Raw genomic sequence first — 225,975 nt, forward strand, 5'->3', positions numbered from 1 at the left:
TGATCAGCAGCTTCGCCGAAATACGCCAGGGCCGGCGGGCCGTGGCTTCACGCCATCCAGACAGCATCCTTTTGCTCCCGACCTTAACGGATGCGCCTGAAAGCTTGCGTAGTGTTTAAACCGCGACGGCGCTGCGCCGATGAGTTAAGAACTGGTTTCCGCCGGTATCGGTTTTGCGCAAACCGCCGCGGACAAATGCAGAGGACGACAGTGAACGACTACGACGCGCTACGCGATTACCTCATGCGGCAAAAGCAGATGGAATTCGTGCTGACCTTTGAGCAGATCGAGGAGATCATCGGCGCGGCACTGCCGCGGGCGGCCAACCGTGCCTCATGGTGGGATAGCCTGCGCAGTCCGGACATCCAGATGCCCCAGCGCGAAGCCTGCCTCGCCGCGGGCTTCAAGGCGGTCCGGATGCCTGATGGCCAGAGCGTGCGGTTCACGAAGATGAAGAAGGATGGGCGCAGGCCGGGGTAGGGCGGCGCGCGCAGTATCGCCCGCCCTACGAGACCACGACGCGGGGCGAGATCAACTCGCCGCTTCCAGGCGCACTTCCGTCAGCAGGCGCATCGCCGCGTCCGCGTCCATGGGCTCGCCGAAGGCAAAGCCCTGCGCGTATTCGCAGCCCAGTTGATACAGCTCGACCGCGTCCGAATCGGTCTCGGCGCCTTCGGCCACCACGTCCATGCCGAGATCGTGCGCGAGCGCGATGATCGACTTCAGGATCACCGGCCGGGTGCCGCGATTGGTGGTGCGGACGAAGGACTGGTCGATCTTGATGGTGTCGAACGGGAAGCGCTGAAGGTAAGCCAGCGAGGAATGGCCGGTGCCGAAATCGTCGAGCGACAGTCCGGTGCCGAGTTCGCGGATCCGCGCCAGCATTTGCGCGGCATGCTCCGGATTCTCCATCACCAGCGATTCCGTCAGCTCCAGCTTCAGCGTGCCGCGCGCCACCGAGGAGCGTGACAGCACGGTGCGGATATCGTGGATGAGGTCATGGCGCAGCAGCTGACGTGACGACACGTTGACGCTCGCGAAGATCGGCTCGCGCGAGCGCATCGCGCGCTGCCAGATCGAGAGCTGCTTGGCGGTCTGGTCGAGCACGAACATGCCGAGGTCGACGATCAGGCCGGTCTCTTCCGCGATGGTGATGAATTCCGACGGCGCCATGCGCCCGAGTTTCGGATGGTCCCAGCGCGCCAGGGCTTCGAAGCCGGCAACCGAACGATCCTCCAGCCGGACGATCGGCTGGTACAGGATGGTGAGCTCCTGCCGCTCGATGGCGCGGCGCAACTCGCTCTCCAGCGTCAGGCGGTCGGTCTTTCGCGCGCGCATCGCGGGCTTGTAGACGTCGATGCGGTCGCCGCCGATGCGCTTGGAGTGATACATCGCAAGCTCGGCGTCCTTGATGATCTCGTCGGTCAGTTGCGTCTGCGGATCAGACAAGGCGAGGCCTATCGACGCCGTCAGGAAAATCTCGCGATCGTTGAAGGCGATCGGCGCGCGAATGGTCTTGCGGATGGTTTCGGCAAAGGCGGTGATGCGGGCCGGGTCCTGCTCGGACAGCAGGATCAGGCCGAACTGGTCGCCGGCGAGGCGCGCCAGCGTGTCCTGCGGCTTCAGGATGCGGGTGAGGCGGCGGGCCAGCGTCAGCAGGATGGAATCGCCGACCGCGATGCCGACTGAATCGTTAACCTGCTTGAAGCGGTCGAGGTCGATCACCATCAGCGTCGGCCGCAGCGTCGGCATCGACTTGGCGAAATGCGCGACGGCGCCGAGCCGATCCATGAACAGCTTGCGGTTGGGCAGGCCGGTGAGGTTGTCATGCACGGAATCGTGCAGCATGCGTTCTTCGGCGTTGCGCAGGTCAGTGACGTCGGTGAGTGTGCCGACCACACGCGAGACCTCGCCGTCGGAGCCGACCACCGGGCGCGCCTTCAGCGCGAACCACATGAAGTGACCGTCCGGGGTGCGCAGGCGGAAATCCTGCACCAGGCGGCCACGGCGCTGGTCGAGCACGCTGTCGAGCGCGGCGCGGAAACGATCCTGGTCGAGCGGATGCAGCACTTCCAGCCACGAGGCTGCGGGCCCTTCCAGCGTGCCGCGCTTCAATCCGAGCAATGCTTCCGTCTCGGGGCTCGTAAAAACCTTGTCGGCGGACACGTCCCAATCCCAGATCAGATCGCCGGAACCGGCCAGCGCCAGCGCACGGCGCTCGATGTCGGAGACGACGCCGGTGGTGGCGCCGCCGCCGGCGAAGGCGTGCTGCATCACCGTGAAGCCGATCAGCATCACGATCAGCACGAGGCCGCCGAGCAGCGCCGGGCCGACGATATCGTTGGTGACGGAGCCCGCGACCGTCATGCCGGCCGCGACCACCCAGACCACCAGGAGGAACCAGGTCGGGATCAACAGCACCGCGCGGTCGAAGCCGTGGGTGGAAAGATAGACGATCAACGCGAAGCCGGCGAAGGCGATCAGCACCAGTGAGATTCGCGCGATGCCGGACGCGACGGCCGGATCGAACAAGGCGAGCGCGACCAGCGAGCCCAGGAAGGCCAGCCAGCCCACCGTGATGTGCGAGTAGCGCACATGCCATCGACTGAGATTGAGATAGGCGAACAGGAACACCAGCAGCGTCGCCGCCAATATCGCTTCACCCGCCGCGCGCCAGATGCGCTCGGCGTTGTTCGACATGTCGAGCACCTTGCCCCAGAAGCCGAAGTCGACGCCGATATAGACCAGCACCGCCCAGGCCAGCGCCGCCGCAGCGGGGAACATGATGCTGCCCTTCACCACGAACAAAATGGTCAGCACCAGTGCCAGCAGGCCCGAGATGCCGATCACGATGCCCTGGTACAGCGTGAACGAGTTGACCTTGTCCTTGTAAGCTTCCGGCTCCCACAGATAGAGCTGCGGCAGCTTGTCGGTGCGCAGCTCCGCGACGAAGGTGACGACGGCACCGGGGTCGAGCGTGATGCGGAACACGTCGGCGGTCGCGCTCTCCTGGCGTTCCGGCCGGTCGCCGATGGACGGCGTGATGGTCGCGATGCGCGACAGGCCGAGGTCGGGCCACAACAGGCCTGACGACACGATGCGGTAATGCGGGGCGACGATCAGGCGGTCGAGCTGGTCGTCGGTGTTGTTGGCGAGCGCGAACACCACCCAGTTCTGGCCGCCTTCGCGGGCGCGCACCTCGATGCGGCGGACGATGCCGTCGGTGCCGGGCGCGGTGGAGACCTGGATGCGGTCGGAATCGCTGCGCTGATGCTCGAGCACGCCGGTGAGGTCGATCGCGGGCGCATCGCTGCGGACGCTGACAGCGTCAAGCGCGCGTGCAGGCGACGCGGCGACAAGAATCATGAGGCCCAGCGCGATGGGCGCGAGGCACCTGATCAGACGCAAGGTCAGTTCTCCGCGTTCGACGCAAACTCTGCGTGCAGGAAGGCTGGCACGTAAATGCGATTTCAGACCGGACGGAAGTGGTTCGGCAGTTGGCGATAGATGCCACGAAAGCGAGGAGAATCAAAGGGTTTCCGCCCCGCTTGGTGGGTCAACGGCCTAGACCTCCAACACAATTTTGCCAATATGTGCGGAGGTCTCCATGCGCCGATGTGCGTCGGAGGCCTTTTCCAGCGGGAAAGCGCTGTCCATCAGCGGCTTGATCCGGCCCTCACGCAACAGCGGCATCACTTTCGCTTCAATGGCAGCCACCATCGCCGCCTTGTCCGCATTACTACGGGGGCGCAAGGTCGAGCCGGTATGGGTCAATCGCTTCACCATCACCTTGGCGATGTTGACGCTGACCTTGGGGCCGTTGAGGGTTGCGATCTGCACGATTCGCCCATCGACCGCGGCGGCATCATAGTTGCGGTCGACATAGTCGCCGGCGACCATGTCGAGGATCAAATTGACGCCGACCTTGTCGGTCTCTTCCTTCACCACGGCGACGAAGTCTTCGGTTTTGTAGTTGATGGCGCGATCGGCACCGAGCTTCAGGCACGCATCGATCTTGTCCTGCGATCCCACGGTGACGAACACTTTTGCGCCGAACGCCTTGGCGAGCTGGATCGCCATCGTTCCGATGCCGGAGGAGCCGCCATGGATCAGGAGCGTCTCGCCGGCCTTCAGGCCGCCGCGCTCGAACACGTTGTGCCAGACCGTCATCAGGGTTTCCGGCAGCGCACCGGCTTCCTTGATCGAGAGTGCCGGCGGCACGCTCATGGCCTGGGCGTCCTGCGCGATGCAGTACTGCGCATAGCCGCCGCCTGCGACGAGCGACATCACGATGTCGCCGATCTTGTGCCGCTTGGCGTTGCTGCCGACGGCGACCACTTCACCTGCGATCTCGAGGCCGGGCAGATCGCTGGCGCCGGGCGGGGGCGGGTAAGCACCGGAACGCTGCGCCACGTCGGGCCGGTTCACGCCCGCGGCCTGCACCTTCACCAGGATTTCGTCAGGACCGGGCTGCGGCAGGGCCCGTTGTTCCGGCACCAGCACTTCGGGTCCACCGGGTTGGGAGATGGCGACCACGGTCATTTGCGCGGGCAGCTTGTCCATGATGTGTCCTTGAGCAAAGGTGCGAGGAGGAACGAGGCCTTTGATTAGCCAGCGCAGTCCGGGCTGGCAACCGCCTCACCCGTGTGATGATCCGCGAACGCAGGAGGAACGACGATGCCGACGGAAGACGATGACCGCCCGCGGAAGAAAGTCACCCATGAGATCGGACAGGATCTCTCACTGTTGTCGGTCGAGGAACTGACCGAGCGCGTTGCTCTGCTGAAGACCGAGATCGGCAGGCTGGAGGAAGCTGCCACCAAGAAGCGCGCCTCGCGCGATGCGGCGAACAGTTTTTTCAAGTCGTAGGCCGAGAAACTCCCTTTCTGCCGGCGGAGCGCACCCCGCTCGGCCAGTGACCGACATGGCTAACGAACCCTCAAAAAATTCGTTCGTTTACACGCCATTAAGCTTTCGAGTTTATGACTGGAACTGTCCTCGTTTGGACACCGAGTGGCTCCTGTCCACTCTGTTTGACGCCTCCCTGTTATCAACTTTCAAAGCCGCCGGTCTCCGGCGGCTCTTTTTTGCGTCTATTCCTGATTGAATTTCCCGGAATGACCCCCGGAAACCATATCCGCGCTTGCCGCTGGACTCCGCGGTTCGCTCGCGCAATGATTTGTTCATCATAAGCCGGCGCCAAAGCCGGACAGGTAAACAGTTGCGTAAGGGGCGTTAACCATGGAACGTTTGCAAGCCGAAGGTGCTCTCGTTCAACTCAGCGAGCGGTTCACCAATTCCGCAGCATTCGGCCTCCTGTTCCGCGAGGGCATGGATCTCGTCGAAGAGACCGCCGCCTATCTCGACGGCGCCGGCCGGACCGAGGCCAAGGCGCTCGACCGCGCCGTCAGCCTCACCTATGCGACTGAGAGCATGCGCCTGACCACGCGCCTGATGCAGCTCGCCTCGTGGCTGTTGCTGCACCGCGCCGTGAAGGAAGGCGAGATGACGCTGGTTCAGGCCAATCGCGAGAAGACCAAGGTCAAGCTCAGCGCCGCCGATCCCGGGCCCGCCGACACCCTCGAGAAGCTGCCGACGCAGCTCCAGGACCTGATCGATCGCTCGATGAGCCTGCAGACCCGCGTGCGCCGGCTCGACACCACCATCCACACCCCTCCGGCCGACCACATCGCGATCGGCAATCCGCTGGTGCCGCAGCTCAACGCGCTGAAGGCCGCGTTCGAGCGGTAAGATTGTTCGCAATCGTTCCGGAGTGCGCGAAGCGCGAACCCGGAATCTGGAGGTTCCGGTTTCGGCTCTGCCAGTCGCCCCGGAATGAAAGCCAAACAAAAACGCCCCCGGTCTCCCGGGGGCGTTTTCGTCTCCAGCCCTGCGGCCGGATCAATCCTTTTTGAGGAAGCCCGAAAACTTCTTCTGGAAGCGCGAAACGCGACCGCCGCGGTCCATGATCTGGGCGTTGCCGCCGGTCCAGGCCGGGTGCGACTTCGGGTCGATGTCGAGGTTCAGCGTGTCGCCTTCCTTGCCCCAGGTGGAGCGGGTCAGGTACTCGGTTCCGTCGGTCATCACGACCTTAATCGTATGATAATCCGGATGAATTTCGGCTTTCATGGCAATTCCTGGGGCGCCCGGCGCCTTGCTTGAGTGACTATCGATGACGGATTTGCGGCGGTCTATACCGCACGGAGGCCCCTAAAACAAGCCATTGTGGGAACAGCAGAACCGGGTCCTCCCCTAAGGGACAACCCGGATTTGCCTCGCCTCCTGCCGGGGCCTATGTGGAGCGAAGTCTCTCTTTTGGTCGGATTCCAATGAGCGCAGTTGAACGGCTTGAAACCAGGCCCGCAGAAGCCCCGTCGATCGAGGTGGAACTGATCGAGCAGCCTGCGAAAGGCCGCGCCAGGCTGCGACCGCTGATGGCGCTCGCGCCTTACGTAGCCCGCTATCGCGGCCGCGCAGCGCTTGCTTTGGTCGCGCTGACGATCGCCGCGCTGACCACGCTGCTGGTGCCGGTCGCGGTGCGCCGGATGATCGATTTCGGCCTGACGCCTGAGGGCATCGCGCTGATCAACAGCTATTTCTCGGTGATGATCGCGGTCGTCGCCGTGCTCGCGCTCGCGAGCGCCTCGCGCTACTACCTTGTGATGACGATCGGCGAGCGCATCGTCGCCGATCTCCGGCGCGACGTGTTCGGGCACCTGCTGTCGCTGTCGCCATCCTTCTTCGATTCCGCGCGCAGCGGCGAACTGGTTTCGCGGCTCACCGCCGACACGACGCAGATCAAATCGGCGGTCGGGGCCTCCGTGTCGATCGCGCTGCGCAACCTGATGATGTTTTTGGGCGCGGCAGCCATGATGGTCATTACCAGCCCGCGGCTGTCAGGCTTCGTGCTGCTGGCGATTCCCGTGATCGTGCTGCCGCTGGTCGCGTTCGGGCGCTGGGTGCGGCGGCTGTCGCGCAACGCGCAGGACACGCTCGCCGATGCCTCCGCCTATGCCGGCGAACTGGTCGGCGCGATCCGCACCGTGCAGGCCTATACCAGCGAAGGGCTCGCCGCGAAGCGGTTCGGCGGCGAGGTCGAGCAGGCCTATGAGGCCGCCCGCACTTCGACCCAGGCTCGCGCGGTTCTCACCGCCATTGTCATCTTCATCGTGTTCGCTAGCGTGGTCGCGATTCTCTGGATCGGCTCGCATGACGTGCTGACAGGCGCGATCACGCCCGGCCGGCTCGGCCAGTTCGTGCTCTACGCGGCCTTCGCGGCCGCAGGCCTCGGCCAGCTCAGCGAGGTCTGGGGCGAGGTGTCGGCGGCATCGGGCGCCGCCGAACGCTTGTTCGAGATCCTGCACGTGAAGCCGGAGATTGCGGCACCCGCATCGCCGCGCGCATTGCCCGTGCCGGGGCGCGGCGAGGTCGGTTTCGATCACGTCAGCTTCGCCTATCCGGCGCGGCCCGACGTGAAAGTGCTGGATGCCGTGTCGTTCACGGTGCGGCCCGGCGAGAAGGTCGCGATCGTCGGCCCGTCCGGTGCCGGCAAGAGCACGATCTTTCATCTGCTGCTGCGCTTCTACGATCCGCGCAGCGGCGCGATCTCGCTCGATGGTGTCCCGGTGAAATCAGCCGATCCGCGCGATTTCCGGGCCCGCATCGCTTTGGTGCCGCAGGAGTCCAACGTGTTCGCCGCCAGCGCCCGCGAGAACATCCGCTTCGGCCGGCCCGATGCCGATGACGCCGAGGTCGAGCGTGCCGCCGATCTCGCGCATGCCAGCGAGTTCATCCGCCGCCTGCCCGAAGGCTTTGACACCCCACTCGGCGAGCGCGGTGTGACGCTGTCTGGCGGCCAGCGCCAGCGCATCGCGATCGCGCGCGCCATCCTGCGCGATGCGCCGCTGTTGCTGCTGGATGAAGCGACTTCCGCGCTGGACGCAGAAAGCGAGACGCTGGTGCAGACCGCGCTCGAGGAGCTGATGGCCCATCGCACCACGCTGGTGATCGCGCATCGCCTCGCCACCGTTCTCTCCTGCGACCGCATCCTGGTGATGGACCAGGGCAAGATCGTCGAGCACGGCACACATGCCGAGCTCGTGGCGGCGAACGGGCTCTATGCGCGGCTGGCGAGGTTACAGTTCGAGGGGGTGTGAGGTTTCACACCTCACGGGCACTTCGGCGAGCCCATCGGCACGTTCGGCCACGGCCAGTTCTTCCAGCTGCCGCCCTCGCCGATGCAGGCCGAGCCGCCGTTGGCCGGAGCCGGGCTGTCGGTCGGAGCAGGAGTGCTCGTTGGTGCAGACGGACCAGTCGTCTCACTTGCCGCCCCATTCGTCGCCTCGGACGGCGCCGCAAGCCGCTGATCAACGTAAACCGTCGACACATAGCCGGCGACGATGACGCCGAGAAACACCGAAGACCCCTTGGCCAGATCGCTCAGCCGCATCGATCCCCTCCATCTGCTTGCCGTCACGGCCGCCACACCATCTTCAGCACCGGCCGGCCCGATGTCGGGTTCACATCCTCGCCGGCATGGGCAAAGCCGTTGCGCTCGTAGAAGCGGATGGCCCGGGCGTTGTCCTTGTTGACGAGCAGCGTGACGCCTGAGGATGACAGGCGTTTTGCTTCGTCGACCAGCAGATGCGCCGCATCCGACCCCCAGTGATTGGGGTCAACCACAAGCTGGTCGAGATAACCTTCACCATCGATGGTCACGAAACCGGTCAGTGCGCCATCTTGTTCCGAGACCACGATTTGGGCCTTCGGCACCAGCTCGTTGCGCCAGCGCGCGCGCCACCAGTCCAGGCGCGCAGTGAAGTCGATCTGCGGATAGGCCTGCTGCCAGGTGCGAAGCCACAGCTCGATCGTCGCCGCTTCGTCGGAGTCCACATAGGGGCGAAGGCGAAGCGCGCTCACTACCGCTCCGTCAGCTTCAGCTCGATGCGGCGGTTGCGCTTGTAGGCCTCTTCGGTGTTGCCTGTGTCGAGCGGCTGGAATTCGGCGAAGCCGGCGGCTACCAGGCGCTGGGCAGGGACGCCGAGCGAGATCAGATATTGCACCACCGAGATCGCGCGCGCCGACGACAGGTCCCAATTCGACTTGAAGTTCGGGCCGTTGACCGGCCGCACGTCGGTGTGGCCGTCGACGCGCAGCACCCAAGCGATCTCGCTCGGAATCTTCTTGTCGAGCTCGATCAGCGCGGCCGCCACCGTGTCGAGCTCGGCCTTGCCCTCCGGCAGCAGCGTTGCCTGTCCGGTGTCGAAGAACACTTCGGACTGGAACACGAAGCGGTCGCCGACAACGCGGATGTCAGGACGGTTGCCGAGAATGGCGCGTAAGCGCCCGAAGAACTCCGAGCGGTAGCGCGACAATTCCTGCACGCGCTGTGCCAGCGCCACGTTCAGCCGTGAGCCGAGATCGGCAATGCGGTTCTGCGATTCCTTGTCGCGCTTCTCGCTAGCATCCAACGCCTCTTCGAGCGCAGCCAATTGCCGGCGCAGCGCGCTGATCTGCTGGTTCAAAACCTCGATCTGCGCCAGCGCCCGCGCCGAGACCGCCTTCTCCGAGTCCAGCGCCTTGCCGAGCTCGGCGGTCTTTCCTTGCGCGTCGTTACCGGCATTGGCCAGGCCCTCATAGAGGCCCTTCATGCGGTCGCGTTCGCTCTCGGCCGAGGCGAGGCCGGCCTTGAGCTGCGACACCTGGTCGTCGAGCGAGAGCTTGCCGAGCTTCTCCAGCGACAGCAGTTCGGTGAGCTGGGCGATCTTGGCGTTGAGCTGCTCCAGCGCCTTGTCCTTGCCGGTCACCTCCTGCGACAGGAAGAACTGCACGACCAGAAACACCGAGAGCAGGAACACGATGGAGAGCACCAGCGTCGACAGAGCGTCGACGAATCCGGGCCAGTAGTTGAAGGCGCCTTCGCTGCGGCGGCCGCGGGCTAGAGCCATGCTCGCCTCTCAAATGCTGATTGCTTAACTCTTCTCGGGCTGGCGCGCGATGCGCTCCAGCAGGCGGCGGATCTCGCGGTTCTGCTCGCCCTGGCCGTCGGCCCATTCGCGGATCATCTGCTGCTCGGTGCGCATATGCGAGACCAGAGCCTGGATCGCTTCGGCGAGGCTCGCCATGGCCGCCGTGGTGCCGCGGCTGGCGCTGCCTTCCTCGAGCACGGAGCGCAGGCGCTCGACGGCCGCCTGAAGCTCGCCGCTGGCAACGCCGCCGCCACTGCTCGCGACGGCGGCGACTTCGCCGCTGCCGTATTCGCGCACGGTGGTGGCGAGCCAGTCTTCGAGGTCGGTGTAGAAGCGGTTCTGCGCCTGGCTCGATTGCAGATCGAGGAAGCCGAGGATCAGGGAGCCCGCGAGACCGAACAGCGAGCTCGAGAACGAAATGCCCATGCCGCCGAGCGGGGCGGCCAGGCCCTCCTTCAGCGTGTCGAACAGCGCGCCGGCATCGCCGCCGACCTTGAGCCCGTCGATCACCTTGCCGACCGAGCCGACCGTCTCGATCAGGCCCCAGAAGGTGCCGAGCAGGCCGAGGAACACCAACAGGCCGGTCATGTAGCGGGAGATGTCGCGGGCCTCGTCCAGGCGGGTCGCGATCGAATCGAGCAGATGCCGCATCGTCGTTTGCGTGATCGACATCCGCCCGGTGCGTTCACCGCCCAGGATCATCGCCATCGGCGCCAGCAGCTTGGGATGCCGGGCCGGTGCCAGGCCGGGATCGGCGATGCGGAAATTGTTGACCCAGGAGACCTCAGGATAGAGCCGGATGACCTGGCGGAAGGCCAGCACGATGCCGATGAACAGCACCGCCCCGATCAGGGCGTTCAGCCCGGGATTGGCGAAAAAGGCCTGGATGATCTGCTTGTAGAGCACCACGCCCACCAGCGCGCACAGCACCAGGAAAACCAGCATCCGCACCAGGAAGACGCTGGGGGAGGACAGTTTCGTGTACTCGATGTTGAGGGAGGAGCGGGGCGAGGCGCCTGGCGGCATGGCCGGTATCATCCGTTACGAAAGCTTGCTTGCATCCCACACTATGGCACAGCGCCCGCCCAAAAAAAGCGCCGGATGTGCGGATTTCGGGAAGGAGCCGCGGAACCCCAAGCTGAAACCGGGCTTTGATACGCCACATAGGCTGCAAAACTTCGGCATCCCCGTAGGCTGGCCTCGGCTTTTGCGCGGCGATCGTGCTGCTTCCGGCCGCCGGGACCTGGCCAGGGGAGGGGCTGCGTGAGCGTTGTTTCCGCGATCATGGGGACTGCCGAACGCGTGCCCTTGCCCGACGTGGTGGTCCGCGCCGCAATCCAGGGCCTGTGCTCCCGCACCGCAACCCGCCTCGCGGCGCTTGATGCGGTCGACGATGCCGCGTTCGCCGGCCGGATGATGTTGCGGCCGATCACCGGAGACGCCGCTGGCATTGAGATGAGGAATGTCGAATTGCCTGCGTCCTTCTTTGCGCAGGTGCTGGGCCCGAACCGCAAATACTCCTCCTGCTTCTACAAGACCGATGCAACGCCGCTCCAGGAAGCTGAGGAGGAGGCATTGCGCCAGACCGTCGCGCATGCCGGCCTCGCCGACGGGCAGACCATCCTCGAACTCGGCTGCGGCTGGGGCTCGCTGTCGCTGTGGATCGCGCGGCAGTTTCCGCATGCCAAGGTGACGGCGGTGTCGAGCTCGCGATCGCAGCGCGCCTATGTCGAGGAGATCGCGCGCCAGCGCGGCCTGCTGAACCTGCGCGTCGTCACATCAGACATGAACGTGTTCGCGCCGGAGGGCCAGTACGACCGCATCGTCTCGGTCGAGATGTTCGAGCACATGATGAACTGGCGCAAGCTGATGACGCGCGTGCGATCATGGCTGGCGCCCGACGGGCGCTTCTTCATCCACATCTTCACCCATCGCGCCGGCTCCTATGTCTTCGACCGCACCAATCGCGAAGACTGGATCGCGCAGCATTTCTTCACCGGCAGCGTAATGCCGAGCCATCAGCTCGTCAGGCAATATGATGATATCTTCCGGGTCGAGAAGGAATGGCGCTGGAGCGGCACTCATTATCAGCGAACGGCGAACGACTGGCTCGCCAATTTCGACGCGCATCGCGACGCGATCGAATCCTCCTTGCGCAAGATCTACGGTGAGGACATCGCGTCGTGGATGCGGCGCTGGCGCTGGTTCTTTCTCGCCACCGCAGGCCTGTTTGGTTATGCCGACGGAACGGAGTGGGGCGTCAGCCACTACAGGATGAAGGCGGCGGTCAACTGAACGCGATGTTCTGTCGCAGCGGGCCGTGACGGAACCTGACTCACAATCCGGTGAATCCAAAAAAATCAGCCTGAAGTCAGCGCCATAGCGGCGTGTGACATTGAGCCGCCCGCGCGATCCGTTGCGTCGCGGCGCGTCCATTCTATTTTGGCGGCACCAGTCGCGATAGTCCAGAACGGGCTCGCGCGACGCTCGATCGGTTTCAACAATCTTGGGGCACGCTACTTCATGTCAGGACTTCGAGCGCGATCGGCATGCGTTGCAATGATGCTCGCGGCCTTTGCGCCGCTGCTATCCGCTTGCGACGAATCTTCGTCCGCCGTCTCTGCCGCGCAGCCTGTCGAACCCGATGTCAGCATCGTCATGGTCAAGCCGCAACCGCGCGCCGTGGTTCGTGAGCTGCCGGGTCGGATCTCGCCGACGCGCGTTGCCGAGGTGCGGCCGCGTGTGTCAGGCATCGTGGTCGAGCGGTTGTTTCGCCAGGGCGGCGAGGTGAAGGCGGGCGATCCGCTCTATCGCATCGATCCGCGTCCATTCGAGGTCGAGGTGATGGCCAACGAGGCGGCGCTTGCCAAGGCCGATGCTGCGTTGAAGCAGGCGCAGCAGCAGGCGCGCCGCATCGCGACGTTGACCAGCCAGCGCGCCGCGCCCGAAGCCGAGAACGAAAAGACCATCGCCGCCGAGCTACAGGCCAAGGCCGAAGTGGAAGGGCGCAAAGCCGAGCTCGCGCGGGCAAAGCTCAACCTCGATTATGCGACCGTGCGCGCGCCGATCGACGGCGTGGTCGGCGCGGCGCTGGTCAGCGAAGGCGCGCTGGTCGTGCAGAACGAGACCAATCTCGCCACCGTGCAGCAACTCGATCCCGTCTATGCCGACTTCACCCAGTCGGTGACGGAGCTCAATCAGCTGCGCCGCGCTTTCGAGAGCGGCGATCTCGATCGCATCGCGGCCGATGCCGCCAAGGTTCGCCTCGTGCTCGACGACAACACCACCTATGGGCTGGACGGCAAATTGCTGTTCTCCGATGCCAAGGTCGATGCCCATACCGGCCAGGTGACCTTGCGCGGCGAGTTCCGCAATCCCAGGGGCGAACTGCTGCCCGGCATGTATGTCCGCGTCCGCACCGAGCAGGGCCTCGATAGCGACGCCATCGCAGTGCCGCAGCAGGCCGTCCAGCGCAACGGCGGCGGCGGCAGCGAGGTGTTCGTCGTCAAGGGCGACAATCGCGTCGCGGTGCAGCCGATTCGCACCGGTTCGGTGCAGGACGGCGTCTGGTTCGTCACCGAGGGCCTGAAGGCCGGCGACAAGGTCGTGGTCGAAGGCTTCCAGAAGTTCGCAGCCGGCGACAAGGTCAAGCCGCAGTCCTGGTCCGAGGCCGAGGCGGGCGCGGACGTCAGGCACACGCAGCAGGCCACGCGGTAACGCCGCATGCCGAGCTTCTTCATCGACAGGCCGATTTTCGCCTGGGTCGTCGCGCTGTTCATCTGTCTGATGGGCGCGATCTCGATCCCGCTGCTGCCGATCGCGCAATATCCGATCATCGCGCCGCCCTCGATCTCGATCTCGACGAGCTACCCGGGCGCGTCGCCGGAAAACCTCTACAACAGCGTCACGCGGCTGATCGAGGAGGAACTGAACGGCGCCTCCGGCATCCTCAACTTCGAATCCACCAGCGACTCGCTCGGCCAGGTCGAGATTACAGCCAATTTCCAGCCGGGTACCGATACCAGCGCGGCCTCGGTCGAGGTGCAGAACCGCATCAAGCGCGTCGAGGCGCGCCTGCCACGCGCGGTGATCCAGCAAGGCATCCTGATCGAGGAAGCCTCGAGTGCGGTGCTTCAGATTATTACATTGAATTCGACGGACGGCAGTCTCGACGAAGTCGGTCTCGGCGACTTCATGATCCGCAACGTGCTCGGTGAAATCCGCCGTATCCCCGGCGTCGGCCGTGCCACGCTCTATTCGACCGAACGCAGCCTTCGCGTCTGGGTCGATCCGGCAAAACTCGTCGGCTATGGGCTGACCGCTGACGACGTCAACAAGGCGATATCCGCTCAGAATGCACAAGTTGCCTCTGGCAGCATCGGCGCCGAGCCGTCGGCCGCGACCCAGCGCACCTCGGCTTTGGTGTTGGTCAAGGGCCAGTTGGCCTCGCCCGATGAATTCGGCGCCATCATCCTGCGCGCCAACGCGGACGGTTCGACCGTGCGGTTGCGTGACGTCGCCCGGATCGAGGTCGGCGGTCTCAGCTACCAGTTCAACACTCGCCTTGACGGCAAGCCGACCGCGGGTCTCTCCGTGCTGATGTCGCCGACCGGCAACGCGCTGGCGACCGCGAGCGCGGTCGAGGCGAAGATGAAGGAGCTGTCGCGCTTCTTCCCGGCCAACATCTCCTACGAGATCCCCTACAACATCACGCCCGTGGTCGAGGCCTCGATCAAGAAGGTGCTGTCGACGCTGTTAGAGGCCGTGGTGCTGGTATTCGTGGTGATGTTCCTTTTCTTGCAGAACATCCGTTACACCATCATCCCGACCATCGTGGTGCCGGTGGCGCTGCTCGGCGCCTGCACCACGCTGCTGCTCGCCGGCTATTCCATCAACATGCTCGGCATGTTCGGCATGGTGCTCGCGGTCGGCATCCTCGTCGACGACGCCATCGTCGTGGTGGAGAACGTCGAGCGCATCATGGCGGAGGAAGGCCTGTCGCCGAAGGACGCGACGCGGAAAGCCATGTCGCAGATATCAGGCGCGATCATCGGCATTACGCTGGTGCTGATGGCGGTGTTCGTGCCGATGGCGTTTTTTCCTGGCTCGGTCGGCATCATCTATCGCCAGTTCTCGGTGACGATGATTGCAGCGATCGGCTTCTCCGCCTTCCTGGCGCTGTCGCTGACGCCGGCGCTGTGTGCGACCTTGCTCAAGCCTGTCGCGGCCGGCCACGGCCATGCGAGGCGCGGCGTGTTCGGTTGGTTCAATCGCATGCTCGAAGGCGGCAAGGAAGGTTATTCCCGCACGGTCGGCTTCTCGCTCAAGCGCACCGGCCGCCTGATGCTGGTCTATGCTGCGCTGCTGGTTGGCCTGTCCTGGGCCTTCGTCAGCCTGCCCGGCGGCTTCCTGCCCGTCGATGACCAGGGCTTTGTCACCACCGACGTGCAGACGCCGTCCGACTCCTCCTACGGCCGCACCGAGGCCGTGATCGAGAAGGTGGAAAAATATTTGGCGCAACGGCCGGGTGTCGATAACGTCACCTTTCTTACCGGCTTCAGCTTCTCCGGCCAGGGCATGAACACTGCGCAGGCCTTCATCACCTTGAAGGACTGGTCGGAGCGCGGGCCGAAGGATTCAGCGGCGGCTGTTGTCAATGACATCAACCGCGATCTGTCCGCCTCGATCCGCGACGCCAAGATCTCGGCGCTGCAGCCGCCGCCGATCGACAATCTCGGCAACTCCTCCGGCTTCTCGTTCCGCCTGCAGGATCGCGGCCAGAAGGGCTATCCGGCGCTGATGAAGGCCGCCGACCGGTTGGTCGCGGAGGCCAATGCCAGCCCGGTGCTTCAGAAGGTCTATGTCGAAGGCCTGCCCGAGGCCGGCGTGGTCAATCTCGTGATCGACCGCGAGAAAGCCGGCGCCTTCGGCGTCACCTTCGAGGACATCAACAATACGATCTCGACCAATCTCGGCTCGAACTACATCAACGATTTCCCGAACCGCGGCCGCATGCAGCGCGTCGTGGTGCAGGCCGACAGCCGCGACCGCATGAAGACCGAGGACATCCTCAACTACAACGTCAAGAACAGCCGCGGCCAGCTGGTGCCGTTCTCCTCCATCGCCACGGTCGAATGGTCGCGCGGCCCGACCCAGATCGCCGGCTTCAACTATTATCCGGCGGTGCGCATCTCGGGCGAAGCGAAGCCCGGCTTCACCTCGGGCGATGCCATCGCCGAGATGGAGAGGCTCGCCGGCAAGCTGCCGCGCGGCTTCGGCTATGAATGGACCGGACAGTCCCTCCAGGAGAAGCTGTCGGGCTCGCAGGCGCCGTTCCTGCTGGCACTCTCCGTTTTCGTAGTGTTTCTGTGTCTCGCGGCACTGTACGAGAGCTGGACCATCCCGCTCGCGGTGCTGCTCACCGTGCCGCTTGGCATCGTCGGCGCCGTGGTCGCGGCCATGTTGCGCGGCCTGCCCAACGACGTCTATTTCACCGTCGGCCTGATCACCATCATCGGCCTCGCCGCTAAGGATGCGATCCTGATCATCGAGTTCGCCAAGGATCTGCGCAAAGAAGGCAAGCCGCTGGTGGAAGCGACGATCGAAGCCTGCCGCCTGCGCTTCCGCCCGATCCTGATGACGGGTCTTGCCTTCATCTGCGGCGTGCTGCCGATGGCCATCGCCCACGGCGCCGGCGGCGCCAGCCAGCAAGCGCTCGGCTCCGTCGTGATGGGCGGCATGATCGCGGTGGTCATCCTGGCGCTGCTGATGGTGCCGGTGTTCTTCGTCTCCGTGCAGCGTGTCCTGGCGGGGGACAGGGACAAGGAAGAGAAAAAGGCTGAGACGTATGGACCGCCTGCGCCGGCGGGAGCCGGCCACTAAGGTCCAACAGGCCTTCGGCTTGCTTTCCCTGAGGCGTCGATCCAGACTGCATCCCTGGATTGAAAGGATGTACACTCGCGCACCACCGCGAATGCACGTAGAGCCTGCCCATTGAGAGCGTGTGATGCGTCTGACCGACATTGCGATCTCGAACTATCGCTCCATTAGGCGGCTCTCCATACCAATCCACCCGCTGTCCGTCTTTGTCGGCGAGAATGGCGTCGGCAAATCCAACCTCTACAAGTCCCTGTCGCTGTTGCGCGACGCGGCGACCGGGCGGATCACGCGCACGATCGCCGACGAAGGCGGATTGAATTCGGTGTGCTGGTCCGGGCTCCGCAAACGCGGTGAAGACGGACGGCTGCGGTTATCAGCCAGATTCGACAGCATCAGATATTCCATTGAGCTCGGATTTCCCGCCCCGCTCGAGGCGGCGTTTTCCGGCGAGCCGATGATCAAGAGCGAAAGCATCGAGGCGACGCGGGGCAAGCGCACCGTTCAAATGATGGAACGAAAGAATTCGCTCGTCAGCGTCCGCGGCGACAGCGGCGCATGGATCAACCACAAGGATGCGGTGTTGCCGTCAGAGACGGCGCTTGCGGGCTTTTCCGATGGCCAGGAATGCCCTGAAATCCAATTGGTCAGAGCCGCGATGCTGGGCTGGCGGTTCTATCATGACTTCCGTACTGATCCGGCGTCACCGATACGTAAGCCCTGTCTGGCGATCACGACGCCTTCGCTCAGCGCCGATGGCACCGATTTGGCCGCGGCGCTGGCGACACTTTATACCATCAGGGGAGATGCCAGCGACCTGCAGGACGCAGTCGAGGATGCATTTCCGGGCGCTGAGCTCCGCGCCTGGGAGGAAGGCGGCCTGTGTGATTTTGACCTGCAACTGACGGATATGCCGCGGCCGTTCAGGGCTCACGAATTGTCCGACGGGACGCTGAAATACATTTGCCTGCTCGCGGTGTTCATGGGCTATCGATTGCCGCCGTTCATTGCACTGAACGAACCCGAGACCAGCCTGCATCCGTCGCTGCTGGCGCCATTGGCCCGGTTGATCGTCAGGGCCTCACGCCGCGCCGACATCTGGATCGTCACCCATTCGGAGCAACTGATGGAGGCGTTGCGAAGCGAGAGCTCGGTCCCGCTTCGCCGGGTGATCAAGGCGAAAGGCGCCACGACGATCGAGGGCCTGACCCTCGGCGGTGAATATCGCGAGGAGGAATCGGAAGACGACGATTCTTGAGTTCTGCAGATCGAGCCGTCGCCCGTATCCTTACGAAAGCTTCATCTTTCTCCGAGGGAACCGAACGCCGAGCAATCTGCTTGCACGCGGGGTTCGGGGTTCCACGGAGAAATCGTCCGAATGTTGCAGAAGATGCTTGCCGCTGCCGCCGTCGGCACCGGCGTGCTTGTGATGTCGAGCTTCACCGCGTCGGCGGCGATCGTCTGCCGGGGCCACACCTGCTGGCATACGCATGAGGCCTACGAGTTTCCGCACGAAGCGGGTGTCGTCGTCCATGAGGACAATTGGCACTGGGGTCCGCGCGAAAAGTTTGCCTTCCGCGAGCACGAGGGCCGCGGCTATTGGCACGGCCGCAAATGGGTGGCGTGGTAAGAGGCTGCGCGATGTGAGTCTGCAGGCCGCAATTGCGCGGCCTCCTACTTCCGCAAAATCTTCACCAGCTCCCCGTGCACGAACTCATTCCCGCACACCACATGCCCGGTCACCAGTGGATCGCCTGGGGTCGCGATATCGCTCACGGTGCCACCGGCTTCGCGCACCATCAGCACGCCGGCGGCGATGTCCCAGGATTGCAGGTTGCGCTCCCAATAGCCGTCGAGGCGGCCGGCGGCGACGAAGGCCAGGTCGAGTGAGGCGGCGCCGAAGCGGCGCAGGCCTGCGACACGGTCCTGGATCGCGGCCATCTCGCGGCGGAATTCCTCGTGGTCGCCGCGGCCAATGTGGGGCAGGCCGCAGGCCACGACGCATTCGTGGAGCTGGCGCCGGCCGGCCACGCGCAGGCGCTGGTCGTTGAGGAAGACGCCCTTGCCCCGCTCGGCGATGTAGAGCTCGTCATTGGCGGGGTTGTAGATCACGCCGGCGATGATGGTGCCCTCGCGCACGAGCCCGATGGAGATCGCGAATTGCGGGATTCCGTGCAGGAAGTTGGTGGTGCCATCAAGGGGATCGACGATCCAGGTGTGGCTCTTGTCGCTGCCCTCGCGAGTGCCGCCTTCCTCGCCGATGAAGCCGTAGCCGGGCCGCGCCTTGGAGAGGTCCTGGTAGAGGATCTCCTCGGCGCGCTTGTCCGCGAGGGTGACGAAATTGGCCGGGCCCTTGAGCGAGACCTGGAGATGCTCGATCTCGCCGAGATCGCGCTTGAGGCTGCGGCCGGCGCGGCGCGCGGCTTTGACCATGACGTTGATAGTGGCGGAATACAGCATGAGATCAGTCTTTGACGGGGGAGGGGCGCGGAACCACGCCATTTGAGGAGATGGGGTGCCTCGCGAGGGGGCAAACGTCAAGTCATTGCGTCAAGTCATTGCCTCAGGTCATCGTGCCCCAAGCCATTTTTTGGCCGCGGCCTCCGCCTTGGCGCGGTCGTCGGCCGGCAGCTCGGAAAACTGCTTGTCGAGCTCCGGGTCGCCCTTGCCGGAGGTTTTGGCGACCAGATGCCATTTGAATCCCTCGACCTTGTCCACCGATGTGCCCATTCCGTTGATCAGGACCCAGGCGAGGCGGTTCTGGGCAATCGCGCTGCCCTGGCGGGACGCCTTGCGCAGCAACGCGACGGCTGCGGGCTGGTTCTGGGGCGTGCCGGTGCCGTTGAACAGGGCAATGGCATATTCGACCTCGGCATCCACATTGTCGGCCAGCGAGGCGGCCTGGAGCAGCCGCACCGACCGTTCGAGGTCCTTCGGCACTCCGGTGCCTTCCTTGTAGAAGGTCGCAAGCGCGTATTGCGCCTCCGGCAAGCCGGCATCGGCCGCCTGGCGCAACAGCTCGGCGGAGCGATTGACGTCCTGCGGCAGGGTTTGTCCGTCGAGATAAAGCAAAGCGAGGTTATAGGCCGCCTTGGGCTCGCCGAGCTTGGCGGCGGAAGCCATCAGCTTGACCGCCTCCCCCTTGTCGACTGGCCCGCCGCGGCCGGCGATGCGCAGCATGGCGAGCGCGAACATCGCCTCGCGGTCGCCGGCATCGGACGCGCGCTTGTACCACTCGATCGCCTTGGCGTAGTCGCGCCTGATCCCCATCGCATTGGAATAGAGCTCGCCCAGCATGGTCATCGCCTTGGCGTCGCCGGTCTTGGCGCGCGCGCTGGCGAGTTCGAAGGCGGTCTTGTACTGGCCGCGCTGATAGGCGCCGAACACCAGATCGACGTTGGGATTGTCGGGGGCTGGTGCGGGGATCACCGTCGCAGGCAGCGCCGGGGTCGGCGACGCCGACGGCTTTGGCGCTGGCGCGGCTTCCTTCTTCTTGGTGATCGCGTGCGGCGCGACCTTGGGCTTGTCCTTGGCCGGCTCTTTAGGCTTCGGCTTCTCAGCCGGAGCGCTCGGGATGGTGGCCGGCGGCGTGATCTGGAGCTGCGCGAGCGCGGGTGTCGCCAGCAGCAGCGTGGTCAGAAGGGTGATGCGCGGGAGCGTCATGCCGGGCGCTGGCTCTGACCCGCCGCAACAGCCGTGAAGGCCTTCTTGATCGCGCCGTCGGCCTCGATCAGGGCGGCCTTGGGCCCGCGCGGATCGGCCCAGATGAAATCGCCGACCAGCACGAAATCGGCGCCGCTGGCGGCGAAGTCGTGAGCCTCTTCCAACGAAATGGCGTAGCCGACGCAGGGCGGCTCGAACAGCTCGGCCCACCAGTCCAGCCGCTCCGCGATCGCCTGTGACGACGGCCGCTGTCCCTTCGCGTCCGGCTCGCCGAACAGCAAATAATCCGCGCCGATCTCGCCTGCATCCATGGAATGGTGTCGCGTCGTCAGCCCGCCGACGCCGGCGATGCGATCGGGTTTGAGCGATGGCAGCGCCTCTTTCAGCGCGGCGATACCGGGCAGATGCGCGCCATCGGCGCCGCCGCGCGCGACGATTTCAGGATGGCCGTCGACGAGCAGGGCCGCGCCCGCATTCTGCACGACCGGCGCCAGCGCCTTGATCCGCGAGATCATGGTGCGCTGGTCGGTCTCCTTCAGCCGCACCAGCACGGCCGCGACATCGGCTGCCGCGAGCAGGTCAGGCAAGCCGGCGAGGAGCGCGGCGGGATCATCGACCACGGGCGTCGAGAGATAGAGGCGCGGCGCCGGGCGCGGCGGAGGCGGTTTGTTCGACAAGATCTAGGCTGCCTTCTGTTCCAGGCTGCTTTGCCATTCGCCCCGGGAGGCGAGGCCGTTCATGCGGGCGCGATGGCTGAATGCGTTCTGCCCGGCCGTAACATTCTCAGGCCGACCCGACCAGGCCTTCTGCGGCGCGGCCTGCAGCGCCCGGCCGTAGGAGAAGGTCAGGCCCCAGGGCAGCGGACCGAGCTTGTGCATGGCGTTGAGATGCGCGGTCGCCTCTTCGTCCGACTGGCCGCCGGAGAGGAAGGCGATGCCGGGCACCGCCGCGGGCACGCAAGCCTTCAGCAGCCGGATCGTCTTCTCGGCGACCTCCTCGACGGAGGCCTGCTTTGCGCATTTCTTGCCCGAGATCGCCATGTTCGGCTTCAGCACCATGCCCTCGAGCGCGACGCGCTGCAGGCGCAGCTCCTGGAAGGTCTTGTTGAGCACGCGTGTCGTCACATCATAGCAGCGATCGATGTCGTGATCGCCGTCCATCAGCACTTCAGGCTCGACGATCGGCACGATCTGCGCGGCCTGGCACAGCGCGGCGTAACGTGCCAGTGCGTGGGCATTGACGCTGATCGCGGTCATCGAGGGGATACCGCTCGCAATATCGATCACGGCGCGCCATTTGGCGAAACGCGCGCCGCGCTCGTAATATTTCTTCAAGCGTTCGGCGAGCTTGTCGAGCCCCACGGTGACGAGTTCGCCCGGGCACATCGGCAGGGCTTGCGTGCCCTCGTCGACCTTGATGCCGGGAATGGCGCCGCCACTCTCGATCAGCTTGATCAGCGGCGTGCCGTCCTTTGCATCCTGCCAGATCGTCTCGTCATAGAGGATCACGCCGGAGATGTACTGGCTCATGGCCTCCTTCGCGCGGAACAGCATCTCGCGATAGTCGCGACGGTTGGCTTCGGTCGATTCCACGCCGATGGCGTCGAACCGCTTCTTGATGGTGCCGGAGGATTCGTCGGCGGCAAGGATGCCCTTGCCCGGCGCGACCATGGCGGTCGCAACCCTGTTGAGCTCAGTCAGATTCATCGAGAGGTCCTCCCAAAACGATTCTGCCCTTGCCTGTGAAGTTAGACCGTTCTCGGGCAATTGCCGAGTTAACGTTGGTCGCAGGGTAACGGGGGGAGGCCGGGGTTGTTCGGCTCTCCCCGCTTGCGGGGAGAGGCCGGAATGCGCGCGATCAGCGCGGATTCCGGGTGAGGGGGACTCTCTTCGCGAGTCCACTGCCAGCGCCCCTGGGAAGACCCACCTCTCCCCGCAAGCGGGGAGAGGGGGAGGATAGAGCGGTTCAAGCTTACGCCACCTTCGCGATCGCTTACGCGACCTTGGGATCCAGCTCGCCCTTGGCGTAGCGCTTGGCCATCTCGGCGGGGGTCAGGATCTTCTTGAACTTGGCGGCTTGCCCCGCGGTATTGAACTCCTGGAGCCGCTGCTTGCACAGCTTGGTCATGGCCTCCATCGCCGGCTTCAGATACTTGCGCGGATCGAACTCTTCCGGATTGTCCTTGAGCACTTTCCGAATCTGGCCCGTCATGGCCATCCGGTTGTCGGTGTCGATGTTGATCTTGCGCACGCCGTTCTTGATGCCGCGCTGGATCTCGGCAACAGGCACGCCCCAGGTCGGCTTCATCTTGCCGCCATAGGCGTTGATGATGTCCTGCAGGTCCTGCGGCACTGAGGAGGAGCCGTGCATGACGAGATGGGTGTTCGGCAGCTTGCGGTGGATCTCCTCGATCACGTTCATGGCGAGGATGTCGCCGTCAGGCTTGCGGGTGAATTTGTAGGCGCCGTGAGAAGTCCCCATGGCGATCGCGAGCGCGTCGACCTTGGTCTCCTGCACGAACTTCACGGCCTCGTCCGGATTGGTCAGCAGCTGGTCGTGGCTGAGCTTGCCTTCGGCGCCGTGGCCGTCTTCCTTGTCGCCCATGCCTGTTTCGAGCGAGCCGAGGACGCCGAGTTCACCCTCGACCGAGATGCCGCCGAGATGGGCCATGTCGGTCACGGTCTTGGTGACGCCGACATTGTAATTCCAGTCGCCCGGGGTCTTGCCGTCGGCCTTCAGCGAGCCGTCCATCATCACCGAGGTGAAGCCGGCCTGGATCGCGGTCATGCAGGTCGCGGCCTCGTTACCGTGATCGAGATGCACGCAGACCGGAATGTGCGGATAGATTTCGGTGACCGCGTCCATCATGTGCTTGAGCATGACGTCGTTGGCGTATGAGCGGGCGCCGCGCGAGGCCTGGATGATGACGGGCGCGTCGACCTGGTTGGCCGCGTCCATGATCGCCAGCGCCTGCTCCATGTTGTTGATGTTGAAGGCCGGTACGCCGTAATCGTTCTCAGCCGCATGGTCGAGCAATTGACGCAACGTGATCCGAGCCATCTGTCATTTCTCCCTTTGGGCCCTCAGGGCCGCTTGCTTCTCGTCGGCGAATTACTTCGTGCGCAGAACTTCGACGCCGGGCAGAGGCTTGCCCTCCATCCATTCAAGGAATGCGCCGCCGGCGGTCGAGACATAGGTGAACCGGCCGGCAACCTGGGCCTGGTTGAGGGCAGCCACAGTGTCGCCGCCGCCCGCGATCGAAACCAGCTTCTTGGCCTTGGTGCGCTCCGCGGCGTGCTTGGCCGCCGCGACCGTGCCGCGGTCGAACGGCTGCATTTCGAAGGCGCCGAGCGGCCCGTTCCAGACCAGCGTCGCGGCATCGTCGATGGCCGCGTGGATGCGCGCGATCGACTGCGGGCCGACGTCCAGGATCATGCCGTCGGCCGGGATCGCATCGAGGCCGTAGGCGTGCGAGGGCGCATTCGCCGCGAAGTGATAGGCGACAGTGGCGTCGACCGGCAGGATGATGGCGCAGTTGGCGGCGTCCGCCTTCTCCATGATCCGCAGTGCGGTCGGCGCGAGGTCCTTCTCGGCCAGCGACTTGCCGACGCCGACGCCCTGGGCGTGCAGGAAGGTGTTGGCCATGCCGCCGCCGATCACGAGCGCGTCGACCTTGGTGACGAGGTTTTCCAGGAGATCGATCTTGGTCGAGACCTTGGCGCCGCCGATGATGGCGATGACGGGCTTGGTCGGCGAGCCCAGCGCCTTTTCGAGCGCATCGAGCTCGGCCTGCATGGTGCGGCCGGCATAGGCCGGCAGCTTGTGGCCGAGGCCTTCGGTCGAGGCATGGGCGCGGTGCGCGGCCGAGAACGCGTCGCTGACCCAGATGTCGCCGAGCTTTGCCAATTCTGCGACGAAGGCCGGATCGTTCTTCTCTTCTTCTTTATGGAAGCGGGTGTTTTCCAGGCAGAGGATCTCGCCGTCCTTCAGGGCTGCAACCGCCTTGGCGGCGGGCTCGCCGATGCAGTCGTCGGCGAACGCGACAGGCTTCTTCACGACCTGCGCCAGCGCCTGCGCGACCGGCAGAAGCGAATCCTTGGCGTCGCGGCCCTTGGGCCGGCCGAAATGCGCGAGCAGGATGACCTTGCCGCCCTTGTCCGAGATTTCGGTGATGGTCGGCGCGACGCGCTCGAGCCGGGTCGCGTCCGTGACGCGGCCGTTGTCCATCGGCACGTTGAGATCGACGCGCAGCAGCACGCGCTTGCCCTTCACGTCGACGTCGTCGAGGGTGCGGAATTTGTTGGTCATCTCTGACTCTCTTGTCCCGGGCGCATTGCGGCACGAAGCGCCGCTGTGCAGAACCGGGACCTACGCTGGAGGAACATGGGTCCCGGATCTGCGAAGCAGCGTTTCACGCTGCGTCGCGTCCGGGACACGAGAGCGGAGTTAGATCACCTTCGACATCGCAACGGCGGTGTCCGCCATGCGGTTCGAAAAACCCCACTCGTTGTCGTACCAGGACATCACGCGCACCAGCGTGCCGTTCTGCACCTTGGTCTGGTCCTCGTGAAAGGTCGAGGAGTGCGGATCGTGGTTGAAGTCGATCGAGACGTTCGGCGCGTTGGTGTAGCCGAGCACGCCCTTGAGCTGCTGCTCCGAGGCGCGCTTCATCGCCGCGTTGATTTCCTTGGCGTCGGTGGCGCGCTTGGCGACGATCTTGAGGTCGACGACCGAGACGTTCGGGGTCGGCACGCGGATCGCAACGCCGTCGAGCTTGCCCTTCAACTCGGGCAGCACGAGGCCGATGGCCTTGGCGGCGCCGGTCGAGGTCGGGATCATCGACATCGCAGCCGCACGGCCGCGGTAGAGATCCTTGTGCAGCGTGTCCAGGGTCGGCTGGTCGCCCGTGTAGGCGTGGATCGTGGTCATGAAGCCGGTCTCGATGCCGACGAGGTCGTTCAGCACCTTGGCGATCGGCGCGAGGCAGTTGGTGGTGCAGGAGCCGTTGGAGACGACCATGTGATCTTTGGTCAGCGTCTCGTGGTTGACGCCGTAGACGATGGTGGCGTCGGCGCCGTCAGCGGGCGCGGAGACCAGCACGCGCTTGGCGCCGGCGGTCAGATGCGCGGAGGCCTTGTCCTTCGAGGTGAAGATGCCGGTACACTCCAGCGCGATGTCGACGCCGAGATCCTTCCACGGCAGCTTCGAGGGATCGCGCTCGGCGCTCACCTTGATCTTGCCATTGCCGAGGCTGATCGAGTCACCCTCGACCGTCACCGTGCCGGGGAAGCGGCCATGGACGCTGTCGTAACGAAGGAGATGAGCGTTGGTCTCGACCGGGCCGAGGTCGTTGATGCCGACGACCTCGATGTCCTTGCGCCCCGACTCCGCGATCGCCCGCAGGACGTTGCGGCCGATGCGGCCAAAACCGTTGATTGCCACGCGGACTGCCATGTTTCGTCTCCTTCAATGACCGTTGTCATCCCGCACAGCGCGCTTCTAACGCGCCGGCGAGGGTTTTTTAGGGGCGGACGCCCGGTTCGGCCGGGCGGTGCTTGATCATATGGAAGACTACGTAGTCCTTTTTTCGGGCAAGCTCAACTCTCAGGAAACGCGCTTCACGACGGCGTTAACCGCAGCCTCGGCGGTAATGCCAAAGTGTTTGAAAAGGTCCTTTGCCGGCGCGCTGGCGCCAAAGGAATGCATGCCCACGAATTCGCCATCCTGGCCGATCACGGCGTCCCAGCCCCAGCGCACGGCCGCCTCGATCGCGACCTTCACCGGCGCATGGCCGATGATGGCGGCACGCTTGGCCTCTGGTTGCGCTAACAACAGCTCGAGCGAGGGCACCGAGACCACCCGCGACGCGATGCCGCGCTCGGCGAGCTGCTTCTGGGCGGCCACCGCGATCTCGACCTCGGAGCCGGAGGCGAACAGCGTCGCCTTGGCTTCACCCTGGGCTGCAACCAGTTCGTAGGCGCCTGATTGGCAGGCGTTCTCGTTGGCGGTGGTGCGGAGCTGCGGCAGGTTCTGCCGCGTCAGCGCCAGCACGGTCGGGCCATCGATCCGGTTCAGGGCAAGCTCCCAGCATTCGGCGACCTCGATGGCGTCGCAGGGGCGGAACACGCGCATGTTCGGAATCGCACGCAGCGCTGCGAGATGCTCGACCGGCTGATGGGTCGGACCGTCTTCACCAAGGCCGATGGAATCGTGCGTCATGACGTAGACGACGCCGGCGCCCATCAGCGCGGCCAGCCGCATCGCAGGGCGCGCGTAGTCGGTGAAGACGAGGAAGGTCGCGCCGTTCGGCGCGAAGCCGCCGTGCAGGAAGATGCCGTTCATCGCAGCCGCCATGCCGTGCTCGCGGATGCCGTAATGGATGAAGCGGCCCTTCGGCGTCTTGGCGGAGAAGGCGGTCGCCGACTTCGCCTTGTTGTTGTTGGAGCCGGTGAGGTCGGCGGAGCCGGCGAGGAATTCCATCGGCATCGCGCCGGCGATCACCTCGATGACGGCTTCCGACGATTTGCGGGTGGCCGCAGTCATCGGTTTTTCCAAAAGCTCCTTCTTGTAGGTGCGGAATGCCTTGGCGAGCGAGGCCGGTCGCTCATGACGCAGGCGGCGCTCGAACTCGGCGCGCTTGCGGCTGCCGAGTTCGCCGAGCCGCCCTTCCCATTCCTGCCGAGCGGCTGCGCCGCGGCTGCCGGCTGCGCGCCAGGCCTTCAGCACGTCGTCGGGCACGGAGAACGGCTCGAGCGAGATGCCGAGATTTTCCTTGGCGGCCTTGAGCTCGTCGGCGCCGAGCGCTTCGCCATGCGCCTTCGCGGTGCCGGCCTTGTGCGGCGCGCCGAAACCGATGGTGGTGCGGCAGGCGATCAGCGTCGGCTTGTTGGACTTTTGCGCGCGGGTGATCGCAGCCGCGATGGCGGCCTGATCATGACCGTCGATCTTCTCGGCGGCCCAGCCGGCCGACTTGAAGCGCTTCACCTGGTCGACCGAGTCGGAGATCGAGGTCGGGCCGTCGATCGAGATGCCGTTATCGTCGTAGAGCACGATCAGCTTGCCGAGCTTCCAGTGGCCGGCCATCGCGATCGCTTCCTGCGACACGCCTTCCATCAGGTCGCCGTCGGAGGCGATCACATAGGTGTGGTGATCGACGATCTTCCTGCCGAACTCGGCGGCGAGCATCTTCTCGGCGAGCGCCATGCCGACCGCGGTCGAGATGCCCTGGCCGAGCGGGCCGGTGGTGGTCTCGATGCCCTTGGTGTGGAAATTCTCGGGATGCCCCGGTGTCAGCGAGCCGAGCTGGCGAAAGTTCTTGAGCTGGTCCAGCGTCATCGCTTCGTTGCCGGTCAAGTACAGCAGCGCGTAGAGCAGCATCGAGCCGTGGCCGGCCGACAGCACGAAACGGTCGCGGTCGGGCCAGTCGGTTGCAGCCGCATCGTATTTCAGGAATTGCGTGAACAGCACCGTGGCCATGTCGGCGGCGCCCATCGGCAGGCCGGGATGGCCCGACTTCGCCTTCTCGACGGCATCCATTGCGAGGCCGCGGATTGCGTTGGCCATGCGGTTGTGGTCGACCTGCGTCATGTCTGAAATCCGTCTGAAATGAAGCGCTTGGCGGCGGTTCGCCCGCGCGGAAAGGAGCCTTTCGGCCTCGGAAGGTCGGGGCTGGGATAGCATCTCGGTTCCGGCAGGCCAAGGCAATCAAACGCGCCACGACCCGAAAAGCTGCTTATCGGTGCATAGTTTCGCGGCGACGTTGCGCTTGGCTAGCTTGCCACGTAAATTTCTGCTTCTAACCGCTTGCCGAACCGAGTCTTTTGCCGGGCGGCAGGCCCCCGAGGTAAAGGTTACGCAAGCCCACAGGTTCCGCCGCTGACTGCATGAACGATCGCGTTTCCAAAAGCTCTGCCATGACGGAGTCCTCCGCCGTCGAGATCGAGATCGCGACCCGCAGACTCACGGCGGCGCTCGACGCGCTCGAAAGCGCGGTCGAGCGGCGGCGCGACGCCGACCGCGATGAGAACGAGCTTGCGACGCGAATCCAGGCGCTGGGCGCAGACCGCTCGCGCTTAGCCGACGAGCTCGATGGTGCGCTGATGAAGGCGCGCAAGCTCGAGCGCACCAACCGCGAGATCTCCGACCGGCTGGACTCCGCGATCGTGACGATACGCTCGGTGCTCGATACCGGAGAGGACGGATGAGCCACATCAACGTCACCATCAACGCCCGGCAATACCGCATGGCCTGCGAGGAAGGCCAGGAGGTGCGGCTGTTGAAGCTCGCCGAAAGCCTGGAGACGCGGATCCAGTCGCTGCGTGGGAAATTCGGTGAGATCGGCGATGCGCGACTTACCGTGATGGCGGCGCTGACCGTCTGCGACGAGCTGGTCGACGCCGGCAATCGCATCCGCACCATGGAGCAGGAGCTGGTCGAGCTCCGCGATTTCCGCAACGCCGCCGTCGAGCGCGCCCGGATCACGCAGACCGCCGTGGTCAACGCGCTGAACGCAGCGGCGGAGCGTATCGAGAAGTCGACGCAGGTGTTGAACCGGACCGTCGGGAATGGAATTGCGATCGGGTGATGGTCTCCTCTCCCTCTCCGCTGGGCGAGGACCCCCAAGAGCAGAGAACCGCACCCGCGCCTGCGGCGCGACCTCTCCCGCAAGCGGGAGAAGTGAGTAACCACCGGTTGGGCTGGCGATTCGTCAGTATCGTTGTTACATTGCGCGAGCGAGGCTGCGACGTGCGTCAGGAGCCATATATCCCCGGGGCCTTATCGATCCTTTAGGGAACTGTCCCTGGCCGGGCCCGTGGGCCCGGACATATGGTGCCCACCTACTTTCGTAGGGAACTCCGGGATCGAGTGCTTCAACGGCGTCCGCGGCTTCGCACTTTTGTTTGCTTGGTTCGTGCCTGTCGAAACGAGTGCGGCCAATTCGGCAGGTGTCATTCCCCGCGAAAGCGGGGAATCCAGTACGCCGCGGCTCTTGTGTGAATCGCCACCGCCTCTGAAATGCTGGATCACCCGCCCCGGTGCGCAAGGGTGCACAAGCGGGTGATGACCGTGGGGACCCTGCACATGTCCAACTCCAAATCCGAACTCCGCGCCAAAGCCCTCGCCGCGCGCGACGCACTCAGCGAGAAGAAGCGCAGCACCGCCGCGGCAAAGCTCGCCAAGCGTGGGCTGCCGTTCAAGCTGCTGCCCGGCAGCGTCGTCTCCGGTTACTCGCCGATCCGCAGCGAGATCGATCCGATGCCGTTGATGAAGAAGCTCGCGGAGGAGGGCGCCAGGCTGGCGCTGCCCTGCGTGACCGCGCGCGGCCAGTCGCTGATCTTCCGCATCTTCCATCCAAATGATCGCCTCATGCTCGGCCCGCTCGGCATCCCGGAGCCGTCGCCTGCGGCGAGCGAAGTCATTCCCGACGTTATGTTGACGCCGCTTGCGGCCTTCGACCGTCTGGGCCACCGCATCGGCTATGGTGCGGGGCATTATGATTTCACCTTTGCGCACTTGCGCAAAGCCAAGAACATCCTCGGCATCGGGCTCGCTTTTGCAGCGCAGGAGATCAAGGCGGTTCCGGCACTATCGCACGACGTGGCGCTGGATTATGTGCTAACGGAATCCGACGTGTTCGATTTCCGGAGTTCTGAAGTTGCGCATTCTCTTCGTGGGTGATGTCGTCGGCCGTAGCGGGCGCAACGCCATCGCCGAATTTCTGCCCGGCATGGTCAAGGACTGGTCCCTCGATTTCGTCGTCGTCAACGGCGAGAATTCGGCCGGCGGCTTCGGCATCACGGAAGCCATCTATCAGGAGTTTCTCGACGCCGGCGCCGATGCGGTGACGCTTGGCAATCACTCCTGGGACCAGCGCGAGGCGCTCGTCTTCATCGAGCGCGCCGAGCGCCTGGTGCGTCCCGCGAACTATCCGCGCGGCACGCCCGGCCGCGGCGCCGCTCTGGTCGAGACCAAGAACGGCAAGCATGCCCTCGTCGTCAACGCGTTGGGGCGCGTCTTCATGACCCCGTTCGACGATCCCTTCGCAGCGCTCGAGCGCGAGTTGGGTGCCTGTCCGCTCGGCGTCGCGGCCGACGCTATCGTCGTCGACTTCCATTGCGAGGCGAGTAGCGAGAAGCAGGGCGTCGGCTTCTTCTGCGACGGCCGCGCCAGCCTGGTCGTCGGCACCCACACCCATGTGCCGACCGCCGATCACCAGATCCTGTCGGGCGGCACTGCCTACATGACCGACGCCGGCATGACCGGCGATTACGACTCCATCATCGGCATGCAGAAGGAGGAGCCGCTGCGGCGATTCACGTCCGGGATTCCGTCGGGGCGCTTCGAGCCGGCCGCGGGCGTTGCGACGCTGAGTGGCGTGGCGGTCGAGACGGATGACGCAACGGGCCTCGCGCTGCGGATTGCACCGGTGCGCGCAGGCGGAAGGCTGGAGCCGGCGACGCCGAAGTTCTGGTTGAGTTGAGGGCGAGTACTGCACAGTTCGTGTGGTCCCGGCCCAGTTGCGCAATTGCGCACGGGGGCGGGACCCATAACCCCGGGGCGTCGACTCGGGGCCGACCATTGGCTCCGCGCGGCATTCCCATCCCGCGTTCGATCTTTAAGGATGATTCGCGCCCGGCGTGTTGGCCTGAGCGTGCACTACAGCTTGTAGGCCGTGCGAAATCCGCCCCAGTGCCGGCCCTGCACGCGGATCGGGACGTCGATTTCCCGCATCATCACCATGTTGCCGTTGCCCATGTCGCGCGCATAGCTCTGGATCAGGTACGAGCGCTGGTTGTGCGCCGCCGCCAGCCCCGCCGGATCGTTGAAGATGCGGCGGTTGCGGCAATTGGCCGTGTTCCAGGCGGCATCGCCCGGTCGCTGCGGATGCGAATAGATCTTGTTGTGGACCGGCAGGAAGCCGTTGCGGTCGACCATGGCGCAGAACGCCATGCGGGGCTCCTTGGCCAGAAAGGCTTCCTGGAATGGCGGCAGCGCGCGATCGGCCCAATCAAGATATCTCGTACGGTACTGCTGCGGATTGGTGCCTGATATCTCGGCGTAGTCGGTGTCGAAGAGGTCGTCCATCCTGACCTCGCCGCGCGCGACTGCCTGTTCGAATATCCGCGTCAGCGCGTTGCCGGCCTCCATCGCGCGGGTGACGAACTCCGTATTCTCCTCGTGGATCGACCAGAGCTTGTCTTCGATCCTTTCGCGCAGCGCGGCATTGGCGTTGACGAATTGCGTGCGCGCGCCGGCCTTGGACTGCTCGACCACGCGCAGGCGGCAGGCGCCGACGTCTTCGAGGATGCCGTCGAGGATCGCCTGCGGCGCGAGCCGGCTTGCGTCCGCGCCGCCGATCAGCACGCCGTCCATCGCGATCTCGTAGACCGGCAGCACGCCGCGCCCGCTCTCGAATTTGAGCTGGCAGGGCAGCCGCTCGGTCTTGCGACGGTCGTCGTGCTCGTTCTGCTTGAGCAGCACGGCGCATCGCGATTTCAGCTTCTGCGCGAATGTCGTCACCGCCTTGCCGGCGCTGGCGACGTTCTCGCCATGGGTCTCGGCCGCCTTGGTCGCGGCGTCGATCTCGGCGGCGCTCTCGCCGACCGAGATGATGAATTGCGATGCGCTGCTCGCGCTGCCGGAGACCTCGCTGGTGGTGGCATTCTGCTCGGCCACCGCGCCATTGACGGTGTCGAACACGGGACGGATCGCCTCGATGGCCTGCGAGATGCGGTGCACGGCGTCGGCGGAGCCTGCGGCGTCTCGCTGCAGCGCGTCGATCTTCTTGGAAATCTCCTCCGTCGCTCCTTGCGTCTGCACCGCAAGCGCCTTCACTTCGGTCGCGACGACCGCAAAGCCCTTGCCGGCGGCCCCGGCGCGCGCGGCTTCGATGGTCGAGTTGAGCGCGAGCAGCGTGGTCTGCCGCGCGATCTGGGCGATCAGATTGACGACGTTGCCGATCGCGGCGGAGGATTCGCGCAGGCGATCGACATTTTCGCGCGCTTCCTGGGCGGCGGCGCTGGCCTGGTCGGCGAGCTTGCCGGCCTCGCGGACCTGCGCGCCGATGCCTTGCGCGGATTGGGTGAACTTGTCGGCGGCCCGAGCAAAGCCCGAGGCGTTCGATTGTGCGGCGTTGGTCCGGCCGGTCAGAGCATCGGTGCGCCGGCGGATATCGGCGAGCGTCGCCGCGGTCGCTTCGGCACCACCTGCGACCGAATTGGCGGCGCGCTCGAGTTGGCGGATCATGGCGCCGAGCTCGAGTTCCAGCAGTTCCAGGATTTCGCGGGCCGTATCGACCTCGGCGGCCGGGGCGGGCTCGGCTGCCGGCTGGGCGGCCGGCGAAGCGACCGCGGGCGCGGCCATGTCGGGCAGACGCTTCCGAAATAATGCGAACGCCATCGGCTCTACTCTTGTCGGGGAACGGGCGGACGCTATTTTCCCAGACCAGAGTGAAATCAGGGTTAACGGTGCCTGTTTCTTGGGCATCGGACACTACGTTGATACCTTAAGGCATGAGAGGCCCTTTCATTCCGGTGGGTTGGCGGCCTATAAGGCCCGCGCTTCCCCACGCTCACCTTTGGCGCACGATTCCCTAGAGAAGATCACGCATGGCCGGACATTCCCAATTCAAGAACATCATGCACCGCAAGGGGCGGCAGGATGCGCAGAAGTCAAAACTGTTCGGCAAGCTGGCGCGCGAAATCACCGTCGCGGCCAAGCTGGGCACGCCCGACCCCAACATGAACCCGCGCCTGCGTGCGGCCATCATCGCGGCGCGTCAGGAAAACATGCCGAAGGACAATATCGAGCGCGCGGTCAAGAAGGCGCTTGGCAACGAAGGCGAGAACTATGACGAGATCCGCTACGAGGGCTATGGCCCCGGCGGCGTCGCGGTCATCGTCGAGGCGCTGACCGACAATCGCAACCGGGCCGCATCCGACATCCGTTCGTTCTTCACGAAGTCCGGCGGCAATCTTGGCGAAACCGGCTCGGTCTCCTTCATGTTCGATCGCACCGGCATCATCGAATATGACCGCAGCGTCGCTGACGACGATTCGGTGCTGGATGCCGCGATCGAGGCCGGCGCCGACGACGTGGTCTCGAGCGAGAGCGGTCACGAAATCTACGCCTCGACCGAAGGTTATCGCGACGTCGCCAAGGCACTGGAAGCCAAGTTCGGCGAGCCGCGCAAGGCCGCGTTGATCTGGAAACCGCAGAACACGGTCGCCGTCGACGATGAGACCGGCGAGAAGCTGTTGAAGCTGATGGACCTGCTCAACGAGCATGACGACGTCCAGAACGTCTACGCCAATTTCGAGGTGTCGGACGCGCTGGTCGCGAAGATGGGCGGCTAGGAACGCGAAACTCCTTTCCCCTGTTTACTTCTGTTCCGTTTGTGTTTCGCTATCATGGGCCAACCGCTATCACTGGCCCATGACCGCGCTCCCGATTCGCCAACCCGTTCGCATCATCGGCATCGACCCCGGCCTGCGCCGCACCGGCTGGGGCGTGATCGAGGCTGAGGGCAACCGCCTCATCTACGTCGCCTGCGGTTCAGTGGAACCGCCGCACGATTTGCCGCTGTCGAGCCGGCTGCTGTCGATCCATGAGGGGCTTGCGGCCGTTCTCTCCAGTCACCAGCCGACGGAAGCCGCGGTCGAGCAGACCTTCGTCAATAAGGACGGCGTCGCGACGCTGAAACTTGGCCAGGCTCGCGGCGTCGCCATGCTCGCGCCCGCGATGTTCGGCATCGCTGTCGCCGAATACGCGCCGAACCAGGTGAAGAAGACCGTGGTCGGCGCCGGCCATGCCGACAAGCAACAGATCGCAATGATGCTGAAGATCCTGCTGCCCAAGGCCGAGCCGCCGTCGGCGGACGCCGCGGATGCGCTCGCCATCGCCATCACGCACGCCCATCACCGCCAGAGCACGGCGCTTCGGCTGAAGGTCGCGGGACTATGATCGGCAAGCTCAAGGGCCTGATCGATTCCTACGGCGAGGACTACGTTCTCCTCGACGTCGGCGGCGTCGGCTATCAGGTGCATTGCTCGGCACGCACGCTGCAGCATCTGCCCTCACCGGGCGAAGCGGCTGTATTGTCGATCGAGACCTATGTCCGCGAGGATCAGATAAAACTGTTCGGCTTCCGCACGGATCACGAGCGCGAATGGTTTCGCCTGCTCCAGACCGTGCAGGGCGTCGGCGCCAAGGTCGCGCTCGCCGTGCTCGGCACGCTGGCGCCGGCCGATCTCGCCAATGCGATTGCCCTGCGTGACAAGGCGGCTGTCGCGCGAACGCCCGGCGTCGGGCCCAAGGTGGCCGAGCGTATCGTCACCGAGTTGAAGGACAAGGCGCCGGCCTTCGCCAATGTCGATCCGGCGGTCGTGCATCTCGCCGGCGCAGTCGACGAGCAGCGCGCGCCACGACCGGTGACGGACGCGATCTCCGCGCTGGTCAATCTCGGCTACGGCCAGCCGCAGGCCGCTGCGGCCATTGCATCCGCGTCGCGCAGCGCGGGTGAGAATGCCGAGACGGCGCAGCTCATCCGCCTCGGCCTGAAGGAGCTCGCGAAGTGAGCGATCCCAAGCCCAACCGCATGGTCTCGCCCGAGCGCCGCAGCGACGATGTCGGCGACACTGCACTGCGTCCGCAGTCCTTGTCCGACTTCGTCGGCCAACAACAGGCGCGCCAAAATCTCTCGATCTTCATCGAGGCGGCGCGCAAGCGCGGCGAGGCGCTGGATCATGTGCTGTTCGTCGGCCCGCCCGGTCTCGGCAAGACCACACTGGCGCAGATCGTCGCCAAGGAACTGGGGGTCGGCTTTCGCGCCACGTCGGGTCCCGTCATCGCCAAGGCCGGCGATCTCGCCGCGCTCTTGACCAATCTCGAAGAGCGCGACGTGCTCTTCATCGACGAGATCCATCGCCTCAGTCCGGCGGTGGAGGAGGTGCTCTATCCGGCGATGGAGGACTTTCAGCTCGACCTCATCATCGGCGAGGGGCCGGCGGCTCGCTCGGTCAAGATCGAGCTGTCGAAATTCACCCTCGTCGGCGCCACCACGCGCGCCGGCCTGCTTACCAATCCCCTGCGCGACCGCTTCGGCATTCCCGTCCGCCTCAACTTCTATACGATCGAGGAGCTGGAGAGCATCGTCAGCCGTGGTGCGCGCGTGCTCAAGGTGGGTATGAGCGCGGATGGCGCCAACGAAATCGCGCGCCGCGCCCGCGGCACGCCGCGCATCGCCGGCCGCCTGCTCCGCCGCGTTCGCGATTTTGCCTCCGCGGCCGATGCCGACAAGATCGACCGCAAGATCGCCGACCACGCGCTGAGCGCGCTCGAAGTCGACGCCGCCGGCCTCGATGCCATGGACCGCCGCTATCTCGCGACGATCGCGATGAACTATGGCGGCGGCCCAGTGGGCGTCGAGACGATGGCGGCGGCATTGTCAGAGCCGCGCGATGCGATCGAGGACATCATCGAGCCGTATCTCATTCAGTGCGGCTACCTGCAGCGTACCCCGCGCGGCCGGCTGCTCACCTCGCACGCCTTCCGCCATCTCGGCATCGCCGAACCGTCGCGGGATGCGGCGGCGCAGTTCGGCCTGTTCGGCTCGGACGAAACCGACGAGTGATCTGCGCGCTCGCGCAGTGCTCCTGACGTCGTGAAATTTCTGTAATCTCTGTGCAGATGATTTGCACAAGCGCACCCCAATTCCGCTCCATTCGAGCTGCATCACGGAAGCGCATCACGAGCAAGCTTCCATGATTTCTCGACGTCATCTCATCCGTTCTGTCGGCGGCCTCTCAGCGCTCGGCTTCTCGACGGCCGCCTACGGCGTCGGCGTTGAGCCGGAGCTGCGGCCACGGATCACCCGCTATCGCCCGGCTCCGCGGCAATGGCCCGCCGATTTTCCGCTCAGGATCGCCGTGATCGCCGATATCCATGCCTGCGAGCCCTGGATGTCGCTCGAGCGGATCGAGGCCATCGTCGATCAGGCCAACGCGCTCAAGCCCGATCTCGTCGTTCTGCTCGGCGACTATGTCGCCGGCCACCATTATGTCACGCGGCTCGTTGCGGCCGATGAATGGGCCAGGGTGCTGACCGGCCTCAAGGCGCCACTCGGCATTCATGCCGTCCTGGGCAATCACGATTATTGGGACGACAAGGTCGTCCAGCGCGCCGGGCAGGGCGTGCCGGTTGCCCGACGCGCGCTGCAGGCTGCCGGCATTCCCGTCTATGAAAACGACGCCGTGCGCCTCACCAAGGACGGCCGCTCGTTCTGGCTCGCCGGTCTCGGCGATCAGCTCGCCTACGCGCCCGCCCAACGCTACGGTCGCGCGCGGAGCTTTGGCGCCGACGATCTCACGGCGACGCTGGCGAGGATCACCGACGATGCGCCCGTGATCCTGCTCGCGCACGAGCCCAACATCGCCTGGCGCGTGCCCGCGCGCGTCGCGCTGCAGCTGTCCGGCCACACCCATGGCGGCCAGGTCCGCCTGTTCGGCTGGTCGCCCGCGCTTCCGCCGGAATATGCCGCGCAACTCGTTTACGGCCACTTTCGGCTGAAATGCGACGTCGTCGTTTCCGGCGGTCTCGGTTGCAGCATCGTGCCGGTCCGCGTCGGCGTGCCGCCCGAGATCGTCGAGGTGACCTTGGGACGGGCGCCGGCCGCAATTGTGTCCTAGCCGCGCTTGCGCGGCCGGGCGTTTTTGCGCACAACGGGCCGGTAGCTACAAGGGAAGAGGCTCGCGACGTGACAGCCCATCTCGACGGCGAGATCCGCGACGGCCGCCACCACATGCAGGTCCGCGTCTATTACGAGGACACGGATTTCTCAGGCATCGTGTATCACGCCAATTACCTGCGCTACATGGAGCGTGGGCGCACCAATCATCTCAGGTTGATGGGCGCCGAGCAGCAGGCGCTGTTCGAGCAGGTCGAAACCGAAGGCGCAGGCTTCGCTTTCGTCGTGCGCTCGATGCATCTCGATTTCCTCAAGCCCGCGCGGATGGACGATGTGCTCGATGTCGTGACCTGGCCGGTTGCGGTGAAGGGCGCGTCGATCATGCTGGCGCAGGAGGTGCGGCGCGGTGAGGAGCTGCTGGTCAAGGCTGAGGTGCGCGTCGCCTTCATCAGCGGCGGCCGGGCGCAGCCGATCCCGAAATCGATCCGCAGGCTGATGAAGGCCGATCTGATTTCGTGATCGCCCGATAGGGGATGCCCTATCGACTCCGTCGCAAGCAGGAATAGATTGCGGTCCGGATCAACCGATGAGGCCACAATGTCGCGCCCGCCGCTTCCGCCCTTCACCCGAGACACCGCTGCGCAAAAGGCGCGGATGGCCGAAGATGCCTGGAATTCACGCGATCCGGTGCGGGTCTCGCTCGCCTATACGGAGGACAGCCGCTGGCGCAATCGCTCGGAAGTGTTTCAGGGCCGCGAGGCCATCGTCGCCTTCCTTACCCGAAAATGGGAGAAGGAGCAGGACTATCGCCTGATCAAGGATCTCTGGGCGTTCGACCAAAACCGCATCGCGGTGCGCTTCCAGTATGAATGGCACGACGCCAGTGGCCAGTGGTATCGCTCCTACGGCAACGAGCAGTGGGAGTTCGACGAGCACGGCCTGATGCGGCGGCGCGAGGCCTCGATCAACGACATCGCGATTTCCAAGACGGACCGCCGCTTTCACTGGGCAGCGCCGGGGCCGCGGCCGGCTGATGTGCCGGGGCTGGGGACGGATCCGTTCTGAATTGCGCCTCTCCCTCTCCCGCAAGCGGGGGCGAGGTGAAATCAGCGCCTCGCCAAAAACCTCGTAATCGCGCCGCCGAGCTTCGCGCTGTCCATCGGCTCTGCCAGCGACGCCCTTGCCTTGGCAACAACATCATCCGGCGCCTTGCCCTCGCGCAGTTCGCAGCATACTTCCGCGAACGCCACATCGAACTCCGGATGCGGCTGCACCGTCAGCGTCGCGCCGTTGGCGTAGAGCAGGCCGGCATGCGGGGTGAATTCCGACGAGAGGATAGTCAGCGCACCGGCGGGCGCTTCGATCACCTGGTCCTGATGCGAGCAGGCAATGGCAACCGCTTCGCCATCGACGACGCCGTTGTCCGGTAGCACGCGATAGACGTGCCGGCCGATGCCCCAGCCCTTGTCCGATTTGCGTACGGTCCCGCCGAGTGCCTGCGCGATCAGCTGGTGACCGAAGCAGACGCCGACCATCGGCGTTCTGCTGGCGTAGGCGCTGCGTACGAAATCTTCCAGCGGTGCGATCCAGTCGAGGCCGTCATAGACGCCGGCGGCGGCACCGGTGATCAGCACGGCCTCGAGCTTGCCCGGATCGGGCAGCGCATCGCCGTTCGGGATGCTGACGATGTCGACCGCGGCTGATGGATCCTCGGCGCGAACCATGCGCTCGAACATGTCCGGGAATGAGCCGTGTCGCTCACGATATTTTGGCGGGACCTGCCCGGTCTCGATGATGGTGATGCGTGCCATGTGTCCTCAGGTAGGAGATCGGCTTTCTCTCTGCAAGCGTTCGATCATCCCGACGCGGGTCGGGCGTCGAACTCCGCGAGCGACTTGCGCATCGTCTCGACCAGATCGAGCGCCACCGGCGAGGGGCTGCGCTGCGCGGGAAACACGGCTGAAAACTCGAAGTCGATGCGCGGCAGGAAGCGGCGCACGACGACGCCGCGCGTGGAGAACTCCTGCGCGGTGAAGGGATCGCAGATCGCGACGCCAAGACCTGACGACACCAGGCCGCACATGATCTCGGACAGCGCCGTCTCCACGCGCAGCACGCGGCGGACGTCGTGACGATGGAAGACCTGGTCGACGAGGTGCCGGCTCGACGAGCCTGATGACAGCGAGATGAAGGTCTCGCCCTCGAAGTCCCGCGGCTCCAGCACTTGCTTCTCGGCGAGGCGATGTCCTGTGGGCAGCACCGCGACACGTGCGGGTGCGGGAAGCTTCTGGCTCGGCAAGCCGGAATGCGCGATCGGCACCTCGGCAAAGCCGACATCGCACTGATTGTTCAGCACCCAGTCGACCACGATCGGCGAGATCACGCCGAAGAAGGCGAGGTTGAGATTCGGCCGTTCCTTTAGGAAATGACCTGTCAGCCGCGGCAGATAGCCGTTCGACAGCGCCGGCAGGGCCGCGATCCGCAGCGAGCCGGTGCGACGGCTGCGGATTTCCTCCGCTGCTGCGCTGATGCGTTCGAGGCCGACGAAGGACCGCTCGACCTCGGTATAAAGCGCCATCGCCGCAGCGGTCGGCACCAGACCCGTGCCGCGCCGCTCGAACAGCTCCATTTTCAACAGCGCCTGGAGGTCGCGCAGCAACCGGCTCACCGCTGGTTGTGTCACCGTCATCAGCGCCGCCGCCTCGGTCACGCTGCCGGTCAGCATCGTCGCCCGAAACGCTTCCACCTGCCGCGAATTGATCCGCGCCATCCCAAAAATCCATTCATAACATTCAAGCATGCAAAGGTTGCCATTATTCATTGGACGATGGAAGTCGTGGTTTGCGATCTTTTTCATCAGGACTGGAGACGGCCCGCTTTTTCGGCAGCTTGGAGGCGTTCCAACCTCCAGATCGCGCCCCAACCCGCAACGCAGGAGCCCTGCTGCGGGAGGGCGCAGAAGGAAACACGGCCACCCGCTTCAGCCAGGGATTTTTCGGCACGTCACCTCATTCCGGTATTGGAGATCGGTCCCCATGAAGACTTCCAGCCTTCTGACCGCGGTCAGCCTCGCAGCGCTCATCGTCTTCCCGTCGGCCGTCTCCGCCCAACAAAAGACGCTCTATGTCGCCGGCTATGGCGGCTCATTCGAGAAGACCATCCGCGATGAGGTGATCCCGACCTTCGAGAAGGAGAACAACGTCAAGGTCGAGTACGTCGCCGGCAACTCCACCGACACGCTGGCCAAGCTTCAGGCGCAGAAGGGTAACCAGCAGATCGACGTGGCCATCGTCGACGATGGTCCGATGTATCAGGCAATCCAGCTCGGCTTCTGCGGCAAGCTCGAGGGCCTGCCGGCCGCCGATCTCTACGACACCGCGCGCTTCAAGGATGATCGTGCGGTCGCGGTCGGCATCGTCGCGACCGGGCTGATGTACAACACCAAGGTGTTCGCCGAGAAAGGCTGGGCGCCGCCGACGTCGTGGAATGACCTCAAGGACACGAAATACGCCAAACAGCTCGTGATCCCGCCGATCAACAACACCTATGGTCTCGAAGCGCTGGTGATGCTGTCGAAGATGAACGGTGGCGGCGAGAGCAACGTCGAGTCCGGCTTCAAGATCTTCAAGGAACAAATCAACCCCAATGTGCTCGCCTATGAGCCGTCGCCGGGCAAGATGACCGAACTGTTCCAGTCCGGCCAGGCGGTCATCGCGGTGTGGGGCACCGGCCGCGTGCAGAGTTTTGCCAATACCGGTTTCCCCGTCGACTTCGTCTACCCGAAGGAAGGTGCTGCGACGCTGCTGACGACGGCGTGCCCGATCAACAAGCCGAGCGCCTCGCCGTTGGCGTCGAGCTTCGTGAAAATGCTGCTCGATCCCAAAATCCAGCTGGTGATGCTCAAGGATTACGGCTACGGCCCGGTGCTGAAATCGCTGAAGGTGCCACCGGAGCTCGGCAAGATGGCGCCGATCGGCGAGCGGGCGGCAAAGCTCTATAATCCGGACTGGACTGTCATCAACGAGAAGCGCGAGGAATGGACCAAGCGCTGGAATCGCGAGGTCGAGCGCTGATCTGATCGTCCGAAGCGGAGACAGCTCATGGTCTATCTCGAGCTCGACCGGGTCGCAAAACAGTTCGGTGCGATGACTGTGGTCGATGACTTCAGTCTGACCGTGGGCAAGGGGGAGTTCATCTCCTTCCTTGGCCCCTCCGGCTGCGGCAAGACCACGACGCTACAGATGATCGCTGGCTTTCTCGATCCCACGCGCGGCGCGATCCGCCTGGAAGACAAGGATCTCGCCGCCATCCCTCCGGCCAGGCGCGGGCTCGGCATCGTGTTCCAGAGCTACGCGCTGTTTCCGCACATGACGGCGGCGGAGAACGTCGCCTTCGGCCTCGAGATGCGCAACGTGCCGCGCGCCGAAAAGGCCGAGCGTGTTCGCGCCGCGCTGGCCATGGTCGGACTTGGCGGCTACGAGGATCGTCATCCCCGCCGCATGTCCGGCGGCCAGCAGCAGCGCGTGGCGCTGGCGCGTGCGCTGGTGATCAAGCCGAGCGTGCTGCTGCTCGACGAGCCGCTGTCGAACCTCGACGCAAAACTGCGCGAGGAGATGCAGATCGAGCTGCGCCAGATCCAGCGCACCATCGGCACCACGACGATCCTCGTCACCCATGATCAGAACGAGGCGATGTCGCTGTCCGACCGCATCGTCGTGATGAGCCAGGGCAAGATAGCGCAGATCGGCACGCCGCAGGAGACCTATGAGAGGCCTGCTTCGGCCTTCGTGTCGCAATTCCTCGGCAAGACCAACGATTTTGCTGCGACGATCGATCGGACGGCGACGCCAGCAAAGGTGGTCGCGGGCTCCTGGAGCGCGCCGGCGCCGGTTGGGCTCAACGGGCCTGTCACCGTCAGCATTCGCCCTGAAAGGATTGGCTTTGGCGATGCCGGCCTCAGCGCAAAAATCATCACGCGCATCTTCCAGGGCAATCATTGGCTGTTCCAGTGCGACGGCGAATGCGGTCCCGCGATCGTGATCCGCCAGAATGACGGCAAGCCGCAGCCGAACGAGGGGGAGGCGGTCCGTCTCGTCTGGCGTCCGGAGGACATGAGCGTGCGTGCGAGAAGCCTCGCATGAGCGCGTCCGCCCAGGAGCGAAATGCGCGAGCGCCTTGGGCGTTGACCGCGCCTGCTCTGATGCTGTTCGTCGGCGTGTTGCTGATCCCGCTGGCGATGACCGTCATCTTGTCATTCCACGATTGGGGCCAGTACAAAGGTATCGAACCCGTCTTCATCCTCAAGAACTGGAAAGAGATAGCGACCGACCCCTACTACGCCGAGATGTTCTGGCGGACGTTTCGGGTCGCGGTCCTGACTACGCTCCTGACCGCATTGCTCGGCGCGCCCGAGGCCTACATCCTCAACCGCATGAGCGGCCGCTGGAAGAGCTTTTTCCTGCTCGTGATTCTCGGACCCCTGCTGATCTCCGTGGTGGCACGCACGCTCGGCTGGGCGCTGCTGTTCGGCGGCAACAACGGCCTCGTCAACAAGCTCCTGATGTCGCTCGGCGCAATCCGCTCCCCCATTCCCTTCATGTTCACCGAAACCGGTATGGTCGTCGCGCTCGCGCATGTCATGATGCCGTTCATGGTGCTCTCGGTGTGGGCCGCGCTGCAGCGGCTCGACCCGCAGATCGAGAATGCGGCGATGTCGCTCGGCGCCGGCCCCGTCACGATCATCCGCCGCATCATCATGCCGCAGATCATGCCGGGCGTGCTGTCGGGCGCGATCATCGTGTTCTCGCTTTCGGCCAGCGCCTTCGCGACACCTGCGATCATCGGCGGCCGCCGCCTCAAGGTCGCGGCGACGCTCGCCTATGACGAATTCCTCAATACGTTGAACTGGCCTCTGGGCGCAGCGGTCGCGACACTCCTGCTGGTCGCGCTGGTGTTGATCGTGGTCGGTAGCAATGCGCTGATCGAGCGCCGCTATGCGGAGGTGTTCCGATGAGGCGGAACGGCCCGCTGGCGCTGATCTTCCACGCCGTCTTCGTCATCGTGATGGTGGCGCCGATTCTGGTGGTCTGCCTCGTCGCCTTCACCCCCGAAGGCTTCCTGTCGCTGCCGACCAGCGGCTTTTCGCTGCGCTGGTTCAGGGCGATTGCGGACTATCCGGAATTCATCCATGCCTTCTGGATCAGTCTCGGCCTCGGCGCGCTGTCGTCTTTCGTGGCCCTGTCGTTCGCGGTACCTGCGGCGCTCGCAATCGCGCGCTATCGTTTTCGCGGACGTGACGCGCTTGCGGCGCTGTTTCTATCACCGCTGATGATTCCGCATGTCGTGCTCGGCATCGCGTTCCTGCGCTTCTTCACGTCGGCTGGATTGGGTGGCAGCTTCGCTGCGCTGATCATCGCGCATGTCATCATCGTGTTTCCGTTCGCGCTGCGGCTGACGCTGGCGGCCGCGACCGGTATGGACCGCACCGTCGAGATGGCCGCGGTCTCGCTTGGCGCCGGTGGCTGGACGCTGTTCCGGCGGGTCACGCTGCCGCTGATCCTGCCCGGCGTGATCAGCGGCTGGGCGCTCGCCTTCATCCAGTCGTTCGACGATCTCACCATGACCGTCTTTCTTGCGGCGCCCGGCACCGAGACATTGCCCGTGCGCATGTTCCTTTATATTCAGGACAACATCGATCCGCTGGTGACGTCGGTCTCGGCTTGCGTGATCGCTGTGACCATGACCGCCCTGATTCTGCTCGACCGCTTCTACGGGCTCGACCGCGTGCTCGCCGGCAAGGGCGACACGGGACGATAGGAGAACCTATGCGAACTGAATACGACGTCGCCGTGGTCGGCGGCGGATTGCTCGGCTCCGCTATTGCCTGGGGCCTCGGCCGGCTCGGCAAGAGCGTGGCCGTGCTCGACGAGGGCGACGTCGCCAAGCGCGCCTCACGCGCGAATTTTGCGCTGGTCTGGGTGCAGAGCAAGGGCCTCGGCATGCCGGCCTACACGGTCTGGACCGTTCAGGCTTCGCAAGCTTGGGGTCGGCTTGCGTCGGAGCTGAAGCAGCAGACGGGACTCGATGTCTCGCTCCAGCAGAATGGCGGCTTTCATCTCACGCTCGGCGATGACGAATTCGGCCAGCGCACCGAGCTCGTCAAGCGCATGCACAACCAGACGGGCGCGGCCGACTACAAGATGGAGATGCTGTCGGCCTCCGAGGTGAAGAAGTCGCTGCCGCTGATCGGCCCCGAAGTTTCCGGCGGCAGCTATTGTCCGCTCGATGGCCACGTCAATTCGCTGCGCACGTTCCGCGCCTTCCATACCGGGTTCAGGGAATTCGGCCTTGACTATTTCCCGGAGCAGCCGGTTTCGGCGATCAGCAAGAGCGGCGGCGAATTCCGCCTGACCACCCCGAAGGGCGAGCTGCGCGCTGCCAAGGTCGTGCTCGCCGCCGGCAATGCCAACCAGACGCTGGCGCCGATGGTCGGCCTCTCGGCGCCGATGGGGCCGACCCGCGGCCAGGTCGTGGTGACCGAACGCACCATGCCGTTCCTGCCGCATCCGCTGACCACGATCCGCCAGACCGATGAAGGCACGGTGATGATCGGCGACAGCAAGGAGGACGAGCTGGATGATCGCACGTTGAAGCCGTCGATCAGTGGCGTGATGGCCGATCGCGCCCAGCGCATGTTCCCGCATCTGTCGCGGCTCAACGTGGTCAGGAGCTGGGCCGGCATCCGCGTCATGCCGCAGGATGGTTTTCCGATCTACGACCAGTCGGAGACGCATCCCGGGGCCTTCGTCGCCTGCTGCCATTCCGGCGTGACGCTGGCCTCCAACCACGCCTTCGAGGTCGCGCGCATGGTTGCGCAAGGCGCGCTCGAACCGGAGCTGGTCGGCGCATTTTCGGCAAGCCGCTTCGGTGGCGCGGGCGCGCTGAACAACAGCGGCTACTAGAACTATTGAAGGAACCAAGATGTTTCGACGATCCGAACAGGACGAGCGGCCGCCGGTACAGATCTTCGTTGACGGTGTTGCCGTCACCGCGCGCCAGGGCGACACCGTCTCCGCCGCGCTGCTGGCATCCGACCGCGACGTGCGCCGCTCGACCGCGGTGAGCGGCGCACCGCGTCTGCCCTATTGCATGATGGGCGTGTGCTTCGACTGCCTCGTCACCATCGACGGTGTCGGCAATCGCCAGGGCTGCCTCGTGCCCGTCGGCGAGGGCATGCAGATCGAGATCCAGAAGGGCAAGCGGGAGATCGGAAGATGAGCGTCGCTCCCAAGCGCGAAACCTACGACGTCGTGGTGATCGGCGCCGGGCCCGCCGGCCTCGCCGCGGCTGCGACATCGGCCCAGGCTGGCCTGTCCACGCTGCTGCTCGACGAGAACGCCGGCCCCGGCGGCCAGGTGTTTCGTGCCATCGACTCCACGCCCGTGACCGCGCGCGATCAACTCGGCGCCGACTATTGGGCCGGTACGGATCTCGTGCAGTCATTGCGCGCGACCAACGCCGAGGTCATCCATCGGGCTACCGTCTGGAGCCTCGATCGTAATCTCGATCTCGCCGTTTCGATTGGGGGCACGTCCGCCTTCGTCAAGGCCAAGCGCGTGATCCTTGCAACCGGCGCGCTGGAGCGGCCGTTTCCGATCCCCGGCTGGACATTGCCGGGTGTGATGACGGCGGGTGCCGCGCAGACGATGTTGAAATCGTCGGCCCTGGTACCTGACGGGCGCACCGTGATCGCGGGGCAGGGGCCGCTGCTGTGGCTACTCGCCGCACAGATCCTGCGCCTCGGCGGCCGCATCGACCGCATTCTCGACACCACCGAGCGCGGCAATTACTTTGCCGCGCTGCCTCACGCCTTGGCCTTCCTGACCTCGCCCTATTTCAGCAAGGGCCTGTCGATGATGCGCGAGGTGAAAGCCAAGGTGCAGGTCATCTCCGGCACCACGGAGCTTGCAGGGGCCGGTGATGGCCAGCTCGCCAGCGTGAGCTACGTCGCGGGCGGCAAGCGCGAGACTGTTCCGGCCGATCTGCTGCTGCTGCATCAGGGCGTTGTGCCCAACGTCAACCTGGCGATGTCCGCAGGCGTCGAGCATCGCTGGGACGATCTGCAATTGTGCTGGTCGCCCGTGTTGGACACGAACGGCAATTCGTCGGTGGCCGGCATCGCGATCGCCGGTGATGGCGCTGGCATCGGCGGCGCCAATGTCGCGGTCGTGCGCGGCCTCATCGCGGCACGCGCCGCGGCGGAGTCGCTGGTGCCTGCGTCCGCTGCGAAGCTCCCCGCAATGGCGGCGCTCCGTTCGGATCTCGCCAAGGCCGAGCGCGGTCGCGTGTTCCTCGACACGTTGTTCCGCCCGGCGCCGCAGTTTCGCATTCCTTCGGGCGATACCATCGTTTGCCGCTGCGAGGAGGTCACAGCAAAGGACGTTCTCGATTCCGTTGCGATCGGCGCGACCGGACCGAACCAGCTCAAGGCCTATCGTCGCACCGGCATGGGGCCGTGCCAGGGCCGGCTGTGCGGCCTCACCGTGACCGAGCTGATGGCGCAGGCGCGCGGAAAAACCCCGCAGGAGATCGGCTATTACCGGCTGCGCGCGCCGGTCAAGCCGATCACGCTCGCCGAGCTCGCCGCCGTTCCTAAAACGGAGGACGACATCAAGGCCGTGGTGCGCGGATGACTGCAAACGTGGATGCGATCGTCGTCGGTGGCGGCATCCACGGATGCTCGACCGCGCTGCACCTGTGTCTCGCCGGCCTGAAGCCGGTGCTGATCGAGAAGGATTATGCCGGCCGCCACGCTTCGGGCGTCAATGCCGGCGGGGTCCGCCAGCTTGCGCGCCATGTCCCCGAAATCCCGCTCTCGATCCGCTCGATGGGGATCTGGGAAAAGATCACCGAGCTCCTCGACGACGATTGCAGTTTTGAGAGCCATGGCCAGGTTCTGGTCGCGGAGAACGCGGAGGAGCTCGCGGTCTGCCGCACCCGCGTCGCCGAACTCAATGCGCTCGGCTTCACCCATGAAGAGCTGATCGACGCGGCCGAACTGCGGCGCCTCGTACCGGCCGTGGCCGAGACCTGTCCCGGCGGCGTCGTCTCGCGGCGCGACGGCGCGGCCAATCCGGCGCAGACAACGACGGCGTTCCGGCGCAAGGCCGAGCGGCTCGGCGCGACCGTGCGCGAGGGCATTGCGGCCAGCAACATCAGGTACAGCGGGGGGCTCTGGCACGTCGACGTCGGCACCGAGGCCTTTGCCGCGCCGGTACTGGTCAATGCCGCCGGAGCCTGGGCCGGAAAGATCGCGGCCGCGCTCGGCGAGGCGGTGCCGGTCGAGACGGTGGCGCCGATGCTGATGATCACGTCGCGCGTGCCGCATTTCATCGATCCCGTCGTGATCCTGCGGGGGCGCAAGCTCTCGTTCAAGCAGTTCTCCAACGGCACGGTGCTGATCGGCGGCGGCCATCTGGCAACGCCTTACCAGGACCGCAACGAGACGGTGCTGGACTGGAAGGGGCTCGCGATCAGTGCACGCACGGTGTTCGAGCTGTTTCCGGTGATGCGCAGCGCCACCATCGTGCGCGCGTGGGCCGGCATCGAGGCCAGGATGAAGGACGACATTCCCGTGTTCGGGCCGAGCTTGCGCCACAAGGGCCTCTATCACCAGTTCGGCTTCTCGCTGCATGGCTTCCAGCTCGGCCCCGGCGCCGGGGCGGTGATGGCGGAGCTGATCGTCAATGGCGGCACCCAGACTCGAATCACGGATCTCGGCATCGACCGATTCCATGCCCCGGCTCCGCTGAAGCGCTGATCGCTCACTCCGACCTCGCGAACATCCCGACCAGGGTCTCGCGCAGCCAGCGCTGCGCGGGGACAGTGTCGTTGCGCTGATGCCAGAACAGGCTGACGATGCGCGGCGGCGCCTGGAGCGGAAGCGGCATCGCGTGCAGGAACGGCGCATGGCGGGACTCCGAGCGGAGATCGCGCGGCAGCACGGCGATGAGATCGGACTGCCGCACGATCTCGTAGGCCGCGCTGTAATGGTTGACGGTCGCCACCAGATTGCGCGACAGCCCGCGTGAGGCAAGGAAGAGATCGTAAGACGGCTGCGTCCTTCCCGCGAGGCTCACATCGATGTGACGGGCGTTGAGAAAGGCGCGCGAGCCGAGCCGCTTGCCTGCGGCCAGCGGATGGCCGCGCCGCATGAAGCAGGCATATTCCACGGTCCACAGCGAGCGCGAGCGGATGGCAGCCGGTTGCTGCGCCTCGTTGACATAGACGCTCAAGACGCAGTCGACCCTGTTGTCCTCGAGCTGGTCGGCGATCTCCACGACGGTGTTGGGGACGGTGTGGATGCGCGCCTTCGGTGCGACCTGGCCGAGATGGTTCAGCAGGTCCGGCATGACCAGCGAAGCCACATAGTCCGACATCGAAAGCGTGAACTGGGTCTGGGCGCGGCCCGGATCGAACACCTGCTCGTCGAGCGCCCCGCGCACGCGCTCCAGCGCTTCGCCGATCGGCTCCCACAACACCACGGCGCGTTGCGTCGGACGGATCCCGGTGCCTGACCGTACGAACAGGGGATCACCGAGCGCATCGCGTAGGCGCGCGAGTGCATTGCTGACGGCAGGCTGCGTCATCGTCAACACGCTCGCGGCGCGCGTGACGCTGCCCTCGGTCATCAGCGCCTCGAAGACTTTCAGCAGGTTGAGGTCGAGCGCACGGAACGACACACATTCACCATGGTGATGTCTTAGATCAAGATTATAAATTATGACGATAATGTCACTTTGTCTATGGTTCCTTCCCGAACGACGCGCGGTGTGCCGGGCCGCAATCGAGGGGGACTTCCATGTCAATGATATCGGCGCGAATCGAGCGCCTTCCGTTCGCACGCTTCCACGCACTCCTGCTCCTGATGGGCGGCCTCGGCTACATGTTCGATGCGATGGACGCGGCGGTGCTGGCGTTCATCCTGCCGGTGCTGCGCACGGCGTGGAATCTCTCCAGCGTCGAGATCGGCGTGCTCGGCAGCAGCACCTATATCGGCTTTCTCTTTGGCGCCCTGCTTGCCGGCACGCTCGGTGATCTGATCGGCCGCCGTGCGGTGATGATGTCGGCCTTGGCGCTCTACTGCGTGGCGTCCATCGTCAGTGCGATGGTCGATAGCTGGACGGCCTTCTTCGTTGCGCGGATTGTCGCCGGCATGGGTACCGGCGCGGAGAGTGCGATCATCGCGCCATATCTTGCGGAGTTCGTGGCGCGGCGCTACCGCGGCAGCTTCACCGGCGCATTGGCCGGCTTCTTTTCCTTTGGCTTCGTTGCCGCAGCCTTGCTCGGCTATTTCATCGTGCCCGCCTACGACAATGGCTGGCGCATCGTGCTGGTGATGACGGCGCTGCCCGTTGTCATGCTGCTGTGGTGGCGGCGGGCCCTGCCGGAATCGCCGCGCTGGCTGGAAGCCCGCGGCCGGGAGAAGGAAGCCGCAGCCGTGCTCGACAGGATCGAGGCGGGATTTGCGCGCGAGGGTCGTGTGCTGCCGCCGCCGGTCGTTGAAGCCGCGGCGCCGACCACCGGTGGAACGCTGCTCGCCAATTTCACGGCACTCGTCGCCGCCCGCCAGGCGCGCATCACCGTCATGACCTGGATCATGTGGCTTGCGATCACCTTCAGCTATTATTCCTTCTTCGTCTGGATCCCCGGCCTTCTGGTCCAGAACGGCATGAGCATCACCAAGAGCTTTGGCTATTCGATCGCGATCTATTGCGCACAGATTCCCGGTTATTTCAGCGCCGCGTATTTCAACGAGCGCATCGGCCGGCAGGCGACGATCGCGAGCTACATGGTGCTTGGCGGCGTCAGTGCGCTCGGCCTCGCTTTCGCGCAGACCGACCAGCACATCATATTGGCGGGAATTCTCCTGTCCCTCTTCATGAACGGCACCTATGCGGGGGTTTATGCCTACACCGCCGAAGTCTTCCCGACGCCGGTCAGGACCACCGGCGCAGGGCTAGCCTCCGCCATCGGCCGCATCGGCGCGATCGTCTCGCCGATCCTGGTCGGTTACCTCTATCCCAATTTCGGCTTCGCCGGCGTGTTCGGCGTCACCACGACCGTCCTGCTGCTGGGAGCGGTCACCGTCGTGCTGATGGGCGTGCCGACGCGTGGCCGTTCGCTGGAAGAGATCGCGGCGGGCGAGGTTGCATGAGCCGGATCAGACCGCAGGCCGATCCCTGGCTCAGGGCCGTTGCGGCGGCACAGGGCGGGGCGGATCAGCCGGGCACGCTATTTGCGGCGCTGGACGACGCGCTGAACTCGGCGATCGGGCACAAGCTGTTCACGATCCTGACCTACGACGAGGTCACCGGCGAAGCCGCGCGGATCTATTCCAACCTTCCCGGACCCTATCCCACCGGCGGCCGCAAGCGGCTGGCGCCGGGGCCGTGGACCGAAGCCGTGCTCGACCGCGGCGAGGCCTATATCGGCCGCACGCAGGATGATTTGCGCGACGTCTTCTCCGACCACGAGTTGATCGCCTCGCTCGGCTGCGCCAGCGTGCTCAACATGCCGGTGCGCTGGCGCGGTCATACGCTCGGCTCGCTCAATCTGCTGCATGAAGCCGGCTGGTATGACGAGGACGACGTCGACGCGTGTCTCCCCTTTGCCCAGCTCACTTTGCCGGCGCTGCTTGCGCCGGCGCCCTCACAGGACATCACCATGCCCAGCATTCTCTTCAAGAGCGCCGCTCTGCTCGACCCGCTCCAGCCGGAGTTGCTGACGGGCCATGACGTGCTGGTCGAGGGTACCTTGATCAAGGAGGTGTCGGACCGGCCGATCAAGGTCACCGCCGATCGAACCATCGATCTGACGGGCAAGACGCTGATGCCCGGCCTGATTGATCTTCACGTGCACACCATCGCGATCGAGCTCAACCTGGCGCAGCAGGTCCACATGCCGAACGTGCTGGTGACGCTGCGCTCGACATTGCTGTTGCGCGGCATGCTTCGGCGAGGCTTTACGACCGTCCGCGATGCCGGTGGCGCCGGCCATGCGATGAAGCAGGCGATCGAGACCGGCCTGACCGACGGTCCGCGGCTGTTCGTGTCCGGTCGTGCGCTCAGCCAGACCGGCGGGCACGGCGACATGCGGGCGCGTTCGGATTATCTCGCCAGCGACGCGGTCTGTCCGTGCTGCGTGCGCGTCGGTGCGCTGGCGCGCGTTGCCGACGGCGTTGACGGCGTGCGCAGGGCGGTGCGCGAGGAACTCCAGATGGGCGCCGACCAGATCAAGATCATGGCATCCGGCGGCGTCGCCTCTCCGACCGATCCGGTCGGAGCCTTCGGCTACTCCGAGGACGAGATCCGCGCCATCGTCGAGGAGGCGCGGGGCCGCCAGACCTACGTGCTCGCCCATGCCTATACCGCCGAGGCGATCGCGCGCGCGGTGCGCTGCGGCGTCCGCACCATCGAGCACGGCAATCTCGTCGACGACCAGGCGGCGCGCCTGATGGCCGAGAAGGGTGCCTATGTGGTGCCGACGCTGGTTACCTATGAGGCGCTCGCCAATGAAGGCGCGCAGTACGGCCTGCCGCCGGAGAGCGTCGCCAAGATCGCCGATGTGCGCGATGCCGGCCTCCGCTCGCTCGAAATCTATCGCAAAGCCGGCGTGAAGATCGGCTACGGCAGCGACCTGCTCGGGCCGTCGCAGCGCCTGCAGAGTGACGAGTTCCGCATCCGCGCCGAAATTCAGGGCGCGCGCGAGGTCATCGCCAGCGCGACGTTGATTGGTGCCGAGGTGCTCGGCATGGAAGGAAAACTCGGCCGGATCGCGCCCGACGCGCTCGCGGATCTGCTGGTGGTCGACGGCAACCCGTTGCACGACGTGACCTGCCTGCTCGGCCAGGGCGAGCACATTCCGCTCGTGATGAAGGCAGGAAAAGTTCAGTTCGACAGGCTGGCCGCTTAACCGCCATCTGCGCCAGGTGCAGCTTGATCTCCAGCCACCGCAGGACTAATTAGCAATTCTCACATCAAGGATATCAGCACCATGGATTTGACCCCGACCGCAACGCCCATCCGCATTGCTCACGGGGAATTCCATGCCTGCTTCCATCATCCTGTCGCGGCTGTCGCTGTCCACGCCTGACGGCCGCTCGCTTCTCTCCAATATCGATCTGACCTTCGGCGCGGAGCGTGCCGGTCTCGTCGGCCGCAATGGTGTCGGCAAGACGACCCTGCTCGCTGCGATCACGGGCCAACTCGTTCCGCAGTCGGGTCGCGCCATCGTCAACGGAACCGTCGGGCTCCTGCGCCAGGACGCCCAACTGCGCGCCGGCGTGACGGTCGCCGACCTCTTCGGCGTGCGCGACGCGCTTGACCTGCTGCGCCGGGCGGAGCTCGGTAATGCTTCGGCCGAGGATGTCGCTGCGGCCGACTGGACTCTCGAGACGCGGCTCGCGTCCGCTCTTGCCCGCGTTGGCTTCGATCTCTCGCCGGAGACGGAACTGGATCGTTTGTCGGGCGGGCAGGTCACGCGCGTGCGAGTTGCCGCACTGCTCTTTACGGAGCCCGACTTCCTGCTGCTGGACGAGCCCACCAACAATCTCGACCGGAACGGGCGCCAGGCCGTGATCGAGCTCCTCGCCGGCTGGCGTGGCGGCGCGATCGTCGTCAGCCATGACCGCGCACTGCTCGAGACCATGGACGCCATCGTCGAGCTGAGCTCGCTCGGCGCTACGCGCTACGGCGGCAACTGGAGCAGCTACCGCGCGCAGAAGGCCCTCGAGCTCGCCGCCGTCAGGCACGACCTCGCCCATGCCGAAAGGCATCTCTCCGAGATCGATGGCAAGACGCAGCAAGCAGCCGAACGAAAAGCGCGCAAGGACAGCGACGGAAGGGCGAAGCGTGCCAAAGGCGACATGCCGCGGATCCTCGCCGGCGCGCGCAGGGATCGCAGCGAGGACAGCGGCGGCAAGTTCGCGCAGATTGCCGAGCGGCGGCGCGCGGAGGCCGTCGATGCGGTCGAAACTGCGCGTCGGCGCGTGGAGATTCTTCAGCCGCTGTCCGTCAAGCTGCCGTCGACGCAGCTCCCCGCGGGGAGGGAAGTGGTCTGGCTCGATCGCGTCAGTGCGGGCTATCGGCCGGACCGGCCCATCCTGCGCGATCTATCGCTTGCGATCGTCGGGCCGGAGCGTGTCGCGATTGCCGGGCCCAATGGCTCCGGGAAGACCACGCTGCTGAAGTTGATTGCCGGTGAGCTACACCCTGTCTCGGGCACTGTGCGGGTCAGGCCGGACTTCGCGCTGTTCGACCAAATGGTCAGCCTGCTCGATCCTGCGATCTCGATCCTCGACAATTTCGCGCGGCTCAATCCGAAGGCGGGCGTCAACGAATGCCACGCCGCTTTGGCGCGCTTCATGTTTCGCGCGGATGCCGCCATGCAAGAAGTCGGCAGCCTGAGCGGCGGACAGCTGTTTCGAGCGGGCCTCGCCTGCGTGCTGGGCGGATCGACGCCGCCGTCGCTGCTGATCCTGGACGAGCCGACCAACCATCTGGATCTGGAGTCCATCGCCGCAGTCGAAGCGGGCTTGCGCGCCTACGATGGAGCGTTACTCGTCGTCAGCCATGACGAGGCGTTCCTGGAAGCGATCGAAGTCACGCGTCGTTTTGATTTCGCCGGTGCTGCGCGCGCCGATGGCGGGATCATCTGATCCGCCCGGCAGATCTTGGTGACAATTCTTCAAAAACCCGACGCTCTGCCCCCAGCGCGTCGGGTGGAATGGATAAGTATCAGTCCGTGATCCCAACGCCGTTGTTGTGACTCCGGTCGTACCAATTTTCTACTCCGGGAAAATACCGCAGGGAGAATCGCGGGCGGCGCATGCCCTCGATTTTCGTGCGGCGCTTCTACGCGGTTCCGCCAGGCTCCAGGGCCTCGCCCATCTCCAGCGGATGCGTCATGGTCTGGTGCAGCGCCTCGCGGTCGAGCTCGCCTTCGGAGATGCTGATGACGACGCAGGCGATGCCGTTGCCGATCAGATTGGTCAGCGCGCGGCACTCGCTCATGAACTTGTCGATGCCGACCAGGATCGCGATCGACTGGATCGGGATGTCGGGCACAATCGAGAGCGTTGCGGCAAGCGTGATGAAGCCGGCGCCGGTCACGCCGGAGGCGCCCTTCGAGGTGATCATGGCAATCCCGAGGATGCCGAGCTCCTGCCAGATCGTCAGATGGGTATTGGTCGCCTGCGCCAGGAACAGCGTCGCCAGCGTCATGTAGATGTTGGTGCCGTCGAGGTTGAAGCTGTAGCCGGTCGGGATCACGAGGCCGACCACCGAGCGCGAGGCGCCGAGATGCTCCATCTTCTGGATCATCTGCGGCAGCACCGTCTCCGACGACGAGGTGCCGAGCACGATCAAGAGCTCGTCCTTGATGTAGGCGATGAAGCGCAGGATCGAGAAGCCCGCAACCCTGGCGATCGCGCCCAGCACGATCAGCACGAACAGGATGCTGGTGAGGTAGAACGTGCCGATCAGGGCGGCGAGATTGAGCAGCGAGCCGAGACCATAGGCGCCGACGGTGAACGCCATCGCACCGAAGGCGCCGATCGGCGCCACGCGCACGATGATGCGGATGATGCCGAAGAACATCTTTGCGGCCTTGTCGACCGCCTCCGCGATCGGCTCTCCGGCCTTGCCGAGAAATGCGATGGCGAATCCCGAGAGGATCGAGACCAGCAGCACCTGGAGCAGGTCGCCGCGCGCGATGGCGCCGAAATAGCTGTCGGGGATGATGCCCATGAGATGGGCCACGATGCCCTCTTCCTTCGCCTTGGTGACGTAGGTCGCGACCGACTTCGGGTCGATCGAGGCAGGGTCGATGTTGAAGCCATGCCCGGGCTGAAGCACCTCGCCGACCAAAAGGCCGACAGCGAGCGCCACGGTCGACACCGTCTCGAAATAGACCAGCGCCTTCAGCCCGACCCGGCCGACGCGCTTGAGATCGCCCATCGAGGAGATGCCGTGCACCACGGTGCAGAAGATCACAGGCGCGATCATCATCTTGATCAGGGCGATGAAGCCGTCGCCGAGCGGCTTCAGGGCCTTGCCGAGATCGGGATAGAAATAGCCGATCAGCACCCCAAGTGCGATCGCGATCAGTACCTGGACATAGAGGATCTTGTACCAGGGCTGGTGCCGGCGGTGGACGGCTGGCTGGAACGCGACTTGTGTCATATCCTGAGCCCGGGAACGCGTTGGTCTCGCCTGATTCACATCATGTGATGATGTCTGTATAAGCAACAATCACATTTTTGTCGGATCGCACGAAGATCAATCGCTGCACCGCAAGGGGGGAAGATGTCGAAGGCAACGGGCTCGGACGGGCAGGCGCAGGGCTATTTTCCGCGTTGGAAGCTGAAGACCTCCGGCGTGGTCATGCCGGAGGAACGGTTGCCATGGGGCCAGACGATCGTCTCCGGTCTTCAGCATTGCGTTGCAATGTCGGGTTCGACGATCATCGCGCCCTTGCTGATGGGGTTCGATCCCAATGTCGCGGTGCTGTTCTCGGGCATCGGCACGCTGATCTTTTTCGTCATCGTCGCGGGTCGCGTGCCGAGCTATCTCGGCTCGAGTTTCGCGTTTATCGCCGTCGTCCTGGCCGCCACCGGCTATGCAGGGCATGGGCCGAACCCGAACCTGTCGGTTGCGCTCGGCGGCATCGTCGGCGCCGGCGTGCTGTACGGCGTGATCGCGCTGATCGTGATGTGGTCTGGTGTCGGCTGGGTCGAGCGGCTGATGCCGCCGGCTGTGACCGGTGCCGTGGTCGCGGCGATCGGCCTCAACCTCGCGCCGGTGGCGGTCAAGGCGGTGAGCGCGAATGCGTTCGACACCTGGATCGGACTTGCGACCGTACTCATCATCGGCGTGGTCGCCGTCGCGGCCCCCGGCCTGTGGCGTCGCCTGCCCATCATCCTCGGCGCGATCGGCGGGTATCTTTTGTACCTGCTGCTCGCCAACGGCCTCGGCTTCGGCAAGCCGATCGACTTCACGCAGCTCTCGGCCGCGCCGTGGTTCGGCCTGCCGAACTTCACCACACCGACCTTCCACGCCGATGCGATCTTCCTGATCGCGCCGGTTGCGGTCATTCTCGTCGCCGAGAACCTCGGTCACATCAAGGCGGTCGGCGCCATGACGGGCCGGAGTCTCGATGCCTATCTCGGCCGCGCTCTGTTCGCCGACAGCCTGGCGACGATCGTGGCCGCCTGCGGCGGCGGGACCGGCGTCACCACCTATGCCGAGAACATCGGTGTCATGGCAGCAACGAAGGTCTATTCGACGCTGCTGTTTGCCTTCGCTGCCACGGTCTCGATCCTGCTCGGCTTCTCACCGAAATTCGGTGCGCTCATCCTGTCGATCCCCGGTCCCGTCATCGGCGGTCTCTCGATCGTGCTGTTCGGCTTGATCGCCGCCATGGCGGGCCGGATCTGGGTCGAGAACAAGGTCGACTTCGCCAATCCTGCCAATCTGATCACCGTTGCCGTGGCGCTGACGGCCGGCGCTGGTGATCTCACGATCAAATTCGGTGCATTCACCATGGGGGGGATCGGCACCGCGACTTTCGGCGCCATTATCCTGTATCAGATCCTGACCTCGCCACTGGCGCGACGCGCGGAATGAATCCCGGCGATGCGCCAGGGGATGGAACAAAATCCCCGTTCCATCGATGATGAGGCATCCCGGAGAAAACCCATGCCGCAAACCGATCGTTCGACCCCATTTCCCTCGCGCCTCGTCGGCCAGTACGCGCTGGTGACCGGTGCCTCCCAGGGCATCGGCCGCGCCGTCGCCGTCAGGCTCGCCCAGGAAGGCGCGACCGTCGCCATCAATTATGTCGATCATCCCGAAAGGGCCGAAGAGTCGCTCGCGTTGGTGCGAACGGGATCGAACGATCGGGGGCACGGCAAGCTCGATCATCTCATCGTCAAGGCCGACGTCAGCAGCGAGCAGGAGGTCGCTGCGATGTTCGAGACGGTGCTCGCGCGCTGGAAGCGTCTGGACTGTCTCGTCAACAACGCCGGTTTCCAGCGGGAATCGCCGAGCGAGGCCCTCGATATCGATGCTTATCGCCGCATCATCGACGTCAATCTCAACGGCGCCGTGCTCTGTGCGCAGAAGGCGCTGGCGCATTTCGTCGCGCGTGGCGGGGCTGGCTCCATCATCAACTGCTCCAGTGTCCACCAGATCATCCCCAAGCCCGGCTATCTCGCGTACTCGATCAGCAAGGGCGGCATGGCCAATCTGACCCGCACACTGGCGCTGGAATTTGCCGGACGCGGCATCCGCGTCAATGCCGTCGGCCCGGGCGCGATCGACACGCCGATCAATGCGGCCTGGACCGGTGATCCAAAAGCGCGTGGCGTCGTCACCAGCCACATTCCGCTTGGCCGCGTCGGCACCCCGGAAGAGATCGCCGCCGTGTTCGCCTTCCTCGCCTCCGATGATGCCGCCTACATCACCGGACAGACCATCTATGCCTGTGGAGGGCTGACGCTCTTTCCGGAATTTCGCGAGAATTGGGCGAGCTAGCGGGGTGATCTGGCAAAATGCCGCAGCGGAGACTACATCTGCGCCATGACAAACGCTCCGCTGGCAGACTCTCGGCTCCAGGATTTCGTCGGCCGGCACGAAAAGCTGTTCGTTCTGACCGGCGCCGGCTGCAGCACCAATTCGGGCATTCCCGACTACCGCGACAGTAACGGCAACTGGAAGCGCACCCAGCCGGTCAATTTCCAGGCCTTCATGTCCGAAGAGGGGACGCGCCAGCGCTATTGGGCGCGCAGCCTGATCGGCTGGCGGCGGTTCGGACAGGCCAGGCCGAACGATGCACATCATGCGCTCGCCCGGCTCGAGGCTGGCGGTCGCTGCGCGATGCTGCTGACCCAGAACGTCGACCGCCTGCATCAATCCGCCGGCCACCGGCAAGTGATCGATCTGCACGGACGGCTCGACCTCGTCCGTTGCATGGGCTGCGGCCGCAAGACCTCGCGCGATGAATTCCAGGATAGGCTTGGTCGTCTCAATGCGGAATGGATGCAGCTCGACGCCGCCGACGCACCCGACGGCGATGCCGATCTGGAGCGCACGGATTTTTCCTCATTCGAGGTGCCGGCTTGCAAAGCCTGTGGCGGCATCCTCAAGCCCGATGTCGTGTTCTTCGGCGAGAATGTCCCGCGCGACGTCGTTGCCGCCGCGCAGGACCATCTGGCGCAGGCCGACGCCATGCTGATCGTCGGCTCGTCGCTGATGGTCTATTCCGGCTTCCGCTTCGTGCAGGCTGCGGCCGCGAGGCAAATCCCGATTGCCGCGGTCAATCTCGGCCGCACCCGCGCTGACGATCTCCTGACGCTGAAGGTCGAGGAGCGCTGCGAGGCAGCACTGGCTTTCCTGCTCTGAAGGTGCCGTGCGGCGTGCACTCTCCCGTCGCATAGGTGCCCCGCAAAGGACGCCCGAGACTTCACCATTTGCGTGGTCGCTGATATGAAAATTGCTGTGGTTTCGACCGCGGGTTGACGATCAGCACGGAGTGTTCAGGAATGCTTGAGGGAGCCGAGGTGAGGCTTGCCGTGGATATTGGCGGCACGTTCACCGACATCGTGCTTGACGTGGGTGAGGTGCGCAAGACGCGCAAGGTGCTGACCACGCCGCAGCGGCCCGAGCAGGCAGTGCTGGATGGCATGCGCCTCATCCTCACCGACGCGCACGCGCATGTCAGCGATATCGATGTATTCATTCACGGCACGACGCTCGCGACCAACGCCATCATCGAACGGCGCGGCGCCAAAACCGCGCTGATTGCGACCGAGGGTTTTCGCGATGTGCTCGATATCGGCACCGAGAGCCGCTACGACCAGTATGATCTCTCGATCGACAAGCCGAAGCCGCTGGCGCCGCGATCCCTGCGCTTCACCGTGCCCGAACGGATCGACGCTCACGGCGTGGTTCGCCTCCCGCTGGACGAAGCCGCGGTGCGCGCGCTTGCGCCGAAATTGCGTGAGCTGAACATCGAGAGCGTCGCAATCGCCTTCCTGCATTCCTATGCCAATCCCGAGCACGAGCGGCGCGCCGCTGCGATCCTCGGCGAAGCGATGCCCGGCATCTCCATCACCTTGTCCTCCGCCGTGTGCCCTGAGATACGCGAATATGAGCGCACCTCGACGGCGGTCGCCAATGCCTATGTGCAGCCGCTGATCGACGGCTATCTCGCCCGCATGGCGGACGCTTTGCAGGTCGAGCAATTCCGCGGCGCCATCTATCTCGTCACCTCCGGCGGCGGCGTCACCTCGATCGAGACGGCGCGGCGCTTTCCGGTGCGCCTGGTCGAGTCCGGCCCCGCCGGCGGCGCGATCTTCGCGGCGCAGATCGCAGCGCGACTCGGTGAGAACAAGGTGCTGTCCTTCGACATGGGCGGCACCACGGCAAAGATCTGCCTGATCGAGAAATTCCAGCCCGAGACCTCGCGCGTGTTCGAGGTCGATCGCGCCGCGCGCTTCCTGAAAGGCTCCGGCCTGCCGGTGCGCGTTCCCGTGATCGAGATGGTCGAGATCGGCGCCGGCGGCGGCTCGATCGCCCATGTCGATGCGATGAAGCGCGTTACCGTCGGCCCCGAGAGCGCTTCCTCCGAACCGGGACCGGCCTGCTACGGCCGGGGCGGGCAGCGTCCCGCGGTGACGGACGCCGATGTGGCGCTCGGCATGATCGATCCCGATGCCTTTGCCGGCGGTACGATCAAGCTCGACCCGGAGCTTTCGAAGAAAGCGCTGCTGAGTAACGTCGGCGAGCCGCTGGGCCTGTCCGCGGAGACTGCGGCCTATGCCGTCCACGAAGTCGTCTGCGAGAACATGGCAAGCGCGGCGCGTGTGCACGCCGTCGAGCGCGGCGAGATCGTCGGCCAGCACACGCTGATTGCCTTTGGCGGCGCCGCACCTTTACATGCGGCCCGCGTTGCCGAGAAGATCGGCGTTTCCAGGGTGATCGTGCCGTCGAATGCCGGAGTCGGGTCGGCGGTGGGCTTCCTCGCGGCGCCCATCGCCTATGAACTGGTGCGCAGCCGTCATGTCCGGCTCGATGATTTCGACACGGGCGCGGTCTCAGACCTCTTGCAGGAGATGGTGGCCGAAACGCGCGCGCTGGTCGAGCCAGGTGCTGCCGGCGCGCCGGTGCGCGAACGCCGCGCCGCCTTCATGCGCTATGTCGGTCAGGGCCACGAAATCACCGTCGAGCTGCCGAACCGGCCGCTGATATCGGCTGATCTTCCGGGCCTGCGCCAGAAGTTCGAGGCGGATTACTCGGCGATGTTCGAACGCCCGATCCCGGGTGCTGCGATCGAGGTGTTGAGCTGGTCTGTGCTTGCGACCACCGAGGCGCGCAATCCGTCGACCGTGTCAGCCGTGACGCGCAAGCCTGCGGCAAAAGCCTCGGGCAGTCGCAAATTCTTCGACGGCAGGGCAGGCGAGGTCATCGAGATCCCGCTCTATCGCCGCGAGGACATGGCACCCGGTGCGACCATCGCAGGTCCTGCCGTGATCGCAGAGGACGAGACCTCCACCTTCGTCTCCACCAGTTTTGATGCCCATATCGATGGTGCCGGCAGCATCGTCATGGAACGGAAGGCAGCCTGATCATGAGCAAGGCAAATGGCGCGAGCCTGATCGACCTTCAGATCATGTGGCACCGGCTGATCGCGGTGGTCGAGGAGCAGGCGCAGGTGCTGCTCCGCACCGCGTTCAGCCCGATCGTGCGCGAATGCGGCGACCTTTCGGCCGGCGTGTTCGACCTCAAGGGGCGGATGCTGGCGCAGGCCGTCACTGGTACGCCCGGTCACGTCAACTCGATGGCGGAATCGGTCAAGCACTTCATCAACCACTTCCCGCTCGAGACGATGAAGGATGGCGATGCCTACATCACCAACGATCCCTGGATGGGCACCGGGCATCTCAACGACTTCGTCGTCACCACGCCCTGCTTCAAGGATGGCAGGCTCGTCGCGCTGTTCTCCTGCACCAGCCATCTCATGGACATCGGCGGCATCGGCTTCGGCCCTGATGCGACCGACGTGTTCATGGAGGGGCTCTACATCCCCATGCTGAAGCTGATCGACCGGGGCGTCGTCAACGAGACGCTGATGGCGATGATCCGCACCAACACGCGCCTCCCCATCGACACCGAGGGCGACACCTATTCGCTCGCCGGCTGCAACGACGTCGGCTGCGAGCGCTTGGTCGAGATGATGACCGAGTTCGGCATCGATACGCTCGACGAACTCGGCGACTACATCTGCGACCGCTCGCGCGAGGCCGTTCTCGCCGAGATCGCAAAACTGCCGAAGGGGACCTGGCGCAACAGCATGGTCGTCGACGGCTACGACGCACCGGTGACGCTCGCGGCGACGCTCACAATCTCGAACGAAGGCATCCACGTCGATTTCGACGGCACCTCGGCCGCGTCCAAATTCGGCATCAACGTGCCGCTCTCCTATACCACGGCCTACACCGTGTTCGGCCTCGGCTGCGTCGTCGCCTCGCAGATCCCGAACAATGCCGGGTCGCTCTCGCCGTTGACGGTGTCGGCGCCTGACGGCGCGATCCTCAATGCGCCGAAGCCGGCGCCAGTCGCCTCGCGCCACATCATCGGCCAGATGCTGCCCGACGTGGTGTTCGGCTGTCTGCGCCAGATCATTCCCGAGCGCGTGCCGGCGGAAGGCACCTCGTGTTTGTGGAATCTCAACGTGCGCGGCCAGACGCGTTCCGGCGTCGGCGGCAATTACGGGTTCTCGATGGCGGTGACGTCCAATGGCGGCACCGGCGCGCGCTTTGCGAAGGACGGGCTTTCGGCGACCGCCTATCCCAGCGGCGTGCGCGGCACGCCGGTCGAGATCGCGGAGACGCAGACCCCATTGATCTTCTGGCGCAAGGAGCTGCGTCCGGATTCCGGCGGCGCGGGGCGCACCCGCGGCGGTCTCGGCCAGATCATCGAGGTCGGTACCGGCATCGATGCGCCCTTCGACATTCTTGCGGCGTTCGACCGCATCGATCATCCGCCGCGCGGGCGCGATGGCGGCCAGAACGGCGAAGCCGGCTATGTCGGCCTCAAGTCCGGACAGAAGATGCGCGGCAAGGGCTTTCAGACCATTCCGCCTGACGACCGGCTGGTGGTGATGACCCCGGGCGGCGCCGGCATCGGCGCACCGGGTGAGCGCGATCGCATGGCGGTCAAGGATGATGTCGAGAGCGGGCTTGTCTCCGCCGGCAAGGCGACCGCGCTCTATGGCTATACGCGCTGACGAAAAAACTCGTCCCGGCCTTGCCGGCCGGGACGATGTCTTGTCGAGCGTGGCCTACGCCGCCGCTTTCTTCCGCGCCTGCTCGGCCTTGTACAGCTCGAACTCTTCCGCGACCGCCTTCGCAACCGACGGACGCTGACGCAGCCGCTCGTAATAGGCCTTCACATCAGGCCACTTCGAAAGCTCGATCGGTGGTGTCGCCATCGTCCAGTTGATGACCGTGACGAGATAGGCATCGGCCACGCTGAAATGGTCGAGCAGGAACTCGCGTCCCCCGAGGTAATTATCGAGATAGTCGAGCCGCGACAGGTTCTTCTCCAGTGCGTAGGCTTTGACCTCCTGCGGCGCCTTGCGGTCGAGCACGGGAATGAAGAGGCCCTTGTGCAACTCGGTGCCGATGAAGCAGAGCCATTGATGCAGTCGCGTGCGATCGATCCCCTCAGCCGCGCCGAGTCCGGATTTCGGGAAACGGTCGGCGACATATTGCAGGATCGCCGCGTTCTCCGTCAGCACCACGCCCTCGTCGGTGCGCAGCGTCGGCACCAGGCCGATCGGGTTGACGGCGCGGAAGTCGGAGCCGTCCTTCAGCACCGTCTTGGTCGGGGAATCGACCTCGAGGTAGTTCGCCTCTGCACCGGCTTCGTACAGCGCGACGCGCGTCGCCATGGAGCAGGCGAGCGGCGAGAAATAAAGATCCATCGTGGGCCTCCTTGGGCAATTCTCGTGATCAGTGTCGCTCAACCCGGCCAGATTGATTTTTGTACTGTGTTGCATAATATGGAGCGGGTCAAGGATTAATGTGCGAGATGGTACAAAAATCGAAACCGCCAGCTGCTGCCAGTGAGCCCGACCGCCCCAGGCGCCGCGGCCGTCCGCGTGCCTATGAACCCGACATCGCGCTCGGCAAGGCGCTCGATCTGTTCCGCAGGCAGGGCTTTGCCGCGACCTCGCTCGACGATCTCAGCGAAGCCACCGGGATGAACCGGCCGAGCCTTTACGGCGCCTTCGGCGACAAGCGCGAGCTCTACATCAAGAGCTACCAGCGCTACCGTGAGGACGCGCGCGGATCGATGGTCGAGATCTTTCGTCAGGAGATGCCGGTGCGCCAGCGGCTGGAGCGCATCTATGCAGCGGCGCTGAACATCTATCTCTCGGGCGACACTGGCCCGCGCGGCTGCTTCACGGTGGTGACGGCGGCGTCGGAAGCGGTCGGCGATCCCGAGATCCGCGCCATGGTGCTGGAGGGACTCACCGATCTCGACAGGGCCTTCGCCAATTGCTTCCGCCGCGCCAAGGAGAAGGGCGAACTGCCCGCGAGTGCCGATCCGGCCGCGCTGGCGCAACTCGCCTCCGCCACCATCCACACCATCGCCATCCGCTCCCGGGCACGCGTGCCGCGCAAGGAGCTGGAGGCGATCGTGAAAGGCGCGATCGACGTGATGCTGGGGGCTAAATCCTAGTCTGTGACTACGCCGCGCGAATCTGCGCCAGGAAACGATCGACCTCGTCGCGCAGCCGCTGCGACTGCTTCGACAGTTCGATCGCCGAAACCAGCACCTCTTCTGCGGCCGTGCCGGTCGCTGCGATACCCTCGGTGACGCCTGCGATGTTCTGCGAGACCTCGCCGGTGCGCGCGGCGGCCTGCTGGACGTTCTGCGCGATCTCCTGCGTAGCCGTGCCCTGCTGGCCGACCGCCGCGGCGATCGCGGCGGAAATTTCGTCGACTTCGCGGATCGTCGCGCAGATCGACTGGATGCCTTCAACTGCGCCTGACGTCTCGCCTTGAACCGCCGTGACCTGTGCGCCGATTTCTTCCGTCGCCTTCGCGGTCTGGGTCGCGAGCGCCTTGACCTCGGAGGCGACCACCGCAAAGCCGCGGCCGGCCTCGCCGGCACGGGCCGCCTCGATCGTCGCATTCAGCGCCAGCAGATTGGTCTGTCCGGCAATGCCGTTGATGAAGGAGACGACGTCGCCGATTTTCTGCGCGGCGTCGGCGAGACTCTGCACCCGTTCGTTGGACCGGCGTCCGTCGCTCGCGGCCTTGCCAACCACCTCGGTCGCATGCGCAAGGCGGCGGCTGATTTCGGTCATCGAGGAGGACAATTCTTCCGCCGCGGCGGCCACCGTCTGCACGTTCTCCGAGGCGAGCGCGGAAGCCGACGACACCGCACGGGTCTGATGGCGCGACTGGTCGACGATATCGGACATCGAGCGCGCGGTGTGCTCCATCTCGACCGCGGCCGAGGACACCGTGGTGACGACGTCGCGGATGGAGGCTTCGAAATTGTCGGCGAGCGCGGCGAAAGCGCGCCGCTTTTCCGCTTCCGATTGGGCCTTGGCCTCCAGCTGATCGGCCTGAAGTTTGCTGAAATTCACCGCATTGTCCCGGAACACCGCGACCGCCTTCACCATCGCGCCGACCTCGTCATGGGCCCGGCTCGCCGGAATGGCGACGTCGAGACGGCCGTCCGCGAGCTCACGCATCACGTTCGTGATGGCCAGGATCGGACGCGAGATTCCGCGAGCGATGAGATAACCGACGATCGCCGCGAGGATCAATCCGAGGGCGGCGATCCCGATCGACAGCCACCAGGCGCGATCGGCGGAGGCCACGTAATCGGTGTTGTCCATCACCAGCTCGACGGCGCCGAGCGGTTTTCCGGAGAAGTCCTTGATCGGTCCGAGCAGCGCGGCAATCGGCGCGCCGTCGAGCTTTGCCTGGCGCACGGTGAAGTCGCCACCGGCGGCGCGGCTGTAATCGGCCGCTTCGAAGAAGCTTTTGCCCTTCAGTGTGCCGCCGAACAGCCTGAAGCCCACGCCGTCGGCGAGATGGAAGGCAATGTCGACATGGCGGTTGAGCTTGAAATCGTCGAGGAAGGACTGACCGAAGGTCAGGCCGAATTCCACGGAGCCGAGATGCTTGGCGCCTTGCGCGATCGGCACCACGCCCCGGATGCCGAGCCCGGCGACGCCGCCCTCGAGGCCGACCACGACCTTGTGCTCCTGATTGGCGTCGACGACGGTCTTGCGGAAGCTCGAGAGGTCGTCGCCGAACTTGGCCGGCTGGTGCACGCGCAGGAAGGAGGTGGCCGGCGGCGTATGGAACTGGAACTGCTCGACGCCGTAGTCGGATTTGGTCGCGTTAAAGACAGGACCGAACAGAGCGATCAGGGCGTCGCGGTCCTGTTTGGCCATCGCCTCCTGTGTCGCGGGCATTGCCGCCACGACCGTGCTCATGGCGGCGGCGCGGTGGGACTCCTCGGCGATTCGTGACAGCAGCGCGTCATAATGGCTGCGCAATTCCCGCTGATCGGCGCGGTCGATGATCCCTGCGATGATCCACATCGCGCCGAGCACGGCAATCAGCGCAGCCGCTGCCGCCGTCACGGCCAGCGCCACCGTGATCCGCATCCTGAGGCCGAGGCTCGTCCGCATGTCCGACTCGTTCGTTGAGCGTTGATTAACAACGCCTATCAACTTCTCGCTAAGAGACGGTGAACGGAAGCGCTGGCCTTAATAGCCCCTGCCGCGATCCACCACATTCTCCAGTGCTCCACCCGCCTCGAACCTTGCGATCTGCCCGGCGACATAGGCCGAGATTGCGTCTGCATCGGTGTCGGCGGCGTTGTGCGGCGTCAGCACCACCTTGGGGTGGGTCCAGAACCGGCTGTTCGCCGGCTGCGGTTCCTGCACGAAGACGTCGAGCGAGGCGGCGCCCAGCGTGCCGTCGTCGAGGCAGGCCAGGATGTCGGCCTCGTTCTGCAAGCCGCCGCGGCCGGCATTGATCAGTACGGGCGCGCCGAGCGGGCTCTTGCGGTTGAGCTTGGTGAAGACCTCTCGGTTGAGAATGCCTTGCGTATCCGGCGTCAACGGCAGCAGCGACACCAGGATGTCGGTCTTGCGCAGGAAGGCATCCATTCCGGCGCTGCCATGGAAGCACTCGACGCCGGGGAGGGCCCGCGGGCTGCGGCTCCAGCCGGCAACGCGGAAGCCGAGCCGCCGCAGCACATCGGCGGCATCAGCACCCAACGTACCCAGACCCATCACGCCCACCGTAACGGCGCTCGCCGGCCATTGATAGAGCGGCTCCCAGCGCTTCGCGCGCTGGGAGTCCCGCAAATACAGCTCCTGACGGTGGTGCATCAGCACATGCAGCACGACATATTCGGTCATGCGGTTGGTGAGATCAGGCACTGCGACGCGCACCAGCGGCACGTCAGGCAGACTGTTGTCCGCCATCAGCGCGTCGACGCCGGCCCCCAGATTGAAGATCGCGCGCAGGTTCGGGAACGTCTTGAGATCACCGGGTGCCGGCTTCCACACGGCGGCATAGTGCACGTCAGCCGGATCGAGCGAGTCATCCGGCAGCCGCGCCACGGGGCGACCGCCGCAGACCGCATCGAACCGGGCCTTCCAGCGCTCCGGCGACCAGTTCTGCTGCATGCTGTTGATCAGGACGGCCAGTGTACCTGCGGTCATTCGAAGTGCCTCACAAGGTTCCGCTTTTGGTGCCTCTCCTTGGCACGATCCGACGCAATTTTCTCGCAGATTTTTTCCGCAGCCCTGTCGGGGCGGGGCATAGTGGATCGTCTTCGAAACAAGCGTTCAGGAAGGTGCTGCCCATGCTCTATGCGATCCTTTGCTATCATGACGAGGACTTCGTCGGCTCCTGGAGCAAGGACCAGGACGAGGCCGTGATGAAGAAGCTCGCCGTGGTGCAGGAGAAACTTACCCGGCAGGGGCGCCTCGGCCCGGTGGCACGGCTGCTGCCGACCACTGCGGCGGCGACGCTGCGCAAGGAAGACCCGCCGCTGGTGCTCGACGGCCCCTATGCCGAGACCAAGGAGCAGCTGCTCGGTTTCTACATCGTCGACTGCAAGAATTTGGACGATGCGCTCGACGTGGCGCGCGACCTTGGCGCCGCCAATCCCGGCGGCGCCTATGAGGTGCGCCCGGTCGGCGTGTTCAGGCCCGGAGGCATTTCGGCGTGAGCGACACTGATACCGCCTGGATCGAGACTGCGCTGACCTCGGCGCGGCCCCAGGCGGTCGGCGCGCTGCTGCGCTATTTCCGCGATCTGGACACGGCTGAGGAAGCCTTCCAGAACGCGTGCCTGCGCGCGCTGAAAACCTGGCCGCAGAACGGGCCGCCGCGCGATCCCGCGGCCTGGCTGATCATGGTCGGCCGCAACGTCGCGATCGACGAGGTTCGCCGCAGTCGCAAGCAGCAGCCGTTGCCGGACGACGATCAGGCGATCTCGGATATCGACGACGCCGAAGGCGCGCTTGCCGAGCGGCTCGACGGCTCGCACTACCGCGACGACATCTTGCGGCTGATGTTCATCTGCTGCCACCCGCAGCTGCCGGCGACCCAGCAGATCGCGCTGGCGCTGCGCATCGTCTCGGGTCTGACGGTGAAGCAGATCGCGCGTGCCTTCCTGGTTTCGGAAGCCGCGATGGAGCAGCGCATCACCCGCGCCAAGGCCAAGGTCGCGCAAGCCGGGACGCCGTTCGAGGCGCCCGGCGCGATCGAACGGTCGGAGCGGCTGGCCGGGGTGGCCGCGATGATCTACCTGATCTTCAACGAGGGCTATTCGGCGAGCGGCGATACCGTCGAGATCAGGAAGCCGCTCTGCGAGGAGGCGATCCGGCTGGCGCGGTTGTTGTTGCGCTTGTTCCAGAGCGAGCCGGAGATCATGGGGCTGACGGCGCTGATCCTGCTGCAGCACGCCCGCAGCGCAGCGCGCATTGCCGCCGATGGTTCGCTGATCCTGCTGGACGACCAGGACCGCTCGCTGTGGAATCGCACCATGATCGCGGAGGGGTTGGCGTTGATCGACAAGGCTATGCGCCATCGTCGCAGCGGTCCCTACCAGATCCAGGCCGCGATCGCTGCGCTTCACGCGCGGGCGGCGACGCCTGATGAGACCGACTGGACCCAGATCGATCTCCTCTATGGCGCGCTCGAGGTGGTGCAGCCTTCGCCGGTGGTGACGCTCAACCGCGCAGTCGCGGTTGCCAAGGTGCGCGGACCACAGGCCGCGCTTGACCTGATCGAGCCGCTGGCGCCGAAGCTCGCCAATTATTTCCATTTTTTCGGCGTGCGCGGCGCGTTCCTGATGCAGCTCGGCCGCAACGACGAAGCCCGCATCGCCTTCGACCGGGCCATCGCGCTCGCCAACACTTCCGCGGAAGCCGCCCATATCCGCATGCACATTGACCGCCTGATCCGGGACAGCCAGCCGAAGAGTGGCAGTGCCCGGCAGGGTACGAAAGCGAAGTGACCGCCGAAAATTCGTTCTATCACATGTCGGCGCGCGCCAATCCGCTTCGTCTTATTCCCGTATCAAGGGAGCCATTCATGCTGAAAGCCATTACCATCATCGCTGTCGTGATCGCGGTCGGGATCGCGGGCGTCCTCGCCGTCGCATTGACAAAACCCGACACGTTCCGTGTCGAGCGCTCGCTCGTGCTGAACGCGCCGGCCGGCGCGATCTATCCGCTTGTCTCCGATTTCCACTTCTGGACGGGCTGGTCGCCCTATGAGGATCGCGATCCCGCGATGAAGCGCACCTACGGCGGAACGGCGGCCGGGAAGGGCGCGACCTATGCATGGGACGGCAACAACGATGTCGGCGCCGGCCATATGGAGATTATCGAGGCGAACCCGTCGTCGAAACTGCGCATCAAGCTCGACTTCGAACGGCCCTTCGAAGGCCACAACACCGCAGAGTTCACTTTTGTGCCGCAAGGCGATGCCACACTGGTCACATGGGCGATGTCCGGTCCGGCTCCCTTCCTGTCCAAGGTGATGCAGGTGTTCGTCAACATGGACACCATGATCGGCAAGGATTTCGAGATTGGCCTCGCCAGCCTGAAGAAGCTCACCGAGAAGTAACGCCGGCGGCCGCCCGAAGAACTGCCGGGAAACGGTTAGCGAAGAGAAGAAGGAGAGAGACGATGCTCAGTGCCTATCTGTTCTATCAGGACACCTGCGAAGCAGCGTTCAACTATTACGCCAAGGTCCTCGGCGGCACGATCGACGCCATGATGCGTCTCTCGGATACGCCGCCATCGGATATGCCCCCAGGGCCGCCCGGGCGCGAGAAGACCATCATGCATGCGCGGATGACGTTGCCAGGCGGCGCCGTGCTGATGGCCTCCGACACGCCGCCTGAGCATTATCACAAGCCGCAGGGCTTTTCGATCTCGCTCACGGTCGTGGACCCCGCGGAGGGCGAACGCAAGTTCAACGCACTCGCCGACGGCGGCACCGTCACCATGCCCTTCAGCAAGACGTTCTGGGCCAAGGGCTTTGGCATGTGCGTCGACAAATTCGGCATTCCCTGGATGGTGAACTGTCCGGCCGAGGGTATGTGACAGGCGCGATCGCCTGATTTGCCAGGATGTCCCTCTCTCCGATATCGCGAGAGAGGGGCACCTCGTCAGCGGATCGATCCGGTGACGTCCTCGCTCGGCGGCTTCGCCACGCAGCTGGGACAGATCACGAGCTTCGAACCAAGCTGCTTGTCGTTCTCGGCTTCGATCTCGTCGTGGACGGCCCACCATGCGTCGGAATAGGGACGCAATGTGGAAAGCACTCTTTGCCGATCCAGATTGGAATCGCTGTCCGGCGGAGCATGATTGGCAAGCCGACGTTTTGTGACAACGGGTCGATTGGGATCCTGACCGAGCCCGTCCCATGCGATCGGACGACGCTCCGCTGCCGCCGCGGCAGCACACCCTGCGAGCGCTGCGCAAAAACTGAGCAAGACGATAAAGTGCCGAGCCATGCCGGACCTGCCGTACGAAATGGAAAACGTTGCGTCGCGACACTTACGCGGCACTTGAGGGAAATCCGCGTCGACGGCATGGCCGAATGGAGATTCCTTCCCCTCCCATTTCTGCGAGAGCAGTGCGAGCGGCTTCGTGACATGAGGCGGAACTGCATCGCACAAGAATTGGCGAAAGATTGGGCTGTAAACTACGTGCCGGAATCGCTAGTTTGGGTCATAATACCTACAAATCAGGGTGGACGTGGCGGGGAAGGGAGCGACCGATGGCGGCGGCGCTACAAATCAATTTTGCTCTATGGGGAATGCTCATCTGCGCCAGCGTGAAGCTCGCGCCGATGGTGCAGATCATGTTCCACTAGGGAACAGCCAGGTCGTGACGGCAATGTTTGTGACGACGACCGCTCCCTGTACGAGCATGTAGAGCCGGCAGACTGTCGTCGAGGTGTCATCGACAGCGCGGGTAGATCGCGGCGAGGTCGCGCCCCTTCAGCAAGATCAGTCGTGAGGTGAGACCGCCGTGGCGGCTGATCCAGTCGCGGACCGGGCCGGGATAGGCTGCAAGCACGGCTTCGGATGCTTCCGGCTCGGCATAAAAGCGTCCGCGCCGGTCGACCGAGCGCGCGGCATGGAAACCCAGAACGGCGCGTTTCGTGGTGCAAATGCGATCGCCCGGCACGATGCTGAGCACCAGCGTGCAGGCGGAGAGGCAGGGGCCGTCGATCACCACACGTTCCCCGCTTTCGCGCACCTTCTCGAAAAGGTCGAGGAATGGTCCGACCTGTCCGCCGGGGCTTTGGATGATGCGGATCTCGGCTTGGGCGGTTGCGGAGACGAGCAGCGCGGCTGCGAGCATCAGGGCTTTGAGGACGGTGATGCGCCGCATCGAGCACTCCACGAAATCGCGAACCCGGTTACAAGGCTCTACCCGTTGCGCCGCTCGCCGCGCAGCGTCGGCAGACCGATACCCGCAGCATCGAAGCCGCCATCGACGGCCAAAATTTGACCGGTGATGTAGCTCGCGTTGTCGGAGCACAGGAAATAGATCGCTGCGGCGAGTTCCTCCTCCAGGCCGTAGCGGTTGAGCGGGATGGCATCGTGATAGTCGGCGCGAATCTCCTTGGTGTGCACCTGCTGCGCCATCGCGGTGTCGACCGGACCCGGTGCGACCGCGTTGACGCGGATGTTGAGCGAGGCGAGCTCGACCGCGAGCTGCTTGGTGAGGTGCGCGAGCCCCGCTTTGCTGGTGCCGTAGGCCGAGCGCAACGTCGAGGCGCGCACCGCCGAGATGGAGGTGACATTGACGATCGCGCCGCCATTGCCGTCGCGCATCAAGGGCACCGCGGCCTTGGTGCAGAGGAACGGACCAGTGAGATTGACCGCCATGATCCTGTTCCAGTCGGCGTCGCTGGTCTCCAGGACGGGCGCGAACACGGCGACGCCGGCATTGTTGACGAGCGCATCGAGCCGGCCGAAGCGGCTCATCACCGCGGCCATTGCAGCGCCCACGGCGACCGCGTCGGACACGTCGCAGGTGATAGCCAGCGTGTTGTCGGGATTTTTCAGCGCCGCTGCCGCGCTGGTCTGCAGCTCGCCCTCGACATCGAGCAGTGCCACGCGCCAACCGTCGGCGAGGAAGTGCTTCGCCGTGGCCAGGCCGATCCCGCGTGCGGCACCGGTGACGAGGGCTACCTTGGCAGGGGAGGAGGTCATGGCGCGGTCCTTTGCTGGAGCCCGCGCGGCATGACAGTTTCGTTGGTCCCATGCAAGGCGCTCATTCCGGACAGAGGGCGCCGCCGGGGAGCCACAATGATCTGCCGAAAAATTTTCTCGGGCCGTGTCGGCCTGGCAAGAGCTCGTTCGTCTTGGAAGTGAGCGCGGGGGCTACAACCGCGTCGTAAGGAACCGCATGCGATTCATGATGCTGATGATCCCGCTCGGCTACGAGACTGCGCCGGCGGACGAGCAACTCGATCCCGAACGTGTCGCCGCGATGATGCGCTATAACGAGGCGCTGAAGGATGCGGGCGTGCTGATCACGCTGGACGGCCTGCATCCGCCGTCGACGGGCGCCCGCGTCTCGTTCGCCACCGGCGCACCGGTGGTGACCGATGGCCCCTTCGCGGAATCCAGGGAAGTGCTGGGCGGCTACTGGATGATCGAGGTCGGCTCGCGCGAGGAGGCGATCGTCTGGGCGAAGAAATGTCCGGCCTCGGTCAACGAGATCATCGAGATTCGCCAGGTGCAGGAAATGTCCGACTTTCCGCCTGACGTGCAGGCCGCAGCCGCCGGTTTTGACGATCTGAAGCAGTAGACAAGGGAGAAACGACCGATGAGCACTGACACCTATCTTGCCGTCTTCCTCGGCAGCAAGAGCAGTCCGAAGTGGGCGGCGTGGACTGCGATGTCCGACGCAGAGCGCAAGGCCAAGGAGATGGAGGGCATGGCGGCCTGGAAGGGCTGGGTGGAGAAGCACCAAGGCGCGATCCAGGCCATGGGCGGTCCGCTCGGCAAGACCAAGAAGGTCGATGCCAACGGCATCGCAGACATCGCCAACGAGATGGGCGCCTTCACCGTCGTCCGCGCCGCCTCGCACGAGGCTGCCGCCAAAATGTTCGAGAACCACCCGCATTTTGCGATCTTCCCCGGCGAGCGGGTCGAGATCATGCCGGTGCTGCCGATCCCGGGCGGCTAGGGCCGATCGGAACGTCGGATCCGTGGAAGTCGGGGTTCACCAAACCCGGTTGCCGCTAGTGACCTTCGTGCCCGGCTCATGTAAAGCTCGTTCACATGAGCTGGCGCAAGGAGCAGCGCCGCGCCGAGCGCGGCTATCACCACGGCAATCTGAAGGAAGCCCTGTTGCAGGCCGCCCTCGGGTTGATCGCCGAGAAAGGTGCGGCCGGCTTCACCTTCGCCGATGCTGCGCGCATGGCCGGCGTCAGCGCGGCGGCGCCTTACCGGCATTTTCGCGACCGCGACGAGCTGTTGTCCTCGATCGCCCAGCGCGGCTTCGAACAGTTCGAGCAGCGGCTCACCGCAGCCTGGGACGACGGACGCCCCGACACCGTCACCGCGTTCGAACGCGTCGGCCGGGCCTATCTCGCCTTCGCCCGCGAGGAGCCCGCCTTCTACAACGCGATGTTCGAATCGGGCCTGCCGGTCGACGCCAACGCGGCGCTCCAGGCCGCCAGCGAGCGCGCTTTCAACGTCATTCGTGCTGCAGCCGAGCGTCTTGCCGCGCTCGCGCCGCCCGGCGCGCCGCGGCCGCCGGCGATGATGATGGCCCTGCACATCTGGTCGATGGCGCACGGCGTCGCCTCGCTGTTCTCGCGTGGCGATGCCGCGCGACGAAAACTGCCGATGTCGCCGGACGAACTGCTTGAGGCCGAGGTGCTGATCTATCTGCGCGGCCTCGGCTTCCCCACCGATCGGCGGTCGCCCGCGACAAGCGCCGAGCCTCCGCCGGTGCCACCGGAGGCATCCTCCGGTTCCGGCGTGCCGCCCGGCGGCCCCTGGGGCAGGCCGAAATAAATCGCGCAAATAATCACGCGGGCGTGTCAGGCCGCCAGCTTGACAAAATCGCGGGATGGTCTAGCTATGTAAATGTTATTTACATTCACAACGGCGCTGATGCCGTGATGGAGAAGGGAAATGGCCTACACCGCTGATGTCAATCGCTGGCGCGGCCCCTCGGACCAACAGCAACAGTACGCGCGGCCCCACATGCTCGATACGCCCTGGCATCCTGGCTGGATTGCCGTGACCATTCTCGGCTTCATCATCTGGTGGCCGATCGGTTTAGCCCTTCTCTTTTTCACACTCGGGAGCAGAAGAATGTCGTGCTGGAGCAACCAGGATCGCTGGCAGAACAAGATGGAGCGGATGCAGTACAGGATGGACCGCATGCGTGACCGCATGGAGCGCCGCGGCTTCGGCTTCGGTTTCGGCCCGCCGTCCTCGGGCAACCGCGCCTTCGACGAGTACCGCTCCGAAACGCTGCGCCGGCTCGAGGAAGAGCAGGTCGAGTTCAAGAACTTCCTCGATCGTCTGCGCCACGCCAAGGACAAGGAAGAGTTCGACCAGTTCATGGCCCAGCACAAGACGCGCCCGACCCCGCCGCCGACCGACCAGCAGCAGGGCTGATCCAAAAAACGGCCTGATGCCCCTCAAAGCCTTCAGGCGCATGCCCCCAAAGTCCTGATGGCCCCGAGCCGCCCGCCTGCGCACGCCGCAGGCGGGCGGTTTGGTTTGTGGGGTGGCTTCGCGCTCGGCCTCGCGCAATGACCCTGCGCAAGCGAACCCGGTCGGGTGGCGAGATTCAGCGCACCGTCACGAGCTGCGCGCGAACCGACGTCAGGAAGTATTCGTAGGCGTGATCGACGATCTCGTTGAGTGATCGCGTTCGCGCAAACATCGCGCGAGCCTCGGCGAGAAACTCCTCGCGGGTCGGAATCTTCGGCAGGTGCAGATGCGTCAGCGCATCGACGCCGTCATGGGCCCGATCGAGGATGTCATGCAGCGTCGGCAGGTGCAGCTGGGCGAGATCGGCCCGGTGCAGCGCCGACGAAATCGCGTGCGCCAGCGCGTGCGCGTCGAAGCGACCGGCAAGCTCGCGGGCCGCACGCTTGATGACGCGTGCACCGAGCGGCTGCTCGTTGCGCAGCACCAGTTCGGGCGGCGCCTTCATGTTCCAGACGATACCGAACCAGGACAGGGCCTTCAGAACGTAGTAGGTCGGGTCGATCTCCCACCAGTAAAAGCCCTGTCGCACGCTGCTCTGGTAGGCGTGGTGGTTGTTGTGCCAGCCTTCACCCATGGTGAACAACGCCAGCAGCCAGTTGTTGCGGGAATCGTCGCCCGTCACGTAGCGCTTGCGCCCATGTACATGGGCGAGCGAGTTGATGCAGAAGGTGGCGTGATAGACCAGCACCGTGCTCCACAGGAAGCCGACGACCAGACCCGACCATCCCGCGACGAGGAAGCAGAGCACCGCGAGCGTCACGGCCGGCAGCAGCTCCAGCCGATGCAGCCAGATCAGCTCCGGATAAGCTGCAAGATCGCCGACCTTCACGAGGTCGGTCGTGTCGTGCTGCCGGTAAAAGATCCAGCCGAGATGGCTGTACAGGAAGCCGCGATGCCGCGGCGAGTGCGTGTCGTGCTCAGTGTCGGAATGCAGATGATGGTGCCGATGCTTGGCCGCCCACCACAGCACGCTCTTCTGCGCACTACTTTGCGCAATGAAGGCCAGGATGAACTGAAACACCCGGCTTGTCGCATAAGCCTTGTGCGAGAAATAACGGTGGTAGCCCGCCGTGACTCCGAACATGCGCACGACATACAACGACGCGCAAATCGTGAGGGCCTGCCACGTGATGCCCGACCAGATCGCCGCAACACAGCCGAGATGGACCAACAGGAACGGCACGGCCGAGGGGTACATGATGTCGTCGTGCTGGTCGTCGGCGGGCGCGTTGGGCGACATGTCCTGGCGTGACCTTTCTTGGCGTGACCGCGAGGGGGCGTGTGACGGCAACAGCGCCGCCGGGTACGAAAAACCCGCGGATGGCGGACCACCGCGGGCTTGAAATTTCGACGGACTATATGGTCGTGGATGCCGCGCATGCAAGCTCGTAGCCTCACGGGGGCTGCGGCATGGTGCGCGGGTGCCGCCGGCGCGGCGTCGCCTAATATTCGACACGCGGAAGCATCCAAATACCGGAGGCGATGATGGGCAACTTCGCGACGAGGCGCAGCGCGCCGCCGCCGCCGATCCGATTTGGCAAGGCCAGCACCGGTGTGATTCTTGCGCATGATGATCGCCGATCTGATCGGAGGCCGGCTTGGCGGCAGCGCCGCCGACGTGAACGCTTCGCTGCGTTCGTGTGAGCATCGGCCGTCCAACACGCAGGGTCTACGCCGGCTGCACGGCCCTCGGTAATCCCGCGCGGCTGACCGACTGCACCGAGCCTGCTTCTGCAGCGTGAGCCTTAGGCGGCGCGGCGGTGGCTCTCGCCATGCGACGACGACCAGGGAAAGCACCACGCCCCAGGGCTTGATCGCGACCTCAGCGCCTTGCGCGTAGCGAGATGGAAATTGATCAACGCCAGCACGACCGCTGCGAGGTTGCCGACCATGTGGTACCAGGCATCATTGAGGCGGCGAATGCGCCGTTCACTGAAGAAGTCGGTAAAGCCGGCCGCGGCAGCAACGAGCGCCATCACGATGCCCGCAACCGGGAACGGGATGATCATGGGTGGAGCGGGTGATCCCCGAGGGGCGGCGGTCGTCTTGGGTTGATGCTCATGGCAAATCCTCGCCAAAAGTGATTTTCGGGACAATTGACCGGGGCAGGCCGGTTGCTCCGGACATTCGTGGCGCGTCGGGTGATGCCAGACGATCCACGCGTCCCGCAAATACCGGCCTGGCACCCTGATGTCCCATGCCCCTGCGCCGCCTGCCTTTCCCGCAGCCAAATTCGCGGGTGGTAACCCGGCATTAACCATCGCCGGGCACTGGTAATTATGGACAATCGCGCCCGGAGCCGTCGTCGAGGCCCTTAGTTTTGACATCTTGGCAGGGAATGCAGGCGGCGGCTTTGGACCAGCCCCTGTACCCCAGAAAGACAAGGCTTTGAACAGGCTTGCCGGCTGCGGCGGTTCTACCGCGGCTGTTAGGAAACCGGCCGCCATTTGCGGGACGGGACAAAGGTAACGATCGCCAGAAAACGGTCGTCTTGAGAGGATATTGCTGATGAATCCGGCCGACGTGGCTCAGTCCGCCCTTCCGGTTGCCGCTTCCGCCGACGTGTCGCTGATCGCGCTGTTCTGGCAGGCTCACTGGATCGTGAAATGCGTCATGCTGGGCCTGTTGTCCTGCTCGGTCTGGGTTTGGGCCATCGCGATCGACAAGATCTTCCTTTACGCCCGGACCCGCCGCTCGATGGACCGGTTCGAGCAGGCATTCTGGTCCGGCGAGTCCATCGAGGAGCTCTATCGCACGCTCTCGGCCAAGCCGACCCATTCCATGGCGGCCTGTTTCGTAGCGGCGATGCGCGAATGGAAGCGCTCTTTCGAGAGCCACGCCCGCTCGGTCGCCGGCCTCCAGATGCGGATCGACAAGGTCATGAATGTCTCGATCGCCCGTGAGGTCGAGCGGCTGGAACGCCGCCTCCTGGTGCTCGCGACCGTCGGCTCGGCCGGCCCCTTTGTCGGCCTGTTCGGCACGGTTTGGGGCATCATGTCGAGCTTCCAGTCGATCGCGGCGTCGAAAAATACCTCCCTGGCGGTGGTGGCGCCCGGCATCGCGGAGGCGCTGTTTGCGACCGCCGTCGGCCTTATCGCCGCCATACCTGCCACTATTTTCTACAATAAGTTCACCTCCGAGGTGAATCGGCAGGCCCAGCGGCTCGAGGGCTTCGCTGACGAATTTTCAGCCATCCTGTCCCGGCAGATCGATGAGCGGGGCTGACGGAGTGGATGGATAGCGTGAACGCGGGATTGGGCATCAAGCCATGGGCATGAACGTAGCCAGTTCGTCCGGAGGCGGCGGCCGTCGCAGCCGGCGCAAGCCGGTCATGGCCGAGATCAACGTCACGCCGATGGTCGACGTGATGCTGGTGCTGCTCATCATCTTCATGGTGTCGGCGCCGCTGCTCACCGTGGGCGTGCCGCTCGACCTGCCGCAGACCCAGGCCAAGAGCCTCGATCAGAGCGACCAAAAGCCGATCCAGATGTCGGTCGACATCAACGGCAAGGTGTTCATCGCCGATGCCGAGATCGCGATCAACGAGCTGATTCCGAAGCTGAAGGCGATCACGGATGCGCGCGGTGGCCTCGAGGAGCGCATCTATCTGCGCGCCGACAAGAAGGCGGATTACGGCACGGTGGCCAAGGTGATGGGCCTGCTGTCGGGCGCGGGCTTCAAGAAGCTGGCGCTCGTCACCGAAGCGGATCAGGGGTCTTAAGATCGTGAAGGTGAACGTCGACAAGACACTGGTTGCGTCGATCGCCCTCCACGTCCTCGTGATTGGATGGGGGCTGCTCACCTTCAGCAGCAAGGCCTTCATCGCGCCGGAAGAGTCGCTTCCGGTCGACATCATCTCCACCGATCAACTGGCCCAGATGATGTCGGGGCAGAAGACCGGCGATAAGAAGGAGCCCAAGCCGAAGGTCGAGAAGATCGCCGAGGCCAAGCCCGAGGAAGATTCCGTCGGCAAGGTCACCGAGAAGAAAGAGCTGATCAAGACCAACTCGACCCCCGACACGCCGCCGCCGAAGCCCGTCGAAAAGCCGGTCGAGAAGAAGCCCGATCCGCCGAAGCCGGTCGCCGAGACCAAGCCGAAGGAAGAGCCGAAGCCCCAGGAGAAGAAGCCTGATCCGGCCAAGGAAGATCCGATCGCGGAGCTGCAGAAGAAGCTGGAGACCAAGAAGCCGCCGCCCAAGCCGGTGGAGCAGAAGGTCGCCGCGGTGCAGCCGCAGCAGCAGCCGAAGCCGAAGGAGCGCACTTTCGACCCCGCGCAGATTGCCCGCGACCTCGACAAGCGCGCTGCGACCCGGCACGAGCTCACGGGAGCGGCGCTGAACGCGTCGGCGTCGTTGGGTTCGACATCGGGGACGTCCGCCAGCAACGTCGCGACTTGGCAAGGGGCATTCATGTCCGCGGTCAGGCGCTGTTTCACGCCGACCTACAACGGACAGGATGCCGATCAATATGAAGTCGACATCGATATTTCCATGAAGATCGATGGAACGCTGGCATCCGAACCAGTCGTCGTTGCGGCGAGAGGACCATCGCGGTCGATCGCTGAGGCGGTGGCGGAGAGTGGCAAGCGAGCCATCGTGCAGTGTCAGGTCTATTCATTCCTGCCGAAGCAGCAGTATGACACCTGGAAGACCATTCCGATGCGCTTCGGCCTGAAAGACATGTTGTGACATCCGAACAAAAGAATTTTGCAATGAATGACGTTCGATCGATGAACCGCCGCCGCTTCATGACCCTGACCGGATCGACCATCGCGTTGCTCGGGGGCGGACAGGCTTTGGCGCAGGGGCAGCCGCGGCTCCGCATCGATCCCACCGAATTTCGTCCGATCCCGATCGCGATCACCAATTTCGTGCCGGGCTCGCCCGCCGACGGCGACGTCGGCAACGGCGTCACCCAGGTCATCACCAACAATCTGAAACGCTCGGGCTTGTTTTCCCCGATCGATCAGGCCGCCTTCATCGAGCGCATCAGCAACATCGACGTCGCGCCGCAATTCGATAATTGGAAAACCCTCAACGCCCAGGCCCTCGTCACCGGCCGCATGACGCGGCAGCCGGACGGTCGCCTCAAGGCCGAATTCCGCCTGTGGGACGTGGTCACCGGCCAGCAGCTCGCCGGCCAGCAATATTTCACCTCGCCGGAATATTGGCGCCGGATCGCCCACATCATCTCCGATCAGATCTACGAAAAGTTGACCGGCGAGAAGGGTTATTTCGACAGCCGCGTCGTGTTCGTCGACGAATCAGGGCCGAAGGAGCGCCGCGTCAAGCGCCTGGCGATGATGGACCAGGACGGCGCCAATGTGCGCTATCTCACCCGAGGCGCCGACCTCGTGCTGACGCCGCGTTTCTCGCCGAACTCGCAAGAGATCACCTACATGGAGTTCGGCCAGGGCGATCCGAAGGTCTATCTCTTCAACATCGAGACCGGCCAGCGCGAGATCGTCGGCAATTTCCCAGGCATGACCTTCGCGCCGCGCTTCTCTCCGGATGGCCAGCGCGTCATCATGAGCCTGCAGCAGGGCGGCAATTCCAACCTGTTCGTGATGGATCTGCGCTCGCGTTCGACGACGCGTCTCACCGACACGCCGGCAATCGACACGTCGCCGTCCTACTCGCCTGACGGCACCCGCATCTGCTTCGAATCCGATCGCGGCGGCCGATCGCAGATCTATGTGATGGCGGCCGGCGGCGGCCAGGCGCAGCGCATCTCGTTCTCCAAGGACGACAACAACGCCACCTATTCGACGCCGGTGTGGTCGCCGCGCGGCGACTACATCGCCTTCACCCGGCAGGGCGGCGGGCAGTTCTCGATCGGAGTCATGAAACCTGATGGCAGCGGCGAGCGGCTGCTCACCTCAGGCTTCCACAATGAAGGCCCGACCTTCTCGCCGAACGGCCGTGTGCTGATGTTCTTCCGCGACCCCGGTGGCAACAGCGGACCATCGCTGTTTTCGGTCGACATCTCCGGCCGCAACGAGCTGAAGGTGCCGACGCCGGGCTTCGCCTCCGATCCGGCATGGTCGCCGCTGTTGTCCGCGACCGCGGGTCAGTAGAAGAGATCGCGGCTGCGACGCGCGATCTTTTCAAAAGAAAGCGCCAGATTTTTCGGGTTTGCGCGCGCGCGGCAATCCTTCCTTCACCTTGTACCCGGCAAGGCTTGCCTAGTTGCTTGATTTTGCAGCGGAAATAGATTCGCTATTGCCGAAAAACAACTCGACTTTAACGATGTTCCCTCAGAAAGGCTTCATCTGGTCCGGGTAAAAGTACGCGCTAAACAGGACGCGTAACAAGCCGATGCAGCTGGCCGACCAGAAGCAGAGTGATCGAGACGAGCTGGAGCCCATACTCTACGCCGCTCTCATCAACTCCATGGTTCAGAATTTCTGGGCGATCTTCCTCGGCTCGGCCTCCGCCGCCGTGGCCGCGGTCATGACTGCGCTGAAGACCGGCGACGCCAGGCTTTGGCCGATCGCGTTCCTGCTGATCGCCATCGGTACCGCGCGCGCGTTCCAGATGCGCAGCTACGAGAACCGAACAGAGGCGCTGTCATTCGACGAGGCCACGCATCTGGCGCCGCGTTACTGGGCCGGCGCGCTCAGCTATGCCGCGGTGCTCGGCCTGTGGGCCTTCGTCGTGATCTATCTCAACGAGGATCCCGTTGCCGACATGCTCTGTGTCGCGATCGGCATCGGCTATACGGCGGGCGGCGCGGCCCGCAATTACGGCCAGCCCCGGGTGGTCCAGTGGCACGTCGTGCTCGCCTGCGGACCGATGTCGCTCGCGCTGCTGATGCATGGCGGCCTCTACCACATCGGACTCGCCATCCTGCTCGCGTTCTTCTTCGTCGGGCTGAAGAACATCAACCTCAGCCTGCACGCGATCTTCGTCAAGGCACTGACCTCGAGCTTCCGCGAATCCGCGCTGGCGAGCCAGTTCGATACCGCCCTCAACAACATGCCGCACGGCCTGTGTATGTTCCGCGCCGACGGGCGCCTGGCGGTGATGAACCACCGCTTCGGCGAGCTGATGCAATTGCCCGAGGACCTGGTCAAGCGCGGCGCTACCGCCGTCGACATCGTATCGGCCTGCGTCGCGGCTGGCACCATCTCGGTCGAGAGCGGCGATCAGGTCATCGCCGAGATCGAGCAGGCGCGGATCCGCGAGATTGTCAGCGCCGACCCGGATACGACGCGCGGCCGCGCGCTGGCCTGGACGTTCCAGCCGATGGCCCGTGGCGGCACCGTGGTGCTGCTGGAAGACATCACCGAACGCACCAATGCGGAAGCCCGCATCAGCCATCTTGCCAGATATGACGAACTGACGGCGCTGCCGAACCGGGTCTCTTTCCGCGATGAGATCGAGCGGCTGCTCGCCCATTCGCACCATTCCGAACGGCTCTCCGCGTTGCTGTTCATCGACCTCGACCAGTTCAAGCAGGTCAACGACACGCTCGGCCACCCCTGCGGTGACCAGCTCCTTTGCGCGGTCGCCAACCGCTTGCGCGAGATGCTGCGGCCGGAGGATTTCGTCGCCCGCTTCGGCGGCGACGAGTTCGTCGTGTACCAGCAGAACATCAATTCGCCCGAGGATGCCGCGAGCCTCGCCCGCCGCATCGTCGAGCGCCTGAGCGAGCGCTACCGTATCGACAATCATCTGGTCGAGATCGGCGCCAGCGTCGGCATCGCGCTGACCTCGCCGAAGGGCACCAGCGCCGACACGCTGCTCAAGAACGCCGATATGGCGCTCTACCGCGCCAAGGCCGACGGCCGTGGCACTTTCTGCTTCTTCCGCGACGAGATGGCGGCGACCGTCGAGGCTCGCCGCATCCTCGAGCTGGACCTGCGCAAGGCGCTCGCCAATGAGGAGTTCGAGCTGTTCTACCAGCCGCTCGTCAACCTCAAGTCCGGCAAGATCACCACCTGCGAGGCGCTGCTGCGCTGGAATCATCCGGTGCGCGGCACGGTCTCGCCGATCGACATCATCCCGGTTGCCGAGGACATGGGCCTGATCGTCGATCTCGGCCGCTGGATCCTGCGCCGCGCCTGCATGGAATGCATGAAGTGGCCCGAGGGCGTCAGTGTCGCGGTCAATTTCTCGCCGCAGCAATTCCATCAGCGCGACGTGCTGAGCGAGATTCGCTACGCGCTCGAAGTGTCGGGCCTGCCGGCCCATCGGCTCGAGATCGAGATCACCGAATCCTCGTTGCTGCGCAACACCCAACTCACCCACGACATCCTGTCGCAGCTGCATGCGCTCGGCGTGCGCATTTCACTCGACGATTTCGGCACCGGCTATTCGAGCCTCAGCTATCTGCACAATTTCCCGATGCAGAAGGTCAAGATCGACCGCTCCTTCCTCGAGGGCATCGACACCGATCGCCCGCTGACGCTGCTGCGCGGCGTGGCACGGCTGTCGGCCGATCTCGGCATGTCGGTCGTGGTCGAAGGCATCGAGACCAACGAGCAGCTCGAGTTGATCAGCGCCGACGGCACCGTGTCCGAGGCGCAAGGCTATCTGTTCAGCCGCCCGGTGCCCGCCGTGCGGATGCGCCAGCTCCTGAACGCCTCGCATGGACGGCGCGGCGAGAACCTGCTCCAGGTTGTCGGCGCGCGCTCGTTCGCCTAGCCGCTGCTTCCCCGAATTGCCCGCCGTTTCACGCTGTTGCGGCAGCTCCGTAGTCCTACGGTCGGTTAACCCTAACAGTTCGATTGCTTTGCTTCGTTGTTAAGAAGCTGTTAATAATTGGTCACGCGTGGAGGTTGTCCTGCGCGTATGCGGTGGTGGGTCAGGAGTTGGGATGCAGTCCTCAGCCAGAGCGATCATTTCGGCTGTTGGACGGGGTGCAGAGCTCCTGACCGACGTCGACTATCATCTTGCCGAGACGGTCGAGGAGAAGGAGGAGATCTACAACCTCCGCTACCGCGCGTATTTGCGCGAAGGTGCCGTCAAGGAATCTGCCGAGGCACGTGTCACCGATAAGTATGACGAGCTGCCGAACGCGTGGACCTTCGGTGTCTATCTCCGCGGCGAGCTCTGCAGCTCGGTGCGCATCAGCGTGCTGACCTCGGAATGGCGCTCATCGACCTCGGCCGACGTTTTTCCCGACGTCGTGCTGCCGCGGCTCGATCGCGGCGAGGTCATGATCGATCCGACGCGGTTCGTCGCCGATCCTGATATGGCCAAGCGCGTCCCCGAGCTGCCTTATCTGACGACGCGTCTCGCCTACATGGCGTGCGAGCATTTCAATGCCGATCTCGGCCTTGCGATCGTGCGTCCCGAGCATCACGCGTTCTATCGCCGGGTGTTCCTGCACGCGCCGATTGCCGAGCCGCGGCAGGTGCCTGGCCTCACCAAGGCGTTCGGGTTGATGGCGGCCGATTTCCCGACCTTCCGCAAGAAGGTGTTCGAGCGCTATCCGATCATGCGCTCGACGGCGTTCGAGCGGCGCATGCTGTTCGGGCGCGGCGGCCAGCGCCAGGTTCCGCAGCGGCCGGTGCTGGTGGCCGAGGCCGCTCACGCCTGATTCTGCGGCGGCCCTGTGACGGCCGGAGCGGCCTCCGGGCAGGGGGAGTTCGCGTCGTCAGCCATATCGGGGCCAAAATTCCGGCGAGATCCAGCGTTTTTGCCGGGCCCCCCGGCTTGCCTTCACCCTCGCGCCACATTTACAACCCATTAACCATGATGGGTGCTTTTCGCTGGTTGGGGGCATTTGACCGGCTGAGGCAAGGTTCCGTCAAGGTTGACGGAACGTTCGCTTAACCAACCCCCTGTAGACCGGACAGCAGTGGACGAACGTGAGCGTGGAGGCTCCGAATGAAATATCCTATGCGTATCCTCCAGGGATTGAAGCTGGCCGCGGTGCTTGCCATTGCCCTGTCGATGGGCGCCTGCGCCAACAAGAACATGGGTATGGACGCGAATGCGAGCGCGGCGACGCCGGGCAGCCAGCAGGATTTCGTGGTGAACGTGGGCGACCGCGTGTTCTTCGAGAGCGACCAGACCGATCTGACCCCGCAGGCGATCGTGACCCTGGAGAAGCAGGCCCAGTGGCTGCAGACCTATCCGCGCTACTCCTTCACGATTGAAGGTCACGCCGACGAACGCGGCACCCGCGAATACAACATCGCCCTCGGCGCCCGCCGCGCCCAGTCGGTGCGTTCGTTCCTGGTCTCGCGCGGCATCGATGCGAACCGCATGCGCACCATCTCCTACGGCAAGGAGCGCCCGGTGGCCGTGTGTAACGACATCTCCTGCTGGTCACAGAACCGTCGTGCCGTGACCGTGCTGAACGCGAGCTCCTGATCTCTGGTCAGCCGCTGTTCATCTTCAGGAACCGATGATGCCGGCGCCCTCACGGGCGCCGGTTTCGTTTCAGCGATCTGTGACTGAAAACCCCTTGGTGGTAGTCACAGTTTTGGCGTACTCCCCTTCAATGTGTGGCGCGTCGCATGTTCCGTCGCAGGCCATTTCGCTTTCGTCGTCAGGGCAAGATGTCATCCAGATTTAAGGTCTTAACCGGCACCGCGGCCGCCGCCGCGCTGCTCTCCTTGTGTTCGCCGGCCTTCGCCCAGTCGGACGATGGCGACCCCGAGATGCGGATCGAGCGGCTGGAAAACCAGCTGCGCCAACTCACCGGCCAGAACGAAGAGCTGCAATATCGCAACCGCCAGCTCGAGGATCGCATCCATCAGCTCGAGGGCGCGACACCCGGCCAGGCGCCGCTGCAGCCCAACGTCGCAGCCGTGCCGCCGGCCCAGGTCGCCCCTGGCTATCGCCAGCAACCGCCGCAGCAGCAGGGCATGCAGCCGAATTACGAGCAGCCGCAGGTCGCCGCTCCCGCGCCGATCGTTCAGGAGCAGCCTGGCCCCGGCGCGCCCGGCAGTCGTCGCCGTGGCGATGCGTTCGACCCGAGCCAGGCTCCGAACGCTCCCGGCGCGCCGCGCGCGCTCGGCGGCGGTCAGCAGCCGCTCGATCTCAGCGCCAATGGCGGCCGCTATCCGCAGGCCGCAGCGCCGCCCCAGCAAGCCTATCCGCAGGCGGCCGCGTCCCAGGCGGTCCAGCCCGGCTATCCGCCCGCCCAGCAGGCTTACCCGCCGCAGGCCGGTGCTCCGGCTCTCGCGACCCTGCCGCCCTCGGCCACGCCACGGGACGAGTTCGACCTCGGCATCGGCTACATGCAACGCAAGGACTATGCGCTGGCCGAGCAGACCATGAAGAATTTTGCGGCGAAATACCCGAACGACCCGCTGCTCGGCGATGCGCAATACTGGCTCGGCGAGAGCTACTACCAGCGCCAGCAATATCGCGATTCCGCCGAAGCGTTCCTCGCCGTCACCACCAAATACGACAAATCGGCGAAGGCGCCGGATGCGCTGCTGCGGCTCGGCCAGTCGCTCGCCGCGCTGAAGGAAAAGGAAGCCGCCTGTGCCGCCTTCGGCGAGGTCGGTCGCAAATATCCGCGCGCCTCCGCCGGCGTCAAAGCCGCCGTCGACCGCGAGCAGAAGCGGGTGAAGTGCTGATCCGCTGACAAAGCGGATGGTGTTGCGCTAAACAGTCGACCCATCCGCGGACGATTGCAGCGTCATGTCAGACGACGACGATTCACCGATTTCGGCGCGCGCGGCGAAGCAGCTCTTCGCCGGGCTGGAAGCTGCGCCGGCGCTGGTGCTGGCGGTGTCTGGCGGCCCCGATTCGGTCGCGCTGATGTGGCTCGCGGCGCGCTGGCGGCGCAGTTTTACGCGCGGACCTGAGCTCACGGTCGTCACCGTCGATCACGGCCTGCGGAGCGAGGCCGCGCGTGAGGCGCGTGAGGTCAAACGGCTGGCCGCCGAGCTTGGCCTTGCGCACCGGACTCTGCATTGGCGCGGCGCCAAGCCAAAGACGGGATTGCCCGCCGCCGCGCGTGAGGCCCGCTACCGGCTGCTCGCGAAGGCCGCGCACTCAGCCGGCGCGAGCCATGTGCTGACCGCCCATACCCGCGACGACCAGGCCGAGACCCTGCTGATGCGGCTCGTCCGCGGCAGCGGCATCGCCGGGCTGTCGGCGATGGCGCGCCTGACCGCGCGCGACGGCATCGTGCTCGCGCGTCCGCTGCTCGATGTCTCGAAATCGCAGCTCATCGCGACCCTGAAACGGGCCGGGATCGGTTTCGCCGACGATCCCACCAACCGCGATGCCACCTTCACACGACCGCGATTGCGGGCGCTGTTGCCGCAGCTTGCCGCCGAGGGCGGCGATGCCCGCACGCTGGTGCGGCTGTCGGCGCGGCTTGCCCGCGCCAATGCGGCGGTCGAGCTGCTGACCGACGGCGCCGAGCGCTTCCTCGCCTTGCGGGATCGCGGCGGTGCGCCGCATCGGGGCGTTCGCAGCTTTGAGGCCGCGGCCTTTGCAGCCCTGCCGGAGGAAGTCCGGCTGCGGCTGTTGCTGCGGGCCATCGATGCGCTCGGGAATGAAGGGCCCGCGGAACTCGGCAAGGTCGAAACCCTTCTGGCGGCGCTCGACCAGGCCGTCCACGGCCAGGCGGTCGCGACGGCCGCCCGCGCCCCCGCAAATGGCCGTCCGATTCTGAAGCAGACCTTGGCGGGCGCCTTGATCAGCCTAGCGGGCGGGCGTATCCACATCGCGCCTGCGCCGGCCCGGCGGTCGAAAGGGGACGGCAAGGCGGCGAGGGGCGGACCATGACACCGGCCGTTTGCCCCGGATGCCGTCAGGACACCTTAACCAGGCAGGAAAAAGCCCGGCTTTGACGCCATTATTTCAGCGGGAATCGCTCTAAGATGGGATAAATAGTCCCATCTCGTTCCCTTGGCAGCGACCCGGGTGGCACCTAGATTGTATCCATCTAACCGAGAGGATTCCTTGGGGATTTTCTCTAGCTTGCCCAAGGATGAGGCCGCGATCCGCGCGACCACGAAGGAAGATCGATGAACGCCAATCTGCGCAATTTCGCCCTCTGGGTCATCATTGTTTTGCTGCTGTTGGCGTTGTTCACGCTCTTCCAGAATCCGGGTCAGCGGGCCTCCTCGCAGGACATCGCCTTCTCGCAGCTCCTCAGCGAAGTTGACCAGGGCCGTGTCCGCGACGTCGTGATCCAGGGGCCTGAAATCCACGGCACCTTCACCACCGGCCAGAGCTTCCAGACCTATGCGCCGAACGACCCGACGCTGGTGAAGCGCCTCTATGACAGCAAGGTCCAGATCACCGCCAAGCCGCCCGGCGACAACGTGCCGTGGTTCGTCTCGCTGCTGGTCTCCTGGCTCCCGTTCATCGCGCTGATCGGCGTCTGGATCTTCCTGTCGCGGCAGATGCAGGGCGGCGCCGGCAAGGCGATGGGCTTCGGCAAGTCGCGCGCGAAGATGCTGACCGAAGCGCATGGCCGCGTCACCTTCGAGGACGTCGCCGGCGTCGACGAAGCCAAGCAGGACCTGCAGGAGATCGTCGAATTCCTGCGTGACCCCGGCAAATTCCAGCGCCTCGGCGGCCGCATTCCGCGCGGCGTGCTGCTGGTCGGCCCTCCCGGCACCGGCAAGACCCTGATCGCGCGTGCGGTGGCGGGCGAAGCCAACGTGCCGTTCTTCACCATCTCGGGTTCGGACTTCGTCGAGATGTTCGTGGGCGTCGGCGCCTCTCGCGTGCGTGACATGTTCGAGCAGGCCAAGAAGAACGCGCCCTGCATCATCTTCATCGACGAAATCGATGCGGTCGGACGTCATCGCGGCGCCGGTCTCGGCGGCGGCAATGACGAGCGCGAGCAGACGCTGAACCAGCTGCTGGTCGAGATGGACGGCTTCGAGGCGAACGAGGGCGTGATCCTGATCGCCGCGACCAACCGTCCCGACGTGCTCGATCCCGCGCTGCTGCGTCCGGGCCGCTTCGACCGTCAGGTCGTGGTGCCGAACCCCGACGTCGTCGGCCGCGAGCAGATCCTCAAGGTCCACGTCCGCAAGGTGCCGCTGGCGCCCGATATCAACCTCAAGACCATCGCGCGCGGTACGCCGGGCTTCTCCGGCGCCGATTTGATGAACCTCGTCAACGAAGCTGCCCTGACCGCTGCGCGTCGCAACAAGCGCATGGTCACCCAGGCCGAGTTCGAAGAGGCCAAGGACAAGGTGATGATGGGGGCCGAGCGCAAGTCGCTCGTCATGACCGAGGAAGAGAAGCTGCTGACGGCCTATCACGAGGGTGGCCACGCCATCGTCGGCCTCAACGTGCCCGCGACCGATCCGATCCACAAGGCGACCATCATTCCGCGCGGTCGTGCGCTCGGCATGGTCATGCAGCTGCCCGAACGCGACAAGCTGTCGATGTCGCTGGAACAGATGACCTCGCGCCTCGCCATCATGATGGGCGGCCGTGTCGCCGAAGAGCTGATCTTCGGCCGCGAGAAGGTCACCTCGGGTGCCGCCTCCGACATCGAGCAGGCCACGCGCCTGGCCCGCATGATGGTGACGCGCTGGGGCCTGTCGGAAGAACTCGGCACCGTGTCCTACGGCGAGAACCAGGACGAGGTGTTCCTGGGCATGTCGGTGTCGCGGACGCAGAACGCCTCCGAAGCAACGGTCCAGAAGATCGACTCCGAGATCAAGCGCCTGGTCGAGGAAGGCTACAAGGAGGCGACCCGCATTCTCACCGAGAAGCATGCCGACCTCGAGACCCTGGCCAAGGGCCTGCTCGAGTTCGAGACGCTGACGGGAGATGAGATCGTCGATCTCCTCAAGGGCAAGAAGCCGAACCGCGAGTCGGTGCTCGAGCCGACCACGCCGCGCGCCTCCGCGGTGCCCCCGGCCGGCAAGTCGCCGCGCCCGCGGCCCGATCCGGATCCCGGCCTGGAGCCGCAGCCGCAGGCGTAAATCTCGCCTGCCATGGCCGGATATTCCGGCAAACCCATTGTGCAAAAGCTCGGCGTCAAGCCGGGCTTTTGCATTTTCGTGGACGGCCTCGCCACGCCCTATCGCGACGTCGTCGGTGAATTGCCTGACGGTGTGACCATCGCGAAGGCGATCAGGCCTCCGCTCGACATGGTGCATCTCTTCGCAGCCGAAGCCAAAGGCCTCGCCGCAAAACTGCGCAGCTCCCGCAAGGCGATCGCGCCCGACGGGATGATCTGGGCATCGTGGCCGAAGCAGGCATCGGGCGTCCCGACTGACGTGACCGAAGCCCTGGTGCGCGAGACCGCGCTCGCGAACGGCCTCGTCGATATCAAGATCTGCGCGGTCAACGATGTCTGGTCCGGCCTCAAGCTCGTGATCCCCCTGAAGGATCGCGCGAAAGCCGCCAAATAGCTCCGGTCCTGTCGGGTGGGCACAGGCGCCCTTGCGCCGTGCCCACGATCTCTCGCCCATCGCGACAGGTGGCGGGCACGCCTCGCGGCGTATCAGGAAGGCACGTCATCGCTCCACACTGCGTCATTGCGAGCGCAGCGAAGCAATGACGACGTGGATGAAGTTGCGCCTCAGACTGAGCGCTCGTCCCCCGGACACGAACAGGAGCCATTCAGCGCCGGCTCCGCATTCACGACGCCAGCCGAAGCCAGACGTCGTTGCTCGCCAGCGTACCGTCGGGCGTGGCGATCTCCAGGTCTACGACGTGCAGGGAGTGGTCTCCGTAGACATATTTCAGGTGCCAGATCAGCCCGAGGTCCGGCGTGATGATGAAATCATCGAGCCCATCGGTGATCGCTCGAACCGCCTCCCGGTGCGTCAGCGGCGCCGAAAACATCGCATCGATCAGATTGGCGAGGCTCATGCCTTCGACCAGCATCATGCGCGCGATGTCGTCGCCATGGACCTGGCGGAGCGCTGAGACGATGACGGCAATGGCGTCCGGATTTTTCATGACACGGTTTGCTTCAGGCCATTTGCATAGCCCGATCTGACTGCATTGAGCCGCGTCAGGCACGAAGCTGACGTAGCCCGGATGGAGCGTCAGCGTAATCCGGGATCGCTACTTTAGAGAAGGCCCCGGATTGCGCTACGCTCCATCCGGGCTGCGGCCTCCCTTGTCGCTGGGCCGGTGGGGTCATCGTCGAGCATGTGCGGAAGGCCCGGACGAGCTCTTACCGGCGCACGCGCCAAACAGTCCAGCCGGGTTTCGACACGGCCCGCACCGCCTCCAGATAGTCCGGAGCTTCGCCGCGGCCGAGATGCGCGGCGAGGCCCTCCGGCGCGATGCGGACAAGATCCTCCTGATCGATGGAGCCGTTGCACGTCAGGATGTAGTCGACCTGCCGTGCGCGGAACATGTCGCGCGCGGCTTCCGGTGTTTCCGTCATGGTGTGGACCATGACGAGGTTGCCGTCATTGTTGCGGTGGTAGGGAGCAGCGAAGACGGAATGTTCCGTCGCGGCCAGGATCGCAGGACCCGAATCGATCGGCGCCATCACCCGCCCGGCCGGCAGGAAGGCGAGCGGTGCGGCGCTTGAGATGGTCTGGCAGGATTCGGCGGGATCTGGCATCGCGATCTTTTGTCCGCCCGTGCCGGCAGCGAGTGCCGGCCAGACCGCAAAACCCATGCCGCCGAGTGTGGCGGGCGACACCAGTACCGCCGCACGTACCAGCCGCCAACCGGCCACGACCTTGGTGCGAAGCCGGGTGATTCCCGCGACGCATAGCGGGGCCGCCACGATGTTCGCGGCAGCGGCGCCGCGCAATTCCCACAGGCTCTCGCCGAACAGCGTTGCGAGCGTGATGGTCGAGACGATCCAGCGAAAGCGCGTTTGCGGCGTGCAGCCAATCATGGCAGCCACACACAGGCCGAGCGTCAGCAATGGAAAAGCGTAATAGCCGAGCAGCTTTTGCGGCTGCAGCTGGGCCAATTCCGTCATCGGCATGGTCTCGATGACGCGGCCAAGCCAGAAGCTGACGAGCAGGGGGTCAACCTGCGCATAGGGCGATGCAACGCAGCTCGGGTATGACCTGAAGAATGCGCCGAGCAGGAGAGCACCGGCGAGAGCGCTCGCCGTCAACCGCACCCACAAGCCCTCGCGCAGCCGGCTAGCACCGGCGATCACAAGCAGCGCGATGCCGCCCCCTGCGGCCAGGAGCAGGATGGGTCCGCCGAAGGCATCGCAGACCGGCGTGAGGAGACTGTTCATCGGGAGCAGAAGCAGCGCCAGCAGCAGCGACGACCCGGCAAGGCCTGCACCGAAGGCGCAGGCTGGGCGCAGGGCTTCCGCGCCTTTCCACACCAGGAGTGCCACGACGGCCGCGCTCGCCACAGCGATGGCAGGGAGCATTTCCAATCCGACCGATAGCGAAAGCGCTGCGAGGAATCCTGCCAAAGCCGCCTTGGCTGCACGGTATTCCAGGTCGCAGATGTGGAGCACGAAGCCGAGCAGCAGCACGATCTGCAGATTGTGATGGTCGATCGCGCCGGCGCGGAAGTGGATGAGGGCAGGGATCGACAGCGCCGCAAGCAGAATCGCCGCGAGCTGCGCCCGCGGCTTGTCCGCCGGAGCGCTTGCCTGACTTGCGATCCTCGCCGCGAGCCATAGCGCGGCCCCCAGCAACAGCGACGGCCACAGCACCAGCGTGAGTGCTTCGGCATGATGCTGGCCGAGGAGCGCGCGGAACAAGAGGATCAGAATGGCCAGGGGCGCATCGACGATGCGGGACCAGTGCATGGCGATTCCGGGCGGGTCGAGCCGGTATTGAGTCAGGTCGAACCAGCCCTGGCCGGAGAGAAGATCGCGCACTTCGACCAGACGCATGGCGTCGTCGGTCGACAGCGTGTCGAACACGCCGGTTTTGATCGCCGGAAGTGCGAGCACAGCCACGATTGCCGCCCAGATTATCGCGAGCACGATCGCAGGCTTCGGCTCCGCGGTCGATCGTTGCACGGTCGATGGGGCGAGCGGCGGCATTGTCGGGCGTCTCAGTTCGATTGGGTCGGCACGGGCGTGTTGCCCGCGCCCGTTGCGCCATCACGCACATGGATCACGGCGATGTTGTCGCCATAGAGCCCGCTTCCAGCCCTTGATGTGATCGAGCACCTGGGCGGCCGGGCTGTCGGCCACCATCAGCGTGGCGTCGATCTTGTACTCATCGAGCAGCCGCGTCAGATTGTCGAGCTTCTTGACCTCGACCCCCTTGAAGAAATCCATCACGAAGGTCTCGCCATAGAGCTCGGCGCGGCCGTCGATGAACACGGGGATGTCGCGCGAGATCAGATAGCCGCCGAACTGGTAGGCGTTGAAGATGCGCTGCGCCTTGCGTTGCTGGAGCAGGTCGACGGCAGCGACGGGCGTCTGGTCCATCGTGAAGGTGAACCGGTGATGCGACATGTAGATCGAGGTCGAGGTCCAGGCCGCAGCCGCGATCATCAGCGCGGCAGTGATCGTGACGTAGCGCGCCGCCCAGCTCTCGGCGGCCTTCTCACGACCTTGTGCGTCCGTTTGCGGCAGCGGCGGTCTTTCGCCGAGAGGCTTGGCCAGCGCCAGCGGCACCAGGAAGGCAAAGGCCTCGATGCTCCTGACATGCGTGAGCCCCATCCAGGTGAAGAGCACGATCAGCAGAATGCGTGGCGGCGACAGCGTGAGGCCGCGAAACAGGCCGAGTGCGATCAGTCCGAGGATCGCGGCCTCGAACGCGGAGAACGAGGCGAAATTCGCCGGCATCCATTCCGAGATGACGGACAGCAGCTCGCCGAGATTGAGGATGTTGGTCGCGCCCAGCAGCGTGCGCCAGCCATAGGGAGTGACGCAGGCAGCCGCCGTGGCGGCGACACCGAACAGGAACCAGCGCGCGAGCAGCCGGATCTGCTTGCCGGAATCCAGCGTCCAGATCGCCTCCAGCGCGATCGGGCCGATCAGCGCGAGGCCGAGCACGAAGCCGCCATGCAAATTCGCCCACAGCGACATCAGCGGCAGCCAGACCCAGGACGGCGTGGCCTTGCGGTCGGCCGCATTCATCAGCACGCCGACCCAGGCGATCATCACCGGCAGTGCCAGGATATGCGGCCGCGCCAGGATGTGATGCAGCGACAGCAGCACCGCGAGCATCGCAAACAGGACCGAGCGCGGGATCTCGAGATGCGCATCGAGCAGATGAACCAGGATCGCTGCGGATGCGGCGATCCCGAGCGCGGTGAGGATCACCGGCCCCGCCCAATCCCATTGCGTGTAGGAGATCGAGAACAGGATTTGCGACAGCCACGACGTCGAGATCCAGGGCTCGCCAAACCGTGTGAACGAATAGATGTCGGTATAGGGCAGGGCGTGATGGTCGAGAATCCACTGACCGATCTTGATCTGCCAGAACGAGTCGGAATCCTGAAGCAGCGTGTCGCCGATATAAAGGAAGAACAGATAGGCGCCTGCGCCGACACACAGCGGCACCAGCGCGCGAGCGCGGCTCTGCACTGCGATGCTGTTGGTGAAGGAAAGAGACATGCCGCCTCGTGGTGTTCTTATCGGGTTGATCGCGCGGGCGGCATTGGACCACGGCGGTCATAACTTCCAGTAAATCAGCTGGGCTACCCGAAGCGTTTGCGAGCGAAGGGGATACCGGTGCGCGTCAAGCAAATGCGTCCGGACGGGACCCTTCCGTGTGTCCGCGCAATTTAACCGGTTGTTTTAGATTTCGGTTTACCATCGACGAATACATGCAATCCGTTCCATGTTTGCGCAGTCGAATTAACTGCGGTGCAAGTCTTTGCCTCTACGTTCGGTTCCATGGTCGGGCGGCGCTGGGAAGCCGACAAGACCGGACCAGTTGAAGCCACGTGAATCCTTTGGAGCAGTCTATGAAGAACCTCGTTTCGCGTTTCGTGAAGGACGAATCCGGCGCTACCGCCATCGAATACGGCCTGATCGCCGCTGGTATCGCTCTCGCGATCATCACCGTCGTCAACCAGCTCGGCACCTCGCTGAACACCAAGTTCGGCTCGATCTCGTCCAGCCTCAAGTAAGCTGAGACGATCTCGGAGTTCAAAGAGCCCTGTCCTCGGATGGGGCTCTTCTTGTTTGGGGCGTGCATCTCGGCAGAGAACGCATCTGCGGGAGTTGCGGCTTCGATCGATTTTTGCGCGTTGCTCCCGCTTCCGGAAATTGCCATTCTTCCATCGGACGTTTGCAATGGAAGGTCGCTGATCGGTGAAAGATTCCATCTCCGCGCTGTTGCCGCGCGGCGAGGGCCACCAGTTTCTGCTGTATGGTGACTCCTGCTCGGGCGTGCCTGGCGCATTGCACGAAAAGACCTTCGCCGCGGTCAACGCCGTCGTCCAACGCCTGCGACCGCAGCCTGAGTTCATCGTCTTTCCGGGCGATGAAATCATCGGCCTGACGCCGGATGCGGACGCTCTTCGCGCGCAGTGGCGATATTGGCTGGATACGGAAATGGCATGGCTCGACCGTGTCGCCATTCCCATGTGGCACACATCCGGCAATCACACGACCTACGATGTGATGAGCGAAACCGTGTTTCGCAGCGTTCTCGATCTGCCCGACAACGGACCGTCAGGGCAATCAGGTCTCTCCTACTTCGTGCAGCGCGGCGACCTTCTGATGGTGTTCGTCAACACGCTGTGGAGCGGCCTCGGCGGCGAGGGACATGTCGAAATCGAATGGCTCGAGACGACGCTGAAGCAGCACGGCGATATCAGGCACAAGCTCGTCATCGGTCATCACCCGGTGTTTCCCGTCAACGGCTTTTCCGGCGCATATCAACGCGAGATCGGCCACGAATACGCGCGGCCGTTCTGGGATATCCTCGTGAACGAAAACGTGCTGGCCTATCTGTGCAGCCACATCCTGGCCTTCGATGTGCAGGCGCATCGTGGCGTCCTGCAGATCTGCACTGCGGGTGCCGGAACGGCACACCGAATGCCCGAGGATGTCGAATATCTCCATTGTGTGCAGGCCGCGCTCGATACGCGCGGCCTGCGCTATCAGGTGCTCGATACCAATGGTGCGGTCAGAGAAAGGCTGGAATGGCCGATACCCGATCCTGATCCGAACCGGTGGGCGGCGCTGCCGTCCGGCGAAGCCGAGGCGCTGTTCAGCGGACCTGTCCGGAGCGGAGCCGGCATCGAGCTGAGACTGACCGGGCAGAGCGCGACGATCGATGCCGCATCGGCGCAGACGATCTTCACGGCTTTCGGGCCCGGCGCGATTGCACCCATCTGGCTTGGACTTCGCGGGCCTGCGCAAACCCTGACCGTGATTGTCGGTCGCGATCCAGGGCGCAGTCCGGCGTATTGGCTCGGCCCCGACCTTGCCGTGGGTGCGCCGTTTGATATCCACGTCAGGATCTATCCGGACATGGGGCCGGGCGGTCTCTTGTATCGTCACCACGACGATGCCAGGTGGTCGTCTTTCAACGCGGCGACGGCGCGCGGGGTCGAAGGTCTGTCGTGGCCCGAGCGCTGGGGGATCGGTCACGGACAAGGTGGCCCTGAAGATCGTCCCTTCAGAGGTGCGGCGCTCAGTGTCCAGATTGCGCTGATGTAGCGCCTCCGCCAGCGACCTCGATGACGCAATGCACGCCGATGCATTTGCTTCTTGTCATCCCTCCTGAATAGTTGTTCAGTCCTTCAGGGACGATTTGCTTGATTGCAGTGACGAAGCGCTCGGCCGCGGCGTGCGGCAGGCGTGTGGGATGGGAAGCGCGCCATGGTTTATAGGCGGACGCATCAAGTGGTTAAGCGCCTTGCGGCTCGGCGCAGCGCCATCCTGGCGGCGGCAAGGGAAGCCGCAGCCGAAGGTGGCATGGCGGCGGTGCAGATCGCGCCGGTAGCTATCAGGGCCAATGTGGCCGCCGGAACCGTCTATCGCTACTTCCCCTCCAAGGCCGAGCTGATCTCCGAACTGATTTCCGAGGTCTCCCGTGACGAACTGGCGGCGATCCGGCGCGCGGCCGATGCCGCGCCAGGGCCGTCCTCTGCGCTGGCGGCGGCCGTGACCACCGTGGCGGTCCACACGCTATCGCAGCGCCGGTTGGCCTGGGGAATTCTGGCTGAACCCGTCGATGTGGACGTGAGTGCCTCCAGGCTGGCCAGCCGCCGCGAGATCGCCGGGGAGATCGCCGCCCGGATCGATGCGGCGGTCCGGGCCGGCCATCTGCCCGCCCAGGACACGTCGCTTGCCGCGACCGCTCTGCTCGGCGCCCTGCACGAAGCGCTGGTCGGGCCGCTGGCGCCCGACAATCTCGAGGATCCCGCCAAGATGCGCGACGCGGTCCAGACCGTGACGCTGCTGGCGCTGCGCGCCGTCGGCGTCATGGACGCCCGCGCCAGGGGTCTGGTGGTGCAGCAGACGCTGCTGCCGACGACCAAAGCGCTGGTTGGGGCCTGAAAACGCCGCTGCGATCACGGCTGTGGGCTGAGCCGATAGATCAAAAGGCTCTAGGTCGGGATTGGCCGCTTCGCGCTCCGTCCAAGCGCGAACTGGCCAACCGGGCTCTCGATGTGGAATTCGAGTCCCGTCATTCTTGCAAACAGTTCAATATTGCTGGTGCCGATGGCGCAGCCACCAAGGCCCATGTCGGCCGCCGCCAGGTAGAACGTCTGGATCATGCAGCCGACATCCTTCAGGATCAGCGAATAGGCGATCGAGCTGTATTTCCAGGAAACCCTGCCGAACCGTGCGGCGATCGTGATCAGGATCTGCGGCGGCGCGGATGCGTCCATGGAAAATTCGGCCGCCGTCACAAGCGCCCGGAGTTGCTCGGCGGAAGCGTCGAGCGCGACGAGCGCGTGGCCTCCCGCGTCGTAGTGGTAAAATCCGCGTGCCAGACCTTCGCAGTTTGAGACCGCCAGATACAACTCCAGCTCATACGCACTGCCTGCGGCCGGATACGGCCTCGAGGTGTACGTGACCTCCGGGATACCCTCGACATCTGCGCCGCTCTTCCATTCCGACAGCACGTGGGCCGTGGTGTCGAGAAACCGCGAGAGCTCGTCGCGCGTGACCGGATGCTGATCGTCGAAATCCCGTACTGAACGGCGCGCGCGTAGCAGTTTCGCGAAGGGGGACGCCAGTTCCGGCGAGGCGAATTTGCCGAGGGCGATCCTTTTGCCTGGCCAGGGCGGACGCACGGCGGGCAGTGGCGGAACAGCCCCCGCATGCGGGTATGTGCCACCGAGCGGATTGGTATGCCGGCCCTCCGTGCTCCGCGTGTGGAACACAAGATCGTGGAAATCCCAGAGAGCCAGATCGCGGTCGCCTTCGTTCGCTCGATGGCCGCCTCCGTTTGTCGCATCGAGCTTGATCAGCATCCCGCTGTCGAGCAGCAACCCGAGCAAGTGGAGGTTCAGGGAAGCCCATTGCCTGCGAAGCCTGCTGATCTTTTGTGGCTGCGACAGGGTCGCCAGCGTGGCGGCGACGGCGGGATCGCAAATCCGGAACAGCGCGCCAGCGCGCGGCGATTCCAGTACCATTTCGTTGCCGCGCCGTCTCAGATAGGCGAAGCGCGACAACGCCAGGGTGTCGTCGTTCGATAGCTTTGTGGGCTCCGGCCAGTATTCGGCGACCTGTGGCTCGATGACAACCACGTCCTGCGCATTACTGGACGAGAACAGGCGATAGTCTAGCAGCCCGTGACGCGCCAATCGCCGCACAAGAGCATCAACCTGCTTCGTGAGGACACTCTTGCCGGCAAGGGAGGCGAGCGGAAAGCCAGTGGCGAGGGGGCCTGCGCGCTCGATCGCGGCGATGCTGAATTGTCCGAGGTTGAGCGAATAATTGCCGGACACCGCGGCAATGCTTCCGTCGGCCTGCATGTGAAGGGAGAAACGGCCGTTCAGCCGGGCGGCGATGATGGGTATGACTTTCCTGGGCGGTTTTTTCCGGGGAATGCGCACGCAAGCAGCCTTCAAGTGTGCGGCAGGAACGGCGTCAGTTCGCTTTCCAGGCGCGGGCGCTCCAGCAGCCCAAGCTTCACCGGCACATCGTAAAGCCGGCCGGGCCCGAAGCGGCGATAGAAATGCCGCAAGCCCGGGACGAGCACTCTCACGACGGGAACCTCGACGTCGGGCCGCGTCTGGTCGAGCACGAGAAAATCGTATCCGGCTCGGACTGCGGTGTCGACGCAGGCATTGACCTGGTCACGCGTATTGTCGTGAAGCTTGATGTCAGGCGCCGGCGGGACGACCGGATTTTCGCTGGGAGTCAGGAAAGGATAATCGTCCAGTCGCAGCGGCGTGACACCGTCCAGGGACGGCTTCTCGCCGCTGCCGCCGCCCATCATGCCAATCGACATGAACTGGGTCAGCTCGGTGAGAGAACGCAGCAGGGCTATGCGGCGATCGAAATGCGAGCCTGAGCCAAACTCGATGTTCTCGTGCCCGTTTTGTATCCAGTGCATGATCGCAACATAGGAAGGAATGCCGAGATCACTGGTGATGTCCAGCACCCAGAGCCGGCGCCCCGCGTCGGCAAACTGGCGCTGCAGATCGCGAACGTAGGAATCTTCGAATTGTGTGAGATTGACTTCCGCACGTCGAACGCGGTTGTACCACCAGATCGCGTAGGCATCGCGCTCGACCAGTTCGAGGAAGCCTTGAACGATGGCCTCCTCGCGGGTATTGCCGGCCGCGCATCCGTTGGAATCCGTGTGGAAGCCGCCATAGAAGAAATACAGCAGGCCGGTCGGAAGATATTTGAAACGCTTGTCGCGTAGCGACCAGACCGGCGACCACTCGGTCTTGGTCGCGGGATCGAACGGTTCGGGAACCGGATGTGAATCGTCCGGCTGAGGGACGTGCCTGTTTTGAAACTGCGTGTTGCTGAAGAACTGGATGTCGTTGGGAAGAAGAGCGTCACCGGTAGCAAAATCGGCAAAGCGGCGCGTCGTCCTGATCTCGTCGCCCTGGAAGATGCCCGAATAGCGCTCGATCGCCTCCATCAGCGCACTGGCCTCGCCCTGCTCGGCCGTGGAGCCCTTGCCGAAGCTGCCGCCGCTCAGGCCGGACCTGAGCTGATCGACGTTCCAGGCCGGCGCAGAGAAATTGTGGTGCGCAAAAAAAATTGGTGTTCATCGGTAGATCCGCCTCGATCCGCTCGAGCCGCGACACCACGCCGGTCAGCGGGCTGACGTGTTTGCGAAACCGCGCCACGGTCGCTCGAGACGTCACGGTGCGGTACCCGCCGCTGGTCATGATGAGCTTTCTGCCCTCGGCAAGCTCGATCGGCACCGCTGCACGCCGCGGATTCCGGAGCTTCTTGCTGCCGCACGTCGAGCACTGCGGGCGCTTCGCGACGTAGTGCTTGGCGATGGCAGCCCCGGTCATGTCGAAGCTTGCGATGTGATCGCTCAGATCAGTACGAAATCCGGAGGCAATTGCCTTCGCGATCTCAACAGCAGCGAAGTGGATCGCGGTCTCGCCGACGGCGTCGCTGACCAGTGGTGATATTGCAAGCGCTCGCGCCGCCCTGCGGTCGAGAAATCCCTTGATCTCGCGATTGCGGATCATGCGATCGTGCAGGCAGGTCCAGCACGCGCTCTCGCCCGGCTTGAACACCGGCCCCACCAATGGAAAGACGCCGGAGGGCTGGACCAGCAGCCAGGGCGTCCCGGCGGTGACGCGCTCCCCGTTTCGTTCGGCGAGTCGCGGTTCGAGGTAGTCGTTCACCAGTGTGACGACGAGCCTGGGCGCCCGCTTGGCGATGTGAACCCCGAGCTTGTCCAATGCCGCGCTCAGTTCACGCGCGCCTTTGACATCGATCGATTCGACGCGCACAGGCCAATTTCGCAGGTTCTCTTCGGCGACCTCCGGAGGCAGGCCGAGGCTCGCCCAATAACCATCAACGGCGCCTGCGTAGGCGTGCGGTGCTCCGCTGATGACGTAGCGGCGCTCGAGCAGCCGCCGGATCGCTTCCTCGATCTCGGGGACGGAAAAACTCTTCGAGAGCTGGCGGACGATCTCCGGCGCAGTCGTGCCGTTCTTCCCGATTACGTTCGCCACGGCGCAATAGAGATCACCGTGCAGGAAGAACTTGCGGTTCTCAGAATAGAGACAGACCACATTGGGGGGCAGCAGGTAGGCCGTGAAGTTTGGCGCGAAACGCAGAACGTTCTTGCGGGTCGGCTTGGCGGTGCGGCTCTTTCGCTTGACAGTCATCGGGGTCGCACGCTGATCCTGTTTGCGCCATTTGCGAGCGTTGGTGTACGACGAACGCCTTGCTGGCCCGACTTGTGTCGAGCACTACCGGATTGCTTGATATGAGTTGGAACACACTCGTTCGCCGTCGGCAAGCCGAGCAGGGAGGCGAAGCGAACGCGGAGGCCGGGACAGCAAATTGGCCGGGTCGCGTGCGAGCCCGGCCAACGCAATTGCGCCATGTCGACGTCGAGTCAGATGCTCAAGCCTAGCACCAGCGGCAACGGCCCCAGGAGGCGCAGCACCCCGTGCAGGCTACTGGCAACGGGACGCCGATCCAGCCAACACCGCAGCCGCCACAGCCGCCGCAACCGACGCCGCAGCGACAGGCTCGGCAACCTGCACAGCCTCGGCAGCCGCCACATCCTCTGCAGCCTCCGCAGCCGCGACAACCACCGCATCCGCGCGCAAGCAGCACGCCGCTGACGGTTTTTTCGTCATAGGCAAGATGGAAGGTCGCGAGATTGACGTCGGCGAGTTCTTCCTCGCTGAGCGCACTGAACTGGCCGGGCGTAAAATTCAATCGTTGTTGCGGCTCGTCCGCCGGCACCGCGGATGCCATCGCGCTTCCGGCCATCGAAAAAGTCAGTCCGGCGAATCCGAGCGCCGGTACTGCGGCTTTGGTCATTCGCTTGTTTTTCGAAGCTTGCTTCGTTCGTTGCATGGCCGCATCCTCCATGATCCGAAGAACGATCTTCTGCAATGATCGTACGCCGAGCAATCAGAGCGGGCAAGATTGACGTGAACACGAAACGGAACGAGGCTCGTTCAGATTGCATTCATCTTCATGAATGGCATTGCTGCAAATTCCTGTCGATGCCAGTGGGCGGTGACGCATGATGCAGTGCGCAAGCGTCCGTCCCTCCGAACGGGAACACTAGCGTGGTCGATCAACTCGGATGCTTCGTTTGGTATGAGCTTCTGACGACGGATATGCGGTCGGCATCTGCTTTTTACGCCGGCGTGGTCGGCTGGGCGGAGAAAGATGCCTCGAGCCCTGAACTGGCCTACACGCTGCTGACTGCAGGCGGCACTCCGACCGTGGGCCTCATGGATCTCCCCGAAGAAGGGGTGCGCATGGGAGCAACGCCGAGATGGCTCGGCTACGTCGCGGTCGACGACATGGATGCGCGTGTCGCACAAATCCGCCGGCTCGGGGGCGCGATTCTGGTCTCGGCGACCGACAGCAATATCGGCCGTATCGCGGTGGTCGCCGATCCGCAAGGAGCGACGTTCGCGCTGGTCACCGGGCTGACATATCGCCAATCGCAACATAGCGCGTTGGAACAGCCCGGGCGCGTAGGCTGGCACGAGTTGCTGGCCGAAGATCGAAGCAAGGTCTTCCCGTTTTACGGCAAGCTTCTCGGCTGGCAGCAGGCCTCCGCTGAAGCGGACCCGGCAAGCGTGTACGAATTGTTTTCGGTGGCCGGGGAGACGATCGGCGGCATGCTCACCAAGCTGCCGAGCGTACCGCAGGCGTGTTGGCTTCATTATTTCAATGTCGAGGACATCGGCGCGGCGGCCCGGCGGGTCCATGATGGCGGAGGCCGGGTACTTCAGCATCCCATCGCGTTGCCCGATGGCGGCTGGATCGTGCGATGCGTCGACCCCCAAGGCGCCCTGTTTGCGCTGCAAGGCGGGTGGGATCGCGGGGGCGTCGAGGGATCATCCTCCCCCTTGGAAGTCAGCTGGTCCGCCGAATGGGGCGGCATTGCTTCACAGGGCCGGATGGTGATCCACAAGCCGAAGCGCTAGGTCGCACCGGCGGGCTACGGTGCATGGGGTTGTTTTCGCATTTTGATCGGCCGGGTGCCGGCCGCCTCAAATATTGGCGTCGCCCTCGGGGCCGACGGAAGCGATACGCACCATGTTGGTGGTGCCGGGAATGCCGAGCGGCACGCCGGCGACGATGATCACGCGCTGGCCGGCGCGGACGAAGCCGTCGCGGAAGGCGATCTGGCCGGCGCGGCTCACCATGTCGTCCTGATCGCGCGCATCCTCGGCCACCACGCAATGCACGCCCCAGACGACGGCGAGCCGGCGGCCGGCTGTGATGTTCGGCGTGATCGCCACGACCGGCGGCTTCGGCCGCTCGCGCGCCACGCGAGTCGCGGTCGAGCCGGAGCTGGTCCAGCAGATCAGGGCCGGCAGGTCGAGTGTCTCGGCGATCTGCCGCGCGGCGTCGGCGATGGCGTCGCCCGCCGTTGACTCCGGCGCGGGGCGCTGGGCGGTGATCACGGACCGGTAAGTCGGGTCGCGCTCGACCTCCTCGCCGATGCGGTTCATGGTCGAGACCGCCTCGACCGGGAATTTGCCGGCCGCCGATTCCGCCGACAGCATGATGGCGTCGGCGCCCTCATAGACGGCGGTGGCGACGTCGGAGACTTCGGCGCGGGTCGGCACCGGCGCCTGGATCATCGATTCCAGCATCTGGGTTGCGACCACCACCGGCTTGCCGGCGCGGCGCGCCATGCGCGTCATCTGCTTCTGCAGGCTCGGCACGCGCTCCAGCGGCAGCTCGACGCCGAGGTCGCCGCGCGCCACCATCAGCGCGTCGGAGGCCTCGATGATGTCGGCAAGGCGGTCGATTGCCTGCGGCTTCTCGATCTTGGCCATCACCGCGGCGCGGCCGCGGATCATCTTCTTGGCCTCCAGCACGTCGTCGGCGCGCTGCACGAAGGACAGCGCGATCCAGTCGACGCCGGTAGCCAACGCGGCCTCGAGGTCGGCACGGTCCTTCGGGGTCATCGCCGAGACCGGCAGGTCGGTATCCGGAAGGCTGACGCCCTTGCGGTCACTCATCTTGCCGCCGACCACGACGCGGGTCACCGCGTGCTCCTTCGTGGTCTCCTCGGCGATCAGGCGCACCTTGCCGTCGTCGAGCAGCAGCGCGTGGCCGGGCCGCAGCGCAGCCAGGATCTCCGGGTGGGGAAGATTGACGCGCGTGGCGTCGCCCGGTGTCTTGTCGGAATCGAGCGTGAAGGTCTGCCCGTTCTGGAGCTGGACCGCGCCTTCAGCAAATGCACCGAGCCGGAGCTTCGGGCCCTGGAGGTCGACCAGGATGCCGATCGGGCGGCCGTAGCTGCTCTCGACATTGCGGATCGTCGCCACCAGCTCCCGCATCTTGTCATGCGGGGTGTGGCTCATATTGATGCGGAACACGTCGGCGCCGGCCTCGAACAGGCGGCGGATCATCGCGAGATCCGAAGAGGCAGGTCCGAGGGTTGCGAGAATCTTGATACGGCGAAGACGCCTCATGGCTTATTCCCAGACGGTGGCGAGGGGGCTGGCGGGAGCCCAGGTGCGGCGGGGGGCGTACCACCGGGCGGACTATTGGGCAAACCGGGCACGCCGCCACCAGGGCCGACAGGGCCGGGCATGCCGGGTACGCGGGGTTGCGCAGGCTGCTCGTTGGCGTCGGTGAGTTGAACCGTCCAGGCCCGCTGCTCGCCCGTATCGACCTCGAAAAAGCCGGTCCGGTCGTAGCCGCGCGCCAGGCAGTCCTCGGTGCCGCGGATGGTGAATTCCTTGTCGCGCGAGCACATGAAGGCCTGCCCCGACCATTCGCCGCCGCGGTCATAGTCGATCCCGTAGATGTAGTAGTACCGGGCGACGAGCGTCCCCCTGAGCAGGGTCTCGCACGCGCGGGACGAGATGTTCCACCAGCCCTCGGTGGTCCAGCCCTCGGCGTCCTTGTAGCCGAGCGCGATACCGACCCGGCTTGAGGTGTTGTTGCAGAGCCGGAAGTCGGCCGAAGCCGGGCTGGTCCAGAAGCACAGCAAGGCAACGACCAGCACCGGGACCAACCGGGCGAGCAGGCGAAGGAGGGGGCGAGGAGATTCGGCGATCATTGTCGCGGAACGTATACCAGATGATTGACGATTTGGCGTAGGGGCAGGGCAACTGCCCTACGATGGCTCAGCCGGCCGTTTGCGCCGCGATATGGCAAAATCTGTGACAGGACCCTACCTGATCCCGTAAGGGTGACCATCATCGAGGGCAAGCCGCGAGGTCCAGCCATGGCAATCGACGACAAAACCAGAACTGAGCTCGAGGCGGCCGCTTTCCGTCGCCTTGTGGACCATCTCAAGACGCGAACCGACGTCCAGAACATCGATCTGATGAATCTGGCCGGCTTCTGCCGCAACTGCCTGTCCAACTGGCTCAAGGACGCCGCCGACGCACGAGGCGTCGTGCTGAGCAAGGACGAGAGCCGGGAAGCCGTCTACGGCATGCCCTACGAGACCTGGAAGTCGAAGTACCAGGGCACGGCAACGCCCGGGCAGCTTGAGGCGATGAAGAAGGTCCATCCCCACAATCATTGAGGGACTGTCCGAGAAGCGGCTTGAGTCGCACCACACAACAGCTTTCTCTGCGCCCCCGCAGGAAGGTGTGGGCGCGCTGTGGACGAGCGCGATGCTTGCTTGAACGTGACAGGTCCGAACCCTAAGGGTCTAGCCAGCACGCGCGGTGAGGATGCCGGCGTCACCTCGTTTTGCCAGTTCCATTGGGAGTACCAAGATGGCCACCTCCGCCGCCGTCCGCGACGATGAGCCCGCGACGAAATTTGCCAAGGACCAGCTCAAATCCATCATCGAGCGCATCGAGCGGCTGGAGGAAGAGAAGAAGGCCATCTCCGACGACATCCGCGACGTCTATGCCGAGAGCAAGGGCAACGGCTACGACGTCAAGGCATTGCGCACGATCGTGCGTATGCGCAAGCAGGATCCTAACGAACGCGCCGAGGCCGAGACCATTCTCGAGACCTATATGCAGGCGCTGGGGATGCTCTGAGGCGTTTTGCGCCTCACTCACTGCTGCCGTAGCCCCGGGAAGCGAAAGCATTGTCCCTGTTGCAACAGGGCTTGTTGCACTTCGTTTGTTAACGGAGACGCCAGTGACTGCGCCGCCGCTACCGCGAGAGGTCAACCGTGCCTTCGACGCCCTTCCGGCGCCGATCAGCAAGCGGCTGCTTCAGGTGCGCGACTTGATCTTTGCGACCGCGGCGAAGCATGACGAAGTCGGCCAACTCACCGAAACGCTGAAATGGGGCGAGCCGGCTTACCTGACCGATGAGTCCGGCAGCGGCTCGACGATCCGGCTCGGCCGCCTGAAGGATTCCGAGCACGCCGCCATTTTCTTCAATTGCAGGACGACGCTGGTCGACACATTTCGCGAGCGCTTTCCCGGTCAGTTCGAATTTCGGCAGACGAGGGCACTGTTGCTGCCCGTTGCGGGCAAGTTGCCGAAGCAGGAGCTATCGATCTGCCTGTCCCTGGCGCTGACCTATCATTTGGATCGGCGGGCCAGTAAGGTGCGGTAGGTGATCCGCCTCACGCCTCAGCGCAGCGAGGCGGTGCGCATCATGAACGAAGTCGTCGGGAGCTTGGTGGTGGCGCTACCGGAGAAACTGTCGCACGACAGGCCCTGCATGGGATCGTCGGTAAAGCCCATCGCGATGACAGCTTGCGGCTTGACGAAATAGGCGCGCATCGCCGCCATATCGAGCTCGCCCATCAGCGTCACCGACATCGCGCGGCTGGCGCTGGGCGACAGCATCACGATCTTGAGCCAGATGCTCTCGCCCTTGGCTGCGGAGAGCCGGGTTGCGGTGGCGATCATGCCGTCGGTGCTCTTGCCGACGACGCTATTGATCTCGGTGGCCGGCGCGGCGTTGCGGGCTACGGACAGGGGTCGTGCGCCGCGCGGGATCGGCGCCGAGGCGGCGATGACGCGAGCGCGGTCGACTGGCGAGGCGGAAGCCGGTGCAAACGCCAACGCCTCGTATGCGGCATTGGAGACGCTCGCGGTGGCCTGCGGATCAGTGGCGGCGGCAAGCGCCTGGCGCGCCTTCAGGGCTGCGATCTGCGCCGGCGTCGCCTGCTGCGGCGCGGGCGGGGTATCCCAGAAGCCGCGGGCGTTGATGATGTCGGCAGGGGACTCGAACTTGCCTGCCGGCATGTCAGCCACCGGCTCGGGGTTCGGCTTGGGCGGAGCGGCGAGTTGGGCATCCGCCGAGGCGAGCTGGATCGCGGCGGCGATGTGCGGTTTGGCCCGGGGCGTCGGCACCGGATCGGCCGGCTTCGTGGCGGCTGCGACGCCGGTCGGTGCTGCCGGCTTCTCGGTGATTGCGGGCGCGCCCTCGTCGTCCTCGTCAGCGCTGGCCGCCGGGGCCTGTTTTCCCCTGAAGAGGGCGGCGAAGAAGCTCGGCTTGCCGATGGTCGCAGCGCCATCGTCGCCGCCGCGGCGCTCGATGTCCGCCTTGGCGAGCTCATAGCCCTTCAACGGGGTGCCGTCGCTCGGGATATGGACCGTGCGTCCGTCCGGGAAGACGCGGACGAGCTGGTCATGCGTCATCCGCGGCCAGTGCCTGACGTTGCCGGTATCGAGATGCACGAAGGGCGAGCCTGATGTCGGGTAGAAGCCGACGCCGCCGCGCTGGAGGCGCAGGCCGGCGAAGCGGATCTGCTCCAGCGGCACGCCGGGAATGTAGAAGTCCATCGCATGGCCCAGCATGTGCTGGCTGAAGCGCGCCACGCCGGTATGGGCGGAACGGCGGCGGAGCATCGCGTTGGTCGCGGGGGAGCGATAGGAGGAGATGATCTGGATCGGCTGCTTGCCGTCGACGTCGCGATAGACTTCCCAGAGAATGTCGAACAGGTGACGGTCCATGACCGTCTCGTCCTGGGTGCGCCAGTCGCGCAGGAAGTGGTTGAGCGTCTTCAGCGCGGCTTCATCGTAGCGGCCATCGCGCTTGAAGGTGACCGTGAGGTCTTCGCCGGAATGGGTGTGGTGGAAGGAGAGCGTCTTGGTTTCGTTCAACGCGGCAGCGTTGTGAACCGAACCGGCAGCCGCGAGCAGCAGCAGCGAGGCGAGGCCGATCCGAGATCCGACCTTCACTCCCGCATGGGACAACGACAACGCAGCGAATTGGCGTGCGAAACCAGCCAGCACGTATGAGCCCACCCAGTCGACGAGCGTTCAAAATGAACTCTCCCGCCAACCCCGTTAGCGCGCGAAAGAGGATGAACGCTTTGTTAAAGCGAGAAGGTTAATCCGAGGTTGACCTTCCCGCCCCCAAACCAAGCCAGACCACAATCCTAAGCGGCTGAGTGTGGCGAAAAAACGCCCGCTGCCCGAACACGGATGACGAATGGTTAAAGTTAAGCGACCCCATCCATGGGACGGGGTCGCTGATTTCATTGAAGAATCTCAGGAGGAGCGGGCCTGGCCTCAGCGGGTGAACACCCGCCGGCGGCCGATTGGAGCCGGCGGCTGGGCGGGGGCGCCACCGCCGAACAGGCGCTCGAAGAAGTTCAGCCCGGACGAGCCGCCATTGTTGGCGACCGCCACGCCTGATGGCAGCGTCGTCGCCGGGCGCGAATAGCTCGGCTGCGAGTGGGCAACGACGCTCTCGAGATCCTTGCCGCGGCTGTTCTTCAGGATGTTGATCATGGTCGCGTCGCGGCCGTAGACGTCCTTGCGGAATTGCAGCTTGCCGCCGTCGTCCACGAACGCGGTCTGGTAGGTGATGTTGACCGGGATCGGCGTCGGGAATTTCAGATCGATCTCACCCGAACCGTACATGCCGCGCACGCGTTCCGGCGTGTAGTGCTCGTTCGGCATGGCGATGTTGAGCAGCACCGATGCGTACTGATCCGGATATTGCACGCGCATGCAGCCATGGCTGAAGGCGCGCTCGTCCTTGGCGAACAAATACTTGTCCGGCGTGTCGTGCTGATAGACCAGGAACTTGTTCGGGAAGTTGAAGCGGATGCGGCCGAGCGCGTTGGCCTCGCCGGGCGGCTGCGAGATGTGCACCGAGCCGTCGCGGTTCTGCTCCAGCTTCAGGCCCATGCGCTGAAGCACGGTCGGGTCCTGCTGGAGCGCCGGCAGATATTCGCCATACACGATCGACGGCGGCACGTTCCAGGTCGGGTTGACCGTGATGTACTTCATCGTCTCGGTCAGCAGCGGTGTGGCGTGCTGACCGGGCTTGCCGGTGACGACGCGGGTGGTCCAGACCTGCTGGCCGCGCTGCATCACCTTCAGCGTATAGTCGGGAATGTTGAGGATGACATAGGCATCGCCCAACGAGGGGGCGCCGAGGTCGCGCGGCAGCCAGCGCCAGCGCTCCATGTTCACCACCACGGTGTCGATCTGCTTGTCCCGCTTCGGGCTGTTCATCGCCCTGACAGTCTGGGCGTCGAGCACGCCGGTCGCCTTGATCTCGGCGCCGTCCTGGAATTTGCGCACGGCCTCGGCGACCGTTGCGTCGTAATGGTCGTCGCTGGCGTTCTCGGAGATGCCGAGCTTGGCGCGGAGCTGCGGCACGCGCGGATCCTGCACGACGATCTCAGCCTGCTTCTTGCCCCTGGCAGGCGTGTATTTCAGCGCGGGACCCTCGGCAATCTCGATCGCCGGACCGTCGCCCTGGCCGCGGAGCTGTGCGAGCTTTGCCTTCAGCTCCTTGTAGAGCTTCTGCGGCGGGTTGTAGCTGTCGAGCGCGGCTGAGGCGTCGGCTGCGGTCGTCACCTTGGCGAGCACCTCGTTAGGGTCGACCGGGTGCTCGGGATACTGGATGTCGGCGCTGACCTGGGACCAGTGCATGCGGCCGCTCTGCGCCTGCCGTGCATAGTCGAACATGCTGGCAGTGAGCTTCAGCTCGGCGTCGGCGAGCGCATCGGGCGTCGTGGCGGCGGCGAAGTCGGGCACCGGATAATCGGCGGGATTGAGACCGTCGGACGCGGCATCCTTCAGCCGAGCGATCACGCCCTTGGCAGCCGTCGTCAGGCTGCCGGCTTGGGTCCAGACCGGCGCGTAGTCACGGGCGCCGTAAAACTTCTCGATCGCGGCGCGCTCATTCTTGCGTTCGAAATGGCGCGAGGTCTTGGCGTTGATCAGGTCCTTGAGCTTCTCGGCGACCGGCTGGTCGGCGGCGGGCACGTTGCTCGCGGCCTTCACCGGCTCTGCGGCCGGCGTTGCTGCTGCGGCTGCAGGTGCGGCGGGAGCAGCCGCCGGGGCTGCGGCGGCGTCGGCCTTCGCAGCTTCAGATTCGGCCGGTTCGGATTTGGCGGCTTCGGATTTGGCGGGCTCGGTCTTCGCAGGCTCGGTGGTGGCCGTCTCGCTCTTCGGCGCGTCGGCTGCGGGCGTCGTGGCGACGTCGGACGGCTTGGTCTCGACCTTCTCCGCAGCCGGAGCTACCCCGGCCTTCGCCGGCTCAGTTGCGGCTTCCTTCGGCGTGTCCTGGATGGTGGCGGTGGTGTCGGGCTTGATGTCGGAGGCGGTGGGGGGCGGGACGTTTGCAGGCTCGGGGCGCGGGATCGCGGCTTCGATCGCAAGCTCGGCGGCGCTGCTGCGCGCCTGATCCTGCGCCAGCGCCGAGCCGGCCGATACCGTGAGGAAGGTCGCTGCGACCGTCATCAAGACACGGTCAAAGCCCGCACGGTGGTTCAAACAGTCACGCATTGTGTGGCACCCCTCGGGTGAACTGTCCCCCGTGGAACAGCTTTCGTTATCGCCTAATTGAGATTCGGCTCGATCGCGCCGGCCTCTCGAAAGTCGAACGCCTGCACGCAACCGATTCCTACGCAGACGATATACAGGCCCCGTTTTCGCAGCTAGCGCTACCCGGGAAACTCACGACAAACTGACCTCAACACAGCCCCTTTTGCAACGGATTGTGCGGCTTTACCGCGCGCTTTTCCCGGTGTCTGTCACTTCCAAGTCACGGTTTCGGCCGGAGCCGAATTTTGCCGTAATTCAACGGCTTGCGTGTGCATCGTCGGGCCGCGCGAGGCTCTGTTCGGATGAGGTTCAGTGCGTCTCCTCGCCGCTTTTGCCGCCATGTCCGGGAACCCCGGCTTCGTCGAGTTTGCGGTACAGGGTGGACCTGCCAATTTTGAGGCGGCGGGCGACCTCGGACATCTGTCCGCGATAATGCGAGATCGCAAAGCGGATGATCTCGTTCTCCATGTCCTCGAGCGGCCGGACATCGCCAGTGGAGGTCAACATCGAGAGCGAGCCCGCCATGGGAAGCGGTACGATCGGTATTTCGCCACCGGACACGACGGTGGGGGCAGCGATCGGGTCGATCATCAGCGGCGCGGTCGGAATCTCAGTTTCGGAATGCGGATGCGACGCCAGCAGCGGGAAATCGTCCAGACCGAGCTGGTCGCCTTCGCTCATCACCACCGCGCGGTAAACAGCATTCTCGAGCTGGCGGATATTGCCTGGCCAGTCGAGCTGGGCGAGATGCGCGACGGCCTCGCCAGTGACGCCGGAGATCGGACGGTTTTCCTCCGCAGCGAAGCGCGCCAGGAAATGCCTGAGAAGATGCGGGATGTCCTCGCGCCGGGCCTTCAGTGAGGGGATGGTCAACGGCAGCACGTGCAGGCGATAGAAAAGATCTTCGCGGAAGTGGCCCTGCTTGACCCGTTCCAGCAGCTTGCGATTGGTCGCGGAGATGATGCGGACGTCGACCTTCACGGGCTTGCGACCGCCCACGGCCTCCACTGCGCCCTCCTGGAGCGCGCGGAGCAGCTTCACCTGCGCGGTCAGTGGCAGCTCGCTGACTTCGTCCAGAAACAGCGTGCCGCCATGGGCCTCGACGAACTTGCCCGCATGCCGCTCGGTCGCGCCGGTGAAGGCGCCTTTCTCGTGGCCGAACAGAATGGACTCGACGAGATTGTCGGGAATCGCGCCGCAATTGACCGCGACGAAGGGCTTTGCCTTGCGCTCGCCGCTGCCATGGATGGCGCGCGCGAACATCTCCTTGCCGACGCCGGACTCGCCTTCGATCAGCACGGGAATTGATGAATTGGCGGCCTTCTGCGCCGCGCGCATCACGCCCGTCATCGCTTCGGAGCGCGTGATGATGTCGGCGAAAGTCAGCCGGCCCTCGCGGCTGTGACGGATGCGCTGCAATTCGCCCTTGAGCGCGGAGGCGTTGAGCGCGTTGCGCAAGGAGACCTGAAGCCGCTCCACGCCGACCGGCTTGACCACGAAATCGGCCGCGCCGGCGCGCATGGCCGAGATCACATTGTCGATGCCGCCATGAGCGGTCTGCACGATCACAGGCACGCTCAGGCCTGCTTCGCGGATTTTCGTCAGCACGCCCATGCCGTCGAGGCCCGGCATCACGAGGTCCAGGATCACGGCGTCGATGGCAGGTGCGTCGGGGGCGGTCAGGGCTGATATTGCAGCGTCGCCGGACTCGACGACGATCGTCTCATAGCCGCATTTCTGCACCATGTTCTCGACCAGGCGGCGTGCCACGGCGTCGTCATCGGCAATCAAAATACTGGCAGCCATGGTGCTCCCCGCACGCTACTACTATCTGTCTCGAATCGGGTCACTCTGGCCGAAGCCGCTTAACGCACTCTTAAACCTTGATGCCCCCGCCCGCCGCAGCGATTGTTGAACACAGGTTTCCCACACAATGACTTCGCGCTCCAAGAACGCTCTCGCAAAGAACGCCCTTCGTAAGCCCGCCGCCAAGAAGTCCCCCGTCACGAGATCCGTCGCCAAGGCAAAGCCCTCCGCGAAGCCTGCAAGCAAGACAGGCAAGCTTCCGGAGTGGAACCTCGCCGATCTCTATTCCGGGATCGATGCGCCGGAAGTGGCGCGCGATCTCGAAACGATGGCTGCCGATTGCGTCGCGTTCGAGACGGACTACAAGGGCAAGCTCGCAACAGGCACAGCAAACGAAGATGGCGGAAAATGGCTCGCGGAAGCCGTGCGACGCTTCGAGGCGATCGACGATCTCGCCGGCCGTCTCGGCTCATACGCCGGTCTCGTTCATGCCGGCGACAGCGTGGACCCTGCGATTTCAAAGTTTTACGGCGACGTTTCCGAGCGGCTGACCGCGGCGTCGACGCATTTGTTGTTTTTCGCGCTCGAGCTCAATCGCATCGATGACGATATTTTGAACCGTGCCATGCAGGCGCCGGAGCTCGCGCATTACCGTCCGTGGATCGAGGATCTGCGCAAGGAGAAGCCTTACCAGCTCGACGACAAGCTCGAGCAGCTGTTCCTGGAGAAGGCGCAGACCGGCTACTCCGCCTTCAACCGGCTGTTCGACCAGACAATCTCCGGCCTGCGCTTCAAGGTCGGCGGAAAAGAACTCGCGATCGAGCCGACGCTCAATTTCCTGCAGGACCGTGACGGCGCCAAGCGCAAGGCGGCGGCGGAAGCACTGGCGAAAACCTTCAAGGCCAATGAGCGCACCTTTGCGCTGATCACCAACACGCTCGCCAAGGACAAGGATATCTCCGACAGCTGGCGCGGCTTCAAGGATGTCGCGGATTCCCGCCATCTGAACAACCGCGTCGAGCGCGAGGTGGTGGATGCGCTGGTCGCGTCGGTGCACGCGGCCTATCCCAAACTGTCGCATCGTTATTACGCGCTGAAGGCGCGGTGGTTCGGCAAGAAACGGCTCGCCTATTGGGACCGCAACGCGCCACTGCCCTTCGCTGCCACGGACGTCATCGGCTGGCCCGATGCGCGCAACATGGTGCTGTCGGCCTATCGCGGCTTCTCGCCTGAAATGGCCGACATCGCCGAGCGTTTCTTCACAGATCGCTGGATCGATGCGCCCGTGCGCCCGGGCAAGGCCCCGGGGGCGTTCTCGCATCCGACCACGCCGTCAGCGCACCCCTATGTGCTCATGAACTACCAAGGTAAGCCGCGCGACGTGATGACGCTCGCGCATGAGCTCGGTCACGGCGTGCACCAGGTGCTGGCCGCGAAGAACGGTGCGCTGATGGCGCCGACGCCGCTGACACTGGCTGAGACCGCAAGCGTGTTCGGCGAGATGCTGACCTTCCGGCGGCTGCTGGCGCAGACCAAGAGCGCCAAGCAGCGCCAGGCGCTGCTCGCCGGCAAGGTCGAGGACATGATCAATACCGTGGTGCGACAAATCGCGTTCTATTCGTTCGAGCGTGCGGTCCACACCGAGCGCAAGAACGGCGAGCTCACGGCGACGCGACTCGGGGAGCTCTGGCTGTCGGTGCAGGGCGAAAGCCTGGGACCGGCGATCGAGATCAAGGCAGGCTACGAGAACTACTGGATGTACATCCCGCACTTCATCCACTCGCCGTTCTACGTCTACGCCTATGCCTTCGGCGACTGCCTCGTGAACTCGCTCTATGCCGTCTACGAGAAAGCGGCCGAGGGCTTCGCCGAGCGCTATCTCGACATGCTCGCCGCCGGCGGCACCAAGCATTATTCCGAGCTGCTGCGGCCGTTCGGCCTCGACGCCAAAGACCCCAAGTTCTGGGATGGCGGGCTCAGCGTCATCGCCGGCATGATCGATGAGCTGGAGGCGATGGGCTGAAGACCGCTTGTGCCCGAATTTACAGCAGGGCGGCGCCGGGTATCCGATGAACCGCGGTTCAGTAGCCGCAATTGGGCGCTTTGGATCCACGATAATCGGAATTCCAAATGAGCCTATTTGCTGGAAAACCGCGCCTCCGTGCCGTTGCCCTGCCCGAAGCTTTAAGGTATCCCAGCCGAGGAATTCGACTTTCGACTGGGGACATCCATGGCAGATCATAGCGAAGTTGCATACAGCACCGCCGACGGCAACGACTACGTTGCCCACGAGCAGACCTACGAGGGCTTCATCAAGCTGGTGAAGTATGGCACGGCGTCGGTCGCGCTGATCGTGATCCTGATGGCGATCTTCCTGACCTAAATCGACCTCGGCAGCTGCCCGCGGTTGCGGCGGCAGCTGCTCACAAAATCTGCAAACAAGCCGGTGGCAAAGCCGGTATGCAACGCTGCGGGAGTAACGCTACTTTTTTGCGCATGCGCTGTCCCGCGCCGCCGGAGGACCTATGAAGATCGCCGTTGCCAAGGAAATCGATCCGTCAGAGCCGCGGGTCGCGGCTTCGCCTGATACGGTGAAGAAGTTTAAGGCGTTGGGCGCCGAGATCGCCGTCGAGCCGGGCGCCGGCATCAAGTCGGGCCTCCCCGATTCCGAATTCACCGCGGTGGGCGCCACCGTCAGCGCCGATGCGCTGAAGGACGCCGACATCATCATCAAGGTGAAGCGTCCCGAGGCTTCCGAGCTGTCGCAGTACAAGCGCGGTGCACTGGTCATCGCCATCATGGATCCCTACGGCAACGACGCCGCGCTGAAGGCGATGGCCGATGCCGGAATCTCCGCCTTCGCCATGGAATTGATGCCGCGCATCACGCGCGCGCAGGTGATGGACGTGCTGTCCTCGCAGGCGAACCTCGCCGGCTACCGCGCCGTGATCGAGGGCGCCGAAGCCTTCGGCCGCGCCTTCCCGATGATGATGACCGCAGCCGGCACGGTGCCCGCTGCGAAGGTGTTCGTGATGGGCGTCGGCGTCGCCGGCCTCCAGGCGATCGCGACCGCGCGCCGCCTCGGCGCCGTCGTCACTGCAACCGACGTGCGGCCGGCGACCAAGGAACAGGTGGAATCGCTCGGTGCGAAGTTCCTCGCCGTCGAGGACGAGGAGTTCAAGAACGCACAGACCGCCGGCGGCTACGCCAAGGAAATGTCCAAAGAGTATCAGGCCAAGCAGGCCGCGCTCACCGCCGAGCACATCAAGAAGCAGGACATCGTCATCACCACGGCGCTGATCCCGGGACGGCCCGCGCCGAAGCTCGTGTCGGGCGAGATGGTCAGGTCGATGAAGCCGGGCTCGGTGCTGGTCGATCTCGCCGTCGAGCGCGGCGGCAATGTCGAGGGCGCCAGGGCCGGCGAGGTCGTCGAGACGGATGGTATCAAGATCGTCGGCTATACCAACGTCGCCGGCCGCGTCGCAGCCTCGGCCTCCAGCCTCTATGCACGCAATCTGTTCTCCTTCATCGAGACCATGGTCGACAAGAAGGAGAAGAGGCTCGCCGTGAACTGGGACGACGAGCTCGTCAAGGCGACCGCGCTGACAAAGGACGGCGCCGTCATCCACCCGAACTTCCAGCCGAAGGTTTAAGGAGAGCTGTCATGGAACATGCTGCGCAGGTCGTCGACCCCTTCATCTTCCGGCTGTCGATTTTCGTCCTCGCCGTCTTCGTCGGTTATTTCGTGGTGTGGTCGGTGACCCCGGCGCTGCATACGCCGCTGATGAGCGTGACCAACGCGATCTCGTCGGTGATCGTGGTCGGCGCGCTGCTCGCGGTCGGCGTCGCAAGCGTCTCGAGCGGTTCGGGCTGGGCGCGCGGCTTCGGCTTCGTCGCGCTGATCTTCGCCTGCGTGAACATCTTTGGCGGCTTCCTTGTCACCCAGCGCATGCTGGCGATGTACAAGAAGAAGTCGAAGTAAGCGGCCACCTCGGGCTGATGGGATCAATGGGGACCTGAGATGAGCGCTAACCTCTCTGCATTTTTGTATCTCGTGGCGGGGGTGCTGTTCATCCTGTCGCTGCGCGGACTTTCGAGCCCGGCTTCGTCGCGCCAGGGCAATCTGTTCGGCATGATCGGTATGGCGATCGCGGTCGCCACGACGCTGGCAAACCATCCGCCGGCGGATGGCGTGGCCTGGCTGCTCGTGATCGTCGCCATCGCGATCGGTGGCGGCATCGGTGCGGTGATCGCCCGCCGCGTGCCGATGACGTCGATGCCGGAACTGGTCGCCGCGTTCCACTCGCTGGTCGGCATGGCCGCGGTGCTGGTTGCCGCCGGTGCGTTCTACGCGCCTGAGGCCTTCGACATCGGGACTTCCGGCAACATCCATTCGCAAAGCCTGGTCGAAATGTCGCTCGGCGTCGCCATCGGCGCGCTGACCTTCACCGGCTCGGTGATCGCGTTCCTGAAGCTGTCCGCGCGCATGAGCGGCGCGCCGATCATTCTGCCCGCCCGTCACGTCGTCAACATCGCGATTGCCGTGGCGCTGGTGTTCTTCATCGTCCGCCTGGTCATCACTGGCGGCGCGCTCGACTTCTGGCTGATCGTCATCCTGGCGCTGGCGCTCGGTGTGCTGATGATCATCCCGATCGGCGGCGCCGACATGCCGGTTGTGATCTCGATGCTGAACTCCTACTCCGGCTGGGCTGCGGCCGGCATCGGTTTCACGCTGGGCAATTCGGCGCTGATCATCACCGGCGCGCTGGTCGGCTCCTCCGGCGCGATCCTGTCCTACATCATGTGCCACGCGATGAACCGGTCCTTCATCTCGGTCATCCTCGGCGGCTTCGGCGGCGAAACCGCGGCGGCCGCCGGCGGGACGGGTGAACAGAAGCCGGCCAAGCTCGGCTCGGCTGACGACGCAGCCTTCATCATGAAGAACGCTTCCAAGGTCATCATCGTGCCCGGCTACGGCATGGCGGTGGCGCAGGCCCAGCACGCGCTGCGCGAAATGGCCGACATGCTGAAGAAGGAAGGCGTCGAGGTGAAATACGCCATTCACCCGGTCGCAGGCCGCATGCCCGGCCACATGAACGTGCTGCTCGCCGAGGCCAATGTGCCCTACGACGAGGTGTTCGAGCTCGAGGACATCAACTCCGAATTCGCGCAAGCCGACATCGCCTTCGTGATCGGTGCCAACGACGTCACCAACCCCGCGGCCGAAGAGGACAAGACCTCCCCGATCTACGGCATGCCGGTGCTGCAGGTCTGGAAGGCAGGCACGGTGATGTTCATCAAGCGGTCATTGGCGTCCGGTTATGCCGGTATCGACAATCCGCTGTTCTACCGCGACAACACCATGATGCTGCTCGGCGACGCCAAGAAGGTCACCGAGAACATCGTCAAGGCGATGTAACGCCGGCGAGCCGGCGCAGCGATGACAGTCCTGAAATGGATCGCCATCATCGTTGTCGCCGGCTATCTCGCGGGTCTCATGCTGCTTTTCGTCAAGCAGCGCACAATGCTGTTTCCGATTCCGACTGCCGAGCGCACCGCGCCGGCTTCCGCGGGGTTTCCGGAAGCGGAGGAGCACGTCCTCACCACGTCCGACGGCGCGAAGGTCATCGTCTGGCATGTGCCGCCAAAGCCCGGCCATGCCGTGGTGCTGTTCTTCCACGGCAATGGCGATTTTCTCGCGGGGCGCGTGAGCCGCTTCAGGGGTATCACGGCCGACGGCACCGGCCTCGTCGCGCTATCCTACCGCGGCTATGCAGGCTCGACCGGCGCGCCGAGCGAGCAGGGCCTGTTGCAGGACGCCGCAGCCGCCTACGCCTTCGCAACGCAACGCTACAGTGCGGCGCGTGTCGTAGCCTGGGGATTCTCGCTCGGGACCGGTGTTGCGGTCGCCATCGCCTCCGGGCATCCGGTCGGGAAATTGATTCTGGAGGCGCCTTACACGTCGACGGTCGACGTTGCGGCCTCGCTCTTTCGTTTCGTTCCGATTCGCCTGCTGATGCGCGACCAGTTCCACTCCGACGTACGGATCGGGGGCGTCACTGTGCCGCTGTTGATCATGCACGGCACGAAAGATCAGGCGATTCCCATCACGTTCGGCGAGCGGCTATTTGAGCTCGCACACGAGCCGAAGAAGCTGGTGAGGTTTCCCGGCGGCGGACACGAAAATCTGGATGATTTCGGAGCGTTGGAGACCGCGCGGCAATTCATCGACGGTTCCTGAGTGCTGACGTGCGCGATCTTCTCGCGCATAATCGCTCTGCCCAACGAAGGAATCGCCTGCATGAGTGCACACGGACCGATGCCGCGGTCGTCCTGGATCTTCCCCGCTTTGGCGGTGCTGCTGTTCCTGATCGTCACCGTGACCGGCTACGGCTTCACCCTGTCCGCCGGCGGCGGCCTGTTCGCGATCGTTCTGCTGGTCATCCTGTTCGGCACCGTGTTCGCGGCCGTGCATCATTCCGAGGTGATCGCGGAACGGATCGGCGAGCCCTTCGGCACGCTGCTGCTCACGCTCGCGGTGACCATCATCGAGGTCGCGCTGATCACCACGATCATGCTCGGCGACAAGCCGGCGCCGGAGCTTGCGCGCGACACCGTGTTCGCGGTGGTGATGATCGTCTGCAACGGCCTCGTCGGCCTTTGCGTCTTCATCGGCGGGCTGCGCTACCGCGAGCAGGGTTTTCAGCTCTCCGGCGCCAACGTCTATCTCAGCGTGCTGATTGCGCTCGCGACGCTGACGCTGATCATGCCCAACTACACGCTGACGACGCCGGGGCCGATCTACTCGACACTTCAACTCGGCTTCGTCGACCTCGTGACCATCGTGCTCTACGGCGTGTTCCTCTACACCCAGACCGTCCTGCACAAGGACTATTTCGTCCATGAGGGGGCGGAGGGCGAGAGCGGGAAGGCCCACCTGTCGGGCACGATGCTGGCACTCAGCATCGCGCTGCTCCTGATCTCGCTCCTGGCCGTCGTGCTGCTCGCCAAGAAGTTCTCGCTCGTGGTGGACGCCGTCGCCGACCGAATCGGCGCCCCGCCGGCCTTTGCAGGCCTCCTGGTCGCGCTCCTGATCCTGATGCCGGAAGGCGTCTCGGCGATCACCGCGGCCCGCAAGAACGATCTTCAGAAAAGCATCAACCTCGCGCTCGGGTCCTCGCTGGCCACCATCGGCCTCACCATCCCGGCAGTCGGGCTCGCCACCTACGTGATCGACCAGCCGCTGGTGCTGGGGCTTAATCCCCAGAACACGGCGCTGCTGTTCCTGACATTCTTGCTGAGCATGCTGACCTTCGGCACGGGCAGGACCAATGTCCTGTTCGGACTGGTACACATGGTGGTATTTGCTGTCTACGCGTTCATGGTATTCGTGCCCTGAACCGATTCCGCGAAAGACACTCCGGATGCTTGCCGCCAGGTCCGAGATTCAGGTCGACAATGACGAGGTCCGGGTGACGGAATGGCGGCTCGCCCCGGGCAGTGCCACCGGGCATCACACCCATGGGATGGACTACGTGATCGTTCCCGTCACACCGGGCGAAATGACCATCGTCGCTCCAGGCGGGGAGCGCTCCAAGGCGCGGCTCGCGGCGGGAAAATCCTATTTCCGCAAGGCCGGCGTCCAACATGACGTACTTAACGAAACCTCAACCGAGATCGTGTTCCTTGAGATTGAGTTGAAGGCGTAAGACACGCGTCACCTTTGCCATCGATCCGTCGCAGTTGATCCCTTACAATGCCCCAAAGTTCCCGCATCAGGTCGCGGGGAGTGGCCGAGAAATGCTGAAATACCTCGCTAAAATTTCGATGGATATTTTCCCCTCGGTGCTCGCGACGATCATCGGGGCCTACATCGTTAACCACTACATCAACGCGAGGCCGGCAGCGGATGCACCGGCCGCCGTGTTGGCGCCTGCCGAAGCCGCCAAGAACGGCAAGCCGGCCGATGTCGCCAACCTGCCGGCCCCCGGCGTCAAGGCCAAGGGCGTCTCCGAGAAGAGCGTTTCCGAGAAGAGCGTTTCCGAGAAGGGCGCGCCTGTCGAAACCAAGGCTGCCGAGACCGGCGCCGGCGAGGCCAATTCGCACGGCCACGCCCCAGCGCATGAGAAGGCAGTTGCCAAATCGTCCCCGGCCTCCCCGGCAGCGCCCGGCGCTGCGCCCGTGGTTGAGGCCAATTCGTCGCCGGCTGCTCCGGCTGTGGGCCCCGACGCCAACGACCTGGCGCGGGCCGCCATCGAGCGCCTGCGCAAGTCCCCTGAGGGCAAGGCAGCTGAGAAGGCTGCCGAGGCCAAATCTGCCGAAATCAAGCCTGTCGAGGCCAAACCGGTTGAGAGGGCGCCCGAGCCTTCGGTGCAGGAAGCCTCCCGCGTGCCCGAGGCTCCCCGTGTCGTAACAACGGTGCCGTCGACGGTGCGCCCATTGCCGCCGCCGATCAATGTGTCGACGCCGTCCCCGGAAGCCTATGGCAATGGCGGCGCGTCGCAGGCGTATCCCCCCTACACGGCCTCCGTCGGCAATGATGATCCGAATCGGCTGACACCGCCGGCCGATATTCCGGTGCCGGTGATCGCACCGCCGCTCGACCTGCGCGCTGATGCGGGCGCAACCATGCCTGCGCCACGGCCCAAAACCAATGTCGCCGACGAGATGCTGTCAGGCATGAAGTCGATGTTCCACGCAGTTCTGCCGAAGAGCGCCGCTCCCGACTAAATCGGCGTCTCCGCCCTCCCAAAGCGTTTTCGCGCGACGCGGCCCCCGTTCGCGTTCAGAAAATCCGTCAGCCAAGGCTGAGAGAGACCGTTAGCCGCCGACGCGGGCCAGGCCGCTGCGGGCGGCGTCATCGCGTGGGCGCAACGCGACGGCCTTGTTGTAGGATGCCGCGGCCTTGGCCTTGTCGCCCAGCCGTTCATAGGCCTGGCCCCGAATCGTCCAGATCTGGGCGTTGTGCGGATCGGCTTCGGAGGCCTCGTCGAGGTCGGCCGCCGCCTCCTTGACCTTGCCGATGGCGAGATAGCTGACGGCGCGGCCGAGCAGCGGTTCGGCCTTCTGCGGATTGAGCCCGCTGGCTGCGCCGAAATCGGCGATCGCGAAGTCGTGCTCGTTATTGGCCTGGTAGAGCAGCGCGCGGCCGTAGAGCGCCTGCGCGTTGTAGGGATCGAGTGCGACGGCGCGATTGAACTCGTCCAGCGCGGCCTGCGTCTCGCCCGACTTGGCCAAGCCTTGCGCTTTTGCCGTGTGGGTCTGGGCCTCGGCGACGTTGCCCGGACTGACCGCGCTGCTATCCGGGGTCGCCGCCGCATGGGGCGCTTCCTGCGGCTTGTCCTTCTCCGGCATCAGCGATCCGAGATCGAAGGAGCAGCCGCACAGTGCGATCCCCAGCAAGGTCAGCGCGAGCGGTTGGCGCCAGATTTGGCGTAGCCGCGCCAAGCCGGGCTCGGGGAAAGGGGAGGCCATCTACGGTTCGCTCGCGCTGGTGCCGCATCTGTAGTGCCCCGTCCCAGAAAAGGCACTGCTTTACAAACTAATGACGCGGGCCTGGGCCCGCGTCATTGAAAACTCAGTCCTTCACACTATCGGCAAGATCAGCGGGGTCCGCGCGGGCCTGCACCTGCGCCGGGGCCGCCGCGGCCGCCACGATCACCACCAGGGCCAGCGCCGAACACCGGCTTCGGCTTCATCGGCAGCAGGCCTTCGCGCTGCAGCTTCTTGCGGGCCAGCTTGCGCGCGCGGCGCACGGCTTCGGCCTTTTCGCGGGCCTTCTTCTCGGAGGGCTTCTCGTAGTGACCGCGGAGCTTCATCTCGCGGAAAATGCCCTCGCGCTGCATCTTCTTCTTCAGCGCCTTGAGGGCTTGGTCGACATTGTTATCGCGAACGAGAACCTGCACGCGGCATCCTCTTCAGTGGATCGGATTTGAATTCTGGTAAGTCAAAGGGGATGGCAAAAAGCGCAAGCCCTTAACCTTGAGGGCGCGGATGTATCAGACAAAACCTGGGATGTCCACCTGCCAAGCGGTATTTCGGGCCAAGTTCAGCCACTAAATGCGGCGAAAATGCTCCCGTGCGGCCCCGATTGGGGAGAATCGGCGGTAAGAACGGCCGCTGCGGACGTTGTTCCAGCGTCTTTGAAATCAGGGGAGACATCTCATGGACATGAAGAAATACGCGGCCGAGGCCATCGGCACGTTCTGGCTCACATTTGCAGGCTGTGGCAGCGCCGTGATCGCGGCCGGCTTTCCGCAGGTCGGCATCGGCCTGGTCGGTGTGTCGCTGGCCTTCGGCTTGAGCGTTGTCACCATGGCCTATGCTATCGGCCATATCTCGGGCTGCCACCTCAACCCGGCCGTCACGGTTGGCCTCGCCGCGGGCGGTCGCTTTCCGGCAGGCCAGATCCTGCCGTACGTGATCGCGCAGGTCTGCGGCGCGATCGTCGCGGCAGAACTGCTCTACGTGATCGCCAGCGGTGCGCCCGGCTTCGACCTCGCCAAGGGCTTTGCGTCCAACGGCTATGCTGCGCATTCGCCCGGCCAGTACAGCTTGGTGGCCTGCTTCGTCACCGAGGTGGTGATGACCATGATGTTCCTGTTCGTCATCATGGGGGCGACCCACGGCCGAGCGCCGGCGGGTTTTGCCCCGCTCGCGATCGGGCTCGCGCTGGTCATGATCCATCTCGTCTCCATCCCCGTCACCAACACTTCGGTGAACCCGGCACGTAGCACGGGTCCTGCGCTGTTCGTCGGCGGCTGGGCGCTGTCGCAGCTTTGGCTGTTCTGGGTCGCACCGTTGATCGGCGGCGCGCTGGGCGGGGTGATCTATCGCTGGCTCAGTGAGGAGCCCGCCGGTGTCGTCGCCGGCGTGAAGACGGCGTAGCGCGTTTTCGAGCGAAGTGGATGCCGGTACGCGCAAAGAAAAAACGCGTCGAAACAACACCAAAAATGGGATCGCAGCTCTGCTGCGGTCCGCTCACTTGCGGTTTGAAGGCCTGACCTCGGTGACGTGGCCCATCTTGCGGCCGGGGCGCGGGGCGCCCTTGCCGTAAATGTGCACGGTCGCGCCAGGCACGCCCAGCCACTTCTCGTAATCGTTGATCTCGTCGCCGATCAAGTTCGTCATGGTGACGACCTCACCGTGCCGCACCGGCTTGCCGAGCGGCCAGCCGGCGATGGCGCGGATGTGCTGCTCGAACTGAGAGACCGATGCGCCGTCGAGCGTCCAGTGGCCGGAATTGTGCACGCGCGGGGCGATCTCGTTCACCAGCACTCTGGGCCCGGAACCGTTGCCGAGCACGAACATCTCCACGGCGAGCACGCCGACATAGTCGAGCGCGGTCGCGATCTTGCCGGCGATGCTGCGCGCCTCTTCGGCGAGCGCATCCGGAATCAGCGCAGGCGCGCGGGAAATCTTCAGAATGTGGTCGCGGTGCTCGTTCTCGGTGACGTCGAAGCACTCGACCTGGCCTGTGGCCGAGCGCGCGGCAATCACCGAAATCTCGCGCTCGTAAGGTATGAAGGCTTCCAGGATAGCCGATTTGGTGGCGAGACTGGTCCAGACCTTGGCGATGTCATCGCCCTCGCGGATGATGGCCTGGCCTTTGCCGTCATAGCCGAAGCGGCGGGTCTTCAGCACGGCGGGCAGGCCGATCTTCGCGATCGCCTCGCGCAACGACGCGACCGAGGTGACGTCCGCGTAGGCAGCGGTGCCGATGCCGAGCCGCGTCACGAAATCCTTTTCGGCCAGACGGTCCTGCGTCGTCTCGAGGATCTTGCGGTTGGGCAGCACGGGGCGGCGCGCGTCCAGCACCATGGCGGCCGCAGCCGGTACGTTCTCGAATTCATAGGTGATGACGTCGACGTCGTGAGCGAACAGCTCGAGTGCCTCGACGTCGGCATATTCGGCGCAGGTTGCGTTCAGCACGACGTCGAAGGCCGGCGAATCAGGATCGGGCGAGAACACCTGGCAGCGCAGGCCGAGGCGTGCCGCGGCCATGGCCAGCATGCGACCGAGTTGTCCCCCGCCAAGGATTCCGATGGTGTCGCCGGGGTTCAGCTTCACCTGCTTTGCGTCAGTCACGCCTTGTCCTCCGGGCGCTCGGCGATCGCCTCGGTCTGCGCCTTGCGCCAGGCGGCGAGGCGATCGGACAGGGCCGGATCGGACAGTGCCAGCACGGATGCCGCGAGCAGCGCCGCGTTGATCGCGCCGGCCTTGCCGATCGCGAGCGTGCCGACCGGAATGCCGGCGGGCATTTGGACGATCGAATAGAGCGAATCGACACCCTTGAGCGTCCTGGACTCCACGGGAACGCCGAACACCGGCAGTTCCGTCAGCGCCGCGGTCATGCCCGGCAGATGCGCGGCGCCCCCGGCGCCGGCGATGATGACCTTGAAACCTGCAGCCTTGGCGCCTTTGGCAAAGCCGAACAGCCGGTCGGGGGTGCGGTGTGCCGAAACGATGCGATTGTCGGAGGCGACGCCAAGCGCGGCGAGCGTGTCGGCGGCGTGCCGCATCGTCTCCCAGTCCGACTGGCTTCCCATGATGATGGCGATCGGCGCGGTCATGACGTCAATTATGCTCGGAAAACAGAAAGATAGGCCAGATTAACGGTTCCGGCCGGCGGCTCGCAAGGCGGTGGCAAGGAGAAGGGAATGCACTATCCTGACTTGGTGAATCCCCGCAAGCCTTCATTGAGCAGGAAGCCCATGAAGAAACCAAAAAGGGCGACCGCTGCGAAGGCCAAAAAGGGCCGGAAAACCGGCGGGAGCCGAACCAAAACTGCTCCCAAGCGGGCCAGGCCCTCCGCGCCGTCTCGCGCGGCCACAGCCGGCGCGGACATCAGCAAGGCGACCATCCGCGGCCTGCGGATCAAGCTGACGCAGGCGCTGCGCCGCGTCGCCGAACTCGAAGCTGCGGCCGACACCGACTTCCTGCTCGATATTCCCAACCGGCGCGGCTTTGAGCGCGAGCTCCAACGCGCCGTCGCCTACATGAGGCGCTACCGCGCCAGCGGCGCGCTGATCGTGCTCGACGTCGACCGGCTGAAGCCGATCAACGATTCCTTCGGCCATGCCGCCGGCGACGAGGTGCTGAAGGCGATCGCCACGACGCTGACCCGGCAGATCCGCGCCTCCGACGTGGTCGGCCGCCTTGGTGGCGACGAGTTTGCCCTGCTGTTGTGGAATCTCGGCGAGGCCGATGCGAAGGCGAAGGCTGTTATCCTCGAACAGGCGATCGACGATTTGTCATTCACCTTTCGTGGCCAGCAGGTGATGGCCGGCGCTTCTGCCGGTGTCGCGCTGCTCGGTGCGCAGTCCGATGCCACCCGCGCGCTGGAGGAGGCCGATGCCGCCATGTATGTGCGCAAGGCGCACCGGCGTCACGAGCCGCGGATCAGGCTCGTCAACAGCTAAATTAAAGGGTCGCGAGATCTTCCGGCACGTTGCCGAATTTGCGCAGCAGCGTGGCGTCACCGAATTCACCGGTCATCGGATCGCCGCTGCGACTGAACGCGACCGCGCCGATATGGCCGGGACCGTGCGCCAGAGCCTCTGCGCGCCGTAAGGCGGCCGTCGGGCTCTGGCATTCCTCGGCGGCGCCCGCGACAGGCGATCCGTCGGCATCAATCAGGAACGGCATTGCAACGTAGTAGGTCACATCAGACATGGCGTTGCTCCAATGGTGCGCCTCGAGGTTCAGGCCGCGCTGCTTCTGCTACGCGAGGATTCCGGAATGCAGCCGGCCGAAATCGCTGCCTGCAATTCCTCCAGTTCGGCTTCCAGATATTCGTTGGCCATGATCAGCGCCTTGATGGTGCTGCGCAGATTGCCGTCGCACATCGCGATCGCCTGATCACAGGCTTGTTCATAGTGGCCGTTGTCGAGAGGGGCGGGGACTGGCATCTGCGGTGTCCTTGCGGGTTGTCCTTGGGTGTTTCCGGCATATTGGGGCCGGGACAAATGTTCTTATTTTGTTCTTTTTGAGTCAAGCGGATTCGACTCCGCACTTCCGCAGCCGCTGTGGATCAGGCGATGATGTCCGGCGTGATCTGGTCTTCGATGAAGGCGATACGGTCGCGCAACAACAGCTTGCGCTTCTTCAACCGCTGTAACCGCAACAGGTCGGGGGCGGGCGATTGATGCAGTGCATCGATCGCCGCATCGAGATCTCGGTGTTCCTGCTGCAACCGGGTGAGCTCGGTTTCGAGCTCACGCTCGTCTTCATGGGTCATGTCTGCGGTGGCCGAAAACCGATAGGCTTGAGATCAAGGCTGTGGATGCCCTGTGGAAATTATCGTCCTTGCGCGGCGTGATCGCAAGCGATCTGCACCTCCACGCACCGCTCCATCTCAAGATATTTCAACGATTCGGAAGCAGTGTCGCGCGAGCACATTGATATCATGGATTTTTCGTCTCGTGGTTCCTTACTCACGGTTCGTTACATATGAATTTTCAAAAATGACGGCGCGACGACGGATACCCATCGACAGAACGAATCGGTGATGTAGAGTCCCTCGTCCGGATCGAATCCAAGGTTCACCCCTACCGAGGAGGTTTCGAATGACAATTCAGGCACATCTGGTTGAATTGGAACGGAAGCATAAAATTCTCGAGAACGAATTGCACGAGGCTCTCGTGCACCTTTCAACAGACGACCTGCAAATTGTTGAGTTGAAGCGCCGGAAGTTGCTGGTCAAGGACCAGATCGAACGTCTGAAGAACACTGGCGATACGCTTCACTAGTAACCCCTGTAACAGTGTAGAGCTTAATCGCATCCTTTCACGCAGGGATCAGCGCGTTTGTGCTCATCCCTGCGGCAGGATGCGCGCGCTGCGCGATGATCGTCGCGCAGCTTGTTTGTTTGGACGCGTTTTCGTGACGCGACCCGGTCCGCGCTTCGCTCGAAAATGCTCCCTAGATGTCCGTCAGCCTAGATGTCCGTCAGCTCGGCGACGTGGTCCGCGATCGCGAGCGACGACGTCAGTCCCGGCGATTCGATGCCGAACAGATTGACCAGGCCTGCGACCCCGTGGTCCCGCGGACCCTGCATCAGGAAATCCTGCGTAGCGACCGCCGGCGGCACGATCTTCGGGCGGATGCCCGAATAGCTCGGCATCAGCGCGCCATCGGGAAGCGTCGGCCAATATTTGCGGATTGCCGGATAGAAGCGCTCGGCGCGCGACGGATCGACTTCATAGTCGATCGTCTCGATCCATTCGACGTCGGGGCCGAAGCGCGCCTGTCCTGCCATGTCCAGCGTCAGATGTACGCCAAGCCCGCCGGGCTCGGGCACCGGATAGATCAGATGCGAGAACGGTGCGCGCGCATTGCAGCTGAAGTAATTTCCTTTGGCGAGATAAGCAGGCGGAATCCGATCGACCGGCATGCCGTCGATGTGGCGCGCCACTGATGTCGCCGAGAGCCCGGCGGCGTTCACGAGCAGGCCGCATTGCAACGTCATCGGCGCTTCGCCGCCGGCTTCGATCTCGATCATTCCGGCCTCCGCCTTGGCGCGGATCAGCGGCGTGTGAAACGCAAAGGCCGCGCCTGCTTCCTCGGCCTCGCCGCGCAGCGAGAGCATGTAGGAATGGCTGTCGATGATTCCGGTCGATGGCGAGAGCAGTGCGGCATCGCAGGCCAGCGCCGGCTCCAGCGCGCGCGCCGCCTCGCCCGATAGCAGCTGCAAGTCGAGGACGCCGTTGGCCTCGGCATGGGCCTTGATCGACTGCAGCTTCTCGGTTTCCTTGGCATTGGTCGCGACGATCAGCTTGCCGCAATTCTTGTGCGGGATACCGCGCTCGCCGCAGTAGCGATAGAGCGCTTGCTTGCCGGCGACGCACATGCGGGCCATCCAGCTTCCGGCACGGTAGTAGATCCCGGCATGGATCACCTCGCTGTTGCGTGAAGAGGTGATGGTGCCGATGGCCTCGGCTTCTTCGAGCACGATCACCTCGCGCCCGGCCTGGGCCAGCTTCCGGGCCACCGCGAGCCCGATCACGCCGGCTCCGATGACGACGCACTCGACCCTATCCATGGTGATGCAGAAGTCCTGCTGAGGGTGCCGACGACGTCGGATTGCCTGGGAAACGCGCCGGGCGGGCATTTTCCGTTAAGAAAACATTTATCATGTCAGGGCAATTGCCGTATTTCGCGTCACATTTTTCTGTTGGGCGTACAGGCGTTTACCCGATCCAAACCGCTGAAGCCAGACAATCCGCAGTTGAAATCGCGGGTGGCTGATGGCTGAGAAGAACTGGCAGGAAGGCAGCATGCTTCCGATTGCTGTGCAGGCCGTCGTGTGCCTGACCAGCGCGGTGGCGCCTTCGCGTGCCCTCGCGGACAGTTTCGCGCCGCCGAGCCATTTTGGCGATCTCGACCCCAATCTGATCTGGGAAGCCCTCATCGGCGGCATTGTCATCTGCGCGTTCCTGGTCGCGATCGCGCTCTGGATCCATTCGGCGCTGCGCCGAAGCAGGCGTTCGCAGTTGCGGCGCAACGCCTTCGTGTCCTCCGCCATGAACAATCTCAATCAGGGCGTGGTGATGACGGATGCGCAGCGGCGCATCATCTTCTGCAATGACCGCTATCTCGACATCTACGGTCTGACGCGCTCGGACCTGTGGACCGGCATGACCGGCTACGACATTCTCGAGCTCAGGCGCAAGCGCGGCGTCCTTGGCATCTCCGACGAGGACTTCTACGAGAAGGCGGCAAGCCCCAACGGCCTCATCACCGAACTGCCTGACGGCCGCGCCATCCTGGTCAAATATTTCATCCTGCCCAATGGCGGATCGGTGGCGACCCATCTCGATGTCAGCGAGCAACGCAAGCTGTCGCGGCAGCTCGCCTCGACCAAGCAATTCCTCGAAACGGTGCTGGACAACGTGCCGGCCTGCGTGGCCGCGAAGAACATCGAGGACGGTCGCTACATCTTTGCCAACAGGGCCTATGAGCGGTTCTGGGGCTTTTCGCGCGACCACGTCGTCGGCAAGAACGCGCGCGAGCTGTTCGGTCCAAAATCGGCCGAGAGCATCGAGGCGACCGACCGCGCTGCCCTGCTGGCCCCCGAGGGACAATATCGCAACGAGTTCGAGGTCGAGGTCGAACGCGACCATGCCCCGCGCAAGGTGGCCTCGATCCGGATCGTGGTCCGCAACGAGAGCAACAAGCCGGAATTCCTGCTGCTGGTGTTCGAGGACATCACCGATCGGCAATCGCTGTCGATGGAGCTGGAGAGCACCAAGAAGTTCCTCGAGCTCGTGGTCGACAACATTCCGGTCGCGCTGATCGTCGAGCAGGTCAGGGATGGCCGCTACCTGCTCGCCAACCGCAGCGCCGAGACGATCCTCAATCGCAGGCGCGAGGAAGCCACGGGCCTGACTGCTTCCGACATCTTCAATGCCAAGGAAGCCAAGCTGATCATCGCGCGCGACGAGGCCGCGATCAAGAAGCGCGGGATGATTACCGAGGAGCATCCGATCTCCACCAAAGACGGCCTGCGCCTGTTCCTGACCCGGCGTGCCACGGTGCTCAACGATTCCGGCGAGCCGCAATACCTGATCAAAACCCACGAAGACGTCACCAACCGCAGGCAGACCGAATCGCGCATGGCGCACATGGCCTACCATGACGGTCTCACCGACCTGCCGAACCGCGCCGCCTTCCTTCAGGCCTTGACCCAGATGATCGAGGCCTGCGAGGGGACCGACGAGGAATTCGCCGTCCTTTGCGTCGATCTCGACGGCCTCAAGGAAGTCAACGACGTGTTCGGCCATGCGCTTGGCGACAAGCTGCTGGTCGAGGTGGCCCAGCGGCTCCAGGATGCGGCACGCGGCGGCCTGGTCGCGCGTCTGTCCGGCGACGAATTTGGTTTGATCATCGACGGCAAGCAGCCTGACGCGGGCCTCGCATTGGCGCAGCAGCTTGGCCAGGCGCTCGCGCCGGAGTTCCACATTGACGGCCGCGCGGTGCGTGCCGGCATCACCTCCGGCATGTCGGTGTTTCCGCACAACGGCCCCGACGGTGCCTCGCTGCTCGCCAATGCCGGCGCCGCACTTTTCCGGGCCAAGCAGAAATCGCGCGGCACGATCAGCCTCTACCAGCCCGAGATGGACCAGCAGATCCGCGACCGCCGCGTGCTGCACCAGGACCTGTCGATGGCGATCAAGAACGGCGAGCTGTCGCTGGCCTTCCAGCCGCAAGGCATCGCGCGCAACAGCATCGTCGAAAGCGAGATCATCGGCTTCGAGGCGTTGGCGCGCTGGCAGCATCCGGTACGCGGCCAGGTCTCGCCCGCCGAATTCATCCCCATCGCGGAGGAAAGCGGTCTGATCGTCGAGATGGGCGAATGGATCCTGCGCGAGGCCTGCCGCGAGGCGGCGTCGTGGCCGAAGCCGCTTCAGGTTGCGGTCAACCTGTCGCCGGCGCAGTTCATGCACGGCGACGTGGTCGGGCTCGTCCATTCGATCCTGATCGAGACGGGCCTTGCGCCCGGCCGGCTCGAGCTCGAGATCACCGAGGGCGTGCTGATCGAGGATTTCGATCGCGGCCTCGCGCTGCTGCGCCGCCTGAAGGCGCTTGGGGTGCGCATCTCGATGGACGATTTCGGCAGCGGCTATTCCTCGCTGAGCTATCTCCAGGCGTTCCCGTTCGACAAGATCAAGATCGATCGCGCCTTCATCATCAATCTCGGCCGCAATCCGCAGTCGGCCGCGATCGTCCGGGCCGTGATCGATCTCGGCCACGGCCTCGAAATGTCGATCATCGCCGAAGGCGTCGAGACCATCGACCAGCTCGCCTTCCTGGCCAGGGAAGGTTGCGACGGCGTGCAGGGCTATCTGCTCGGGAAGCCGCTGCCGATCGGGAAATATGCCGATCTCGTCGGCCGCGGCGAGGCTATGGAGCTTGCGCTCAAGACCGGCTAGTGGTGTGCGGGCGCACACTCGCTCCCTCTCCACGGTTTCATGGCGGATTACGATCTTGCGATCATCGGCGGCGGCCTGAATGGTGTCAGCCTCGCGCGCGATGCCGCCGGCCGCGGCCTGCGGGTGATCCTGATCGAGCAGGGCGATCTAGGCAGCGCGGCCTCGTCGGCGACACCGCGACTGATCCATGGCGATCTATCGGTGCTGGAGCGGCGCGGCTTCTGGCGGGTGCGCCGGGCACTGGTCGAGCGCCGGACGTGGCTGCGGATCGCGCCGCATCTGGTGCGGCCGATGAATTTTGTGATCCCCGCCCATTCCGACGAGCGACCGCCATGGCTGCTGCGGGCTGGACTCTATGTTTATGACACGCTGACGAACCGTGGTGGGCTGCCACGATCGACCACCCTCGACATCACGCATCATCCGGTCGGCAACGCGCTCAGGCGTCCGTTCGGCATGGCCTTCGAGTATGCCGACTGCGTCGTTGACGATTCCCGCCTGGTGGTGGTCACGGCGCTGGATGCGGCCGAACGCGGCGCTGCGATCCTGACCGGTGCGCGCTGCGTGCGTGCGGACAGGACCGACATCTGGCGGCTCGTTTTGGTCGACCGCGGCCATCGCCGGGCGGTCACGGCGCGTGCGCTGGCCAATGCCACCGGCGGGTGGACGTCGATGGTCGCCGAAACCGTGCTGCGGCAGCCGCAACCGCCCATGGCCGCCATGCAGATGAGCCAGATCGTCGTGCCAAAACTCTTTGAATCCGACAATGTCTATGTGTTCCAGAATAATGACGGACGCCTGATCTTTGCCAGCCCGTTCGAGCGCGATTTCACGCTGCTCGGCACGGTCACGCGCGATTTCACCGGCGATCCCGCAATCGTCGCGATGCCGAGCGCGGACGTCAGCTATCTCTGCGATGCCGCGAGCCGCTATTTCCGCGCGCGCGTCGCTCCCACCGACGTCGTGCGCACGGTCTCCGGCGTCAATTTGATGCCCGCGGCCGCGCGGCGACGTGACGGCACGACGCTGTTCCACGCGCGCCGGCGCAAGGCACCCCTGCTGACGATGTTCGGCGGCGATGTCACGACCTCGCGCTTGCGCGCGGAGCGGGCGGTGACGCGTTTGACGCCGTTCTATCCGATGTCGCGGCCCTGGACTTCGGGCGCGGCCTTGCCTGGCGGAGATTTCGCCTGGGATCGTTTCGAGACCGAGATCGACCTCGCGCGCCACCGCTGGCGCTTTCTGGATGAGCCGCAAGCCCGCCGCCTGGTTGCGGCCTATGGCTCACGCTTGGCTGATGTGCTCGGCGAGGCGAAGACCCGTGACGAGCTTGGCCCCGCCTTCGGTCCCGACCTGACCGGCGCCGAGGTGGGCTATCTCATGAGGCGCGAATGGGCGCGCTTCCCCGAGGACATCCTGTGGCGCCGCTCCAAGCTCGGCCTGACCATGCCCGCGGCGGGCCGTGACGCGCTGGCTGCGTTCATGACGAACCAGCCTCGAACCGGTTGAGCAAAGGCCGATCCGCCGCTAGCGTGCGGCGGCATTGGGGTTGGCAGGGACCATGACTGACGAATTGCCGAGAATGGATGCCGCGGCCCGTGCGGCTGGAGACGCACATCCGGCGGCGGGCGAGCCGCTGCTGCGCATCGACGGCGTGGCCAAGACGTTCGGGACGTTCCGTGCGGTCGACGGCGTATCGCTCGATATCAAGGCCGGGGAGTTCTTTGCGCTTTTGGGTCCGAGCGGATGCGGCAAGACCACGTTGCTGCGCATGCTTGCCGGCTTCGAGGCGCCGGACGAGGGGCGGATTCTGCTCGGCGGCAAGGATATCGCGCAGGCACTGCCGCATGAGCGCCCCATCAACATGATGTTTCAGAATTACGCGCTGTTCCCGCATCTTTCGGTCCGCGACAACATCGCCTTTGGTCTCAAGCGCGGCGGCATGGCGCGTGGCGATATCGCGGCGCGCGTCGCTGAGATGGTCGCGCTGGTGAAGCTCGAGGGGCTGGAGAAGCGCAAGCCCGACCAGCTCTCCGGCGGGCAACGACAGCGCGTCGCTCTGGCCCGAGCGCTGGCGCGCCGGCCACAATTGCTGCTGCTCGACGAGCCGCTCGCGGCGCTGGACAAGAAGCTGCGCGAGAGCACCCAAGGCGAGCTGATGGAGCTGCAGCGGCGGCTCGGCATGACCTTCATCATCGTCACCCACGACCAGGAAGAGGCGATGACGATGGCCAGCCGGATCGGCGTGATGAAATCAGGCAAGCTCGCCCAGGTCGCGCCCCCGCGCGAACTTTACGAGGCGCCGCGCTCGCGCTGGATCGCGCAGTTCGTCGGTGACATCAATCTGTTCGACGCCGAGACCAATTTGCGCGACGGTCACCGTCTCGTCGTCGGCACACACGATGCGGGCACGCTGGTGGTGGCCGAGCCGCGCCAGCCGGTCGGCGAGGTGAAATTCTCGGTCGCGATCCGCCCCGAGAAGGTCAAGCTGTCGCGCCGTGGCCCCGCGAGCGAGGCCGGTCGTGAAACTGCGATCAACGCCCTCGACGGCGTGATCGCCGATGTCTGTTATCTCGGCGGCACCACCATCTACAAGGTGAAGCTCGATACCGGCGGAATGCTGCAGGCGTCGGTCGCCAACACTGCGCGTCTCGATGTCGATGCCTATAGCCTGCATCAGCGCGTCGTCGCCTGGTTCACGCCCGACGATTGCGTGGTGCTGCCGTCATGAGCGCGCGCCGGATTTTCGCGAGACCGGCGCGCTTCGCCGCCATCGCGCCCTATGTCTGGATGGTGCTGTTCTTCCTGGTGCCGTTCGGCTTCGTGCTGAAGATCAGCCTGTCGCAGACGGTGATCGCGCAGCCGCCTTACGAGCCGGTGTTCGACCTGACGGCGGGTTGGACGGCGATCCGGGCAGCCTTTGCCGCGTTGTCGATCGACAATTTCAAGCTGATCGTTTCCGACGACCTCTATGTGTTCGCCTATCTGCGCAGTTTGACCGTTGCCATCACCGCGACCGGACTGTTGCTGTTGATTGGCTACCCCATCGCCTATGGCATGGCGCGGCTGCCGAAGCGCTGGCAGGCCGTGGCGATGGTGCTGGTGATCGTGCCGTTCTGGACGTCGTTCCTGATCCGCATCTATGCCTGGATCAACATCCTCCAGCATGACGGCCTGCTCAATCGGATCCTGCTGGGGCTGCACCTGGTCGGCGAGCCGGTCGTCTGGCTGTCCACCGACACTGCGATGTATATCGGCATCGTCTATTCCTATTTGCCGTTCATGATCCTGCCGCTCTACGCCACGCTTTCCAAGATGGAGCCGGTGCTGGAGGAGGCGGCCGGCGATCTCGGCGCGCCGCCCTGGCAGGTGTTCTGGCTGGTGACTTTCCCGCTGTCGCTGCCGGGTGTCGGCGCTGGCGTTCTTCTTTGCTTCATCCCTGTTGTCGGCGAGTTTGTGATTCCGGATCTTCTCGCCGGCTCCAATTCGCTGATGATCGGCCAGACGCTGTGGCTGGAGTTCTTCACCAACAAGGATTGGCCGGTCGCCTCAGCTGCGGCGATCGTGCTGCTCCTCGTGCTGCTCTTGCCGCTGCTGCTCTACGAGCGGCTGCAGCGCCGGCAGTTGGAGGAGCGGTGAGATGCGCAAGTCCTCACGTCTGTCCCGCTTCAACATCGCGTCGCTGGCGCTGGGCCTCGCCTTCCTCTATTTGCCGATCCTCATCCTCGTGATCTATTCCTTCAACGCCTCGCGGCTGGTGACGGTGTGGGGCGGCTGGTCGCTGCGCTGGTATCACGAATTCTTTGCCGATCGCGCCATGATCGAGGCAGCCTGGATGAGCCTGCGCGTGGCGGTCGCGTCCGCAACCGTCGCCACGCTGATCGGTACGCTGGCCGCGATCGCGCTTTCGCGTGGCGAGCGCTTTCGCGGCCGCACCTTGTTCTCCGGGATGCTCTATGCGCCGCTGGTGATGCCGGAGGTGATCACGGGCTTGTCGCTGCTGCTGCTGTTCGTGGCGCTGAACGCGGAGCGCGGCTTCTGGACGGTGACGATTGCCCATACCACGCTGACGATGTGCTTCGTCGCCGTCGTCGTACAGTCGCGCCTCGGCTCGCTCGATCGGTCGCTGGAGGAGGCGGCAATGGACCTCGGTTGCGACCCTGCCCATGCCTTCCTGTCCGTGACGCTGCCGCTGATCACCCCGGCGATCGTCGCCGGATGGATGCTCGCCTTCACGCTCTCGCTCGACGATCTCGTGATCGCGAGCTTCACCACGGGCCCGGGCACGGCGACCCTGCCGATCCGGATCTATTCCGAGGTGCGCCTCGGTGTGAAGCCGGAGATCAACGCGATCTGCACGCTCGTGATCGCCCTGATCGCAGTCGTGATTGTCATGGCTTCGCTGGCTTCGAAACTGTCGAGCTCGCAGGGCGAAAGCGCGGCACCTCTCTAGATGGGAATAGTTCGAGATGTTCGCCTATCAGATACTGGTCCATACACCGCCCTGGGTCTGGATACTGCTCGCTTACCTGGTTTGGCAGGGCATCAAGTCGATGCGGCCGCGCAAGGCGCCGATCTGGCGTGCGCTGATCGTACCGGTCGTTTTCATCGGCTGGGGCGTTTCGAGGATCGGTTTCGGACATCAGGACAGCCAATGGCCGCTTGTCGCCTGGATCGTCGCGGCGCTGATGCTGCTGCCGCTCGGCATGCTGACGCCGCGCCCCTTCGATGTCGATCACAAGACAGGAGAGATCATCCGCCCAGGCAGCGCATTCGCCCTGATTCGCAATCTCGTCGTGTTCACCCTGCAGTATACGGTGAGCGTGATCTCCGCCATCGACGCAGGCGATCGAGCGCTCGCAATCATCGTCGGCCGCGCCATTTCGGGCGCGACCGCCGGCTATTTCTTCGGCTCGATGATCGCGCTGCTGATTGCGTATCGCAGGAAGCGCGTTGAAGATTTTTAGGACTTCACCGCACCCGCCGTGAGCCCGCCCACCATGTAGCGGCGGAAGGCGTAATAGACCGCGGCCGGCGGCAGCGCATAGATGAAGCCTGTGGTCATCAGCAGCTCCCACGGCGAGTCGTCGGCGGCGAGGAAGTTGCCGAGTGCGACGGGAAGCGTGATGTCCTGGTCGTTCGACAGCAGCAGGAACGCATAGAGATATTCGTTCCAGGCGAGCAGCACCGCATAGGTGCCGATCGCGACCAGCGAGGGCATCATCAGCGGCAAATAAACCAGACGGAAGATCTGCAGCGTCGTGGCGCCGTCCATCACCGCGGCCTCGTCGAGCTCGACCGGCAGCTTGTCGGAGGCCTGCTTCAGCACCCAGATCGCGTAAGGGCTGGCGATCGTCACCATCGCCAGGATCAGCGACCAGCGATTGTTGAGCAGGCCGTAATTGCCCATGGTGCGGTACATCGGCACGGCGAGGAACGCCGCCGGAATGAAGTAGGTGAAGAGCGCGAGATTCAACACCATGCGTCCGCCCGGCACCTTCAGCCGCGAGATCGAGAACGCCGCGGCCGTCGCGACGACCAGCGTCATCACGCCGACCGCGGCGGCGATCACCAGCGAATTCCAGAACTGTACGTAGAAGTCGCGCAGGAAGTAATGCTGCTGCTTGAACACGATCTCGAAATTGTGGAGGGTCGGATGATCCGGCCACAGCTTGCCCGAGAACGCGTCTTCCTTCGGGGAAATCGCGAACAGGAACATGTGATAGATCGGAATCATCGTCCACAGGAAGACGGGAATTCCGATCAACAGCAATCGCGCTTCGGTCGCGACGTCGCGCCAGGAAAACTCGCTTACGCCAGGAAGCTTCATCGCGACAACCGTTTCATCATGAAGTACACGAGCGGCAGGACGAACGGCATCGCGCAGACGATGGAGGCCATCGCGAGCGAGAGCTGGTCGAGCCGCAGATAGCGAATGCCGAGCGTCGACAGCACGTGCGTGAGGTCGGCGGGGCCGCCGCCGGTGAGCAGATAGACGCTGTTGAAATCGCCGAGCGTCCAGATCATCGAGAGCAGCGTGCAGGTGACGTAGAGCGTCTGCATCGACGGCCAGGTAATGAAGCGGAATTTCTGCCACCAGTTGGCGCCGTCGACTTCGGCGGCCTCGAACAGGTCCTGCGCGATCGCAAGGCGGCCGGTGATCAGGATGAGCGTCCAGAACGGCAGCGACTTCCAGATGTGCACGGCGATCGCCATGGTCAGCGCCACCGTCGGGTCGTTCAGCCAGTTCGGGCCGTCATCGCCGGTGAAAGAGAAGATGAGGTGGTTGATCACGCCCCATTCGGGGTTGAGCATGAAGCGCACCGACAGGATGGTCGGGATCGACGGCACCGCCCAGGGCAGGATGAAGATCACGGAGAGCCATTTGATCCAGGTGCGCTGCTGCGCGAAGAAGCCGGACAGGAACAGCGCGATCAGCATCTTGATGTTGATGCCGATGACCAGGAAGATCAGCGTGTTGACCGCGGCGCGCGCGAAGATCGGGTCGTTGTAGAGCGCGACGTAGTTCGACGGAGACCGCGCCAGCCACAGCCCGTAGCAGACGGGATAAACCACGAAGGCGAGGAAAACGAGCAGATAGGGCACGAGCAGGACGATGCCCCAGACCTGCGCCGTGGTCAGCCGCGCCGACAGGGGTGGAGCGGGGATCGCCTGATCGCCAGAGAGCGTAATCGCCATTCTTCGGGACTCTTTGAAAGGACTTCCGGCCGCACGAGGCGGCCGGTATTAGCGTTTCACCTCTCCCCGCACCAGCGGGGAGAGGAAGAAAAGAGCAACTAGCCTGCAACCTGCTTGACGCGGGCGATCAGCTCGTCGACGGCCTTGTCGACCGGGACCTTCTCGCTCACGATCCGGTTCATGGCCTTCGCCCACACGTTCTCGTTGTTGAGGATGGTGAACTTCCAGTTCTTGGTGAAGTCGAACGGCGCGGTGCCGCCCTTGAACTGCGCGTACACGGCCCGGCGGTGCTTGTCAGCCTGCCAGAACGGGCTTTCCTGGCTTTCCTTCGTCACCGGGAACCAGCGGCCGAGCGCGCCTTCGATGTAGGGACGGACATTCTCTTCCTGGAGCAGGAAGCTGATGAACTGCTTGGCCTCGGGCTTGTTCTTGGCCGCGGTGAAGATCAGCCCGGTCTTGACGTCGGAGCGGTAGCGGATGGTCGAACCATCGGGGGCCTTCGGGAACGACGCGGTGATGATGTCCTGCTCATAGGCCTTCTTGCCGGCGTCGCGCTGTTCCTGCGTGAGGGCCTGGTTCTGCGAGTCCTCGTACCACTTCGCCGCGATCGAGATCGTGAAATTGTGGGTCATCACGATCGTCTTGTTGTGGAAGGCGACGTTGTTGTCCGGATCCTTCCAGGTCGTCGAGGACGGCGGGGTGCAGCCCTTGATGTAGGTATCGGTGTAGTCCTTCATCGCCTTGATCAGGTTCTCGCGGACGTTGGGATCGTCGACCGTGAGCTTGCCGTCATCGTCGACCAGCTTGACGTGATAGGCGTCCATGAAGGTGTAGAACGACTGGAATGCGTCGGTGGATTCGACGCCCATCGGCTGGCCGACGGCATAGATGCGCTGGCCGGTGGCCTTGCGGATCGCAGGCTGCACCTTGTCGCACCAGAACGACCAGTAGCCGTTCCAATCATTCGGGATGTCGCTCTGCTTGAAGCCGGCCTTCTCCAGCATGTCGTTCCAGATCTGGACGTGCATGCTCTGCTGCTTCAGCGGGAAGCCGTAATAAGCCTTCTTCTTGGCCACGTCGTTATAGAGGATCGAGGCCTCCAGCGTATTCTGGACGAACCGGTCCTTGATCGGATCCATGACGTCGGTGAGATCCTCGAGCTTGCCCTCGTAGGCCCACTTGCCCTGCGCCTGCACGTCGTAGGAATCGGAATAGGCGACATCAGGCACGGTGCCGGCATCGAGTGCTGCGACCGTCTTCGGAATCATGTCCTGGATCGCGTACTGCGACAATTCGACCTTGATGCCGGTCTTGGCTTCGAACTTCTTGATCGTCTCGATCAGCGCGTCGTCTTCGGAGCGATAGAAGCCCTTGCTCCACCAGACCGTAATCGTCTTTTGCTGCGCAAATGCGGGTGCAGCGGCTGCAAACAGCCCAGCTGCAGCGACCGCGATTGAGATTGCGCCAATAACCTTGGATTTCACGTTTTTCTCCCTCAAGCCGCCGGTGTTTTAACCGGTCGGATAAAACACTAGCCCATGGCCGCTATCCGATCTAGCGGCATGTTGTCAGACATAGGTCGAGGTGTATCGGGCGCTCGGAGATGCTTAACGCGCGCATCGATCCAATCGCCGCATCAATTCGCCCCGATCAATTCGCGTGATCGGCGGACTCGATCCCCAGTTGGATACCTCAGTTTGATTTGGCGCCTTCTTTGGCGTTTTCCGCCGTCGGCGATCCCTCCGGAGCCTGTCCCTTTCCGCCGGTGATGCGCTGTTTCAGCAGGTCGAGGAAAGGAGACGCCGCGGGCGACTGGCGGATCAGGGCTTCCGGATCCGGGAAGATCAGCGGGTCGTCCCAGGGACCCTGCACCATGAACGGGAGTTGGAAGCCAGAGGTTGTATTGAGGCTCGCCACACCCTTCATGTCGTATTCGCGCGTCGGCACTGATGCGGTGCCTGTCAGCGTGATCTTCGCGGCCGGCCCTTCGATGCGGATGTCCTCGGCGGTGGCTATCCCATCAGCGAATTTCACCGCGATGGTGAGATTGTCGTAGGGCGTCGAGCCGTTGCGAAAATTGCCGCCGCCCGACAGCGGCCGGCGCTCGAGCCGCTTCAGCAGCTGCTCGGCATTGAAGCCCGCGATCGCGCCGTCATGGCCTGTCACGGTGGCGGTGCCGTCGAGCGACTGCACCAGGCCGAACGGGCTCGAGCCCGAGGCGACGAGCGACACGTTGATGTTGCCGCGGCCGGACAGCTTGTTGACGCCGAACAATTCGGAGGCGCAGGCCTGGAGGTCGACGTCAGTGAACTGGAGTTGCGCCTTGATGTCGGCGACCGTATCGGCGCGCGAGATGCCGAACGAGCCCTTGGCGATACCGCCATAGACCTGAGCCTCGCCGACCGAGAGCGCCAGCGTGCCGTTGCGCAAATTGGCACCGATCGCGGTGCGGCCGAGCTTCGAAGGACCGACCGTCAGCCTGGCTGCCGACAGGCGCATGTCGAGGTCGGTGCTCGACAATCCGTTGAGATCGAACAGCTGCCTGTTCCAGTCGCGCGCGCCGCTCGCGAGCAGGCGGAAGGTGGAGATATAGGGCGTCAGGTCGAGCGCGTCGGCGGCAAGCGTCGCTTGCAGCGTCTGCCGGCCGTTATTGGCATAGGTGATCACGCCCTCGGCGGTGTTGCCGTCGAGCTCGACATTGACGTTGGTCAGCGCGATGGAGGCGCCGACGACATTGGCACGCGCCTTCAGCGCGAAGCGGCCGAAGCCGCCGCTGCCTGGCTGCGGCTGGCCGGTCCAGCGCAGCGCGTTGCGCAAGGACGGGCTGTCGATGGTGAGCGTGCCTTCCATCATCGGGCTGGTGCGGTTGGCGACGCTGCCGTCGAAAGCGAGCTTGAGCGGCGCGCTGGCGATCCGCGCCTTCAGGCCCGAGCGATCGCCGGAGAGGGCCGCGACGAAATCGGCGAAGCTGATCGAGCCGTCGACGCGCTCGCCGCGCCAGTCGAACTGCCCGGTTGCGGCAAAGGAGCGCGAGATCGAAGGCCACGCCAGCGACAGGTCGATGTCCTCGAGTTTCTCGGTGGCGTTCGTCGCCACGTCCTCGTAGTCGAGCACGCCGTCCTGGATGCGGATCTCGGAAAACGACACGGGGTTGTCGGCGCCGGGCTTCATCGTCCGCGCGATGGTCTGGATGAAGGGGGTCCAATTGCTCTCGCCATCCGGCTTCAGGCTGACATGGATGTGTGGCCGCAGTAGCGTCAGGTCGGCGATCTCGAACCGTTGCAGCAGCAGCGGCAAAAGCCTGAGATTGGCCGTGAGCACGTCGACATGGAGCGCAGGGTCGCTGGTGCCGCCACCCTTGAGGCCGACGTCATGGAATGAGATGTAGCTCGCCGGCAGCACCGAGATGTCGATGTTGCCCGCCACGCTGAGCTCGAGTCCGGTGACGTCGCGGATCTGTGCTTCCACGGCCTTGCGCAGCGCATCGCGGTTGATGAGCCAGGAGGTCGCGATCAGCGCGATCAGCACGACGCCGAGCAGCGCCGCGATCGGCGTCCCGAGGCGCTTCATTCCTTGGGCCATGGTCAATGGCGTGTCCTGATCGGGTTGGACGTTGGAGCCAGAAGGGCGGGGTCGGGAAACCTGCGCGTCGCCACGCCCAATGCCTGTTATGTTAAGTCCCGCAACTTGATGGGTTTTCTTGTCGCTTTCAAGGCCGGGGACGGGCCTGCCCACGGCGTGGGCAGCTTCTAGCACCGGCCCTCGGAATGGAGAACCCCGTATCATTGACGGCTTTGGAGGAATTCGCCTAATAATCGCCGCCGACAAGGCGCGACGCCTGCCGCAGATTTCAGTCGAGGGTTTTTGCATGAATAAGGTCTATCCCGACGCCAAGTCGGCGCTCGAGGGTGTTCTCAAGGACAACATGATGATCATGTCGGGCGGCTTCGGCCTCTGCGGCATCGCCGAGTCGCTGTCGGATGCGATCCGCGACTCCGGCGTCAAGGGTCTGACTGTGGTCTCGAACAATGCCGGCGTCGACGGCATCGGGCTCAGCCGCCTGCTGGAGACCCGCCAGATCAAGAAGATGATCTCGTCCTATGTCGGCGAGAACAAGCTGTTCGCCCAGCAATTCCTGGCCGGCGAGCTGGAGCTCGAATTCAATCCGCAGGGCACGCTGGCCGAGCGCATTCGCGCCGGCGGCGCCGGCATCCCGGCCTTCTACACCAAGACGGGCGTCGGCACGCTGATCGCCGAAGGCAAGGAGGTGAAGGAGTTCGACGGCGAGAAGTATCTGATGGAGCGCGGCCTGTTCGCCGACCTCGCCATCGTGCACGCCTGGAAGGGCGACACCGCCGGCAACCTGATCTATCGCAAGACCGCGCGCAACTTCAACCCGATGATGGCGACCGCGGCCAAGGTCACCGTGGCCGAGGTCGAGCATCTGGTTCCGGCCGGTGAACTCAATCCCGATCACATCCATACGCCCGGCATTTTCGTGAAGCGCATCGTCGAGGTCGGCACGGCCAAGAAGCGCATCGAATTCCGCAACACCCGCCCGCGTACTGCCGCCTAAGGAGAGTCACATGGCCTGGACCCGTGAACAGATGGCTGCGCGCGCCGCGAAGGAATTGCGTGACGGCTACTACGTCAATCTCGGCATCGGCATCCCGACGCTGGTCTCGAACTACATCCCTGAAGGCGTCGACGTCAGCCTGCAGAGCGAGAACGGCATGCTCGGCATGGGCCCGTTCCCCTATGAGGGCGAAGAGGATGCCGATCTGATCAATGCCGGCAAGCAGACCGTGAGCGAGCTGCCCTCGACCTCCTATTTCTCGAGCGCGGATTCCTTCGGCATGATCCGCGGCGGCCACATGGATCTGTCGATCCTCGGCGCCATGCAGGTGGCCCAGAACGGCGATCTCGCCAACTGGATGATCCCGGGCAAGATGGTCAAGGGCATGGGCGGCGCGATGGACCTCGTCGCCGGCGTCAAGCGCGTCGTCGTGGTGATGGAGCATTCCGCGAAGGACGGCCCCAAACTCCTGAAGAAGTGCAGTCTGCCGCTGACCGGCGAGCGCGTCGTCGACATGGTCGTCACCGATCTCGCGGTCTTCACCATCGACAAGCACGGCGACGGTGGCATGGCCCTGATCGAGCTCGCCGACGGCGTCACGCTCGACGAGGTCAAGGCCAAGACCGAAGCCGAATTCCGCGTCGCGTTGAAGAACACGTAAGGTCTTCGCGAAGGGGGCGCGCATGACGATACGGTCTGCGCGTCCGCAAGACGCCGATTTCATCGCAAGAATTATCCTGTCATCGATGCGCGGCTACCGGTCGCGCGGCTGATTCGACATTGCGCTCGGCTGGCCTGAACCCAATTGCCTCGATTTCATCGCGCGCCTTGCCACGGCGCGCGCGATATCGATGTGGCACGTCTCGCAGTTCCTGGTCGCGGAGATTGACGGAAAGCCGGTCGCGGCGCTGTGCGCCGTGCCTGCGGCGAACACCGGGATTTTGGCCTGGCGCGCGATTGAAGAGGTTGGTTTCGCGACCACGCTTCGCACCATCGCCTCTCGACCTTTGGGCGTCAAAGGCGCATTCTTGTGGACGTTCATCTGGTCTCTCCCTGGAACACTGAAGCTTCGCAACCTCAGCTTCCTCGGTTCAGACCAGATGGACAACCTCCTGAGAGACCACAGCTAGGCCGCGGAGGTTGACGGCACGTCGGCCGGCCTGGCCCGCGGCCGCATGCCCTTGCGCCATTCCGTGATCGTGCAAGCGAAGTGGCTGCGGAACCAGCGGGCCATGGCGCTCTGGGCAGAGAAGCCGAGCTGTGCGGCGATGTCAGCCAGCGGCCGGTCGGGATCCTCGATCAGCTGGGTCACGAGATCGGCGCGCTGCGCCTCGAGAATCGCGGAGAAGCTGGTGCCGGCTTCTGCGAGGTGACGGTGGATGGTGCGGCGGGTGCAGGCGAGATGCTCAGCCACGCGCTCGACGGTGCAGTCGCCGCTCGCGAGCAGGATGCGCACGACCTCGTCGACCTTCTCCTCCCAACTTGCCGGCCGGCTTTCGATCGCCTCGATCCGCTTGCGCAGATAGCTCGCGATCAGGGGATGCGCGCTCGGAATCCGCCGCTCCATGTCGTGCGCCGACAGCAGGATCGCATCCTCCTCCGCGTTGAAGATCACGCGGCCGCCGAAAAACTCGTGGTAACGCTTGCGATCGCGCGGCGGCGGATAATGCAGGCGCACCTCCAGCGGCCGCCAGTCGCTGCTGAACAACGACCGGATGATGCGATGGATGCTGCCGAGCGCCATGTCGATCGACTGCCGCGGCGCGGTCGGCTGCCGGCCGCGCAGATGCAGCGTCAGCGTCACGGTCTGCTTGTCCCTGGCGACGTCGAGCTTCATGCCGTCGTGGTGGACATGGATGAAGCGGGAGAAAGCTTCGATGGCCTCGCCGACGGTGGCCTGTTCGCGTACGATCAGGCCGACTGCGCCGAAATTGGTCAGTCCGCCGTGCTCAGCGAGCCGCAGGCCGAAATCTTCAGCACCGGAGGCTTCTGCCGACATTTCGAGCAGGCGACGCAGACTTGCGACGGCGATCGGGGTATCCGGCTTGTCGAGAACGGCCAGCGGCAGCCTGGCCTTGCGCATCATGTATTTGGGGTCGAGCCCGACCGACCGGGCGACGTCCGGGTAATAGCTCAACCCTGCGCTGCGAATGAGGTCGGTCATGCGACACGTTCCTGTCAGCCATTCCCGCAGATGTCCCGAAATGTAAAGTTTCTGTCCCGATCCGTCAAATCCGAGAATGGGCTGGAACATACATAGGGGAAAGCGAAGCACCGGCGCGAATGCGGTGCGGATGACGGCGGGGCGCGATGAAGCCCTCGGCCGTCTCGCTTCATTTGACCAAGACATTGCTGGATCGGGATTATGCCGGGGAATATGTTTTCCAAGGGTGAGGTATTCGTCATCGAAACCGACGCCGCCTCCCGCGAACAATTGTCCGACGCGCTCCAGCGAAGCGCCTATAACGTGATCTGCTTTGCCGACGGCGCATCGCTGTTGTCGGAAGCCAAGGCGCGGATGCCGGCCTGCGTTGTGCTCGAGATGCCGCCGGATCGCTCCGCGCTCGATGTGCTCAAGCGCCTGCGCGAGGAAAATTGCATGGCGCCGGTGCTGGTGACGTCGGCGAACGGCAGCATCGCGATGGCGGTCGATGCCATCAAGAGCGGTGCAGCCGATTTCATCGAGAAGCCGTTTCGCACCCACGAGGTGGTCGATCGGATCGATGCCGCGATCGACGAATCCGTGCAGCCGGATTCAAACCGGCGACGCTGGCCGCCCGATTGCGAACCCCTGACCGCGCGCGAAGGCGACGTGCTGGCGCATCTGGCCGCCGGCCTGACCAACAAGGAGGTCGCCCGGCGCATGCATCTGAGCGCACGCACGGTCGAGGGCTATCGCGCCAGCATCTTGAAGAAGGCCGGCGCCAAGAACGTGACCGATCTGCTTCGCCGCATCTTCGGCCAGGGTTCGCCCACCAAGGTCTGAAAGTTAATGTCCAAGCGAGTTGTGGCGCGGCGTGATGACGCGTTCCGCGGCCATCATGCTGCCGCAGCTGCGCCCAACGGAAACCCCAATCGAACCGGTTCCTTCGCTGCCGCGTCTTACCACGATGGCGCGGCGTGTTTTCGCGCGCCCAGTTGGCTGCGCGACGACATCGGCAGGGAGAAATTGGATGCGCACGATCGCAAAATGTCTGACGACGACGAGCCTGGTTCTGATGGCCACCGCGCTCGCCTCGCCCTCATGGGCTGCCGATGTGGACGCCACATCGGCCATCGACACCGTCACCGTCTATCCCGACGGTGCCACCGTCACCCGCGTGATCGCGATCGACCTCGCGTCCGGCGACTCGACGCTGGTCGCGAAGGATTTTCCTCTCTCGCTCGATCCGTCCTCGCTCCGCGTCGAAGGTGAGGCCGGCGCGAAGCTCACCATCGGTACCGTCGATGCGCGGCCGCCGCGCGCGGCGCCGCCGGTCAATGTCCCCGAGCTCGACAAGCGCATCGAGGCGCTGAAGGACGAGCGCGCGGATCTGCAAGGCGCGATCGATGCGGCCACAGCCCGGCGCAAATTCGCGCAACGCTTCGCCGAAGCCTCTCCCGCCGGTCTCGGCGACAAGGGCGAGGCGCGCCCGATCACCGAATGGCGTGCGGCCTTTACCGCCGTGGCTGACGAAGTCGCGGCCGCAGACACCACGATCCGTGATGCCGCGCGAAAGCAGCGCGAGATCGATCGCCAGATCGCGCAACTCGAAGCCGATCGTTCGGCCAAGCCGCCGAGCAAGCTCGAAGTTCGCATCGATGTCGCCTCCGTAGCTGCGACCAAGGCGACGCTGCGGGTGACTTACGCCGTGCGCAATGCGCGTTGGATTCCGCTTTACGATGCCCGGCTCGACACCGGCGCCAAGGACCGCAAGCCGCAGCTCGAGCTGGTCCGCCGCGCCGAGGTCACGCAATCGACCGGCGAGGACTGGTCGAATGTTGCGCTCGGCGTTTCCACGGTCCGTATCGCCCGTGCTGGCAGCGCGCCAGAGCTGGGCTCGCTGGTCGCGCAATATCCGCAACTGCCGAAGCCGCGCGCGCTGGGCTCGGCCGCGGATACGGCCATGCCGGCGCCTGCATCTGCGCCGGCATCGCGAAAGATGGAGGCGGCACGAAGCAGGGAGGAATTTGATCTGCCGGCCCAGCGTGCCGATGAACAGCAAGCCATTGCCGAGATCGGCGATTTCCAGGCCACCTTCAAGATTCCCGGCCGCGTCAGTCTTGGTGCTGCCGAGGGCGCGAAGAGCCTGCGCATCGCCTCGATGAGCGTGCCTGCTGATCTCGCGGTACGCGCCGCACCGGTGCAGGACCCCACCGCCTTCCTCGAAGCCAGCTTCAGGCCGACCGAAGACACCGCGTTGTTGCCTGGCAAGGTCGCGATCTACCGCGACGGCATCTTCGTCGGCCGCGGCAAGCTCTCGGCATCGGCCAGGGACGACGTCGTCCGGCTCGGCTTCGGCGCCGACGACAAGGTCAAGATCGAACGCGCGGTGCTCAGGCGCAACGAGGGCTCGGCCGGCCTCCTGGTCACGACCTCGAAAACCGACGAGCGCGCGTTCAAGACCACTGTCCGCAACGGCCACGACTTCCCGATCCACGTCGCGATCGAGGACCAGCTGCCGGTCAGCGAGAACGAGGACATCGTCGTCGAGATGCTGCCCGCGACCACGCCGCCCACGGCAAAGGATATCCGCGACAAGCGCGGCGTGCTGGAATGGTCGTTCGACGCCAAGCCCGGCGAGGTCCGCGACATCAACTTCGCCTGGCGCGTCCGCTGGCCGAAGGACAAGAACGTGGTGCTCGTCCCGTCGGGTTGAGCGCGCTTCTTCACCTCGCCCCGGAGGAACGGGGAGAGGTGGACGGGAGCGCAGGCTATTCCTTCACCGCGCCGGTGAGCGAAGACACGTAGTAGTCCACGAACAGCGAGTAGAAGATCGCGACCGGCAGCGAGCCGAGCAGCGAGCCCGCCATCAGCGCGCCCCATTGGTAGACGTCGCCGGTGACGAGCTCGGTCAGGATCGCGACCGGCACCGTCTTGTTGGCGCCGCTCTGGATGAAGGCGAGCGCGTAGATGAACTCGTTCCAGGATAGCGTGAAAGAAAAGATGCCAGCCGAGATCAGGCCCGGCACCGCGAGCGGCAGCGTGATCCGCCGCAGTATCTGCAGCCGCGTCGCGCCGTCGACCAGCGCGCATTCCTCGAGCTCGTACGGTATCGACTTGAAATAGCCGATCAGCAGCCAGGTGCAGAACGGCACCAGGAAAGTCGGGTAGACCAGGATCAGGGCCAGCGGCGAGTCGAACAGGCCGAACTGCACCACCACCGTGGCGAGAGGGATGAACAGGATCGACGGCGGCACGAGGTAAGCGAGATAGATGCCGAGCCCGACATAAGCGCTGCCGCGGAAGCGCAGGCGCTCGATGGCGTAGGCGGCAAGCGTGCTCGCGACCAGCGACAGCGTGGTCGCCCCGATCGCCACCAGCATCGTCGTCCACAGCCAGCGCGGATAGGACGTGTCGAACAGCAGGTGCTTGATATGCGCCAGCGTCGGGGAGGAGATCCAGAACGGATTATGCTCCCGGTAGTTCAGCAGCTCCGCGTTCGGCTTGAACGAAGTGATCGCCATCCAGTAGAACGGAAACAGCAGGATCAGGACGAAGCAGCCGAGCGGCAGATAGATCATCATCAGTCGGCGCAGCCCGGAATCCCACGCCATGGTGTCGGGTGCGGCTTTGGCGTCAGCGACGGCGGCGCGTTGCGCGACGGTGTCAGTCATTGGCCTCTCCCTGCTGCCATTTGCGGCGCGCCAGGCCGAAATAGGAAAACAGCGTCGCGAACACCAGGAAGGGGATCATCGACACCGCGATGGCCGCGCCTTCGCCGAGCTCGCCGCCGGCGATGCCGCGCTGGAACGCGAGTGTGGCCAGCAAATGCGTCGAGTTGCCGGGACCGCCCCGGGTGATTGCGTAGACCAGCTGGAAGTCGGTGAAGGTGAAGATGATCGAGAAGGTCATGACGATCGCAAGGATCGGCATCATCATCGGGAAGGTGATGTAGCGGAAACGCTGCCAGGAACTGGCGCCGTCGAGCATCGCAGCCTCGTAGAGCGAGGGCGAGATGGTCTGCAGTCCCGCCAGCAGCGAGATCGCCACGAACGGAATGCCGCGCCAGATGTTGGCGGCGATCAGCGAGAACCGCGCCGGCCACGGCGAGCCGAGGAAGTCGATATTGCTGCCGCGCCAATGCAGCACGTCGACCAGCAGGTAGGAGATGATCGAGAATTGCGGATCGTAGATCCACCAGAACGCCAGGGCCGACAGCACCGTCGGCACGATCCAGGGCAGCAGGATGATCGCGCGCAGCACGCTCTTGAACGGAAAATGGTTGTTGAGCAGCAGCGCGAGCCAGAAGCCGAGCGCAAACTTCCCGAAGGTCGCGATACCGGTGTAGACCACGCTGTAGAACACCGCGTTCCACCACAGCGGATCGCTGAGCAGATACTGGAAATTGTCGAGGCCGACGAAGATGCCCTTCTGGCCGATCGTGGTGTCGGTAAAGGCGAGCCAGATGCCGAGCCCGAGCGGATAGGTCAGAAACACCGCGAGCAGTCCGATCGCAGGCGCGAGACACATCACGATCAGGAACGGCTTGTAGTCGAACAGGCGCACGAGCCAGTTCGGTTGCCGCTTGCCCAGTGCAGGGGAGGAGAGGGTGGTAACGGACATCGGGGCGTCGTCTTGTCTGAAGTGTCACCGCATCGTCATTGCGAGCGAAGCGAAGCAATCCAGTCTGTCTCCGCGGTTACAGTCTGGATTGCTTCGTCGCTTCGTTCCTCGCAATGACGGTTGCTCGTCGTCGGCAGTTACCTCTGTCGCCGGAAGTACCGCTTGCAGCGCTGCTCGGCTTCGGCGGCCGCCGCTTCCGGCGTGGCCGCGCCGGTTGCCACGGATGCGAACATCTGGATCAGCACATAGTCCGCGGTGACGGCTCCGCTCGCGGTCGAGATTGGCCCCTTGTAACCGCTGTAATAGGTGCTGTTCATCGTGTCCTTGAAGATCTTCACCTTGGGATCGCCAGACCACACTGCAGAATCCGCATAGGCCGCCAGCGGCTGGGCCCAGTAGCCTGAGTTGGCGTTAAGCCACGGCTCGTACTGGTCCTTTTCCAGCATGTATTGCAGGAGGGCCTTTGCCGCGTTGGGATACTGGCTGTGCTTGAAGACCATCGCATTGAGTGTGAGGCCATCCATCGGTGAGACCTTGGCCAGGCCCTTCGGCAGCAGCTGATGCTCGCTGTCGTCGGCGATCGCCTTGGTCGCCGGATCGTTCTTGAGGGAGAAGTACAGCGAGACGCCGTTGGCGGTCAGTGCGATCTCCTGGGCGGAATAGGCACGGTTGTTGCTGACGTCGTTCCACGATGTCGTGCCGGCGATGAAGGTCGGGTAGAGCTGCTTGACCCAGTTCAGAGCGGCGATCGTCTCCTTGCTGTTGATGGTGACGCCGCCCTCTTCGTCCAGCAGTGCCGCATTGTGCGACCACAGCGCCCAGTTCGCGAAGCCGGTGCCATCGCCCCTGGCATTGCCGAGCGCAAAACCCGCCGGCTTGCCGGCCTTCTGCAGCTTCTGGCACAGGTCGAGGATGCCGGCATGATCCTCCGGCACCTTGTCGAACCCGACTGATTGCAGGATCGACTTGCGGTAAATCAGGGGACCCCCGCTCGCGCCGAAGGGCAACCCGATCCAGGTGTCGCTCTTGTTCTTCTTGCCGTAGCGCTGGGCCAGCGGCAGCCAGCCGCCGTAACGCTTGCCGACATAGTCGGCGACATCGGTCAGCTCGATCAGCTTGTCGATATAGATGTGCGGCGCATCGGAGAAGCCGATGATGATGTCGGGGCCGGCGCCGGAATTGGCGGTGACCGCGGTCTGCTGGTTGATGTCCTCCCAGCCGACGAAATCGACCTTGACCTCGACCCCGGTGTCCTTGGTGAACTTGGCCGTATTGGCGCGGAACACGTCTTCGTCGGCCTGGACGAAGCGCACTGGCCGCAGCATGCGAAGCGTCGCGCCCTTCTCGATCGGCAGTTTCGGGGCAGGGACGTCCGCTGCCTTGATCGTCGATTGAGCATTCGCCGGCGCGCCTGATGCCGCTACAGCCGCAGCGGACAGGCCCAACGCCAAGGCATCACGACGTGTGATGTCGTTCCTCATCCGTTCCTCCCTGTGATGTCTCCCTTCCCGGCGTTGATCGCCGGTGAAGGGCCGTCTCGGTCTTTTGCCGTCCCGCGGCGCGCGTTGCGCCGGCCGCCTCAGCTGTTGGGCCCGCGATCCATGCTGACGGGCTGCCAGCGGCGGAGCGCGGTGTCTTGCAGCACCGACGGATTGACACAGCTTACCGGCCACATGCCCTGAAGCACCAGTGACAATTCGTAGCCCACCCGGCGCTTGCGCGCTTCGTCGAACCGTGCCGAGGCCGAGGCGACATGGGCGGTCAGGGTCACGTTCTCCATGCTCAGGATCGGGTTGTTGTGCGACGGCGGTTCCTTTTCCAGCACGTCGAGCGCCGCGTGCGCGATCCAGCCCTCCTGCAGCGCCTTGATCAGGCTCTCCTCGTCGACCGTGGCGCCGCGCCCCGTATTGATGAAGACCGAGCCCTTCTTCATCTGCCGAAAATGCTTCTCGGTCAGCATGTGATGCACTTCGGGCCGGGCGGGGGCGTGCATTGACACGAAGTCGGACTGCGACAGCACCTCGTTAAGCGTTGCCGGCATCACGCCGTGGTCGTACATCAGCGTTTCCTGGATGAAGGGATCGTAGGCCATCATGCGCAGTCCGAAGGGAGCGGCGCGCTTCGCAACCGCACGCGCGACGCGGCCGAACGAGATGAAGCCGAGCGTCTGACCCATCAATCGCGGGATCTTCAGCAGCGCGGGCCGGCCCTCGGACCAGCGGCCCGTGCGCACCATCTTGTCCTGCTCGATCAGCCGGCGGAAGCCTGCCAGCAGCAGCATCATGGCGTGGTCGGCGACTTCCTCGATGAAGGTATCGGGGATGTTGGTGACGGGAATGCCGCGCGCGGTCGCGGCCTTGATGTCGACGCTGTCGACGCCGACCGAGCCGAGCGTGATCACCTTGCAGTTCTCCAGCGAGTCGATGATGTTCTTGGTGATCGGGATGGCCTTGGCGTAGATCGCGTCGGCATGTCTGGCGGCGGCGATGAACTCCGCCTCGTTGGCCGGCGCCTCGACGATCTCGGCATCGATCGGATCGAGCGCCTCGCGCTCGTAGGAATAATCGCTGCCCGCGACCGTGAAGCTCGCGCCCTTCGGCGTCACCACCCTGTATTTCGGCATGTCCTGCTCCCGATTTGGTTTGTCGGTTCTTGTTGCGGCTCGGCCTCGTGGGGCCTTTGCGTCTTTTACGCGAAATCGGCGCGAGTGCGTACAATTCCCGGTTGACGCCGCCGCGATTGTTCACCGTTGTTCCCGGCGGCCTAGGGGCTTCTACGGAGGCCTGTAAGTAACTTGCTAAGGGGTCTCATACTAAATGCTGAGTCAATTTCGATCGATTCACTCGCGTGCCCGTATCCCTTTTCTCCGGAGTCCATCCCGTGAAGTTGAGCAATCTGAAGATCGCCCCCAAGCTTGGCATCCTCGTCGGCGTCACCCTGTTCGGTTTGTGTATCTCCGGGGTTCTCGCCGGATATCTGATGAAGCGCGAGATGGTGAATGCGCGCATCGACCAGACCAAGTCCATCGTGGAAGTGGCGCTCAGCTTCGCGGGCAATCTGAAGAAGCGCGTCGATGCCGGTGAGCTGACCAAGGATGCGGCCATGGCCGAGCTTCGTCGCTACGGCAACGCGATGACCTACGACAACGGCACGGGCTATCTGTTCGGCACGTCCTATGACGGCATCACCCAGCTCGCGCCTGATCCGAAGCAGGTTGGCCAGAACCGCATGGACATTCTGACCAATGGCCGCAATCTCTCCAGGGATTGGATGGACGGCGTCAAGGCCAACGGCTCGATGCTGCTGTTCTACGAGTACATGAAGCCCGGCCAGGAAAAGCCGATCCGCAAGGTCGGCTATTCGGCGGCCGTTCCCGGCTTCGACATGTATCTCGGCACCGGCGGCTATCTTGAAGATATCGATGCCAAGATGGTTCCGATCTACTGGTTGCTTGGCCTCGCGATGCTCGTCATCGTCGTTATCGCCGGCAGCGTCGCCTGGATGCTCGGCCGCAGCATCAGCCGCCCGCTGGCCCTGCTCGGCGCCCGCATGAAGGACCTCGCCGACGGCAAGCTGGAGGGCGACATCCCCGGCGTCGGCCGCGGCGACGAGGTCGGCGCGATGGCTGCGACCGTCCAGATCTTCAAGGACAATGCGCTTCGCATCCGCGACCTCGAGAAGACCGAAACGGCGGCGATGGAGCGTGCGGCGGCGGAACGTCGCAGCGCGATGCAAGACATCGCGAGCGACTTCGAACGCAGTGTCAACGGCATCGTCCGCTCGGTGTCCTCGGCCGCGGCCGGCATGCAGTCGACGGCGCAGTCGATGACCGCGACCGCCAGCGATGCCTCCTCGCGGGCAGCAACGGTCGGCGCGGCCTCGCAGAAAGCCTCCGGCAATGTCGGCACGGTCGCCGCCGCCGCCGAAGAGCTCTCGAGCTCGGTTGCGGAAATCTCCCGCCAGGTGACGCGCTCGACCGAAGTGGCGAGCCGTGCCGTCAGCGACGCCGAACGTACCAACGCCACGGTGCAGGAGCTCTCCACCGGCGCCGAGAAGATCGGCGAGGTGGTCAAGCTCATTCATTCGATCGCGGCGCAGACCAACCTGCTCGCGCTCAACGCCACCATCGAGGCCGCGCGTGCCGGTGAATCCGGTCGCGGCTTCGCCGTCGTCGCCTCCGAGGTCAAGGCGCTGGCCAACCAGACCGCCAAGGCGACCGAGGAAATCTCCGCCCAGGTCGCGGCGATGCAGACTTCCACCAGCGATGCCGTCGCAGCGATCGGCGGCATCACGCAGACCATCGCCGAGATGAGCGAGATCACCGCCGGCATTTCGGCCTCGATCGAGCAGCAGGGCGAGGCCACCCGCGAGATCGCCCGCAACATCCAGTCGGTTGCGGCCGGCTCGAGCGAGATCAACGCCCATATCGGCAGCGTCACGTCGGCCGCGCAAGCGACCGGCGCTGCGGCCGGCGACGTGCTGACCAACGCGCGCGAGCTGGATCACCAGTCCGGCGCGCTGCGCAGTGCGGTGGACGGCTTCCTCGCCAAGGTTCGGGCGGCCTGATTCCTGGCGCTGAATTCGGTCGGTGGGCGATGACGCGCAAGCGCCGCGCCCACCTTTTCCTTTTCTTGAGCAGTCGCGATTTATCTCACCGCAGACCCCTGTCGTGACGCGATGACGACGCCGGCGAGCACCAGCGCGTAGCCGATCAGGTGAAACGGCTGGAGCTTCTCCCCGAGCAGCAGGATCGCCATCGCCGAGCCGAACACCGGCACCAGATGGAAGAACGGCGCGGCGCGGTTCGGCCCGATCAGCGCGACGCCGCGGTTGAAGAAGAGATAGGCGAGGGTCGAGGGAAAGATCAGGATGTAGCCGAGCGTCATCAGAGTCTCGGTGTCGAAATGCAGCGCCCGGCCGCTCCATCCTTCCCAGACCGCCGTGGGCAGCAGCATCATGGCGCCACAGCATGTGGTGAAGGACAGAAACGACAGCTGATGAACCTTCGGCCGCCGCGGGATGAAGGCGGAGTAGATTCCGAACGCGACCAGCGAGGAGGCGAACATGATGTCGCCCCTGTTGAACGAGATGCTCGCCAGCGCAGCGAGATCACCGCGCAGGATGATGATCAGCACGCCGATCAACGATATCGCGATCCCGGCAAGCTGCCCGCCGGTGAGCCGCACGCCGAACAGCACCAGCGACCACAGCGCCACGAACAGCGGACCTGCCGACTGGATCAGCAGCGCGTTCAGCGCCTCGGTATATTGCAGGGCCCAGTAAGAAATCGCATTGTTGAAGGCGAAGCCGACGAGCGACAGGAACAGCATCAGCGGCAGGCTGTTCCGCAATGCGGGCCAGTCGCGCTTCAGGTGCGGCCACGAGAACGGCAGCAGGATCAGGAACACGCCGAACCAGCGGATCGTGGTCACCGTGAGCGGCGGCACATGCGCGCCGACATGGCGCGCGATCACGATGTTGCCGGCCCAGAACAACGAGCTCAGGCTCAACAGCAAATAGGGCTGGTCGTTGAGCCAGCTGGCGGGATTTGATGCGGGGGGCGCGGGCGAGGCGATCGTCATTGGCGTCGAGCGCGAGCTTGCGCCGGTTCGCCGTCACGACACAAGTCACACCGCCGCAATGCTACGATGCAGCTGCGACCCGAGAGGTGCCATTGGCGGTCAATATATTGAACAGCGAAACTAGGTCGCCTGCTTGCGTGACGCCACGAACACGCCCGACAGCACCAGCGCGAAGCCGATGAAGTGGAAGGCCTGCGGCCGCTCGCCCAGGAAGGCCATCGCCATGATCGAGCCGAACACCGGCACGACGTGGAAGAACGGCGCGGCGCGGTTAGCGCCGATCAGCCGGACGCCACGGTTGAAGCAGAGATAAGCGAGCGTCGATGGAAACACCGCGACATAGAACAGGGTGAGCAGATTCGGCTCGTCCAGCTTCATGACGGGGCGCGCCGATAGCTCCCAGATCTCCAGCGGAACGAGGCACGCCGCGCCGGCGCCGAAGGTGAAAGCAAGGAACGACAGGCCGTGGATCGGCGGCCGCTTCAGGGTCAGCACGGAATAAAGCGCGAAGATGATCAGCGCGACCATGAAGATCAGGTCGCCCTTGTTGAAGGCGATGTTCGACAGCGTGGTGAGATCGCCATGCAGCAGGATGATCAGCACGCCGCACATGGAGAGAGCCACGCCGAAGGCCTGCGCCGCAGTCAGACGGATGCCGAGGATGGCGAGCGACCACAGCGCCACGACGAGAGGCGCGGCCGACTGCAGCAGCAGGGTGTTGAGCGCCTGGGTATGTTCCAGCGCCCAATATTGCAGTGTGTTGAAAGCGCCGATTCCGGTGATCGAGAGCGCGATCATCAGGCCGAATTTGCTGCGGATCGCCGGCCAGTCCTGGGCGAGGTGCTTCCAGGCAAACGGCAGCACCAGCAGGAAGGCGAAGGTCCAGCGCAGGAAGGACAGCGTCACCGGCGGGATGTGTCCGGCGGCCATCCGTCCCACAATCGCGTTGCCGGCCCAGCACAGCGCGGTGATGCCGAGCAGGAGATAAGGCTGGTTGGCAATCCAGTGCTGGCCGGATGTTTCGGCGCTCGTGGTCTGGCCGGTGGCGGACATCGTGATTGTTATGGCCCCGCGGTGGAATGCACCAAGAAGAACGCCAAGGCCTGCGGCCCGGCTTCGTCCGGACCGGTTGAGAGCCGGCACCGTTCAAAGACATGGAAATCGAGGTTGCATCAACGGCGGCAGGTGCAACGCGACCATGCAGCGGCAGGTGCTGCGCCTAGCGCTTTGGTCGAGATCTGCGCATGGCCGGCGAAGATTTCCGGATTTTCGGGGGATATCAAAGGCTTGGATCGGGCATTGGATCCTCAAAAAGCCCCGTTCTTGCTTGCTTAGGAAGGCCGCTTCCTTTATCCGGTGGGGCTGCCCCGCGTACGAACGGCACCAGGCCGGGAATTGGGCTGGGCGCAGGCATGATCCCGGAAAAGTGGGTACCGGTTTTCCGATTGGATCATGCCACTTAAGAGAGTATTCTTCGAAGGATTACCCGCGAATGGCCAATGTTGTCGTCGTCGGCGCCCAGTGGGGCGACGAAGGAAAGGGCAAGATCGTCGACTGGTTGTCGGAGCAGGCGGACATCGTCGTTCGCTTCCAGGGTGGCCATAACGCCGGCCATACGTTGGTCATCAACGGCGCGACCTATAAGCTCGCGCTGCTGCCCTCCGGTGTGCTGCGCGAGGGCAAGCTCTCCGTGATCGGCAACGGCGTGGTGTTCGATCCCGCGGCCTTCCTCGACGAGGTGACCAAGCTCAGGGCGCAGGGCGTTGCGGTTTCGCCGGAAAACCTGCGCGTCGCCGAGAACGTCACCCTGATCCTGCCGCTGCACCGTGAGCTCGACGCCTTACGCGAATCCTCCAATGCCGCGACCGCGATCGGCACCACCCGCCGCGGCATCGGACCCGCCTATGAGGACAAGGTCGGTCGCCGCGCCATCCGCCTGATGGACCTCGCCGATCTCGATACGCTCCCGCACAAGATCGACCGGCTGCTTGCGCACCACAACGCGCTCCGTCGCGGCCTCAACCTGCCGGAGTTCGACGGCAAGGAGATCCTGAAGGAGCTGAGCGCGCTGGCGCCGCAACTGTTGCCCTACGCGGAAACCGTGTGGCGCCTGCTCGACATCGAGCGGCGTGCCGGCAAGCGCATGTTGTTCGAGGGCGCGCAAGGCGCGCTGCTCGACGTCGACCACGGCACTTATCCTTATGTCACCTCGTCCAACACGGTGGCGGCGCAGGCCGCGACCGGCGCCGGTCTGGGACCGAGCGCAGTCGGTTATGTGCTCGGCCTGTGCAAGGCCTACACGACCCGCGTCGGCCAGGGCCCGTTCCCGACCGAGCAGGACAACGCGGTCGGCCGCAAGATCGGCGAGCGCGGCCGCGAATTTGGCACCAACACCGGCCGGCCCCGCCGCTGCGGCTGGTTCGATGCCGTCCTGGTCCGCCAGACGGTGCGGACCTGCGGCATCAACGGGCTGGCGCTGACCAAGCTCGACATTCTCGACGGCTTCGATTCGATCGACGTCTGCGTCGGCTACAAGCTCGACGGCAAGGAGATCGATCATCTGCCGGCCGGCGAGGGCGCCCAGGCCCGGGTCGAGCCGATCTGGGAGACCATCGAGGGCTGGAAGGAGCCGACGGCCAACGCCCGCTCCTGGGCCCAGCTGCCGGCCCAGGCCATCAAATATGTCCGCCGGATCGAGGAATTGGTGGGGTGCCCGGTCGCGCTGCTTTCCACCAGCCCCGAACGCGAGGATACTATCCTGGTGCAAAACCCGTTTGAGGCTTAACGATCTCTTACCAGGACGCGGATATAGTTGAGTAGAAATGGCTGATTACTATCCGCTGATCGCCCGCGCTATTGCCGCCCTGGACCCTAACGCTCCCGGCGAAAGCCGGCGCGCGCTCTATGAGCGTGCGCGCACGGCCCTGATCGCCCAGTTGCGCAGCGTGCAGCCGCCGCTGTCCGAATCCGAGATCACCCGCGAGCGGCTGTCGCTGGAAGAGGCCGTCCGCAAGGTCGAATCCGAGGCCGCCCTGCGCGCCCGCGAGGCCTCGCGCCCGGGCGGCGGCGCCCGCAGTGGGGGCGGGAGCGGCGATGCGTTCCGCCGCGCCAGCGCCCGTGCCGCCGAGACCAACCCGTCCGCACCCCCTCAGCCGTCCGCGCCGCCGCGGGCCCGAACTGCGGCGCCGCGCAACGACCGTCCGCCGCTCGGCAGCGACGACCAGGGCGAGGCTCCGCGTCCGCCGCGCGCTCCGCGTTTCGATGCGCCACGCCAGCCGTCTCCGCCGGAACCGCCGGCCGGGCGCGATCGCTCGCCTCCGCGCCGTCCACAGGACGGCGGACCGCCTCCGCTGCCGCCGGCACCGGGCGTGCGCGGGTTCCGCGACATCACGGCCGACGTCAACGATCTCGGCGGAGCCGCCGCGCAGGCCAATCGCGCGGCGCGCCGGACCTACGCCAACGTGCCCTCGCCCACGCCGGAATTCGACCGGCTGGAGCCGAGCCTGGAAAATCGCGCCGCCGAGCCCGATGCGCCCTATTCCTATGACGAGTCGATGGAGGAGGCCGAACGCTACACGCCGCCGTCGCCGCGTCCGCGCATCGCGCCCAATCAGGACGCCAAGAAGCGCGCCGGCAGAGGCTCCGTGTTCCCGTTCAAGAGCGCGATCGCCATCGGCATCGTGCTGATCCTGGTCGGCGCCGGTATCCTTTGGGGCAAACAGCTGGTCCAGACCGCGACCAATATGTTCAAGTCGTCCCCTACCCAGGTGGTGGAGGCGCCGAAGGATAGTTCGCAGCCGCAGAGCAAGCCCAAGATTCCGGATCGCGTCGGCCAGCCCTCGGCCAGCGACCAGCCTGCCGCGCCGGTGGCGCAGAAGGTCGTGCTCTATGACGAGGATCCGTCCGACCCGAAGGGCAAGCAATATGTCGGCTCGGTGGTGTGGCGGCTCGAACCGATCAAGGCGTCGGGCAACCAGAAGGCCGACGTCGCCGTGCGTGCCGACATCGAGATCCCCGAGCGCAAGTTCAAGATGACGATGTCGTTCCGTCGCAACACCGACTCGTCGCTGCCGGCGAGCCACACGGCCGAGCTGACCTTCATCCTGCCGCCGGACTTTCCTGGCGGCAGCGTCTCCAACGTGCCGGGCATCCTGATGAAGTCGAATGAGCAGGCGCGCGGCACGCCGCTCGCGGGCCTCGCGGTCAAGGTCACCGACGGTTTCTTCCTCGTCGGCCTCTCCAACGTCGATGCCGACCGTGCCCGCAACGTCCAGCTCCTGAAGGAGCGTTCGTGGTTCGATGTGCCGCTGGTCTACGCCAACCAGCGCCGCGCCATCATCGCGATCGAGAAGGGCGCCCCCGGCGAGCGCGCCTTCAACGACGCCTTCGCCCAGTGGGGTGACTGAGGCTTCTCACCTCCCCCAGGGGAGAGGTGAGACCTCCAGCGGGCAGCTGCTGCTACCTGAAATTTGCCGGCCTTACTCCGCGGCCGCCTCCCGCTTGCGGGCTGCGGTGGCGGCTGCGTGCTCGCGGTCCATCACGGCGCGGCAGCCGGGGCTGAGCTGGGCCTTTTTATGCACCATGCAGGCGGTGATGCGCCGGATGTCAGGGATTTCATAGGAGCATAGCCGCATCGCATCGCCCGAGCACATCTGCTGCGCTTCGGACGAGAAGGCGAGGCTGGGTGATGCCTGAAGGGTGAGGGCGGTGGCGGCGACGGCCAACAGCGAAGCTGTGGTCTTGAGTGGCGAAGCGATGGTCTGGTTGCGTGTCATGAAGGATGCGTCCCCGAGTTCCGTGGATTGAACCACTTGGTTTTGGGGCGCCGCACGCGGCTTGAAATGTCGCATGTCACAGCCTTCACGCCGGGGACTCCAGCCCCCGCATGTGGTCGCTCGATTTCTTGATGTTCGAATCGAAAAGTGCTGCGCCGCCCGAGCGAAGTATGCGCCAAAGTCGCGAAGCTTCAATGGGAGGCGCGAAGGAATTCGCAGATGTTGCGCGTCCGTCACGCAATATGGGGTTACGCGCTCAGGTCGATTGATCGGACGATGCGCTCGTCGGTCCGTCGCTCGCCGCGAGGGCGGCGTGCTCCTCGACAGCCGTGATCCCCTTGGCGGTCAGTTCGAACAGGTCGCCATCCTTCGTCACGTAGCCGTCCGCGATCAGCTCGCCGACCTTGCCGTTCCGATCGTCGGCGAAGGCGACGGACTGGCTGATGTCCCTGAGGATCGAAAGCTGTTCCTCCCGCAACATCACGTCGTTCTCCGTTCGCCCGGGTCGGCGGACCCTCACATGCCGTGGCTCTCGAACACCTTGCTGCAGGATCGCGACAGCTTCGCACGATGGGCCTGCAGGCAGCCTTGCACTGCACCGTCATTGCCGAGATCCTTGCGGCACAGCCGCGAGGCATCACGCGAGCAGGCATTCTGTTCCTGCGGTGAGCCCATATGGCCTTGGGCGAGCACGGGCGTGTTCGACAGGCCGCCGAGGGCCGAGAGCGTGATCGTCGCCAGCAACAACAATTTACGAGGCATCGGCGGCTCCAGATCTGACGGTGAATTTCAAGGTCCTGTCTGAACTCGTCGCCTTGCCACTTGTTCCTCCTTCGAGCCGCGGTAACCCGCTATCCAAGGTTCCCGGCGCGCTGCTATAAAATCCGTCGGCGGATGAGGAGTCCTCGATGAAACGCTATCTGGTGTTTGCGCTCGTTGGTCCGTTCGTGGGCGGATTCCTGCTGCTGCTGACGACGACCTACCAGTCCGGCTACTGGACGCAGACGAGTCTCGACGAGGTCGGCAAGCTGTTCGCCGTGTTCTTCAAGAGCCTGCAATACAGCTATCTGTTCGGCCTGCTGCCCTCGCTGATGATCGGCGCGGTCGACGACATCCTGATCCACGTCAGGCGGGTCCGGCCGGGGCTGCGGATGCTGCTGGTCGGGCTGTTCGCTTTCATCCTGGCTGCGTTCACCTATGGCTCGCGCGGGCCGGATTCCGGCGCGGTGCAGTTCATCCTGTACGGGCTGGTCGGTTTCGTGCCGTCGGTGCTGTCATCCTGGATCGTGCATCACTATGTCGAGGAGCCGCAACCGGCAGCGGCGGCAAGCTGAGCGCGACTTCCTGACGCGACGCAGCAACCTCTGCTGCGTCACGGCGTTCTCCAATGGCCATGACCATGCCTGATGACGACATTCTCGCACCGCGCAAGCCCCGTTCCGGGACGCATCCGCGCGCCGACTTCTCGGGCCGCCAGACGCGCGCGCCGATCATCGACCAGGAGGGCCATGAGATCCGCCCCGAGACCCTGGAGCAGGGGTTTCGCGAATTTCGTTTCGAGTTCGGGGAAGGATCTGGCCGAGGATTTAGCCGAGGATTCGGCAACGCCAATCCATTCGGCAATCTGACGCGCGAGCAGCGGATCGCGCGGTTCGAGGCGATCGCAAAGCTGCTCGACGTCGCGTTCGTCCTGCCCGGCACCAATATCCGCTACGGCATCGACGGGCTGATCGGTCTGATCCCTGTCGTCGGCGACATCATCAGCACCGCGATCTCGCTGTGGCTCGTGCGTGAGGCCCGCGCGCTTGGCGCGCCCTGGTACATCACCGCGCGCATGCTGGGCAATGTCGCAGTCGACGGCGTTGTCGGGATCGTGCCGTTCGCCGGCGACGCCTTCGACGTCATGTTCCGCGCCAATATGCGCAACGTCCGCCTGCTGCGCCGCTGGCTCGACAAGCAGCCCCGGATGTAGGGCTCCTTGCTTCCTCGGCCTTCCTTCTCTCGTGTCCGGGGCACGAGAGTCTTGGTCTTGCTTCTGAACCAAAACGCAAAAAGCGCGATGACCTTTCAGCCATCGCGCTGTCCGCGCACATCGGGGTTTTTCGGAAAATTTACGCCGCGTCGGCGTCGGTCTCGGCCACCGGCTCCGGCTTGCGGTGGCGCGGCAGCGGGAATGCCTCGCTCTCATACAGCGAGCGGATGCCGTTCTGGTCGAAACGGGCTTCCTCGACCTGGAGATAGGCGCCATTCAGCGAATCCGTCGGCAGCTGCTCCATCGCGAACTGCACGGCCTCGGCAGCAGTGCCGAACCGGCGATAGGTGAAGCCCGCGCGCTTCTTCTTGCGGATGGCAGCGGGGAAGAGCTCGGCGGAAGTGTTGAAGTTGAACGGACGCAGTGGACGCATGGTCAAAGACCTCGTGATCTTGTCTGGGGCTTTAAGCGCGTGGGGTTTGGGAGGGCGGAGGCTGCAGTCAAGCGGGCCCGCCGCATGTCATTTTCGTCCTCTAATATAGGCCGTTTTGACAAAAATGCGACCCCTGCGATGCGAGATGATGAATCCACGCATGGCAGCTCCGCAGAGCAAAAAAATCGAGCGATTTCAGTAGCTTATATGGTTCATATCTTCCCAAGAAGCACCAGGACGAGCAGCACCGCCAGAATGACGCCGCCGATCCCCATGCCGGAATGGCCCATGCCGTAGCCATATCCGCCGATCCGGCCGGACCAGCCGCCCAAGAGATAGATGATCACCAGGATGATCAGGATGGTCCCGAGTGTCACGGTGTCCTCCTTGGCGCCCTCCTTTGCATCCTTCCCGGCGGCCGCCCGAAAGCGCTCATCGGCTGCACCGCCGGACGAGAAAAGCATATCGCGCCGCCGGGTTCCATCGGGGCAACCCGGCGGCGCGCAACCTTTATTTCGGCTCGAGCTTCAGCGCCGCTGAATTGATGCAGTAGCGCAGGCCGGTCGGTCCCGGTCCATCGGGGAAGACATGGCCAAGATGACCGCTGCATTTGGAGCAGAGCACCTCGGTGCGGATCATGCCGTGCGTCGTATCCCGCTCCTCGTCGATATGGCTCTCGACGGCAGGCGCGGTGAAGCTTGGCCAGCCGCAGCCGGAATCGAACTTCGCGTCGGATTCGAACAGCACGTTGCCGCAGCCGGCGCAGACATAGGTGCCGGCACGGTGGTCGTGCTCATACTCGCCGGAGAAGGGGCGTTCGGTCGCCTTCTCGCGCAGCACCGCGTACTGCATCGGCGACAATTCGCGCCGCCACTGCTCTTCGCTCTTGATGACCTTGTCGTCGGTGGTTTTCATCTTGGTGTCGGGCATGGGTCTCCCGTTTTGTCTGGTGATCTCTGGGATCAATTGGTGGCCTTGCTGGCATTCACCAGCGTCGGCTTCTCAATGTAGTTATCCGCGAACAGCTTTTTCAGGTTCTCGACCTTCGGGATGTCGTTGTAGGCGATGTAGGGCTGGGTCGGGTGCAGCGTCAGATAGTCCTGGTGATAGGCCTCGGCCGGGTAGAACGCCTCCAGCGCGCCGACCTTCGTCACGATCGGCTTGCTGAAGACCTTGGCGCCGTTGAGCTGGGCGATATAGGCCTCCGCGACCTTCTTCTGCTCGTCCGAGGTGGTGAAGATCGCCGAGCGATATTGCGTGCCGGTGTCGGGCCCCTGGCGGTTGAGCTGGGTCGGGTCGTGCGCCACCGAGAAGTAGATCTGCAGGATCTTGCCGTAAGAGATCTTCTTCGGATCAAACTTGATCTCGACCGACTCGGCATGACCGGTCCGGCCGGTCGAGACCGTCTCGTAGTCGGCCGTCGCCTTGCTGCCGCCGGCATAGCCGGACACGGCGTTGACGACACCGGCGGTGTGCTGGAACACGCCCTGCACGCCCCAGAAGCAGCCGCCGGCGACCACCGCGGTCTGGATGCCGCTTGCCGAGGTTGCGTCCAGTGCAGGGGCGGGAATGACCACGGCGTCTTCCGCGGCCCGGGTCGGTGCGGCGAAGGCCAGCGTCAAGGCGGTGGTGGCGGCGAGCAGGGACAGGACGGAGCGGCGCATGGCGGATCCTCTTTCGGAAGGCCTGACAGTTTAGGGCGGTTGGGGGCGGGCGAACAGCCTGCCTGGCGTTTTCAGACACCTGGAGATACGGGCCGACCCGACGAATGTTACGACACGAGTCCGTGAAAAAAGCCGCTGCCGCCGGTCCGGCTTGGCGACACTGGGAACTCCGGGGTACCTGACAACATGCTGCGCATGGTCTCCCTGATATCGGCCACCTTGTCGCCGGCGTCGCGATGGCCGAGCCCGAACCGCAAGCCGGCGACGACCTGGCCATTTGATCGCGCCGGATTTTGATTTCGTGGCGGGGAAGTAGGGGATTTCCGCTCTAGACGACGATACTCAACCTTCTCGCCGCGCGCGTGATGCCCGTGTACAGCCACCGCGCTCGCGAGTCCTGAAACGCAAAGCTCTCGTCGAACAGCACGACGTCGTCCCATTGCGAGCCCTGCGACTTGTGCACGGTCAGCACGTAGCCGTAATCGAATTCATCGTAGGGCTTGCGCTGCTCCCAGGCGATCTGCTCGATGCCGCCCTCGAAGCAGTCGGCGCGCACCGAGACTTTCGTGACCTTGTGGCCAAAGTCTTCATCGGGCGACAGCCGCATGGAGAGGATGCGCGACTTCGAGCGCGAGGTGTTGCGCGACTTCACGCGCCACAGTCCGCCGTTGAACAGGCCTTTCTTGCGGTTGTTGCGCAGGCACACCAGCTTGTCGCCGGCGACAGGGAAGACATCCTCGATGTTCTGGCGCTGCCGCACCCGCATGTTGTAGGCGCGTCGCGTGTTGTTGCGGCCGACCAGCACCTGGTCGGCGCCCATGACGCGATCAGGATCGAGCTCTTTGCGCGATACGACCTCGCTCTCGCCGTAGCGGCCGATGTCGAGCTCGCGGCCCTCGCGCACGTCCATCGACATCCGAACGATCGGATCGTCCTGCGCCTGGCGGTGCACCTCGGTCAGCATCGCATCGGGCTCGGTGTTGGTGAAGAAACCACCGCCCTGGATCGGCGGCAGCTGCGCGGGATCGCCCAGCACCAGCAGCGGGCAATCGAACGACATCAGGTCGCGGCCCAGCTCGGCATCGACCATCGAACATTCGTCGATCACGATCAGCTTGGCCTTGGAGGCGGGCGCGTCGTCCCACAATTCGAAGCTCGGCTGCTCCTCGCCGGACTCGCGGGCGCGGTAGATCAGCGAGTGGATGGTGGAAGCCTCGTCGCAACCCTTGTTGCGCATGACCAGCGCGGCCTTGCCGGTGAAGGCGGCAAATTTCACCTCGCCATCGACGCCCTCGGCGATATGCCGCGCAAGCGTGGTCTTGCCGGTGCCGGCAAAGCCGAACAGGCGGAAAATCGGCGGCGTGCCGTTGCGGCCGGGCTTGGCCTTGAGCCAGTCGCCAACGGCCTTGAGCGCGGCATCCTGATGCGGAGAGAAGTTTGTCATGTCTGTCTTGAGGAGGGGCGAAACGATGCGATTCGCATCCCCCAAAACTAACCATTCGCCCCGCCGGTTCAAGCGGCCCGGATCGGTCCTACTGCCAGCCCGGAACGCCACGCATGTCGGGCAAATGGTGCGCGATGCCCTTGTGGCAGTCGATGCAGGTCTTCTCGCCCGTGAACAGGAAGCGCTGATGCGCCACCGAGGCCCGCGGCGACTGCTTGGTGATGTCCATGGAATCGGCGCTGTGGCAGTTGCGGCATTCCAGGGAATCATTGGCCTTGAAGCGCGCCCATTCATGCGCGGCGAGCTCGAGCCGATGATCGAGGAATTTCTCGCGGGTGTCGATCGTGCCGAAGATCTTGCCCCAGACCTCCTTGGAGGCCTGCATCTTGCGCGCGATCTTGTCGGTCCAGTTGTGCGGCACATGGCAATCCGGGCAGGTCGCGCGCACGCCGGAGCGGTTGGTGAAGTGGATGGTCGATTTCAGCTCGGCGAAGACATTGTCCTTCATCTCGTGACAGCTGGTGCAGAATTTTTCGGTGTTGGTCAGTTCCAGCGCGGTGTTGAAGCCACCCCAGAAGATCACGCCGGCGGCGAAGCCCGCCAGCACGAGCGTGCCGAGCGCGAACACGGTGCTCGGCCGCGACAGCACGCTCCACAGCTCGAGCGCGAAATCCCAGGCTCGCGCGATGAAGCCGCGCTTGGGCCCCAGCTTTTCCTTCAGTTTTTCATTGGGCTCGTCGGCGGTCGTCGTCATCGCCGGCCACCCGGGCTTGCGCGCGACAGCAGCGTGTCGATGTCGACGAAGTCGTTGCTCACGGGCGGCGTCGCCGTGTTCTGCGGCACGTGGCACTCGGTGCAGAAGAAACGGCGTGGCGAGATCGAGGCCAGGAACTGGCCGTCGCGGTCCATGAAGTGGGTGATCGAGACCATCGGCGCCTGCGATTCCGCCGTGCGCGCCCGCGCGTGGCAGGACAGGCATTTGTTGCCGTTGAGGTCGATCTGGTAGCCGTCGATGGTATGCGGGATGACAGGCGGCTGCTCCGGATAGTTGCGCGATTCCCTCTCCGAGGTGTTGCGGTTCGGCAGCATCGGCGGTGCCGGGCCCTCGTCATTGAGCGGGGTCGGGCCGCGCAGGTCCGACGTCACGGTCTGCGCAATGAGCGGGTTCGCGCCGGCGGCAATCGCGCAGGCGAGCAGGGCCATGCCAAATCGTTTCATCATGACTGGGTCACCCGCTCGATGCGCACGGCGCATTTCTTGAAGTCGGTTTGCAGCGAGATCGGATCGGTCGCGTCCAGCGTCACTTTGTTGATCAGCTTGGATTCGTCGAACCACGGCACAAAGACGAGGCCTTTCGGCGGCCGGTCGCGGCCGCGCGTTTCGAGGCGGGCGCGGATGAAGCCGCGGCGGGAGACGACCTTCACCTCGTCGCCGCGGCGAAGCTTGGCTTCCGACGCATCGTCCGGATGCATGAAGCAGACGGCTTCCGGAAAAGCCTTGTAGAGCTCGGGCACGCGACGCGTCATGGTGCCGGAATGCCAGTGCTCCAGCACGCGGCCGGTCGAGAGCCAGAACGGATAGTCGTTGTCGGGCGATTCCGCCGGCGGCTCGTAAGGCAGCGCGAAGATGCGCGCCTTGCCGTCGGGGTAGCCGTAGAACTGCACGTCGGTGCCCTGCTTGACGTAGGGATCGCTGCCCTCGCGGAAACGCCAGCGTGTTTCCTGGCCGTTGACGACAGGCCAGCGCAGGCCGCGTTCTTTGTGATAGCTTTCGAACGGCGCGAGGTCGTGGCCGTGGCCGCGGCCGAATTGGGCGTACTCTTCGAACAGTCCCTTCTGCACGTAGAAGCCGAACGCCTTGGATTCCTCGTTGGAATAGCCTTCCTCGATCTCCGTCACAGCAAACTTGTCGACCTGGCCGTTCTTGTAGAGCACCTCGAACAGCGTCTTGCCGCGAACCTCCGGCTTCTTGGCGATCAGCTCTTCGGGCCACACCTCATCGATCTTGAACCGCTTGGAGAACTCGATGAGCTGCCAGAGATCGGATCTGGCTTCGCCCGGCGCCTGGACGAGCTGGTGCCAGAACTGCGTGCGCCGTTCGGCATTGCCGTAGGCGCCTTCCTTTTCCACCCACATCGCGGTCGGCAGGATCAGATCGGCGGCGAGCGCCGTCACCGACGGATAGGCATCCGAGACGACGATGAAATTGTCGGGATTGCGGAAGCCCGGATAAGTCTCCTCGTTGATGTTGGGACCGGCCTGCAAATTGTTGTTGACCTGCACCCAATAGGCGTTGATCAGGCCGTCCTTCAGCATCCGGCTCTGCAGCACGGCGTGGGCGCCGTTCTTGTCGGGAATGGTGCCCTCCGGCAGCTGCCAGATACGCTCGGTCTTGTCGCGATGCTCCTTGTTGGTCACGACCATGTCGGCGGGCAGGCGGTGCGAGAAGGTGCCGACCTCGCGCGCGGTGCCGCAGGCCGAGGGCTGGCCGGTCAGCGAGAACGGGCTGTTGCCGGGCGCGGAGATCTTTCCGGTCAGCAGGTGGATGTTGTAGACGAGGTTGTTGGCCCACACCCCGCGGGTGTGCTGGTTGAAGCCCATGGTCCAGAACGAGACCACTTTTGTTTTTGGATCGGCATAGAGCTCCGCCAGCGCCTCGAGCCGGTTCACCGGTACGCCGGACATCTGCGCCGCCTTCTCCAGCGTGTACCCGGAGACGAACTCGACGTACTCGTCATAGCTCATGTCAGTGGAGTCGTTGGCCTTGCCCGCGCCCGTTGCCTTCTTCTGCAGCGGATGCTCCGGCCGCAGGCCGTAGCCGATGTCGGTCTGGCCGCGGCGGAAAATCGTATGGGCGGCGACAAAGTCCTTGTTGACGCGGCCGGTCTTGATGATGTGGTTGGCGATGGCGTTGAGGATGTAGAGGTCGGTTTGCGGCTTGAACACCATGCCGATGTCGGCAAGGTCGAACGAGCGGTGCTCGAAGGTCGAGAGCACGGCGACGCGGACGTGCGGCGCGGAGAGCCGTCGGTCGGCCAGACGCGTCCACAGGATCGGGTGCATCTCCGCCATGTTGGAGCCCCACAGCACGAAGGCGTCTGTCGCCTCGATGTCGTCATAGCAGCCGGCGGGCTCGTCGATGCCGAAAGTGCGCATCATGCCGGCGACGGCCGAGGCCATGCAGTGGCGCGCGTTCGGGTCGATGTTGTTGGTGCGGAAGCCGGCCTTGAACAGTTTTGAGGCCGCGTAGCCTTCCCAGATCGTCCACTGGCCGGAGCCGAACATGGCAACGCCGTTCGGCCCGCGCTTCTTCATCGCCTCCTTCCACTTCGTCTCCATGATGTCGAAGGCTTCGGTCCAGGGAACAGGCGTGAAGTCGCCGTTCTTGTCATACTTGCCTTCCGTCTTGCGCAGCATCGGCTGTGTCAGGCGGTCGTGGCCGTACATGATCTTGGAGAGGAAGTAGCCCTTGACGCAGTTGAGGCCGCGATTGACCTCGGCCTTGATGTCGCCATGGGTGGCGACGACGCGGTTGTCCTTGGTTGCCACCATTACCGAGCAACCGGTGCCGCAGAAGCGGCAGGCGGCCTTGTCCCATTTCAACTCGGATGTGTCGCGCTCGGTGACGAGATTGGCGGCGAGCGCAGGCGCGGACATGCCGGCCGCGGCGGCCGCAATCGCGGCGGCCTCGAGCTTGAGCATCTGGCGGCGGTCGAGCTTCGGCGATGTCATGATGGCTCTCCCGACCTCAAGTCGTTTCGATGGCGTGAAAGACGAGCGCCGCGGAATAGACGTCGCGCAGCGATTGAATGGTGTTGAGCATGGTGCCGAGGCTGCCGGCATCGGGCGCCTCGGTCACGACGACGAGCTTTCCTCTGACGTCGCGGCCGTGGATCTCACAACCCGGCAGCGCGCTGATCTCGGCCTCGACTTCGGTGAGGCGCTCGGGGCGGGCCTGCACGATGATGCTGGCGATCTCGTAACCCGGAGGGCCGACGACGCGGTCGGCGCTGAGCACCCGGCCTGTGATCAATGCGCGGCGGTTGAGTGTGGCTGGAGTCATGACGCCTGTCTTTCGCTTCGCGGGATCAATGCGGGGCGCTCGGCGGACCGGGAGGACCGGCGAACATCTGGTAGATCCAGACGCCCAAGCCGTAAGAGCCGACGGTTCCGACCGCGAGGACGGGCATCACGACCGCGGTCAGGAACAGGAACGCAAAAATCTCCATGCGCTTGCGGCGTACGCGCGGGGTCGTGTCGTCAGGGCCCGACATATTCGGTCTCTTCGAAATGGTTTGGGGAATCGGGACGGCATCCGGGCCGCTGCCTTGCCGCACATTAAATGCAGCAGACCGGCTGACGCGTTGATCTGGATCAATCGTCCAGGTTGTCCTGATGGCTGCCGCTCGGCACACGGCGCCTTTCTCCCGCATGGCGGAATTGTGGCCGCGTGGACAGTGGCGTCCGGCGCATTAAGATGCCCGCGACGAGAAACGAACAAGCGGGGAGTGGCGCCATGAAGTTCGGCATCTTCTACGAGCTGCAGTTGCCGCGGCCCTGGGTCGCCGGCGACGAACTCGCCCTTTACCAGAATGCGCTCTCGCAGATGGAACTCGCAGACCGTCTCGGCTACGACCACGCCTGGGTCGTCGAACATCACTTCCTCGAGGAATATTCGCATTCGCCCTCGCCGGAATCCTTCCTCGCCGCCGCGAGCCAGCGCACCAAAAACATCCGGCTCGGCCACGGCATCCTCCAACTCACGACCAACCATCCCGCGCGCGTCGCCGAGCGTGTCGCGGTGCTCGATCTGCTCTCCAACGGCCGCTGCGAATTCGGCATGGGCGAGAGCGCCTCGATCACCGAGCTGACGCCGTTCGGCCGGGACATGGAAACCAAGAAGGAAGTGTTCGAGGAGGCCGTCGCCGCGATCTTCCCGATGTTCAAGGACGCGGGAAGCGAGCATCACGGCAAATATTTCGACATCCCCTTGCGCAATGTCGTGCCGAAGCCGGTGCAGAAGCCGCATCCGCCGCTGTGGATGGCCTGCTCGCAGCTGCCGACCATCGAGCGGGCGGGTCGCCACGGTTTCGGCGCGCTCGGCTTCCAGTTCGTCAGCGCCGATGCCGCCCATGCCTGGGTGCATGCCTACTACAACGCAATGACGAAGCGGCTCACCAAGCTCGCCGATTACGAGATCAATCCGAACATGGCGCTGGTGTCGTTCTTCATGTGCGCCAGGACGGATGAAGAGGCGCGTGCGCGTGCCGACGGCGCCACCTTCTTCCAGTTCGCGCTGCGTTTCTACGGCGCCTCGCAGAACCGCCAGCGTCCCGCGCCCTACACCGTCAACATGTGGGACGAATACAACAAATGGAAGCGCGACAATCCGGAGGCGCAGGAGGCGGCCTTGCGCGGTGGTCTGATCGGCTCGCCCGAAACGATCCGCAGGAAGCTGAAGCGCTTTCAATCGTCGCATATCGACCAGGTCATCCTGCTCAATCAAGCGGGCAAGAACAGCCACGAGCACATCTGCGAATCGCTGGAGCTGTTCGGCCGCGAGGTGATGCCGGAGTTCCAGAACGATCCCGACCAGGCGGCCTGGAAGAGGAGCGTGATGAGCGGCGAGATCGAGCTGGAAGAGATCGACACCGACGCCTTTACCGACCGCTACGGCAAGCTCGCGATCAACGTTGCGCCGGTGAAGGCCGCGGCGGGGTAGGGCGCTCCCGCTGCGCCGACATGGGGGGCCACAGGCTCGGAAGCGCACCGTGTCACGCTGCGCTGCTGCGTCGACCCAGGATCTCGGGGAGCCGCCCCGTCATTGCTGACTTCCAGCCAAATCCCCTTGCCTGAACTAGGCTCCTTCGACGTCCGCGACCTCGCAGACAGCCCTTCGGTCACACCTGGTCCGAGGAACGAGCAAAGCGCTGAACGTTTGATAGCGAGGTGAGCGCGGCCTTGGCGTCGTGAGCCCTAGCCCGGAACTAAGGTGCCCATGACGCCCTCTTGCAAACCAGACGTTCTCGATTGCCTCGTCATCGGAGGCGGGCCGGCCGGGCTGACAGCCGCGCTTTATCTGGCGCGCTACAACAGGTCCGTCACGGTCTTCGATGCCGGCCGCAGCCGGGCGGAATGGATACCGAGGAGCCGCAACTACCCCGGATTTCCCTCAGGCGTCTCCGGCCATGAACTCCTGGTTTTGCTGAGGAAGCAGGCTTCCTCCTACAGCATCTCCCTCATCAATGCCCGCGTGGACGGTCTCGACCGGAACGGCGAGTTCTTCGAGGCCAGCTTCGAGGGTGGCACGGCAAGGGCGCGGACCGTTCTGCTGGCCACGGGCATCGTCGATCTCGAGCCGGCGATCGAAGGGCACGACGAAGCGGTGCATCTGGGACTGATCCGCTATTGCCCCGTTTGCGACGGGTTCGAGGCTGCCGACAAGCGCATCGGCGTTTATGGTGCCGGCAGCGGCGCCGTGAACAAGGCCAAGTTCCTGCGTAGCTACTCGCGCGAAGTTGCTTTCGTGCCTTCGGCTGACGACGCTCTCGATGAGCATGATCTGCGCGCATCAGGGATCAAGCTGGTCTGCGCTGGTTCCGGATTGCGCATCGAACAGCGGGGCATCGTCGTCTCTTGCGACGACGGCGACGTTGCGGTTGACGTTCTTTATCCGGCGCTCGGCTGCAAGGCGGGCTCGATCCTCGCGACCCGGCTCGGGGCGCAGAGCAATGATGCGGGATGTCTCGACGTCGACGCGCATCAGCAGACGACTGTGCCGGGCATCTATGCGGCAGGCGATGTCGTGTCGGACCTGCACCAGATTGCGGTCGGGACCGGTCACGCGGCCATCGCAGCCACTCACATTCACAAGACGTTGCCGCCCAATCCGCGCTGAGGCGCACCTCGCCGCTCGCGGGAAGATCGAACATCGAAAGCCCCAACCCGGCTCGGCATCGCCCCGCAGAACTGAGCCGGCCTGTTGGCCCATCCGTACGTCCTGAACCTAAGGAGGTGCGAGATGGGGCCGGGAGACCCAAGGCGGGACATGTCCGATGATTGGGGAGCCCGAAAGCCTTCTCACGTTCACCACATTTAAACCATAAGGTTCTACGAAGAGGACTCAACCACAGGCCGCAGGACATGCGAATAGCCTTCATACAGAAGCCATCCGTGGACTTCGGGCAATGAAGGTTTGGCAGACCGGCTGCATCATGGCTGTTATCGCATCCGTGGGACTTTATCTGGCCGGCGGAAACAGACCGGCCGCGACAGTGCCTGAAGTCATGCCGGAAGCGGCAGCGAACGTGACGGCTCCCGCGAGCATGGCAGCCCCGGCGGAGATGGTGACGCCTGCGTTGTACGCCGAGGCATCGCAAAGACTTGCAGCAGCGCTTCGGGCAGAAAGAGCAGAGCTTGGCCCGGTGACCCCGGCTGGTTCAACGCCGTCGAGCGCCGGAGCCGAAAGCGCCGATAATGCCGTCGCGCCGAAATTGGCGTCGCTGGGACAGGATATCGTCCAGCCGCTGCCGGCAGCACGCGATGGATCCGACGCTGCTCCGAAACCGGCGTCGACGCAGGATTTCCGTTATCTGATCTACTACGTCTGGTCCGAACTACCGCCCGCCGAGAAGCCGGCGGAGATCGTGTTGCGTGCGTTCAAGGACATTCCGGTCGGAACGCCCGCCGAAGAGATCAAGCGCGCTTCCGACGCGTTTGGTCTCGACGTCAATTTCATGATGGCGGTTGCCAAGATCGAATCCGGCTTCAACCCCAATCAACGCACCGGCTCGTATATCGGCCTGTTTCAGCTGAGCCAATACGAGTTCGGGAAGTTCGGCTTCGGGCAGATTCGCAGCCCGCGGGACAACGCCGTTGCTGCCGCCTACAAGATCATTACCGAAGGCATCCAGTTCGAGTGGATCACGCACCGGAAGCCGGACATGAGCGATCTTTACCTGATCCATCAGCAGGGCTGGGAAGGCGCCGCTGAGCACATCAGCCGGCCCGCTCGCACCGCCTGGAAATCGATGTGCGCCACCAGCGAAGGCAAGGAGAAGGGCGAGAGGTGGTGCAAGCGTGCGATCTGGGGCAACGCACTTCCGGCATTCAAGCGCACCTGGAAATCGGTGGACAACGTGACTTCAGAGGCGTTCGTCGGCATGTGGCGCAGCCGGGTCGCCGAATTCTACACGAAATACGTGGCGACCGCCGCTGCGGCGACAAACCAGTAATTTCGTCGTGACTGTCGTCAGTCCCGATCGCCAGGGACAGACGCGGGCGGCTGAGTTCGCTAATCTCGCCCCAAAGCCATCCAGGGGAGACCGCCTTGAGCACTGCGCCGCGCATCGACATCGACCCCGTCGCGTTCTGGGCCGACCCCTATCCGATGCTTGCGAAAATGCGCAAGGAAGCGCCAATCGCGTTCGTGCCGCAGCTCGGCTCGACGCTTTTGACCGGCCGAGACGATATCTCGATTTCAGAGAAGCAAGTCGATGTGTTCTCCTCGCATCAGCCGGCCGGCCTGATGAACCGGCTGATGGGCCACAACATGATGCGCAAGGACGGCGAGGCGCATCAGGTCGAGCGGCGCGCGATGTTTCCGGCGGTGTCGCCCAAGACGGTGAAGGCGGACTGGACCGCGCTGTTCCAGGCCCATGCCGACCGCATCATCGATGCGATCGCGCCTGGGCGCATCGACCTCATGCACGACTTCGCGCTGCCGTTTTCAGGCGAATGCCTGAAGTCGATCACCGGCCTCACCAATATCGGCTTTGCCGACATGGATGCCTGGTCGCAGGCCATGATCGAGGGCATCGCCAATTACGGCGGCGATGCCGCGGTCGAGGCGCGCTGCCGCGCCGCGACATCGGCAATCGATGCCGCGATCGACGATATCCTGCCGGTGACGCGCAAACATCCCGACCAGAGCATCCTTGGCGTTCTCCTCGCCTCCGGCATGCCGATGGAGAGCGTGCGCGCGAATGTCAAGCTCGCGATCTCGGGCGGCCAGAACGAACCGCGCAAGGCGATCGCCGGCACGGTGTGGGCGTTGCTGACGCATCCCGCGCAGCTCGATCTCGTGCGCGAGGGCGAGGTGACATGGCTGCAGGCGTTCGAAGAGTACGCCCGCTGGATTTCGCCGATCGGCATGTCGCCGCGGCGCATCGCAAAGCCGTGGACCATCCGCGACATTTCGTTCGAGCTCGACGAGCGCGTGTTCCTGATGTTCGGCTCCGCCAACCGCGACGAGAAGCATTTCGAGCGCGCCGACGAATTCGACGTGCGGCGTGATACCTCGAAGAGCGTCGCCTTCGGCGCCGGACCGCATTTCTGCGCCGGTGCCTGGGCGTCGCGCGCGATGATCGCGGACGTCGCGCTGCCGACGCTGTTCGCGCGCGCCAGGCAGATCGAGCTCGCCGATGACGAGCCGGTGCGGATCGGCGGCTGAGCGTTCCGCGGCCTGCAGAATCTGCCGGTGACATGGCTGCAATAGTCGGGCAGCGCCTTCCAGCTGCACGCCTCCACAATGCCATCCTACTCCTGTTTTGCCCGACGGGTCAAATTCATTTCGGATAATTCGTAAGCGATCGTCGTCGGACGGCCGGCTACTGTGCATGGGCTTGTTTTCGCATTTTCGCTCCGCGCCACGCGTCTGAGGTCAAGCGCGCGCGGTCTTCACATCCGCGTGCAGAAAAATTCCATCCTCATTCGCTTCGCCCTTTGAAAGATTAATCATGCGCGTCGCCGCACGCGCAGTGCTGGCATCGCTATTTTTCCCGATGTCTCGACAGCTCCGAAAGGGCGCCGCAAGGTGATCTGATCCTGCCACAATCTCCCCGTTCATGGAGGCCCCACATGAGACGCATCGCTCAACGCGTTATCGCAGCCATCGCGCAGTCGATCGGCATTGTCGCTGCCGCCGTCGGCACGACCTACGGCTAGGAGCCTGTCCATGAGCAAGAGCAATATCCTCTGGTTCCTGCCGACGCACGGCGATGGCCGCTATCTCGGCACCGGCATCGGCGGCCGCGAAGTCAACTTCAACTATCTGCGCCAGGTCGCGCAGGCGGCCGATCAGCTCGGCTATTACGGCGTGCTGTTGCCGACCGGGCGCTCCTGCGAAGATTCCTGGATCGTCGCCTCTTCAGTGGCGCCGTTCACCGAGCGGCTGCGCTATCTCGTCGCCGTCCGCCCCGGCCTGCAATCGCCGACCGTTGCCGCGCGCATGACCGCGACGCTCGATCGCGTCACCAATGGTCGATTACTCGTCAACGTCGTCACCGGCGGCGATCCCGTCGAGAACAGGGGCGACGGCATCTTCCTTGGTCATGACGAGCGCTACGAGGTCACCCGCGAGTTCCTCAACGTCTACAGCGGACTGCTCGCGGGCAAGACCGTCAATGTCGCGGGCAAGCACATCCGCATCGAGGACGGCAAGCTGCTGTTCCATCCCCTGCAGTCACCGCGGCCGCCACTCTATTTCGGCGGTTCGTCGGATGCCGGCATCGACGTTGCCGTCGACGCCGTCGACAAATATCTCACCTGGGGCGAGCCGCCGGCACTCGTCGCCGAGAAGGTCGCGAAGGTCCGGGACATCGCGGCCGCGCGTGGCCGCAGGCTCTCCTTCGGCATCAGGCTCCACGTGATCGTGCGCGAGACCAACGAAGAGGCCTGGCGCGCGGCGGACGAGCTGATCAAGCATGTCAGCGACGACACCATCGCGGCCGCGCAGAAGAATTTCGCGCGGATGGACTCGGTCGGTCAGCAGCGCATGGCGCAGCTTCATGGCGGCAAACGCGACAAGCTCGAGATCGCGCCGAACCTGTGGGCCGGCGTCGGCCTTGTGCGCGGGGGCGCCGGCACGGCGCTGGTCGGGGACGCCGAGACCGTGGCCGCCCGCATCAGGGAGTATCAGGACATCGGTATCGATACCTTCATCCTGTCGGGCTACCCGCACCTGGAGGAAGCCTATCGGTTCGCCGAGCTGGTCTTCCCGCTGCTCTCGCTGGAGCAACCGAGCAACGTGACCAGGTTGCACTTCAACGGCGGTCCCTTCGGCGAAACGGTCGGCAGCGATTACCGCCCTCAGCATCGGGTGTCGCAATCATGAGCCTCATCCCCAGCGATTCTCGCCCGCGCAATTTACGCCTGCCCGGGATCGACGGCCTGGTCCAGTGGATCGTGCCGCTTGCGATCATCGTGCTCTGGCAAATGGCGAGCGTCACCGGCTTGGTGCCGGTGCGCGTCTTGCCGGCACCAAGCGATGTTGCGCTCGCCGGCTGGAAGCTGCTGCTGTCGGGTGAGCTAGGCCGCAACATCTGGGTCTCGTTTTGGCGCGCCTCTATCGGCTTCCTGATCGGCGGCGGCATCGGCTTCGCTTTCGGGCTCGCCAACGGCCTGTCGCAGCTCTCGGCGAAGCTCACCGACACCACGCTGCAGATGGTACGCAACGTGCCGCACCTGGCGCTGATCCCGCTGGTCATCCTGTGGTTCGGCATCGACGAGAGCGCCAAGCTGTTTCTCGTCGCACTCGGCGTGTTCTTCCCGATCTATCTCAACACGCTGCACGGCATCCGCACCGTCGATCCACAACTGATCGAGATGGGGCGCGTCTACGGCATGACCGGCAGCGAGCTTTTCCGCCGCGTGATCTTCCCGGGCGCGCTGCCGTCGATCTTCGTCGGCATCCGTTTCGCGCTCGGCATCATGTGGCTGACGCTGATCGTCGCCGAGACCATCGCGGCGTCCTCGGGCCTCGGCTACATGGCGATGCAGGCGCGCGAGTTCATGCTGATCGACGTCGTCGTGCTCTCGATCCTGATCTACGCCCTGCTCGGCAAGCTCGCCGACAGCGCCTCCCGTGTGCTGGAGCGGGCGACGCTCGCCTGGCATCCCGGCTTCCAGAGAAATTGAGCAGAAATATTGGGACTCACATGCAGACAGCGTTTCGTACGATCCTTCCCGAGACCGAGCTCGCCATTGCTGCCAAATTCGCACCTCACGCCCGCGTGGCGCGCGAGGAGCGTCAAGAAGAACGCCGAGTTCAGGCAAGCGGCCTGCCGCTGAGCATCCGGGGCTTGCGCAAATCCTTCGGCAACAACGAGGTGCTGCGCGGCATCGATCTGCACATCCCGGCGGGCCAGTTCGTCGCGATCGTCGGCAAGAGCGGCTGCGGCAAGAGCACGCTGCTGCGCCTCATCGCCGGCCTGGAGAAGATCGAGGCCGGCAGCATCAGTTTTGGCGCCGACGTGCGGGCCGCAGACATCCGCGTGATGTTCCAGGAGCCGCGGCTGCTGCCCTGGGCACGCGTGCTCTCCAATGTCGAGGTCGGTCTCGGCCGCGATCGCGCCTCCGATGACGCGCAGTCGCGCGCGGAGAAGGCGCTCACCGAGGTGGGGCTCGTCGACAAGCGCGAGCAGTGGCCATCACTGCTGTCGGGCGGCCAGAAGCAGCGCGTCGCGCTCGCGCGCGCGCTGGTCTCCCGTCCCCGCGTGCTTGCTTTCGACGAGCCGCTCGGCGCGCTGGATGCACTCACCCGCATCTCGATGCAGCGGCTTCTGGAGCGCGTCTGGCGCGACCAGGGCTTTACGGCGATCCTGGTGACCCACGATGTCTGCGAAGCCGTCGCGCTGGCCGACCGGGTGCTGGTGATCGAGGAGGGCCGGATCGCCCACGACGTCATGGTTAATGCCAGCAGGCCGAGGGTGCGGGGTTCGGCCGAGCTCGCAGGTCTCGAAGGCTCGATCCTGAGCCACCTTTTGTCCGCGGACGATCGTACCTAGATAGAGAGGGAAGCCCCACTTGGGCAGCATGCCATGAATGTAGTCCCTCGCGAGCTCATGACCGAAATCCCCGTCTCGTCCGCCGATTTCCGCGGCGCCATGCGCCGCCTCACCGGCGGCGTCAGCGTCATCACGGCCGGGCGGGGCAAGGACATCACGGGCATGACGGTCACCTCGGTGACCTCGCTCTCGATTGATCCGCCGACGCTGCTGGTCAGCATCAATCGCGATGCCTCGTCCTTCCCGCTGATCCGCCGCTACGGCGCCTTCGGCGTGAACATCCTCGCCGCCGATCAGCTCGATGTCGCCGAGCGCTTCGCGGGGAAGGGTGGCCTGAAGGGTGCGGATCGATTTGCAGGCAGCCAATGGATCACGGCCGTTTCCGGCGTGCCGCTGCTGGTCGGCGCATTGTCATCGGTCGATTGCGAGGTCGAGGACATCATCGAGCGACATTCGCACGGCATCGTCATCGGTCGCGTCAGGATTATCAAGAACTCGGTGCGCAGCGCCGCGCTCGCTTATTGGCACGGCAAGTATGTGGCGGTGGATCAGGACGAGGACGTCGCGAGGCTCGCCGAGGTCAGCGTTCCCGCACGCAGCCGCCGCGGCGTTTGATCGCCGCGCTCAGGCTGGTCTTTTCTTCCCCATCGCTCTAGAACCGCCCCTGAGCTTTCCCGCGGGAAGCAATGGAGCGGAAAGATGAAACGCGTCGGGACCTGGGCTTTCTATGCCGTCGGCGCGCTGGCGATCGTCTATCTCGCGCTCTATGCCTATGCGATGTTCCGCGGCCAGCCGTTCGTGCCCGGCGATCCCATCCACATTTTCCGGAAGCCGGACGCGCCGAGTTATTCGTAGGGTCTATCCTCGTCATGGCCGGGCTTGACCCGGCCGTCCACGCGCAACCGCGATTGGAGAGAGACATGGATGCCCGGGACAAGCCCGGGCATGACGGAGTGCAGGGCTGACTATCCCTTCAAAATCGCGAGCGCCAGCGCCTGGGCGCGCGGCACGATGCTGTCAAGCTCGAGATATTCCTCCGGCGAATGCGCAAGCCCGCCCACCGGTCCGACTCCGCAGATGGTCGGCGTTCCCACCGCGGCGGTGAAGCCGGAATCGGCGCAGCCGCCGGAGAATTCGCCTTGCAGCGTGGTGAGGCCGGCCTGCCTGGCCGCGGCCTGATAAGTCTCGAACAGCGCCTTCGAGCTCTCGCTCTGCACGACCGGCACGAACTCGCCCCTGATCGTCAGCGTCGCGCTGGTGCCCGGCACGTAAGGCGTCGCGATGATCCTGTCGATCTCGGCCATGACGGTGGCGCGATCCTTCGGATCGACATAGCGCATGTCGATCTGGCCCTCCGCGTAAGGCGCGGTCGTGTTGACCGACTGGCCGCCCGAGATCAGGCCGACATTGAGCGTGATACCCTTGGTGAGGTCGGTCAGCGCATGGATCTGGATGATCTTGTGTGCGAGCTCGCCGATCGCACTGATGCCCGCGGCGAAATTGGCACCGGAATGCGCCGCCTTGCCGCTGACGGCCACATGCATGAAGATCCCGCCCTTGCGGCTGGTGACGACGTTACCCGTCGGGCGGCCCGGCTCGGAATTGAACACGGCGCGTGCAGAGCGCCCCTCGCGTTCGATCACCGGCCGCGACGAGGGCGATCCGATCTCCTCGTCCGAGGTGATCAGCAGCTTGATCGGATGCGGGTTGCCGCCGAATTTGTGGAAGGCGGTGGCGACGAAGACGTTCATCACGACGCCGGCCTTCATGTCGGCGACGCCGGGCCCGTAGGCGCGCTTGTCGTGAATCGTGAACGGGCGGCGTCCGGCCTCGCCCTTGGAGAAGACGGTGTCGCGATGCCCCATCAACAGTACGGGCTTCTCGTTACTGCCGGGTTTTGCCACCTCGGCATGGATGGCATCGCCGAAACGATCGTGGCTCTCGCGTCGGAACGGAATGCCGTGCTCGGAGAAATGCTGCTCGAACCGCGCACCGACCGCATCGACGCCTTCCTTGTCATAGGAGCCGGAATCGATGTTCACGACGTCGCGTAGCAGATCGATCATGGCCTGCCGCTGCGATGCCAGCCATTCCGTGATTTGAGCCTCAGACATGTGTTCCTCGCGTGGGTTCTCGCGAGCGGTTATAGGGCCTGGTGTCGTCATGGCCTAGTCACGTAACGCGCTCCCGTTATGCGGCAAGCTCTCCCAACCATTCATTGCGAGCGCAGCGAAGCAATCCAGAGCGTAGCTGCGGTGGCAGTCTGGATTGCTTCGCTGCGCTCGCAGAGGTTGGCAGCGTGGCCTCCGAAACAAAAATGCCCGGGACTGAGCCCGGGCATTCGCATTCTCGCGATCAACATGAGAGCTGATTACGCCCCCATCGGTATCCGCGGATACTCGCCCGGCGCGCCCGCCGGGGTGATCGGAATGCCGCCGTCGGCATATTCGTTGAGCTTGTTGCGCAGCGTGCGGATCGAGATGCCCAGGATGTTGGCGGCATGGGTCCGGTTGCCGAGGCAATGTTTGAGCGTCTCCAGGATCAGGTCGCGCTCGACGTCGGCGACGGTGCGCCCGACGAGCGCGCGCGTTACCTGTTCGGCGGCCATGGTGGCATGCGCCACCGCCGGTGCCGTCCTGGCGAGGTCGAGGCGGTCGCCGTCAGGCGTCAGGATCGCATCGGGTCCGATCTCGTCGCCCTGCGCCATCAGCACGGAGCGGTGCATGGTGTTTTCGAGCTCGCGGACGTTGCCCTGCCAGCGGTTGGCGGAGAGCACGCGTTTGGCCTCAGTCGAGATGGGGCGCATCGGCACGCCGTTGGCCTCGGCATATTTCCTCACGAAATGCTGGGCCAGTTCCATGACGTCGGCGGGCCGCTCGCGCAGCGGCGGGATCTTCAGGTTGACGACGTTGAGCCGGAACAGCAGGTCCTCGCGGAACGTACCTTCGCGCACGGCGTCGGCCAGATTGCGGTTCGAGGTCGCGATGATCCGAATGTCGACCGGCACCGGCCTGGTGCCGCCGACGCGGTCGATCACCCGCTCCTGGATGGCACGCAAGAGCTTCGACTGCAGGCGCACATCCATCTCGGAGATTTCGTCCAGCAGCAGCGTGCCGCCGGTCGCCTCCTCGAATTTGCCGATGCGGCGGGCGATCGCGCCGGTGAAGGCACCCTTCTCATGGCCGAACAGCTCGGATTCCAGAAGATGCTCGGGGATGGCGGCGCAGTTGATCGAGATGAAAGGCCGCTTGGCGCGCGCCGAACGAGCGTGGACGTAGCGGGCCAGCACTTCCTTACCCGTTCCGGATTCGCCGGTGATCATCACCGAGGCGTCGGAACCTGCGATCTGCTGGGCGAGCTTGATGACCCGCGCCATGGCTTCGTCGCGATAGACCAGCTCGCGAGAATCATTGGCCACAGCCGCCAGCACGGCTGCGATCAGCTCCGGCTCCGGCGGCAGCGGGATATACTCCTTTGCGCCGGCGTGGATCGCGGCGACCGCCGCGCGGGCGTCGTTGGTGATGCCGCAGGCGACGATCGGCGCGTGGATGTGCTCGGCCTCGAGCCGCATGACGAGGTCCCGGATATCGAGGGCGACGTCGACCAGCAGGAGGTCGGCGCCCTTGCCGCCGCGCAACACGCGCATCGCCTGCTCGTGATCCTCGGCGTGGGTCACGGTGGCGCCGTTCTCCATCGCTATCTTGGTGGCGGTGGTGAGCTGGCCCTTCAATGTGCCAACGATGAGAAGCCGCATGTCAGTCTCCTGTCCGTCTGTTCGCGCTGCCGCGCGTCATTCTTTATGCGTGCCTTAGCCGCGTTCGGTCCTGATGATTTCCGTCATGGTGACGCCGAGCTTGTCCTCGACCAGCACGACCTCGCCGCGAGCGACGAGCTTGTTGTTGACGTAGATGTCGATGGCCTCGCCGACGCGGCGGTCGAGCTCGAGCACGGTGCCGGGTCCGAGCTTCAACAGCTCGCCGACATCCATCTTGGAGCGGCCGAGCACGGCCGAAACCTGCACCGGCACGTCGAAGACGGCTTCCAGGTCGGCGGCGACGCGCGAGGCATATTCGTCCTCGTTGTAGCCGACGTCGGCGCCGGCAGGCGGCAGCGGTCCGTTGAGGTCGGGCAGCGGGACCTGTCCGTCATTGTCGCTCATGGCTTAACTCCCCCTGCGGGACGCGATATAGCGTCCGACCATCTCGTCGATCCTGGCCGCGATGGCGCTGCGCTCCAGCACGACGCCGCCGTCGGCCCATTCGATCCGGCAGTCGCCCGCGGCAATTTCGGGTTCGGCCAGGATCACCAGCCGTCCTTCGAAACCGCTCTGCTTGGCAAGCCGCTCGATCTTCTCGCGCGCGCTGTCGTAGAGCGCGTCGTTGATGCGGACGACGAGATGCGGCGTCGCCACCAGATGCGAAAAACAGTCCTTGACCAGCGCCATGATCTCGCCGAGCGGCTCGGCGGCGATGAGGTCGGCGCACAGCTTGCGGGCGACGGCGATGGCGACCTCGACCGCCTCGGTCTCCATCTTGGTTTCGATGTTGCCGATGCCGGACGCGACGCCCCTGATGCCGATACTGATCTCTTCCATCGCGAGGGCGACGCGGCGGTCGCTCTCGGCCTTGGCCTCGCGCTGGCCTGCGGCAAAGCCGTCCTGATAGGCACGGGCTTCGGCTTCCGCGACCTTCTGCGCGATCTCGGCCGCCGTCGTGGCCCTCTCGCGCGTCCGGTCGGGCGCGGCGAAGTCGGTATCGAACAGGAATTTGGCCGGAGCGCCCATCAATACACCAGTTCGTCGTCAGCGCGGTTCTTGGTCAGCATGATCTCGCCCTTGGCGGCGAGGTCCTTGGCGAGGTTGACGAGCAGCGCCTGGGCCTCATCGACGTCGCGCAGGCGCACGGGGCCCATCGCCGCCATGTCGTCCTGCAGCATCTTGGCCGCGCGGGAGGACATGTTGCCGAAGAAGAAGCTGCGGACATCCTCGTTGGCGCTCTTCAGCGCCACGCCGAGCTTGTCCTTGTCGACGTTGCGCATCAGCGTCTGGGCCGATCCGGAATCGAGCTTCACGAGATCGTCGAAGGTGAACATCAGCGCCTTGATGCGCTCGGCCGATTCCCGGTTGTCCTCTTCGAGCGAGGTGATGAAGCGGGTTTCGGTCTGACGGTCGAAATTGTTGAAGATTTCCGCCATCACCTCGTGGGCATCGCGGCGGCGGGTCTGCGACAGGTTCGACATGAATTCGGTGCGCAGCGTCTTCTCCACGCTCTCGATCACCTCCTTCTGCACCGCCTCCATCTTCAGCATGCGGTTGACGACATCGAGCGCGAGGTCCTCGGGGAAGATGCCGAGCACGCGGGCGGCATGTTCCGGCTTCAGCTTCGACAGCACCACCGCGATGGTCTGCGGATATTCGTTCTTGAGGTAGTTGGCGAGAACCTCTTCCTGCACGTTGGAGAGCTTCTCCCACATGTTGCGCCCCGCAGGGCCGCGGATCTCGTCCATGATGCCGTTGACTCGCTCCGGCGGCAGGTATTGCTGCAGTAGCCGCTCGGTGGCGTCGAAATTGCCCATCAGCGCGCCGGAAGCCGACATGCGCGAGACGAATTCGAGCAGCATGTCCTCGACCGTGTCGACCTCGACGGTGCCGAGCGTCGACATTTCCAGCGAGAGCTGCCGCACCTCGTCGTCGTCGAGCAGCGACCAGATCTTGCCGCCATATTGCTCACCCAGCGCCAGCATCAGGATCGCGGCGCGGCGCGGGCCGGTCAGTTGCTCGGCCCCCTTGCCGTTGGCGCGGTTGCCGGCTCGCTGGCCGAGCGTTGAGATCACGCTGGTGATGTCGTTCGAGTTGGCGTTTTGCAGGGATGCGGCCATGTCAGTTCACTCGATCATTTCGCGGGTTCGGTCAGCCATTGCCGGATGATGGCGACGGTTTCGTTGGGATTGCGTTCGGCGAGCTCGCCGACGCGATGAACGGACTGGGCGTGGACCTGGCCCTGGATGGTGGCGACGTCGATGGCGCTGGCGGCGCCGCCCGGCAGTAGCGGCTGGCCGGAGGGCGGGGCGGCCTCTTCGGAAGCTGCGGGGCCCGAGAGCACGCCGGAGATGGCGGCGGCGACTTCGTCGGAGGCGAGGATGCGCTTCACCAGCGGGCGGATCACCATGAACATCACGACCAGGCCGAGCAGCATCATCACGCCGAGCTCGACGAAGTACATGACGTCGTCCTTGGTGAATTGCAGCATGCCGAGAAAGCCGGAGGGCTCGACGATCGGGGCGGTGGAGGGGGCGTCGGCAAAGCGCAGATTGACGACCTCGACCTGGTCGCCGCGCTTCTGGTCGAAGCCGATCGCCGAGCGCACCAGGGTGGCGATGCGGTCGAGCTGCTCCTTGGTGCGGTCGGTGTAGGTGAGTTCGCCCTTGTCGTTCTTGGTGTAGATGCCGTCGACCAGCACCGCGACCGAGATGCGGTTGACCCGGCCGGCCTCGGTCACTTCGGTCTTGGTGGTGCGGGAGATCTCGTAATTGTTGGTCTCTTCGGTCTTCTTGCTCTGGTCCTTGGCGGCCGGGCCGCTGTTCTGCTGCTGACCGGGAAGCTCGTTGTTGACCGTGACCTGGCCGTTATTGTCGGCCGTCATGCTCTGCTCTTCGCGGGTCTGGGTCGAGCGCAGCACGCGGCCTTCAGGATCGTACTTGTCCGAGGTCTGGGTAATCTTGTTGAAGTCGAAATCGGCGGAGAGCTGGACCCGGGCGCGGCCGGAGCCGACTACGGAGGAGACGATGTCCTCGACCTCCTTGCGCAGCCGCTTCTCGAAGGCGATGCGCCGGTCGTCGCCTGCGGCCTGCTCCGGATCGGTCGCGGCGCCGTCGGCGAGCAGCTGGCCGGCTTCATCGACGATCGAGACCCGCTGCGGCTTCAGACCGTTGACAGCGGATGCGACGAGGTGGCGGATGGCGCGGATCTGCTGGGCTTCGAGCGCGCCGCGAACCCCGACCACGATCGAGGCCGACGGCTCCGGCGCGTCGCGCGCGAATAGCGGGCGCTCGGGCAGCACGAGGTGGACGCGGGCGGCCTGGATCCGGTCGATGGCCCTGATGGTGCGGGCGAGTTCGCCCTCCAGCGCGCGCAGATGATTGATGTTTTGGACGAAAGAGGTCGTGCCGAGCGCGTCCGACTTGTCGAAGACCTCGTAGCCGACGCCGCCGCCCTTGGGCAGGCCGCCCTCGGCGAGCTTCATGCGCAGACGCGTGACCTTGTCCTTGGGCACCATGATGATGGTGCCGTCATTGCGCAGCTCGTAGTGAATGCCCTGGCGTTCCAGGTCTTTGATAATGCTGGAGGAATCCTCCATGCTGAGGTCGGTGAACAGCGTCGTCATCTGCGGCGTGGTGACCCGCATGATGACGAACGCAAAGAAGCCGATGAGGGCGGCGGTGACCGCGATCATCGCCCCGAAGCGGGCGGCGCCGATACCTTTTAAAAAGTCCGCAAGACCCTGCAAGCAACCGCCCCGACAGATTCGACCCGCAACCCAAGAGCGGCCGACTGGGCAATTATTGCCTAGGTGATGGTTTCGATATGGTTAACGAACATTAAGAGCTCGGACAAAAGTCGCGCCAGAAGCAAACATGAAAAAAATCGGCCTCGCAAAGCGGGGCCGATTTTCGTCAAAGGCAGCAGATTTCCGGATTGCTTACTGGCGATATTGCTGAATGCGGGTGGTGCGAAGACCCGCCAGACCATGCTGGTCGATGGAAAACTGCCAGGATAGGAATTCGTCGACCGTCAGGGTGTAACGGCTGCAGGCCTCCTCCAGCGAGAGAAGTCCGCCGCGAACCGCGGCTACGACTTCGGCTTTGCGGCGGATGACCCAGCGTTTGGTGCCGGGTGCGGGCAGATCTGCAATCGTCAGCGGACTGCCGTCCGGCCCGATGACGTATTTTACCCTCGGGCGATGGGGTTCTGTCATGGCGTACTCACAAACTCTCAACCACTGAACTCACTCAGGAACCCTACGCCGGCCGGCTTAAAAATCCGCTAAGCCTAAGGCTTCAATACAATTCTCGTTGAAACTGGCTGGAGCGACGCTGGCCCGGCGGGCTGAAAACAAGATTTCAACCGGCCGGGCGGGGTCTGGGTAAATACTTTACTAACTGACGAGAGCTGCGTGGACGTCGCAGAGGCCTTCAAATGTGGTCCCGGCGAACGCCACGGACCGTACTTCAATGCGCGGGCGCCGGCTTAGTTGCTGGTGCTCGTGCTCGCGACGACGCTCTTCACCTGGCTCAGCGTATAGCTGTTGCCGTCGATGGTGAGCAAAGGCGGCGACTGGGTCAGGTCGACTGATGACACCGTGCCCTGCACCTGGGCGGCGACGCCGACAGTGTTGCCGGAGGCGTCCTTGCCGGTCGCCGTGATCGTGTACTTGCCATCGGGCCATTGCGTGCCGTCGTTGCCCTGGCCGTTCCAGGTGAAGGGAATGTCTGCGCCGGCACCGGCGGAATATTGGCCGTTGAAGACGGTCTGGCCGGTGGAATTGGCGATGGAGATACTGACCGTGGCGCTGGAGGGCACGTTGAGATGCCAGGTCGCCGAGGACTGCGACATGGTCGCGGTGGTGCCGTCGACCACCGCGCTCTTGCCGACAAAATCCAGTGCCTGGGTTGCCTGCGTGGTCTGCTGCAGGGTCACGAGCTGCGACAGCGAATCATTGGTCTTGAGCTGTTGCTCGACGCCGGCGAACTGCACAAGTTGCTGGGTGAACTGGTTGGTGTCGAGCGGATCGAGCGGGTTCTGGTTCTGCAGCTGCGTGGTCAGCAGCGTCAGGAAGGTCTGGAAGTTGCCGGCGAGCGTCGCGCCCGTGGACGAGCTCAGGCTCGCGCTCGACGAGGACGAGGAGGATGACGAGGTCTGCGTCGTGCCGGAGACGACTGATGGCGCGGTGGCGGCATTCGTGGTGGTCATGGCCTGATACTCCTCACACTCTGATATCGACGCCGCTGCTCGATCCGAGCATGCGGCCATAACTGCGGCTGACGGGCGCGGCTGGCGCCTGATCGTCCTCGCTGATGATCAGCCGGCGGGAATTGCCAGAGTTGTCGTTGTTCTGGCCGGTGTTCTGGCCCGATGAATTCTGGTCGCGCAGGCTGAAGGAGAGCCCGCTGCTGCCGGTCTTGAGGCCTGCATCGTCGAGCGCGCGCTGCAATTGTGGTGCGTCCTGCCGCAGCATCTGAAGCGTCTCCGGCTTCTCGACCGTGAGATGCGAGGTGACCTGGCCGTTGCGGTCGACATTGATGCGGACGTCGATACGGCCGAGATCGACCGGATCGAGGCTGATGTCGAAGCGGGTTTTTCCGGAGCGCGCGGCGGCCGCGATCTCGACCGGGATGCCGCTGATCGGCACGGCATTCGCATTGGCCGCGGTCGCGGTGAGTGTCGCGGTCGAGGCGGTGGCGGCCGACGTCGTGGTGGTCAGCGGCGCCTGCACGGCGTTGGCGGCCTGAGTGCTGGCATCGGTCGTGGCAGCAACCGCTTGCGTATCGGCATGGACGTGCGTGATGGATGCGGCCGGGGTGGCATCCGCCTTGCTGTCGGTGGCGGCGGGCTTGCCATCGGCAGTCGTCGCATCAAGCTGCGGCTTGGCGGTTTGCGGATGGGCGGCGATGGTCGTCGTCGCGGCCGCCGGATTTTGTGCAGGCGTTGTCGCCTGCGCGGTCTTGCCGGTGTCCTGGCCGATATTGGAGACGTCGGTCTGACCTTGCGCTGTCGCGGCGGCCTTGAACGAGGTTTTTGGCGTGCCCTGGTCGACCGCGGTCAGCTGCACGGCGTTGACAGTCGCATCGGTCGCGCTCGCGTCGGTCGTCGTAGCGGCCGCATCGGTGAGCGCGGCCTTGCCATCAGTGGTGGTCTTGCCATCGGTCTTCGTGGCCTTGCCGGTCGCATCCAGCTTGAGGCCGGATATCTGCGCTGCGGTCGAGGTGCTGGCGGCGATGCCGGCAGCCGCGATCGTCAGCGGCGAGGACGCCGTGCCATTAGCCTGGGCCGCCGCGGCATTTGGATCAACGGCAACGACGGGCACGGCAACGGGAACGGCGGTCGGATCAGGCGTCGCTGCCGGCGTTGCAGTCTGCGCCGCGGCCGTGGCGTCCACCGCGGCGGCGAGACCCTCGGTGCCGTCGGTCTTGGCATCCTTCGTGCCGTCGGATTTGTCGCCCTTGAGGATGGTGGCGTCGGTCTTGCCCTTGGATATCCCGTCAGCCTTGGCCGGCACGGGCGCTGCGTTGCTAGCCGGCGGCGCGGAATCCGCGGCGTCGCGCGGCTTGCTCTGCGAGGATTGATCGTTCGAGGCGGTGTTGTTTCGGTTCGACGAGGAGGAGGATGACGACGGCGCGGAGGATGACGACGAATCACTGCGCCGCGGCGCGTTGTCCTGGGTCGAGGACGGCGGCGCGCTGTTGCTGATGGCCTGGGTGTTGCTATCGATCAGCGAACCGAAGGAATCGCCGGGCGTGGTGTCCTGGGTGTTCTGCGGCCGGACAGGCTTCTGCTGCGCGCTCGACACCTGCGCACTTGCCGCTACGTCTGACGTGACACCAACCACAGGCGACCCCTTGAAAACAGCTTCGGACCAGAAGGTCAGCAAGGAGCGGGCCAGTCCGGGATCTTCAGATTTTATGATGTAAAATCAATGTCTTGACTGGAAGTCGCCGACCCGCCGGCCGGCTTTCAGCCCCGTCATTTCTGCCGCCCCCGGCAAGAATTGCCCTCACGTCCGGGCGGGCATGATTGCTTCACCGGAATGCCGCCTATATTAAAGGATAGCTCTCAGCCGCTTTCGACCGGGCAAGCCAGTGCCCCCGAGGGAACAAGGGTTCCCGGGGACCGCTGACGTCCCGGTCCAGAGCATCAGCAATCGCGGCAAACGCCGCCGTCACGTCAGCTTAGGCCCATGCTCAACAGTCTGGATCTCGAAGGCCGTCCTGAGGATACCAGGGTCGTCGTTGCCATGTCGGGCGGCGTCGACTCCTCGACGACGGCTGCGCTGTTGAAGGCCGAGGGCTACGATGTCGTCGGCATCACGCTGCAGCTCTATGACCACGGCGCGGCCACTCACCGCAAGGGTGCCTGCTGCGCCGGCCAGGACATTCACGACGCCCGCGACGTCGCGGCCAAGCTCGGCATTCCCCATTACGTGCTCGATTACGAGGATCGCTTCCGCGAGTCCGTCATCGACAACTTTGCCGATTCTTACGCGCTCGGCGAGACGCCGGTGCCCTGCATCGAGTGCAACCGCTCGGTCAAGTTCCGCGACCTCCTGAAGACCGCGCGCGAGCTTGGCGCGCAGGCACTCGCCACCGGTCATTACGTCGCCTCGCGGCGCTGCGACGATGGGTCGCGCGCGCTGGTCTGTGCCGCCGACAGCGACCGCGACCAGAGCTATTTCCTGTTCGCGACCACGCAGGAGCAGCTCGACTTCCTGCGCTTCCCGCTCGGCGACATGACCAAGCCGGAGACGCGCGAGCTCGCGCGCCGCTTCGGCCTTAGCGTCGCCGACAAGCACGACAGCCAGGACATCTGCTTCGTGCCGACGGGGCGCTACACCGACATCATCACCCGTCTGCGTCCGAACGCGATGGAAAGCGGCGACATCGTCGATCTCGACGGCCGCGTGCTCGGCCAGCATCACGGCATCGCCAATTTCACCATCGGCCAGCGCCGCGGTCTCGGCATCGCGGCCGCCGCGCCGCTTTTCGTGGTGCGGCTCGACGCGGCCAACCGCCGCGTCATGGTCGGCCCGCGCGATGCGCTGAAGATGCACCGCATCGCTTTGCGCGACGTCAACTGGATTGGCGGCGGCGACATCGACCGCGCCATCGGGTCTGGTCTCGAGCTGTTCGTGCGCGTGCGTTCCACGCGTGCGCCCCAGCCAGCCTGGCTGCGCGGCGCCGACGGCCATTACGAGGTCGAGCTTGTCGCCGGCGAAGAGGGCGTCTCGCCCGGCCAGGCCTGCGTGTTCTACGACGCACCGTCAGGGCAGGCGCGCGTGCTCGGCGGCGGGTTCATTCAGAGCGCCGCCGCGAAGGTGGCTACGAGCACGGCGAGGCCGCTCGTCGAGGCGGTCCGCGGCTAGGAAATTTCCGGGGCAGGGGCATGGCAGCAGACATCTCGCGGGCCGGGGTCGAGAAGGCCTATGGCCGCTGGGCGCCGGTCTATGATCTCGTGTTCGGCAAAGTGTTCGATGCTGGCAGGCAGTCGACCATCGCCGAGGCCGACCGCATCGGCGGCCGCGTCCTCGACGTCGGCGTCGGCACCGGCTTGTCGCTGTCGGATTATTCGCGCACCACGAAAATCTGCGGCGTCGATATTTCCGAGCCCATGCTGCGCAAGGCGCAACAACGCGTGCGCGCGCTTCGCCTCTCCAATGTCGAAGTGCTCTCGGTGATGGACGCGAAGAACCTCGCCTTCCCCGACGCCTCCTTCGACGCGGTGGTCGCGCAATATGTCATCACTGCGGTGCCCGATCCCGAAGGCACGCTCGACGAGTTCGTGCGCGTGCTCAAGCCGGGCGGAGAACTGATCCTGGTCAACCACATCGGCGCCGAAAAAGGGCTGCGCAAACTCTCCGAGCTCGCCTTTGCGCCCTTGGCGCGCCGTCTCGGCTGGCGTCCGGAATTCCCGTGGGCCCGTCTCGTCAACTGGGCCGCCAAGCACGGCGGCATTACGCTCGCCGAGCGCCGCCCCATGCCGCCGATGGGCCATTTCTCGCTGATCCGCTACCATAAATCGTAATGTTCGGCCGGGGGAACGGGGCGCGGGTTCCGCGCGTTTCCTTCCCATGCGCACGACATCATCAATCATCCTGGCCAGCCTCGTGATCGCAGCCTCCGGCGCGGCGATCGCGCAGGCCCCGCCCGCCCCGGCGACGCCGCCGCAAGCGACCGCGCCGCCATCCCCGCAGCACACGGCGGACTGCGCTCCGCAGGACCGCCCGAACCGCGCCACCGCGCCTGACGGCACCACGACGGGTCAAGCCCGGGAACCGCTCGGCGACAAGCTGGCCAAATCCGACGGCGTGCTCTGCCCGCCATCCGGCGTCGACCCCGAAATGCACGCCCCCGCGCCGAGCACCGACGGCAGCATGCCTGTCATCCCGCCCCCCGGCAGCCCCGGCGGCGACCCCACGATCAAGCCGAAATAGCGTAGTTCGTCGCCCTGCTTCGCCTCTCCCCGCCGGGGAGAGGCCGGAATCCGCGCGCAGCGCGAATGTCGGGTGAGGGGCCTCTCCGCGAGTCCGGCGTCCGAAAACGGGCGAGTCCGCCGCCGAAATCGGCCCTTTTCCACCCTCAACCGCCTTGTCCCGCCAAAGCTTTAGCGAAGGCGGATTGACTTCCCACCGCCCCCTTCCTTATATGCCGCGCGTTCGCGAGATCGGCTGTTCAGCCGTTCGCGACCCTGTGGCGGGGTAGCTCAGCTGGTTAGAGCACGGGAATCATAATCCTGGGGTCGGGGGTTCGAGTCCCTCCCCCGCTACCACCTTTCCCCACACTCCTTTGACTTGGTTTGGATAGTCCTTTTCCCCGAGCAGGGCGTTTAGCCGGCCTGCTATCTCCACGGCTACACCACCTGGGCGGCCTGGATCGCGGAACACAGTGATCGTCTCGACCAAGTCCCTAATGGCTTCTGCGGCCTCTGCGTCGCCCGCACTGACACCTTTACCCAGTGCTTCTTCAAGCCGACCGAGTTGCTCCTCATATCGTTTGAGGATGGCCGGATGCAGCGCGACTTCCTTCACGGCGGGTGGTTCACTCTGCAACTCCTCAGATATCCGCTTTCGTTCGGCATCTAAGGCAGTCGATCGCGGTCCGAGAACGGATGGATCGCCATGTCCTTTCGCGATCGCATCCACCAGTCGTTCGATTTCCCGGTTTAGTTGCCCAAGCTGCTGCTCAAGGCGCTGCCGTTTCGCATGTGAGGTGGCCGCGAGGCGCTTCCGCTCCTCAAGATACGTGCGTACGTATTCCGAGATAACCTTCGGCGCACGCAATTCGGCCTTTAGACCGTTGAGGACCGCGCTCTCGACGGCGTCCAAATAAAAAGTCTTGGCGTCTGGACACGTGCCGCTCTCAGTCGCCGTCGAGCAGCGAACGCGAACGCGCCCTGATTTGTCGCGACCATTGGTCGCCATGCCCGAGCCGCACGAGCCGCAACGGAGCAGGCCAGATAGCATCCGACGAGGCCGGCGTTGATGGCTGGGGTGGGTGTGACCGCGATCCGCTTTGCGCTGCTGAGCAGATCGGAATAGCTCTCGATTGACAATTGCAAGATGCGGCACTTCAGCCACCTGCCAGTCAGTCTTTGGATTTGGTCGTGAAAGGCGCTTTCCCGAGTCGGGATCTTTCACCATCCTGACTTTGTTCCAAACGAGGCGCCCTACATAAAGCTCGTTTTGCAGAATGCCGGCTCCCCTCTCGAGATTGCCATTGATAGTTGAGGCATTCCATGTCCGCCCTCGCGGAGGTGATACCCTCTCCTTGTTGAGATCGTGCGCGATTTCGCGAGGTGTCCGACCGTCCACGTATTCCTGGAAGATGCGCCGGATCACTTGTGCCTCGGCCTCGACGATGACTCGTTCGCCACTCTTTCCAGCGACCGCAGCGTATCCGTATGTTAGACCACCTCCCGCCAAACCCTGCCTGACCCGACCTGCTTGGCCACGCCGCACCTTGTGCGCGTTGTCCTCGCGATAGAGTTGTCCGACCAGGCCGCGAAGACCGACTAGCACGGTGTTCACGACGCCTTCGTGGACTGCCCGGATCTCGATGCCGAGAAAAGATAATCGTTTGTGAATACCTGCGAGATCTTCCATGTCGCGAGAGAGGCGATCGAGCGCTTCGACGATTACTACGTCAAATGATCTCTCCCGCGCTCGGTCTAACATCCGCAGAAGGCCTTCGCGGCCCATGACAGAGCCACCTGAGCGAGCCCGATCTTCATGGGTGCTGACAACCGTTAAGCCTTCGCGCTCTGCATAGCTTTGACAAAGTGAAAGTTGATCTTCAATCGAACGCTCGTTCTGAAGATCGGTTGAAAATCGAGCGTAGATCGTCGCTCTCTTCCTTGTCTCTTCGATCGGCAAGCTCTCTTTCATGATCTTCCCTTGCCGCCAGACGAGCAAGTACGCGTGCAAGGCGTAAGATCGCCTTGTCTGGTTTCGTCTGCAAGGACAATTCGCGAGGCGCTTCACGCACGGTCGAATTCTAGGTGATTTGCCAGCCCAACGAGGTGCACGCACCTGCGCTGGCGCCAGTCCGTGTTCATCCAGAGCATCATACTTGTGCGGTGCATAAACCGAATGGCCGCTATGAGCTCGTCGTGTAATTGGATACCGCGGCGACGAAAATGAGATAGAGTTCAGAAGGCCCTCACCGCCGAGTGCGTGCTGCTAAGCAGGACTACATCAGCTCTCTGGCACGTAGCAGATGGTGGGCCGACAAACCGGCACCACCGGGCGCGTCAGTAAGTTGTTGAAATCACTGGCGCTCCCTAGGGGAATCGAACCCCTGTTTCAGCCGTCACTAACAGAGTGCGACCTCGTTGCTAGTTCGACCCGAATTAACCTGCAACTAGACCGTTATGAGCGGCGGATAACGACTGTGGTCTCGTTCGTTCCGCCTCGCCCCGATCGTTTCTGCTGCGAAACTGGTGCTGTGAGGGCTGCTCATGCAGACGAGCCGGGCCGACCTCCGCAAGGTATCCCATCGCATGACCATCAGCGGATCGACCTTACCCTCTCAAGGAGGTTACCGAACGTCCCCTTCCGTCGTCTGAAAGATAGAGCGATACGCTGGCGGTCCTGTAGGAGGAAACAGCCTCGTCGATGTGTTTGTCGAGGACAAAGTGCTTCGACCCGTTTGCTCACTGCTGACAAATGGCGAGTTCACGGCTTTGCTTTCTCAGCAGGGAGGCAAGAGGCTCCGAACCATGGCACTCGAGTTTGGACTTTCCGTTCGAAATCGCTCGCGTAAGTCAGGGGCAGCCACACTCCAGACCCAGTCGCAATGCTCCAGGCCGTCACTGCGCAATTGAACGCCCGGTAGGACGCGATAGCCTCCTCGTCTATAGGAAGACCAAGTTGACCGATTTCCCAATGAAGTTTCGCCAACAAGTCCGTTGGGCTATTCAATCCAAGACGCTTCCTGTCAGGCATCGGGGGCGGCTCCTCAGTTCAACGCACATCTTGACTTGGGGCTGGAGCCCTCTGGTGAGCCTGAATTGTACGAGTACGCGCGATAACGAGATTCCGAAGAGCCGTGCGCGTCTGATGCCGAGCTGCCCTGCGGCCTATTCGTCTGTCCCCCCATTTATTAGGAACAGTGATCAGCGCTGATCGCTTATGAGCGAAATGGTCATTCCGCCATTGCCGTCAGGCTGCACGCTATAGGATCTGCGCGAGTAGACCTTCTGGCCGGAAACCAGTCCCGCGCCCCCTTGCACTCTTTGAATATCCTCTAAGACCTTGAGGTCTTTTTGGCTCATCTCAACTCCAAGCATGCTAAACGCGGCAAGGTTTAAAGTGTAGTCTGCCTGACAGATCGTGCGCCTCAAATTCGGGTCGTGCTGGACAGCCGTGCTCCCGGTAACGACGATGTACTCGTCGGCCATCTGGGGGCAGCCGGTCCAACTGAGTTAAGAACTTCGCGGCATCTGGAGCGTTTTGGAGCTCTTTGAATGAACGCTCGTAGCACTGATCCTCGGTCAATCCGGAACAGTAACCCGGATTTTGTTTCGCCTTCACCGCCACGTTCAAGTAGGCCACTGCCGACAAGGCACTGCCGGCATTCTTGATCCCTGCGATGAGGCCTAGCCAGATCCTGAAAGCCATTAACAATGAGAACCTTGCGGATGGCTGCCGTCATGTTCAACAGCGCCTGCGAAGTGTCGATCAGCGGGTCGCGCACGTCGGCTTTCGTCTTGAAGCAGTCTTCGTTGGGATCGGCGCTCGCCAGGGAAGGCATGGTCGACAGCAAAGCGAGCGGAACCAGAAAAGCAAATCGCATCGGAAATCCTCAAAAACAAATTGATGCCAGTTGCGCGACCGCTGTGCAAGGTGCGAGCGTGAAGCCTTGGGCAATTCGCACATCGATGCGGCGACCGAACTCAACGCCGGCTTACGAGCTAGAGAACCACATGTGCTGCAAGGACTGCTCAGAGGTGCGCGGCATCGGTACAAGCGCAGCCATCTGGTGCCATGCGACCGAACAAGCTTTCGGCGAGCGATCCGCCGTCGACGTGATGGCCGGGTGAACGATAGGACGAGCCCCTGATCACTGCAACTTTGTGGATCGGCTGCCTTCCATCAGTCCTTTTGGCAGAAGACGTGGTATTTTTCGGCAGTGGTCCATACCGGACCGGTCCAAACAAGCAGGGGTGGAAAAAGGATGGTGGCCGAGGTTTTCGCAGGTCTGAGCGCGTTTAATTCGATGTTCAACATTGCGAAGTCAATGAAGGACATGAACGATGAAAACGTTCGCAATAAAGCTGTATCTGAGCTTTGGGAACACATCTTTACTGCCCAGACAAGATACGCCGAAGCGGCAGAAAAAATTCAGGAGCTGGAAGCGAAGCTTAAGACCTTCGAGGATTGGGAGGCACAAAAAACGAATTACGAGCTTGTTGAACTGGAGCCAGGCATCCGGGTTTACCGCACCAAGCAAGCAGAGGCGGAAAATGGATCATCCGTTGAGGTGTGCGTCAGTTGCTTCGGTGACCGGCACATCGGGATATTGCAGAGCCAGACTTGGAACCCCGGTAGATGTGACGTGATGGTTTGCAACGACTGTGGGTCCGTCCTTTATCTAAGCGGAAGTCCCCATCCCGACCACAAGACATATAGGCCGACGCCATACAAGACCTGACTAGTCAGCGTCCTGATGTGCAATCTCACAGCATCACCACCAACCAAGCCGCGATCATCAGCCTGTTGCGGGTGATCAGCGGCTAGGTCGGTAATCTCGCGCCGATGCCCGGCGTGTTTCTGATTGTCCCGGTCTAGTGATGCGCAATTCCAACGCCGGGTGCGATATGGCGTTCATGCGTTGGCATGCCGCCTCCACCGCGCACGGATGGGCCGCCGGTCACCAACACCCGCAACACCAGCTCGCCGCACCGGCACGCTGGCTCAAGCCTGAGAACCGCTGTTTGGTGCCGGCCACCCCTTCGTCGAGTACGCGCCAGAGCCGAACCCTGAGACGAAGAAGGACTTTGAAATAAAAAGTCACAGTTGCGTGAGTAGCCCGATTTTCTGAGGGTTTGAATTACTCATCGGGCGAAACCAGCGGTGGCGTAGGAGGACTGATCAGCCAGCGCGTGTCGCGGGCGCTTTCCGGTCCTCTTTGACAGCCTCGGCAAAGATCGCGTGAGGTCCGACGCACAGAACGCTGGGCACGCGCTCGATGAGCGCGAGGCAGCGGGGCACGACGCGGATGTAGCGGTTCGCGCGCGCTCTTCACGGTCGCCTTGACGTAGGCCTCTTCCGCTTCCTTGCGCTTGTTGTCGTGCTCGTCCAGGAGCTTGCGAGCAACGGCCCAGGACGACCTCGCCAGGGCCGCTGTCGTCCCTCTCGTGATACGGGACGGTGGGAAAGTTGTGCCAATCGGTAAACGGGCGTAGCGCCCGGCGCGAACGAATTGCAAAGATGTCGATCGACCGATCCTGTGCACGTCGAATCATGTTCAGAGGGAGATCTACTTTTATGAAGAGGCAAATTGCTGTTGCCCTAACCTTTCTCTCATTTCTCTACCCTTCAGCAACAATCGCCGCGGACTACTCAATTTCGAATGCTTCGCCGGTAGGAAAAGTTGCAATTCACAAACATAAGAAGCCGAAATTCCATAAGTCCGACGATGACTATTTGTGTCACGAGGCACCACTCGCGCCTTACTGTCGATGCGACAACCCGCAGTATTGCGAGACCTGGTGCCAAAACCCCGATAACTTTTATTGTGATCCAAACGGCTATTGCGAGTGTCGCTAGAGCGGTTCACGAATTTATTGAATCGGAAGGGATTCCGGATCAGAGACGAATATGATTCAAGATGCTGGCTGGGATGGAGGCCAGCATCCGATGGTCCGACCAATTTCCAATGATCTGCGTAAGCGTGCGGTTGCGGCGGTTGTAAAGGGCGAGAGCTGCCGCTCGGTAGCAACACGGTTTGGGGTTGCGGTTTCGTCGGTTGTGAAGTGGTCGCAGCGTTATCGGACGAGCGGCTCGGTAGCGCCCGGAAAGATGGGCGGCCATCGCAAGCCCGTGCTTGAGCCACATCGCGCCTTCAGCAAGGAGCGGATCAGTCAGACGCCGCATTGACGCTTCACGCCCTCAAGGACGAGCTTTTCGCGCGCGGGGTCAAGGTCTCCCACAATGCGGTTTGGCTGTTTCTACGGCGCGAGGGACTGCGGTTCAAAAAAAACGCTGCTCGCCCTCGAGCGAGCTCGCTCCGACATCGCGCGTAGACGCCAGCGCTGGCGCTCATGGCAGGCCAAACTCGATCCCCGGCGCCTGGTCTTTATCGACGAGACCTGGATCAAAACCAATATGGCCCCACTGCGCGGATGGGGACCAAAAGGCGAGCGGGTGCGCAGCTTCACGCCACATGGTCACTGGCGGACGCTGACATTCCTTGGCGCATTGCGCTGTGACCGTCTCACCGCACCCTGCCTGTTCGATGGCCCGATCAACGGCGAATGCTTCCGCGCCTATGTCCAGCAGGTTCTCGTCCCGCAGCTTCAGCCGGGTGACATCGTCATCTTGGACAATCTCGGCAGCCATAAATCGGCTGCCCTGCGCAGCCTGATCAAAGCCGCCGGCGCCAGGCTCTGGTACCTACCGCCATACTCCCCCGACCTCAATCCGATCGAACAAACCTTCGCCAAGATCAAGCACTGGATGCGCTCCGCCCAGAAGCGCACGATCGACGACATTTGCCGCCATATCGGCGGCCTCATCACAACCATCCAGCCCAACGAATGCAGCAACTACTTCGAAAACGCCGGATACGCTTCCATCAAAACGTGAAACGCTCTAGCATCAAGAACTCGGCTTCACCATCAGGCTGAACTACAGTGGCAGCAACGAGCGGCTTGCCGTCGACGGTTTTGGGCTTCCGTATCCAGGAAGCCGCGCTTTTCAGCGCGGTGGCTTTGCAGAACTTCACCCAATAGGAAAACGCGACCGCCGTGCCCTCCGGCAAGAGCTGTATGTCTTCCGCCGAGGCTGACAAGATGAGAAAGGCCGGTTTTCGGAGCAAGTCCGGATGCAGCGGCTGAACCCGCAGGCTAAAGCGCAGAGCCGAACCCAGCCTGCGAACGACCGCTCTCGTCGGCAGAAACGCGCCTAGGGGCCGGTCTCTCTGAAATACTTGACGCGGAGCCGCATCACACAAAACCTTGGCATGGGTCATGCAGACTAATCGTCACCGGGGAATTGCCCATTTCCCCCCTCCCGGGGGCTGGAAAGCCGCCGCTCGCGCGACATTTAAGCGGGCGGCGTTTTTGCTTCATGCACCCGCAAATTTCACAGTGTTCTGAATCGATTTTCCCGGTGTCCTACGACAGTACCGAGCGCTGCACCGGTGGTTCGATTTCCGCGCTGGTTCACTAATTCAGTTTGAAAATTCAAAATGAACCAATATTATATGAACCATCCAAAGTGAACCGGAGGGGTCGAGATGTTCGTTCGGGCTTACCTCAGAGCGTCGACCTCGGAGCAAGATGCGAACCGAGCGCGGAGCCAGCTTAAGTCCTTCGCCACCGAGCGCGGACTCACGATCGCCGCGTGGTACGCCGAGAACGAGAGCGGCGCCAAGCTCGCCCGGCCGGAGCTGTTCCGCCTGCTCGCGGATGCACACCCGGGCGACATTCTCCTTGTCGAACAGGTCGACCGTCTATCGCGCTTGACCGCTGAGAACTGGGAGCGCCTCAAAGCGGAGATGACCGCGCGTCGCGTGCGCGTCGTGGCGCTGGACCTGCCGACGTCATGGATGATGGCGACCAACGCAGGTGACGAGTTCACTGGCCGCATGTTTGAGGCGATCAACGGCATGCTGCTCGACATGCTCGCGGCCGTGGCGCGGAAGGACTATGTTGATCGGCGTCGACGGCAGGAACAGGGCCAAGCGAAGGCGAAGGCAGAGGGCCGCTACAAGGGCCGCCCGGAAGATACGGACCGAAATGACGGCATCGCCAACATGCTTGCCGCTGGCCAATCGTGGGGATCAATCCAGAACATGACCGGCTGCAGCCGCGCGACAGTGGCGAAGATCGCGAAGCGCATCAAGCAAGCCGCCTAACTTCGAAAAACCGGACAAGCACGAACCCATGAGTTCTCCAGTCACCTGTTCGAGTTGTGGCGAGGGCGTCCCCGACGATCTCGATCGCCCGTCAAGATATCCCTGTCCGCGCTGCGGGTCGACGGTGAGAACGGTACACGCGGTAGCCTCCTCTATGGCGGTCTCCACCGCAATCGCGACCGTCACGCTCGAAGAGGTTCGGGCAGTAACAGCGAGCGCCAGTCTGGTGATGCAGGCGGTTGTCATCACCGGCGACAAGACCAAAGAAGGGCTCTTGATCGAAGCGGTTACTGTGCCCTGGCTCGATATCGTCAAATTGTTGGGGGCCGATCCGAATGCGGCTTTTCAGATTCCTCCTCGAAAATGGGAAGAAATCATCGCTGGCGCGTACAAGAAGGCTGGGTTTGACGAGGTAACTCTGACCCCGCATTCGGGTGATTATGGTCGAGACATCATTGCCGTTAAGAAGGGGTTGGGCAGTATCCGGGTCATTGACCAGGTTAAGGCCTATAAGCCGGATCATTTGGTTACAGCCGAGGATGTGCGAGCGCTCATGGCGTGCTTCAGGGGGATACCGCTTCGAAAGGCTTTCTCACGACCACCTCTGACTTTGCGCCTCGTCTACGACAGGATCCGTTGATTGCTTGTCATATGCCGTCGAGGCTCGAGTTGATCGATGGCAAGATGCTGCTCCAGCGATTGGAGCAACTTGCGAAATCTTCCGGCTCAACGTGAGGCGGTCCGATGATCGCGCCGGTTGGAGACCTCCGTCACGCGGCCGGTCTTGGCAAACGCTACACGGGAGCGACGCCGCTACTCCTTCACAAACGAGTTCACTAGGCCAGCGATGTGCTGCCAATCCTCGCGCTCGTCCAAGGGACTCGATTTTCGGCCTTTGAAGTAGTCGGGGCCGGCGGGATCGAATTTGTCACAAGTGTGTTTGAAGTAGTTGAGAGTAGCCGAAAGGCGCCTGCGCCATGCGGGGTCAACGATTAATGGATTCCGTCCGATAGGAATATAGCTTCTGACCGTCTCCACTGTTTCGGCCAACTCTTTGAGGTCGATTTTGCGCTTGGCGTCGAACTCATCTGACATCGACAGGTCTTTAAGCTGTTTGATCCACTCATCCCACACACGGGAATCGTCGAGCGGAAGAAGACTGAAGATCAACCGTGTCCCTCGCTCAAGGTCGCCACCCTGCTGCATTTTTTCCTCAACGCGCCAAACTTCGTTGAAGCAGTCAGCGATAGTACCAATTCGCAGGTGAGCAACTTCCAAGGCGCGCAATTCCCTTGCGCGGTTGTCGTCGATTGTTTTCATCGCCGCGAGCCACGCCATCATTCCCGCTATGATTGCCCCAGCGGCTCCGATGAGGCCACCGGCAAGCTCGCCGTGTCTGCTCAAAACGCAGCCAAGCCACTGCGGGAGTTGAGTGTCGCAACGCTCACTCTCGCCGGCCTTTAGGGGACCCCAGGCATCGGCCATCCAGAGCAAGCCAACCACGGCGCACATCATGCCCACAATGACGGCGACCATTGGCAGAAGGATGGTGCGCTTTTTCATGTAGCTATGATGTCGCGCGCACACCCAAGAGTCGAGTAAGGGTCTCGGAGCGCAAGCACGCCATGTGGTGGTAGCCCGAAAGAGCAACGTCTGCACCGGACCGAAGAAAAAACGATCAGACCTTGATCGGCTTCCTCGACGAAGCCGCGATAATCGGCCGGTATGGCCTACTCGGCGCGTTATCGTCGCGAACTTGCGTTCAGGCCCGGCACCGAGCACTCGACAACAATGCCGGCAGTATGGCGACCGCCATCGTCCGCCCAGCACGGACCCAGCGAGTGCGACTTCAATTCAACGTTTACAGGTTGCAAGCGGAGAGGTAGTATCAGTGCGCTTTAGCGCACGTCTATTTTACCAGATCAGTCCTTAGATGACGGAGGTAATTATGCGTACGCACCCACTCTATGCAGCATTGCTCATCCTCGTTGGGATGACGAACATAGCTTTCGGACAGACAGTTCAACCGGCTGCCGTTTCGTCAACCTCGGATGCAAATCAGTTTTTGAAGGCGGGAGTTACCCGAGTAATCGTGAGGTACGAGTGGCAATGGAATTCCGGCGCTTCTGGCGGCGGTTACTGGCTTGCCGAGCAAGGAGTCGTAACTGCTGTCGGTCCTAGTTGGATCGTGTTAAGCCAGGATGTAAGTAACAAGACTCATTTCATCCCATTTTCTGCTTTTAAGCACCTCGAACTGCTGAACTGAATCCGCGGCACCTAAACGCGATCTTCTTTCCCTTATAGGCGCGCTAAAGCGTTCGATCGGCCTCCGCATCCGATGGCGACGCGGGGGCCGACGGGTGTTTGCATTGACGGCGGCGGGCCTTTTTGATTGTCTAATTAGCAGTTGCTATAATAGCCCTCATCCCACCGCTTCTGGCTTCTTGTCGGATCAAGACAGAACATTCTCTCTTAGCGGCTACATGCTATTCGAGAATGCGGTGCAAGGAAAATTTGACGCCGGGGCAGAAATGTCCGCGCACTGCGAGGAGGGCGCGGTCGTGGGATCCAAACGGCACGTCGGAGCGGCCTTCGCGAGGCTCCGCTACGATGCAGCGTGAGGGCGTGACTAATGCTGCTTCTGGATTGAAGGCGCGGCTCGTCTGAGAACCCGTTCGTAAAACTCCAGACAATAGATCAGCCACGTTTCGCGGTGGGGAACGTCCTTGCTGCGGCGGCGGGTGAGGGCGGGCATGCCGCCATGAAAGCGACGCCGGCAGCGGCGCGCAAATTATCGATTCGTGGTGGCATGGATCGGCGGTGAAGTACTGCCCGTCGTGGGTTGGAAAGAGGCCGCTAATTGAGGCATACGCAGGCAACGCGCCGATGCGCTCCTCATGCGATCTACTTGAGTGTCGGCTCGACCGGAGATTGGCCGGGGCCTGCAAGAGTTCCCGGCGTAAGAGCGCAGAAGATTTCAATCCACCCGGCGCTGAGCGCGAGCTCATTCAGGATGTCTTCTGGATGTTTTTTTCCGCTCTCAAGCACAAGTTCTACCGCGCGCTTCAACAGACGCGGTTGCTCGACCGGGATCTTGCGAGGATCGTCGAGCGGCTCTTTTTTGCGCCAGCGTCGGAAGGATATCTGCTTGTAGAGATTGAGGGCTTGGTCGGCGTCGATCACTTCCAGATCGCGGCATCGATACACCATGGCCTGTATCGACACCTTCCAGCGCTCCTTAAGCGGCACGAACGCGTCAAGCCGAGTGGTGTAAACCTCATTGGGGAACGAGTTGCTCGGCAACAAGAAAGCACCAGCGAATTTATCAGCCTCGGCTTCTATTGCTTTCAGCGTGGCTTTGTCCTCCAGGTCCGATTGCTCGACCCATCGATGTAAAACGAGGTGACCAAGCTCGTGGGCTAGGTCATAGCGCCTCCGGACGCCGGCCTCCTTCTCGGAGGCCATGAAAATAAATGGACGAGCGCCATTCCAGAACGAGAATGCTTCGACGTTCTCTCCCTGCATTTCGTATCGGCAAATCACGATGCCCTTTGCTTCCAGCAGAGCGAGCACGTTTGAGATCGGACCAGGCCCAAGACCCCATAGCTTCCGGAGATTGAGCGCGATCTCATCGATCTCTTCAAATTCATAGCGGCCGGACGAGTTCGCAGGCGCACATTCCGGGAGTGAGGGAGGCGGGTAATTGACAAATCCGTCGAAGTATTTTGCCGTTTGAACAAACCAATCGCCTAGCACCGCGGCTGCCTCGTTGCGACGGAGCGTTTCAGGTCCGAATTTGCGATAGAACCGCGCTCCCGCGGATCCGAATGGGGGGCCGTCTGGACTAGTGAAAAAGTTGACGGGCTGGCCCAGGACATCTGACATTTTTTGGAAGGTGGATGGCTCCGGCGATTTGTCGCCGCGCTCGTAGGCGGAAACCGCCTGCCGAGACACGCCGATGCGATCGCCGAGATCGCCTTGCGACATCCTTGCGACCTTCCGCGCATCGCGCAGCTTGGATGGAATCAAAAGCCGCCCGGCTTGGTGTGCGCGGGCGGCAGGAGCGGGAAACTGGACTACTCTATCGGTCCCCATTGTCTCTACGCCACTTGTCGATTTCTTCTTTGAGGGTCACCACGGCTTCGATGTCGGTGTCTTCGGGCGGCGGTTCGGGTGAAGTTACAACGTGAGGCATCAGCATCAGGTTGGGGGTCCTGTAGTGATACCCCTTCTGCTGATCCTCCCGCGGGAGCCCAAGATGGGCGAAGTTCAAAGTCTGGTAGCCGTGAAACAGCAAGATGTGCGGGGTGCCTCCCGCTTCTTCGCCATCCGGCTTCAGCCCTGCCAACCAGCCCTGGCCGTTCAAGCGTTTGTTCGCTCGGAATGCAACGTCGCGAGGCTGTTTCGAAGGGTCAGAAACCTGGCTGATTGTCACCGCGGAATGTGAAGGAAGGATTTCCAGATACCGGCCGGTCGGGCGTTCGAACCAGCGCCAGCGGAGATCAAATGGCCACTGCCCGCTCCTGCAAAGTCGCTCGAAGCCGAGATCGACGGCCCATTGGATGATGCGGCCTCGGTTGTCCTGCGCGCTGGTGACGTTCAGGATCGGCTCATCCGCGATGAGAAGAGCGGCGGCCTCATAGGCAGTTTTAAGTGTGGCGGGAATGAAGGACCGCAACGCCAGCGGGATCTGGTCTCGGAGAAAGGCTTCTGCGCAATCCACGTTTTTCCTCGAATCTGGTTGCCCCCTGACGTGCGCAACCTTATCCGAAAAAATGGCGTTTTTGTCAACCGTGATCTTTGATGTTGCCCCGGTCCGGCGAAACGACCTTGATGCACTCGCTGTCCAGGTACTGACGCTCGCGCTTGACCTGCGATCCTTTAAGCACTCGTCACGCCCGCCTTTTCATTGGTGCCACATTCCCTCCGTCCCGCGGCACAAGCGGCACAACTGCTGCCCTGGCGAGGTCTTCGAGAGCCGTTGCAATGTATTTGGCATAGTGCCGCTCGATCATTTTGACCGAAGTGTTGTGCAGCTTCGCGACCTGCTGGATGGGAAGGCCCTTGCGGAGGCCGCGCACGATGCTGGAGTGCCGGAAGGCGTACGGAATAACTTCTGGCATGTCGGCGCGATCGCGAATGGCGCTCCAAGGACGGACGAGTTCGCCCCGTTTCCACGCGCTCCGCTCGGACTTCTTCCACGCGATGCTACCCGGCTCCTGTTCGTGGAACCACCGCTCGAACAGGATTGCATCGCCGGCTCGTTCGACGATCGCGGGCAGCAGCACCGCGATCACGTCGTCGCCGACCGGAACGGGGACGGATCCGCCGTTGCCGCCACGGCCCTTGTAGGAGCCGGGCACCATCAGGCGCCGTTCCGCGACCTGCACGTCACGAACCCGCATTCTTCTGACCTGGGCGTAGCGGGCTCCCGTGGCAGCTAGACAGACAACGACGAGGTACAGATCCAAATCGAAGCCTTGTTCCTCATCGATCTCCCGCGCAGCTTTGAGGATGGCGCCAATTTGCTCGTCCGTAAGGACCTGATTATCTCGAGCAACCGACACCTCATCATCATCGTCGACCCGCTCGGCTTTGAAACCCGCTTTCACGATGGCCAGAAACGTCGGGTTGAGCATTTTTCGATCGGTCGAAAGCCTTGGCCATGCAGCATTGAGCGCGGCCTTCAAATCGTTCGCAAACCGCTGCTTGGTCGTGACCTTCAGGTCTGTCGGCAGGCCCTCGCGCCACGTCCACAAGTGATCCTCTGTGAGCGCATGCAGAGCCACCGCTGCCAGAGGAGCGGGCTCGATCGCTTCCTGATTGCCGCGCTTTTCTTGGCCGAGAACGTATCGCCGCAGCTTAATGCTGGCATCGGATCGGATCTCGCGGCCTGTGCGCCGCTTTTCTCGCTCGTCGCGTTCCTTGATGTAGACCTCGACGGCCGTCCGCACCGTCGGCGCAGGGCCGGCTGCCTGGGCCGCCCCTTCCGTTCTGGCCTGGTCGACGGCTTCGCGCGCGGCCTTCATGGCCTGTTCGAAGGTTAGGGTGCCATCCCTTGGCTTGTCGTTGAGGTCGTTAGCAACGCCCAGGGGAGCCTGCTTGTAGTTGCCGCCTTCGTAGTGATTCCGCCAGCGGACGAACCGGACGCCGCTTTGTTTGCCCTTGCGATAGCCCAGATGCGCCTCGGCATCGAGACGGCGCCAATGCACGCCAAGCTCAAGCCTGTCCCGGGCCTTTGCCGTCGTAACCTGAGCCTCGGTGAGCGTCTTTGACATGTCGCTTCGCCCTGATGAACGTTGAATATTCGTCAAATATGCAGCGGTGCATGACGGCGGACAATAGTGAACTACTTTTATTCAACCTATTGATCTAATTGGATGTTGGTGGACGCCAGCGGACAGGCGTTGGCCGTCAAATTGGCCCTCTCAAGGCTGAAACAGGGGTCCGATTCCCGTAGGGACCGCCAGCGGCTCCAGAAGCCCTGCTAAATCAAAATCATCACGCAAACTATGGCTTTGTCTGCTGTCAGGTGGCAGCACGAGCCCGTAGCATTTGATGCGCGTGATGGGACTAGTCAAAGATAGAGATGGGGACGTTCTACGCTCAACAGCGAGTGCCCGACCGGCTGCAAGAGGCTGTGGCCCGCGTCCTCAAACTGCACAAGCCGTGCCTCGTTTCCTGAAGAGATCGCTGGCGACGAAGGTTCGCAACGAAGCAAACGTGCGTGCCAAGCCCGTCCAGATGGATTTTGATCGCACACTTGAGCGCGCTGACCGCTAAGCCAGTTCGCGAGAGCCTCAGCGCCATCGAAATCAGGAGAATGACCGGGTTCTAATGCCCAGCGTTCTCCAAGGCGATGACTTGGACCGGCAAAGAGGGCCTCGGGCGTTGAGCAATGAAGGCAGCGCGTCACTCAACAGCTTCGATCTCGACGGTCATTCGTCAGATGAGTTTGAGGTTGGTGAGATACTGGACCTCGCCCAAGACGCCTTCGCAAAGGCGGACGTAGGCCACGTCAGGGCTGAGGTCGCAGAGCTACTGGAGACCTTCGGCATCAACTTGGACGAAGCCTGCGACGATTACCGAAGCTTTCTCTTGCGGTACTTCAAGACCAAGTAAGGGCCTACAGATTGAACGGACCGGGCCGGGGATAGTCCCGTCCAGTTTGGTCGACGGCGGGGCGCGTAGCCCGTATATATCTGCCTTCTGGTGCCGCAGGTATCTCCGGCGGCACAGATGAGTGTGTGTTATCGTTTTCTTGCCGGAAGATAAGGCGCGAACTGCCCTCCCGGCTTACCCTGCATCATCTCCAGCGCCAACCGAATGGCGGAAGGAGTTTCCTTGAGCTTCACGCCGCAAGCCACTTCGCTGAATTGGCGTGAAGGAAGTTGATGTCTTTGGCTGAATCATCTCAACCACTCAAATCTGGCAGGTGCCTTGCGGGCCTCTCGGCGTTAAAAGGCAGAGCATCCTTGAGCAGCCGCCCAAGGGTGCGAGGTGGCAGCGTTGTGGTACCGTGACGCTGGCGAACGAATTTAGCGGCGTAAGTGATAGGGACAGCGCTTTCCAAGGGCCTCTCCACGGGCGCCGAGTCACATCGTCAGTAAACTTCGCTCACAGCGCGGAGCCGGTAGTTTTCAGAGCCGCTTTGAACAGCGTGGAGAGCCGGCCCGCGCTGCCACGCTCGCCCTAAACCTTCCGGGCTCGAAATGCTTCAGGATGCAGCGAGAGCAAATATCACAGATGAGACGAGATCTTTGGCGAGAGCCAAGGGGAAACTCGTACGTCAAAATACTCTATCGCAGCAGTGCGCAGCGCAAGTACGCACTTTGCGATTATACTGATTGTTATGCCGGTTCCCTACGAAGGTAAATGGTGGCACGCTTTGACGATCCCGCAGACGCGAATTCAACGCTACACCGAAGACGGATAACACCAAGACAGATCGCCTCGCAGCCTCCGCCTGCGCGAAATCTTGAAATCCATCGCGAAAGATCTGCGGAATTCAAAGCGTCGCGCGGACCAAAGCAAAAGGCCCCCTTGCAATGAGCCACGCATAGCAGTCATTGCGTTGCTCTCGCAACTTCGTTTCGGGAGCGCAAGCCGTTTGTCGCCTGCGAGAGAAGGAGATGACCGATGCTCAATGGCAAGAGGAGGACGCGGACGCTTGCGCCTCTCTGCAACCCAACGGCTCTGCATGAAATCGAACTGCTCGCTGCGAACTCCGTCGCGCAACTGCGCTCAAGCTTGCCACAAACTTCGGCCCGAGTAATAAATGCTCCGATCCAACGGTCGCTGCCGCAGTCCGTACTCGATTGCACATTGGTCTCGGGAACCGATAAACCGCCAGAATCGCCAAAGCGCCGGGAGGTATATCCGCGACAAAGGCCGCGATGTAATGAGCAGTGTCCTACGCTTGTATGTAAAGATGCTCTGATTAACGGCGCTCTGCAGCGCCCGAACCAGATCTCGGCATGAACAGTGCTGCCACCATGCAAGCTCAGAAGCTCACGGCTGGACGGCGAGAACGGGGTTTCTGGCGCTCGAACTTGAGACATTGGTTTATGAGCTGAGCTGAGGAGAACCCTGCTGAGGTGACCACGAAAACCCGATGGCGCGACGCAACGGCGTGTCGTGCACTGTGTCGCCCCTCACCCGGCCTCGACCGAGCGAGTGGTAGGGCAGGCGACATCCCGACGAACCCGAAGAAAATGATTTCGTTCGCGGCCGAGCGGCAGGTGCGAAAAGCGAGGAGCGAGTTTCGCTTAATCGCGCGATCTCCGGTTCCGTGAAAGGTCGCGAGTTTCTCTCATGGCTGAGGGTCGAATTATCGTTTTCCGGGAAGACCGCAACAATCGGAGCCGGCACTACGGCTATATCGTCGACGCAGCGCTTGGGCAGGGGTGCGACCGTGAGCTAACCGTGTACTTTGACGAGCGCGATCTTGTCGGCTGCGACCCGAGCCAAATCGACGCGCCGCATACGAGGGTTGGCTTTGAGTACGGCATACGAGGTGTCGGTCGAAACCCGCGCGCGCGTCATGTCCGGCTTCTGCCAATGCCTGAAACGCTCGGCCGAGTCGTCAAGGTCAAGCCGAACGATCGCGGCTACTATGGCTTCCTTCATGCGGATGGCGAGACGCGCGATTATTATTTCACCGACCGAAGCGTAATAAACTGCGATGTCCCGCTTTTGGTTGGGGCGCGAGTGCGGTTCTGGTATGACAACGGCCGCTTAAATGAACGCGCATACCGCGTTGAACTAGTCGAAGAAGAATAAAGCCATTGTCAAACATGATCCACGGCTAAGATTTGGCCGAGCACTCGGATCCTCAACGGCTTACACAAACGCGCTGCGAGCGAAGAGCGGTTTGCATCGCTAACAAACGATCTTTGTTGCCGTTCCTCACTTGGACGGCTTCACGATGGCAGGACATCCCAGTTAGCGCCATCCGCGTTGTGACGAGATGCTGAGTTTAGCCGTTGCTTTAGGGTGCGCTCGGTCTCTTTTACTTACGGCAACTGAAACGGAGATAGGGAATATAGTGGCGCTCAGGCGTCATCTGATCGCTCTGGAGGACTAAGCGGCGTGAATTCGCTCGGTCGTCAAGTTTGGCCACCAATTTCTCGATTGGTGTGCATGACCATCAATGTTGGTAGGTCACCCAAGGCCGCTTTCTCGCTAAAGTCGCACTGTACCCTGAGGCTACGAGCCTCACGGGAAGCGGGGTAGGCTAGCCTTGTGATCCCCCGAGGCTGCCTACTGAGCCGGCGGCACGTGATAGGAACAGCGCCTTTCCACCTCGGATGGCGGCGCCAAGTCATGTCGCCCTAAGTATCCGGCGAAGCGGATGCGGCAGAGATGGCGCCTTTAACCATCCTCCCCCGGTGGAAAAACGTGCTGAGTCGCATCCGCGCTGCCTTCTCGAACGCGCCGATTGACTAGTTTTAGCGCCTACCGGTTGATTGGCGTGATACACCCTGACAACCTCATATTGAGGATCGAACGCACCTTCTTCGATACGAAAAACCAGCGTGGAGCGCGCCCCCGGTGAACGGCGGGAGGTTTTTGGGTCGAAAGCAACTCATGCGCGATCCGATTGGCCAATCCTGCTCCGCCGAAGAGCCGCACCGGCCGAAGCTTGAAGTCATAGCGGCGATCAGTCTTGAACGTGCAGTGGACTGGCTGAGCGCCAATTCGGGGCGGAGGCCCCTGCGGCTGCCGGTGATTGCAAGTGCGCCAATGGGCTATCGTCTAAGCGAAAACGTCGAATTACTCTCCTCGGCAAGTGGCGCCGATGGGCCGCTTTTGTTTGTAAAGTTGCAGTTCAAGTCTGTCAGCTTTCGGTAAGCCAGCTTCGATAAAGAATGGCTGGGTTTAGCGGGGGCGTGGCAGGGACAGCGCATGAGCTGAAGGACCACCATGTGCCGAGTTACGCTTCCGTTAAGCTCATTGCAGTGCGGACGCGGCAGGGATAGCGCCTCATGATGCCCCCAGGCCTCCAGGCGCCGAGCCGCGTTCGCACTGCTTCCAACTCACGGGTTAGGTCTAATTCTGGCTATTTCGCTCGTTCTCCGAGCGATGCGCGCCCGATCTGGTTGTTGCCGCCGCGTGAGGCTGAATTTTGTGCTTAGCTGAGTGGCAGGGACAGAGCGCTGCCCCTGTGTATGCTTGGGGGATAAACACCGAATTAAGTTCCGCCAAGTTGAGCTGACGGTCCGGGCGGGCAGGGACTGCCTCTTCTCCAAAGCAACCACGGGGGCGCCGGCCCGCGCCTGCACTGCCTCCGATGAATCATCAATAACCTTCTGGAAGAGAAGGAGCAGGCCTGGCTGAATGCGTTGCTGTTGTCTTGGTGCAATTATGTCCACCATTGGGAGACTTGACCGACAGCGCCGCCATACTTCAATCGGTAGTCCCTCTCGGGCTTCCGAACTCTCGGACAATCATACCAACGAACTTCTTCCATCGCGCTCGGACTGGATTTACTCCGCCAACTTTTGCTCATGCGCTTGGCCTGTCATTCTCTTCAATGCAACGCCCCCGTGTCTGGACATGCGGTGCCAATTTGTTCAAAGACAGAGACCCACCTAGGAGGCCGCCGACGAGGATAGGATCAACCAATTTTGGTAGGTGCCCTTCGATACTTCTCCAAGTTACTACTTTGTGGCCCTGAGAATTTGAGCCTCATGGGAGCAAAGGTGGCCAGCCCCGATCTTCGTGACTGGGTTGGCCACCAGCGCTTGCGACATGAGCCACAGGGCAGCTATAGGCCGAGAGATGCATATGTTCCAGCGGCATATCGCCTCCCTGCGGTCGCAAGCGCTTGCGGTACTTGCAGCTAATCAGGCTCGTGCCGTCGATCAGTCTGTGGGTCATCAGACCGCCAAGTCACCACATTCAACATCGAAGAAGTTCAGGCGATGCTCGCCATACTCGATTGCGTGAAACACAACCTGCGGCCGAAGGAAGCACGACAGATCGCTTCGCGCATACGCGCGGTGTAGAGGGGCCGCACCGGCGGAAGCCAGTTCGGGTAGGATGTCTTTGAGACCAGATGTGGGCTTTCGCAGGTCGGCCAGCAGATCATGAAAGAGAATCGAAGCTTTACCTCACGCAGGCAGGATCAAATGGACACCTAAACAAATTGGCTTCTGATCCCGAAGCCCGAGGGAGAGGCTATTGTGCCGAGCGCGATCGTAAGTGGCCTGAGAGGATGCAGCCGCGCTGCAATTTAAAATCCCGGCCAACATCGTGCAGCCGAGCGTTCCCACAAGGAACGGGTGGATGGATTGCGATTGATCAACACAAAGCCAAATCCTGCCTGCCACACGCGCTGACGAGTGTCACAAGGGGCCATACTGGAAAATAAATCGCAACCGACGTCAGCACGCAAATTATCGATGCAGACCCGAGTGGTCGCCGACTTTGGACGGCCGGCCAGCGAGTCGGTCGAAGCGGAACACGGCCGCCTGAAAACCTGCAAGCCAAGAAAGTCTTCTGGCCTTGATGGCGCAACCAAATGGCATTTTTATCCATCAGCAAGCCTTTTTCGAGACGTCAATTTCTTTTCCTCTTGCCGATCTTGACAATTTTCTTCCACGCTCCGTAGGAAGGTACCGAGCTGCGCGGAACCTCAACGTTCTTCAAATGAGAAAAGTATTCGCTGCCAACCATGAGAGGGAAGCCAACCTTCAATGTCGCGGCGCGATCACCCTCGATCCACAGCCCGATTTCAGCGGCCATTCCACCAATGAGATTCGTGAAGATCCGGAACAAGAACTCCGGGGCGCCGATTTCGGCCAAGGTCAGTCTCGGCACACGCAGGCCGCGTCGTTGTGTTCTCAATGGCTCAACCCGACAAGCCCGTGACCAAATCATTGTTTGCTGTTCGTCCTTTGGGCGAACTGAGTTGAGGCCGAAGAGCAAAATCAAACTGAGGTCCAAATGAGCCACGTTTCGGAGCAGCTGATCGACCGAATTACAATTCCCTTTCTGCAGCGGTGGAAGCAAGACGGCCGGCGTATCGTCATGACAACGGCCTACGACGCGGTTGCGGCGCGTATCGCGGACCCTACAGTAGATATTATTCTCGTCGGTGACAGTGTAGGTAACGTTTGCCTTGGCTTCGAAAACACGCTTCCAGTGAGCGTTGCGATGATGAATCATCATCTGGAAGCCGTAGTACGCAGTAAGCCTCGTGCTCTGCTCGTCGCCGATATGCCTTTCCTTAGCTATCACGTCAGTGTCGGGGAAACCATACGCAACGCCGGGGGATTTCTGCAGCGAGGTGCGGCTGCGGTGAAACTCGAGGGCGGCGGCAAGAGAATCGACATGGTGCGTGCCCTTGTCGATTGCGAGATTCCCGTGATGGGCCACCTTGGCCTTATGCCCCAGAGCGTCAATGTCATGGGTGGCTTCAAAGTGCAGGGCCGAAAAGCGGACGAAGCGCTGCGTCTTCTCGATGATGCTCATCATCTGCAGGAGGCCGGCTGTTTCGCTTTGGTACTGGAGGGCATTCCGGCCGAGCTCGCCGCTCGAGCGACCGATTCCTTGACAATACCAACGATCGGAATCGGTGCTGGCCCGTACTGTTCGGGGCAGGTCCTCGTGTTTCACGACGTGCTCGGTCTGACTGAAGGTCATCGGCCCAAATTCGTCCGCGCCTATGCGGAAGGCTTTCAGCAGTTGCAAGATGCGCTTTCTCGCTGGGCCGCGGATGTCCGCTGTGGTGCATTCCCCGGAGCGCAAGAGTCCTATCGACTTCCGGAAGGGATCGGCGAGGCTATTGCCAACTGGGTGCCGTCTAATTCAATTTAATGTAGAGTACGAAATGCAAACAATCACCACCGTCGCTGAACTTCGCCATACCCTTGAAAAATGCCGCAGTGCCGACCAACGGGTCGGTTTCGTGCCGACAATGGGCTATTTGCACGATGGTCACCTGGCGCTAATCGCGGCGAGCCAGGCGAAATGCGATGTGACCGTCGTAAGCATCTTCGTCAACCCGACTCAGTTCGGACCAAATGAAGATCTCAGCAGCTATCCACGCGACTTCTTGCGTGATGAAGAACTGTGCCGCGGTCGGGGTGTCACGATCCTCTTCGCGCCCGGTGCGCATGAAGTTTATCCGAGCTATTTCGAAACCTTCGTTGAACCGGGCGATCTCGCGAAGCCACTGTGCGGAGCCTTCAGGCCTGGACATTTTCGTGGCGTCGCGACTGTCGTATGCAAGTTGTTCAACATGGTGCAGCCCGATGTCGCGTTTTTTGGGCAGAAGGATTTTCAGCAATGCGCCGTCGTGCGTCGCATGGTAGTTGATCTCAATCTCCCGATCGAGATTGTCACCGTACCAACCGTTCGCGAGCATGATGGCCTCGCAATGAGCAGTCGCAACCGCTATCTCAGCGAAGCAGAGCGTCAGCAGGCCCTTGCGATCAGTCGCGGACTGTCAGCAGCGCTCGATGAATTTCGCTCGGGAGAGCGCGAAGTTGAAAAGCTGATTGCAGTCGCGAAGAGGCATTTAAAGGCTGTCGACAGACTACAGTATCTTGAACTTGTCGACGGTGACACGCTCAAAACCGCCGACAGTCCACTGCGGCGCCCCGCGGCGCTTTGTGCGGCCGCTTACGTTGGCTCAACGCGGCTGATCGATAACGTCATATTGACTTTGCCAACCCTGTAGCGCAATGCGTAGCTATGCCGCTTGCAGCATATTAAGCTGAAGAAGCACTCAAGGCTTTGTTCCGACACCGCATTGTGGCGGCAGCAGAGAGCAAGCTCCCACGCGACCTTGTTCGGCGAGTTGGCGAAGCGATAGCGCATGCGCACGTTTTATATCAGCCGTGAACTTCGTGTCGCTGGCAAACCCGCAAGTCGTGCAGGTGATCAGCGGGCCCTTCGGCAAACCTTCGTATAGTGCTTCACAGCCGACGCTATATCACCTACTTACCTTTGTAGAGTTGAGCACCAGTCAGATCGTTTGTAATTTCAATGTTGAACCTGGATCGTCCGATCTAAGGGGCCGTGCGAAGTCTGAACTGATGCCTTGCAAAGGAGTCGGCGCGTTCCGATCAGGTGTTGAGCCGAACATCTGGGTCAACCGCCTTTTTGGTCTCATAGAAGGTGCCGTTATTGAGATCGCGATAAGCCGCGAGATCGGCGGAACAGCATTCAAAGAGCCACGAAGAGATTGGAAGCGGAGAATAGGGCGTCTGCGCTCGCGGACGTGTGGGCGACTTGGAGCAGCCAATAGCTCGTCGCTCGTATTAGCGTCTTTGGTACAGTCGCCGTCTTGATAATTATCGCCCTGGTGTAAGTTGCCGGCGAATTTGCAGCCCACTCTTGAAGGATAAGTCGACATGGCATTTACCGAGCTTTTCATCAAGCGTCCGGTACTGTCTATCGTCGTCAGCCTCTTGATCTTGCTGACCGGCCTGCGTGCCGCTACCCTACTGCCGATCCGGCAATATCCCAAGCTATCGAGCACGGTCGTTGCTATTACCACCTCCTACCCTGGTGCCTCCGCCGAAATGATACAGGGGTTCATCACCACGCCCCTCGAGCAAGCAGTCGCCTCCGCAGAGGGCGTTGACTACATCACTTCCTCGTCTGTGCTTGGCAGTTCGACGATCCAAGTGCACGTCAAGCTTAATTTTGATCCGAACGAAGCGCTCACGGAGGTGCTCTCCAAGGTTAACTCAGTCAAATACCTAATTCCTAAGGAATCAGACGATCCGGTTGTCACAAAGTCAACTGGCCAAGCCACTCCTGTGATGTTTGTCGCCTTCTCAAGCGAGGAACTTCCGGCCAGTGCGATCTCCGACTACCTCTCGCGCGTAGTACAACCCGTTATTTCAACGGTCGACGGTGTCGCAACAGCAGAGATGCTGGGCGGCCAGAGTTTTGCGATGCGACTTTGGCTCGATCCTACGAAAATGGCCGGGCACGACGTGTCGCCGGCTGAAGTTTCAGCTGCAATTGCCGCTAACAACTTCCAGGCTGCGGCCGGCCAGATCAAAGGCTATTTCACTATCTCTGATGTTACGGCCAATACTGATCTTCGAAGTGTCTACGATTTTAAGCGGATGATCGTCAAAGCCAATGACGGCGGACTTGTGCGCATTGAGGACATTGCATCAGTCGAGCTTGCCGCCCAGGCGACAGACACTAGCGTCACGATGAACGGTGAGCATGCGGTTTTTATAGGCGTGCAGGCAAGTCCACAGGGCAATCCGCTAAAGATAGTGCAAGGCGTACGCGCGTTGTTTCCGGAAATTGAGCGTAACCTGCCGCCATCCATGAGGATGAAAGTGGCCTACGACTCCACCACATTTATTCAATCGTCTATCGACGAAGTGGAGAAGACGCTCGCTGAGGCAGCCGCCGTCGTGGTAGTTGTGATCGTTCTGTTCCTGGCCTCGCTGCGGTCGGTCATCATTCCTGTGGTCACTATTCCGTTGTCGCTGATTGGCGTCTGCGGCATGATGCTGGTGCTGGGGTTTTCGTTTAATCTGCTGACTCTGCTTGCGATGGTTCTCGCGATCGGTCTCGTTGTCGACGACGCGATCGTGGTGGTGGAGAACATTCATCGCCATTTAGAAGAAGGTGAGACGCCCCTACGGGCGGCGACAAGCGGCGCGCGCGAGATCGTCGGTCCCGTTATCTCTATGACGATTACCTTGGCCGCGGTATATGCCCCAATCGGATTTCTCGGCGGCCTCACTGGCGCCTTATTCCGCGAATTCGCGTTTACGCTAGCAGGAGCGGTGATTGTGTCGGGGGTGATCGCTTTGACGCTGTCGCCCATGATGTGCTCGCTATTTCTGAGGCGCGCCGACGGGGGGCGATTTGCGCGGGTTGCGAACCGCGGCTTCGGCGCCATAACGCTATGGTACGGCCGCAAGCTCGACCGCTCGCTTGACTATCGCCCAGTTGCCGGTCTGTTCGCGCTGACCATGCTGGGCCTTGTTGCCTTTCTCTATATGAATATTTCCAAGGAACTTGCGCCGGAGGAGGATCAAGGTATCGTATTCGTGCTCATGAAAGCACCGAAATACGCCAATATCGACTACCTCGACTATTACGGTACCAAGCTTGGAAACATGTTCAAGAAGTTTCCAGAGACTGACGTGAGCTTCGTGCTTAATGGCGCTAGCGGAAAGCAGAGCGGCATGGCGGGTATGTTGCTCAAACCGTGGGGCGAGCGCACGCGATCATCGACTGCATTAAAGTCGCTTGTCCAGACGGAACTATCGAAGATTGAAGGCATTAACGCGTTTGCCTTTAGCTTGCCTCCCCTTCCAGGCGGTACGGATGGCTTACCAGTGCAGATGGTCCTCAATTCGACGCTTGGCTTTCAATCTATCTACGAGGAGATGTCGAAGCTAAAGGATGCCGCGCAGAAGAGCGGTCTGTTTGTGGTGAGCGACTCGGATCTCGAGTTCAACCAACCGGTGGTACGAATCAAGGTTGATCGTTCCAAGGCTAACGAGCTTGGGATTACCATGCAGACTATCGGTAACGCGCTCGCTACCTTACTTGGGGGAAACTACGTCAACCGCTTCAATTTGCAGGGCCGCTCTTACCAGGTGATCCCGCAGGTGCCACGAGAGGAACGCTTGGCGCCGCAAGCAATAGGCAGTTATTATGTAAAGACCGCGACCGGATCGATGCTTCCGCTGTCTACTATAGTCTCCATCGAGACTGCGATCGATCCGAACGCGCTCACCCACTATAACCAACTAAATTGCGCGACCTTTCAGGCCGTGCCAATGCCCGGAGTCACGATGGAGCAGGCTTTGGATTTCCTAGAAGCCGAGGCGAAGAAACTGCCCTCGGGCTTCAGTCACGACTTCCTGGCCGATGCTCGCCAGTATGTGCAGGAGGGCAACCAACTCGCGATTACATTTGCGTTTGCACTGATCATCATATTCTTGGTGCTTTCAGCCCAGTTCGAAAGTCTGCGGGATCCGCTCGTCATTATGATCAGCGTGCCGATGGCAATGGTCGGTGCCTTGCTTCCGCTATTCTTTGGCTGGGCAACCATGAACATCTACACGCAGGTTGGACTGTTGACACTTGTCGGGTTAATTTCTAAGCACGGCATCCTAATGGTTGAGTTCGCCAATGAGCTTCAGCTCAGGGAGAGACTCGACCGTCGCTCGGCCATCGAGATGGCCGCGCGCGTCCGATTGCGCCCAATCTTGATGACCACGGCGGCAATGGTGGCGGGCTTTATACCCTTGTTGACTGCAACGGGAGCTGGCGCGGCGAGCCGCTTCTCGATCGGGCTCGTCCTCGCCGCCGGCATGTCTGTTGGCACGCTGATCACGCTATTCGTGCTCCCAGCGCTCTACGTCACGATCGCATCCAACCATCGTGGCCCTGCGAGCCGCGACCGCGCGAACCTTGCCGAGCTTCACTTCACCAACGCTCCTGATGCCGAGATGGCCAAGCAATGACCGCCAAACCATCAGGTGTGCTCCGCACTCGGATCACTTCTCGTTCCATGCGCGTCGAGAATTCACGCCCTATGGTGCAAAGTTGGATGTCTCATTTGCTCGGCGCAGCACGTTGATGATCCGCTGCCGCCTGCTAAGTTGAAGCTGGGCCGGATGTTTACGGCCAGCGAACGCGTAAGCTGGATACTTCGGAGCCAAAAAGAATCAGTACTCTCTTCTTGAAAAGGTGGACTAGCCATCCGCGGAACGCTCTGCCGGCTCATTGCTTGTTATGATTTATTAGGGACGCAGACTGCTTTACCGAGATCAAGAAGATCACTCTGACACCGTCGATCGCTCTCAGCGCGAAAAGCCCGATATGCCAGCTGAATGCCGTTATTGAGCGAGGTGGTGGCACGCCAGCCGAGCGCCGACAGCCGACCGACGTCAAGCAGCTTCCGCGGCGCTCCGTCGGGGCGCGAAGTGTCGAAGCTGATCTCACCGCGAAAGCCGACGGCGGCGGCAACCATGAGTGCCAACTCGGCAATGCTGATGTCCTCGCCGGTGCCTATATTGACCGGTTCTGGGGAGGAATAGGTCTTCATCAAATGGATGCAGGCGTCGGCGAGATCGTCGACGTAAAGAAATTCGCGGCGCGGCGCGCCGGTACCCCACACCACGACGTTGCTGGCGCCCGATATTTTCGCCTCGTGGAACCGACGGATCAGACCGGCAAAAACGTGACTGTATTCAGGGTGATAATTATCTCCGGGGCCGTAGAGATTGGTTGGCATCACGCTGATGAAATCGGCGCCATACTGGATGCGATAGGCCTCGGCCATCTTGATGCCAGCGATCTTGGCGATGGCATAGGGTTCGTTGGTCGGCTCCAACGGCCCAGTCAACAGCGAGTTCTCTCGCAGCGGCTGCGGTGCCAAGCGAGGATAGATGCACGAGGAGCCGAAGAACATCAGCTTCTCGCATTTGTTGGCATAAGCCGCCTGGATCACGTTGCTTGCTATTGCCAGATTGTCGACGAGGAAGTCGGCGCGCAGGGTATTATTGGCGACGATTCCGCCGACCTTGGCGGCCGCCAGGAAGACGACCTGCGGCCGCTTCGCGGCGAACCAGGCATTCACTGCGGATTGATCGCGCAGATCGAGCTGGCTGCGTGACGGCGTTAAGAAATCGACCTGCTCGTGCGCCAGCCGGCGCATTAGCGCCCCGCCGACCATGCCGCGGTGGCCTGCCACGAACACCGTCTTGCCTTTGAGCTCAAACGCCGCACCCGCCATTTGCTGCGTCCTTTCTGGCTTGTATGAGATCGCTGGCGACCATTTCCTTCACCAATTGCGAGAACGGCGTCTTCGCTGCCCAGCCGAGTTTCGCGCGCGCCTTGCTGGGGTCGCCGATCAGGAGATCCACTTCGGTCGGACGGAAATAGGTCGGATCGACCTGCACCAGGGTCTTGTCTGTTGCCTTGTCGACTCCGATCTCCTCGACGCCCTTGCCGCGCCATTCGATGCAGCGATCGACCTCAGCAAACGCCAGCTCGACGAACTCTCGGACCGACTGCGTCTGGCCGGTCGCGAGCACGAAGTCATCGGGTTCGTCGGCCTGCAGGATCCTATGCATGCCCTCAACATAGTCGCGGGCATGACCCCAGTCGCGCTTAGCATCGAGATTTCCGAGATAGAGCTTGTTCTCGAGGCCGACCTCGATGCGGGCGACACCGCGCGTGATTTTGCGTGTCACGAACGTCTCGCCTCGAATAGGGCTCTCGTGGTTGAACAGGATGCCGTTGCTCGCGAACAAACCATAGGCCTCACGGTAGTTTACCGTGATCCAATAGCCATAGAGCTTGGCGACGCCATATGGCGAGCGCGGATAGAATGGCGTGTTTTCCTTCTGTGGCACCTCTTGCACGAGGCCGTAAAGCTCCGAAGTCGAGGCTTGGTAGAAGCGCGTTTCCTTCTCAATGCCGAGGATGCGGATGGCTTCCAACAGCCGCAAAACACCCACGGCGTCGGCATTGGCCGTGTATTCCGGGCTCTCAAAACTGACCTGAACGTGGCTCTGAGCGGCAAGGTTGTAGATCTCGGTCGGCCGAATCTGCTGCACTAGGCGGATCAGGTTGGACGAATCCGTCATGTCCCCATAGTGCATCAGGAACCGCACATCGCCGGCATGAGGGTCCTTGTAGAGATGATCGACGCGCGCGGTGTTGAAGGAGGACGACCGGCGCTTGACCCCATGCACGGTGTAGCCGAGACCGAGCAAATGCCGAGCGAGATATGCGCCATCCTGCCCGGTGACGCCGGTGATCAGCGCAATGCGCCGGTTTGAATTGTGAGCTGCCATGGTCTCCCTTAATTGCACCGGAAAAGTCCTGCTCTGAAAAACAATCGCGAAGCCGCTTCCGGAAGAATCTAGACGCGCACGTGCGCTCCAAGCTCAAATAAAGGAGGCCTTCGTTAGCCTCAAGTCATACACGCCACGAAGGAATACACACCATATACATTGATTTAGAGGTGGAGCGATTGATGCCAACACATTGATCTAAAAAATGAACGCCAGCCACGTCGCAACGGCCATGATCCTGAGCAGGCGAAAGAAAATTGTAATCGCCGTACGTCCACCAGGCGCGCTTGCCGCCTGCCGATATTTCCAATGAGAGTGCCAACTGTCTGCTGCTTTCTCCTCTTGCGTCTGTATGCATTCTGGCAGTCTCATGATGACGCGGAAGAGCGAGGGTGCAGGCTTTGAATAGAAGAGCAGTCTTGACGGTCGACAAATCGCACGTCCTAGGCAAATTGCGGCAGGCAATGGACGGCCGGCGGAAAACAGTGAGATAAGGGCTGACAAACGTTGGTATAGACCGCGGAACCTTTCGATATCTAAAGTTTACGTTCGTACAATGGAGCTTGGGCCCCGATCCTCTAACTTGACCGAACGCAAGTTGTCTCAGTCCAAGCATGACAAGTCTCTTAAACGCGCGCCGGAGCAGCCTTTCCAGGAAGACTGGACAATTGAAGCTCGAACACCGCTGCGCAGCTGTATCACCGCCAGACCATGTGGAGGACTTGGCCAACTTTCGTTTTATATCTGAAAGAGAGAAGCCGAGACGAAACGAGCCTCCTCTAAGAGTCTATCCGTAAGACGCACCGACTCAGTCGCTGCCGCACCAGCGTCGTTCGGTAGGGCCAGTATTGCTGCGTTCGTTTTGGAAACTTAAAGCGGGGGTGGCGAGATGACTAATCGTGAAGGGCGATCTGTTCGAATATCCTCGATTATGGAGCCAGACTATTTGGTCGACATCTTCACTGCGGCTTGAAACGACGACAGCCATCGGTGCTACCGAGCGAGTCTGTTTGCGCGGAGCTGCATGTCCCTATGCAGGCCCACCAAAACGTTTGCCTCTCGTCGAGGAGGTCACGCTGTGGGCGGCACCGTTGCAGTTTCTGCTCGATCGCGAGCTAAAAGGTGGAATGAATTTGGATGAACGATGATTGGTGAGACAGAGTTAAATCAGGCCAACGAAGCGGCCGCCGAACATCCCGAACTTGAAACCCGTCGCCTTCTGGCAAGCGAATTGTGCCACGGGGCTGCCATAGCGCGAACGCCGGACTCGTTGAAGTTGGGCTGCATGGATTGATATGTGTGGAATTATTGGTATTTTGGGCCGCGGTCCGGTCGTTGGGAAGTTGGTCGCGGCGCTCAAGCGATTGGAATATCGTGGCTACGACTCAGCGGGTGTCGCGACTCTCGAAAGTCTGCGTGTCGAGCGCCGCCGCGCTGAAGGCAAGCTGAGAAACCTTGAGGAGCAGCTGCGCCATAGCACTCCGGCGGGTCAAAGCGGCATCGGCCACACCCGCTGGGCGACTCATGGAAAGCCGACGGAGAGCAACGCTCATCCGCATGCGACGGAAAGTGTAGCAGTCGTTCATAACGGGATCATTGAGAATTTCCGCGAGCTCCGAGCCGAGTTAGAGCGGAATGGAGCTGACTTCAAATCAGAGACGGACACCGAGGTGGTGCCGCATTTGGTCGAGTCGTATCTCAAGAATGGCTACTCGCCTCAGGATGCGGTACAGGCGTCGCTGCCGCGGCTGCGCGGTGCCTTCGCCTTAGCATTCCTCTTCAACGGTCACGACGATCTTTTGATCGGTGCGTGCAAAGGCTCGCCCCTTGCGATCGGACATGGCAGCGGTGAAGTGTATCTAGGATCCGACGCGATCGCGCTCGCGCCTTTGACCGAGACGATTACCTATCTTGAAGACGGTGACTGTGCCGTGCTTACGCGCACGACTTGCGTGATCTATGGCGCACACGGCTCTGTCGTCCAGCGGGAAACCTCAAAGTCCGTTGTATCGTCTCTCCTTGCGGATAGGGCGAATTATCGCCACTTCATGGCTAAGGAAATTCACGAGCAGCCGGCAGTAGCCGGCAAGACTTTGAGCCATTATCTGGATAGCGCAGCCAAGCGCGTCGCCATTCCGCTGACATTGCCGTTCGACTTCAATTCCATTCAGCGTATCTCAATTGTTGCGTGCGGCACGGCAAGTTACGCTGGCCACATCGCCAAATATTGGTTTGAGCGGCTGGCGCGTCTATCTGTCGAGATCGATGTAGCCTCTGAGTTCCGGTACCGGGAAGCGCCTTTGCGTCCTGGCGATCTCGCGATTGTCATCTCGCAGTCGGGTGAGACCGCCGACACGCTAGCTGCGTTGCGATACGCCAAGGACCAGGGCTTACACACGATATCTGTAGTTAATGTTGCGACATCGACAATCGCACGCGAGAGCGAATCCGTTCTCCCGACGCTGGCTGGACCGGAAATCGGCGTCGCGTCCACCAAGGCATTCATTTGCCAGCTGATGGTATTGGCGGTGCTTGCTGTCACAGCAGGTAGAGAGCGAGGCAAGCTGTCAAGGATCGATGAAGCGAACCTCGTGCGAGAGCTCGTTGAAGTGCCGCGTTTGATTGCTGCGGCCCTGTTGGCCGAGCCTCAGATTGAAAAGCTCGCGCGTTATATGGCCGGCGCGAGGGCCGCAATCTATCTCGGTCGTGGCGCATCGGCGCCTCTGGCGTTTGAGGGCGCGCTTAAGCTAAAGGAAATTTCCTATATTCCCTCGCAAGGCTACGCCGCCGGGGAACTCAAGCACGGGCCAATCGCGCTGATCGATGAGGCTATTCCGGTAGTCGTGATCGCGCCTTACGACCGCGTCTTCGACAAAACCGTCTCGAACATGCAAGAAGTGGCCGCTCGGGGCGGCAAGATAGTCCTGATCACCGATGCGAAGGGGGCTTCGGAAGCGACGGTGGATACACTCGGCACCATCGTGCTGCCGACAATGGCCGCAAGCTTTACGCCGATGGTCTATGCTATTCCGGTCCAGCTCTTAGCTTACCATACCGCTGTCGCAATGGGCGCGGACGTGGATCAGCCGCGAAATCTCGCGAAATCGGTCACTGTGGAATGAGGCTGAAATGTTTTTGTCCAGGCCTAGAAGTCTCGGTCGACCCGCTCGGGCTTGCGTTTCGTTACCTCGGTTGGGTGATAGAATTCAACTAGTTTCTAATCCGGGAAATTGCTCGTAGCTGGCCACATCAACCAATGCGGCTGTCAGCCCGATTGGTCTGATATCTAAACGCTCGGCCGGCTCGCTTTGTGCTGATAGCCTCATTTCAAATTAGGTCGCTACATCCGTCGGCGGACATGAGTGGCTGTTGCTCACTGGCGGGAACTGCTGCGCGTCAACGCGAGCGCGGACCTGAAGGGGACTGCGCGTGGCCAAATCGCTGCTAACTGGAAGTATTCAGAGCGAGTTGCAGTTCCGTGCGAAACGATGCTCGGTAGTGGGGATCTTCGTTCCGATGTGTTTTGGATCAGACATGAACTCAAGCCTGGGGGTGGAATCAGATGCCGCCTCGATCGCCATATGCCTTCAGCGCGTTGTCCAGACACTTGAGTAGCTCTTTTCCGCCAAGCGGTTTGGCGAGAAATCCCATCGCTCCCGCGTCCATAGCCGAGGCGCGCACGCGCTCGTCGGGGAAAGCTGTAATGAAGATGAACGGTGCGTCGTAACCACGCGTCCGCACCTCTGCCAAAAGATCCAGCCCGCTCATCGCTGACATCTGCACATCGGTAATGACACAGGATGTCTCGGCCAACTGCGGCGACAGCAGGAGTGCCTCGGCGGACGAAAATATTTGCACGTCGTAGCCACGCGATTTCAAAAGGTTTTCTGTCGCCGCACGGACCGAGGCGTCGTCGTCGACGACAGAAATCAAAGGCGTGGACAAGATGAGCCCTCCCAACGCAGTACAGCGGCTATCGAAGCGCTAGCCACTTTCGGCGAAAAGTGGGCTTAAGTGATAGACTTGTAAAATCATACTTGGGTTTGTTCAGGACGATTGGAACTAATTCCCAGCGTCTCGCTCATCCTGATCAAGTCGGCCAGCGAGCGGGCACGCATTTTTTTCATGACGTGTCCGCGATAGATTTTGACGGTAATCTCCGCGAGCCCGAGTTCGGCGGCTATCTGTTTGTTCATCAGGCCGCCTGCGACAAGTCTCATCACTGCCTGCTCTCGGGGGCTTAGGGTCTCAAATAGCGACTGCAGGTTCGCGACGGCTCGCTGAGCTTCCCGTCTCTTGCGATCGCGTTCAGTCGCCGCAACGACGGCATCAAGCAGCTCCTGATCGCGGAATGGCTTGCTGAGAAAATCGACGGCACCTCCCTTCATGGCCCTGACAGTCATGGGAATGTCGCCATGGCCGGTAATGAAAATGATCGGGATGTGTATGTTCAACCTGGCCAGCTCGGTCTGGTAGTCAAGGCCGCTCAGGCCTGGCAGTCGAACATCAAGAACTAGACAGCTGGTGACGTCCGGAATTTGGGTCTGCAGCATCTCCCGGGCCGATCCGAACGCGATGACCTCCAACCCCACCTGTTTAAAAAGGTTCGTAAGCGAACGGCGCACGGAGATGTCATCCTCAACGACAAAGACGATCGCCTTCGTCGAGGCCTCGGCATTGCTGCCTTCACCTGGCGAATCAAATCGTTCTGTCACAACACGGCCTCCTTATGCAGCGGCAGGGTGAACTGGAAGGTCGCGCCCGGTCCATTTTTGGGGACCATTGACAGCCGTCCTCCATGAGCTTCCACGATCGAACGGCAGATCGAAAGGCCCATTCCAAGGCCGGTCGACTTGGTAGTGAAGAAGGGATCCAGGACGTGGTCCGCGTCCTTCTCGGCTATGCCGACGCCGCAATCGGCCACAGCGAGCTGCACGTGTCCCAGATCGTCCTTGGATGAATGAATCAGAAGTTCGCGCGGCCGGTCTGTAACTGCGTCCATCGCCTCGATTCCGTTCATCACCAGGTTAATGATCACCTGTTGTAGCTGAATTCGATCACCGAGGATCATAGGCAACGCGGCCGTCAACTCGGTTCGCAACCTCACCCGGTGGCTCACCAGCTCTCGTGTTACCAGCGCAATGACGTCCTTAACTACCTCATTAATATCGAGCGGCACCATCTCAATTTCGCCTTTCTTCGCGAGCGCGCGAACGCGACGGATCACCTCGCTTGCCCGAATTGCGTCTTCGATGATCCATTCCACGGAGGAACGCGCGGCGGCAAGATCAGGAGCCTCGCGACCCATCCAGCCGAGGCACGCCTCGGAGTTGTTGATAATAGCGGCGAGAGGCTGGTTTATTTCGTGGGCGATCGAGGTTGTCAGTTCTCCTAACGCTGTTACTCGCGTCACATGTGCAAGCTCCGCTTGCGCTTTCCGTAGTTCTTGTTCGGCTTGATCGGCGCGAATGGTAGCGGTAATGTCAGTGCTCACGCCACGGTAGCCAAGGAAAGTACCATTTCCATCGAAAAACGGCTTGCCACTCGTGCGGACATATATTGGAGATCCAAACCGATTCTGCGTACGATAAACGAGGTCCCTAAATGGCTGGTGCGCCTGCAACGTCGCCCGATGCTGCCGCCACTTCTCGGGTTCCTCTTCGAGGTCGCACGCGATGTCCCAGCGAAAGAGGCCCGTCAATCCTGTGGCCAAAATTCCCGCAGCGCTGGTGTGCTCAGACACGTGAGTGACCTGGTGATCCGGCCCGGTCTCCCAGAGCCAGTCGGAAGCTGTTTCGGCGTAGTCGCGAAAGCGCTGTTCGCTTTCGCGCAACGCGGCAAGTGTGTTTTCCAGGCGTTCCTTAGCTGCGTGTTGCTCGGTCACATCCATATGCGTTCCGATCAACTCGCGGACCATACCATCACTGCCGACCACCACGTGCGCAACGGAGTGTATGCGTCTTATCCCGCCATCTGGTACAAGGATACGGAAATCATATTCGAACCGCCGCTCCTTAAGTTCAATCGCTTGGCGCTGCACCTCCTGTAGCCGCGGCAGGTCGTCCGGATGGATGCGTGATCGAATGGTCTCGATCGATACCGGCTCTTGTGGGCTAAAGGCAAACAGACGATCGACCTCGGCGGAGCGATACACGAAATCTAGACCGTGGACATCCCAGGCCCAACTTCCTGTGTGAGTGAGATGCTGGGCCTCTGCCAGATACGCCTCGCTGCGGCGCAACTGCTGTTCGGCTGTCCTCGCTGCCGTAACGTCGGTGGCTGCGCCAACAAACTCAATCTCGCCAGAAGCGGTTCGCGTGGCACGTGCCTGCGCGTGAATGTGCTTAATCGAGCCGTCCGGTAGCAGAAGCCGGTATTCGTGCTCGAAATCGCTCTGGTCTCGCATCGCGCGATCGATAATTTCTCTAACCGAAGCCCTATCATCTGGATGAGTGCGCTCAACGACGAGGTGCGGCTCGGGTTGCACGGTCTCAGGATCCAATTGGAAAATCCGAAATGTTTCCTTTGACCAGAAAGCCTCACCCGTAGTTGTGTTCCAGCTGAAGCTACCTGTGTGACTCAACTCCTGCGCCTGGGCCAAATGTGCTTCGCTCCGCTGTAGCGCAAGTTCGGTCCGCCTTCGCTCCGTGATATCTTCGCAGGCGATAAGCACAATGGGCCGCTGATCCGCC

209 protein-coding genes, 2 tRNA genes, 1 other RNA gene and 3 pseudogenes (2 of these 215 running past the window's edge) are annotated in these 225,975 nt (G+C 63.5%); 119 read left to right on the forward strand and 96 right to left on the reverse strand.

Annotated features, from left to right (window positions below; translation table 11 throughout):
- Positions 1–67, reverse strand: partial view of a sensor domain-containing diguanylate cyclase gene (locus ACVIIW_RS13755; protein ID WP_456701247.1) — the beginning only. The gene continues 1,430 nt to the left of window position 1, outside the view; the window shows 67 of its 1,497 coding nt (coding positions 1–67); it begins with the start codon at positions 65–67; its stop codon lies beyond the left edge, outside the window.
- Between the two features lie 143 nt (positions 68–210).
- Between ACVIIW_RS13755 and ACVIIW_RS13760 the strand changes: the two genes are divergently transcribed.
- Positions 211–480, forward strand: a complete 270-nt coding sequence (locus ACVIIW_RS13760; RefSeq protein WP_456701248.1) for a DUF7662 domain-containing protein — start codon at positions 211–213, stop codon at positions 478–480.
- Positions 481–531: 51 nt separating this feature from the next.
- Here the strand turns inward: ACVIIW_RS13760 and ACVIIW_RS13765 are convergent, their stop codons facing one another.
- Positions 532–3,408 (reverse strand): EAL domain-containing protein, encoded by a 2,877-nt coding sequence (locus tag ACVIIW_RS13765; RefSeq protein ID WP_456701249.1) that lies wholly within the window; start codon positions 3,406–3,408, stop codon positions 532–534.
- 156 nt (positions 3,409–3,564) lie between these two features.
- Positions 3,565–4,563 (reverse strand): NAD(P)H-quinone oxidoreductase, encoded by a 999-nt coding sequence (locus tag ACVIIW_RS13770; RefSeq protein WP_456701250.1) that lies wholly within the window; start codon positions 4,561–4,563, stop codon positions 3,565–3,567.
- 114 nt (positions 4,564–4,677) lie between these two features.
- Between ACVIIW_RS13770 and ACVIIW_RS13775 the strand changes: the two genes are divergently transcribed.
- Together ACVIIW_RS13775 and rcdA are read left to right on the forward strand one after the other, a co-directional pair.
- On the forward strand, positions 4,678–4,869 hold the full coding sequence (locus ACVIIW_RS13775; RefSeq protein ID WP_456701251.1) for a DUF1192 domain-containing protein: 192 nt from the start codon (positions 4,678–4,680) through the stop codon (positions 4,867–4,869).
- A 372-nt stretch (positions 4,870–5,241) separates the two neighbouring features.
- Positions 5,242–5,751 carry a protease adaptor protein RcdA gene (rcdA, locus tag ACVIIW_RS13780; protein WP_456701252.1) on the forward strand — a complete coding sequence of 170 codons (510 nt, stop codon included), beginning with the start codon at positions 5,242–5,244 and terminating at the stop codon, positions 5,749–5,751.
- 150 nt (positions 5,752–5,901) lie between these two features.
- Here the strand turns inward: rcdA and rpmE are convergent, their stop codons facing one another.
- Complete coding sequence (gene rpmE, locus ACVIIW_RS13785; RefSeq protein ID WP_011084323.1) at positions 5,902–6,129, reverse strand: 50S ribosomal protein L31; 228 nt, start codon at positions 6,127–6,129, stop codon at positions 5,902–5,904.
- Between the two features lie 200 nt (positions 6,130–6,329).
- On the opposite strand from rpmE, the gene ACVIIW_RS13790 reads away from it, so the two are divergent.
- On the forward strand, positions 6,330–8,156 hold the full coding sequence (locus tag ACVIIW_RS13790) for an ABC transporter ATP-binding protein/permease (RefSeq protein ID WP_456701253.1): 1,827 nt from the start codon (positions 6,330–6,332) through the stop codon (positions 8,154–8,156).
- Positions 8,157–8,167: 11 nt separating this feature from the next.
- Here ACVIIW_RS13790 and ACVIIW_RS13795 read toward each other — a convergent pair whose 3' ends face one another.
- The 4 genes from ACVIIW_RS13795 to ACVIIW_RS13810 are packed head-to-tail and all read right to left on the reverse strand — an operon-like array spanning position 8,168 to position 10,994.
- Positions 8,168–8,449, reverse strand: a complete 282-nt coding sequence (locus tag ACVIIW_RS13795; protein WP_456701254.1) for a hypothetical protein — start codon at positions 8,447–8,449, stop codon at positions 8,168–8,170.
- 23 nt (positions 8,450–8,472) lie between these two features.
- Positions 8,473–8,919 (reverse strand): GNAT family N-acetyltransferase, encoded by a 447-nt coding sequence (locus ACVIIW_RS13800; protein WP_456701255.1) that lies wholly within the window; start codon positions 8,917–8,919, stop codon positions 8,473–8,475.
- Positions 8,919–9,947 carry a peptidoglycan -binding protein gene (locus ACVIIW_RS13805; RefSeq protein WP_456701256.1) on the reverse strand — a complete coding sequence of 343 codons (1,029 nt, stop codon included), beginning with the start codon at positions 9,945–9,947 and terminating at the stop codon, positions 8,919–8,921. Before ACVIIW_RS13805 ends, ACVIIW_RS13800 begins: the two co-directional genes overlap by 1 nt.
- A 24-nt stretch (positions 9,948–9,971) precedes the next feature.
- Positions 9,972–10,994, reverse strand: a complete 1,023-nt coding sequence (locus ACVIIW_RS13810) for a flagellar motor protein MotA (RefSeq protein ID WP_456701257.1) — start codon at positions 10,992–10,994, stop codon at positions 9,972–9,974.
- Between the two features lie 237 nt (positions 10,995–11,231).
- Between ACVIIW_RS13810 and ACVIIW_RS13815 the strand changes: the two genes are divergently transcribed.
- The 5 genes from ACVIIW_RS13815 (at position 11,232) to ACVIIW_RS13835 (ending at position 18,474) form a co-directional block, all read left to right on the forward strand.
- Positions 11,232–12,263, forward strand: coding sequence for an SAM-dependent methyltransferase (locus tag ACVIIW_RS13815; RefSeq protein WP_456701258.1), 1,032 nt, complete (start codon positions 11,232–11,234; stop codon positions 12,261–12,263).
- A gap of 228 nt (positions 12,264–12,491) precedes the next feature.
- Complete coding sequence (locus ACVIIW_RS13820; RefSeq protein WP_456701259.1) at positions 12,492–13,685, forward strand: efflux RND transporter periplasmic adaptor subunit; 1,194 nt, start codon at positions 12,492–12,494, stop codon at positions 13,683–13,685.
- A 6-nt stretch (positions 13,686–13,691) separates the two neighbouring features.
- Entirely contained in the window at positions 13,692–16,850 is a 3,159-nt protein-coding gene (locus ACVIIW_RS13825; RefSeq protein WP_456701260.1) for a multidrug efflux RND transporter permease subunit, read from the forward strand.
- A gap of 124 nt (positions 16,851–16,974) precedes the next feature.
- Positions 16,975–18,102: an AAA family ATPase gene (locus ACVIIW_RS13830; protein ID WP_456701261.1), complete on the forward strand. Its 1,128-nt coding sequence runs from the start codon at positions 16,975–16,977 to the stop codon at positions 18,100–18,102.
- 120 nt (positions 18,103–18,222) lie between these two features.
- The gene (locus tag ACVIIW_RS13835; RefSeq protein ID WP_456701262.1) at positions 18,223–18,474 is read left to right on the forward strand and encodes a hypothetical protein; all 252 of its coding nucleotides are present in this window, start codon (positions 18,223–18,225) and stop codon (positions 18,472–18,474) included.
- Between the two features lie 44 nt (positions 18,475–18,518).
- Here the strand turns inward: ACVIIW_RS13835 and ACVIIW_RS13840 are convergent, their stop codons facing one another.
- The 8 genes from ACVIIW_RS13840 to tkt form a co-directional block, all read right to left on the reverse strand.
- A complete protein-coding gene (locus ACVIIW_RS13840) occupies positions 18,519–19,304 on the reverse strand; it encodes an inositol monophosphatase family protein (RefSeq protein WP_456701263.1) in 786 nt (261 codons plus the stop codon).
- A 108-nt stretch (positions 19,305–19,412) separates the two neighbouring features.
- Positions 19,413–20,507 (reverse strand): HcpA family protein, encoded by a 1,095-nt coding sequence (locus ACVIIW_RS13845; RefSeq protein WP_456701264.1) that lies wholly within the window; start codon positions 20,505–20,507, stop codon positions 19,413–19,415.
- Positions 20,504–21,184, reverse strand: a complete 681-nt coding sequence (locus ACVIIW_RS13850) for a thiamine phosphate synthase (RefSeq protein ID WP_456701265.1) — start codon at positions 21,182–21,184, stop codon at positions 20,504–20,506. Before ACVIIW_RS13850 ends, ACVIIW_RS13845 begins: the two co-directional genes overlap by 4 nt.
- Before the next feature lie 3 nt (positions 21,185–21,187).
- Entirely contained in the window at positions 21,188–22,213 is a 1,026-nt protein-coding gene (locus ACVIIW_RS13855) for a class I fructose-bisphosphate aldolase (protein ID WP_456701266.1), read from the reverse strand.
- Between the two features lie 286 nt (positions 22,214–22,499).
- Positions 22,500–23,567, reverse strand: a complete 1,068-nt coding sequence (gene fba / locus ACVIIW_RS13860; protein WP_092227131.1) for a class II fructose-bisphosphate aldolase — start codon at positions 23,565–23,567, stop codon at positions 22,500–22,502.
- Between the two features lie 51 nt (positions 23,568–23,618).
- Positions 23,619–24,815: a phosphoglycerate kinase gene (locus ACVIIW_RS13865; protein WP_456701267.1), complete on the reverse strand. Its 1,197-nt coding sequence runs from the start codon at positions 24,813–24,815 to the stop codon at positions 23,619–23,621.
- A 138-nt stretch (positions 24,816–24,953) separates the two neighbouring features.
- The gene (gene gap / locus ACVIIW_RS13870; RefSeq protein ID WP_456701268.1) at positions 24,954–25,961 is read right to left on the reverse strand and encodes a type I glyceraldehyde-3-phosphate dehydrogenase; all 1,008 of its coding nucleotides are present in this window, start codon (positions 25,959–25,961) and stop codon (positions 24,954–24,956) included.
- Between the two features lie 150 nt (positions 25,962–26,111).
- Positions 26,112–28,094, reverse strand: coding sequence for a transketolase (tkt, locus tag ACVIIW_RS13875; RefSeq protein ID WP_456701269.1), 1,983 nt, complete (start codon positions 28,092–28,094; stop codon positions 26,112–26,114).
- Between the two features lie 326 nt (positions 28,095–28,420).
- Here tkt and ACVIIW_RS13880 point away from each other — a divergent pair, with 326 nt between their 5' ends.
- The 5 genes from ACVIIW_RS13880 to ACVIIW_RS13900 all read left to right on the forward strand — a co-directional run bounded on the left by ACVIIW_RS13880 (position 28,421) and on the right by ACVIIW_RS13900 (position 30,987).
- Positions 28,421–28,711, forward strand: coding sequence for a DUF4164 domain-containing protein (locus ACVIIW_RS13880; protein WP_092227135.1), 291 nt, complete (start codon positions 28,421–28,423; stop codon positions 28,709–28,711).
- Positions 28,708–29,091, forward strand: coding sequence for a cell division protein ZapA (locus tag ACVIIW_RS13885; RefSeq protein ID WP_456701270.1), 384 nt, complete (start codon positions 28,708–28,710; stop codon positions 29,089–29,091). The genes ACVIIW_RS13880 and ACVIIW_RS13885 overlap by 4 nt, the downstream gene beginning before the upstream one ends.
- Before the next feature lie 148 nt (positions 29,092–29,239).
- Positions 29,240–29,400, forward strand: a non-coding RNA gene (gene ssrS, locus ACVIIW_RS13890) — 6S RNA.
- A gap of 188 nt (positions 29,401–29,588) precedes the next feature.
- Complete coding sequence (locus tag ACVIIW_RS13895) at positions 29,589–30,185, forward strand: 5-formyltetrahydrofolate cyclo-ligase (RefSeq protein WP_456701271.1); 597 nt, start codon at positions 29,589–29,591, stop codon at positions 30,183–30,185.
- On the forward strand, positions 30,163–30,987 hold the full coding sequence (locus ACVIIW_RS13900) for a TIGR00282 family metallophosphoesterase (RefSeq protein ID WP_456701272.1): 825 nt from the start codon (positions 30,163–30,165) through the stop codon (positions 30,985–30,987). The genes ACVIIW_RS13895 and ACVIIW_RS13900 overlap by 23 nt, the downstream gene beginning before the upstream one ends.
- Positions 30,988–31,163: 176 nt before the next feature.
- On the opposite strand, the gene ACVIIW_RS13905 is transcribed toward ACVIIW_RS13900, so the two are convergent.
- Positions 31,164–32,906 (reverse strand): methyl-accepting chemotaxis protein, encoded by a 1,743-nt coding sequence (locus ACVIIW_RS13905; protein ID WP_456701273.1) that lies wholly within the window; start codon positions 32,904–32,906, stop codon positions 31,164–31,166.
- Between the two features lie 209 nt (positions 32,907–33,115).
- Here ACVIIW_RS13905 and ACVIIW_RS13910 point away from each other — a divergent pair, with 209 nt between their 5' ends.
- From ACVIIW_RS13910 to ACVIIW_RS13940, 7 genes are all read left to right on the forward strand, one after another.
- Positions 33,116–33,862: a YebC/PmpR family DNA-binding transcriptional regulator gene (locus ACVIIW_RS13910; RefSeq protein ID WP_456701274.1), complete on the forward strand. Its 747-nt coding sequence runs from the start codon at positions 33,116–33,118 to the stop codon at positions 33,860–33,862.
- 79 nt (positions 33,863–33,941) lie between these two features.
- Positions 33,942–34,469 (forward strand): crossover junction endodeoxyribonuclease RuvC, encoded by a 528-nt coding sequence (gene ruvC / locus ACVIIW_RS13915; protein ID WP_456701275.1) that lies wholly within the window; start codon positions 33,942–33,944, stop codon positions 34,467–34,469.
- A complete protein-coding gene (gene ruvA, locus ACVIIW_RS13920) occupies positions 34,466–35,083 on the forward strand; it encodes a Holliday junction branch migration protein RuvA (RefSeq protein ID WP_456701276.1) in 618 nt (205 codons plus the stop codon). Before ruvC ends, ruvA begins: the two co-directional genes overlap by 4 nt.
- Before the next feature lie 20 nt (positions 35,084–35,103).
- Entirely contained in the window at positions 35,104–36,138 is a 1,035-nt protein-coding gene (gene ruvB / locus ACVIIW_RS13925; protein ID WP_456705150.1) for a Holliday junction branch migration DNA helicase RuvB, read from the forward strand.
- 130 nt (positions 36,139–36,268) lie between these two features.
- Entirely contained in the window at positions 36,269–37,192 is a 924-nt protein-coding gene (locus tag ACVIIW_RS13930; RefSeq protein WP_456701277.1) for a metallophosphoesterase, read from the forward strand.
- Between the two features lie 68 nt (positions 37,193–37,260).
- Positions 37,261–37,710 carry a tol-pal system-associated acyl-CoA thioesterase gene (gene ybgC, locus ACVIIW_RS13935; protein ID WP_456701278.1) on the forward strand — a complete coding sequence of 150 codons (450 nt, stop codon included), beginning with the start codon at positions 37,261–37,263 and terminating at the stop codon, positions 37,708–37,710.
- Positions 37,711–37,788: 78 nt separating this feature from the next.
- Positions 37,789–38,256 carry a nuclear transport factor 2 family protein gene (locus ACVIIW_RS13940; RefSeq protein ID WP_456701279.1) on the forward strand — a complete coding sequence of 156 codons (468 nt, stop codon included), beginning with the start codon at positions 37,789–37,791 and terminating at the stop codon, positions 38,254–38,256.
- A gap of 41 nt (positions 38,257–38,297) precedes the next feature.
- Here ACVIIW_RS13940 and ACVIIW_RS13945 read toward each other — a convergent pair whose 3' ends face one another.
- Both ACVIIW_RS13945 and ACVIIW_RS13950 read right to left on the reverse strand, forming a co-directional pair.
- The gene (locus tag ACVIIW_RS13945) at positions 38,298–39,002 is read right to left on the reverse strand and encodes a type 1 glutamine amidotransferase (protein ID WP_456701280.1); all 705 of its coding nucleotides are present in this window, start codon (positions 39,000–39,002) and stop codon (positions 38,298–38,300) included.
- A gap of 44 nt (positions 39,003–39,046) precedes the next feature.
- On the reverse strand, positions 39,047–39,961 hold the full coding sequence (locus tag ACVIIW_RS13950) for a LysR substrate-binding domain-containing protein (RefSeq protein WP_456701281.1): 915 nt from the start codon (positions 39,959–39,961) through the stop codon (positions 39,047–39,049).
- Between the two features lie 265 nt (positions 39,962–40,226).
- On the opposite strand from ACVIIW_RS13950, the gene ACVIIW_RS13955 reads away from it, so the two are divergent.
- From ACVIIW_RS13955 to ACVIIW_RS13990, 8 genes are read left to right on the forward strand one after another with little or no spacing between them, the layout of a single operon-like run.
- Entirely contained in the window at positions 40,227–41,264 is a 1,038-nt protein-coding gene (locus tag ACVIIW_RS13955; protein ID WP_456701282.1) for an ABC transporter substrate-binding protein, read from the forward strand.
- Between the two features lie 27 nt (positions 41,265–41,291).
- Positions 41,292–42,332, forward strand: a complete 1,041-nt coding sequence (locus ACVIIW_RS13960; RefSeq protein WP_456701283.1) for an ABC transporter ATP-binding protein — start codon at positions 41,292–41,294, stop codon at positions 42,330–42,332.
- On the forward strand, positions 42,329–43,204 hold the full coding sequence (locus ACVIIW_RS13965) for an ABC transporter permease (protein WP_456701284.1): 876 nt from the start codon (positions 42,329–42,331) through the stop codon (positions 43,202–43,204). Before ACVIIW_RS13960 ends, ACVIIW_RS13965 begins: the two co-directional genes overlap by 4 nt.
- Positions 43,201–44,007 carry an ABC transporter permease gene (locus ACVIIW_RS13970; RefSeq protein ID WP_456701285.1) on the forward strand — a complete coding sequence of 269 codons (807 nt, stop codon included), beginning with the start codon at positions 43,201–43,203 and terminating at the stop codon, positions 44,005–44,007. The genes ACVIIW_RS13965 and ACVIIW_RS13970 overlap by 4 nt, the downstream gene beginning before the upstream one ends.
- 8 nt (positions 44,008–44,015) lie before the next feature.
- The gene (locus ACVIIW_RS13975; protein WP_456701286.1) at positions 44,016–45,152 is read left to right on the forward strand and encodes an NAD(P)/FAD-dependent oxidoreductase; all 1,137 of its coding nucleotides are present in this window, start codon (positions 44,016–44,018) and stop codon (positions 45,150–45,152) included.
- Between the two features lie 19 nt (positions 45,153–45,171).
- Positions 45,172–45,468, forward strand: coding sequence for a (2Fe-2S)-binding protein (locus ACVIIW_RS13980; RefSeq protein WP_456701287.1), 297 nt, complete (start codon positions 45,172–45,174; stop codon positions 45,466–45,468).
- Positions 45,465–46,883, forward strand: a complete 1,419-nt coding sequence (locus ACVIIW_RS13985) for an FAD-dependent oxidoreductase (protein ID WP_456701288.1) — start codon at positions 45,465–45,467, stop codon at positions 46,881–46,883. Before ACVIIW_RS13980 ends, ACVIIW_RS13985 begins: the two co-directional genes overlap by 4 nt.
- Positions 46,880–48,010, forward strand: coding sequence for an NAD(P)/FAD-dependent oxidoreductase (locus ACVIIW_RS13990; RefSeq protein ID WP_456701289.1), 1,131 nt, complete (start codon positions 46,880–46,882; stop codon positions 48,008–48,010). Before ACVIIW_RS13985 ends, ACVIIW_RS13990 begins: the two co-directional genes overlap by 4 nt.
- Positions 48,011–48,014: 4 nt before the next feature.
- Here ACVIIW_RS13990 and ACVIIW_RS13995 read toward each other — a convergent pair whose 3' ends face one another.
- Positions 48,015–48,932 (reverse strand): LysR substrate-binding domain-containing protein, encoded by a 918-nt coding sequence (locus ACVIIW_RS13995; protein ID WP_456701290.1) that lies wholly within the window; start codon positions 48,930–48,932, stop codon positions 48,015–48,017.
- A gap of 119 nt (positions 48,933–49,051) precedes the next feature.
- Between ACVIIW_RS13995 and ACVIIW_RS14000 the strand changes: the two genes are divergently transcribed.
- From ACVIIW_RS14000 to ACVIIW_RS14010, 3 genes are all read left to right on the forward strand, one after another.
- On the forward strand, positions 49,052–50,407 hold the full coding sequence (locus ACVIIW_RS14000; protein WP_456701291.1) for an MFS transporter: 1,356 nt from the start codon (positions 49,052–49,054) through the stop codon (positions 50,405–50,407).
- Positions 50,408–50,916: 509 nt separating this feature from the next.
- Entirely contained in the window at positions 50,917–52,164 is a 1,248-nt protein-coding gene (locus tag ACVIIW_RS14005) for an amidohydrolase family protein (protein WP_456705151.1), read from the forward strand.
- A 133-nt stretch (positions 52,165–52,297) separates the two neighbouring features.
- Positions 52,298–53,908 (forward strand): ABC-F family ATP-binding cassette domain-containing protein, encoded by a 1,611-nt coding sequence (locus ACVIIW_RS14010; RefSeq protein WP_456701292.1) that lies wholly within the window; start codon positions 52,298–52,300, stop codon positions 53,906–53,908.
- Positions 53,909–54,104: 196 nt separating this feature from the next.
- On the opposite strand, the gene ACVIIW_RS14015 is transcribed toward ACVIIW_RS14010, so the two are convergent.
- Positions 54,105–55,433, reverse strand: a complete 1,329-nt coding sequence (locus ACVIIW_RS14015; protein ID WP_456701293.1) for a dicarboxylate/amino acid:cation symporter — start codon at positions 55,431–55,433, stop codon at positions 54,105–54,107.
- Between the two features lie 123 nt (positions 55,434–55,556).
- On the opposite strand from ACVIIW_RS14015, the gene ACVIIW_RS14020 reads away from it, so the two are divergent.
- The 5 genes from ACVIIW_RS14020 (at position 55,557) to ACVIIW_RS14040 (ending at position 62,538) form a co-directional block, all read left to right on the forward strand.
- Positions 55,557–56,876, forward strand: a complete 1,320-nt coding sequence (locus tag ACVIIW_RS14020; RefSeq protein WP_456701294.1) for a solute carrier family 23 protein — start codon at positions 55,557–55,559, stop codon at positions 56,874–56,876.
- A gap of 72 nt (positions 56,877–56,948) precedes the next feature.
- Positions 56,949–57,785: an SDR family oxidoreductase gene (locus ACVIIW_RS14025; RefSeq protein WP_456701295.1), complete on the forward strand. Its 837-nt coding sequence runs from the start codon at positions 56,949–56,951 to the stop codon at positions 57,783–57,785.
- Between the two features lie 45 nt (positions 57,786–57,830).
- The gene (locus ACVIIW_RS14030; RefSeq protein ID WP_456701296.1) at positions 57,831–58,652 is read left to right on the forward strand and encodes an NAD-dependent protein deacetylase; all 822 of its coding nucleotides are present in this window, start codon (positions 57,831–57,833) and stop codon (positions 58,650–58,652) included.
- 140 nt (positions 58,653–58,792) lie between these two features.
- On the forward strand, positions 58,793–60,877 hold the full coding sequence (locus ACVIIW_RS14035) for a hydantoinase/oxoprolinase family protein (RefSeq protein ID WP_456701297.1): 2,085 nt from the start codon (positions 58,793–58,795) through the stop codon (positions 60,875–60,877).
- Positions 60,878–60,879: 2 nt separating this feature from the next.
- Positions 60,880–62,538: a hydantoinase B/oxoprolinase family protein gene (locus ACVIIW_RS14040; RefSeq protein ID WP_456701298.1), complete on the forward strand. Its 1,659-nt coding sequence runs from the start codon at positions 60,880–60,882 to the stop codon at positions 62,536–62,538.
- Between the two features lie 54 nt (positions 62,539–62,592).
- Here the strand turns inward: ACVIIW_RS14040 and ACVIIW_RS14045 are convergent, their stop codons facing one another.
- Positions 62,593–63,237: a glutathione binding-like protein gene (locus ACVIIW_RS14045; protein ID WP_456701299.1), complete on the reverse strand. Its 645-nt coding sequence runs from the start codon at positions 63,235–63,237 to the stop codon at positions 62,593–62,595.
- 107 nt (positions 63,238–63,344) lie between these two features.
- Between ACVIIW_RS14045 and ACVIIW_RS14050 the strand changes: the two genes are divergently transcribed.
- Positions 63,345–63,998, forward strand: a complete 654-nt coding sequence (locus ACVIIW_RS14050) for a TetR/AcrR family transcriptional regulator (RefSeq protein ID WP_456701300.1) — start codon at positions 63,345–63,347, stop codon at positions 63,996–63,998.
- A gap of 7 nt (positions 63,999–64,005) precedes the next feature.
- Here the strand turns inward: ACVIIW_RS14050 and ACVIIW_RS14055 are convergent, their stop codons facing one another.
- Positions 64,006–65,973, reverse strand: a complete 1,968-nt coding sequence (locus ACVIIW_RS14055) for a cache domain-containing protein (RefSeq protein WP_456701301.1) — start codon at positions 65,971–65,973, stop codon at positions 64,006–64,008.
- Positions 65,974–66,051: 78 nt separating this feature from the next.
- Complete coding sequence (locus ACVIIW_RS14060) at positions 66,052–67,017, reverse strand: 2-hydroxyacid dehydrogenase (protein ID WP_456701302.1); 966 nt, start codon at positions 67,015–67,017, stop codon at positions 66,052–66,054.
- Between the two features lie 143 nt (positions 67,018–67,160).
- Between ACVIIW_RS14060 and ACVIIW_RS14065 the strand changes: the two genes are divergently transcribed.
- From ACVIIW_RS14065 to ACVIIW_RS14080, 4 genes are all read left to right on the forward strand, one after another.
- Positions 67,161–67,529 (forward strand): YciI family protein, encoded by a 369-nt coding sequence (locus tag ACVIIW_RS14065; RefSeq protein ID WP_456701303.1) that lies wholly within the window; start codon positions 67,161–67,163, stop codon positions 67,527–67,529.
- Positions 67,526–68,821 carry an RNA polymerase sigma factor gene (locus tag ACVIIW_RS14070; RefSeq protein WP_456701304.1) on the forward strand — a complete coding sequence of 432 codons (1,296 nt, stop codon included), beginning with the start codon at positions 67,526–67,528 and terminating at the stop codon, positions 68,819–68,821. Before ACVIIW_RS14065 ends, ACVIIW_RS14070 begins: the two co-directional genes overlap by 4 nt.
- A gap of 77 nt (positions 68,822–68,898) precedes the next feature.
- On the forward strand, positions 68,899–69,435 hold the full coding sequence (locus ACVIIW_RS14075; protein WP_456701305.1) for an SRPBCC family protein: 537 nt from the start codon (positions 68,899–68,901) through the stop codon (positions 69,433–69,435).
- A 62-nt stretch (positions 69,436–69,497) separates the two neighbouring features.
- The gene (locus ACVIIW_RS14080) at positions 69,498–69,917 is read left to right on the forward strand and encodes a VOC family protein (RefSeq protein WP_456701306.1); all 420 of its coding nucleotides are present in this window, start codon (positions 69,498–69,500) and stop codon (positions 69,915–69,917) included.
- Positions 69,918–69,982: 65 nt separating this feature from the next.
- Here ACVIIW_RS14080 and ACVIIW_RS14085 read toward each other — a convergent pair whose 3' ends face one another.
- The 3 genes from ACVIIW_RS14085 to ACVIIW_RS14095 all read right to left on the reverse strand — a co-directional run bounded on the left by ACVIIW_RS14085 (position 69,983) and on the right by ACVIIW_RS14095 (position 72,043).
- Positions 69,983–70,138 carry a hypothetical protein gene (locus tag ACVIIW_RS14085; RefSeq protein WP_456701307.1) on the reverse strand — a complete coding sequence of 52 codons (156 nt, stop codon included), beginning with the start codon at positions 70,136–70,138 and terminating at the stop codon, positions 69,983–69,985.
- A 640-nt stretch (positions 70,139–70,778) separates the two neighbouring features.
- Positions 70,779–71,216: a hypothetical protein gene (locus ACVIIW_RS14090; RefSeq protein WP_456701308.1), complete on the reverse strand. Its 438-nt coding sequence runs from the start codon at positions 71,214–71,216 to the stop codon at positions 70,779–70,781.
- A 38-nt stretch (positions 71,217–71,254) separates the two neighbouring features.
- Complete coding sequence (locus ACVIIW_RS14095; RefSeq protein WP_456701309.1) at positions 71,255–72,043, reverse strand: SDR family NAD(P)-dependent oxidoreductase; 789 nt, start codon at positions 72,041–72,043, stop codon at positions 71,255–71,257.
- Positions 72,044–72,239: 196 nt separating this feature from the next.
- On the opposite strand from ACVIIW_RS14095, the gene ACVIIW_RS14100 reads away from it, so the two are divergent.
- The 4 genes from ACVIIW_RS14100 (at position 72,240) to ACVIIW_RS14115 (ending at position 74,473) form a co-directional block, all read left to right on the forward strand.
- Positions 72,240–72,644 (forward strand): YciI family protein, encoded by a 405-nt coding sequence (locus ACVIIW_RS14100; RefSeq protein WP_456701310.1) that lies wholly within the window; start codon positions 72,240–72,242, stop codon positions 72,642–72,644.
- Between the two features lie 18 nt (positions 72,645–72,662).
- Positions 72,663–73,025, forward strand: coding sequence for a hypothetical protein (locus ACVIIW_RS14105; protein WP_456701311.1), 363 nt, complete (start codon positions 72,663–72,665; stop codon positions 73,023–73,025).
- A gap of 95 nt (positions 73,026–73,120) precedes the next feature.
- Positions 73,121–73,861, forward strand: coding sequence for a TetR/AcrR family transcriptional regulator (locus ACVIIW_RS14110; RefSeq protein WP_456701312.1), 741 nt, complete (start codon positions 73,121–73,123; stop codon positions 73,859–73,861).
- A 120-nt stretch (positions 73,862–73,981) separates the two neighbouring features.
- A complete protein-coding gene (locus tag ACVIIW_RS14115) occupies positions 73,982–74,473 on the forward strand; it encodes a DUF2852 domain-containing protein (RefSeq protein ID WP_456701313.1) in 492 nt (163 codons plus the stop codon).
- A 175-nt stretch (positions 74,474–74,648) separates the two neighbouring features.
- On the opposite strand, the gene ACVIIW_RS14120 is transcribed toward ACVIIW_RS14115, so the two are convergent.
- A complete protein-coding gene (locus tag ACVIIW_RS14120; RefSeq protein ID WP_456701314.1) occupies positions 74,649–75,812 on the reverse strand; it encodes an acyl-CoA desaturase in 1,164 nt (387 codons plus the stop codon).
- Between the two features lie 505 nt (positions 75,813–76,317).
- Positions 76,318–76,581 (reverse strand): DUF2231 domain-containing protein, encoded by a 264-nt coding sequence (locus ACVIIW_RS14125; protein ID WP_456701315.1) that lies wholly within the window; start codon positions 76,579–76,581, stop codon positions 76,318–76,320.
- Positions 76,582–77,080: 499 nt separating this feature from the next.
- Between ACVIIW_RS14125 and tolQ the strand changes: the two genes are divergently transcribed.
- The 11 genes from tolQ (at position 77,081) to ACVIIW_RS14180 (ending at position 89,876) form a co-directional block, all read left to right on the forward strand.
- The gene (tolQ, locus tag ACVIIW_RS14130) at positions 77,081–77,797 is read left to right on the forward strand and encodes a protein TolQ (protein ID WP_027532430.1); all 717 of its coding nucleotides are present in this window, start codon (positions 77,081–77,083) and stop codon (positions 77,795–77,797) included.
- 43 nt (positions 77,798–77,840) lie between these two features.
- The gene (tolR, locus tag ACVIIW_RS14135) at positions 77,841–78,293 is read left to right on the forward strand and encodes a protein TolR (protein WP_092227175.1); all 453 of its coding nucleotides are present in this window, start codon (positions 77,841–77,843) and stop codon (positions 78,291–78,293) included.
- A gap of 4 nt (positions 78,294–78,297) precedes the next feature.
- Complete coding sequence (locus ACVIIW_RS14140; RefSeq protein ID WP_456701316.1) at positions 78,298–79,260, forward strand: protein TolA; 963 nt, start codon at positions 78,298–78,300, stop codon at positions 79,258–79,260.
- Positions 79,261–79,301: 41 nt separating this feature from the next.
- Entirely contained in the window at positions 79,302–80,648 is a 1,347-nt protein-coding gene (gene tolB, locus ACVIIW_RS14145) for a Tol-Pal system beta propeller repeat protein TolB (RefSeq protein ID WP_456705152.1), read from the forward strand.
- Positions 80,649–80,889: 241 nt separating this feature from the next.
- On the forward strand, positions 80,890–83,220 hold the full coding sequence (locus tag ACVIIW_RS14150) for a putative bifunctional diguanylate cyclase/phosphodiesterase (RefSeq protein WP_456701317.1): 2,331 nt from the start codon (positions 80,890–80,892) through the stop codon (positions 83,218–83,220).
- A gap of 172 nt (positions 83,221–83,392) precedes the next feature.
- Positions 83,393–84,118, forward strand: a complete 726-nt coding sequence (locus ACVIIW_RS14155) for an N-acyl amino acid synthase FeeM domain-containing protein (protein ID WP_456701318.1) — start codon at positions 83,393–83,395, stop codon at positions 84,116–84,118.
- A 290-nt stretch (positions 84,119–84,408) separates the two neighbouring features.
- Complete coding sequence (pal, locus tag ACVIIW_RS14160; protein ID WP_092227179.1) at positions 84,409–84,897, forward strand: peptidoglycan-associated lipoprotein Pal; 489 nt, start codon at positions 84,409–84,411, stop codon at positions 84,895–84,897.
- Positions 84,898–85,085: 188 nt separating this feature from the next.
- Positions 85,086–86,114, forward strand: coding sequence for a tol-pal system protein YbgF (ybgF, locus tag ACVIIW_RS14165; protein ID WP_456701319.1), 1,029 nt, complete (start codon positions 85,086–85,088; stop codon positions 86,112–86,114).
- 64 nt (positions 86,115–86,178) lie between these two features.
- Positions 86,179–87,276 (forward strand): tRNA lysidine(34) synthetase TilS, encoded by a 1,098-nt coding sequence (gene tilS / locus ACVIIW_RS14170; protein ID WP_456701320.1) that lies wholly within the window; start codon positions 86,179–86,181, stop codon positions 87,274–87,276.
- 242 nt (positions 87,277–87,518) lie between these two features.
- Positions 87,519–89,444 (forward strand): ATP-dependent zinc metalloprotease FtsH, encoded by a 1,926-nt coding sequence (gene ftsH / locus ACVIIW_RS14175; protein ID WP_092227182.1) that lies wholly within the window; start codon positions 87,519–87,521, stop codon positions 89,442–89,444.
- A 12-nt stretch (positions 89,445–89,456) separates the two neighbouring features.
- Entirely contained in the window at positions 89,457–89,876 is a 420-nt protein-coding gene (locus tag ACVIIW_RS14180; protein ID WP_456701321.1) for a DUF3052 family protein, read from the forward strand.
- A gap of 229 nt (positions 89,877–90,105) precedes the next feature.
- On the opposite strand, the gene ACVIIW_RS14185 is transcribed toward ACVIIW_RS14180, so the two are convergent.
- The 3 genes and pseudogenes from ACVIIW_RS14185 to ACVIIW_RS14195 form a co-directional block, all read right to left on the reverse strand.
- Positions 90,106–90,429, reverse strand: a complete 324-nt coding sequence (locus ACVIIW_RS14185; protein WP_456701322.1) for a hypothetical protein — start codon at positions 90,427–90,429, stop codon at positions 90,106–90,108.
- 220 nt (positions 90,430–90,649) lie between these two features.
- Positions 90,650–92,455, reverse strand: a complete 1,806-nt coding sequence (locus tag ACVIIW_RS14190; protein ID WP_456701323.1) for a hypothetical protein — start codon at positions 92,453–92,455, stop codon at positions 90,650–90,652.
- An 11-nt stretch (positions 92,456–92,466) separates the two neighbouring features.
- Positions 92,467–93,982: pseudogene (locus ACVIIW_RS14195) on the reverse strand (hypothetical protein).
- A 353-nt stretch (positions 93,983–94,335) separates the two neighbouring features.
- Between ACVIIW_RS14195 and ACVIIW_RS14200 the strand changes: the two are divergent.
- From ACVIIW_RS14200 to ACVIIW_RS14210, 3 genes are all read left to right on the forward strand, one after another.
- On the forward strand, positions 94,336–94,500 hold the full coding sequence (locus ACVIIW_RS14200) for a Flp family type IVb pilin (RefSeq protein WP_092227186.1): 165 nt from the start codon (positions 94,336–94,338) through the stop codon (positions 94,498–94,500).
- A gap of 184 nt (positions 94,501–94,684) precedes the next feature.
- Entirely contained in the window at positions 94,685–96,040 is a 1,356-nt protein-coding gene (locus ACVIIW_RS14205; protein ID WP_456701324.1) for a metallophosphoesterase family protein, read from the forward strand.
- Positions 96,041–96,202: 162 nt separating this feature from the next.
- The gene (locus tag ACVIIW_RS14210; protein WP_194479640.1) at positions 96,203–96,883 is read left to right on the forward strand and encodes a helix-turn-helix domain-containing protein; all 681 of its coding nucleotides are present in this window, start codon (positions 96,203–96,205) and stop codon (positions 96,881–96,883) included.
- Between the two features lie 50 nt (positions 96,884–96,933).
- Here the strand turns inward: ACVIIW_RS14210 and ACVIIW_RS14215 are convergent, their stop codons facing one another.
- The 3 genes and pseudogenes from ACVIIW_RS14215 to ACVIIW_RS14225 all read right to left on the reverse strand — a co-directional run bounded on the left by ACVIIW_RS14215 (position 96,934) and on the right by ACVIIW_RS14225 (position 101,392).
- A complete protein-coding gene (locus tag ACVIIW_RS14215; protein ID WP_456705153.1) occupies positions 96,934–98,310 on the reverse strand; it encodes a SagB family peptide dehydrogenase in 1,377 nt (458 codons plus the stop codon).
- 92 nt (positions 98,311–98,402) lie between these two features.
- Positions 98,403–100,650 (reverse strand): annotated as a pseudogene (locus tag ACVIIW_RS14220) (TOMM precursor leader peptide-binding protein).
- A 247-nt stretch (positions 100,651–100,897) separates the two neighbouring features.
- A complete protein-coding gene (locus ACVIIW_RS14225; protein ID WP_456701325.1) occupies positions 100,898–101,392 on the reverse strand; it encodes a hypothetical protein in 495 nt (164 codons plus the stop codon).
- Positions 101,393–101,571: 179 nt separating this feature from the next.
- Here ACVIIW_RS14225 and ACVIIW_RS14230 point away from each other — a divergent pair, with 179 nt between their 5' ends.
- Entirely contained in the window at positions 101,572–102,444 is an 873-nt protein-coding gene (locus tag ACVIIW_RS14230; RefSeq protein WP_456701326.1) for a VOC family protein, read from the forward strand.
- A gap of 66 nt (positions 102,445–102,510) precedes the next feature.
- On the opposite strand, the gene pyk is transcribed toward ACVIIW_RS14230, so the two are convergent.
- A complete protein-coding gene (gene pyk / locus ACVIIW_RS14235; protein WP_456701327.1) occupies positions 102,511–103,947 on the reverse strand; it encodes a pyruvate kinase in 1,437 nt (478 codons plus the stop codon).
- Positions 103,944–104,540 carry a DUF1036 domain-containing protein gene (locus ACVIIW_RS14240; protein WP_456701328.1) on the reverse strand — a complete coding sequence of 199 codons (597 nt, stop codon included), beginning with the start codon at positions 104,538–104,540 and terminating at the stop codon, positions 103,944–103,946. The genes pyk and ACVIIW_RS14240 overlap by 4 nt, the downstream gene beginning before the upstream one ends.
- 168 nt (positions 104,541–104,708) lie before the next feature.
- Between ACVIIW_RS14240 and ACVIIW_RS14245 the strand changes: the two genes are divergently transcribed.
- From ACVIIW_RS14245 to ACVIIW_RS14255, 3 genes are all read left to right on the forward strand, one after another.
- Positions 104,709–105,014, forward strand: a complete 306-nt coding sequence (locus ACVIIW_RS14245; RefSeq protein WP_456701329.1) for a DUF1244 domain-containing protein — start codon at positions 104,709–104,711, stop codon at positions 105,012–105,014.
- Positions 105,015–105,210: 196 nt separating this feature from the next.
- Positions 105,211–105,483, forward strand: a complete 273-nt coding sequence (locus tag ACVIIW_RS14250) for a DUF2312 domain-containing protein (RefSeq protein WP_014492426.1) — start codon at positions 105,211–105,213, stop codon at positions 105,481–105,483.
- 103 nt (positions 105,484–105,586) lie between these two features.
- On the forward strand, positions 105,587–106,012 hold the full coding sequence (locus ACVIIW_RS14255; RefSeq protein WP_456701330.1) for a DUF1801 domain-containing protein: 426 nt from the start codon (positions 105,587–105,589) through the stop codon (positions 106,010–106,012).
- Positions 106,013–106,029: 17 nt separating this feature from the next.
- Here ACVIIW_RS14255 and ACVIIW_RS14260 read toward each other — a convergent pair whose 3' ends face one another.
- The 3 genes from ACVIIW_RS14260 to ACVIIW_RS14270 all read right to left on the reverse strand — a co-directional run bounded on the left by ACVIIW_RS14260 (position 106,030) and on the right by ACVIIW_RS14270 (position 112,002).
- Positions 106,030–107,655, reverse strand: coding sequence for a DUF882 domain-containing protein (locus tag ACVIIW_RS14260; protein ID WP_456701331.1), 1,626 nt, complete (start codon positions 107,653–107,655; stop codon positions 106,030–106,032).
- A 267-nt stretch (positions 107,656–107,922) separates the two neighbouring features.
- The gene (locus ACVIIW_RS14265) at positions 107,923–110,157 is read right to left on the reverse strand and encodes a L,D-transpeptidase scaffold domain-containing protein (RefSeq protein ID WP_456701332.1); all 2,235 of its coding nucleotides are present in this window, start codon (positions 110,155–110,157) and stop codon (positions 107,923–107,925) included.
- 348 nt (positions 110,158–110,505) lie between these two features.
- Entirely contained in the window at positions 110,506–112,002 is a 1,497-nt protein-coding gene (locus ACVIIW_RS14270; protein WP_456701333.1) for a sigma-54-dependent transcriptional regulator, read from the reverse strand.
- A gap of 127 nt (positions 112,003–112,129) precedes the next feature.
- Between ACVIIW_RS14270 and ACVIIW_RS14275 the strand changes: the two genes are divergently transcribed.
- The 9 genes from ACVIIW_RS14275 to ACVIIW_RS14315 all read left to right on the forward strand — a co-directional run bounded on the left by ACVIIW_RS14275 (position 112,130) and on the right by ACVIIW_RS14315 (position 120,732).
- Positions 112,130–114,025, forward strand: coding sequence for a M3 family oligoendopeptidase (locus tag ACVIIW_RS14275; RefSeq protein WP_456701334.1), 1,896 nt, complete (start codon positions 112,130–112,132; stop codon positions 114,023–114,025).
- A 207-nt stretch (positions 114,026–114,232) separates the two neighbouring features.
- Positions 114,233–114,385, forward strand: coding sequence for an aa3-type cytochrome c oxidase subunit IV (locus ACVIIW_RS14280; RefSeq protein ID WP_018317799.1), 153 nt, complete (start codon positions 114,233–114,235; stop codon positions 114,383–114,385).
- A gap of 142 nt (positions 114,386–114,527) precedes the next feature.
- Positions 114,528–115,655, forward strand: a complete 1,128-nt coding sequence (locus ACVIIW_RS14285) for a Re/Si-specific NAD(P)(+) transhydrogenase subunit alpha (protein ID WP_456701335.1) — start codon at positions 114,528–114,530, stop codon at positions 115,653–115,655.
- Positions 115,656–115,666: 11 nt separating this feature from the next.
- The gene (locus tag ACVIIW_RS14290; RefSeq protein WP_456701336.1) at positions 115,667–115,984 is read left to right on the forward strand and encodes a proton-translocating transhydrogenase family protein; all 318 of its coding nucleotides are present in this window, start codon (positions 115,667–115,669) and stop codon (positions 115,982–115,984) included.
- 39 nt (positions 115,985–116,023) lie between these two features.
- Positions 116,024–117,421 (forward strand): NAD(P)(+) transhydrogenase (Re/Si-specific) subunit beta, encoded by a 1,398-nt coding sequence (locus tag ACVIIW_RS14295; RefSeq protein WP_456701337.1) that lies wholly within the window; start codon positions 116,024–116,026, stop codon positions 117,419–117,421.
- A gap of 21 nt (positions 117,422–117,442) precedes the next feature.
- Positions 117,443–118,243 (forward strand): alpha/beta hydrolase, encoded by an 801-nt coding sequence (locus ACVIIW_RS14300; protein WP_456701338.1) that lies wholly within the window; start codon positions 117,443–117,445, stop codon positions 118,241–118,243.
- Positions 118,244–118,303: 60 nt separating this feature from the next.
- Positions 118,304–119,401, forward strand: a complete 1,098-nt coding sequence (locus tag ACVIIW_RS14305; RefSeq protein WP_456701339.1) for a calcium:proton antiporter — start codon at positions 118,304–118,306, stop codon at positions 119,399–119,401.
- 25 nt (positions 119,402–119,426) lie between these two features.
- The gene (locus ACVIIW_RS14310) at positions 119,427–119,711 is read left to right on the forward strand and encodes a cupin domain-containing protein (protein WP_456701340.1); all 285 of its coding nucleotides are present in this window, start codon (positions 119,427–119,429) and stop codon (positions 119,709–119,711) included.
- Between the two features lie 91 nt (positions 119,712–119,802).
- Entirely contained in the window at positions 119,803–120,732 is a 930-nt protein-coding gene (locus ACVIIW_RS14315) for a hypothetical protein (protein WP_456701341.1), read from the forward strand.
- A 90-nt stretch (positions 120,733–120,822) separates the two neighbouring features.
- Here ACVIIW_RS14315 and ACVIIW_RS14320 read toward each other — a convergent pair whose 3' ends face one another.
- Both ACVIIW_RS14320 and rpsU read right to left on the reverse strand, forming a co-directional pair.
- Positions 120,823–121,476, reverse strand: a complete 654-nt coding sequence (locus tag ACVIIW_RS14320) for a tetratricopeptide repeat protein (RefSeq protein WP_456701342.1) — start codon at positions 121,474–121,476, stop codon at positions 120,823–120,825.
- Between the two features lie 128 nt (positions 121,477–121,604).
- Positions 121,605–121,907, reverse strand: a complete 303-nt coding sequence (gene rpsU, locus ACVIIW_RS14325) for a 30S ribosomal protein S21 (RefSeq protein ID WP_092227201.1) — start codon at positions 121,905–121,907, stop codon at positions 121,605–121,607.
- Between the two features lie 259 nt (positions 121,908–122,166).
- Here rpsU and aqpZ point away from each other — a divergent pair, with 259 nt between their 5' ends.
- Positions 122,167–122,889: an aquaporin Z gene (gene aqpZ, locus ACVIIW_RS14330; protein WP_456701343.1), complete on the forward strand. Its 723-nt coding sequence runs from the start codon at positions 122,167–122,169 to the stop codon at positions 122,887–122,889.
- Between the two features lie 93 nt (positions 122,890–122,982).
- On the opposite strand, the gene ACVIIW_RS14335 is transcribed toward aqpZ, so the two are convergent.
- Both ACVIIW_RS14335 and purE read right to left on the reverse strand, forming a co-directional pair.
- The gene (locus tag ACVIIW_RS14335; protein WP_456701344.1) at positions 122,983–124,089 is read right to left on the reverse strand and encodes a 5-(carboxyamino)imidazole ribonucleotide synthase; all 1,107 of its coding nucleotides are present in this window, start codon (positions 124,087–124,089) and stop codon (positions 122,983–122,985) included.
- The gene (purE, locus tag ACVIIW_RS14340; protein ID WP_456701345.1) at positions 124,086–124,574 is read right to left on the reverse strand and encodes a 5-(carboxyamino)imidazole ribonucleotide mutase; all 489 of its coding nucleotides are present in this window, start codon (positions 124,572–124,574) and stop codon (positions 124,086–124,088) included. Before purE ends, ACVIIW_RS14335 begins: the two co-directional genes overlap by 4 nt.
- 141 nt (positions 124,575–124,715) lie before the next feature.
- Here purE and ACVIIW_RS14345 point away from each other — a divergent pair, with 141 nt between their 5' ends.
- Positions 124,716–125,423: a GGDEF domain-containing protein gene (locus ACVIIW_RS14345; protein ID WP_456701346.1), complete on the forward strand. Its 708-nt coding sequence runs from the start codon at positions 124,716–124,718 to the stop codon at positions 125,421–125,423.
- Position 125,424: 1 nt separating this feature from the next.
- On the opposite strand, the gene ACVIIW_RS14350 is transcribed toward ACVIIW_RS14345, so the two are convergent.
- The 3 genes from ACVIIW_RS14350 to ACVIIW_RS14360 form a co-directional block, all read right to left on the reverse strand.
- Entirely contained in the window at positions 125,425–125,676 is a 252-nt protein-coding gene (locus ACVIIW_RS14350) for a hypothetical protein (RefSeq protein ID WP_092227206.1), read from the reverse strand.
- A gap of 29 nt (positions 125,677–125,705) precedes the next feature.
- A complete protein-coding gene (locus ACVIIW_RS14355; protein WP_456701347.1) occupies positions 125,706–125,912 on the reverse strand; it encodes a hypothetical protein in 207 nt (68 codons plus the stop codon).
- Positions 125,913–126,034: 122 nt separating this feature from the next.
- A complete protein-coding gene (locus ACVIIW_RS14360) occupies positions 126,035–126,241 on the reverse strand; it encodes a YdcH family protein (RefSeq protein ID WP_092227208.1) in 207 nt (68 codons plus the stop codon).
- Positions 126,242–126,569: 328 nt separating this feature from the next.
- Here ACVIIW_RS14360 and ACVIIW_RS14365 point away from each other — a divergent pair, with 328 nt between their 5' ends.
- Complete coding sequence (locus tag ACVIIW_RS14365; protein WP_092227209.1) at positions 126,570–126,752, forward strand: YdcH family protein; 183 nt, start codon at positions 126,570–126,572, stop codon at positions 126,750–126,752.
- A 188-nt stretch (positions 126,753–126,940) separates the two neighbouring features.
- On the opposite strand, the gene ACVIIW_RS14370 is transcribed toward ACVIIW_RS14365, so the two are convergent.
- The gene (locus ACVIIW_RS14370) at positions 126,941–128,044 is read right to left on the reverse strand and encodes an NAD(P)/FAD-dependent oxidoreductase (RefSeq protein ID WP_456701348.1); all 1,104 of its coding nucleotides are present in this window, start codon (positions 128,042–128,044) and stop codon (positions 126,941–126,943) included.
- A 205-nt stretch (positions 128,045–128,249) separates the two neighbouring features.
- Between ACVIIW_RS14370 and ACVIIW_RS14375 the strand changes: the two genes are divergently transcribed.
- From ACVIIW_RS14375 to ACVIIW_RS14400, 6 genes are read left to right on the forward strand one after another with little or no spacing between them, the layout of a single operon-like run.
- Positions 128,250–130,934 carry a sensor domain-containing protein gene (locus ACVIIW_RS14375; protein WP_456701349.1) on the forward strand — a complete coding sequence of 895 codons (2,685 nt, stop codon included), beginning with the start codon at positions 128,250–128,252 and terminating at the stop codon, positions 130,932–130,934.
- A 39-nt stretch (positions 130,935–130,973) separates the two neighbouring features.
- A complete protein-coding gene (locus ACVIIW_RS14380; RefSeq protein WP_456701350.1) occupies positions 130,974–132,443 on the forward strand; it encodes a glycerol-3-phosphate dehydrogenase in 1,470 nt (489 codons plus the stop codon).
- Between the two features lie 52 nt (positions 132,444–132,495).
- Positions 132,496–133,665 (forward strand): ABC transporter ATP-binding protein, encoded by a 1,170-nt coding sequence (locus ACVIIW_RS14385; RefSeq protein ID WP_456701351.1) that lies wholly within the window; start codon positions 132,496–132,498, stop codon positions 133,663–133,665.
- Positions 133,662–134,573 (forward strand): ABC transporter permease, encoded by a 912-nt coding sequence (locus ACVIIW_RS14390; protein ID WP_456701352.1) that lies wholly within the window; start codon positions 133,662–133,664, stop codon positions 134,571–134,573. Before ACVIIW_RS14385 ends, ACVIIW_RS14390 begins: the two co-directional genes overlap by 4 nt.
- 1 nt (position 134,574) lies before the next feature.
- A complete protein-coding gene (locus tag ACVIIW_RS14395; protein ID WP_456701353.1) occupies positions 134,575–135,387 on the forward strand; it encodes an ABC transporter permease in 813 nt (270 codons plus the stop codon).
- A gap of 16 nt (positions 135,388–135,403) precedes the next feature.
- Positions 135,404–135,901, forward strand: coding sequence for a DUF6622 family protein (locus ACVIIW_RS14400; protein WP_456701354.1), 498 nt, complete (start codon positions 135,404–135,406; stop codon positions 135,899–135,901).
- Here ACVIIW_RS14400 and ACVIIW_RS14405 read toward each other — a convergent pair.
- The 4 genes from ACVIIW_RS14405 to ACVIIW_RS14420 all read right to left on the reverse strand — a co-directional run bounded on the left by ACVIIW_RS14405 (position 135,898) and on the right by ACVIIW_RS14420 (position 141,215).
- Positions 135,898–136,764, reverse strand: a complete 867-nt coding sequence (locus ACVIIW_RS14405) for a carbohydrate ABC transporter permease (RefSeq protein WP_456701355.1) — start codon at positions 136,762–136,764, stop codon at positions 135,898–135,900. The genes ACVIIW_RS14400 and ACVIIW_RS14405 overlap by 4 nt on opposite strands.
- The gene (locus ACVIIW_RS14410; RefSeq protein ID WP_456701356.1) at positions 136,761–137,633 is read right to left on the reverse strand and encodes a carbohydrate ABC transporter permease; all 873 of its coding nucleotides are present in this window, start codon (positions 137,631–137,633) and stop codon (positions 136,761–136,763) included. Before ACVIIW_RS14410 ends, ACVIIW_RS14405 begins: the two co-directional genes overlap by 4 nt.
- 98 nt (positions 137,634–137,731) lie before the next feature.
- Positions 137,732–139,117, reverse strand: a complete 1,386-nt coding sequence (locus tag ACVIIW_RS14415; protein ID WP_456701357.1) for an ABC transporter substrate-binding protein — start codon at positions 139,115–139,117, stop codon at positions 137,732–137,734.
- 208 nt (positions 139,118–139,325) lie between these two features.
- A complete protein-coding gene (locus ACVIIW_RS14420) occupies positions 139,326–141,215 on the reverse strand; it encodes an AsmA family protein (RefSeq protein WP_456705154.1) in 1,890 nt (629 codons plus the stop codon).
- A 286-nt stretch (positions 141,216–141,501) separates the two neighbouring features.
- On the opposite strand from ACVIIW_RS14420, the gene ACVIIW_RS14425 reads away from it, so the two are divergent.
- The 3 genes from ACVIIW_RS14425 (at position 141,502) to ACVIIW_RS14435 (ending at position 143,339) form a co-directional block, all read left to right on the forward strand.
- Positions 141,502–142,209: a CoA transferase subunit A gene (locus ACVIIW_RS14425; RefSeq protein WP_456701358.1), complete on the forward strand. Its 708-nt coding sequence runs from the start codon at positions 141,502–141,504 to the stop codon at positions 142,207–142,209.
- A gap of 10 nt (positions 142,210–142,219) precedes the next feature.
- Positions 142,220–142,870: a CoA transferase subunit B gene (locus tag ACVIIW_RS14430; RefSeq protein WP_456701359.1), complete on the forward strand. Its 651-nt coding sequence runs from the start codon at positions 142,220–142,222 to the stop codon at positions 142,868–142,870.
- 190 nt (positions 142,871–143,060) lie between these two features.
- Positions 143,061–143,339 (forward strand): hypothetical protein, encoded by a 279-nt coding sequence (locus ACVIIW_RS14435; protein ID WP_456701360.1) that lies wholly within the window; start codon positions 143,061–143,063, stop codon positions 143,337–143,339.
- On the opposite strand, the gene ACVIIW_RS14440 is transcribed toward ACVIIW_RS14435, so the two are convergent.
- Complete coding sequence (locus ACVIIW_RS14440; RefSeq protein ID WP_456701361.1) at positions 143,336–144,373, reverse strand: AraC family transcriptional regulator; 1,038 nt, start codon at positions 144,371–144,373, stop codon at positions 143,336–143,338. The genes ACVIIW_RS14435 and ACVIIW_RS14440 overlap by 4 nt on opposite strands.
- A 201-nt stretch (positions 144,374–144,574) precedes the next feature.
- Here ACVIIW_RS14440 and ACVIIW_RS14445 point away from each other — a divergent pair, with 201 nt between their 5' ends.
- Together ACVIIW_RS14445 and ACVIIW_RS14450 are read left to right on the forward strand one after the other, a co-directional pair.
- Positions 144,575–145,195 carry a response regulator transcription factor gene (locus tag ACVIIW_RS14445; protein ID WP_456701362.1) on the forward strand — a complete coding sequence of 207 codons (621 nt, stop codon included), beginning with the start codon at positions 144,575–144,577 and terminating at the stop codon, positions 145,193–145,195.
- 187 nt (positions 145,196–145,382) lie between these two features.
- Complete coding sequence (locus ACVIIW_RS14450) at positions 145,383–147,068, forward strand: mucoidy inhibitor MuiA family protein (protein WP_456701363.1); 1,686 nt, start codon at positions 145,383–145,385, stop codon at positions 147,066–147,068.
- Positions 147,069–147,123: 55 nt separating this feature from the next.
- On the opposite strand, the gene ACVIIW_RS14455 is transcribed toward ACVIIW_RS14450, so the two are convergent.
- From ACVIIW_RS14455 to ACVIIW_RS14470, 4 genes are all read right to left on the reverse strand, one after another.
- Positions 147,124–148,026, reverse strand: coding sequence for a carbohydrate ABC transporter permease (locus tag ACVIIW_RS14455; RefSeq protein WP_092227225.1), 903 nt, complete (start codon positions 148,024–148,026; stop codon positions 147,124–147,126).
- Positions 148,019–148,975 carry a carbohydrate ABC transporter permease gene (locus ACVIIW_RS14460; RefSeq protein WP_456701364.1) on the reverse strand — a complete coding sequence of 319 codons (957 nt, stop codon included), beginning with the start codon at positions 148,973–148,975 and terminating at the stop codon, positions 148,019–148,021. The genes ACVIIW_RS14455 and ACVIIW_RS14460 overlap by 8 nt, the downstream gene beginning before the upstream one ends.
- Before the next feature lie 137 nt (positions 148,976–149,112).
- Positions 149,113–150,456 (reverse strand): ABC transporter substrate-binding protein, encoded by a 1,344-nt coding sequence (locus tag ACVIIW_RS14465; protein WP_456701365.1) that lies wholly within the window; start codon positions 150,454–150,456, stop codon positions 149,113–149,115.
- A 98-nt stretch (positions 150,457–150,554) separates the two neighbouring features.
- Positions 150,555–151,598 (reverse strand): C-terminal binding protein, encoded by a 1,044-nt coding sequence (locus ACVIIW_RS14470; protein ID WP_456701366.1) that lies wholly within the window; start codon positions 151,596–151,598, stop codon positions 150,555–150,557.
- A 257-nt stretch (positions 151,599–151,855) separates the two neighbouring features.
- Here ACVIIW_RS14470 and ACVIIW_RS14475 point away from each other — a divergent pair, with 257 nt between their 5' ends.
- On the forward strand, positions 151,856–153,541 hold the full coding sequence (locus ACVIIW_RS14475; protein WP_456701367.1) for a methyl-accepting chemotaxis protein: 1,686 nt from the start codon (positions 151,856–151,858) through the stop codon (positions 153,539–153,541).
- A gap of 80 nt (positions 153,542–153,621) precedes the next feature.
- On the opposite strand, the gene ACVIIW_RS14480 is transcribed toward ACVIIW_RS14475, so the two are convergent.
- Positions 153,622–154,557: a DMT family transporter gene (locus tag ACVIIW_RS14480; protein ID WP_456701368.1), complete on the reverse strand. Its 936-nt coding sequence runs from the start codon at positions 154,555–154,557 to the stop codon at positions 153,622–153,624.
- A 120-nt stretch (positions 154,558–154,677) separates the two neighbouring features.
- Complete coding sequence (locus ACVIIW_RS14485) at positions 154,678–155,610, reverse strand: DMT family transporter (RefSeq protein ID WP_456701369.1); 933 nt, start codon at positions 155,608–155,610, stop codon at positions 154,678–154,680.
- Positions 155,611–156,049: 439 nt separating this feature from the next.
- Here ACVIIW_RS14485 and ACVIIW_RS14490 point away from each other — a divergent pair, with 439 nt between their 5' ends.
- Positions 156,050–157,342 (forward strand): adenylosuccinate synthase, encoded by a 1,293-nt coding sequence (locus ACVIIW_RS14490; RefSeq protein WP_456701370.1) that lies wholly within the window; start codon positions 156,050–156,052, stop codon positions 157,340–157,342.
- A 37-nt stretch (positions 157,343–157,379) separates the two neighbouring features.
- Positions 157,380–158,963 (forward strand): hypothetical protein, encoded by a 1,584-nt coding sequence (locus tag ACVIIW_RS14495; RefSeq protein ID WP_456701371.1) that lies wholly within the window; start codon positions 157,380–157,382, stop codon positions 158,961–158,963.
- Between the two features lie 72 nt (positions 158,964–159,035).
- Here ACVIIW_RS14495 and ACVIIW_RS14500 read toward each other — a convergent pair whose 3' ends face one another.
- The 3 genes from ACVIIW_RS14500 to ACVIIW_RS14510 all read right to left on the reverse strand — a co-directional run bounded on the left by ACVIIW_RS14500 (position 159,036) and on the right by ACVIIW_RS14510 (position 160,094).
- Positions 159,036–159,407, reverse strand: a complete 372-nt coding sequence (locus tag ACVIIW_RS14500; RefSeq protein WP_456701372.1) for a hypothetical protein — start codon at positions 159,405–159,407, stop codon at positions 159,036–159,038.
- 181 nt (positions 159,408–159,588) lie between these two features.
- Positions 159,589–159,813: a hypothetical protein gene (locus ACVIIW_RS14505; RefSeq protein WP_456701373.1), complete on the reverse strand. Its 225-nt coding sequence runs from the start codon at positions 159,811–159,813 to the stop codon at positions 159,589–159,591.
- Positions 159,814–159,848: 35 nt separating this feature from the next.
- A complete protein-coding gene (locus tag ACVIIW_RS14510) occupies positions 159,849–160,094 on the reverse strand; it encodes a hypothetical protein (RefSeq protein ID WP_456701374.1) in 246 nt (81 codons plus the stop codon).
- Between the two features lie 146 nt (positions 160,095–160,240).
- Here ACVIIW_RS14510 and ACVIIW_RS14515 point away from each other — a divergent pair, with 146 nt between their 5' ends.
- Together ACVIIW_RS14515 and ACVIIW_RS14520 are read left to right on the forward strand one after the other, a co-directional pair.
- The gene (locus ACVIIW_RS14515) at positions 160,241–160,666 is read left to right on the forward strand and encodes a DUF5413 family protein (RefSeq protein WP_456701375.1); all 426 of its coding nucleotides are present in this window, start codon (positions 160,241–160,243) and stop codon (positions 160,664–160,666) included.
- A gap of 59 nt (positions 160,667–160,725) precedes the next feature.
- A complete protein-coding gene (locus ACVIIW_RS14520; protein ID WP_456705155.1) occupies positions 160,726–161,304 on the forward strand; it encodes a DUF4112 domain-containing protein in 579 nt (192 codons plus the stop codon).
- Between the two features lie 139 nt (positions 161,305–161,443).
- Here the strand turns inward: ACVIIW_RS14520 and ACVIIW_RS14525 are convergent, their stop codons facing one another.
- From ACVIIW_RS14525 to napE, 10 genes are all read right to left on the reverse strand, one after another.
- A complete protein-coding gene (locus tag ACVIIW_RS14525; RefSeq protein WP_027532521.1) occupies positions 161,444–161,737 on the reverse strand; it encodes a hypothetical protein in 294 nt (97 codons plus the stop codon).
- A 212-nt stretch (positions 161,738–161,949) separates the two neighbouring features.
- Positions 161,950–162,114: a DUF3309 family protein gene (locus ACVIIW_RS14530; protein WP_177243031.1), complete on the reverse strand. Its 165-nt coding sequence runs from the start codon at positions 162,112–162,114 to the stop codon at positions 161,950–161,952.
- Positions 162,115–162,247: 133 nt separating this feature from the next.
- Positions 162,248–162,667, reverse strand: coding sequence for a peptide-methionine (R)-S-oxide reductase MsrB (gene msrB, locus ACVIIW_RS14535; protein WP_456701376.1), 420 nt, complete (start codon positions 162,665–162,667; stop codon positions 162,248–162,250).
- A 32-nt stretch (positions 162,668–162,699) separates the two neighbouring features.
- Positions 162,700–163,401 carry a peptide-methionine (S)-S-oxide reductase MsrA gene (gene msrA, locus ACVIIW_RS14540; protein WP_456701377.1) on the reverse strand — a complete coding sequence of 234 codons (702 nt, stop codon included), beginning with the start codon at positions 163,399–163,401 and terminating at the stop codon, positions 162,700–162,702.
- Positions 163,402–163,729: 328 nt separating this feature from the next.
- Positions 163,730–164,845 carry an ATP-dependent DNA helicase gene (locus ACVIIW_RS14545; protein ID WP_456701378.1) on the reverse strand — a complete coding sequence of 372 codons (1,116 nt, stop codon included), beginning with the start codon at positions 164,843–164,845 and terminating at the stop codon, positions 163,730–163,732.
- 88 nt (positions 164,846–164,933) lie between these two features.
- On the reverse strand, positions 164,934–165,599 hold the full coding sequence (locus tag ACVIIW_RS14550; RefSeq protein WP_456701379.1) for a NapC/NirT family cytochrome c: 666 nt from the start codon (positions 165,597–165,599) through the stop codon (positions 164,934–164,936).
- On the reverse strand, positions 165,596–166,066 hold the full coding sequence (locus tag ACVIIW_RS14555; protein WP_456701380.1) for a nitrate reductase cytochrome c-type subunit: 471 nt from the start codon (positions 166,064–166,066) through the stop codon (positions 165,596–165,598). Before ACVIIW_RS14555 ends, ACVIIW_RS14550 begins: the two co-directional genes overlap by 4 nt.
- A complete protein-coding gene (gene napA / locus ACVIIW_RS14560) occupies positions 166,063–168,576 on the reverse strand; it encodes a nitrate reductase catalytic subunit NapA (protein ID WP_456701381.1) in 2,514 nt (837 codons plus the stop codon). Before napA ends, ACVIIW_RS14555 begins: the two co-directional genes overlap by 4 nt.
- Before the next feature lie 16 nt (positions 168,577–168,592).
- On the reverse strand, positions 168,593–168,907 hold the full coding sequence (locus ACVIIW_RS14565; protein ID WP_456701382.1) for a chaperone NapD: 315 nt from the start codon (positions 168,905–168,907) through the stop codon (positions 168,593–168,595).
- A gap of 25 nt (positions 168,908–168,932) precedes the next feature.
- Entirely contained in the window at positions 168,933–169,118 is a 186-nt protein-coding gene (gene napE, locus ACVIIW_RS14570; protein WP_456701383.1) for a periplasmic nitrate reductase, NapE protein, read from the reverse strand.
- 242 nt (positions 169,119–169,360) lie between these two features.
- On the opposite strand from napE, the gene ACVIIW_RS14575 reads away from it, so the two are divergent.
- The 9 genes from ACVIIW_RS14575 to ACVIIW_RS14615 all read left to right on the forward strand — a co-directional run bounded on the left by ACVIIW_RS14575 (position 169,361) and on the right by ACVIIW_RS14615 (position 178,484).
- On the forward strand, positions 169,361–170,566 hold the full coding sequence (locus ACVIIW_RS14575; protein WP_456701384.1) for an LLM class flavin-dependent oxidoreductase: 1,206 nt from the start codon (positions 169,361–169,363) through the stop codon (positions 170,564–170,566).
- 276 nt (positions 170,567–170,842) lie between these two features.
- Positions 170,843–171,742, forward strand: coding sequence for an NAD(P)/FAD-dependent oxidoreductase (locus tag ACVIIW_RS14580; protein WP_456701385.1), 900 nt, complete (start codon positions 170,843–170,845; stop codon positions 171,740–171,742).
- Positions 171,743–172,031: 289 nt separating this feature from the next.
- Entirely contained in the window at positions 172,032–173,078 is a 1,047-nt protein-coding gene (locus ACVIIW_RS14585; protein WP_456701386.1) for a transglycosylase SLT domain-containing protein, read from the forward strand.
- 95 nt (positions 173,079–173,173) lie between these two features.
- Complete coding sequence (locus tag ACVIIW_RS14590) at positions 173,174–174,295, forward strand: cytochrome P450 (protein ID WP_456701387.1); 1,122 nt, start codon at positions 173,174–173,176, stop codon at positions 174,293–174,295.
- Positions 174,296–174,799: 504 nt separating this feature from the next.
- Entirely contained in the window at positions 174,800–175,957 is a 1,158-nt protein-coding gene (gene ssuD, locus ACVIIW_RS14595; protein ID WP_456701388.1) for an FMNH2-dependent alkanesulfonate monooxygenase, read from the forward strand.
- Entirely contained in the window at positions 175,954–176,760 is an 807-nt protein-coding gene (locus ACVIIW_RS14600) for an ABC transporter permease subunit (RefSeq protein ID WP_456701389.1), read from the forward strand. Before ssuD ends, ACVIIW_RS14600 begins: the two co-directional genes overlap by 4 nt.
- A gap of 20 nt (positions 176,761–176,780) precedes the next feature.
- Positions 176,781–177,629 (forward strand): ATP-binding cassette domain-containing protein, encoded by an 849-nt coding sequence (locus ACVIIW_RS14605; protein ID WP_456701390.1) that lies wholly within the window; start codon positions 176,781–176,783, stop codon positions 177,627–177,629.
- A 33-nt stretch (positions 177,630–177,662) separates the two neighbouring features.
- Positions 177,663–178,244: a flavin reductase family protein gene (locus tag ACVIIW_RS14610; protein WP_456701391.1), complete on the forward strand. Its 582-nt coding sequence runs from the start codon at positions 177,663–177,665 to the stop codon at positions 178,242–178,244.
- An 84-nt stretch (positions 178,245–178,328) separates the two neighbouring features.
- Positions 178,329–178,484, forward strand: coding sequence for a hypothetical protein (locus ACVIIW_RS14615; protein WP_177243026.1), 156 nt, complete (start codon positions 178,329–178,331; stop codon positions 178,482–178,484).
- 110 nt (positions 178,485–178,594) lie between these two features.
- Here ACVIIW_RS14615 and ACVIIW_RS14620 read toward each other — a convergent pair whose 3' ends face one another.
- The 9 genes from ACVIIW_RS14620 to ACVIIW_RS14660 all read right to left on the reverse strand — a co-directional run bounded on the left by ACVIIW_RS14620 (position 178,595) and on the right by ACVIIW_RS14660 (position 188,233).
- A complete protein-coding gene (locus ACVIIW_RS14620; protein ID WP_456701392.1) occupies positions 178,595–179,743 on the reverse strand; it encodes a M20 family metallopeptidase in 1,149 nt (382 codons plus the stop codon).
- Between the two features lie 257 nt (positions 179,744–180,000).
- Positions 180,001–181,383, reverse strand: coding sequence for a sigma-54-dependent transcriptional regulator FlbD (gene flbD, locus ACVIIW_RS14625; protein ID WP_456701393.1), 1,383 nt, complete (start codon positions 181,381–181,383; stop codon positions 180,001–180,003).
- Positions 181,384–181,437: 54 nt separating this feature from the next.
- Entirely contained in the window at positions 181,438–181,788 is a 351-nt protein-coding gene (gene fliN, locus ACVIIW_RS14630; RefSeq protein ID WP_092239456.1) for a flagellar motor switch protein FliN, read from the reverse strand.
- A 3-nt stretch (positions 181,789–181,791) separates the two neighbouring features.
- On the reverse strand, positions 181,792–182,412 hold the full coding sequence (locus tag ACVIIW_RS14635; protein WP_456701394.1) for a FliH/SctL family protein: 621 nt from the start codon (positions 182,410–182,412) through the stop codon (positions 181,792–181,794).
- On the reverse strand, positions 182,412–183,506 hold the full coding sequence (fliG, locus tag ACVIIW_RS14640) for a flagellar motor switch protein FliG (protein WP_456701395.1): 1,095 nt from the start codon (positions 183,504–183,506) through the stop codon (positions 182,412–182,414). The genes ACVIIW_RS14635 and fliG overlap by 1 nt, the downstream gene beginning before the upstream one ends.
- Positions 183,507–183,520: 14 nt before the next feature.
- Entirely contained in the window at positions 183,521–185,134 is a 1,614-nt protein-coding gene (gene fliF, locus ACVIIW_RS14645) for a flagellar basal-body MS-ring/collar protein FliF (RefSeq protein ID WP_456701396.1), read from the reverse strand.
- Positions 185,135–185,326: 192 nt separating this feature from the next.
- Entirely contained in the window at positions 185,327–185,602 is a 276-nt protein-coding gene (sciP, locus tag ACVIIW_RS14650; protein WP_002714638.1) for a CtrA inhibitor SciP, read from the reverse strand.
- A gap of 272 nt (positions 185,603–185,874) precedes the next feature.
- Positions 185,875–186,597 (reverse strand): flagellar hook assembly protein FlgD, encoded by a 723-nt coding sequence (locus tag ACVIIW_RS14655; RefSeq protein ID WP_456701397.1) that lies wholly within the window; start codon positions 186,595–186,597, stop codon positions 185,875–185,877.
- Between the two features lie 13 nt (positions 186,598–186,610).
- Complete coding sequence (locus ACVIIW_RS14660) at positions 186,611–188,233, reverse strand: flagellar hook-length control protein FliK (protein ID WP_456701398.1); 1,623 nt, start codon at positions 188,231–188,233, stop codon at positions 186,611–186,613.
- Positions 188,234–188,581: 348 nt separating this feature from the next.
- On the opposite strand from ACVIIW_RS14660, the gene mnmA reads away from it, so the two are divergent.
- The 4 genes from mnmA to ACVIIW_RS14680 all read left to right on the forward strand — a co-directional run bounded on the left by mnmA (position 188,582) and on the right by ACVIIW_RS14680 (position 191,166).
- Positions 188,582–189,763 (forward strand): tRNA 2-thiouridine(34) synthase MnmA, encoded by a 1,182-nt coding sequence (gene mnmA, locus ACVIIW_RS14665; protein ID WP_456701399.1) that lies wholly within the window; start codon positions 188,582–188,584, stop codon positions 189,761–189,763.
- Positions 189,764–189,783: 20 nt separating this feature from the next.
- Positions 189,784–190,422, forward strand: a complete 639-nt coding sequence (locus ACVIIW_RS14670; RefSeq protein WP_456701400.1) for a class I SAM-dependent methyltransferase — start codon at positions 189,784–189,786, stop codon at positions 190,420–190,422.
- Between the two features lie 46 nt (positions 190,423–190,468).
- Positions 190,469–190,831 (forward strand): hypothetical protein, encoded by a 363-nt coding sequence (locus ACVIIW_RS14675; protein WP_456701401.1) that lies wholly within the window; start codon positions 190,469–190,471, stop codon positions 190,829–190,831.
- Positions 190,832–191,089: 258 nt separating this feature from the next.
- A tRNA-Met gene (locus tag ACVIIW_RS14680) sits at positions 191,090–191,166 on the forward strand.
- Here the strand turns inward: ACVIIW_RS14680 and ACVIIW_RS14685 are convergent.
- The 3 genes from ACVIIW_RS14685 to ACVIIW_RS14695 all read right to left on the reverse strand — a co-directional run bounded on the left by ACVIIW_RS14685 (position 191,123) and on the right by ACVIIW_RS14695 (position 194,295).
- Positions 191,123–192,781, reverse strand: a complete 1,659-nt coding sequence (locus ACVIIW_RS14685) for a recombinase family protein (protein ID WP_456705156.1) — start codon at positions 192,779–192,781, stop codon at positions 191,123–191,125. The two genes, ACVIIW_RS14680 and ACVIIW_RS14685, sit on opposite strands and share 44 nt — an antisense overlap.
- A 386-nt stretch (positions 192,782–193,167) precedes the next feature.
- Positions 193,168–193,252, reverse strand: a tRNA-Thr gene (locus ACVIIW_RS14690).
- Positions 193,253–194,010: 758 nt separating this feature from the next.
- A complete protein-coding gene (locus ACVIIW_RS14695) occupies positions 194,011–194,295 on the reverse strand; it encodes a hypothetical protein (protein ID WP_456701402.1) in 285 nt (94 codons plus the stop codon).
- 240 nt (positions 194,296–194,535) lie between these two features.
- Between ACVIIW_RS14695 and ACVIIW_RS14700 the strand changes: the two genes are divergently transcribed.
- From ACVIIW_RS14700 to ACVIIW_RS14710, 3 genes and pseudogenes are all read left to right on the forward strand, one after another.
- On the forward strand, positions 194,536–194,937 hold the full coding sequence (locus ACVIIW_RS14700; protein WP_456701403.1) for a hypothetical protein: 402 nt from the start codon (positions 194,536–194,538) through the stop codon (positions 194,935–194,937).
- Positions 194,938–195,071: 134 nt separating this feature from the next.
- Positions 195,072–195,548, forward strand: a complete 477-nt coding sequence (locus ACVIIW_RS14705) for a hypothetical protein (RefSeq protein WP_456701404.1) — start codon at positions 195,072–195,074, stop codon at positions 195,546–195,548.
- A 1,208-nt stretch (positions 195,549–196,756) separates the two neighbouring features.
- Positions 196,757–197,704: pseudogene (locus ACVIIW_RS14710) on the forward strand (IS630 family transposase).
- Here ACVIIW_RS14710 and ACVIIW_RS14715 read toward each other — a convergent pair.
- Positions 197,694–198,089 (reverse strand): hypothetical protein, encoded by a 396-nt coding sequence (locus tag ACVIIW_RS14715; protein WP_456701405.1) that lies wholly within the window; start codon positions 198,087–198,089, stop codon positions 197,694–197,696. The pseudogene ACVIIW_RS14710 and the gene ACVIIW_RS14715 sit on opposite strands and share 11 nt — an antisense overlap.
- Positions 198,090–198,356: 267 nt before the next feature.
- Between ACVIIW_RS14715 and ACVIIW_RS14720 the strand changes: the two genes are divergently transcribed.
- Entirely contained in the window at positions 198,357–198,977 is a 621-nt protein-coding gene (locus ACVIIW_RS14720; protein WP_456701406.1) for a recombinase family protein, read from the forward strand.
- Positions 198,978–199,131: 154 nt separating this feature from the next.
- A complete protein-coding gene (locus tag ACVIIW_RS14725) occupies positions 199,132–199,617 on the forward strand; it encodes a restriction endonuclease (RefSeq protein WP_456701407.1) in 486 nt (161 codons plus the stop codon).
- A 173-nt stretch (positions 199,618–199,790) separates the two neighbouring features.
- Here the strand turns inward: ACVIIW_RS14725 and ACVIIW_RS14730 are convergent, their stop codons facing one another.
- Complete coding sequence (locus ACVIIW_RS14730) at positions 199,791–200,540, reverse strand: hypothetical protein (protein WP_456701408.1); 750 nt, start codon at positions 200,538–200,540, stop codon at positions 199,791–199,793.
- Positions 200,541–200,925: 385 nt separating this feature from the next.
- Here ACVIIW_RS14730 and ACVIIW_RS14735 point away from each other — a divergent pair, with 385 nt between their 5' ends.
- Positions 200,926–201,243 (forward strand): hypothetical protein, encoded by a 318-nt coding sequence (locus tag ACVIIW_RS14735; protein ID WP_456701409.1) that lies wholly within the window; start codon positions 200,926–200,928, stop codon positions 201,241–201,243.
- A gap of 638 nt (positions 201,244–201,881) precedes the next feature.
- On the opposite strand, the gene ACVIIW_RS14740 is transcribed toward ACVIIW_RS14735, so the two are convergent.
- From ACVIIW_RS14740 to ACVIIW_RS14750, 3 genes are all read right to left on the reverse strand, one after another.
- A complete protein-coding gene (locus ACVIIW_RS14740) occupies positions 201,882–203,072 on the reverse strand; it encodes an ImmA/IrrE family metallo-endopeptidase (RefSeq protein ID WP_456701410.1) in 1,191 nt (396 codons plus the stop codon).
- Positions 203,059–203,700 (reverse strand): hypothetical protein, encoded by a 642-nt coding sequence (locus ACVIIW_RS14745; RefSeq protein WP_456701411.1) that lies wholly within the window; start codon positions 203,698–203,700, stop codon positions 203,059–203,061. Before ACVIIW_RS14745 ends, ACVIIW_RS14740 begins: the two co-directional genes overlap by 14 nt.
- Positions 203,701–203,869: 169 nt before the next feature.
- Positions 203,870–205,255, reverse strand: a complete 1,386-nt coding sequence (locus ACVIIW_RS14750; protein ID WP_456701412.1) for a tyrosine-type recombinase/integrase — start codon at positions 205,253–205,255, stop codon at positions 203,870–203,872.
- 559 nt (positions 205,256–205,814) lie between these two features.
- Here ACVIIW_RS14750 and ACVIIW_RS14755 point away from each other — a divergent pair.
- From ACVIIW_RS14755 to ACVIIW_RS14765, 3 genes are all read left to right on the forward strand, one after another.
- The gene (locus tag ACVIIW_RS14755; protein WP_456701413.1) at positions 205,815–206,099 is read left to right on the forward strand and encodes a hypothetical protein; all 285 of its coding nucleotides are present in this window, start codon (positions 205,815–205,817) and stop codon (positions 206,097–206,099) included.
- A gap of 1,692 nt (positions 206,100–207,791) precedes the next feature.
- Positions 207,792–208,259, forward strand: a complete 468-nt coding sequence (locus ACVIIW_RS14760; RefSeq protein ID WP_456701414.1) for a hypothetical protein — start codon at positions 207,792–207,794, stop codon at positions 208,257–208,259.
- 807 nt (positions 208,260–209,066) lie between these two features.
- Entirely contained in the window at positions 209,067–209,330 is a 264-nt protein-coding gene (locus ACVIIW_RS14765) for a hypothetical protein (RefSeq protein WP_456701415.1), read from the forward strand.
- A gap of 1,710 nt (positions 209,331–211,040) precedes the next feature.
- On the opposite strand, the gene ACVIIW_RS14770 is transcribed toward ACVIIW_RS14765, so the two are convergent.
- Positions 211,041–211,286: a hypothetical protein gene (locus ACVIIW_RS14770; protein WP_456701416.1), complete on the reverse strand. Its 246-nt coding sequence runs from the start codon at positions 211,284–211,286 to the stop codon at positions 211,041–211,043.
- A gap of 141 nt (positions 211,287–211,427) precedes the next feature.
- On the opposite strand from ACVIIW_RS14770, the gene panB reads away from it, so the two are divergent.
- From panB to ACVIIW_RS14785, 3 genes are all read left to right on the forward strand, one after another.
- Positions 211,428–212,300, forward strand: a complete 873-nt coding sequence (gene panB, locus ACVIIW_RS14775; RefSeq protein ID WP_456701417.1) for a 3-methyl-2-oxobutanoate hydroxymethyltransferase — start codon at positions 211,428–211,430, stop codon at positions 212,298–212,300.
- A gap of 13 nt (positions 212,301–212,313) precedes the next feature.
- Positions 212,314–213,165: a pantoate--beta-alanine ligase gene (gene panC / locus ACVIIW_RS14780; protein ID WP_456701418.1), complete on the forward strand. Its 852-nt coding sequence runs from the start codon at positions 212,314–212,316 to the stop codon at positions 213,163–213,165.
- Positions 213,166–213,841: 676 nt separating this feature from the next.
- Positions 213,842–216,943 (forward strand): efflux RND transporter permease subunit, encoded by a 3,102-nt coding sequence (locus ACVIIW_RS14785; RefSeq protein WP_456701419.1) that lies wholly within the window; start codon positions 213,842–213,844, stop codon positions 216,941–216,943.
- A 269-nt stretch (positions 216,944–217,212) separates the two neighbouring features.
- Here ACVIIW_RS14785 and ACVIIW_RS14790 read toward each other — a convergent pair whose 3' ends face one another.
- The 3 genes from ACVIIW_RS14790 to ACVIIW_RS14800 all read right to left on the reverse strand — a co-directional run bounded on the left by ACVIIW_RS14790 (position 217,213) and on the right by ACVIIW_RS14800 (position 219,716).
- A complete protein-coding gene (locus ACVIIW_RS14790) occupies positions 217,213–218,217 on the reverse strand; it encodes a GDP-L-fucose synthase family protein (protein ID WP_456701420.1) in 1,005 nt (334 codons plus the stop codon).
- Positions 218,198–219,283 (reverse strand): GDP-mannose 4,6-dehydratase, encoded by a 1,086-nt coding sequence (gmd, locus tag ACVIIW_RS14795; RefSeq protein WP_456701421.1) that lies wholly within the window; start codon positions 219,281–219,283, stop codon positions 218,198–218,200. Before gmd ends, ACVIIW_RS14790 begins: the two co-directional genes overlap by 20 nt.
- Positions 219,284–219,407: 124 nt before the next feature.
- Positions 219,408–219,716 carry a hypothetical protein gene (locus tag ACVIIW_RS14800; protein WP_456701422.1) on the reverse strand — a complete coding sequence of 103 codons (309 nt, stop codon included), beginning with the start codon at positions 219,714–219,716 and terminating at the stop codon, positions 219,408–219,410.
- 466 nt (positions 219,717–220,182) lie between these two features.
- Here ACVIIW_RS14800 and ACVIIW_RS14805 point away from each other — a divergent pair, with 466 nt between their 5' ends.
- Both ACVIIW_RS14805 and glmS read left to right on the forward strand, forming a co-directional pair.
- Positions 220,183–220,431 carry a hypothetical protein gene (locus ACVIIW_RS14805; protein WP_456701423.1) on the forward strand — a complete coding sequence of 83 codons (249 nt, stop codon included), beginning with the start codon at positions 220,183–220,185 and terminating at the stop codon, positions 220,429–220,431.
- Between the two features lie 147 nt (positions 220,432–220,578).
- Positions 220,579–222,405 (forward strand): glutamine--fructose-6-phosphate transaminase (isomerizing), encoded by a 1,827-nt coding sequence (gene glmS, locus ACVIIW_RS14810; RefSeq protein ID WP_456701424.1) that lies wholly within the window; start codon positions 220,579–220,581, stop codon positions 222,403–222,405.
- Positions 222,406–222,841: 436 nt separating this feature from the next.
- On the opposite strand, the gene ACVIIW_RS14815 is transcribed toward glmS, so the two are convergent.
- The 3 genes from ACVIIW_RS14815 to ACVIIW_RS14825 form a co-directional block, all read right to left on the reverse strand.
- Positions 222,842–223,228 (reverse strand): response regulator transcription factor, encoded by a 387-nt coding sequence (locus ACVIIW_RS14815; protein WP_456701425.1) that lies wholly within the window; start codon positions 223,226–223,228, stop codon positions 222,842–222,844.
- Between the two features lie 86 nt (positions 223,229–223,314).
- Entirely contained in the window at positions 223,315–223,998 is a 684-nt protein-coding gene (locus ACVIIW_RS14820) for a response regulator transcription factor (protein WP_456701426.1), read from the reverse strand.
- On the reverse strand, positions 223,995–225,975 hold the 3' portion of the coding sequence (locus ACVIIW_RS14825; protein ID WP_456701427.1) for a PAS domain S-box protein. It continues 695 nt past the right edge of the window; only the last 1,981 of its 2,676 coding nucleotides appear in the window; its start codon lies beyond the right edge, outside the window; its stop codon occupies positions 223,995–223,997. Before ACVIIW_RS14825 ends, ACVIIW_RS14820 begins: the two co-directional genes overlap by 4 nt.

Source organism: Bradyrhizobium sp. USDA 4449, from assembly GCF_054056275.1.

Bases quoted from the DNA above. Each gene is read 5' to 3' on its own strand.
- ACVIIW_RS14250 (WP_014492426.1), top strand. From the start codon at position 105,211: ATGGCCACCTCCGCCGCCGTCCGCGACGATGAGCCCGCGACGAAATTT.
- ACVIIW_RS14635 (WP_456701394.1), bottom strand. From the start codon at position 182,412: ATGGGCGCTCCGGCCAAATTCCTGTTCGATACCGACTTCGCCGCGCCC.
- ACVIIW_RS14410 (WP_456701356.1), bottom strand. From the start codon at position 137,633: ATGGCGATTACGCTCTCTGGCGATCAGGCGATCCCCGCTCCACCCCTG.
- ACVIIW_RS14215 (WP_456705153.1), bottom strand. From the start codon at position 98,310: ATGCAGGCCGACGGAAGCATTGCCGCGGTGTCCGGCAATTATTCGCTC.
- ACVIIW_RS13795 (WP_456701254.1), bottom strand. From the start codon at position 8,449: ATGCGGCTGAGCGATCTGGCCAAGGGGTCTTCGGTGTTTCTCGGCGTC.
- ACVIIW_RS13985 (WP_456701288.1), top strand. From the start codon at position 45,465: ATGAGCGTCGCTCCCAAGCGCGAAACCTACGACGTCGTGGTGATCGGC.
- ACVIIW_RS13775 (WP_456701251.1), top strand. From the start codon at position 4,678: ATGCCGACGGAAGACGATGACCGCCCGCGGAAGAAAGTCACCCATGAG.
- ACVIIW_RS14125 (WP_456701315.1), bottom strand. From the start codon at position 76,581: ATGATCATCCCGTTCCCGGTTGCGGGCATCGTGATGGCGCTCGTTGCT.
- ACVIIW_RS13845 (WP_456701264.1), bottom strand. From the start codon at position 20,507: ATGACGCTCCCGCGCATCACCCTTCTGACCACGCTGCTGCTGGCGACA.
- tolQ (WP_027532430.1), top strand. From the start codon at position 77,081: ATGAATCCGGCCGACGTGGCTCAGTCCGCCCTTCCGGTTGCCGCTTCC.
- ACVIIW_RS14525 (WP_027532521.1), bottom strand. From the start codon at position 161,737: ATGCGTCCACTGCGTCCGTTCAACTTCAACACTTCCGCCGAGCTCTTC.
- ACVIIW_RS13975 (WP_456701286.1), top strand. From the start codon at position 44,016: ATGCGAACTGAATACGACGTCGCCGTGGTCGGCGGCGGATTGCTCGGC.
- ACVIIW_RS13950 (WP_456701281.1), bottom strand. From the start codon at position 39,961: ATGGCGCGGATCAATTCGCGGCAGGTGGAAGCGTTTCGGGCGACGATG.
- ybgF (WP_456701319.1), top strand. From the start codon at position 85,086: ATGTCATCCAGATTTAAGGTCTTAACCGGCACCGCGGCCGCCGCCGCG.
- tolB (WP_456705152.1), top strand. From the start codon at position 79,302: ATGAACCGCCGCCGCTTCATGACCCTGACCGGATCGACCATCGCGTTG.
- ACVIIW_RS14355 (WP_456701347.1), bottom strand. From the start codon at position 125,912: ATGCCAGTCCCCGCCCCTCTCGACAACGGCCACTATGAACAAGCCTGT.
- ACVIIW_RS14110 (WP_456701312.1), top strand. From the start codon at position 73,121: ATGAGCTGGCGCAAGGAGCAGCGCCGCGCCGAGCGCGGCTATCACCAC.
- ACVIIW_RS14545 (WP_456701378.1), bottom strand. From the start codon at position 164,845: ATGACAAACTTCTCTCCGCATCAGGATGCCGCGCTCAAGGCCGTTGGC.
- ACVIIW_RS14390 (WP_456701352.1), top strand. From the start codon at position 133,662: ATGAGCGCGCGCCGGATTTTCGCGAGACCGGCGCGCTTCGCCGCCATC.
- ACVIIW_RS14100 (WP_456701310.1), top strand. From the start codon at position 72,240: ATGCGATTCATGATGCTGATGATCCCGCTCGGCTACGAGACTGCGCCG.
- ACVIIW_RS14785 (WP_456701419.1), top strand. From the start codon at position 213,842: ATGGCATTTACCGAGCTTTTCATCAAGCGTCCGGTACTGTCTATCGTC.
- ACVIIW_RS14295 (WP_456701337.1), top strand. From the start codon at position 116,024: ATGAGCGCTAACCTCTCTGCATTTTTGTATCTCGTGGCGGGGGTGCTG.
- fliN (WP_092239456.1), bottom strand. From the start codon at position 181,788: ATGAGCGACAATGACGGACAGGTCCCGCTGCCCGACCTCAACGGACCG.
- ACVIIW_RS14580 (WP_456701385.1), top strand. From the start codon at position 170,843: ATGACGCCCTCTTGCAAACCAGACGTTCTCGATTGCCTCGTCATCGGA.
- ACVIIW_RS14600 (WP_456701389.1), top strand. From the start codon at position 175,954: ATGAGCCTCATCCCCAGCGATTCTCGCCCGCGCAATTTACGCCTGCCC.
- ACVIIW_RS13810 (WP_456701257.1), bottom strand. From the start codon at position 10,994: ATGCCGCCAGGCGCCTCGCCCCGCTCCTCCCTCAACATCGAGTACACG.
- ACVIIW_RS14010 (WP_456701292.1), top strand. From the start codon at position 52,298: ATGCCTGCTTCCATCATCCTGTCGCGGCTGTCGCTGTCCACGCCTGAC.
- ACVIIW_RS14485 (WP_456701369.1), bottom strand. From the start codon at position 155,610: ATGTCCGCCACCGGCCAGACCACGAGCGCCGAAACATCCGGCCAGCAC.
- ACVIIW_RS14505 (WP_456701373.1), bottom strand. From the start codon at position 159,813: ATGTTGCGGGAGGAACAGCTTTCGATCCTCAGGGACATCAGCCAGTCC.
- ACVIIW_RS14575 (WP_456701384.1), top strand. From the start codon at position 169,361: ATGAAGTTCGGCATCTTCTACGAGCTGCAGTTGCCGCGGCCCTGGGTC.
- flbD (WP_456701393.1), bottom strand. From the start codon at position 181,383: ATGCGGCTTCTCATCGTTGGCACATTGAAGGGCCAGCTCACCACCGCC.
- glmS (WP_456701424.1), top strand. From the start codon at position 220,579: ATGTGTGGAATTATTGGTATTTTGGGCCGCGGTCCGGTCGTTGGGAAG.
- ACVIIW_RS14655 (WP_456701397.1), bottom strand. From the start codon at position 186,597: ATGACCACCACGAATGCCGCCACCGCGCCATCAGTCGTCTCCGGCACG.
- ACVIIW_RS13865 (WP_456701267.1), bottom strand. From the start codon at position 24,815: ATGACCAACAAATTCCGCACCCTCGACGACGTCGACGTGAAGGGCAAG.
- ACVIIW_RS14150 (WP_456701317.1), top strand. From the start codon at position 80,890: ATGCAGCTGGCCGACCAGAAGCAGAGTGATCGAGACGAGCTGGAGCCC.
- aqpZ (WP_456701343.1), top strand. From the start codon at position 122,167: ATGGACATGAAGAAATACGCGGCCGAGGCCATCGGCACGTTCTGGCTC.
- ACVIIW_RS14395 (WP_456701353.1), top strand. From the start codon at position 134,575: ATGCGCAAGTCCTCACGTCTGTCCCGCTTCAACATCGCGTCGCTGGCG.
- ACVIIW_RS14685 (WP_456705156.1), bottom strand. From the start codon at position 192,781: ATGAAAGAGAGCTTGCCGATCGAAGAGACAAGGAAGAGAGCGACGATC.
- ruvA (WP_456701276.1), top strand. From the start codon at position 34,466: ATGATCGGCAAGCTCAAGGGCCTGATCGATTCCTACGGCGAGGACTAC.
- msrA (WP_456701377.1), bottom strand. From the start codon at position 163,401: ATGCGCCGCTCCGTCCTGTCCCTGCTCGCCGCCACCACCGCCTTGACG.
- ACVIIW_RS14470 (WP_456701366.1), bottom strand. From the start codon at position 151,598: ATGCCGAAATACAGGGTGGTGACGCCGAAGGGCGCGAGCTTCACGGTC.
- ACVIIW_RS14105 (WP_456701311.1), top strand. From the start codon at position 72,663: ATGAGCACTGACACCTATCTTGCCGTCTTCCTCGGCAGCAAGAGCAGT.
- ACVIIW_RS14605 (WP_456701390.1), top strand. From the start codon at position 176,781: ATGCAGACAGCGTTTCGTACGATCCTTCCCGAGACCGAGCTCGCCATT.
- ACVIIW_RS13770 (WP_456701250.1), bottom strand. From the start codon at position 4,563: ATGGACAAGCTGCCCGCGCAAATGACCGTGGTCGCCATCTCCCAACCC.
- ACVIIW_RS14715 (WP_456701405.1), bottom strand. From the start codon at position 198,089: ATGACCCATGCCAAGGTTTTGTGTGATGCGGCTCCGCGTCAAGTATTT.
- ACVIIW_RS14620 (WP_456701392.1), bottom strand. From the start codon at position 179,743: ATGTCTGAGGCTCAAATCACGGAATGGCTGGCATCGCAGCGGCAGGCC.
- ACVIIW_RS14350 (WP_092227206.1), bottom strand. From the start codon at position 125,676: ATGTCTGATGTGACCTACTACGTTGCAATGCCGTTCCTGATTGATGCC.
- ACVIIW_RS14435 (WP_456701360.1), top strand. From the start codon at position 143,061: ATGTGGCACGTCTCGCAGTTCCTGGTCGCGGAGATTGACGGAAAGCCG.
- ACVIIW_RS13895 (WP_456701271.1), top strand. From the start codon at position 29,589: ATGTCCAACTCCAAATCCGAACTCCGCGCCAAAGCCCTCGCCGCGCGC.
- ACVIIW_RS14270 (WP_456701333.1), bottom strand. From the start codon at position 112,002: ATGGCTGCCAGTATTTTGATTGCCGATGACGACGCCGTGGCACGCCGC.
- ACVIIW_RS13805 (WP_456701256.1), bottom strand. From the start codon at position 9,947: ATGGCTCTAGCCCGCGGCCGCCGCAGCGAAGGCGCCTTCAACTACTGG.
- purE (WP_456701345.1), bottom strand. From the start codon at position 124,574: ATGACCGCGCCGATCGCCATCATCATGGGAAGCCAGTCGGACTGGGAG.
- ACVIIW_RS14385 (WP_456701351.1), top strand. From the start codon at position 132,496: ATGACTGACGAATTGCCGAGAATGGATGCCGCGGCCCGTGCGGCTGGA.
- ACVIIW_RS14610 (WP_456701391.1), top strand. From the start codon at position 177,663: ATGAATGTAGTCCCTCGCGAGCTCATGACCGAAATCCCCGTCTCGTCC.
- ACVIIW_RS14700 (WP_456701403.1), top strand. From the start codon at position 194,536: ATGGCTGCCGTCATGTTCAACAGCGCCTGCGAAGTGTCGATCAGCGGG.
- ACVIIW_RS13965 (WP_456701284.1), top strand. From the start codon at position 42,329: ATGAGCGCGTCCGCCCAGGAGCGAAATGCGCGAGCGCCTTGGGCGTTG.
- ACVIIW_RS14240 (WP_456701328.1), bottom strand. From the start codon at position 104,540: ATGATCGCCGAATCTCCTCGCCCCCTCCTTCGCCTGCTCGCCCGGTTG.
- ACVIIW_RS14120 (WP_456701314.1), bottom strand. From the start codon at position 75,812: ATGTCGCCCAACGCGCCCGCCGACGACCAGCACGACGACATCATGTAC.
- ACVIIW_RS14495 (WP_456701371.1), top strand. From the start codon at position 157,380: ATGGCTGATTACTATCCGCTGATCGCCCGCGCTATTGCCGCCCTGGAC.
- panB (WP_456701417.1), top strand. From the start codon at position 211,428: ATGAGCCACGTTTCGGAGCAGCTGATCGACCGAATTACAATTCCCTTT.
- ftsH (WP_092227182.1), top strand. From the start codon at position 87,519: ATGAACGCCAATCTGCGCAATTTCGCCCTCTGGGTCATCATTGTTTTG.
- ruvC (WP_456701275.1), top strand. From the start codon at position 33,942: ATGACCGCGCTCCCGATTCGCCAACCCGTTCGCATCATCGGCATCGAC.
- ACVIIW_RS13855 (WP_456701266.1), bottom strand. From the start codon at position 22,213: ATGAATCTGACTGAGCTCAACAGGGTTGCGACCGCCATGGTCGCGCCG.
- ACVIIW_RS14210 (WP_194479640.1), top strand. From the start codon at position 96,203: ATGGTTTATAGGCGGACGCATCAAGTGGTTAAGCGCCTTGCGGCTCGG.
- ACVIIW_RS14440 (WP_456701361.1), bottom strand. From the start codon at position 144,373: ATGACCGACCTCATTCGCAGCGCAGGGTTGAGCTATTACCCGGACGTC.
- ruvB (WP_456705150.1), top strand. From the start codon at position 35,104: ATGGTCTCGCCCGAGCGCCGCAGCGACGATGTCGGCGACACTGCACTG.
- ACVIIW_RS14555 (WP_456701380.1), bottom strand. From the start codon at position 166,066: ATGATGAAACGATTTGGCATGGCCCTGCTCGCCTGCGCGATTGCCGCC.
- ACVIIW_RS14515 (WP_456701375.1), top strand. From the start codon at position 160,241: ATGAAACGCTATCTGGTGTTTGCGCTCGTTGGTCCGTTCGTGGGCGGA.
- ACVIIW_RS14500 (WP_456701372.1), bottom strand. From the start codon at position 159,407: ATGCGACATTTCAAGCCGCGTGCGGCGCCCCAAAACCAAGTGGTTCAA.
- tkt (WP_456701269.1), bottom strand. From the start codon at position 28,094: ATGACGCAGGTCGACCACAACCGCATGGCCAACGCAATCCGCGGCCTC.
- ACVIIW_RS14730 (WP_456701408.1), bottom strand. From the start codon at position 200,540: ATGAAAAAGCGCACCATCCTTCTGCCAATGGTCGCCGTCATTGTGGGC.
- ACVIIW_RS14375 (WP_456701349.1), top strand. From the start codon at position 128,250: ATGGCTGAGAAGAACTGGCAGGAAGGCAGCATGCTTCCGATTGCTGTG.
- ACVIIW_RS14405 (WP_456701355.1), bottom strand. From the start codon at position 136,764: ATGAAGCTTCCTGGCGTAAGCGAGTTTTCCTGGCGCGACGTCGCGACC.
- fba (WP_092227131.1), bottom strand. From the start codon at position 23,567: ATGGCTCGGATCACGTTGCGTCAATTGCTCGACCATGCGGCTGAGAAC.
- ACVIIW_RS14045 (WP_456701299.1), bottom strand. From the start codon at position 63,237: ATGGATCTTTATTTCTCGCCGCTCGCCTGCTCCATGGCGACGCGCGTC.
- ACVIIW_RS13940 (WP_456701279.1), top strand. From the start codon at position 37,789: ATGTCGCGCCCGCCGCTTCCGCCCTTCACCCGAGACACCGCTGCGCAA.
- ACVIIW_RS14050 (WP_456701300.1), top strand. From the start codon at position 63,345: ATGGTACAAAAATCGAAACCGCCAGCTGCTGCCAGTGAGCCCGACCGC.
- ACVIIW_RS14030 (WP_456701296.1), top strand. From the start codon at position 57,831: ATGACAAACGCTCCGCTGGCAGACTCTCGGCTCCAGGATTTCGTCGGC.
- ACVIIW_RS14370 (WP_456701348.1), bottom strand. From the start codon at position 128,044: ATGGATAGGGTCGAGTGCGTCGTCATCGGAGCCGGCGTGATCGGGCTC.
- ACVIIW_RS14200 (WP_092227186.1), top strand. From the start codon at position 94,336: ATGAAGAACCTCGTTTCGCGTTTCGTGAAGGACGAATCCGGCGCTACC.
- gap (WP_456701268.1), bottom strand. From the start codon at position 25,961: ATGGCAGTCCGCGTGGCAATCAACGGTTTTGGCCGCATCGGCCGCAAC.
- tilS (WP_456701320.1), top strand. From the start codon at position 86,179: ATGTCAGACGACGACGATTCACCGATTTCGGCGCGCGCGGCGAAGCAG.
- pyk (WP_456701327.1), bottom strand. From the start codon at position 103,947: ATGAGGCGTCTTCGCCGTATCAAGATTCTCGCAACCCTCGGACCTGCC.
- ACVIIW_RS14565 (WP_456701382.1), bottom strand. From the start codon at position 168,907: ATGACTCCAGCCACACTCAACCGCCGCGCATTGATCACAGGCCGGGTG.
- ACVIIW_RS14445 (WP_456701362.1), top strand. From the start codon at position 144,575: ATGCCGGGGAATATGTTTTCCAAGGGTGAGGTATTCGTCATCGAAACC.
- ACVIIW_RS13830 (WP_456701261.1), top strand. From the start codon at position 16,975: ATGCGTCTGACCGACATTGCGATCTCGAACTATCGCTCCATTAGGCGG.
- ACVIIW_RS13945 (WP_456701280.1), bottom strand. From the start codon at position 39,002: ATGGCACGCATCACCATCATCGAGACCGGGCAGGTCCCGCCAAAATAT.
- rpmE (WP_011084323.1), bottom strand. From the start codon at position 6,129: ATGAAAGCCGAAATTCATCCGGATTATCATACGATTAAGGTCGTGATG.
- ACVIIW_RS13960 (WP_456701283.1), top strand. From the start codon at position 41,292: ATGGTCTATCTCGAGCTCGACCGGGTCGCAAAACAGTTCGGTGCGATG.
- ACVIIW_RS14290 (WP_456701336.1), top strand. From the start codon at position 115,667: ATGGAACATGCTGCGCAGGTCGTCGACCCCTTCATCTTCCGGCTGTCG.
- fliG (WP_456701395.1), bottom strand. From the start codon at position 183,506: ATGGCCGCATCCCTGCAAAACGCCAACTCGAACGACATCACCAGCGTG.
- ACVIIW_RS13970 (WP_456701285.1), top strand. From the start codon at position 43,201: ATGAGGCGGAACGGCCCGCTGGCGCTGATCTTCCACGCCGTCTTCGTC.
- ssuD (WP_456701388.1), top strand. From the start codon at position 174,800: ATGAGCAAGAGCAATATCCTCTGGTTCCTGCCGACGCACGGCGATGGC.
- ACVIIW_RS14075 (WP_456701305.1), top strand. From the start codon at position 68,899: ATGCTGAAAGCCATTACCATCATCGCTGTCGTGATCGCGGTCGGGATC.
- ACVIIW_RS14360 (WP_092227208.1), bottom strand. From the start codon at position 126,241: ATGACCCATGAAGACGAGCGTGAGCTCGAAACCGAGCTCACCCGGTTG.
- ACVIIW_RS13980 (WP_456701287.1), top strand. From the start codon at position 45,172: ATGTTTCGACGATCCGAACAGGACGAGCGGCCGCCGGTACAGATCTTC.
- ACVIIW_RS14025 (WP_456701295.1), top strand. From the start codon at position 56,949: ATGCCGCAAACCGATCGTTCGACCCCATTTCCCTCGCGCCTCGTCGGC.
- ACVIIW_RS14720 (WP_456701406.1), top strand. From the start codon at position 198,357: ATGTTCGTTCGGGCTTACCTCAGAGCGTCGACCTCGGAGCAAGATGCG.
- ACVIIW_RS14305 (WP_456701339.1), top strand. From the start codon at position 118,304: ATGAGTGCACACGGACCGATGCCGCGGTCGTCCTGGATCTTCCCCGCT.
- ACVIIW_RS14755 (WP_456701413.1), top strand. From the start codon at position 205,815: ATGCCCAGCGTTCTCCAAGGCGATGACTTGGACCGGCAAAGAGGGCCT.
- rcdA (WP_456701252.1), top strand. From the start codon at position 5,242: ATGGAACGTTTGCAAGCCGAAGGTGCTCTCGTTCAACTCAGCGAGCGG.
- panC (WP_456701418.1), top strand. From the start codon at position 212,314: ATGCAAACAATCACCACCGTCGCTGAACTTCGCCATACCCTTGAAAAA.
- ACVIIW_RS14185 (WP_456701322.1), bottom strand. From the start codon at position 90,429: ATGAAAAATCCGGACGCCATTGCCGTCATCGTCTCAGCGCTCCGCCAG.
- ACVIIW_RS14300 (WP_456701338.1), top strand. From the start codon at position 117,443: ATGACAGTCCTGAAATGGATCGCCATCATCGTTGTCGCCGGCTATCTC.
- tolR (WP_092227175.1), top strand. From the start codon at position 77,841: ATGGGCATGAACGTAGCCAGTTCGTCCGGAGGCGGCGGCCGTCGCAGC.
- ACVIIW_RS14695 (WP_456701402.1), bottom strand. From the start codon at position 194,295: ATGGCCGACGAGTACATCGTCGTTACCGGGAGCACGGCTGTCCAGCAC.
- ACVIIW_RS14480 (WP_456701368.1), bottom strand. From the start codon at position 154,557: ATGACGATCGCCTCGCCCGCGCCCCCCGCATCAAATCCCGCCAGCTGG.
- ACVIIW_RS14520 (WP_456705155.1), top strand. From the start codon at position 160,726: ATGACCATGCCTGATGACGACATTCTCGCACCGCGCAAGCCCCGTTCC.
- ACVIIW_RS14065 (WP_456701303.1), top strand. From the start codon at position 67,161: ATGCTCTATGCGATCCTTTGCTATCATGACGAGGACTTCGTCGGCTCC.
- ACVIIW_RS13840 (WP_456701263.1), bottom strand. From the start codon at position 19,304: ATGCTGTATTCCGCCACTATCAACGTCATGGTCAAAGCCGCGCGCCGC.
- ACVIIW_RS13930 (WP_456701277.1), top strand. From the start codon at position 36,269: ATGATTTCTCGACGTCATCTCATCCGTTCTGTCGGCGGCCTCTCAGCG.
- ACVIIW_RS13835 (WP_456701262.1), top strand. From the start codon at position 18,223: ATGTTGCAGAAGATGCTTGCCGCTGCCGCCGTCGGCACCGGCGTGCTT.
- ACVIIW_RS14550 (WP_456701379.1), bottom strand. From the start codon at position 165,599: ATGACGACGACCGCCGACGAGCCCAATGAAAAACTGAAGGAAAAGCTG.
- ACVIIW_RS13820 (WP_456701259.1), top strand. From the start codon at position 12,492: ATGTCAGGACTTCGAGCGCGATCGGCATGCGTTGCAATGATGCTCGCG.
- ACVIIW_RS14095 (WP_456701309.1), bottom strand. From the start codon at position 72,043: ATGACCTCCTCCCCTGCCAAGGTAGCCCTCGTCACCGGTGCCGCACGC.
- ACVIIW_RS14750 (WP_456701412.1), bottom strand. From the start codon at position 205,255: ATGTCAAAGACGCTCACCGAGGCTCAGGTTACGACGGCAAAGGCCCGG.
- ACVIIW_RS14790 (WP_456701420.1), bottom strand. From the start codon at position 218,217: ATGGCGGGTGCGGCGTTTGAGCTCAAAGGCAAGACGGTGTTCGTGGCA.
- ACVIIW_RS14425 (WP_456701358.1), top strand. From the start codon at position 141,502: ATGAATAAGGTCTATCCCGACGCCAAGTCGGCGCTCGAGGGTGTTCTC.
- ACVIIW_RS14180 (WP_456701321.1), top strand. From the start codon at position 89,457: ATGGCCGGATATTCCGGCAAACCCATTGTGCAAAAGCTCGGCGTCAAG.
- ACVIIW_RS14430 (WP_456701359.1), top strand. From the start codon at position 142,220: ATGGCCTGGACCCGTGAACAGATGGCTGCGCGCGCCGCGAAGGAATTG.
- ACVIIW_RS14060 (WP_456701302.1), bottom strand. From the start codon at position 67,017: ATGACCGCAGGTACACTGGCCGTCCTGATCAACAGCATGCAGCAGAAC.
- ACVIIW_RS14670 (WP_456701400.1), top strand. From the start codon at position 189,784: ATGGCAGCAGACATCTCGCGGGCCGGGGTCGAGAAGGCCTATGGCCGC.
- ACVIIW_RS14285 (WP_456701335.1), top strand. From the start codon at position 114,528: ATGAAGATCGCCGTTGCCAAGGAAATCGATCCGTCAGAGCCGCGGGTC.
- ACVIIW_RS14615 (WP_177243026.1), top strand. From the start codon at position 178,329: ATGAAACGCGTCGGGACCTGGGCTTTCTATGCCGTCGGCGCGCTGGCG.
- ACVIIW_RS14510 (WP_456701374.1), bottom strand. From the start codon at position 160,094: ATGCCTCGTAAATTGTTGTTGCTGGCGACGATCACGCTCTCGGCCCTC.
- ACVIIW_RS14735 (WP_456701409.1), top strand. From the start codon at position 200,926: ATGCGTACGCACCCACTCTATGCAGCATTGCTCATCCTCGTTGGGATG.
- ACVIIW_RS14765 (WP_456701415.1), top strand. From the start codon at position 209,067: ATGCGCGATCCGATTGGCCAATCCTGCTCCGCCGAAGAGCCGCACCGG.
- ACVIIW_RS14455 (WP_092227225.1), bottom strand. From the start codon at position 148,026: ATGACTGACACCGTCGCGCAACGCGCCGCCGTCGCTGACGCCAAAGCC.
- ACVIIW_RS14585 (WP_456701386.1), top strand. From the start codon at position 172,032: ATGAAGGTTTGGCAGACCGGCTGCATCATGGCTGTTATCGCATCCGTG.
- ACVIIW_RS14005 (WP_456705151.1), top strand. From the start codon at position 50,917: ATGCCCAGCATTCTCTTCAAGAGCGCCGCTCTGCTCGACCCGCTCCAG.
- ACVIIW_RS14265 (WP_456701332.1), bottom strand. From the start codon at position 110,157: ATGCGTGACTGTTTGAACCACCGTGCGGGCTTTGACCGTGTCTTGATG.
- ACVIIW_RS13880 (WP_092227135.1), top strand. From the start codon at position 28,421: ATGACGGAGTCCTCCGCCGTCGAGATCGAGATCGCGACCCGCAGACTC.
- ACVIIW_RS14675 (WP_456701401.1), top strand. From the start codon at position 190,469: ATGCGCACGACATCATCAATCATCCTGGCCAGCCTCGTGATCGCAGCC.
- ACVIIW_RS14040 (WP_456701298.1), top strand. From the start codon at position 60,880: ATGAGCAAGGCAAATGGCGCGAGCCTGATCGACCTTCAGATCATGTGG.
- ACVIIW_RS14080 (WP_456701306.1), top strand. From the start codon at position 69,498: ATGCTCAGTGCCTATCTGTTCTATCAGGACACCTGCGAAGCAGCGTTC.
- ACVIIW_RS14460 (WP_456701364.1), bottom strand. From the start codon at position 148,975: ATGTCCGTTACCACCCTCTCCTCCCCTGCACTGGGCAAGCGGCAACCG.
- ACVIIW_RS13910 (WP_456701274.1), top strand. From the start codon at position 33,116: ATGGCCGGACATTCCCAATTCAAGAACATCATGCACCGCAAGGGGCGG.
- ACVIIW_RS14345 (WP_456701346.1), top strand. From the start codon at position 124,716: ATGAAGAAACCAAAAAGGGCGACCGCTGCGAAGGCCAAAAAGGGCCGG.
- ACVIIW_RS13905 (WP_456701273.1), bottom strand. From the start codon at position 32,906: ATGGCGTTCGCATTATTTCGGAAGCGTCTGCCCGACATGGCCGCGCCC.
- ACVIIW_RS13825 (WP_456701260.1), top strand. From the start codon at position 13,692: ATGCCGAGCTTCTTCATCGACAGGCCGATTTTCGCCTGGGTCGTCGCG.
- ACVIIW_RS14015 (WP_456701293.1), bottom strand. From the start codon at position 55,433: ATGACACAAGTCGCGTTCCAGCCAGCCGTCCACCGCCGGCACCAGCCC.
- ACVIIW_RS14275 (WP_456701334.1), top strand. From the start codon at position 112,130: ATGACTTCGCGCTCCAAGAACGCTCTCGCAAAGAACGCCCTTCGTAAG.
- ACVIIW_RS14115 (WP_456701313.1), top strand. From the start codon at position 73,982: ATGGCCTACACCGCTGATGTCAATCGCTGGCGCGGCCCCTCGGACCAA.
- ACVIIW_RS14365 (WP_092227209.1), top strand. From the start codon at position 126,570: ATGACAATTCAGGCACATCTGGTTGAATTGGAACGGAAGCATAAAATT.
- mnmA (WP_456701399.1), top strand. From the start codon at position 188,582: ATGCTCAACAGTCTGGATCTCGAAGGCCGTCCTGAGGATACCAGGGTC.
- napA (WP_456701381.1), bottom strand. From the start codon at position 168,576: ATGACATCGCCGAAGCTCGACCGCCGCCAGATGCTCAAGCTCGAGGCC.
- ACVIIW_RS14400 (WP_456701354.1), top strand. From the start codon at position 135,404: ATGTTCGCCTATCAGATACTGGTCCATACACCGCCCTGGGTCTGGATA.
- ACVIIW_RS14705 (WP_456701404.1), top strand. From the start codon at position 195,072: ATGGTGGCCGAGGTTTTCGCAGGTCTGAGCGCGTTTAATTCGATGTTC.
- ACVIIW_RS14090 (WP_456701308.1), bottom strand. From the start codon at position 71,216: ATGCGGCGCATCACCGTCCTCAAAGCCCTGATGCTCGCAGCCGCGCTG.
- ACVIIW_RS14760 (WP_456701414.1), top strand. From the start codon at position 207,792: ATGGCTGAGGGTCGAATTATCGTTTTCCGGGAAGACCGCAACAATCGG.
- ACVIIW_RS14155 (WP_456701318.1), top strand. From the start codon at position 83,393: ATGCAGTCCTCAGCCAGAGCGATCATTTCGGCTGTTGGACGGGGTGCA.
- sciP (WP_002714638.1), bottom strand. From the start codon at position 185,602: ATGACAGAACCCCATCGCCCGAGGGTAAAATACGTCATCGGGCCGGAC.
- ACVIIW_RS13955 (WP_456701282.1), top strand. From the start codon at position 40,227: ATGAAGACTTCCAGCCTTCTGACCGCGGTCAGCCTCGCAGCGCTCATC.
- ACVIIW_RS14490 (WP_456701370.1), top strand. From the start codon at position 156,050: ATGGCCAATGTTGTCGTCGTCGGCGCCCAGTGGGGCGACGAAGGAAAG.
- ACVIIW_RS14245 (WP_456701329.1), top strand. From the start codon at position 104,709: ATGGCAATCGACGACAAAACCAGAACTGAGCTCGAGGCGGCCGCTTTC.
- ACVIIW_RS13885 (WP_456701270.1), top strand. From the start codon at position 28,708: ATGAGCCACATCAACGTCACCATCAACGCCCGGCAATACCGCATGGCC.
- ACVIIW_RS13790 (WP_456701253.1), top strand. From the start codon at position 6,330: ATGAGCGCAGTTGAACGGCTTGAAACCAGGCCCGCAGAAGCCCCGTCG.
- ACVIIW_RS14380 (WP_456701350.1), top strand. From the start codon at position 130,974: ATGGCGGATTACGATCTTGCGATCATCGGCGGCGGCCTGAATGGTGTC.
- ACVIIW_RS14450 (WP_456701363.1), top strand. From the start codon at position 145,383: ATGCGCACGATCGCAAAATGTCTGACGACGACGAGCCTGGTTCTGATG.
- ACVIIW_RS14055 (WP_456701301.1), bottom strand. From the start codon at position 65,973: ATGCGGACGAGCCTCGGCCTCAGGATGCGGATCACGGTGGCGCTGGCC.
- napE (WP_456701383.1), bottom strand. From the start codon at position 169,118: ATGTCGGGCCCTGACGACACGACCCCGCGCGTACGCCGCAAGCGCATG.
- ACVIIW_RS14315 (WP_456701341.1), top strand. From the start codon at position 119,803: ATGCTGAAATACCTCGCTAAAATTTCGATGGATATTTTCCCCTCGGTG.
- ACVIIW_RS14320 (WP_456701342.1), bottom strand. From the start codon at position 121,476: ATGGCCTCCCCTTTCCCCGAGCCCGGCTTGGCGCGGCTACGCCAAATC.
- ACVIIW_RS14035 (WP_456701297.1), top strand. From the start codon at position 58,793: ATGCTTGAGGGAGCCGAGGTGAGGCTTGCCGTGGATATTGGCGGCACG.
- ACVIIW_RS14280 (WP_018317799.1), top strand. From the start codon at position 114,233: ATGGCAGATCATAGCGAAGTTGCATACAGCACCGCCGACGGCAACGAC.
- ACVIIW_RS14310 (WP_456701340.1), top strand. From the start codon at position 119,427: ATGCTTGCCGCCAGGTCCGAGATTCAGGTCGACAATGACGAGGTCCGG.
- ACVIIW_RS14190 (WP_456701323.1), bottom strand. From the start codon at position 92,455: ATGCCGCCGCTCGCCCCATCGACCGTGCAACGATCGACCGCGGAGCCG.
- ACVIIW_RS14000 (WP_456701291.1), top strand. From the start codon at position 49,052: ATGTCAATGATATCGGCGCGAATCGAGCGCCTTCCGTTCGCACGCTTC.
- gmd (WP_456701421.1), bottom strand. From the start codon at position 219,283: ATGGCAGCTCACAATTCAAACCGGCGCATTGCGCTGATCACCGGCGTC.
- ACVIIW_RS14420 (WP_456705154.1), bottom strand. From the start codon at position 141,215: ATGGCCCAAGGAATGAAGCGCCTCGGGACGCCGATCGCGGCGCTGCTC.
- ACVIIW_RS14725 (WP_456701407.1), top strand. From the start codon at position 199,132: ATGGCGGTCTCCACCGCAATCGCGACCGTCACGCTCGAAGAGGTTCGG.
- ACVIIW_RS14465 (WP_456701365.1), bottom strand. From the start codon at position 150,456: ATGAGGAACGACATCACACGTCGTGATGCCTTGGCGTTGGGCCTGTCC.
- ACVIIW_RS13990 (WP_456701289.1), top strand. From the start codon at position 46,880: ATGACTGCAAACGTGGATGCGATCGTCGTCGGTGGCGGCATCCACGGA.
- ACVIIW_RS14020 (WP_456701294.1), top strand. From the start codon at position 55,557: ATGTCGAAGGCAACGGGCTCGGACGGGCAGGCGCAGGGCTATTTTCCG.
- pal (WP_092227179.1), top strand. From the start codon at position 84,409: ATGAAATATCCTATGCGTATCCTCCAGGGATTGAAGCTGGCCGCGGTG.
- ACVIIW_RS14740 (WP_456701410.1), bottom strand. From the start codon at position 203,072: ATGGGGACCGATAGAGTAGTCCAGTTTCCCGCTCCTGCCGCCCGCGCA.
- msrB (WP_456701376.1), bottom strand. From the start codon at position 162,667: ATGCCCGACACCAAGATGAAAACCACCGACGACAAGGTCATCAAGAGC.